Source organism: Leptolyngbya subtilissima AS-A7, assembly GCF_039962255.1.
Lineage (GTDB): Bacteria > Cyanobacteriota > Cyanobacteriia > Phormidesmidales > Phormidesmidaceae > Nodosilinea.
The window spans coordinates 111,065-341,750 of the sequence record NZ_JAMPKY010000003.1 but is presented as its reverse complement, the minus strand read 5'-3'; the positions used below and the strand labels follow the sequence as shown (position 1 = coordinate 341,750).

The 230,686-nt window shown below is 56.3% G+C and carries 205 protein-coding genes, 1 tRNA gene and 1 pseudogene (1 of these 207 only partly in view); 86 read left to right on the top strand and 121 right to left on the bottom strand.

Going from position 1 to position 230,686, the window contains the following annotated elements:
- Positions 1–299, top strand: partial view of a glycogen debranching protein GlgX gene (gene glgX, locus NC979_RS08870; RefSeq protein ID WP_190514768.1) — the final stretch only. Its footprint begins 1,831 nt before the window's first position; only the last 299 of its 2,130 coding nucleotides appear in the window; the start codon falls outside the window, past its left edge; the stop codon is at positions 297–299.
- Positions 300–483: 184 nt separating this feature from the next.
- Here glgX and NC979_RS08865 read toward each other — a convergent pair whose 3' ends face one another.
- From NC979_RS08865 to msrB, 5 genes are all read right to left on the bottom strand, one after another.
- Positions 484–1,521: a DNA topoisomerase IB gene (locus NC979_RS08865; RefSeq protein WP_347403880.1), complete on the bottom strand. Its 1,038-nt coding sequence runs from the start codon at positions 1,519–1,521 to the stop codon at positions 484–486.
- Positions 1,522–1,827: 306 nt separating this feature from the next.
- Entirely contained in the window at positions 1,828–5,370 is a 3,543-nt protein-coding gene (mfd, locus tag NC979_RS08860; RefSeq protein WP_190514766.1) for a transcription-repair coupling factor, read from the bottom strand.
- A gap of 360 nt (positions 5,371–5,730) precedes the next feature.
- Entirely contained in the window at positions 5,731–6,399 is a 669-nt protein-coding gene (locus NC979_RS08855; RefSeq protein ID WP_190514765.1) for a phosphoribosyltransferase, read from the bottom strand.
- Between the two features lie 442 nt (positions 6,400–6,841).
- Positions 6,842–7,282 carry a hypothetical protein gene (locus tag NC979_RS08850; protein WP_190514764.1) on the bottom strand — a complete coding sequence of 147 codons (441 nt, stop codon included), beginning with the start codon at positions 7,280–7,282 and terminating at the stop codon, positions 6,842–6,844.
- A 133-nt stretch (positions 7,283–7,415) separates the two neighbouring features.
- Positions 7,416–7,931 carry a peptide-methionine (R)-S-oxide reductase MsrB gene (msrB, locus tag NC979_RS08845; RefSeq protein WP_190514763.1) on the bottom strand — a complete coding sequence of 172 codons (516 nt, stop codon included), beginning with the start codon at positions 7,929–7,931 and terminating at the stop codon, positions 7,416–7,418.
- Positions 7,932–8,131: 200 nt separating this feature from the next.
- Here msrB and NC979_RS08840 point away from each other — a divergent pair, with 200 nt between their 5' ends.
- On the top strand, positions 8,132–9,364 hold the full coding sequence (locus NC979_RS08840; RefSeq protein ID WP_190514762.1) for a DUF4336 domain-containing protein: 1,233 nt from the start codon (positions 8,132–8,134) through the stop codon (positions 9,362–9,364).
- Positions 9,365–9,455: 91 nt separating this feature from the next.
- Here NC979_RS08840 and NC979_RS08835 read toward each other — a convergent pair whose 3' ends face one another.
- On the bottom strand, positions 9,456–9,644 hold the full coding sequence (locus tag NC979_RS08835; protein WP_190514761.1) for a CPXCG motif-containing cysteine-rich protein: 189 nt from the start codon (positions 9,642–9,644) through the stop codon (positions 9,456–9,458).
- Positions 9,645–9,811: 167 nt separating this feature from the next.
- On the opposite strand from NC979_RS08835, the gene NC979_RS08830 reads away from it, so the two are divergent.
- Complete coding sequence (locus NC979_RS08830; RefSeq protein ID WP_190514760.1) at positions 9,812–10,363, top strand: hypothetical protein; 552 nt, start codon at positions 9,812–9,814, stop codon at positions 10,361–10,363.
- A 97-nt stretch (positions 10,364–10,460) separates the two neighbouring features.
- Here NC979_RS08830 and NC979_RS08825 read toward each other — a convergent pair whose 3' ends face one another.
- Together NC979_RS08825 and NC979_RS08820 are read right to left on the bottom strand one after the other, a co-directional pair.
- Positions 10,461–10,865 (bottom strand): DUF2721 domain-containing protein, encoded by a 405-nt coding sequence (locus NC979_RS08825; RefSeq protein WP_190514759.1) that lies wholly within the window; start codon positions 10,863–10,865, stop codon positions 10,461–10,463.
- A gap of 121 nt (positions 10,866–10,986) precedes the next feature.
- A complete protein-coding gene (locus NC979_RS08820) occupies positions 10,987–11,997 on the bottom strand; it encodes a phosphoribulokinase (protein WP_073608680.1) in 1,011 nt (336 codons plus the stop codon).
- A gap of 729 nt (positions 11,998–12,726) precedes the next feature.
- On the opposite strand from NC979_RS08820, the gene cpcD/petH reads away from it, so the two are divergent.
- From cpcD/petH to NC979_RS08785, 7 genes are all read left to right on the top strand, one after another.
- The gene (cpcD/petH, locus tag NC979_RS08815; protein ID WP_190514758.1) at positions 12,727–13,989 is read left to right on the top strand and encodes a bifunctional rod-capping linker CpcD/ferredoxin--NADP reductase PetH; all 1,263 of its coding nucleotides are present in this window, start codon (positions 12,727–12,729) and stop codon (positions 13,987–13,989) included.
- Between the two features lie 174 nt (positions 13,990–14,163).
- Positions 14,164–15,474 carry a homoserine dehydrogenase gene (locus NC979_RS08810; protein ID WP_278002548.1) on the top strand — a complete coding sequence of 437 codons (1,311 nt, stop codon included), beginning with the start codon at positions 14,164–14,166 and terminating at the stop codon, positions 15,472–15,474.
- A gap of 346 nt (positions 15,475–15,820) precedes the next feature.
- On the top strand, positions 15,821–17,599 hold the full coding sequence (locus NC979_RS08805) for an ABC transporter ATP-binding protein (protein WP_190514756.1): 1,779 nt from the start codon (positions 15,821–15,823) through the stop codon (positions 17,597–17,599).
- Positions 17,600–17,681: 82 nt separating this feature from the next.
- Positions 17,682–18,401 carry an ABC transporter ATP-binding protein gene (locus NC979_RS08800; protein ID WP_242021480.1) on the top strand — a complete coding sequence of 240 codons (720 nt, stop codon included), beginning with the start codon at positions 17,682–17,684 and terminating at the stop codon, positions 18,399–18,401.
- Between the two features lie 204 nt (positions 18,402–18,605).
- On the top strand, positions 18,606–18,839 hold the full coding sequence (locus NC979_RS08795; RefSeq protein WP_190514755.1) for an AbrB/MazE/SpoVT family DNA-binding domain-containing protein: 234 nt from the start codon (positions 18,606–18,608) through the stop codon (positions 18,837–18,839).
- Positions 18,839–19,264, top strand: coding sequence for a putative toxin-antitoxin system toxin component, PIN family (locus tag NC979_RS08790; protein ID WP_190514754.1), 426 nt, complete (start codon positions 18,839–18,841; stop codon positions 19,262–19,264). Before NC979_RS08795 ends, NC979_RS08790 begins: the two co-directional genes overlap by 1 nt.
- A 29-nt stretch (positions 19,265–19,293) precedes the next feature.
- The gene (locus tag NC979_RS08785; RefSeq protein ID WP_190514753.1) at positions 19,294–20,640 is read left to right on the top strand and encodes an MATE family efflux transporter; all 1,347 of its coding nucleotides are present in this window, start codon (positions 19,294–19,296) and stop codon (positions 20,638–20,640) included.
- Between the two features lie 72 nt (positions 20,641–20,712).
- Here the strand turns inward: NC979_RS08785 and NC979_RS08780 are convergent, their stop codons facing one another.
- Together NC979_RS08780 and NC979_RS08775 are read right to left on the bottom strand one after the other, a co-directional pair.
- On the bottom strand, positions 20,713–22,602 hold the full coding sequence (locus NC979_RS08780; protein ID WP_190514752.1) for an AAA family ATPase: 1,890 nt from the start codon (positions 22,600–22,602) through the stop codon (positions 20,713–20,715).
- A 141-nt stretch (positions 22,603–22,743) separates the two neighbouring features.
- Positions 22,744–23,304 carry a CPBP family glutamic-type intramembrane protease gene (locus tag NC979_RS08775; protein ID WP_190514751.1) on the bottom strand — a complete coding sequence of 187 codons (561 nt, stop codon included), beginning with the start codon at positions 23,302–23,304 and terminating at the stop codon, positions 22,744–22,746.
- 390 nt (positions 23,305–23,694) lie between these two features.
- Between NC979_RS08775 and NC979_RS08770 the strand changes: the two genes are divergently transcribed.
- The 6 genes from NC979_RS08770 (at position 23,695) to NC979_RS08745 (ending at position 32,681) form a co-directional block, all read left to right on the top strand.
- Positions 23,695–25,533, top strand: coding sequence for a GGDEF domain-containing protein (locus tag NC979_RS08770; protein ID WP_190514750.1), 1,839 nt, complete (start codon positions 23,695–23,697; stop codon positions 25,531–25,533).
- 207 nt (positions 25,534–25,740) lie between these two features.
- Positions 25,741–26,982 carry an exodeoxyribonuclease VII large subunit gene (gene xseA, locus NC979_RS08765; RefSeq protein ID WP_190514749.1) on the top strand — a complete coding sequence of 414 codons (1,242 nt, stop codon included), beginning with the start codon at positions 25,741–25,743 and terminating at the stop codon, positions 26,980–26,982.
- A 49-nt stretch (positions 26,983–27,031) separates the two neighbouring features.
- Positions 27,032–27,244, top strand: coding sequence for an exodeoxyribonuclease VII small subunit (xseB, locus tag NC979_RS08760; RefSeq protein WP_190514748.1), 213 nt, complete (start codon positions 27,032–27,034; stop codon positions 27,242–27,244).
- Between the two features lie 137 nt (positions 27,245–27,381).
- Positions 27,382–30,126: an MGH1-like glycoside hydrolase domain-containing protein gene (locus tag NC979_RS08755; protein WP_190514747.1), complete on the top strand. Its 2,745-nt coding sequence runs from the start codon at positions 27,382–27,384 to the stop codon at positions 30,124–30,126.
- Between the two features lie 380 nt (positions 30,127–30,506).
- Positions 30,507–31,982, top strand: coding sequence for a hypothetical protein (locus tag NC979_RS08750; RefSeq protein ID WP_190514746.1), 1,476 nt, complete (start codon positions 30,507–30,509; stop codon positions 31,980–31,982).
- A 99-nt stretch (positions 31,983–32,081) separates the two neighbouring features.
- Positions 32,082–32,681: a hypothetical protein gene (locus tag NC979_RS08745; protein ID WP_190514745.1), complete on the top strand. Its 600-nt coding sequence runs from the start codon at positions 32,082–32,084 to the stop codon at positions 32,679–32,681.
- Positions 32,682–32,954: 273 nt separating this feature from the next.
- Here NC979_RS08745 and NC979_RS08740 read toward each other — a convergent pair whose 3' ends face one another.
- Positions 32,955–33,356, bottom strand: a complete 402-nt coding sequence (locus NC979_RS08740; protein ID WP_190514744.1) for a response regulator — start codon at positions 33,354–33,356, stop codon at positions 32,955–32,957.
- A 348-nt stretch (positions 33,357–33,704) separates the two neighbouring features.
- On the opposite strand from NC979_RS08740, the gene gyrA reads away from it, so the two are divergent.
- The 3 genes from gyrA (at position 33,705) to NC979_RS08725 (ending at position 38,342) form a co-directional block, all read left to right on the top strand.
- Complete coding sequence (gyrA, locus tag NC979_RS08735) at positions 33,705–36,233, top strand: DNA gyrase subunit A (RefSeq protein ID WP_190514743.1); 2,529 nt, start codon at positions 33,705–33,707, stop codon at positions 36,231–36,233.
- Between the two features lie 225 nt (positions 36,234–36,458).
- On the top strand, positions 36,459–37,760 hold the full coding sequence (locus NC979_RS08730; protein ID WP_190514742.1) for an ATP-binding cassette domain-containing protein: 1,302 nt from the start codon (positions 36,459–36,461) through the stop codon (positions 37,758–37,760).
- A 72-nt stretch (positions 37,761–37,832) separates the two neighbouring features.
- Positions 37,833–38,342: a hypothetical protein gene (locus NC979_RS08725; protein WP_190514741.1), complete on the top strand. Its 510-nt coding sequence runs from the start codon at positions 37,833–37,835 to the stop codon at positions 38,340–38,342.
- 36 nt (positions 38,343–38,378) lie between these two features.
- Here the strand turns inward: NC979_RS08725 and NC979_RS08720 are convergent, their stop codons facing one another.
- Positions 38,379–40,781, bottom strand: coding sequence for a glycoside hydrolase family 31 protein (locus tag NC979_RS08720; RefSeq protein WP_242023832.1), 2,403 nt, complete (start codon positions 40,779–40,781; stop codon positions 38,379–38,381).
- Between the two features lie 281 nt (positions 40,782–41,062).
- Here NC979_RS08720 and NC979_RS08715 point away from each other — a divergent pair, with 281 nt between their 5' ends.
- On the top strand, positions 41,063–42,499 hold the full coding sequence (locus NC979_RS08715) for a hypothetical protein (protein ID WP_190514739.1): 1,437 nt from the start codon (positions 41,063–41,065) through the stop codon (positions 42,497–42,499).
- Positions 42,500–42,547: 48 nt separating this feature from the next.
- Entirely contained in the window at positions 42,548–44,896 is a 2,349-nt protein-coding gene (locus NC979_RS08710) for an NACHT domain-containing protein (protein ID WP_190514738.1), read from the top strand.
- 199 nt (positions 44,897–45,095) lie between these two features.
- On the opposite strand, the gene cax is transcribed toward NC979_RS08710, so the two are convergent.
- The 4 genes from cax to crtL all read right to left on the bottom strand — a co-directional run bounded on the left by cax (position 45,096) and on the right by crtL (position 50,042).
- Positions 45,096–46,172 (bottom strand): calcium/proton exchanger, encoded by a 1,077-nt coding sequence (gene cax, locus NC979_RS08705; RefSeq protein WP_190514737.1) that lies wholly within the window; start codon positions 46,170–46,172, stop codon positions 45,096–45,098.
- A 210-nt stretch (positions 46,173–46,382) separates the two neighbouring features.
- Positions 46,383–47,144, bottom strand: a complete 762-nt coding sequence (locus NC979_RS08700) for a circadian clock KaiB family protein (protein WP_190514736.1) — start codon at positions 47,142–47,144, stop codon at positions 46,383–46,385.
- Complete coding sequence (locus NC979_RS08695; RefSeq protein WP_242023790.1) at positions 47,137–48,600, bottom strand: type IV pilus twitching motility protein PilT; 1,464 nt, start codon at positions 48,598–48,600, stop codon at positions 47,137–47,139. Before NC979_RS08695 ends, NC979_RS08700 begins: the two co-directional genes overlap by 8 nt.
- A 212-nt stretch (positions 48,601–48,812) precedes the next feature.
- Positions 48,813–50,042 carry a lycopene beta cyclase gene (gene crtL, locus NC979_RS08690; RefSeq protein WP_190514734.1) on the bottom strand — a complete coding sequence of 410 codons (1,230 nt, stop codon included), beginning with the start codon at positions 50,040–50,042 and terminating at the stop codon, positions 48,813–48,815.
- A 197-nt stretch (positions 50,043–50,239) separates the two neighbouring features.
- Between crtL and NC979_RS08685 the strand changes: the two genes are divergently transcribed.
- Positions 50,240–51,001: a PrsW family intramembrane metalloprotease gene (locus NC979_RS08685; protein WP_190514733.1), complete on the top strand. Its 762-nt coding sequence runs from the start codon at positions 50,240–50,242 to the stop codon at positions 50,999–51,001.
- A 106-nt stretch (positions 51,002–51,107) separates the two neighbouring features.
- Here NC979_RS08685 and NC979_RS08680 read toward each other — a convergent pair whose 3' ends face one another.
- From NC979_RS08680 to groL, 3 genes are all read right to left on the bottom strand, one after another.
- Positions 51,108–51,647 carry an adenine phosphoribosyltransferase gene (locus NC979_RS08680; protein WP_431191043.1) on the bottom strand — a complete coding sequence of 180 codons (540 nt, stop codon included), beginning with the start codon at positions 51,645–51,647 and terminating at the stop codon, positions 51,108–51,110.
- A gap of 105 nt (positions 51,648–51,752) precedes the next feature.
- Positions 51,753–52,997, bottom strand: coding sequence for a magnesium/cobalt transporter CorA (gene corA, locus NC979_RS08675; RefSeq protein WP_190514732.1), 1,245 nt, complete (start codon positions 52,995–52,997; stop codon positions 51,753–51,755).
- A 97-nt stretch (positions 52,998–53,094) separates the two neighbouring features.
- Positions 53,095–54,786 carry a chaperonin GroEL gene (groL, locus tag NC979_RS08670; RefSeq protein WP_190514731.1) on the bottom strand — a complete coding sequence of 564 codons (1,692 nt, stop codon included), beginning with the start codon at positions 54,784–54,786 and terminating at the stop codon, positions 53,095–53,097.
- Between the two features lie 123 nt (positions 54,787–54,909).
- Between groL and NC979_RS08665 the strand changes: the two genes are divergently transcribed.
- The gene (locus NC979_RS08665) at positions 54,910–55,032 is read left to right on the top strand and encodes a hypothetical protein (protein ID WP_255524776.1); all 123 of its coding nucleotides are present in this window, start codon (positions 54,910–54,912) and stop codon (positions 55,030–55,032) included.
- 108 nt (positions 55,033–55,140) lie between these two features.
- Here NC979_RS08665 and NC979_RS08660 read toward each other — a convergent pair whose 3' ends face one another.
- Together NC979_RS08660 and carB are read right to left on the bottom strand one after the other, a co-directional pair.
- Positions 55,141–55,782, bottom strand: a complete 642-nt coding sequence (locus NC979_RS08660; protein WP_190514730.1) for an AbiV family abortive infection protein — start codon at positions 55,780–55,782, stop codon at positions 55,141–55,143.
- Between the two features lie 280 nt (positions 55,783–56,062).
- Positions 56,063–59,332 (bottom strand): carbamoyl-phosphate synthase large subunit, encoded by a 3,270-nt coding sequence (gene carB / locus NC979_RS08655; protein WP_190514729.1) that lies wholly within the window; start codon positions 59,330–59,332, stop codon positions 56,063–56,065.
- 326 nt (positions 59,333–59,658) lie between these two features.
- Between carB and NC979_RS08650 the strand changes: the two genes are divergently transcribed.
- On the top strand, positions 59,659–61,131 hold the full coding sequence (locus tag NC979_RS08650; RefSeq protein WP_190514728.1) for a peroxidase family protein: 1,473 nt from the start codon (positions 59,659–59,661) through the stop codon (positions 61,129–61,131).
- Between the two features lie 51 nt (positions 61,132–61,182).
- Here NC979_RS08650 and NC979_RS08645 read toward each other — a convergent pair whose 3' ends face one another.
- Positions 61,183–61,515 carry an ArsR/SmtB family transcription factor gene (locus NC979_RS08645; protein WP_190514727.1) on the bottom strand — a complete coding sequence of 111 codons (333 nt, stop codon included), beginning with the start codon at positions 61,513–61,515 and terminating at the stop codon, positions 61,183–61,185.
- Positions 61,516–61,671: 156 nt separating this feature from the next.
- Between NC979_RS08645 and tgt the strand changes: the two genes are divergently transcribed.
- The 5 genes from tgt to NC979_RS08620 all read left to right on the top strand — a co-directional run bounded on the left by tgt (position 61,672) and on the right by NC979_RS08620 (position 66,637).
- The gene (gene tgt / locus NC979_RS08640) at positions 61,672–62,814 is read left to right on the top strand and encodes a tRNA guanosine(34) transglycosylase Tgt (RefSeq protein ID WP_190514726.1); all 1,143 of its coding nucleotides are present in this window, start codon (positions 61,672–61,674) and stop codon (positions 62,812–62,814) included.
- Positions 62,815–62,929: 115 nt separating this feature from the next.
- Positions 62,930–63,067: a photosystem II reaction center protein K gene (locus NC979_RS08635; RefSeq protein WP_017299971.1), complete on the top strand. Its 138-nt coding sequence runs from the start codon at positions 62,930–62,932 to the stop codon at positions 63,065–63,067.
- Positions 63,068–63,391: 324 nt separating this feature from the next.
- On the top strand, positions 63,392–64,390 hold the full coding sequence (locus NC979_RS08630; RefSeq protein WP_348253528.1) for a hypothetical protein: 999 nt from the start codon (positions 63,392–63,394) through the stop codon (positions 64,388–64,390).
- Between the two features lie 59 nt (positions 64,391–64,449).
- Entirely contained in the window at positions 64,450–66,015 is a 1,566-nt protein-coding gene (locus tag NC979_RS08625; RefSeq protein ID WP_190514724.1) for a GUN4 domain-containing protein, read from the top strand.
- Positions 66,005–66,637, top strand: coding sequence for a GUN4 domain-containing protein (locus NC979_RS08620; RefSeq protein WP_190514723.1), 633 nt, complete (start codon positions 66,005–66,007; stop codon positions 66,635–66,637). The genes NC979_RS08625 and NC979_RS08620 overlap by 11 nt, the downstream gene beginning before the upstream one ends.
- Positions 66,638–66,712: 75 nt before the next feature.
- Here the strand turns inward: NC979_RS08620 and NC979_RS08615 are convergent, their stop codons facing one another.
- The 3 genes from NC979_RS08615 to NC979_RS08605 all read right to left on the bottom strand — a co-directional run bounded on the left by NC979_RS08615 (position 66,713) and on the right by NC979_RS08605 (position 68,961).
- Positions 66,713–67,762 (bottom strand): cation diffusion facilitator family transporter, encoded by a 1,050-nt coding sequence (locus tag NC979_RS08615; RefSeq protein ID WP_190514722.1) that lies wholly within the window; start codon positions 67,760–67,762, stop codon positions 66,713–66,715.
- Between the two features lie 179 nt (positions 67,763–67,941).
- A complete protein-coding gene (dps, locus tag NC979_RS08610) occupies positions 67,942–68,472 on the bottom strand; it encodes a DNA starvation/stationary phase protection protein Dps (RefSeq protein WP_190514721.1) in 531 nt (176 codons plus the stop codon).
- Positions 68,473–68,790: 318 nt separating this feature from the next.
- Positions 68,791–68,961, bottom strand: coding sequence for a PCP reductase family protein (locus NC979_RS08605; RefSeq protein WP_073608637.1), 171 nt, complete (start codon positions 68,959–68,961; stop codon positions 68,791–68,793).
- Positions 68,962–69,267: 306 nt separating this feature from the next.
- Between NC979_RS08605 and sigC the strand changes: the two genes are divergently transcribed.
- Entirely contained in the window at positions 69,268–70,530 is a 1,263-nt protein-coding gene (sigC, locus tag NC979_RS08600; RefSeq protein WP_190514720.1) for an RNA polymerase sigma factor SigC, read from the top strand.
- A gap of 573 nt (positions 70,531–71,103) precedes the next feature.
- Here the strand turns inward: sigC and NC979_RS08595 are convergent.
- The 3 genes from NC979_RS08595 to NC979_RS08585 form a co-directional block, all read right to left on the bottom strand.
- Positions 71,104–71,706, bottom strand: coding sequence for a hypothetical protein (locus NC979_RS08595; protein WP_190514719.1), 603 nt, complete (start codon positions 71,704–71,706; stop codon positions 71,104–71,106).
- Positions 71,707–72,267: 561 nt separating this feature from the next.
- Positions 72,268–72,681, bottom strand: coding sequence for a VOC family protein (locus tag NC979_RS08590; RefSeq protein ID WP_190514718.1), 414 nt, complete (start codon positions 72,679–72,681; stop codon positions 72,268–72,270).
- A 62-nt stretch (positions 72,682–72,743) separates the two neighbouring features.
- The gene (locus NC979_RS08585; protein WP_190514717.1) at positions 72,744–79,739 is read right to left on the bottom strand and encodes a hypothetical protein; all 6,996 of its coding nucleotides are present in this window, start codon (positions 79,737–79,739) and stop codon (positions 72,744–72,746) included.
- 335 nt (positions 79,740–80,074) lie between these two features.
- On the opposite strand from NC979_RS08585, the gene NC979_RS08580 reads away from it, so the two are divergent.
- The 3 genes from NC979_RS08580 to cobT all read left to right on the top strand — a co-directional run bounded on the left by NC979_RS08580 (position 80,075) and on the right by cobT (position 82,829).
- Complete coding sequence (locus tag NC979_RS08580; protein WP_190514716.1) at positions 80,075–80,779, top strand: Crp/Fnr family transcriptional regulator; 705 nt, start codon at positions 80,075–80,077, stop codon at positions 80,777–80,779.
- A gap of 6 nt (positions 80,780–80,785) precedes the next feature.
- On the top strand, positions 80,786–81,571 hold the full coding sequence (locus NC979_RS08575) for a DUF2232 domain-containing protein (RefSeq protein WP_190514715.1): 786 nt from the start codon (positions 80,786–80,788) through the stop codon (positions 81,569–81,571).
- 124 nt (positions 81,572–81,695) lie between these two features.
- Complete coding sequence (gene cobT / locus NC979_RS08570) at positions 81,696–82,829, top strand: nicotinate mononucleotide-dependent phosphoribosyltransferase CobT (RefSeq protein WP_431191042.1); 1,134 nt, start codon at positions 81,696–81,698, stop codon at positions 82,827–82,829.
- Positions 82,830–82,870: 41 nt separating this feature from the next.
- Here the strand turns inward: cobT and NC979_RS08565 are convergent, their stop codons facing one another.
- Complete coding sequence (locus NC979_RS08565; protein WP_190514714.1) at positions 82,871–83,164, bottom strand: hypothetical protein; 294 nt, start codon at positions 83,162–83,164, stop codon at positions 82,871–82,873.
- Between the two features lie 485 nt (positions 83,165–83,649).
- On the opposite strand from NC979_RS08565, the gene NC979_RS08560 reads away from it, so the two are divergent.
- Complete coding sequence (locus tag NC979_RS08560) at positions 83,650–84,306, top strand: DUF4145 domain-containing protein (protein ID WP_190514713.1); 657 nt, start codon at positions 83,650–83,652, stop codon at positions 84,304–84,306.
- Positions 84,307–84,491: 185 nt separating this feature from the next.
- Positions 84,492–84,725 (top strand): DUF433 domain-containing protein, encoded by a 234-nt coding sequence (locus NC979_RS08555; RefSeq protein WP_190514712.1) that lies wholly within the window; start codon positions 84,492–84,494, stop codon positions 84,723–84,725.
- 231 nt (positions 84,726–84,956) lie between these two features.
- On the opposite strand, the gene NC979_RS08550 is transcribed toward NC979_RS08555, so the two are convergent.
- From NC979_RS08550 to tsaB, 4 genes are all read right to left on the bottom strand, one after another.
- The gene (locus NC979_RS08550) at positions 84,957–85,649 is read right to left on the bottom strand and encodes an SDR family oxidoreductase (protein ID WP_190514711.1); all 693 of its coding nucleotides are present in this window, start codon (positions 85,647–85,649) and stop codon (positions 84,957–84,959) included.
- Positions 85,650–85,767: 118 nt separating this feature from the next.
- Positions 85,768–87,171 carry a sensor histidine kinase gene (locus tag NC979_RS08545; protein WP_190514710.1) on the bottom strand — a complete coding sequence of 468 codons (1,404 nt, stop codon included), beginning with the start codon at positions 87,169–87,171 and terminating at the stop codon, positions 85,768–85,770.
- A complete protein-coding gene (locus NC979_RS08540) occupies positions 87,168–88,829 on the bottom strand; it encodes an FAD-dependent oxidoreductase (RefSeq protein ID WP_190514709.1) in 1,662 nt (553 codons plus the stop codon). The genes NC979_RS08545 and NC979_RS08540 overlap by 4 nt, the downstream gene beginning before the upstream one ends.
- Before the next feature lie 140 nt (positions 88,830–88,969).
- A complete protein-coding gene (gene tsaB, locus NC979_RS08535) occupies positions 88,970–89,593 on the bottom strand; it encodes a tRNA (adenosine(37)-N6)-threonylcarbamoyltransferase complex dimerization subunit type 1 TsaB (RefSeq protein WP_190514708.1) in 624 nt (207 codons plus the stop codon).
- Positions 89,594–90,035: 442 nt separating this feature from the next.
- Between tsaB and NC979_RS08530 the strand changes: the two genes are divergently transcribed.
- Entirely contained in the window at positions 90,036–90,227 is a 192-nt protein-coding gene (locus tag NC979_RS08530) for a hypothetical protein (protein WP_190514707.1), read from the top strand.
- Between the two features lie 78 nt (positions 90,228–90,305).
- Here NC979_RS08530 and NC979_RS08525 read toward each other — a convergent pair whose 3' ends face one another.
- Positions 90,306–91,847, bottom strand: coding sequence for an ABC transporter permease subunit (locus NC979_RS08525; protein WP_190514706.1), 1,542 nt, complete (start codon positions 91,845–91,847; stop codon positions 90,306–90,308).
- A gap of 170 nt (positions 91,848–92,017) precedes the next feature.
- On the opposite strand from NC979_RS08525, the gene NC979_RS08520 reads away from it, so the two are divergent.
- From NC979_RS08520 to NC979_RS08510, 3 genes are all read left to right on the top strand, one after another.
- Positions 92,018–92,791: an amino acid ABC transporter ATP-binding protein gene (locus NC979_RS08520; protein WP_190514705.1), complete on the top strand. Its 774-nt coding sequence runs from the start codon at positions 92,018–92,020 to the stop codon at positions 92,789–92,791.
- A gap of 202 nt (positions 92,792–92,993) precedes the next feature.
- The gene (gene rpsD, locus NC979_RS08515) at positions 92,994–93,602 is read left to right on the top strand and encodes a 30S ribosomal protein S4 (RefSeq protein WP_073610655.1); all 609 of its coding nucleotides are present in this window, start codon (positions 92,994–92,996) and stop codon (positions 93,600–93,602) included.
- Between the two features lie 210 nt (positions 93,603–93,812).
- Positions 93,813–94,085, top strand: coding sequence for an HNH endonuclease (locus NC979_RS08510; RefSeq protein WP_190514704.1), 273 nt, complete (start codon positions 93,813–93,815; stop codon positions 94,083–94,085).
- A 9-nt stretch (positions 94,086–94,094) separates the two neighbouring features.
- Here the strand turns inward: NC979_RS08510 and NC979_RS08505 are convergent, their stop codons facing one another.
- From NC979_RS08505 to NC979_RS08485, 5 genes are all read right to left on the bottom strand, one after another.
- A complete protein-coding gene (locus NC979_RS08505; protein WP_190514703.1) occupies positions 94,095–94,625 on the bottom strand; it encodes a universal stress protein in 531 nt (176 codons plus the stop codon).
- 322 nt (positions 94,626–94,947) lie between these two features.
- Positions 94,948–96,477 carry a cytochrome P450 gene (locus NC979_RS08500; protein ID WP_190514702.1) on the bottom strand — a complete coding sequence of 510 codons (1,530 nt, stop codon included), beginning with the start codon at positions 96,475–96,477 and terminating at the stop codon, positions 94,948–94,950.
- Between the two features lie 76 nt (positions 96,478–96,553).
- The gene (locus tag NC979_RS08495) at positions 96,554–97,999 is read right to left on the bottom strand and encodes a PepSY-associated TM helix domain-containing protein (protein WP_190514701.1); all 1,446 of its coding nucleotides are present in this window, start codon (positions 97,997–97,999) and stop codon (positions 96,554–96,556) included.
- A gap of 298 nt (positions 98,000–98,297) precedes the next feature.
- Complete coding sequence (locus NC979_RS08490; RefSeq protein ID WP_190514700.1) at positions 98,298–98,708, bottom strand: DUF3037 domain-containing protein; 411 nt, start codon at positions 98,706–98,708, stop codon at positions 98,298–98,300.
- Positions 98,686–99,462 (bottom strand): HipA family kinase, encoded by a 777-nt coding sequence (locus NC979_RS08485; RefSeq protein ID WP_190514699.1) that lies wholly within the window; start codon positions 99,460–99,462, stop codon positions 98,686–98,688. The genes NC979_RS08490 and NC979_RS08485 overlap by 23 nt, the downstream gene beginning before the upstream one ends.
- 256 nt (positions 99,463–99,718) lie before the next feature.
- Between NC979_RS08485 and uvrB the strand changes: the two genes are divergently transcribed.
- Complete coding sequence (uvrB, locus tag NC979_RS08480; protein ID WP_190514698.1) at positions 99,719–101,722, top strand: excinuclease ABC subunit UvrB; 2,004 nt, start codon at positions 99,719–99,721, stop codon at positions 101,720–101,722.
- A gap of 238 nt (positions 101,723–101,960) precedes the next feature.
- Here the strand turns inward: uvrB and NC979_RS08475 are convergent, their stop codons facing one another.
- Complete coding sequence (locus NC979_RS08475) at positions 101,961–102,134, bottom strand: hypothetical protein (RefSeq protein ID WP_190514697.1); 174 nt, start codon at positions 102,132–102,134, stop codon at positions 101,961–101,963.
- 275 nt (positions 102,135–102,409) lie between these two features.
- Between NC979_RS08475 and NC979_RS08470 the strand changes: the two genes are divergently transcribed.
- Together NC979_RS08470 and NC979_RS08465 are read left to right on the top strand one after the other, a co-directional pair.
- Positions 102,410–102,739, top strand: coding sequence for a hypothetical protein (locus NC979_RS08470; RefSeq protein WP_190514696.1), 330 nt, complete (start codon positions 102,410–102,412; stop codon positions 102,737–102,739).
- Between the two features lie 238 nt (positions 102,740–102,977).
- Positions 102,978–103,283 carry a hypothetical protein gene (locus NC979_RS08465; RefSeq protein WP_190514695.1) on the top strand — a complete coding sequence of 102 codons (306 nt, stop codon included), beginning with the start codon at positions 102,978–102,980 and terminating at the stop codon, positions 103,281–103,283.
- 242 nt (positions 103,284–103,525) lie between these two features.
- Here the strand turns inward: NC979_RS08465 and NC979_RS08460 are convergent, their stop codons facing one another.
- The 3 genes from NC979_RS08460 to recO form a co-directional block, all read right to left on the bottom strand.
- Positions 103,526–104,683: a glycosyltransferase family 4 protein gene (locus tag NC979_RS08460; protein ID WP_190514694.1), complete on the bottom strand. Its 1,158-nt coding sequence runs from the start codon at positions 104,681–104,683 to the stop codon at positions 103,526–103,528.
- A 160-nt stretch (positions 104,684–104,843) separates the two neighbouring features.
- Positions 104,844–106,340, bottom strand: a complete 1,497-nt coding sequence (locus NC979_RS08455) for an MFS transporter (protein WP_431191041.1) — start codon at positions 106,338–106,340, stop codon at positions 104,844–104,846.
- Positions 106,341–106,363: 23 nt separating this feature from the next.
- Complete coding sequence (gene recO, locus NC979_RS08450; protein WP_190514692.1) at positions 106,364–107,203, bottom strand: DNA repair protein RecO; 840 nt, start codon at positions 107,201–107,203, stop codon at positions 106,364–106,366.
- 235 nt (positions 107,204–107,438) lie between these two features.
- Here recO and NC979_RS08445 point away from each other — a divergent pair.
- The 3 genes and pseudogenes from NC979_RS08445 to NC979_RS08435 form a co-directional block, all read left to right on the top strand.
- Positions 107,439–107,633, top strand: a pseudogene (locus NC979_RS08445) (NAD(P)H dehydrogenase subunit NdhS); the annotation flags it as partial.
- A gap of 8 nt (positions 107,634–107,641) precedes the next feature.
- Entirely contained in the window at positions 107,642–108,298 is a 657-nt protein-coding gene (locus NC979_RS08440) for an HAS-barrel domain-containing protein (RefSeq protein WP_190514690.1), read from the top strand.
- A gap of 88 nt (positions 108,299–108,386) precedes the next feature.
- Complete coding sequence (locus tag NC979_RS08435) at positions 108,387–109,559, top strand: NAD(P)/FAD-dependent oxidoreductase (protein ID WP_190514689.1); 1,173 nt, start codon at positions 108,387–108,389, stop codon at positions 109,557–109,559.
- Between the two features lie 5 nt (positions 109,560–109,564).
- Here the strand turns inward: NC979_RS08435 and murB are convergent, their stop codons facing one another.
- Entirely contained in the window at positions 109,565–110,476 is a 912-nt protein-coding gene (gene murB / locus NC979_RS08430; RefSeq protein ID WP_190514688.1) for a UDP-N-acetylmuramate dehydrogenase, read from the bottom strand.
- A 59-nt stretch (positions 110,477–110,535) separates the two neighbouring features.
- Positions 110,536–112,065, bottom strand: coding sequence for a UDP-N-acetylmuramate--L-alanine ligase (gene murC, locus NC979_RS08425; RefSeq protein WP_190514687.1), 1,530 nt, complete (start codon positions 112,063–112,065; stop codon positions 110,536–110,538).
- A 533-nt stretch (positions 112,066–112,598) separates the two neighbouring features.
- On the opposite strand from murC, the gene NC979_RS08420 reads away from it, so the two are divergent.
- Positions 112,599–113,612, top strand: a complete 1,014-nt coding sequence (locus tag NC979_RS08420) for a type I glyceraldehyde-3-phosphate dehydrogenase (protein ID WP_190514686.1) — start codon at positions 112,599–112,601, stop codon at positions 113,610–113,612.
- Between the two features lie 123 nt (positions 113,613–113,735).
- Here NC979_RS08420 and NC979_RS08415 read toward each other — a convergent pair whose 3' ends face one another.
- A complete protein-coding gene (locus NC979_RS08415; RefSeq protein ID WP_190514685.1) occupies positions 113,736–114,692 on the bottom strand; it encodes a tetratricopeptide repeat protein in 957 nt (318 codons plus the stop codon).
- Between the two features lie 364 nt (positions 114,693–115,056).
- Here NC979_RS08415 and NC979_RS08410 point away from each other — a divergent pair, with 364 nt between their 5' ends.
- Positions 115,057–116,676 (top strand): B12-binding domain-containing radical SAM protein, encoded by a 1,620-nt coding sequence (locus tag NC979_RS08410; protein WP_347403879.1) that lies wholly within the window; start codon positions 115,057–115,059, stop codon positions 116,674–116,676.
- 97 nt (positions 116,677–116,773) lie between these two features.
- Here the strand turns inward: NC979_RS08410 and NC979_RS08405 are convergent, their stop codons facing one another.
- Together NC979_RS08405 and NC979_RS08400 are read right to left on the bottom strand one after the other, a co-directional pair.
- Complete coding sequence (locus tag NC979_RS08405; RefSeq protein ID WP_190514683.1) at positions 116,774–117,280, bottom strand: pentapeptide repeat-containing protein; 507 nt, start codon at positions 117,278–117,280, stop codon at positions 116,774–116,776.
- 148 nt (positions 117,281–117,428) lie between these two features.
- Positions 117,429–117,848 (bottom strand): acyl-CoA thioesterase, encoded by a 420-nt coding sequence (locus tag NC979_RS08400; protein WP_190514682.1) that lies wholly within the window; start codon positions 117,846–117,848, stop codon positions 117,429–117,431.
- A gap of 231 nt (positions 117,849–118,079) precedes the next feature.
- Here NC979_RS08400 and NC979_RS08395 point away from each other — a divergent pair, with 231 nt between their 5' ends.
- The 3 genes from NC979_RS08395 to lnt all read left to right on the top strand — a co-directional run bounded on the left by NC979_RS08395 (position 118,080) and on the right by lnt (position 121,943).
- The gene (locus NC979_RS08395) at positions 118,080–118,937 is read left to right on the top strand and encodes a universal stress protein (RefSeq protein WP_190514681.1); all 858 of its coding nucleotides are present in this window, start codon (positions 118,080–118,082) and stop codon (positions 118,935–118,937) included.
- A 268-nt stretch (positions 118,938–119,205) separates the two neighbouring features.
- Positions 119,206–119,922, top strand: coding sequence for a biliverdin-producing heme oxygenase (locus NC979_RS08390; protein ID WP_190514680.1), 717 nt, complete (start codon positions 119,206–119,208; stop codon positions 119,920–119,922).
- A 407-nt stretch (positions 119,923–120,329) separates the two neighbouring features.
- Positions 120,330–121,943 carry an apolipoprotein N-acyltransferase gene (gene lnt, locus NC979_RS08385; protein ID WP_190514679.1) on the top strand — a complete coding sequence of 538 codons (1,614 nt, stop codon included), beginning with the start codon at positions 120,330–120,332 and terminating at the stop codon, positions 121,941–121,943.
- A gap of 62 nt (positions 121,944–122,005) precedes the next feature.
- Here lnt and yddG read toward each other — a convergent pair whose 3' ends face one another.
- Positions 122,006–122,899 carry an aromatic amino acid exporter YddG gene (gene yddG, locus NC979_RS08380; protein WP_190514678.1) on the bottom strand — a complete coding sequence of 298 codons (894 nt, stop codon included), beginning with the start codon at positions 122,897–122,899 and terminating at the stop codon, positions 122,006–122,008.
- Between the two features lie 113 nt (positions 122,900–123,012).
- Between yddG and NC979_RS08375 the strand changes: the two genes are divergently transcribed.
- The 3 genes from NC979_RS08375 to NC979_RS08365 all read left to right on the top strand — a co-directional run bounded on the left by NC979_RS08375 (position 123,013) and on the right by NC979_RS08365 (position 125,422).
- Complete coding sequence (locus tag NC979_RS08375) at positions 123,013–123,648, top strand: ABC transporter ATP-binding protein (protein ID WP_242023789.1); 636 nt, start codon at positions 123,013–123,015, stop codon at positions 123,646–123,648.
- 72 nt (positions 123,649–123,720) lie between these two features.
- Positions 123,721–124,524 (top strand): ABC transporter permease, encoded by an 804-nt coding sequence (locus NC979_RS08370; RefSeq protein ID WP_190514676.1) that lies wholly within the window; start codon positions 123,721–123,723, stop codon positions 124,522–124,524.
- A 121-nt stretch (positions 124,525–124,645) separates the two neighbouring features.
- Positions 124,646–125,422 (top strand): SDR family oxidoreductase, encoded by a 777-nt coding sequence (locus tag NC979_RS08365; RefSeq protein WP_190514675.1) that lies wholly within the window; start codon positions 124,646–124,648, stop codon positions 125,420–125,422.
- Positions 125,423–125,428: 6 nt separating this feature from the next.
- Here the strand turns inward: NC979_RS08365 and NC979_RS08360 are convergent, their stop codons facing one another.
- Both NC979_RS08360 and NC979_RS08355 read right to left on the bottom strand, forming a co-directional pair.
- Positions 125,429–125,809: a DUF2834 domain-containing protein gene (locus NC979_RS08360; protein WP_190514674.1), complete on the bottom strand. Its 381-nt coding sequence runs from the start codon at positions 125,807–125,809 to the stop codon at positions 125,429–125,431.
- Between the two features lie 234 nt (positions 125,810–126,043).
- Positions 126,044–126,274: a hypothetical protein gene (locus NC979_RS08355; protein ID WP_190514673.1), complete on the bottom strand. Its 231-nt coding sequence runs from the start codon at positions 126,272–126,274 to the stop codon at positions 126,044–126,046.
- A gap of 172 nt (positions 126,275–126,446) precedes the next feature.
- On the opposite strand from NC979_RS08355, the gene recA reads away from it, so the two are divergent.
- Positions 126,447–127,529 (top strand): recombinase RecA, encoded by a 1,083-nt coding sequence (gene recA / locus NC979_RS08350; RefSeq protein ID WP_190514672.1) that lies wholly within the window; start codon positions 126,447–126,449, stop codon positions 127,527–127,529.
- A 130-nt stretch (positions 127,530–127,659) separates the two neighbouring features.
- On the top strand, positions 127,660–127,815 hold the full coding sequence (locus tag NC979_RS08345) for a hypothetical protein (RefSeq protein ID WP_190514671.1): 156 nt from the start codon (positions 127,660–127,662) through the stop codon (positions 127,813–127,815).
- Here NC979_RS08345 and NC979_RS08340 read toward each other — a convergent pair.
- Positions 127,798–128,436 carry a hypothetical protein gene (locus tag NC979_RS08340; RefSeq protein ID WP_190514670.1) on the bottom strand — a complete coding sequence of 213 codons (639 nt, stop codon included), beginning with the start codon at positions 128,434–128,436 and terminating at the stop codon, positions 127,798–127,800. The genes NC979_RS08345 and NC979_RS08340 overlap by 18 nt on opposite strands.
- A complete protein-coding gene (locus tag NC979_RS08335) occupies positions 128,433–129,101 on the bottom strand; it encodes a hypothetical protein (RefSeq protein ID WP_190514669.1) in 669 nt (222 codons plus the stop codon). Before NC979_RS08335 ends, NC979_RS08340 begins: the two co-directional genes overlap by 4 nt.
- 259 nt (positions 129,102–129,360) lie before the next feature.
- Between NC979_RS08335 and NC979_RS08330 the strand changes: the two genes are divergently transcribed.
- Positions 129,361–129,480, top strand: coding sequence for a superoxide dismutase family protein (locus NC979_RS08330; RefSeq protein ID WP_190514913.1), 120 nt, complete (start codon positions 129,361–129,363; stop codon positions 129,478–129,480).
- Between the two features lie 18 nt (positions 129,481–129,498).
- Here the strand turns inward: NC979_RS08330 and NC979_RS08325 are convergent, their stop codons facing one another.
- Entirely contained in the window at positions 129,499–130,290 is a 792-nt protein-coding gene (locus tag NC979_RS08325; protein ID WP_431191040.1) for a hypothetical protein, read from the bottom strand.
- 151 nt (positions 130,291–130,441) lie between these two features.
- Here NC979_RS08325 and NC979_RS08320 point away from each other — a divergent pair, with 151 nt between their 5' ends.
- On the top strand, positions 130,442–131,425 hold the full coding sequence (locus NC979_RS08320) for an ABC transporter ATP-binding protein (RefSeq protein ID WP_431191039.1): 984 nt from the start codon (positions 130,442–130,444) through the stop codon (positions 131,423–131,425).
- The gene (locus NC979_RS08315) at positions 131,422–132,195 is read left to right on the top strand and encodes an ABC transporter permease (RefSeq protein WP_190514668.1); all 774 of its coding nucleotides are present in this window, start codon (positions 131,422–131,424) and stop codon (positions 132,193–132,195) included. Before NC979_RS08320 ends, NC979_RS08315 begins: the two co-directional genes overlap by 4 nt.
- 77 nt (positions 132,196–132,272) lie before the next feature.
- On the opposite strand, the gene NC979_RS08310 is transcribed toward NC979_RS08315, so the two are convergent.
- Both NC979_RS08310 and NC979_RS08305 read right to left on the bottom strand, forming a co-directional pair.
- Positions 132,273–132,677 carry a hypothetical protein gene (locus NC979_RS08310; protein ID WP_190514667.1) on the bottom strand — a complete coding sequence of 135 codons (405 nt, stop codon included), beginning with the start codon at positions 132,675–132,677 and terminating at the stop codon, positions 132,273–132,275.
- Positions 132,678–132,884: 207 nt separating this feature from the next.
- Complete coding sequence (locus NC979_RS08305) at positions 132,885–133,190, bottom strand: hypothetical protein (protein WP_190514666.1); 306 nt, start codon at positions 133,188–133,190, stop codon at positions 132,885–132,887.
- A gap of 111 nt (positions 133,191–133,301) precedes the next feature.
- Here NC979_RS08305 and NC979_RS08300 point away from each other — a divergent pair, with 111 nt between their 5' ends.
- Positions 133,302–133,529, top strand: coding sequence for a helix-turn-helix domain-containing protein (locus tag NC979_RS08300; protein ID WP_190514665.1), 228 nt, complete (start codon positions 133,302–133,304; stop codon positions 133,527–133,529).
- 74 nt (positions 133,530–133,603) lie between these two features.
- On the opposite strand, the gene NC979_RS08295 is transcribed toward NC979_RS08300, so the two are convergent.
- The 6 genes from NC979_RS08295 to trmB all read right to left on the bottom strand — a co-directional run bounded on the left by NC979_RS08295 (position 133,604) and on the right by trmB (position 137,030).
- Positions 133,604–134,011: an ASCH domain-containing protein gene (locus NC979_RS08295; RefSeq protein WP_190514664.1), complete on the bottom strand. Its 408-nt coding sequence runs from the start codon at positions 134,009–134,011 to the stop codon at positions 133,604–133,606.
- The gene (locus tag NC979_RS08290) at positions 133,983–135,212 is read right to left on the bottom strand and encodes a PIN domain-containing protein (protein ID WP_199308622.1); all 1,230 of its coding nucleotides are present in this window, start codon (positions 135,210–135,212) and stop codon (positions 133,983–133,985) included. The genes NC979_RS08295 and NC979_RS08290 overlap by 29 nt, the downstream gene beginning before the upstream one ends.
- A 31-nt stretch (positions 135,213–135,243) precedes the next feature.
- Complete coding sequence (locus tag NC979_RS08285; protein WP_199308621.1) at positions 135,244–135,504, bottom strand: PIN domain-containing protein; 261 nt, start codon at positions 135,502–135,504, stop codon at positions 135,244–135,246.
- A 4-nt stretch (positions 135,505–135,508) separates the two neighbouring features.
- Positions 135,509–136,060, bottom strand: a complete 552-nt coding sequence (locus tag NC979_RS08280) for an ATP-binding protein (RefSeq protein WP_190514663.1) — start codon at positions 136,058–136,060, stop codon at positions 135,509–135,511.
- Between the two features lie 221 nt (positions 136,061–136,281).
- Positions 136,282–136,355: transfer RNA gene (locus NC979_RS08275), tRNA-Arg, on the bottom strand.
- A 39-nt stretch (positions 136,356–136,394) separates the two neighbouring features.
- The gene (gene trmB / locus NC979_RS08270) at positions 136,395–137,030 is read right to left on the bottom strand and encodes a tRNA (guanosine(46)-N7)-methyltransferase TrmB (protein WP_190514662.1); all 636 of its coding nucleotides are present in this window, start codon (positions 137,028–137,030) and stop codon (positions 136,395–136,397) included.
- Positions 137,031–137,221: 191 nt separating this feature from the next.
- Here trmB and NC979_RS08265 point away from each other — a divergent pair, with 191 nt between their 5' ends.
- Positions 137,222–138,334, top strand: a complete 1,113-nt coding sequence (locus NC979_RS08265) for a metallophosphoesterase family protein (RefSeq protein ID WP_190514661.1) — start codon at positions 137,222–137,224, stop codon at positions 138,332–138,334.
- Positions 138,335–138,389: 55 nt separating this feature from the next.
- Here NC979_RS08265 and NC979_RS08260 read toward each other — a convergent pair whose 3' ends face one another.
- Positions 138,390–141,626 (bottom strand): endonuclease/exonuclease/phosphatase family protein, encoded by a 3,237-nt coding sequence (locus NC979_RS08260; protein ID WP_190514660.1) that lies wholly within the window; start codon positions 141,624–141,626, stop codon positions 138,390–138,392.
- A 533-nt stretch (positions 141,627–142,159) separates the two neighbouring features.
- Complete coding sequence (locus NC979_RS08255) at positions 142,160–142,699, bottom strand: hypothetical protein (protein ID WP_242023788.1); 540 nt, start codon at positions 142,697–142,699, stop codon at positions 142,160–142,162.
- 290 nt (positions 142,700–142,989) lie between these two features.
- Between NC979_RS08255 and ttcA the strand changes: the two genes are divergently transcribed.
- Positions 142,990–143,916 (top strand): tRNA 2-thiocytidine(32) synthetase TtcA, encoded by a 927-nt coding sequence (gene ttcA / locus NC979_RS08250; protein WP_190514659.1) that lies wholly within the window; start codon positions 142,990–142,992, stop codon positions 143,914–143,916.
- An 11-nt stretch (positions 143,917–143,927) separates the two neighbouring features.
- Here the strand turns inward: ttcA and NC979_RS08245 are convergent, their stop codons facing one another.
- The 3 genes from NC979_RS08245 to NC979_RS08235 all read right to left on the bottom strand — a co-directional run bounded on the left by NC979_RS08245 (position 143,928) and on the right by NC979_RS08235 (position 148,996).
- The gene (locus tag NC979_RS08245) at positions 143,928–144,389 is read right to left on the bottom strand and encodes a DUF29 domain-containing protein (protein ID WP_190514658.1); all 462 of its coding nucleotides are present in this window, start codon (positions 144,387–144,389) and stop codon (positions 143,928–143,930) included.
- An 85-nt stretch (positions 144,390–144,474) separates the two neighbouring features.
- On the bottom strand, positions 144,475–148,179 hold the full coding sequence (gene metH, locus NC979_RS08240) for a methionine synthase (RefSeq protein ID WP_190514657.1): 3,705 nt from the start codon (positions 148,177–148,179) through the stop codon (positions 144,475–144,477).
- 262 nt (positions 148,180–148,441) lie between these two features.
- Entirely contained in the window at positions 148,442–148,996 is a 555-nt protein-coding gene (locus NC979_RS08235) for a Rieske 2Fe-2S domain-containing protein (RefSeq protein ID WP_190514656.1), read from the bottom strand.
- A 250-nt stretch (positions 148,997–149,246) separates the two neighbouring features.
- Here NC979_RS08235 and uraH point away from each other — a divergent pair, with 250 nt between their 5' ends.
- Positions 149,247–149,606 carry a hydroxyisourate hydrolase gene (uraH, locus tag NC979_RS08230; RefSeq protein WP_190514655.1) on the top strand — a complete coding sequence of 120 codons (360 nt, stop codon included), beginning with the start codon at positions 149,247–149,249 and terminating at the stop codon, positions 149,604–149,606.
- On the opposite strand, the gene NC979_RS08225 is transcribed toward uraH, so the two are convergent.
- From NC979_RS08225 to NC979_RS08205, 5 genes are all read right to left on the bottom strand, one after another.
- The gene (locus NC979_RS08225) at positions 149,603–150,637 is read right to left on the bottom strand and encodes a diguanylate cyclase domain-containing protein (protein ID WP_190514654.1); all 1,035 of its coding nucleotides are present in this window, start codon (positions 150,635–150,637) and stop codon (positions 149,603–149,605) included. The genes uraH and NC979_RS08225 overlap by 4 nt on opposite strands.
- Positions 150,627–152,084, bottom strand: a complete 1,458-nt coding sequence (locus NC979_RS08220; RefSeq protein ID WP_190514653.1) for an ATPase domain-containing protein — start codon at positions 152,082–152,084, stop codon at positions 150,627–150,629. Before NC979_RS08220 ends, NC979_RS08225 begins: the two co-directional genes overlap by 11 nt.
- A 126-nt stretch (positions 152,085–152,210) precedes the next feature.
- Complete coding sequence (locus tag NC979_RS08215) at positions 152,211–153,578, bottom strand: RuBisCO small subunit-like domain-containing protein (protein WP_190514652.1); 1,368 nt, start codon at positions 153,576–153,578, stop codon at positions 152,211–152,213.
- 249 nt (positions 153,579–153,827) lie between these two features.
- A complete protein-coding gene (locus NC979_RS08210) occupies positions 153,828–155,063 on the bottom strand; it encodes an S-layer homology domain-containing protein (protein WP_190514651.1) in 1,236 nt (411 codons plus the stop codon).
- Between the two features lie 722 nt (positions 155,064–155,785).
- Positions 155,786–156,541 carry a dienelactone hydrolase family protein gene (locus NC979_RS08205; protein WP_190514650.1) on the bottom strand — a complete coding sequence of 252 codons (756 nt, stop codon included), beginning with the start codon at positions 156,539–156,541 and terminating at the stop codon, positions 155,786–155,788.
- A gap of 261 nt (positions 156,542–156,802) precedes the next feature.
- Here NC979_RS08205 and NC979_RS08200 point away from each other — a divergent pair, with 261 nt between their 5' ends.
- The 3 genes from NC979_RS08200 (at position 156,803) to NC979_RS08190 (ending at position 159,277) form a co-directional block, all read left to right on the top strand.
- Positions 156,803–157,786, top strand: a complete 984-nt coding sequence (locus NC979_RS08200) for a GntR family transcriptional regulator (protein ID WP_431191038.1) — start codon at positions 156,803–156,805, stop codon at positions 157,784–157,786.
- A gap of 129 nt (positions 157,787–157,915) precedes the next feature.
- Complete coding sequence (locus NC979_RS08195; protein WP_190514649.1) at positions 157,916–158,086, top strand: hypothetical protein; 171 nt, start codon at positions 157,916–157,918, stop codon at positions 158,084–158,086.
- A gap of 366 nt (positions 158,087–158,452) precedes the next feature.
- Entirely contained in the window at positions 158,453–159,277 is an 825-nt protein-coding gene (locus NC979_RS08190; RefSeq protein WP_190514648.1) for a hypothetical protein, read from the top strand.
- Between the two features lie 247 nt (positions 159,278–159,524).
- On the opposite strand, the gene NC979_RS08185 is transcribed toward NC979_RS08190, so the two are convergent.
- The 3 genes from NC979_RS08185 to rplI form a co-directional block, all read right to left on the bottom strand.
- Positions 159,525–160,754 (bottom strand): FAD-dependent oxidoreductase, encoded by a 1,230-nt coding sequence (locus NC979_RS08185; RefSeq protein ID WP_190514647.1) that lies wholly within the window; start codon positions 160,752–160,754, stop codon positions 159,525–159,527.
- A gap of 414 nt (positions 160,755–161,168) precedes the next feature.
- A complete protein-coding gene (gene dnaG / locus NC979_RS08180) occupies positions 161,169–163,112 on the bottom strand; it encodes a DNA primase (RefSeq protein ID WP_190514646.1) in 1,944 nt (647 codons plus the stop codon).
- Between the two features lie 258 nt (positions 163,113–163,370).
- Positions 163,371–163,829 (bottom strand): 50S ribosomal protein L9, encoded by a 459-nt coding sequence (gene rplI / locus NC979_RS08175; RefSeq protein WP_190514645.1) that lies wholly within the window; start codon positions 163,827–163,829, stop codon positions 163,371–163,373.
- Between the two features lie 91 nt (positions 163,830–163,920).
- Between rplI and NC979_RS08170 the strand changes: the two genes are divergently transcribed.
- Complete coding sequence (locus NC979_RS08170; RefSeq protein WP_190514644.1) at positions 163,921–164,163, top strand: lipopolysaccharide assembly protein LapA domain-containing protein; 243 nt, start codon at positions 163,921–163,923, stop codon at positions 164,161–164,163.
- Between the two features lie 42 nt (positions 164,164–164,205).
- Here NC979_RS08170 and ctpC read toward each other — a convergent pair whose 3' ends face one another.
- Positions 164,206–165,504, bottom strand: coding sequence for a carboxyl-terminal processing protease CtpC (ctpC, locus tag NC979_RS08165; RefSeq protein WP_190514643.1), 1,299 nt, complete (start codon positions 165,502–165,504; stop codon positions 164,206–164,208).
- A gap of 321 nt (positions 165,505–165,825) precedes the next feature.
- On the opposite strand from ctpC, the gene nblR reads away from it, so the two are divergent.
- Both nblR and NC979_RS08155 read left to right on the top strand, forming a co-directional pair.
- The gene (nblR, locus tag NC979_RS08160; protein WP_190514642.1) at positions 165,826–166,521 is read left to right on the top strand and encodes a response regulator transcription factor NblR; all 696 of its coding nucleotides are present in this window, start codon (positions 165,826–165,828) and stop codon (positions 166,519–166,521) included.
- Positions 166,522–166,647: 126 nt separating this feature from the next.
- Complete coding sequence (locus NC979_RS08155; RefSeq protein WP_242023787.1) at positions 166,648–167,235, top strand: DUF192 domain-containing protein; 588 nt, start codon at positions 166,648–166,650, stop codon at positions 167,233–167,235.
- Positions 167,236–167,326: 91 nt separating this feature from the next.
- Here the strand turns inward: NC979_RS08155 and NC979_RS08150 are convergent, their stop codons facing one another.
- From NC979_RS08150 to NC979_RS08130, 5 genes are all read right to left on the bottom strand, one after another.
- Positions 167,327–168,631, bottom strand: coding sequence for an ATP-dependent DNA helicase (locus tag NC979_RS08150; protein WP_190514641.1), 1,305 nt, complete (start codon positions 168,629–168,631; stop codon positions 167,327–167,329).
- Positions 168,632–168,698: 67 nt separating this feature from the next.
- A complete protein-coding gene (locus tag NC979_RS08145; protein WP_190514640.1) occupies positions 168,699–169,094 on the bottom strand; it encodes a type II toxin-antitoxin system death-on-curing family toxin in 396 nt (131 codons plus the stop codon).
- Complete coding sequence (locus NC979_RS08140; RefSeq protein ID WP_190514639.1) at positions 169,081–169,278, bottom strand: DUF2281 domain-containing protein; 198 nt, start codon at positions 169,276–169,278, stop codon at positions 169,081–169,083. Before NC979_RS08140 ends, NC979_RS08145 begins: the two co-directional genes overlap by 14 nt.
- 298 nt (positions 169,279–169,576) lie before the next feature.
- Entirely contained in the window at positions 169,577–170,785 is a 1,209-nt protein-coding gene (locus NC979_RS08135) for a 4-hydroxy-3-methylbut-2-enyl diphosphate reductase (RefSeq protein WP_190514638.1), read from the bottom strand.
- A 277-nt stretch (positions 170,786–171,062) separates the two neighbouring features.
- Positions 171,063–171,245: a DUF2283 domain-containing protein gene (locus tag NC979_RS08130; RefSeq protein WP_190514637.1), complete on the bottom strand. Its 183-nt coding sequence runs from the start codon at positions 171,243–171,245 to the stop codon at positions 171,063–171,065.
- Between the two features lie 274 nt (positions 171,246–171,519).
- Between NC979_RS08130 and NC979_RS08125 the strand changes: the two genes are divergently transcribed.
- Positions 171,520–172,167 (top strand): DUF3592 domain-containing protein, encoded by a 648-nt coding sequence (locus NC979_RS08125; RefSeq protein WP_206755232.1) that lies wholly within the window; start codon positions 171,520–171,522, stop codon positions 172,165–172,167.
- A gap of 57 nt (positions 172,168–172,224) precedes the next feature.
- On the opposite strand, the gene NC979_RS08120 is transcribed toward NC979_RS08125, so the two are convergent.
- The 3 genes from NC979_RS08120 to NC979_RS08110 all read right to left on the bottom strand — a co-directional run bounded on the left by NC979_RS08120 (position 172,225) and on the right by NC979_RS08110 (position 175,762).
- Positions 172,225–173,469: an ATP-grasp domain-containing protein gene (locus tag NC979_RS08120; protein ID WP_431191051.1), complete on the bottom strand. Its 1,245-nt coding sequence runs from the start codon at positions 173,467–173,469 to the stop codon at positions 172,225–172,227.
- A 197-nt stretch (positions 173,470–173,666) separates the two neighbouring features.
- Entirely contained in the window at positions 173,667–174,512 is an 846-nt protein-coding gene (locus tag NC979_RS08115) for an O-methyltransferase (protein ID WP_199308619.1), read from the bottom strand.
- A complete protein-coding gene (locus NC979_RS08110) occupies positions 174,509–175,762 on the bottom strand; it encodes a sedoheptulose 7-phosphate cyclase (RefSeq protein ID WP_190514635.1) in 1,254 nt (417 codons plus the stop codon). Before NC979_RS08110 ends, NC979_RS08115 begins: the two co-directional genes overlap by 4 nt.
- A gap of 959 nt (positions 175,763–176,721) precedes the next feature.
- On the opposite strand from NC979_RS08110, the gene NC979_RS08105 reads away from it, so the two are divergent.
- Entirely contained in the window at positions 176,722–177,156 is a 435-nt protein-coding gene (locus tag NC979_RS08105) for a hypothetical protein (protein ID WP_190514634.1), read from the top strand.
- Between the two features lie 75 nt (positions 177,157–177,231).
- On the opposite strand, the gene NC979_RS08100 is transcribed toward NC979_RS08105, so the two are convergent.
- The 14 genes from NC979_RS08100 to NC979_RS08035 all read right to left on the bottom strand — a co-directional run bounded on the left by NC979_RS08100 (position 177,232) and on the right by NC979_RS08035 (position 193,936).
- Positions 177,232–177,684 carry a hypothetical protein gene (locus NC979_RS08100; RefSeq protein ID WP_190514633.1) on the bottom strand — a complete coding sequence of 151 codons (453 nt, stop codon included), beginning with the start codon at positions 177,682–177,684 and terminating at the stop codon, positions 177,232–177,234.
- 139 nt (positions 177,685–177,823) lie between these two features.
- Positions 177,824–178,276: a hypothetical protein gene (locus NC979_RS08095; protein ID WP_190514632.1), complete on the bottom strand. Its 453-nt coding sequence runs from the start codon at positions 178,274–178,276 to the stop codon at positions 177,824–177,826.
- A 58-nt stretch (positions 178,277–178,334) separates the two neighbouring features.
- Entirely contained in the window at positions 178,335–178,985 is a 651-nt protein-coding gene (locus tag NC979_RS08090; RefSeq protein WP_347403878.1) for a DUF924 family protein, read from the bottom strand.
- The gene (locus NC979_RS08085) at positions 178,982–179,506 is read right to left on the bottom strand and encodes a GNAT family N-acetyltransferase (RefSeq protein WP_190514631.1); all 525 of its coding nucleotides are present in this window, start codon (positions 179,504–179,506) and stop codon (positions 178,982–178,984) included. The genes NC979_RS08090 and NC979_RS08085 overlap by 4 nt, the downstream gene beginning before the upstream one ends.
- A 4-nt stretch (positions 179,507–179,510) precedes the next feature.
- Positions 179,511–180,212 carry a glutathione S-transferase N-terminal domain-containing protein gene (locus NC979_RS08080; protein ID WP_199308618.1) on the bottom strand — a complete coding sequence of 234 codons (702 nt, stop codon included), beginning with the start codon at positions 180,210–180,212 and terminating at the stop codon, positions 179,511–179,513.
- Between the two features lie 119 nt (positions 180,213–180,331).
- Positions 180,332–180,805 (bottom strand): hypothetical protein, encoded by a 474-nt coding sequence (locus NC979_RS08075; RefSeq protein WP_190514630.1) that lies wholly within the window; start codon positions 180,803–180,805, stop codon positions 180,332–180,334.
- A 59-nt stretch (positions 180,806–180,864) separates the two neighbouring features.
- Positions 180,865–181,986, bottom strand: coding sequence for an SMP-30/gluconolactonase/LRE family protein (locus tag NC979_RS08070; protein ID WP_190514629.1), 1,122 nt, complete (start codon positions 181,984–181,986; stop codon positions 180,865–180,867).
- 144 nt (positions 181,987–182,130) lie between these two features.
- Positions 182,131–183,798 carry a DUF3574 domain-containing protein gene (locus tag NC979_RS08065; protein WP_190514628.1) on the bottom strand — a complete coding sequence of 556 codons (1,668 nt, stop codon included), beginning with the start codon at positions 183,796–183,798 and terminating at the stop codon, positions 182,131–182,133.
- Positions 183,799–183,885: 87 nt separating this feature from the next.
- The gene (locus NC979_RS08060; protein ID WP_190514627.1) at positions 183,886–184,515 is read right to left on the bottom strand and encodes an NAD(P)-dependent oxidoreductase; all 630 of its coding nucleotides are present in this window, start codon (positions 184,513–184,515) and stop codon (positions 183,886–183,888) included.
- Positions 184,516–184,529: 14 nt separating this feature from the next.
- On the bottom strand, positions 184,530–186,593 hold the full coding sequence (locus tag NC979_RS08055) for a calcium-binding protein (protein WP_190514626.1): 2,064 nt from the start codon (positions 186,591–186,593) through the stop codon (positions 184,530–184,532).
- 238 nt (positions 186,594–186,831) lie between these two features.
- A complete protein-coding gene (locus tag NC979_RS08050) occupies positions 186,832–187,473 on the bottom strand; it encodes a VOC family protein (RefSeq protein ID WP_190514625.1) in 642 nt (213 codons plus the stop codon).
- Positions 187,474–187,646: 173 nt separating this feature from the next.
- The gene (locus NC979_RS08045) at positions 187,647–188,189 is read right to left on the bottom strand and encodes a hypothetical protein (protein WP_190514624.1); all 543 of its coding nucleotides are present in this window, start codon (positions 188,187–188,189) and stop codon (positions 187,647–187,649) included.
- 295 nt (positions 188,190–188,484) lie between these two features.
- The gene (locus NC979_RS08040) at positions 188,485–192,696 is read right to left on the bottom strand and encodes a WD40 domain-containing protein (protein WP_190514623.1); all 4,212 of its coding nucleotides are present in this window, start codon (positions 192,694–192,696) and stop codon (positions 188,485–188,487) included.
- 223 nt (positions 192,697–192,919) lie between these two features.
- Positions 192,920–193,936 carry a zinc-binding alcohol dehydrogenase family protein gene (locus NC979_RS08035; RefSeq protein WP_190514622.1) on the bottom strand — a complete coding sequence of 339 codons (1,017 nt, stop codon included), beginning with the start codon at positions 193,934–193,936 and terminating at the stop codon, positions 192,920–192,922.
- 550 nt (positions 193,937–194,486) lie between these two features.
- Between NC979_RS08035 and NC979_RS08030 the strand changes: the two genes are divergently transcribed.
- The gene (locus NC979_RS08030; protein ID WP_190514621.1) at positions 194,487–195,764 is read left to right on the top strand and encodes an S-layer homology domain-containing protein; all 1,278 of its coding nucleotides are present in this window, start codon (positions 194,487–194,489) and stop codon (positions 195,762–195,764) included.
- 293 nt (positions 195,765–196,057) lie between these two features.
- Here the strand turns inward: NC979_RS08030 and NC979_RS08025 are convergent, their stop codons facing one another.
- The 3 genes from NC979_RS08025 to NC979_RS08015 all read right to left on the bottom strand — a co-directional run bounded on the left by NC979_RS08025 (position 196,058) and on the right by NC979_RS08015 (position 197,481).
- Positions 196,058–196,393, bottom strand: coding sequence for a cupin domain-containing protein (locus tag NC979_RS08025; protein ID WP_190514620.1), 336 nt, complete (start codon positions 196,391–196,393; stop codon positions 196,058–196,060).
- Between the two features lie 17 nt (positions 196,394–196,410).
- On the bottom strand, positions 196,411–196,626 hold the full coding sequence (locus NC979_RS08020; protein ID WP_190514619.1) for a hypothetical protein: 216 nt from the start codon (positions 196,624–196,626) through the stop codon (positions 196,411–196,413).
- 135 nt (positions 196,627–196,761) lie between these two features.
- Positions 196,762–197,481, bottom strand: coding sequence for a hypothetical protein (locus NC979_RS08015; RefSeq protein WP_190514618.1), 720 nt, complete (start codon positions 197,479–197,481; stop codon positions 196,762–196,764).
- Between the two features lie 314 nt (positions 197,482–197,795).
- Between NC979_RS08015 and NC979_RS08010 the strand changes: the two genes are divergently transcribed.
- From NC979_RS08010 to NC979_RS08000, 3 genes are read left to right on the top strand one after another with little or no spacing between them, the layout of a single operon-like run.
- A complete protein-coding gene (locus NC979_RS08010) occupies positions 197,796–198,713 on the top strand; it encodes a glycine betaine ABC transporter substrate-binding protein (protein ID WP_190514617.1) in 918 nt (305 codons plus the stop codon).
- Between the two features lie 31 nt (positions 198,714–198,744).
- Entirely contained in the window at positions 198,745–199,704 is a 960-nt protein-coding gene (locus NC979_RS08005; protein ID WP_190514616.1) for an ABC transporter ATP-binding protein, read from the top strand.
- On the top strand, positions 199,701–200,330 hold the full coding sequence (locus NC979_RS08000) for an ABC transporter permease (protein ID WP_190514615.1): 630 nt from the start codon (positions 199,701–199,703) through the stop codon (positions 200,328–200,330). Before NC979_RS08005 ends, NC979_RS08000 begins: the two co-directional genes overlap by 4 nt.
- 147 nt (positions 200,331–200,477) lie before the next feature.
- Here the strand turns inward: NC979_RS08000 and NC979_RS07995 are convergent, their stop codons facing one another.
- Positions 200,478–200,984: a hypothetical protein gene (locus NC979_RS07995; RefSeq protein WP_190514614.1), complete on the bottom strand. Its 507-nt coding sequence runs from the start codon at positions 200,982–200,984 to the stop codon at positions 200,478–200,480.
- Positions 200,985–201,144: 160 nt separating this feature from the next.
- Here NC979_RS07995 and NC979_RS07990 point away from each other — a divergent pair, with 160 nt between their 5' ends.
- Entirely contained in the window at positions 201,145–201,564 is a 420-nt protein-coding gene (locus NC979_RS07990; RefSeq protein ID WP_190514613.1) for a DUF7919 family protein, read from the top strand.
- Between the two features lie 245 nt (positions 201,565–201,809).
- On the top strand, positions 201,810–203,012 hold the full coding sequence (locus tag NC979_RS07985; protein WP_190514612.1) for a lanthionine synthetase C family protein: 1,203 nt from the start codon (positions 201,810–201,812) through the stop codon (positions 203,010–203,012).
- Between the two features lie 239 nt (positions 203,013–203,251).
- On the opposite strand, the gene NC979_RS07980 is transcribed toward NC979_RS07985, so the two are convergent.
- From NC979_RS07980 to purC, 13 genes are all read right to left on the bottom strand, one after another.
- A complete protein-coding gene (locus tag NC979_RS07980) occupies positions 203,252–203,896 on the bottom strand; it encodes an ABC transporter permease (protein WP_190514611.1) in 645 nt (214 codons plus the stop codon).
- Between the two features lie 69 nt (positions 203,897–203,965).
- Positions 203,966–205,030, bottom strand: a complete 1,065-nt coding sequence (locus NC979_RS07975; protein WP_190514610.1) for an ABC transporter ATP-binding protein — start codon at positions 205,028–205,030, stop codon at positions 203,966–203,968.
- 165 nt (positions 205,031–205,195) lie between these two features.
- Positions 205,196–206,080 carry a carbohydrate ABC transporter permease gene (locus NC979_RS07970; protein WP_190514609.1) on the bottom strand — a complete coding sequence of 295 codons (885 nt, stop codon included), beginning with the start codon at positions 206,078–206,080 and terminating at the stop codon, positions 205,196–205,198.
- Between the two features lie 73 nt (positions 206,081–206,153).
- Positions 206,154–207,053 (bottom strand): carbohydrate ABC transporter permease, encoded by a 900-nt coding sequence (locus NC979_RS07965; RefSeq protein ID WP_190514608.1) that lies wholly within the window; start codon positions 207,051–207,053, stop codon positions 206,154–206,156.
- 53 nt (positions 207,054–207,106) lie between these two features.
- A complete protein-coding gene (locus NC979_RS07960; RefSeq protein WP_242023783.1) occupies positions 207,107–208,351 on the bottom strand; it encodes an ABC transporter substrate-binding protein in 1,245 nt (414 codons plus the stop codon).
- A 221-nt stretch (positions 208,352–208,572) separates the two neighbouring features.
- Entirely contained in the window at positions 208,573–209,226 is a 654-nt protein-coding gene (locus NC979_RS07955) for an ExbD/TolR family protein (protein ID WP_190514607.1), read from the bottom strand.
- The gene (locus tag NC979_RS07950) at positions 209,223–209,960 is read right to left on the bottom strand and encodes a MotA/TolQ/ExbB proton channel family protein (protein ID WP_190514606.1); all 738 of its coding nucleotides are present in this window, start codon (positions 209,958–209,960) and stop codon (positions 209,223–209,225) included. Before NC979_RS07950 ends, NC979_RS07955 begins: the two co-directional genes overlap by 4 nt.
- Before the next feature lie 135 nt (positions 209,961–210,095).
- On the bottom strand, positions 210,096–211,280 hold the full coding sequence (gene lpxB / locus NC979_RS07945; RefSeq protein ID WP_190514605.1) for a lipid-A-disaccharide synthase: 1,185 nt from the start codon (positions 211,278–211,280) through the stop codon (positions 210,096–210,098).
- Between the two features lie 19 nt (positions 211,281–211,299).
- Complete coding sequence (gene lpxA, locus NC979_RS07940) at positions 211,300–212,124, bottom strand: acyl-ACP--UDP-N-acetylglucosamine O-acyltransferase (RefSeq protein WP_190514603.1); 825 nt, start codon at positions 212,122–212,124, stop codon at positions 211,300–211,302.
- A gap of 48 nt (positions 212,125–212,172) precedes the next feature.
- Positions 212,173–212,715: a 3-hydroxyacyl-ACP dehydratase FabZ gene (fabZ, locus tag NC979_RS07935; RefSeq protein WP_431191037.1), complete on the bottom strand. Its 543-nt coding sequence runs from the start codon at positions 212,713–212,715 to the stop codon at positions 212,173–212,175.
- Positions 212,716–212,774: 59 nt separating this feature from the next.
- Positions 212,775–213,686 carry a UDP-3-O-acyl-N-acetylglucosamine deacetylase gene (lpxC, locus tag NC979_RS07930; protein ID WP_190514602.1) on the bottom strand — a complete coding sequence of 304 codons (912 nt, stop codon included), beginning with the start codon at positions 213,684–213,686 and terminating at the stop codon, positions 212,775–212,777.
- Positions 213,686–216,061 (bottom strand): BamA/TamA family outer membrane protein, encoded by a 2,376-nt coding sequence (locus NC979_RS07925; RefSeq protein ID WP_190514601.1) that lies wholly within the window; start codon positions 216,059–216,061, stop codon positions 213,686–213,688. Before NC979_RS07925 ends, lpxC begins: the two co-directional genes overlap by 1 nt.
- Before the next feature lie 127 nt (positions 216,062–216,188).
- Positions 216,189–216,935 carry a phosphoribosylaminoimidazolesuccinocarboxamide synthase gene (gene purC, locus NC979_RS07920; protein ID WP_190514600.1) on the bottom strand — a complete coding sequence of 249 codons (747 nt, stop codon included), beginning with the start codon at positions 216,933–216,935 and terminating at the stop codon, positions 216,189–216,191.
- A gap of 189 nt (positions 216,936–217,124) precedes the next feature.
- On the opposite strand from purC, the gene NC979_RS07915 reads away from it, so the two are divergent.
- From NC979_RS07915 to NC979_RS07900, 4 genes are all read left to right on the top strand, one after another.
- Positions 217,125–218,360 (top strand): LL-diaminopimelate aminotransferase, encoded by a 1,236-nt coding sequence (locus NC979_RS07915; protein WP_190514599.1) that lies wholly within the window; start codon positions 217,125–217,127, stop codon positions 218,358–218,360.
- Positions 218,361–218,457: 97 nt separating this feature from the next.
- On the top strand, positions 218,458–219,105 hold the full coding sequence (gene hisG, locus NC979_RS07910) for an ATP phosphoribosyltransferase (RefSeq protein WP_190514598.1): 648 nt from the start codon (positions 218,458–218,460) through the stop codon (positions 219,103–219,105).
- Positions 219,106–219,382: 277 nt separating this feature from the next.
- Complete coding sequence (locus NC979_RS07905) at positions 219,383–219,967, top strand: DUF981 family protein (protein WP_190514597.1); 585 nt, start codon at positions 219,383–219,385, stop codon at positions 219,965–219,967.
- Positions 219,968–220,146: 179 nt separating this feature from the next.
- A complete protein-coding gene (locus NC979_RS07900) occupies positions 220,147–220,809 on the top strand; it encodes a class I SAM-dependent methyltransferase (protein WP_190514596.1) in 663 nt (220 codons plus the stop codon).
- Between the two features lie 28 nt (positions 220,810–220,837).
- On the opposite strand, the gene NC979_RS07895 is transcribed toward NC979_RS07900, so the two are convergent.
- From NC979_RS07895 to NC979_RS07885, 3 genes are read right to left on the bottom strand one after another with little or no spacing between them, the layout of a single operon-like run.
- A complete protein-coding gene (locus tag NC979_RS07895; protein WP_190514595.1) occupies positions 220,838–221,404 on the bottom strand; it encodes an SRPBCC family protein in 567 nt (188 codons plus the stop codon).
- A gap of 3 nt (positions 221,405–221,407) precedes the next feature.
- Complete coding sequence (locus NC979_RS07890; RefSeq protein WP_348253527.1) at positions 221,408–221,536, bottom strand: hypothetical protein; 129 nt, start codon at positions 221,534–221,536, stop codon at positions 221,408–221,410.
- Positions 221,511–222,860 (bottom strand): sensor histidine kinase, encoded by a 1,350-nt coding sequence (locus NC979_RS07885; RefSeq protein ID WP_190514594.1) that lies wholly within the window; start codon positions 222,858–222,860, stop codon positions 221,511–221,513. The genes NC979_RS07890 and NC979_RS07885 overlap by 26 nt, the downstream gene beginning before the upstream one ends.
- Positions 222,861–223,207: 347 nt before the next feature.
- Here NC979_RS07885 and NC979_RS07880 point away from each other — a divergent pair, with 347 nt between their 5' ends.
- Positions 223,208–224,896, top strand: a complete 1,689-nt coding sequence (locus NC979_RS07880) for an ATP-binding protein (RefSeq protein WP_190514593.1) — start codon at positions 223,208–223,210, stop codon at positions 224,894–224,896.
- A gap of 51 nt (positions 224,897–224,947) precedes the next feature.
- Here NC979_RS07880 and smpB read toward each other — a convergent pair whose 3' ends face one another.
- The 3 genes from smpB to NC979_RS07865 are packed head-to-tail and all read right to left on the bottom strand — an operon-like array spanning position 224,948 to position 227,162.
- Positions 224,948–225,418 (bottom strand): SsrA-binding protein SmpB, encoded by a 471-nt coding sequence (gene smpB, locus NC979_RS07875; protein ID WP_073606786.1) that lies wholly within the window; start codon positions 225,416–225,418, stop codon positions 224,948–224,950.
- An 11-nt stretch (positions 225,419–225,429) separates the two neighbouring features.
- Positions 225,430–225,696, bottom strand: coding sequence for a YciI family protein (locus tag NC979_RS07870; RefSeq protein ID WP_190514592.1), 267 nt, complete (start codon positions 225,694–225,696; stop codon positions 225,430–225,432).
- Positions 225,697–225,722: 26 nt separating this feature from the next.
- Entirely contained in the window at positions 225,723–227,162 is a 1,440-nt protein-coding gene (locus tag NC979_RS07865) for a glycosyltransferase family 2 protein (RefSeq protein WP_190514591.1), read from the bottom strand.
- A gap of 271 nt (positions 227,163–227,433) precedes the next feature.
- On the opposite strand from NC979_RS07865, the gene ebsA reads away from it, so the two are divergent.
- The 5 genes from ebsA to NC979_RS07840 all read left to right on the top strand — a co-directional run bounded on the left by ebsA (position 227,434) and on the right by NC979_RS07840 (position 230,666).
- Entirely contained in the window at positions 227,434–227,814 is a 381-nt protein-coding gene (gene ebsA, locus NC979_RS07860) for a type IV pilus biogenesis protein EbsA (protein ID WP_199303819.1), read from the top strand.
- A gap of 186 nt (positions 227,815–228,000) precedes the next feature.
- Positions 228,001–229,083, top strand: coding sequence for a DRTGG domain-containing protein (locus tag NC979_RS07855; RefSeq protein WP_190514590.1), 1,083 nt, complete (start codon positions 228,001–228,003; stop codon positions 229,081–229,083).
- A gap of 97 nt (positions 229,084–229,180) precedes the next feature.
- The gene (locus NC979_RS07850) at positions 229,181–229,684 is read left to right on the top strand and encodes a DNA-processing protein DprA (RefSeq protein WP_190514589.1); all 504 of its coding nucleotides are present in this window, start codon (positions 229,181–229,183) and stop codon (positions 229,682–229,684) included.
- A gap of 42 nt (positions 229,685–229,726) precedes the next feature.
- The gene (locus NC979_RS07845) at positions 229,727–230,143 is read left to right on the top strand and encodes an MAPEG family protein (RefSeq protein WP_242021491.1); all 417 of its coding nucleotides are present in this window, start codon (positions 229,727–229,729) and stop codon (positions 230,141–230,143) included.
- A gap of 31 nt (positions 230,144–230,174) precedes the next feature.
- The gene (locus tag NC979_RS07840) at positions 230,175–230,666 is read left to right on the top strand and encodes a YajQ family cyclic di-GMP-binding protein (RefSeq protein WP_190514588.1); all 492 of its coding nucleotides are present in this window, start codon (positions 230,175–230,177) and stop codon (positions 230,664–230,666) included.
- The last annotated feature ends 20 nt before the right edge of the window (positions 230,667–230,686 follow it).

Sequence of the window (230,686 nt, the reverse complement as noted above, 5' to 3'; positions counted from 1 at the left end):
GCCAAGAACAGTGGGAGATTGGCTACATCAAATCAGTCGCAGTTTTCCTCAACGGCGACAAGATCCCCAGCCCTGGTAAGCAGGGAGAACGGGTTAGCGACAATGACTTTTTAATGTTTTTCAACGCCCATTACGAGACCATTGATTTCAAGCTGGCCGAGCTGTTTCAACCCCATGAATGGTCAGTAGTAATCGACACGACGGAACCTCGATTTGTTAGTGAGGAACGTGTCTTTACAGGTGATGATACTATTCCGGTGGTGGCGCGATCGCTGATGGTTTTGCAGCGGTTAATTTAGCATCACTCATAAGACGGGAAGTATTCATAAAACGCGCTAGAAAGACCCTCTTTTTCTCTCCTTAATTAAGGAGAGAAAAAGCTAACTGTAGCTGGTCAGTTACACCCGGTTTGTAGGGGCATTGCAGTGCAATGCCCCTACGAGATCTCTATCTTGAACCAGGGTTTCCCAAGGCGGTTTCGTATTAGTTTTGTTGTTGAGGGTGACTTAGCACCGCAACTAAAGCTTTTTCCTCAGCGGTTAAATCTAGATCGCTAGAGGTTCGTTCTCCCGTTTGCCAGACTTCTAACAGCCAGCCCTCTTCGTAGGCCTGGGTTACGGTGGGGTGCACGTAAAACTTGCGGCAGGTGGCAACCCGGTTGCCCAAGTGCTGCGCCGCTCCTTTAATGGCTTCGCGGATGTTGGCCTGAGCCTGGGTTTTTGAGGTAGGCTCTCCTAGTTCATTGAGAATTCGAGCCGTGTAGACAGTACCAGCCCAGGTGCGAAAGTCTTTGGAGGTGAAGTCTTCGCCGGTAATGGTTTGCAGATAACGATTGACATCATCGGAATCGATCGCTTGGGGTTGCCCCTCGTCATCCAAATACTGAAATAGCTGTTGACCAGGGAGATCTTGGCAAAGTTTGATCGCTCGAGCCAGACGGCGATCGCTCAGTTCAATTTCGTGCTCTACACCGCTTTTGCCCACGAAGTGAAAGCGAATTTTGCTCGTTCCTACTTCTACATGCTGTTCCTCTAGGGTGGTCAGCCCAAAGGACTGGTTTTGCTCTCGGTACTCATCGTTGCCGATGCGAATCACGGTGGCATCGAGCAACCGCACGACGACCGCCAGCAGCTTATCTCGAGGTAGACCTCGCAGGCGAAGATCGCGATCGGTGACCTCGCGAATGAGAGGGCGAGCATAGGCAAAGGGAATCAGTCGGTCGAACTTGGTCTGGTTGCGAACGGTGCGCCAATTGGGATGATAGCGGTACTGCTTACGACCTTTGGCATCGCGCCCGGTGGCTAACAGATGACCTTTAGGAGACGGACAAATCCACACCGTTTCCCAAGCGGGGGGGATAACTAGGGCCTCAATTCGTTTCAGCTGGTCGGGGTCTGAGATGCGATCGCCTTTCTCGTCAAAGTAGACGAACCCCTTGCCGCTGCGCCGCCGTCCCCAACCGGGGCGATCGTCGCAGATGTAGCGCAGCCCAGCAGCCCGAGCTGACTGAACTGGTTCCACAATTGTGACTGAAGAGGCACTAGTTATAAGTTGAGGCGAAGCTTTAGGCATTTGCGTTTTGGGCCGAGCACACCAGCCATTGCCCAACAGCGATGCATATACTGGTCTGGTAATCTCTTTAGCTTAGGCAGGCTCAAGGCCTGCTGGCTCTAGCCTAGGTAGAGTTGTACGGGAGGATAAATGCCGCTCACAGCCAAGAGCGGAATGTCAGAATGCTCGCCGAAATAAACAAAGTCAGCGATTTTGAGGCTATGCGATCGCCCCTAATTTCTGCTGGATGGCTTTGACCTGATCTCCAACTCCGTGCTAGCTAGCCAACGGCTCTAGCACTGACCCCTGTAAATACCCCAGCCATTCGGTCAGGCTCTCCAGCTGCTTTTCGGGTTTGAGCACGCCTAGCCCGCGCACCACGACTTTGCCACCGCTGTAGACAAAGCGTGTTTTCAGGTGGCTGGGTAGATTCTCGCTGATCTTCTTCCAGGCTGGTTCTTCCATCGGGGTTTCCATCACCACGTGCTGCTTGCCCTCGGGTTTGATGCGTGAGAAACCGGCGTGCTTGGCTACCAGCTTGAGTTGCAGCATGCGCACGAGCTGCTCGGTCGCATAGGGAATGGGGCCGTAGCGATCGCTTAAATCTGCCGCAATCTGCATCAGCTCTACCTTGCTGTTGGCCGCAGCTAGAGAGCGGTAGGCCCCCATCTTTTGCTCCAGATCGGGGATGTAGTCGTTAGGCACAAAGGCGGTGACGTTGAGATCGACCTGAGTGTCTTCGACTTTGGGAATGTCTTGACCACGAATTTCGGCGATCTCTTCTTCCAGCATGTCCATATAGAGGTCAAAGCCGATCGCATCCATCTGGCCCGACTGCTCGGCCCCCAGCAGGTTGCCGACGCCGCGAATTTCCATGTCGCGCATAGCTAGCTGATAGCCAGAGCCAAGCTGGGTAAATTCTTGAATGGCGCGGAGGCGCTGGCGAGCTTTGTCGGTGAGGGATTTTTTGGGGTAAAACAGCCAGGCGTGGGCCTGGATGCCGGCTCTACCAACTCTTCCCCTGAGCTGGTAGAGCTGGGAGAGGCCGAAGCGGTGAGCGTCTTCGATCAAAATGGTGTTGACTCGGGGGATATCCAACCCTGACTCAATGATCGTGGTGCAGAGCAGCACTTCAGCGTCACCGTTGCTAAAGGTGAGCATGGTTGACTCAAGCTCGCCTTCATCCATTTGGCCGTGGGCGATCGCAATTCTGGCCGCCGGCACCATCTCGCGAATTTTGGCAGAAACCTCCTCAATGCCCTCAACCCGAGGCACTACGTAGAACACTTGGCCGCCGCGATCGAGCTCTTGGCGAATCGCAGTGCGAATCGCTTCCGGGTCGTGGGGTGAGAGGTGGGTTTTGATCGGACGGCGCGAGGGCGGCGGAGTGGTAATCAGGCTCATTTCGCGCACGCCAGACAAGGCCATGTAAAGGGTGCGGGGAATGGGGGTAGCGCTGAGGGTGAGCACATCCACCTGGGTTTTGAGGGATTTGATCCGCTCTTTTTGGTTAACGCCGAAGCGCTGTTCTTCATCCACCACCAGCAGACCGAGGCTTTTGAAGGCGACGCCTTTGCCGAGCAACTGGTGGGTACCCACTACCACGTCCAGTTCGCCGGTCTTTAACCGTTGCAGAATGTCTTTTTTCTCCTGCTGACTGCGGAAGCGGTTCAGCAGCCCCACTTGGATTGGGTAAGGGGCAAAACGCTCTTTCAGAGTGTGGTAATGCTGCTGGGTGAGGATGGTGGTGGGAGCCAGCAGGGCCACCTGCTGCCCAGCGGTGACGGCTTTGAAGATGGCGCGCAGGGCGACCTCAGTTTTGCCAAAGCCCACATCGCCACAGACCAGGCGATCCATAGGGCGATCGCTCTCCATGTCGCGCTTAACATCCTGCACGGCCTTGAGCTGGTCGGGGGTAGCCTGGTAGGGAAAAGAATCCTCCAATTCCTGCTGCCAGGGCATGTCGGCTGGGTAAGAAAAGCCCTCCATCTTGGCCCGCTGGGCGTAGAGCCTGAGCAGGTCCACCGCCACTTTTTGGATCGCTTTTTTGGCTCGGCCCTTGGTTTTCTCCCAGGCGGTGCTGGTCATTTTGTTGAGGACCGGAGCCTGGCCGCTGGCAGCTCGGTAACGAGAAAGCGAGCCCACTTGATCAGCAGCTACCCGCAGCAGCCCATCGGCATACTGAATCACTAGGTAGTCGCGGGTTTCATTGTTGAGCACCAGGCTTTCGAGCTTGATGAATTTGCCGATACCGTGGCTGCGGTGAACGACAAAATCCCCCGGTTTCATCTTGTTGGGATCGACCTGTTTAGAGGCGGCGCGGCGGCGCTTGCGTACGTAGCCGCCGGTAGCCAGAGTGTGCTGACCAAAAAATTCGCGATCGGTCACCACCACAATGCGGAAGGTAGGCAGCACAAAGCCTTCTAATTCCGCTAATCCCGAATACTTGACCGCCACAGGGACATGCTGGGTATGCAGCTTGTCGATCGCATTGAAATCCTTTGGGTTAGGGATAAACTGCGCCGGGCAGTCATGCTCTTGCAGCAGGGATACCGAGCGGGAGGGCTGGGCGGAAGCCAACCAGACAGAATACTTACGATCGCACTCCTTGCGAATCGTCTCCGCCAGCTTGCCAAACTGGTGCGGGATCGCTTGCACCGGCCGACTCGATAGGTTTAAGCCGCTGTTGGCCTCGGCGATTTCAGATAGATCAACGCGCGGGAAAATTTCGGCATCGCTGAGGGTGTCGAGGAAGGGGCGGTGGATTTTGGGGAGGGAGTAGGGGGTGGATGGGTGGATGGGTGGATGGGTGGATGAGTCCTCCTCCGCATCTCCCCCATCCCCTTGACTCCTTACCTCCTGCCAGTGGTCTTCGACGTGCTCTAGCCAGCGATCGCTGTGAGCCTGACACTGATCAACCTCGTCCACCGCCATCAGTGTGTTTTCGGGCAGATAGTCTAACAGTGAGGCTGGTTGGGAAAAGGCTAGCCCCAGCCAGCGGCGGGTACCTTCGGGGAGAATGCCGCTTTCTAGTCCTTCTTGAGCGGCTTCGGAAAGCAGTCCCTCCAGCTTGCCCTGCGCCCTCAACTGCTCAATGATCACCGGGCCATACTGAGTGGGGGTGAGCACCAGGTGGTCAATGGCGTCTAGGGATCTTTGGGTGGCTGGGTCAAATTCTCGCAGGCGCTCCAGCTCGTCGCCAAATAGTTCTAGCCGCACCGGCAGCTCCGACGCCACCGGATACACATCGATAATGTCGCCCCGCTGCGCCCACTGGCCCTCGGTTTCCACCACCGTAACGCGTTCATAGCCGAGGGTGGCCAACCGCTGGCCCAGCGCCTTAAAGTTGATTTCCTGCTTCAGCTCTAGCCGTAGGCAGTAGGGTTCCAAAGCAGAAACCGGCGGCAGGTGGGGTTGCAAAGCCCGTTCAGTCGCAACCACCGCCAGCTTGCGCAAGGGTGATGCTTCGCCGGCCGCCCGCAAGGCCAGCAGCTCTGCCAAGACCTGTAGCTGTCCCCAAGTCATTTCTGACTCTTGGTCAAAGGGGTCGTAGGGGGATGCTTCGGAGGTGGGGTAAAAGTGCACCGTGTCCCAGCCCATGGCTTCGATCTGAGTGGCCCAGCGTCCGGCTTCTTCTAGGGTGGCGGTGATCACCAATAGGGGGCGCTGCTGCGCTAGGGCCAAGGCCGAGGACACCAGCCCCTTTGGCAATCGAGCCACGCCGTTGAGCACCAGCTGGCCCTGCTGGTCGAGCTTAGCCAGCAGTTCCTTGGCTAAAGGAGAGCGTTGTAGGGCACGGGTAATGGAAGAAAAGGCCATAGGACGCGCGACAGGGCAAAATTAGAAGCACAAAACCCCCTCAACTTTGCAGCCGAGGGCACGGACAATCGGCCTTAGAGAGCCAGCCTCACGTTACTTATTTTAATAATGGCCAAGCCATTATGACAGCTTTGTGGAACTCTACTGAGCTAAAAGAAACGTTTCTAACTCAAGCGCCTAAGCAAGCGCTGGCTATAGGAGTTTCCACCAGCGGTTGAGCCCGCCCAAGCCGATCGCAATGGCTAACACATTCTATAAATTTGGGGCAACGGACGAACGCTGAGCACGCGCTAGCTGTAGGCATCGCCGCTTTAAGACTGATAAGCCGTTTGCCAGGGCAGCTTAATGAGAGCGGTGGGGTTATTGAGGGTGGCTGACGGTCTCTAGGGAACGGTGTTTGGCCTGGTTCAGAAGCGCTCGCACCTCGTCGTCGGAGGTTTGAGCGAATTCCTCATACCAAAGCCCCACCGCATAAAACGGTTGGGGAGTCTCGGCACAGATAATGCGATCGACGACAGTTCCAACTGAGTCGCAAACCTCGCGGTCAGCTACTGGGACGGCCACAATCAATTTTTTGGGGCGCTGCTGCTTGACGGCCTCAATGGCGACCTGAATGGTTGCCCCAGTGGCTAGGCCATCGTCAACCAAAATAACGATGCGATCGCGCAGATCTAGAGAAACAAGATCGTCGCGATAAACCTGCTCTCGCCGCCGCAATTCTTCCTGTTCATGCTGCACTACGACATCAATTTCCTCAGGCGTAATAGCCAAACGCCGAATTAAATCCTGATTGAAATATAAAAAATTGCCCGAGGCGATCGACCCCATAGCGGTCTCCCTAAACCCCGGTATACCCAGCTTTCGAACAATCAGCACGTCTAGGGGAGCACTAAGGGCATTGGCGACTTCGGCCGCAACCGGTACGCCACCTCGGGGTAGCGCGACGACAGTTACATCAGGCCGATTGGCATAGGGCTGTAGTAGATTGGCTAGCCGTTGCCCAGCATCAACTCTATTCTTAAAAAGCATGGCTTTAAGCTCGATAAGGTGTTACCCAATAGCTGAGATATACAACGCGTAAGGCTGAAGAATTTACCTGATTTAATGCCGCGTTCACATGATCCATCTTTCGGCAATGTTTGACTTGGCAAAAGACCAGGTTTTAGAACTAATACTAAAAGTTTGATTACATAAGTAGATGGTATGACGCCAAACTATCATCGGCTTCTTTCATTAGATGTATCTCTTAAAAAGAAACTGTGAAATATTTCACCGCAAAAAGAGCAATTATTGACGGCAACTAAGCAAGCAGTAGAAACGCCTAAATTTTTATAAGGATGCATTAAACTGACGCACTGGTGCATCAACTTGAACGTACCGGTGTGTCAGGCTTACAGCACAACACACCGTGCACAGCGTTGATTTAAGGCGATCTGCGGACTTATCCGTTCAGGTGACTAGATCTCAAAGGTCAGTCGGTATAGATTCGCTCGACCGAGAAGGTGTCAATCGTGTCTTCAAAGCGGTTAAAGGTAACGCGCATTTCGTCGTAGGCTCGGGCCGTAGAGACGCCGCCCGGCGTGGGGCACTGCACCTGCAATAGTGTTTGGAACGACTCGTAGGTTGCGTGGGTGTACAACGTCTTTTCGCAAAGGGGGCTGATGAAACCTTCAATGGCAAGCTGGTTGAGTGCGGCTACCCCCATGGGGCTTTGCAGTACAAAGCGCCAAATCAGCGCTTTATCTGCTTCGCTGGCGGGTCGCCACACCTGTGGCAAAGCCGATGCTTCAGCAGTTTGGGCCAGGCTTGGTTCTGCCTGGGTAACTATTGAAATTGCAGCCCCGCCGGCAACCAGTAGACCGAGGCCAGCAGCTAGCCCAAACCACCGTGATGAGCCTATTTGTGTTTTCATAGCACGCTCTTGTAACTGTTGCTCTATCTTAGAAAAGCCGATAGAAGCAACCACCCGCGTTACAGGATTTGCAACAGTAATCCCCCGGTGCGACCAAGGCCACAACGGGGACAGAGACAGGCCTAGAACAGGTCTAGGCCGACTTGGGCACGAACTCCAGGGAGACCCCGTTCATGCAGTAGCGCTGGCTAGTGGGGGCAGGCCCATCGGGGAAGACGTGGCCTAGGTGACCACCGCAGTTGGCACAGTGCACTTCGACTCGGGTCATGAAGAAGGAGCGATCGGTAGTGGTAGCAATGGCGCCCTCAATGGGTGCATAGAAGCTGGGCCAACCGGTGCCGCTGTTGAACTTGGTGTCAGAGGTAAAGAGGGGAGTGCCGCAACCCGAGCAGTTGTAGGTACCGGGCTCATAGACCTTGTCGAGGGGACTAGAACCGGCCCGCTCGGTGCCGTGCTTGCGCAGTACGCGAAACTGCTCAGGGGTGAGCTGGTCACGCCATTCTTGCTCGGTTTTGTTGACGGTAAACTGTTCGTCGGTAGTAGCCATAGTATCAAGTTGATTAGAAAAAACTTCAGCGGTGAAATTGCTCAAAAGCCAGCTGCCGCCAATAATGGCGGTGCCCGCTTCCAGTAGCTTGCGTCGCTTCATGGCAGGGTAACAGTAGGGGGTGTAAGGGCTGGCGATCGCCAAGCATGCCGTGGTCAGAACCTTGTTTTATTTAACTTAACGTATCTCTCCTGGGCAACGCTGATAGCGCCCTGAGAATTGGCGGCAATTCCCCTGAATCCCCAATTTTTAGTAGGCTATGACTACGATTGATTCCCTTTAGGGATTGCCGCCGAGCCCCTATGTCAGCTGTTACTTCTGTCTCATCTACTCGCCGCGCCCGCGCCTGGCCCTTTTGGCCCCTAGTGCCCCTCTACCCCTACGGTCAGCGACCAACCCAGCGGGTGGAGGTGGTCAAAGACCAGGTGTGGACCTTTGAGCAGTTCCAGGGCATTTTTTACGTGGTCGTGCCGATTCGCATGACGGTGGTGCGGCTGGAGCCCGCCGGGCTGCTGGTGTATTCCCCAGTCGCCCCCACGCCGGAATGCGTAGCTCTAGTGCGTGAGCTAGAAAAGCGCTACGGCCCAGTGAAATACATTGTCATGTCTACCGTGACGGGCATTGAGCACAAGGTGTTTGTCGGTCCCTTTGCCCGTCAGTTTCCCCAGGCGCAGGTGTATGTAACGCCGAACCAGTGGAGTTTTCCGCTCAATTTGCCCCTGCCGTGGCTAGGGCTACCGCGCGATCGCACCCACATCCTCCCCGCCGACAGCGCCCAGGCTCCCTTTGCTGACCAGGTTGACTACGCCCTGCTGCCCCCAATCGATCTAGGGCTAGGGCCGTTTGGCGAGACCGCCTGCTTTCATCGGGCCAGCCGCACGCTGATGCTGACTGATGCGATCGTGGCCATCCCAGCGGAGCCGCCGGCGATCGTGCAAATCGACCCGTTTCCGCTGCTATTTCACGCCCGAGACAAGGCAACCGATGCGATCGTCGATACTCCTGAGAATCGCCGCAAAGGTTGGCAACGAATTGCCCTGTTTGCCTTTTACTTTTGCCCCAGCACCCTAGATGTGGCCCCAACAGGGGAAATGTTGCAAGAAGCAAAGCAGGCCCCGGTGCGATCGCGCCAGCACTACTTCGGCCTCTATCCCTTTCGCTGGCGGTCTGACTGGCGCAAATCCTTTGAGGCGCTGCACAATGATGGGCAGCTTCAGGTAGCTCCAATTCTCAAAACCTTAATTTTTAACCGAGGGCCAGAGGCCGTTTTAGACTGGGCAAAAGCCGTCGCCACCTGGCAGTTTGAGCGCATCATTCCGGCTCATCTAGAGGCCCCCATCGCCGCTACTCCAGAGCAGTTTTTAGGGGCGTTTGACTTTTTGCACCTTGACCCAGCCTCTGAAGCCAGTGCCGCTTTGCCCGCAGCCGACTTTGAACTGCTACAGCAAATCGAAGCGGTGTTGCTCAGCAAGGGCATTTCTCGACCGCGCCAGTCGATGCTGACCACCCAGGGCAGCAAAAACGAGGCCCTCTAGGCCCTTGCCAGGGTCATGGTTTTCAGCTTAAAAAGCGGTGGCAACGGACTGTCTAACTAACTCAAAGGCACCCTAAAGGGGGCGATCGCGCTTACTCAACATAGTCAGTGGCAATTTCGATTGCTAACGAGACATCATCCACCGTGACGTAGAACTGATTAGGGCGGCAGCATACCTGGCAGTCTTCAATGTAAGACTGGGTGAGCCCAGCCGAGAGATCGATAAAGGTGGTACTGGTCTCGCCGCAAAAGGCGCAGGTATATTCGGCGGTAGATTCCATAGGTGAAAGCGGCTCAAAACCGATAGGAACATCTCAACGGGCGGCTCGTCCTCCTAGACTAGAGGTATTGGGGCGATCGCAAGCCTCAGCTACCCTACCACTCTCCCCTAAGCCCGATTCGCTACGAGGGCATCCCTACATTTTCAAGCATCTTTCTGGAGGTTGTGATGAAAGTCAGTCACTTAGCCGCTTTGTCGTTAGCGGTCATGCCGGTAATGGCCCTGGGGCAAGCTCCCATTGCCCAGGCTCAGCTGTTTGTGTCGTCGCCCATTCAGGCCGTCACCCCCAACAGCGAAACCCTCTATCTCAACACCGGCGCCACAGTCGAGAAGACCCTTCGAGTGGGAGCCGCTACCAACCTCAACGGGCGCAGCATTCCCGCTGGTTCCCTTGTGCGCGGCCGGTTTGAGCCCGCCGAGGGCGGCGTACGCTACGTGGCCACCGCTGTCGAAGTGGGCAACCAGGTCTACACCGTCAACGCCGTTTCTGAACTGCTGCGCGACATTAAAGACCCCAGAGAAACCAGCACTGGTGCCATTCTTACCGATGCTGGCATCGGGGCAGCGGGCGGTGCTGCCGTGGGCGGCATTCTCAGCGGGCGCGTTTCGGTGGGCAGCATTATCGGCGGAGCTGCCGCCGGAGCCATTATCGGCAATACGACTGCCCAGCGGGTGGTGGTGGTTGAGCCCAACCAAACCCTCACCTTGACCTCTCAGTAACTTCTCCCGATGGGACAATAGCTGAAGGGCTCTGCTCAACGACCAAAGTAAGTTCTCGCTGGTTGAGCACAGTCGAAGCTGCTTTGCCCTAATCGGCTTAGCCGTTGGGATAGCGAGATTTTGCATCGATATCGGCCAGTTCAGCCTCGATCGCTCGAGTGCTAATGGCAATTTCGTAGAGCGACGTCAGCAGCGAGGCGACTAGCAAAAGCAGGCTGAGACCAAACAGCACTTCCGCCAGCTGCTGCTGGTCTACAAATAGCCCTAGCATCGATAGCGTGCAGACAATAAAGCTCGATACCCCTAGAGCCTGCATCAGGCGAATTAAGGCAATCCGCTGGCGCAGGTTAGCGATCTGGCGCTGCACCAGACTTTGAAAGTAGTCGCGCTCAGAGCTGTGGAGCTGACGAATCAGCTGGGCCAGCACCAAAAAGCGGTTGGTGTAAGCCAGCAGCAGCAGCGAAATCGCGGGAAAGAGCAGCGCTGGGGTAGTTAGTTCCATAGCAAAAAGGAGAGGACATCTTCATCGATATCCTCTCCCGATTAAGCCAGATAAACTCAATTAGACCGGTTTAAGGTTCAAGGGTAAGCCTTATACCTTATACCTGTTACCCTAAAACCGCTTACGCTTGGGCCGTAGCGGCCACTTCGCGATCGGCGGCGATTAGGCGCTCGTAGGTAGCGCGCATCTTCAGACCCACCAGCACCTGGAACAGGCCACTGCCGTTGGTCGAACCGGGGTACTCGCGGTGCTTGAGCAGCAGCTCAGTCATCTCGCCGTAGTACTTGGTGGAGGTGTTGCTGAGGTGGCTCTCGATGTAGATTAGCTCTTCGAGGCGATCGAACTGGCCGTCTACCTCTAGCACCGACACCTCGTGCCCGTAGTAAGAATCGGGGCCGTAGTGCATGCGAATGCCGGGGTAGGAGCAGGTGAGCTTGCGCCCGCAGGGGATCCAGTCGATGGTAGAGCCTTCGTCGAAGAGGTAAACGGGGTCGAAGCCTTCGATGCCTTCCCGCTGCATGAGGCGTACCCGCAGCACTTTCTTCTCTTCATCGTTGGGGATGAGCTGGGTGGGCAGAATCTGAATCACCACATCGGCATACTGCTTTTGAATGTCGATGTAGGCTTCAAAGTCGGGGCGACGAGCGTTGATAGAAGCCAGCACGTCTTCGTAGGTGTGACCACGCTCGGCCATGTCGCGCTGAATCTTCCAAGCGATTTTGACTTCGTCGCTGATGTCGAGGTAAACGCTGAAGTCGATCAGGTCGCGCACACGCTCGTCGTAGAGGGGGTGCAGACCTTCAATGACGATGATACGGTTGGGGTCAACCCGCTCGGGGGGATCGAGCTCACCGGTTTCGTGGTTGTAGATCGGCTTGTCAATGCTCTTGCCTTCTTTCAGGGCTTTGATCTGTTCGTACATCAGATCAAAGTTGTTGGCTTTAGGATCGAGGGCGGTCACCCCGGCTTCTTTGCGCTGCTTGCGATCGAGGCTGTGGTAGTCATCCAGGCAGATGACAGTCATGAGTTCAGCGCCAAACAGATCGCTCAAGCGCCGCAGAAAGGTCGATTTGCCGCATCCAGAGTCACCGGCGACACCAATTAGAACTACCTTACCTGGCTTGCTGATCATAAGTTCCCCCTAAAACAACCATATATATAGAACCCAGCGCTGCAGCGCAGCAGAAGAAAGCCATTCCTAGACGTGAATCTGGTTTAGCCGTTGCCCAACATCCCAAAACCAATCGGCCCAGGGAGTGAATGCCTTGCGAACGTCGCGCCAGTGAAGCCGAGGTCTTCTGAATAGAGGGAGTACGAAATTTTCCCTAGCATTCAGACCACCACCGCTTGCCTGGCTGAGAATAAGCTACAGCCCAAGCGCTGACTCTTTCTATACTCCTCTGAAGCGGCTAAACCGCCCTAGGCACAAGACCATTCTGGAGGATAAGTATTTCTACCGCAATTAGTCTCATCCTATCAGAAGCCAGTATCCTTCACAACAGTTTTCGGTGGTGGGCGGATAGGCGACGGCCCAAGTTTTTTTTGCCGAGCGGAGATTTTTAGATTAACTTAACGCTCGCTGCTGCAAAGAACACAATCTTTCTATCAGGATATGACTAGAGTGCAACCATTACTGGGGCAAAAACTGAGCGTGGGGATTAGTTGCAGTGCGCTCTATCTCCTAGTTCACGGCATTACACCGTCTTACAGTGATACCCTAAGCTAAAAGCATGTCTAGTGCTGCCGCCTTTAGATTGGTCCTAGGGCTATCTGAATAGGTTCATTAGAGCATGCGCGACGGGTCATGACGGTGTGCCTCCGTCGCACTTAGTTGGGTCTAGAGAGTCACTGAAATTTAGATATGTACAATCCAAGTGTGAGCGGCGGCAACGCCAGTACTGAGGCCGGAAGCCGCTTGTTTCTATATGAGGTGCAGGGTCTGCGCCAGAGCGCAGAGAACGATCAGATGGCTAACCCCATTCGCAAGAGTGGCAGCGTCTTCATTACGGTGCCCTACACCCGTATGAATCAGGAGATGCAGCGGATCACCCGCATGGGCGGCAAGATTGTGAGCATTCGCCCCATTGAAGAGGTGGGAACTGCTAGCAATGCTGTGCCTACGCCGATCACTGCGCCTGTGGTTGCGTCCGCCGAAGCTGTTGCCCCAGCTGAGACCGCGCCCACCCAAACCAACCATAAGTCCATGACTCAAGCCGAGCCCAAGGCCGCTGCTGCCAGCGTGCCTGTTAACCTCTACAAGCCCAACAGCCCCTACGTCGGCAAGGTGTTGTCGAATGAGCCCCTGGTTCGAGAAGGCGGGACGGGTATTGTGCAACACATTACCTTCGATCTGTCTGAGGGCAACCTGCACTACGTGGAAGGCCAGAGTATTGGCATCATTCCCGATGGCACCGACGACAAGGGCAAGCCCCACAAGCTACGCCTGTACTCCATTGCCTCGACCCGCCACGGCGACAACATGGATGACAAAACCGTGTCGCTCTGCGTGCGCCAGCTAGAGTACAAGCACCCCGAGAGTGGTGAGACCGTCTATGGCACCTGCTCGACGTTTCTGTGTGGCATCGAGCCTGGGGCCGGCGTGAAAATCACCGGGCCGGTGGGCAAGGAAATGCTGTTGCCTGACGACCCTGAGGCCACCATCATCATGCTGGCGACGGGGACGGGAATCGCCCCCTTCCGTGCCTATCTGTGGCGCATGTTTAAGGAAGCCGAGCGCAAGAAGAACCCCGACTATCAGTTCAAGGGCCTAGCCTGGCTGATCTTTGGGGTGGCCTATACTGGCAACGTCCTCTACAAAGAGGAGCTGGAGCAGATGCAGGAGCAGTATCCTGACAACTTGAAGCTCACCTACGCCATCAGCCGCGAGCAGCAAAATGCTGAGGGCGGTCGCATGTACATTCAGCACCGAGTGGGTGAGCACGCTGCCGAGCTGTGGGAGCTGATGCAAAAGCCCAATACCCACACCTACATGTGCGGTTTGAAGGGCATGGAAGACGGCATTGACTCAGCAATGGCGGCGGAAGCTAGTAAGCACAACGTTGACTGGGTTGAGTTCCGCAAGCAGATGAAGAAAGAGCACCGCTGGCACGTTGAGACCTACTAAGGTTTTTGGTCTCCGTCAATAGTGGATGAGGGCGATCGCTGGTTCGCCCTTTCAAAAAAAGGAAGGGCTAAACCCTTCCTTTTTTTGTGGCCGTTGGCATCGGCGCCCAGGGGGGACAACAATCCCTTTACAATTGGGCTAGCAATCGCAGTTAAGGAAGTCAGACCATTGGTGATGCGTGTCGGTTTGCTGGGGTTGGGAACGGTGGGGTCGGGGACGGCTAAAATTTTGCTGGATCCGGCCCATCGTCATCCTCTTGTAGGGCAGATAGAGCTGGCCCGCGTGGGGGTGCGCAGTTTGGATAAGCCCCGGTCGGTGGCGATTGAGGGCGATCGCCTCACCACTGATCTAGAGAGCATCGTGGCTGACCCCACTATCGATGTGGTGGTGGAGGTGATGGGGGGGCTGGAGCCGGCGCGATCGCTGATTCTCAAGGCCATTGCCCACGGTAAGCATGTGGTGACGGCCAACAAGGCGGTGATTGCCCGCTACGGTGACGAGATTTTTACCGCCGCTAATGAGGCGGGAATCTATGTGATGTTGGAGGCGGCGGTGGCGGGGGGCATTCCCGTCATCCAGCCGCTAAAGCAGGCACTGGGGGTCAACCGCATTCGCGCGGTGACGGGGATTATCAACGGCACCACCAACTACATTCTCACTCGCATGCAGCGGGAGGGGGGCGACTTTGAATCGATTTTGGCCGATGCTCAGCGCCTGGGCTACGCCGAGGCCGACCCTAGCGCCGATGTGGATGGGCTGGATGCCGCCGACAAGATTGCGATTCTGGCGTCGCTGGCCTTTGGGGGGCGCATTAAGCTGTCAGAGGTCTATAGCGAGGGCATTCGTCATGTGACCACCGCCGATATTGCCTATGCTGACCGGTTGGGGTTTGTGATCAAGCTGCTGGCGATCGCCCGCCGTGACGGGGAGTTTGATGAAACCTCAGATCAATCCCTGGATCAGCTCCAGTTGCGGGTACATCCTACTCTGGTGCCCGTGAGCCATCCCTTGGCGTCGGTGAACGATGTTTACAACGCCATTTTGATTGAGGGCGACCCGATTGGTCAGGTCATGTTTTTTGGGCCAGGGGCGGGGGAAGGACCGACGGCCAGTGCGGTGGTGTCTGACCTGCTGAACCTGGCGGCTAACCTGCGGGCGGGGACAACGCCTAAAGCCACTAACCCGCTGCTGGCCTGTAGTCATCAGCACTACTGCAAGGTTAGCCCCATGGCCGACATTGTCAGTCGTTTTTATGTGCGGCTGCTGGCGGAGGATGAGCCGGGGGTGATTGGCAAATTGGGGCTGTGTTTTGGCCGTCACCAGGTGAGTCTGGAGTCGATTGTGCAGATTGGTCAGCATGAGACGCGGGCAGAGATCGTGATCGTTAGCCATGAGGTGACGGAGTCGAATTTCCAAACTGCGTTGGATGAGCTGCGGGAGTATAGGGAGATTCACAGTGTGGCTAGTGTGCTGCGGGTGTTGTAGGGTGCATTCACGGCCTTCCCCAGCCCGACTTTGATCTGAGATCTGATGGGCCGCAATGCACCGCTTAGGGTACCGGATATGTTGCTTAGGCTTGGCGGCGCACAACTGGGGACAAAGCCAGATCTACTGCTGGGGCCATTTCGCTGGCCCCAGACCCCCAGCTTCGCGCGTCCGGCCTACGAGAAGGACGTCCGCCGTCCTTCACCTCACGGAAAAGATGGATCGATCATCGGTTTAAACGTCTATTTTGCCAATTGACTAGTTGGTGGCTCTGGTGAAGAGCATTGGATCGTAGGGTGGGCAATGCCCGCCGAATTTCTCTCTTTGTTCTTTGTTTTTCTGTTTTATGGCCAGTATCCAATCGGCACGGCATCCCATACAAAGGCTGTTGCGTTATGGGCAGAACTATCGGCCGCAGATTTGGGGTGCGATCGCCAACTCTGTTCTCAACACCATCTTCGACCTGGCCCCGCCCTACCTAATCGGTATCGCCATCGATGTGGTGACCAATAACGAAAGCTCGCTCATTGCCCGGGTGGGGATCACCAGTATTCCGGGGCAGCTAGGGGTGTTGTCGGCGCTGACGTTCTTGATCTGGACCCTGGAGTCGCTGAGTGAGTATATTTATGCGTGGCTGTGGCGCAACCTGGCCCAAAATTTGCAGCACGACCTGCGGATCGACACCTATAGCCATCTGCAAAGTCAGGATCTTAACTATTTTGAAGACCGCAGCACGGGCGGTTTGCTGTCGATTTTAAATGACGACATCAACCAGCTGGAGCGGTTTCTCAATACCGGGGCGCACAACCTGCTGCGTTTTTTTACCACAGTGCTGTGGGTAGGGGCGACGTTCTTAATTCTGGCACCGGGGGTGTCGTGGATGGCGATGCTGCCGATTCCCTTTGTGCTGTGGGGGTCGATCGCCTTTCAAAAGCGGCTGGCTCCCCGCTACGCCGAGGTGCGCGACAAGGCGGGGCTAATCAGCGGGCGGTTGGCCAACAACCTGTCGGGGATTGCCACGATTAAAAGCTTTACGGCGGAGGGGTATGAGCGCGATCGCGTCACCCTAGACAGCGATGCCTACCGCTACAGCAACCGCCGGGCGATCGCCCTCAGCGCCGCCTTTATTCCGCTGATTCGGATTTTCATTTTGGTAGGCTTTACCCTGATGCTGTTTTTGGGCGGTCTGGCGGTGGCCGACGGCACCCTATCGGCGGGCACCTACGGCTTTATGGTGTTCATCATTCAGCGGCTGCTGTGGCCCTTTACCCAGCTCAGCGAAATTATGGATGAGTACCAGCGGGCGATGGCTTCGGTGCGCCGGGTGCTGGGCTTGCTGGATGAACCGATTGAGCTAATCCCCGGCCGCAACCCGCTGCCGGTGGAGCAGGTGCGCGGCGAGGTGCGCTACGAGAATGTCAGCTTTGCCTACGCCAACCGCCAGCCGGTGCTCAAGAATCTTTCCCTTCATATCCCTGCCGGTCAGAGCATTGGGGTAGTAGGGGCCACTGGCTCAGGCAAGAGCACTTTGGTGAAGCTGCTGCTGCGCTTTTATCAGCCCCAGCAGGGCCGCATTTTGGTTGACGGGCAGGAGATTCAAGACCTGCTGCCCCAGGATCTGCGCCGCTGCATTGGCTTGGTCAGCCAGGACGTGTTTTTGTTCTCGGGTACCGTGGCAGAGAACATCGCCTACGGCACCTTCGATGCCACCCTAGAGCAAATTCTCCACGCCGCCAAGCTGGCAGAGGCCCACGAGTTTATTGTGCAGATGCCCCAGGGCTATGACACCATCGTGGGCGAGCGAGGGCAGAAGTTATCGGGGGGTCAGCGGCAGCGGCTGGCGATCGCCCGCGCCATTCTCAAAGACCCGCCGATTTTGGTGCTCGATGAGGCGACTTCGGCGGTAGATAACGAGACCGAGGCGGCAATCCAGCGATCGCTGGCGATGATTACTCAAGGGCGCACGACTCTGGCGATCGCTCACCGGCTCTCCACCATTCGCCACTGCCACTGCATCTACGTCATGGCCCACGGCGAAATCGTCGAACGGGGCCGCCACGAAGAACTGCTAGAAATGAACGGCATCTACGCCAGCCTGTGGCGGGTTCAGTCTGGCCTGCGCTAGCCTGGGCGGGAGACTTAAGTTAAGGGGATTGACTCAATCAATCCCATGCTCCTCACCGCCCCATCGCCTCCTCTTCCCGCCTATGCCCACTCCACTGATCGAGTTTCGCCAGCTGCAAAAGGTTTATGGCTCGGGCAATACCGAGGTGCGGGCGCTGTGGAACGTAGATTTATCGATTTACCCCGGTGAGTACTGCGCCATTATGGGGCCGTCTGGCTCCGGCAAATCTACCGCCATGAATATGGTCGGCTGCCTCGATCGCCCTACCGCCGGAGAATATTTCTTCGACAGCCAGAACGTGGCCACTTTAGAAGACGACGCCCTGGCCCTCATTCGCAATCAAAAAATCGGCTTTGTCTTCCAGCAGTTTCACCTGCTGCCCCAGCTCACCGCGCGGGAGAATGTGGAGCTGCCGATGATCTACGCCGGGGTGCGCAGCGAGGTCCGCCGCCAGCGGGCAACAGAAGCATTGGTGCGGGTGGGGCTGGGCGATCGCATCAACAACAAGCCCACTCAGCTGTCGGGGGGGCAGCAGCAACGGGTGGCAATCGCGCGGGCGATCGTCAACGACCCGCTACTCTTACTGGCCGACGAACCTACAGGCGCATTGGATACTCACACCACTGATGACGTGCTGGGCCTTTTTGCCGACCTCCACGCCGCAGGCATTACCGTTGTCATGGTTACCCACGAACCCGATGTGGCCCGGGCTAGCCAGCGGATCGTCTGGTTCAAAGACGGCAAGATTCTCAACGACCACCTCAGCCCCGAGGATCTGGCTCAGTCGCTCGCGGTGCGATGAGTATCGAAGCTTAGATAACGTTATCTACTTGCTGAAATACTTACTGTGGAGTGACTACGGGGTGATAGGAACTCTGTCATCAAATAGATTTGGTGGCGTGAATCATGCCATGTAGCAAAGCTTACGCTCTTGCGATTACTCTTTAAAGTACTGTGCCTTACGTTAAAGTAAGGTAAAAAGCACAAACCCCTGGGTACCTATAACGTGCTGACTAAACTTACCGATCAGAATAAAATTACCCTGCCGCCGAGCGTAACTGAGGCACTTGGCCCAGTTGAGTACTTTGAAATAACCCTCGAAAATGGGCAGATCATTCTTACTCCCGTCAAAGTTCAACGGTCTGATGCTGTTAGAGAAAAGCTAGCTGAACTGAACATTACAGAGCAGGATATTGCTGATGCTATAGCTTGGTCTCGCGGCAGTTCTACGCCTCAGTGATGACTCTCGAACTCAGGGTCGTACTGGATACAAATGTGCTAATTTCAGCCCTAGTATTTAAGCAAGGGATCTTAGCTACCCTGCGCCAGACTTGGCAGGGCAAAGACTTTACGCCGCTAGTTTCTCGGGCCACAGTTACAGAGTTGATCCGAGTGCTAGCCTATCCAAAATTTAGGCTCACCAAGGCGGAGCAGGAAGAACTACTGGCGGACTACCTGCCCTATTGCAGCGTCATATCAATGCCACCGGAACCACCAGCAGTTCCAGACTGTCGAGATCCGTTTGATATGCCGTTTTTGCAGTTGGCATTAGTAGGTCAGGCAGATTATTTGGTTACGGGCGATCGCGATCTGCTCAACCTAGCCTCCCCGTTTGAAATACCCATCGTCAATGCTGAGCAGTTCTTGGCGATCCTCTCTCCGTAACATTTACCAAGCCTTCCCTTAGCCTCAACATGGGCCGAAACACAACACCATCTTCGAGCCTTGCTGGCGCGGCCAACTCCTCAGCCTTTCTGCCCAGCTTTCTGAAGCTGGCAGCAGCTAACATCATCTCGAACCTGATGGTGCCCCTAGCAGGCCTGGTGGATACGGCCTTTCTTGGCCATTTAGACGATATTAGTCACTTGGGTGGGGTGGCCCTGGCCACGGTAATTTTCAACGTGGTGTACTGGAGTTTCGGCTTTTTGCGCATGGGCACCACAGGCACCACGGCCCAGGCCCGAGGTCGGGACGACAGAGACGAACTGTGGCTGATTCTGCTGCGCAATGGGCTGATTGCCTTGAGTTTTGGGGTGGCAATTTTGCTGCTTCAGGTGCCGATTCGCGACCTTGGCTTTGCTCTGCTCAGCGCTGAACCCGATGTCAGAGCAGCGGGCATGGCTTTCTACAACGCCCGCATTTGGGATGCCCCAGCAGTGCTGATGAATCTGGTGCTAATGGGCTGGTTTTTGGGCCGTGAAAAAAGCCGCCGGGTGATTGCGCTATCGCTGGTGGGCAACGGCAGCAACGTGGTATTCAACACTATTTTTATCAATGGGCTGGGCTGGGCGAGCACCGGGGCGGGGTTGGGCACCGCCCTCAGCCAATACGTGACCTTGGCAGTAGGGCTGAGCCTGCTGGCTAGAGAAGGCGGCTTCCAAAAGCTCTGGGCAGTAGTGCCCCAGGGGTGGAATCTGCAGGCAATTAAAGGGCTGTTTCTGCTGAACCGCGACATTTTGGTGCGCACCTTTGCTCTGGTGCTGAGCTTTGCGCTGTTTACTAATTTCAGCTCAGCCCTGGGAAGAGAAACCCTGGCGGCGAATACGCTGCTGCTGCAAGTGGTGACGCTCTCGGCCTACTTTATCGACGGCATCGCCTTTGCTACGGAAAGCTTTGCGGGACGATATTACGGCAGCGGCGATCGCACCCACCTGCGCCGTCTGTTAACCCTGGGAGGGCTCACCAGCATCGCGTTAGGGTTATCCTTCGCGTTGTCTTTTGTGCTGTTTCCAGCGCCGCTGTTTGGTCTGCTGACGGGCCACCAATCGGTGATTGCGATCGTAGAAACCTACGTGGGATGGTTAATTCCTATTTTGGGATTGGGCGCGATCGCCTACATGCTTGACGGCTACTTTCTCGGTCTTACCGCTGGCCCAGTGCTGCGCAACGCTACAGTGCTAGCTGCCGGGGTTGGCTTTTTACCCCTAGCCCTGCTGGCCCAATCTTTGGGTAGTGCTCATCTGCTGTGGCTGGCCCTGGTAGGGTTGATGGCCGCCCGCGCCCTCACCCTACTCTGGGCTGTACCAAAGTCGTTGGCCTGACCGCCGTCTGCATCCCTACTGCTTTCTTAACAACGTTTAGCTATAACAGAAACCCTTTTACGCTTTACAGATTTATCCCCGATTCGCCACCGAGCTGCGCTGGCTAAGAATCGCCTGGTGGGCCTGCTCCCAGTGGTGGGCCGCAATGCGAATTTGGCTGGGGTCAGCCATGCCCTGGGCGCGGTATTCACGCACGGCTTCGAGGGCCGCTTGGTTGCTGAGTAGGGCCAGGTCGGCACCGTTCCAGCCGTCGGTGCGGGTAGACCAGTCGTTAAGATCGACGGCGTCGAGAGGGCGATCGCTGTTGTGCACCTGCAAAATCGCCAGCCGGCCCGCCGCATCGGGCAGGCTGATCTCGAGCTGGAGATCGATGCGGCCAGCGCGCAGAATCGCGGGGTCGAGGGCACTGGGGCGGTTAGTCGCCCCAATTAGCAGCACATTGGTGCAGCCCTGGAGACCATCTAACTCAGTCAGCAGTTGACCGACGACGCGATCGCTCACGCCCGAGTCGCCTTGGTACTGGCCCCGAGCGGGCACCAGGGTGTCGATCTCATCAATGAATACGACACAGGGCGCGGCCTGACGGGCCTTGGCAAACAGCTCTCGCACCGCTTGTTCAGCCGCACCGACCCAGCGGCTCAGCAGCTCGGGACCGTTGACAGCGATAAAGTTGGCCCGAGCCTGGGCAGCCACAGCTTTGGCCAGCAGGGTTTTGCCCGTGCCGGGAGGCCCCCACAGCAGCAGTCCTCGGGGCGCTTTGGCCCCCGTTTGGGCGTAGAGTTCGGGGTAGAGCAAAGCCCCTTCCACCGATTCTTGCAGGGTTTGTTTAATAGACTCTAAGCCGCCGATGTCTTCCCAGGCGATCGCAGGCGACTCCACCTCCACCGATCGCAGCACCGAGGGCTTGATTTCTTTAATTGCCTGAAGAAAGTCGGCGTGCACCAGGGTCATGGTGTCGGGTACAGGGCCAGCCAGATCAGGCACCTGACGACGCAGGGCAAAGTAGGCGGCTTTTTGGCAGAGGGCCTTGAGGTCGGCCCCCACCATGCCGACCGCCAGATCGGCGATCGCATCCAAATCCACGCCCTGTAGCGGCATGTCGCGGGTTTGAATCTGAAGGATTTCGAGGCGACCCGCGCGATCGGGCACGCGAAACTGCACCTCGCGATCGAAGCGACCGGGGCGGCGCAGGGCAGGGTCAATGTGATCGGGTCGGTTGGTGGCGGCCAGCACGATCACGCCCTTGGTTTGGGCAAAGCCATCCATCAGACCCAGCAGGGTGGCGACCAAGCGCTTTTCGACCTCGCCTTCGACCTTGCTGCGATCGGGGGCCAAGCTGTCGATTTCGTCGATAAACACCAGGCAGGGGGCAGCTTTCTTGGCCTTCTCAAAAATGGTCCGCAGGCGCTGCTCGGCCTCGCCGTAGTATTTGCCCATCACCTCGGGGCCGACGATCGCAATGTAGTTGACGCCCAGGTCTTCGGCTAGGGAGCGGGCGGTGAGGGTTTTGCCCGTGCCGGGAGGGCCAACCAACAGCACACCACGCGTGGGCTCTAGACCCAGCTTGGCCAGCACGTCGGGGCGCTTGAGGGGAATTTCCACCAGTTCGCGCAGCTCTTGCAGGGTGGCAGAGAGGCCACCGACATCGCCCATGGTGGGGTGATGGGGAGATGAGGGGGGTGGGGAGGATGGGGAAGGTGAGGAGGATGGGGAGTTGTCGCCAGCGGGGGGTGGGGTGATGATGACTTCTTCGACGGCGGGATCGGGGATAGGGGCGCTATCTCCAGGGGTGCGGTTCATGCGGCTGACGCCGATGTTAGGGATGTTGCCCTGGCGGGGAATGCTGCCCATGCCCCGAGCGTTGATCTGCACGTTGGTTTTAAGCTCGCCGCTTTCGGCTTTTTCTTCTAGAGTTTTAGCCAGTTCGAGCAGTTGTTCAAAGCCTTTGAAGAAGTCATTCATGGGCATTACTCATCACGGTTTGGGGCTGACAGCGAGGGAATGGGCACCACTTAGCGTTCCCCAGGCCTAGGGTTCACTCCCGGTCGGCCAAACCCCTTTGCCCTGCCCCAGTCGTTATAAAAATTGAGAAACAACGCCGCTCTAGAGGCTCAAGGCGCTGTAACCGCCCAAAAACACCAGCCACACCATCACCACCAGCCAGTGCATGGCCGCCACCACCCACCAGGAACCCGACTTCCAGTAAACAATGGTGCAGATCAAGCCCAGCAGAGCGGCCGACAACAAAAACACTGGGTTGCTAAAGGTGGTAAAAGCCACGGGGTAGAGCGCCATAGCATTGAGGGGATGCATGACGACAAACAGACCCAGCATGGGCAGACCCAGCCGCCAGCGCCGGCGATCGCTCATGATCTCCGTCGGGTGGGGCAGCAGCAGCACCCGCCAAAACCCCTCTTCGAGCAGGGCAGGCACCAGCAGCACGCGCGCCGCTAGCCGCAGTCCGTCGCCCCAGGTAATGTCGGCCAGGGTGGGGGCCAAAAAATGGCTGTGCAACCCTAAGGGAATAGTTACTAGCCCCAGCGCCACAGTTAGCCCAGCCGCTAGCACCCAGTCCTGGGCCGGGGGCCAGGTAGTCGCGGCCTGCCGCAACCGGTGCAGGGTGAGTCGGAGGGCAATATAAGCGCTAAGGCGAAGGTGTTGCAACGTACCAATGCAGTAGTGGCAGCAAACAATTGCAGGCCCCCGGGCCAGTCAGCGGCCTGAACAGGGAAAAGGCCTTGGCGCTCTACGGTAACGGTCCCCTAAAGCACCTGTTTCCATAGTAAACAGATTGATTGAGGGGTGGTGTGATGGCGGCTGCCATCTGCTGCTATCCCTCAATCAGCAGCACCCGGTTTAGACTGCGTGGAGAAAAGTTAGGAAAACTAGCTACTTAATCAGAGATTTGAGCGTAACAAGATTCAAGCATCTTCGAAGATTGGGGCATGCTAACAAAGACGCTCCTTTAATTTGACGCTGGTTCGACGGGTGTTGCCGGCTCACTCTGGCAAGGTCAGAAATTCTTAAGATGAAGTTACTAGCCACGTCATGCCTTTGCCTGCAGAGTCCGAGCCCCCCGCTGAGTTGGAAGCATCCCCGTCAGATCTTGGCGGGGATATTGCTAGCGCGAACGGAGCCGGGGCTAATCTGCCGTTAGATGCAGCCCTGCCCTGGAGCATCTTTGAGGCCGCCCTTGATGCCATGCTCATTGTCAATGACGCCGGGTATTATGTGGCGGCTAACCCAGCGGCCTGCGCACTGCTAGAGCTGCCCCAGGCAGACTTAATCGGGCGACGAGTGGCCGATTTTTTGTCCTTGGATACGGATTTTGAGACGGTCTGGCAGGATTTTTTGGCGGCGGGGCAGATGCGGGGGGAACAGCAGCTGCAGCTCGACAACGGCACTGTCAAAACGGTGGAGTTTGCAGCGACGGCTCACGTTCAGCCCAATCGTCATCTGTCGATTTTGCGGAATATTAGCGATCGCAAGCGGTTTGAAGCCGAGCGCGATGCCCTGTCTCGGCAGCTAGAGCAGTGGGTAATTAGCAGCTCTGAAAAAATAGAGATTACCCAGGCCGAGCTGCGATCGCAGCAGCAGCGCATCGATAGCATTCTCAACTCGCTAGAGTGCGTGGTGTGGTCAGTTGACCCTTTAACGCTGGAGACCATCTACGTCAATGCTGCCGCTACTGCCCTTTACGGCCACCCCCCAGAGGCTTTTTTAGCGGATGCCGACCTCTGGTTTAACTGCATTCACCCCGACGATTACCCGCTGCTTTTGGCCGACATTGAGGCCTTGGGCTACCAAGGCAAAATCGACCGGGAGTATCGGATCTTTCGCGCCGATGGCACCCTGTGTTGGGTGCGTGGGCAGGCCCGCCTAGTGCGCGATGATGTGGGCAACCCCCTCCGCATTGACGGCACTACGCTAGATATCAGCGATCGCAAACGGGCAGAATTTGCGCTCAAAGACCACCAGGCCACTCAGCAGGCCCTTCTCGAAGCCATCCCCGACCTGATGATGCGCATCGACGAAAACGGCAATATTCTCGACCTGATTTCGGGCGGCGAGATTATCCTCTACGGCCCCATTGTCCCCGAGCGCGGACAGTCGCTTTACGTCAGCTTTCCTAAGGAGCTGGCCGACCAGCGCATGCACTACATACGGATTGCCCTATCTACGGGCACCCGGCAGCGCTACGAACACACTATTGAGATCAACGGCGAACTGCGCCACGAAGAGTCGCGGGTGGTGCCCATTAGCCAAAACGAGGTGCTGGTGATTGTGCGCGATATTACCGAGCGCAAGCGAGCCGAAGTCACCCAGGCTGACCTTAATCAAAAACTCAAGCTGGTCAATGCCGAGCTCAACCGACTGGCTACCGTCGATGGTCTCACCGAAATTGCCAACCGCCGCAGTTTTGACCAGGCCCTCGATCTAGAGTGGCAGCGGGCCCGCCGCCAGCAAAAACATTTGTCGCTAATTCTCTGCGACATTGACTACTTCAAGCCCTACAACGACAACTATGGTCACCTGGCAGGCGACGACTGCCTGCGCCGGGTGGCCCAGATGCTGAGCAACGTGGTCAAGCGGCCGGGGGATCTGGTCGCCCGCTACGGCGGCGAAGAATTTGTGCTGCTGCTGCCCGATACCACCCTCGATGGCAGCATTGAGATCGTTGAAAAAGTTCAGGCGGCGATCGCCCAGTGCCCGCTGCCCCATGATTATTCAGAGGTGAGCTCAAACTTAACCCTGAGCTTTGGCCTCGTGTGCCACTGCCCTGCCGTCAAAGAGCACTCTCCCAGGGAGCTAATCCATCGCGCCGACCTGGCCCTCTACGAGGCCAAAGCCCAGGGCCGCAACCGGTATGTGGTCGGCGACAGCTTTACCTAGTGATCCGTCAAGCTAGCGGTAACGGGTAAGTGGGGAGTCGGGGTATAGGGTCTAGGGTTTAAGTCCGGTCGTGAACCCTAGACCCTAGGTACTCGAGCTTGTCACAATTGGCTTATTTAAGTACTAGCCGCCAACACCAGCGCACCTAGCCGGTTGATGTTCACAACCATCTGGCCCACACTGGAGTTTGGCTGAAAACGAGACTTCATGACTAACCCTGAGTTTAATCTGGCTACGGCCCCAGCAGCCTTGAGCGTCGGCGGTTTGGTCGACTACATTAAGGCCGTTTTAGAAGACGACCCCACCCTGCGCCAGGTCTGGGTCGTGGGGGAAGTGTCGAGCGCTAATAACCACGCCAAGGGGCTGTTTTTTACCCTCACTGACCCCGACACTGGAGCTGCCATCAATGCTGTAGCCTGGCGCAGCCAGCAGGCGCGGCTCACGACCTTACCTGCCGTCGGTGAACAAGTGATCGCCCTAGGCACGGTAAAGGTCTACCCCCAGCGCAGCAGCTATCAGCTAACGGTGTGGCAGGTGCTGCCCAGCGGCGACGGCCTCAAGGCTCTGCGCTACCGCCAGCTGCGCCAGCGGCTCGCTGCTGAGGGTTTGTTTGACCCCGAGTTTAAGCGCCCACTGCCTGCCCTGCCCCAGACCATAGCCGTGGTGTCGTCTCCCCAAGCGGCGGCTTGGGGAGACATTCAGCGATCGCTGCGCCACCACCACCCCGGCCTACACATTCTCTTTTCGCCCGCCACGGTGCAGGGTGACACCGCCCCTGCCTCTATCGTTGCCGCCATGGAGCGAGTCGCCGCCGATGGTCGCGCCGAGGTGCTGATTTTGGCTCGCGGCGGCGGGGCCAGCGAAGATCTGGAGTGTTTCGACGACGAGCGGGTGGTGCGGGCGATCGCCAACTGCCCGATCCCGGTCGTGACAGGCATCGGCCATCAGCGCGACGAATCGCTGGCGGATCTGGCGGCGGATCTGTGTGCCCATACGCCGACTGCTGCTGCGATCGCCGCCGTCCCAGCCCTAGCCGATCTGATCGACGCTCACCGCCAGCGCGTAGCCCTGCTCAAAACCCTGACTACTGAGCATTTGCTCGATGCCCAAACCGATGTGCACCGCCTGGGCAAGCGATTACTGCACACCCGCCTCGACCAACGGGTGCAGCAGCAGATCGTTCACCTCAAGCAGCTCAAGCGCCGCCTAGTGCAGGGAGTACAGGTGGAAATGCGGCAGGCGAGCGATCGCACCGCCGCCCTGCGGAGCCACCTCATGACCCTTGACCCCGACACCGTCGTTAGGCGAGGCTATGCCCTAGTGCGCGACGAAGCTAACCAGCTCGTCACCCAGGCCCAATCCACCATCCCCGGCCAAACCCTCCAAATCCAGCTCGCCCAGGGCCACCTCACCGTCCAAGTCACCCAAGTCCATCCCTCCAACCCCTAACATTCTATCTTCCTCATCTCCCTCGCCCTCTAACCCACCCTTCACCCCTATGCCCAAGAAAGCCGCCGACGCCTGGAGCTACGAAACCACCGTCGCCAATGTAGAAGCAATCATCGCCGACCTCGAATCGGGCAGCCTGCCCTTAGCGGCGGTGCTGAGTCAGTTTGAGCAGGCCGTACAGGCCCTCCAGCAGTGCGAAACCTACCTGAACGAAAAACAGCAGCAGGTGGATCTGCTAATTGAGACCCTAGCCGACCACTGAACCCAACCCGACCTCTGGGCTCGGCCAGGCAAGCTTTAGACTCACTCCCTAGAAAATGACTAAGTTTCTAGGGCAGCCTCCGGTTATTTCTAAAATTAAGGCTCATCCTAGAGAAGACCAGACTCTCCTCTAGCCCCATGAACCCAGAGCACCAGCGCCTCAAAGCGACCCACACATCGCAAACGCCGTGGCAAAAATGGGGGCCATACCTGAGCGATCGCCAGTGGGGCACCGTGCGCGAAGACTACAGTGCTACGGGTGCAGCGTGGAATTATTTCTCTCACCAGCAGTCGCACTCGCGGGCCTACCGCTGGGGCGAGGACGGCTTGGGTGGCATTTGTGATGACCAGCAGCTGCTCTGCTTTGCTCTGGCCCTGTGGAATGGGAACGATCCTGTGCTCAAAGAGCGCTTGTTTGGATTGACTGGCGACCAGGGCAACCACGGCGAAGACGTGAAGGAATACTACTTTTACCTCGATAGCACTCCCACCCACAGCTATCTAAAGTTTCTCTACAAATATCCCCAGGCCGAGTACCCCTACGCTGACTTAGTAACCGAAAACCAGCGGCGCGGGTACGACCAGCCCGAGTACGAGCTGCTAGATACAGGTGTTTTCAACGAGAATCGCTATTTTGATGTATTCGTGGAATACGCCAAGGCCGACCCCGAAGACATTCTAATTGCCATTGAAATCGTCAATCGCGGTCCTGAGCCAGCTAAAATCCACCTGCTACCAACGCTGTGGTTTCGTAATACCTGGGCCTGGGGTGAAGACGTAAAGAAGCCCAAGTTCTGTAGGGGCAAACGGCCTGCCCCTACAGGGGATGTTGTGATTGAAGCATCCCACCCCACGTTGGGGAACTACTGGCTCCACTGCGAGGGGGAACCGACTAATGGTGGAAACCTACCCCTCTATTTCACCGAGAACGAGACTAATTATGCGGCAGTATTTGGGGGCGACAATGCCTCCCCCTACGTCAAAGACAGCATTCACAACACGGTAATTCACGGGCAAAAAGATGCGGTCAATTCCGCTCAGGTGGGCACCAAAGTCTCGCCCCACTATCGCCTTTCCCTGAATCCAGGGGAGCGGCGGACAGTTCGACTGCGGCTGACCCATCAGTCCACTGTGGAACATCCCTTCGGTACCGACTTTGAGACGATGCTCCAAACTCGGCGACAGGAGGCAGACGATTTCTACCGCGCCCTCACTCCCTTTGAGCTGAGCGACGAGCAGCGGCAGATTCAGCGGCAGGCGATCGCAGGCCTCCTCTGGAGCAAGCAGGTCTACCGCTACTCGGTGGAACAATGGCTTAAGGGCGACACCACCATGCCAGAGCCGCCGCAGGGCCGCAGCCGCAACCGCCAGTGGCAGCACATCGACACCGCCGAAATCATCTCCATGCCTGACAAGTGGGAGTACCCCTGGTTTGCCGCCTGGGATTTGGCCTTCCACTGCATTCCCCTAGCCATGGTTGACCCCGAGTTTGCCAAACAGCAGCTCGACCTGCTAACGCGGGAGTGGTATATGCACCCCAACGGCCAGCTGCCCGCTTACGAGTGGGCCTTTGGCGATGTCAACCCACCCGTCCACGCCTGGGCCACCTGGCGGGTCTACAAGATTGCCCAAAAAATGACTGGGCCAGGTGTTGACCATCGCCCCTTTCTAGAGCGCGTCTTTCAGAAATTGCTGCTCAACTTTACCTGGTGGGTCAACCGCAAAGACGCCGAGGGCAAAAACGTGTTTGAAGGCGGCTTTTTGGGCCTCGACAACATCGGCGTGTTTGACCGCAGCGCCCCGCTGCCCACGGGCGGCACCCTAGAGCAGTCGGACGGCACCAGCTGGATGGCGATGTACTGCCTCAATATGCTGGAGATGGCGCTAGAACTGGCTTTGGAGAACCCGGTCTACGAAGACATGGCCACCAAATTCTTCGAGCACTTTATCTACATCGCCGACGCCATGAACCACATCGGCGACGACCAAACCCGCCTGTGGAACGAGGAGGATGGTTTTTTCTACGACGTACTGCACCTGCCCGACGGCGATGGCCCCTCAGGGCCAGCTTGCGACCATCGCATTCAGATGAAAATTCGCTCGCTGGTCGGGCTAATTCCCCTCTGCGCAGTCATGACTCTGGAGCCCGAAACCTTGGAGAAACTGCCCGACTTCGCCGAAAGGCTGGAGTGGTTCATTCAAAATCGCCCCAACCTCAAGCGCAATGTCGCCTGTATGGAAACGAAGGGGCAGGAGGCGCGGCGCATGCTGGCTCTATGCTATGCCACCCTGGGCCAGGTCGAACCGCGCGATCGTCTCCGCCGCCTGCTCGAAAAACTGTTAGATGAGTCCGAATTCCTCAGCCCCTACGGCATTCGCGCCCTGTCGAAATACCACGCCGAGCACCCCTATCGGTTCCACGCCGACGGGCAAGAATATCGGGTGGATTACGAACCCGCCGAGTCGAGCAGCGGGCTATTTGGCGGCAACTCCAACTGGCGGGGACCGATCTGGTTTCCGGTCAACTATTTGCTCATTGAGTCGCTGCAAAAGTTTCACCACTACCTGGGCGACGACTACAAAGTTGAATGCCCCACCGGTTCTGGGCAGTGGATGAACCTATGGGAGGTCGCCAGTGAGCTATCCCAGCGGCTAATCGCCATTTTTGAGCCTAGGTCAGGAGGCGATCGCCCCGTCAACGGCAGTAGCAGCCCTTTTCAGCATGATCCTCACTGGCGCGACTACGTGCTGTTTTACGAATACTTCCACGGCGACAATGGGGTCGGGCTAGGGGCCAGCCACCAAACCGGCTGGACAGGGTTAGTCGCCAAACTAATTCAGCAGCAGGCCGAATATACCCGCGATTGCCAAAGGGATACCTGATTCGAATCGGTTCCCGTACTGGAATGCCGCAGGCTTGATGCGGCGTGAATTGCCCTGGCTCAGAAGCCGCAGTTTGTCTCAATTGCCAGCCATAGGCACGGGAGACGTAGGTTGAGTAAGACGGCCGGCAACCAAAATTAGGCAGGTTTTGTTGGGTGCTGCTAGCGTGTCCCTTAATCTCAAAACGACCAGTTTTCACTGTTTTTATCAGTCAGCGCACCAGAGCCACTGATCGAGATCACCAATTGCTGTCTGTAATTCTACGGAGCCTCTTTGAAGCACTCTTTAACACAGCAGCCTGCGCAACAAATGCCGTAAAAAAGCATTTGTTTCTAACAAAAAACTGCCGCTGGACTAGCCCCATATCTAGGAGACGACCAATGCTTTACGGAGCCATTGCCGCAGAAATTACGGAAGCGCTAGCAGGAGTCATGCTTGACACTGCCAAAAAAGAAGTCACAGGTGCTTTAGCTAAGGAAGCCCAAAAAAGAATGCGCTTGCAAGATAAAACCTATGAGGAGTGGAAAGATTTAATCTTTACGATCGCATTTACCGGCAACTTTCCTAAAGACGATCGAGTCACTGTTTTGGCAAACCAGGTGAACGCCGCTCATCAACGTATTGACGCTCTAGAAAAGCAACTCAAGAGCTTAAGCATTTCCCTCGAAAAGAAGACCGACTATCTGCGCTCTGAGATATTTGCAAAAGCTGAGCAGAGTCTATACAGCTCGATCGCCCACGAAGATAACGTATTTAAACAAACACTGTCTAAGATTAAAAAGTCGTTCATAGCTTCAGGTAACAATCCAGAGCATGAGCAAGCAGAGGATATGGCTAACCATTTTGCGGAGCTTATTCTCGAGGAGGAAGCAAATTACCAAGAGAGCATTACTAGAATTTATACTACGCTAATGCCTTCCAAAGACTTTGACAATGCCAACTTATTTGACGCTTGGAAAAGCGCGGCTATTTTTCACTCAGAATCTTCGACTCTTGGGCAAACCGACAAACGTCTTGAAATCTATAAAGAAATGGAGCGTGGGTTTGCGTCTATTTTAATGTTGCAGCTGCGATACATGCAGGTGCTGCTAGATTCCTATCGCGTGCATCAGACCAGTCCGCTGCCAGTCAAAACTAACGAGAGTCCTCAGCAGTTTCTCAACGATTTTTACGAAAACACTTTTGAGCCGGAGATCAGCGGCTTTGTCAAGACCGTTGAGCAGTGGTTGATCAATATTTTTCCCTACCCCCAAAGTCCTGCCACCCGAGTAGATATTCCAGAGGATATTCGCCAAATTTTAGTGCAACTCAATTATTTTGCTGAGAAAACTCTCAAGCCTATCAAAGAGTACGTAACCTACCACCATCAATCGGGCGAAGTGATGACCATCGCCCAGTCCGAGGCCCTACAGGGTCGAATTTTCATTCCGGGCGATCGCTGGCGCAACTATCAAGACGGGTCAAAGCTAATGGTCAGACTGGTCGATAGCTCATCAGGCGGTCAGCAGTTCGATGCGATTGGGCTTCTAGAATTTCAGAGCATCAAGTTTCTATCTCGTGAGCAAAACGGTGCCCTACGCGGCCCGGGGCTTTTGGTCGGCGGCCGATGGAAACAATACCCCGAACTGCTAATGGCCAAGTTCGTACCCCACCGCACCCCGACCGATTTAGTCCCTGCTGGGCCAATCACCTTAGATATTCGCGATTTTGACACCAATCGAGTGCTCCAGCGGGTAACTGCCCTGTTCACCGCCGCTGAAGGCACCTCTCAACCGGTCATTTGCCGCAGCTTTACGACCTTCATGAGCACTGGAGTAGAGGTAGTGGATTGGTCACGCTCCCCTGTAATGGTCTAGGACGCGCCATCGCCATCATCGATCAGCGGCGGCCCCAAAGTTTGTGTTCCAACCTGCATTAATTTTGTCTATTTCACCCCAATTCTCAGGAGATTCATCATGGCTCTTACGACTCTAAATATTGTGCCCATGACCGACAACCGGAACGGACGCATTTTCTTAGGCACAAATGAGGGAGATCCTCTGCAATCGTCTTACAACATCGACAGCAGCGAGCAGTTTAAGCCCCTAGAGCGGCGCCTCAGCCTGCAATCAGGCAGCGATGAAAACCACATTTCGGTCAGCCTCGAAACTTTTTCGTCCTACGGAATTGAAGGTCATTCGCCAACAGTGCTGCAATTTCGTAGCGAAGGCAATGTCGAGGTTCCCTATGGGTCGTCCATTCAAGCCCAGGCGATCGTTGAAGAGTGGATCTCCATGGGATTTCAGGTGGTCAACCTGCCGGTGGGTAAAACCCTTGCCGTTCGAGTAAGCGGCATCATCGACTCACCCGGCAGCGGGGTAGAGGTTAGATTTAATGGCGGCAATAAGTCTTATTCCTTTGAGAGCGGTCTTTTTAGCAAAGACCTTAACCTTTCCGAGGGGGAATACGTGCTCACGGGCGCGTACAACCTGAATATGATCTTTCCAGACGCTGACCCGCTGTCGAGCTGTCCCATTACTCTGCAAGCCCAAGTAGAAATCTTGGGAGTTCGGTAGACTCAGAACTACCGACTAGAGGCAGGGCCTAATCTTGCTTCCTAGTTCTCACCCTTAACCACCCGACGAATGCTGAACCGCTCTGCCCGATCCCTCTTCTTGAGGGGTTGGGCAGAGCCATAGGAGCGCCTTTCAAGTTCTTCCTAGGCTGTTTGCAGACTTTGTAGGTCAAGCCAGAGGCTTTGAGCCGAGAAATGACGGTTTTCTAGGAACAGATGACTAGACCGCCGTCGAACGGGTTGCGAAAACGCGGCAGATAAAGTACAAGTGTACTTATTCAGCATCCCCCATGGTCGCCTTAATTTGATCCACAAATTCTTGATGGTCGATTACCGGCTTCGAGATATAGCCATCGGCACCACTCTGGCTCAAAAAATTCTCGCGATCGCCCTCCATGGCGTGGGCCGTCACCAAAATCACCGGTAGGTTAGCCGTAGCGGGGTCGGCCTTTAGCAGCTGGGTAATCTTGATGCCATCCATGGGCTTGCCCTGATACATGCTGTGGGCCAGCGACACATCCATCAAAACCACGTCAACCTCACCACTGCGGGCAATGGTCATCACCTCTTCGACATCTTCTGTGTGCTTAACCGCCAGGCCCCCACGCTTGGTCAATATCTTAGAAAATACTCGGGCATTTACCAGGTCGTCTTCAACGAGTAAGACGGTCTTCATTACGTGTGTCCATCCCTGTCATCAGCGGAATATAGTCTTTGAACGGAAATAATTGGGTTGATGCGCCAGCTCTATCTAGGCAGCGACAGCCCTGGCGCTCCTGGGTAAGCTTTTCTAGGCAAGTGCCCCATGGCGGGTAGACTAAATTGCCTAAACGCTTGCCATACCCACAAGCTTGCCTATAAGTTACAGCATTGTTAACACCGATTTATCAAGGCCGATTAAATTTAGACCGTGCGTTAGGCCTCGAAATGCCGATTTGGGCCTAGGCTATGGCTAAACTCAGCTACGGCTCGGTCTATCCCGCCTACCCCGTTCCCCTTTAGTCTCAATCCAGGACCCCCGCCCATGGCCGACCAACTCGACATTCTTGCCTCTGGGCAAATTGTGCCTACCTCGCTCCACACCGAGGTGCAGCGGTCGTACCTGGAATACGCCATGAGCGTAATTGTGGGCCGGGCGCTGCCCGACGTACGTGATGGCCTCAAGCCCGTGCACCGCCGCATTCTCTACGCCATGCATGAGCTGGGGCTGACCCCCGATCGCCCCTACCGCAAATGCGCCCGCGTCGTCGGCGACGTGCTGGGCAAATATCACCCCCACGGTGACCAGGCGGTGTACGAGGCTCTGGTGCGCATGGTGCAGACTTTCTCCAGCCGCTACCCATTGCTGGATGGCCACGGCAACTTTGGCTCGGTCGACAACGACCCACCGGCGGCTATGCGCTATACCGAGACGCGCCTGTCACCAATTAGCAACGAGGGCATGCTGACCGATATCAGCGAGGCCCTGGTCGACTTTAGCGACAACTTTGACAGCTCCCAACAGGAGCCGGTGGTGCTGCCCACCCAGCTACCCAACCTGCTGCTGAACGGGTCTTCGGGCATTGCCGTGGGCATGGCCACCAACATTCCGCCCCACAACATGGGCGAAGTAATCGACGGCCTGGTGGCGATGATCGATCGCCCCACTCTCTCCGACGACGAGCTGTTTCGCCTCATCCCTGGCCCCGACTTTCCCACCGGAGGCGAGATCATCGGCACCGAGGGCATTCTCGACGCCTACCGCACCGGGCGGGGCAGCATCCCCATTCGCGGCATTTGCCAGTTTGAAGAAGTGCACCCCGGCCGGGGGCGGCAGCGGCGCAACGCGATCATCGTTACCGAGCTGCCCTACCAGGTAAACAAGGCCGGGTGGATTGAGAAAATTGCCCAGTTGGTGAACGCGGGGCGGCTGGAGGGAATTGCCGATATTCGCGATGAGAGCGATCGCGACGGCATGCGCGTTGTCATCGAGCTCAAGCGCGATACCCCCGCCCAGCGGGTGCTGCAAGACCTCTACCGCACCACGCCGCTGCAAACCAATTTTGGCGTAATTATGCTGGCCCTCGACAACGGCCAGCCCCGCCAGATGCCCCTGCGCGACGTGATGCAGGCGTTTCTCGACTTTCGCGAAACCACCCTCACCCGCCACTACCAGCACCAGCTCGAAAAAACCGAAGCCAAGCTGCACATCACCGAGGGGCTGCTCACCGCGCTCAACAACCTCGATACCATCATTGACATTTTGCGCAACGCCGCCGACGGCACCACCGCCAAGCAAATCTTTCAGCAGCGGTTTGACCTCAGCGAGCGCCAGTCGGACGCGATTTTGGCCATGCCCCTACGCAAGCTCACCGGCATGGAGCGCCAGGGCCTAGAGAACGACTTTGCCGAACTCAGCCAGCGCCGCGACGATCTCACCCGGCTGCTGAGCGATCGCAAAGAGCTGCTCAAGGCGATGAAAAAAGAGCTGAAGGCGCTCAAAAAGAAGTTTAATGACCCCCGCCGCACCCGCATTCAAACCGACGCTGAACGGGCGGAAGAATCGCAGCAGGTCGAAGACATCATTGCCGAAACCGTTGAAGAAGCGACGGTCGTGGAGTTTACTCAAAAGGGCTATGTGCGCCGGTTTTCCCAAAAATCCTACCAGCGGCGGCAGGCCCGGCTAGAGGTTGATACCAGCGCCAAACTTCACGAAGTAGACGACGACCCGGTAGTGCAGGTTGAAGTGGCCCTCACGACCCACGAACTGCTAACCCTCACCCGCGATGGTCGGGCCTTTACCGTTGCTGTCGAGGCTGTCCCTGCCAACCCGCGTCAGGGCAAGGGAGCGCCCCTGGTGCAGCTGCTGCCGGGTTCGGTGCCATCTGCCGCCGATGCGATCGTGGCTCGGTTTGTGCTTCGCGACGACCGGCTCGATCACGACATAATTCTCGTCACCCGCAAGGGCAAAATCAAGCGCGCTCCGCTGAAAGAATTCACCAACCTCACCGGGCGCGGTCTGACCGCCATCAAAGTAAAAGACGGCGACGAGCTGGCCTACGTCACCCTGGCCGAGCCAGGCGACGACTTAGTCTTAGGAACGACCGGTGGCAGACTGCTGCGCTTCCCGATCGATGATGACAACCTACAAGTCATGGGCCGCGCGGCTCAGGGGCCCCAGGGTATTCGCATGGGCAAGCAGGAAACTCTGACCGGCTGTGTGGCCGTGCAGTCTAGCAAAGATTGCCTGCTGCTGGTGTCGGCGGCGGGTTATGCCAAGCGTCTGCCGGTAGAAGGTTTGCGGGTCGCCAAGCGCGGCGACATTGGCACTCAGTCGTTCCAATTTAGCCTCAAGACCGACAGCCTGATGGCGCTGCTGCCCGCAGTACCCAAGGAAGCCGTTACGGTGTTTACCAGCGCCGATCGCACCGCCGTCATCCCCATCGAATCGGTGCCCCGCCAGGGCAGGACTGGGGAGAGCGATCGCATCATCAAACCCAACAAAGGCGAAACCATCACCCAGGTAATTCGCATCACCCCACCTGATCAGAGCACCCTAGCCGAAGCAGAGTAAGATAAATTTTGGATTTTAGGTTGGCGATTTTGGCGTTACCGACTTGCCACGGGGTGCGTTGGCGCTAGCAAGTCACCACTCGCTACGTTTCTCCCCAGATCCGCCACCTGCCGCTGTCAACGCCTAGTTCCTGTAACCTCTTGACCTCAAAGGGGGTACAGGGCAGCTCTACTCAGCATCACTTCAATAACTGTCTTCCTGCCCCTTTACCCGCTCAGTTCCCTCGTGGCCCAAGTCGCAATCGAAAACGTCTACAAAACCTTTCCTAAGTCTCGCCAATCCCATGGGGCAGAGGCTACTGAGCCAGATGCAGAACCAGATGCAGCGGCGGTGCTCAAGCGCATCAACCTCACCGTTGAGGATGGCGAATTCATGGTGCTGGTCGGCCCTTCGGGCTGCGGCAAAAGCACTCTGCTGCGGCTGATCTCGGGTCTGGAGGCGATTACGGGGGGCAGCATTTGGGTGGGCGATCGCAAAGTCAACGACCTGCCCCCCAAGCTGCGCGACACCGCCATGGTGTTCCAGAGCTATGCCCTCTACCCCCACCTGACGGTCTACGACAACCTCGCCTTTGGCCTGCGCCGCATGGGGGCCGACCTGAGCAAATCCCTACCGGAACTGGAAGAAAAACCTGTACCCCTCAGCGATTCCCCCGCCAACCAAGAGCTAGAGCGCCTACTCACCGAAAGCCGCTGGTGGGAGAAGCCCCTAGTCTCAATTACGCGCCGGCTGCCTCCCAGCCTGCGCTATGTTTCTGAGGTCGAACGACTGATCGACGAACGGGTGCGGGCCGTGGCCAAGATGCTGCAAATTGACCTGCTGCTCAACCGTCAGCCTCGGCAGCTCTCGGGCGGGCAAAAGCAGCGGGTGGCCCTGGGTCGGGCCATGGCTCGAAATCCCCAGGTGTTTTTGATGGATGAGCCCCTGTCAAACCTGGATGCCAAACTGCGGATGGAAACCCGCGCCCAAATTGTGAATTTGCAGCGGCAGCTCGGCATCACCACCATCTACGTCACCCACGACCAGGTGGAGGCCATGACCATGGGCCACCGCATCGCTGTGATGAATCTGGGTCAAATTCAGCAGGTGGCCACTCCATTAGAGCTGTATAACCGTCCTGCCAATCGCTTTGTGGCTGGCTTTATTGGATCGCCGCCAATGAACGTCATTCCGGTGCAGGTGCAGGCTCCATTTTTGCTGGTGCATCCTGAATTTCGCCTGTCGCTGCCCAGCAGTTGGGACGATCGCCTGCTGCCCTACGACAACCGCGAAGCATTGCTGGGCATTCGCCCTGAGCACCTCAGTTTAGCCCTGCCCGCACCTAAGAATATTCGCGGTCATGTCACCCATCTGGAAGCCCTAGGCAGCGAAACCTACCTGACGGTGCGGACCAAGGATCTAACGCTGCTGGCCAAAATTCCCCCTGACGAGATGGTGCGAATTGGCGATGAAGTGTGGCTGGCGATCGCCTCCGAAAAAGTCCACCTGTTTGATCCAGAGAGTGACGCCTCTCTTTGGAGCTGCTAACCTTTTGTAGCCGCAGAGATCTGCAACCGTAGAGATCTACGTCAACAAGCCGCGCCAATAAGGGAAAGTACCTTGCGTAAAACCCGTTCTGGTAAAACCCAGCTGCTCTCAGGGCTGACTCTGATCGGCACTATGGTCGTGGCTTTTGTCATAGTGCAAGCTCCCTGGGCGCACCCGCTTCGAACCTTGGTGCTATTGGCCCTCCCCGGCGCGCAGGGTGCCCTAACCGCCAAAAATACACTCAACCGGAGCCGTCTGAACCATTTCAATGGGGTGCTGGCGATCGCAGAGCTGATCGGGGCAGGGCTGCTAGGGGTAGCCGCCGCGATCGCGCTGCTGGGCGCTAGGTCGCTGCCGGTGCTCTATAGCAGCTGGGTTATCGCCGCGATCGCCACCTTAATTCTGGTGATCGCAGCCGCTCTTGAGCTGCTGCGAGCGATGAGCCGCAGGCAAAATCAGCGCCCGGTTTTGCTTAAGCTGCTGCTGCAAAGCCTAGCGCTGATATTCTACGGCCTGCTGCTGCTGTGGATGGGGCTGCTGTTTCTGCTGTCGCTGACGGGCGAGTCATACATGGGGAATTAAGGGGGGAGCGATCGCCCCAAAAGCCTGCTGATTGCCCTAGCTACCTCCACCTAACCACTCATCCTGCCGCACCTTCAGATTGATCTGCTCAAAGACTGCACCGGATAGCATTTGCCCTGCCACCGCTACCTCTCGACCATCCACCCAGGCCTGCTCCAGGGTTGGCCCATGCAGTTGCAGGTTTACCCGTCCATAGGGAAATTCGTAGTCTCCCTGCGATCGCCAGGTGAGGGTTAGGGTTTGCCCCTGCTGGCTGAGGTGCCATCGGTCTAATCGCGAGTCACCGTAGCCTTCCCCAGCATCGTTATAGAGCTGGCCCTGGCTTTCTCCCTCCCCATCAGGACCCAAGGCCGGTGGGTAGAGGTGCAGGGTCAGGTCTTCACCTTCAGCCAGGGGCAAAATGCTACCCCCCCTTACCAGCAGAGGAATTTGCTCCAGCGGAGCTGGTAGCTCGACGGCTTGCCCGCCCTGCCATATCGTGTCATCCCAAAAGCTGTACCAATCGCCGGGGGGAAGGGCAACTTGGCGGCAGCGCTCTCCCTGGGTCATCACCGGGCACACCAGCAGCGCGTCCCCCAGACAAAAGGCATCCTCCCGGTTCCACAGACTTTCATCAGTTGGGTTCAGCCAGAAGAGCGGGCGCACAGGGGGATGTCCCTGCTCGGCGGTCTCCCACACTAGAGTGTAGAAGTAGGGCATCAGCTGCTGGCGGAGCTGCAAAAAGCGGCGTGCAATGCTGAGGCAAGGTTCGCTGTAAGTCCAAGGGGCGCGGTGCCCCACGCTGACAGCACTATGAGTGCGGTAAAAGACCATGAAAGTGGCCATCTGAAACCAGCGCAGGTACAGCTCAGGCCCTGGATTGCCCAAAAACCCGCCAATGTCAGGGCCGCAAAAGGCCACCCCCGACAGTCCCAGACCCAAAACGGTGGCTACGGTTTGACGCAGCGCCTCCCAGGTCGAGACGATATCGCCGGTCCAGGTCCAGGCGTAGCGTTGCAGCCCGGCCCAGCCCGATCGCGTCACCACAAAGGGACGAATATGGGGCCGGTGGCTCCGCAGGCTTTCAAAGGCGGCACGGGTTTCGAGCATGCCGTAGACATTGTGGGCTTCGCGGTGGTCGCCGCCGCGCCCCTCTAGCTTGTGCTGGGTTGCCAAAGGCAGAGTGGGGTCGCCCCAAGCCACAAAGGCCGCCGGTTCATTCATATCGTTCCAAAAACCGGCTACCCCCGCCTGGAGCAGGTAAGCAAACTGGCGGCTCCACCAGTCGCGCACAATCGGATCGGTAAAGTCAGGAAAGACCGATCGCCCCGGCCAGACGGGGGCAACCACCAAATCGCCGTCGGCGTAGGTGCAGAAAGCGTCGAGAATTTGCCCCTCTAAGAACAGGTTGCTGTGGCGGTTGTGCTGAATGCCGGGATTGTTGATCGCGATCAGCCGCACGCCATTTGCCGCTAGCTCCGCCGTAAACTGCCGAAACTTGGGGAACCGCTGGGGGTCAATGGTGAAGGCGCGGTGGTTGACCTGGCAGTCAATATCCACGTGCAGGGCGCTGAGGGGCAGGTCGTGTTGCTGAAAGTTTTGCACCTCCTGGCGCAGGGTGGCCTCGGTGCGGTAGCCCCAGTGCGATTGGTGATATCCCAGGGCCCAGCGGGGCGGCAAGGGTGCTCTCCCGGTGAGCTGGGTGTAGCGCTGCATGAGCTGGGACGGCGCACCGATCGCCAGGTAATAGCGCAGGGCACCGGCCTCGAAGGTGGTGGTGGCTTGCTGGCCCAGCCGTAGCTCGCCCCGAAAGGTGTTTTCGTAAAACACCAGATAGCTGCCCTGCCGGTGCAGACCCAGGTACACCGGAATGCAGATATACATCGGGTCGGTGCCGGGTTCGTAGATGTTGCCGGGGTCGTAGTTCCAGAACTGGTAGGTTTTGGTCTGGGCTGGGCCGCTCTGCTCTAAAACTACGGGCCGCCGCAGGTTAAAGGTCGCTGCCCGTTCCCCCAGACCGTAGAGGCACTCTTCGTTCCGCAGGGGGGTAGTCTGCTGCCACCCTTCTCCTAAACGCCGGGGAGGGAGTTCTTGGCGAATCTGGCCGGTCTGATCGGCGATCGCCAAACTGCCGTCCCAACCTACGCTGATTGTGAGTTCAGGACTAGAGAGCACCCATCCCTGAGACTGCTCTTCTAGTTGGGTGGTGACAGCGGGCCAGGGGTGGTCGGCCAAGCCGTAGGGCAGGGGCAGCCGACCGGGCTGCCAGGTGACGCGAACAAAATCTGGTGTTAAAAAGGCGAGTTCGAGGGAGGCGTGCTCAAACTCAATCTCAGCGCCCCGCTTGGTAGGGGTGGCATGAAGTCCTTTGCCTACGACCGTGGGGGCAGTTGCTGGCGGGGTTTGGTAGAGGCGATCGCGGCGATCGCGCTGCCACGAGTACCAAATCGCGTAGGGCATGTACCTCAAAAACCACAGGGCTTGCAGCACAAATTTCAGCCTTAGCCAAAGTGGTTTTAGCACAGCCATTCTTTTGCTTGCCCCCAAGTGATTCCTCTTTGTCAGGCTAGGGGCAAGCTGAGGCCACGACTTCCCCTAAAGGCCCAAAGAATTTGTCTACCCACAGAGAGAATTAGCCCTTAGCCCATTCCCTCCTTCCCCCTCTGCCCGCAGCTAGATGGGAATAACCCTTCCGCTAGGATTTAATAGGGCCAAACACTTCGCCCATTTTGAGAGCAGCTGTGCCTTTTTCTCCTTATCTGGCTATCAATCAGCAACTAGCTGCCCGAGGAATTAAGCCCCAGTACGTGACCGGCATGGATTCTGCCACCCAGGGGCTACAGTCGGCCGCCAACTATCTCAACGGAAAGGATTTGCCAGCTGGGGGTCCGGTGCCTCAGCTGGCGGTAGGGCTGGCTCAGGCCATCGGCAGTTTGCCCAATGCAATTAACGATGCCATCATCACCGGGTTAGGCTGGCTCGATGCCTCTAGCCCAGGGGCTCTAGAGCAAGTGCGGTCCGAAACCCTGGCTCAATGGGCGGTTAATCAATACCCCCAGCGGCAGTATCCGGCCATGATGGTGGGCTCCTCTAACGGAGCGGTCTCTCATCTGTGCGCGGCCCTGGGCATTCCCTGGCTGCCCCAAACCCTGCTGGTCTGCGCCCGCCACTCGGGCGACAAAGATGACCCTAAGCAGGTCATAACCTGGGCCAAAGACCGAGTGCAGCGTTTGCTAGCGGCGAATCCCGACCTGGCGGCCTACCAAATGCACGACCCCAACCAAGACCGGTTGAAGGTGGGACAGGTGGCCTACTTTCGGCTCAAGCGCAGGCGGCTGGGGTCCGCCTATCGGCAGTTTTTGCAGCAGAATCTGATGCCGGGGGGCACCCTCTTTTTGGTGGAATGTCAGTACAAGTGGCCGGCCACCCAGGTCAGCGATCGCCATTTCTTTCAGGTGGGCGGCAAGGGCGGCATTCATCGCGCAGAATATGTCGAGGGCAGCCCTCGGGTAGCAGAATTTCTTAAGCAGCAGGGGTCTGAGCACAGCCACTGGCACAGCCCCCCCTCTGACGGCGACTGGCCCGAGGCGGAATGGGGCTTTGAGCCGGCTCTGCGCGAAGATGCGATCGCCTTTGCCGAGGAGAACGGCTTCAAGGTGCAGCGAATTATGTTTGACGATCCCCAATCCCTCAGTCCGTTGGTGGCCGACCTGCACCGCTGGTGGTATGACCAGTTGGGTGTGCCCAGCGACCGCCTGCTGGCCGAGTCGTTTGTCTACCTGCACCCCTGGCTATGCATGCGCCTCGGTCTGGTGCCCTACTGGACAGTGTTTAACGACCAAACTTCCCTGGGGCTGCTCAAGGACTATTTGCAAACCACCGAACCCTACGACGACATCTATCTCACCCTGTTTTCCAACGGCATCAACTCTTTAGGGATTGCCCCGATTGAGCAGTGGCGATCAGAAATTTTGTCTCAGGCCCGCCGTCGGGGCGAATTTTTGGGCGTCAAAGAGCAGCGCTTTCCGCGAGACAATGCCTCGATCATTCAGCACTACCTAGATCTGAAGCAGATGCCAGGGCAATTCCCCATACCTAAACCACTAACCCTGCACCAGCTGGGGGAATTTTTGGAGCAACGGGGCGATCGCTACGCCGTAGACTGGCTGAGCTGTTGAAGCCAGAGTTGCGAATACTATGGGGTAACGCAATTCTAAATTTCCCCCATGGCTGGACCACCGCCAGACTATACTCCTACCACTGTTGAGAAAGTCTTTGAACTGCTTGATACTAAACTGGTTTCCCTAGGGGTACCGGGGGCACTAAGCTTTGTGGGCATTACCAACGCGCGCGCTGGGCAGTGGGGTGAAGCAGTTATCTGTTTTGCAGGAGCGGCAGTTGTTTTAGTCATCATCAAGCTCGGCAAAAAGCTAGCCCCCAAGCTCGATCAAGTTCTCGACTGGGGCATCAACAGGGTTGAATGTTCTGTGCTGTCTTTGCGCTCAGACTTTGCTGGCCCTTACCTGCAACAGCAGACTCGTCTCTGCGAAGAGTTCACCGTCGAAGGGTTCAACCCAGATCGCACCGCCATTCCCCTACTCGAAGAGGTGTTTGTGCCTCTCGATCTGAGCGGGGCGATCAGCAGCGGTGCCCTGAGCGATCGCACCTCAACCGGGGGCGCATTGGTAAACGCTAAAAACCGCCGCGACGATTGGCAAAACGATCCCAGCCTCCGCTCTGAAAACCTCGATATCTGGAAGCTGCTGGCTCGCACCAATAAAGACCGCAAGTTTCGGCAGATGAGCATTTTGGCCAAGGGCGGCATGGGCAAAACTACCCTGCTGCGCCACATTACCCTGATCTACGGCCAGGGCAAACACCGCCGCCACCGTGCCCCCAAGCTGGTACCCGTGCTGCTGCGCCTGCGCGACTGGGTTAGCGAACTTACCCAGCCCCAGCCTCCCAACCTGCCCCAGCTCATTAACGAGCACCACATCCCCAGCCTGTCAAAGAATCATCCCCTCACCCCACCCGCTGGCTGGGCTAAGGATATTTTGACAAAAGGCAAAGCCCTGGTCATGTTCGATGGGTTTGACGAAATCCCCGCCGAAAAGCGCCCCCAGGTCAGCCAGTGGCTAAGCAGGCAAATGGCTGAGTATCCCCAGTCGGTGTTTATTCTTACGTCTCGTCCCGCTGGGTACAAAGACTACCAGGCTAAAAAGCCTGCGATCCCCATCTACGTCAATAAGTTCAACCTAGCCCAGCAAGAGGCGTTTGTTCGACGGTGGTACCTGTGCCAAGAGCGGTGCTGTCGCAGCGAAAAGCAGCACCGCCAAGCTAAGGAAGTCGCCCAAGAGCGCTCCGACGATCTAATTGCCCAGCTACAGGCCCGTAGCGAAGAGCTAGGCTACATGGCCGAAAATCCGCTGCTGCTAAACATGCTGGTGACCTTTCACCGCTTCGACATCGCCGCCGAGCTACCCCGCCAGCGTCTTGGCCTTTACCAAGGCATTTGCAAGCTTCAGCTCGACGATCGCCCCCGCGCTCGATTCGTTCAAATGCCCCTGCCCTACGACAAAAGCATGGCCCTGCTTCAGGAACTCGCCATTGGCATGGTGACTTCCAAAACCCAACGGCTCACTATTAACCGGGGAGCATTGCTACACTTTTTATCCCAGCACCCACTGCTGCAAGCCGAAGAAGTTGACCCCGCCGACTGGCTTAAATCCATTGTGGATGTCAGCGAACTACTGGTCGAGCGCGAACCGGGTGAGTATGAGTTTCCCCATGCCAGCTTTCAAGGCTTTTTTGCCGCGACCTGGTTGGCCAAACCTCAAGACCGGGAAACCCTGCAAAAAAATGCCCAGCTGGTGCTGCAAAACTGGAACGAAGCTCTCTGGCGTGAAACCGTGCTGCTCTACACCGCTCAGCTCACCCCAGGGCTGCTAAACCAGGTAATTCGCAAAGCTTGTGAACCCGGTGGCGAAGCGGCAGAACTCGCCACCCTGGCTCTGCAAGAATACCCCCGCCCCAACAAAATTCAAGATGACCTCAAGGTGCTGCTGGAAAATTTGAAGAATGTTACCCAAGACTCGAAATATCAAAAGCTGGAGGAATTGCTGAAAACTGGGCAGTGGCGCGACGCCGACAAAGAAACCCATCGGCTGATGATTACCACTGTGGGCAAGGAAGAAGGACAGTGGTTTGATCGCAAAGATCTAGGAGAGTTTCCCTGCAATGATCTGCGCAGCCTTGATCAGCTTTGGGGCAAATACAGTAATGGCAAATTTGGCTTTAGCGCTCAAAAGAAAATTTGGCAGGAATGGGGTAGCCCAATTGCTTTGGGGGATGATTGGAATAAATTCTGTCGTGAAGTAGGGTGGCAAGATTTAACAGCAAATCATTATATGTCTGAGGACGAACTTAAGTATGACCAAGAAAAATCCCCTGCCGGTGAGTTGCCAGCGCTGGGAGGTGCTTTGCGTGTTCTTTCGGTGGATTTGAAGGGGTTAGATATCTTTTTGTTCTCTTTTCTCGCGCAGAGACTCGTGAGCTGTAGCGTGAACCAGTCCTAGCCGTTTTCCCAACATTTGTAAAACGCCACTTTTCACACGATTCACCTACCTTGCAAAGATCCATTAACTGGCACGAAGGGGTGCTCCAGAGGTATGGTGCATTCGCGGCATACCTCTCTTTGGCAAATGTGCGATTCACCTTCTTGACCGCAATGCACCGCCCACCCTAGGAGTAATCGAGATTGACCGCTAATTCTCCCTACACCGGGTGAAAGAAAAACGAAGCTCCAAGAATGGCGAAGGTGGAGAGCAGCAGCACCCCCTCCAGCCAGTTCGATTTGCCATCCTGGCTGATTAGGTTAACGACAGCGACAGCGATTACTACCGCGATCGCCTCAAAAGGGCCAAAGTTCAAATCCATAGGCTGGCCAATAAAGTAGCCGATAATCACCAAAACGGGGGCCACTAGCAGCGCCACCAGCAGGCTCGACCCCATGGCGATCGACACCGACAAATCCATGTTGTTCTTTACTGCCATGCGCACGGCCGTAACGTACTCCGCTGCGCCACCCACCAGGGGCAGCAAAATCACCCCGGTAAACAGGTCGGTCAGCCCCAGCATGGTGGCCGTTTCTTCCACCGCGCCCACAAAAATTTCTGACTCAACCGCCACCCCAATGGTGGCCGCCAGCAGCACCCCTAGCCAAAGCGCCACGTTGGGCTTTTCGCCTTCGCCGTGCTCGCCCTCAGCATCGCTTACCCCCACGTCGTAGAGGTAGCTGTGGGTCTTTAGAGAAAACAGCAGCGTTAGCCCATAGACCACAATCATCACCACCGCCACGGTCAGCGACAGACGGCTAATGGCGCTCGGCTCCACAATATTCGAGGTGTTGATCACCATGGCCGGCAGCACGATCGCCGTCACTGCCAGGGCCATGGTGCTGCCATTAATACCCGCCACGTTTTGGTTAAACTCCTGCTCTTTGTAGCGCAGCCCACCAAAGAACATCGACAGACCCAACACCAGCAGCAGGTTGGCCAAAATCGACCCGGTAATGCTGGCTTTGACAATGTCGATCAGCCCCGCCTTGAGGGCGACCAGGGCAATAATCAGCTCGGTAGCGTTACCAAAGACGGCATTGATCAACCCACCAATAGTTGGCCCGGTCACCACCGCTAGCTCTTCGGTAGCGGTGCTCAGCCAAATCGCCAGGGGCACAATGGCCAGCGCCGACAGCACAAATATAGTTAGGGCACCCCACTCCAGCCGCTCTGCTGCGATCGAGATGGGAATAAAGAGCAGCAGGCCCAGGGAGACAATGTTTTTTATCGACATAAATAACCAGTTAAAGGAATAGGTGGGCCAGGAAGAAACAATACTTCACCCATGCAGCATTTTTCTGCCCATTCTCGGTTGAGAGGCTGTTCTGCGCAATCACCTTAGCAAATTCCACCGCTGCAAAGCACCGTGATGCGTCTGCAGAAATGGCCTAAGCGCGTACGCTTCTCGGGCACCGCAGTCACAGAACCGATTTGTGCCGCTCGGCTACCCCGCCAGCAGTTGCATCATCTGCTCTTGGCTAAGTACACTGCCCACTACCCGTCGCACGGGTTCTGGAGAAACCTGAATCAGGGTTGGGGTCGCCGTAATATTAGCGGCCTCGGCTTCGTCAGGGTGAGTGGTGACGTCAATTACCTGGAGGGTGTAGGCACCAGGCAGGGTTGACTCTAGCGTGGTGTACAAAAACCGCAGCATTTTTTCGGTGACAGCCGTGTCGGTAGCCCTGACAAACAGCTTGAAGCAGTGCGCTTGAGGCAGCGGGTCAACCGCTAGCGGTATTTCCAGCAGCGGTGTAGTGGGCGTAGGAACAGCGATCGCCTGCTCGACGCGCATCACTAAATCGTGGCATTCCCACAATTCGGGAAAGGTGGACTGGTACGACTCGATCAGCGCTACCGAACATTCTTCAGCGCTGGTGTAGTTGGGCTGCCACTGCAATTCCCCCAGGCCAAACAACGCGTTGAGCAGGGGTTGAAACCGTAGGACTCGGGGGTAAGCCTCGGCCACGGTCACAGGTGCTTGAGTAGCGGAGTTAACCCAGCGATCTACGGTAGCGGTAAAGCAGGGCAGCAAAAAGTAGGGCGGCTCCGCCAGTTCCAGGTGGGTTTGTAAAGCCGCACAGAGGTCGATGTGCCAGTGGGCCCGCTTTTGCTCATCAATGCAGTAGACGCAGTCGCCCCCCGGGGTAAAGAGGGCAATACCTTTAAAGCTAGAGGCGACTGCACCAACCGCAGTGCCATTAGACACGGCCGCGCAGCATTTGGGCCATTTCGTTTTGCTTGGGCGACATTTCCAGCGCAGTCTCTTCGGTGATCCGCCCCGACTCGTAGAGGGCGTAGAGCGACTGGTTCATGGTGCACATACCGTCGAAGGTACATTTGGGAATCAGCGCTTCGACTTCGTCGAGCTGTCCCCGCAGAATGTAGTCTTTGATCGCATCGGTGTTGATCAAAATGTCGTGGAAGGCGGCCCGCTTGCCATCGGTGGTGCGGCAGAGACCCTGGGCAATCACCGCCACCAGTGACTCCGCTAGGGAGACCCGCACCGGCGCCTGCTGCTCAGGCTCGTAGAGGTTGAGAATCCGCTCTACGGTTTTGACGGCGCTGTTGGTGTGCAAGGTACCCATCACGAGGTGACCGGTCTGAGCCGCTTTGAGGGCGGTGTTGACGGTTTCTTTGTCCCGCATTTCACCCACCAGAATGATGTCGGGGTCTTCCCGCAGGGAGGCTTTGAGGGCGTTGTCGAATTTTTGGGTATGCATACCGACTTCCCGCTGCTTAATCAGCGATCGCCGGCTGGTGTGCACAAATTCCACCGGGTCTTCGATGGTGATGATGTTTTTGGGCATCTCGGTGTTGACATAGTCAATCATCGCCGCCATGGTGGTCGACTTACCCGAACCCGTAGGCCCAGTCACCAGCACCAGCCCTTTGTGGTAGTGGCACACATCGCGAAAGATGGGTGAGAACCCTAGCTGGTCGAGGGTGAGAATTTTCACCGGAATCAGACGCAGCACCATAGCAGGGCCGCGCAGGGAGTCAAAGATGTTGATCCGAATGCGGGTAAAGTCGTACTGAGCAGCTCCGTCAAAATCAAGAGTTTGGCGAAACTCTTGAATCTCTTCAGGCTTGAGGATTTCTTCGAGCCAGGCGTAGAAAGTGGCTTCGTCGGTGACGGGATACTCGGTAGTTGCGATATCGCCGCGATCGCGGAATCGCGGCACTTCCCCCACGCCCATGTGAATGTCTGAGAAGCCCTTATCGAAAGCCTCGCGCACAATTTTCTCTAGGGTTAGCCCGCTGCCTACCTTGAAGGTTTCTGCTGCCTTGGGCATAGGTGGCGGCGAAGGCGGACGGTGGCGGGCTTGCCCTGGGGCAGGCGCAGCTTGAGCCGCTGGGGCTGAGGGCTGATGCGCTACTGGAGCTTGACCGACCGGAGGCTGATGCGCAGCTTGAGCGGCTGGGGCTGGGGGCTGATGCGCTGCCGGAGCCTGACGCGCTGCTGGAGCCTGACCAACCGGAGCCTGGTGGGCCGCTGGAGCGTGACCCGCTGCCGCTGCCTGAGCTGCCGCTTGACCTGCGGCACGCGCAGCAGCCTGGGCTCGAGCTTGGGCTGAGGCCTGGGCCTGGGCCGCCGTCTGGGGAGGTCTAGGCGGTGGTGGTGGTGCAGGTTGGGCCCCGGGGGCGTTGGGTAACTCAGCCATGAAAGGGTTCTCCATGATGGACTCGACAGCGACAGGTACAACAGCTGGGCTGGGGCAGGGCAGCCCGTATGCCCGTGGAATACAGTCAGGTTGCCCACATTGGGTGCAGAACTTAGCTAGTCCGTTACCTCTGGCAATGCCACGACAGTCTAACAACAGTCGCAGGATTTAATGGGCTGGCTATAACCCCTGAGTATACAACCTGTGCCCAATTAGCTCATCAGCGTGCGTCCTAGCAGGTGGCCGTGGCTAAATACCGATCGCATCAGCCCCCAGCGCACCGGGTTAGGCGCACGGCCAAATAGACCTAGCATGGCCTGCACCACCTCAGGCAGCGAGAGATCGTCGGTCAAAAACCCGGCCCAGTCGTCGGTGGGCAGGTTAAAGAAAGCATTAAAAAACTGATGCAGCTGCGGCGCGTCAAAGGCCATCAAATTTTCGAGGCCGAAGAGATAGAGGTAGTGCTTGCGCACGCGCTCAGCGGGCCAGAGGGCTTGCCAAGCCTGGTAGGCCGCTTGGTCAGGGGTAGTTTGGGATGAGCTGAGGGCAGATGCGATCGCCGCCGCCAGCCCCGGCCCTCGCCGCAGCAACGCTCCCACCATATAGCCCGACGCCGGATGCACCATGCTAGCGGCCCCGCCAAAGCCCACCACTCGCTGAGTAAAATCGGGCAGCGGCTGGTTCATCGGAAACAGGCACCGCTCCACATGGTGTGTTTCTTTAATCTCAATGCCCCGGTGGCCTAAACGCTGGTGAAGGCGCCGCTCAAGCGTCTCCATCGAGATCGCAGGGTGGTGAGCCAGCGAGGTTTCTTCTACAAAGTACACTCCATCGCCTAAATCCATGGCGTAGAGAAACGTAGGCGGTTCGTGGCGCTGGGCTGGAGTAAGGTAGTCATCGCGGAAGTCCATCAGCACCATCTGCTGGGGGTTGGTAGGCGGCTTAGAGAACCGCCCCACAACGCCATAGGCCGCCTGAAATGCCAGTTCCGGAGCCTCCGGACGCCGCACCAGCGCCGTCTGATGCCCTGTAGCATCAACTACCAGCCGAGCAGTAAGTATTTCACCCGCTGCGGTAGTCACTTGGGTATGGGTAGGCCTGTGCTCGATGTGAATGGCTTTATCCCGATGCCAGGTGACCCGGTGCTGCTCAGCCTGGCCCAGCCAGTGGGATTGCAGGCGATTGTTGCTCAGCAACCCATACTCGCGGTGCAGGGGCACAGGGCCGCTGTTGACGTACATCACGCAGTCCTTCCAGCGATGCTCTAGAAACGGCACCAAACCCACATCTTCGAGTTCATCAACCCAGATGCCATACGTGTTGGGCCAGGGGTGCGCCGGATCGCCTAGGGCCAATCCCTGCACCGCCAGCCCTGACTCTGCCAGGGCTGCCACTAGCGACAGCCCCGCCGGCCCCGCGCCAATGACCAACACATCCTGCATGAACTGCTTGCAACCTCGTTTGCTGTGAATCCCTATCTTACAAAGATTGCGGTCGTTATTGGGCAGATCGAGGCTAAGGGTGAGAGGGTGCGGGCGGCAAACAGATTAAACGCTTCGGATGCTCGCCGTCTCTAATCTCCCCCGCCCGCAGCCGGGCGATGTATCATTCAGAGGCGATTTAACCCGAATATGTGGCCATGGCAAATCTTGCGAGCGATCCCAACGTACTGGCTACGGTGGTGGGCATAGTGGCCCTAGCCTTGGCCCCTTTGGCGTTTTTGCTGTGGTTTTTCTACACTCGCGACAAGCTCAACCCAGAGCCGCGAGGGCTGGTACTCAAAATTTTTGGCTTAGGAATTCTGGCGTTTATTCCAGTATTTTTGGTGCGGCAGTTTGTTCCCCTACCGGCCTGGCTAATGGCGGTGGTAGTGGTACCAATTGTGGCGGAGCTGATTAAGTTTTGGGTGGTGAAAGCGGGCGTCTACAACCATCCTGAATTTGACGAACCTGTGGACGGGATTACTTTTGCCGCCGCTGCCGGCCTAGGATTCGCCACCCTAGAGGTAATTGGCTCCATGCTCTACGCCTACTTCGCTGTAGCGCGGCTAGGCGTACCGGGAAATGCCTTGACCACCGCCTGGCCCGCCGTACTCAGCATGTTTGCCCTGCGGGGACTGCTGAGCGCTCCTGGTCATGCCCTGTGGTCGTCGCTATGGGGCTATGCCCTGGGGATGGCAAAATTTGCGCCTAGTGGGCAGGGTAGTGGGCTGGTTCGCAACGGCCTGGTGGCGGCCATACTGTCCCACGCTGCCTTTAATGCCCTAGCGATGGAGACGAGCTGGTGGCTCAACCGGGTGGGCCTAGTGCTAGTGATTGCAGTGCTGTGGTTTGTGGTGATGCGCTGCCTGCGCTACGCCCTAGCCCTGACACCCAAAACTCAAGACGGCTCTGGGGCATGACAGGGTGAACAAACGCCAAGGGCAAGTGGCGTCTGCCCTTGCCCCTGCGTGAGGGCCGATCTACTGCTGCATTGAGACAGTCCTCTACCCTTCCCTTTATCTCGAATCAGTACTGCAATAGGACGGTGACCGGCACGTCGGGGAGCTTGGTGCGGCCTTCTAGACCCACTAGCTCAATTACAAAGCCATACCCGGCAAGGGTGCAGCCGGTTTGCTCAACTAGCTTGGCGGCGGCCGCCGCCGTGCCCCCTGTAGCAATCAAATCGTCGATAATCAGCACCCGGCTACCCGATGGAAAAGCATCTTGGTGCAGTTCGAGGGTGTCGCTGCCGTATTCCAGCGCGTAGCTGGCGGTGTGCACCGCAGCGGGGAGCTTGCCGGGCTTACGCACTGGAGCAAACCCCACTCCCAGCTTGTAGGCCAGGGGCATGCCAAATATGAACCCTCGCGACTCTATGCCCGCGATGTAGTCGGGGCGATAATCCTCCACCTGCTCGGCGAACAAGTCGATGCTGTATTGCAGCGCGGTGGGGTCACCTAACAGCGGCGTGATGTCGCGGAAGAGAATGCCGGGCTTAGGGAAGTCGGGAACGTCGCGGATGTGGGCTCTGAGATCCATCGGGGTGCAGGTAAAAGCCGTTGCCATGGTATCACCGTGGGGCATTGGGCGGTGAGGAAGATAGGGAAGATGAGGAAGGCAAGGAAGGTGAGAGCTATGACAAAGGTTTCATTCCCTGATCTCGCTATTCTTCTATCGCCTTGTTGTGGAGAAGTTGTCAAACCAGCCGCGTTTCCAGAAGAAGTAGATTTGCAGCACGGCAATTACGGCCATCACTGAGAGACAGATGATGTAACCCCAGTACCACCCTAGTTCGGGCATGTTCAGGGGTGACTTCTCGGTGTCGAAGTTCATGCCGTAAACGCCGGCAATAAAGGTGAGGGGAATAAAAATGGAGGAGATCACCGTCAGCAGCTTCATCACTTCGTTCATACGGTTGTTGATGGAGGAGAGGTAGACATCCATTAGGCTGGAGGCGATTTCGCGGTAGTTTTCGATGATGTCGACGACCTGCACAATGTGGTCGTAGACGTCTTGCAGGTAGACGCGCACTTCCTGGCTGATGAGGTCGTCACTATCGCGAATCAGGCCGTTGATGACGCTCCGCTGGGGCCAGATGTAGCGACGCAGCTTCATTAGCGCCCGGCGCATGCGGTGAATTTTTTTGATGGTGGCATTGGTGGGATTGGCAACCACTTCTTCTTCGAGATCTTCGAGGGTTTCGCCAATCACCTCTAGCACCGGGAAGAAGCTATCGACGATGGTATCCATCAGGGCATAGGCCAGGTAGTCGGCCCCCTGCGTGCGAATGGTGCCGGTGCCGCGCCGAATGCGATCGCGCACCGGGTTAAACGAGTCCCAATTTGGCTCTTCCTGAAACGTGACCAGAAAGCCATTGCCCATGACAAAGCTCACCTGCTCACTGCCCACCCCAGAACCGGTTCTTTTGGGCTGCACCATCTGCATGATGATCAGAATTTTGTCGTCGTAAAAGTCGATCTTGGGACGGTGGGGCACATTGACAATGTCTTCGAGTATCAGGGGGTGGAGGCCAAAGGTCTGACTGATTTGCCGCAGGATGTCTTCGCTGCCCAACCCGCGAGCATCGAGCCAGGTGACGGTTTCGGGCTTGCCAAGAGCCTCGCACTCAACTGGGTGGTCGATGGTGGCGGTACGCAGGGTGTCTGGGCCATAGTCCATCAAATGCAGCTCTGTGGGCAGGGCGTCGTCAGGAATATTCAACGTGCCAGGGAGCGTACCGGGGGTCGAATAGTTGAAGTCAATCAGTTTCTTTCTGCCCTCGCGGGGCGAGGCGTTGAGGGTGTTAAAAGCCGCCGCTTTTAACGCCTCTGCGTCAACTCGCTCGACCCTTGCCTGATTGGCTTGGCCCGGCGAGGAGGATGGGTAGCCCCCTGGGTTTGGTGTGCGGCGCGACATGGCTCTGACTCTCAACGATTCCACATAAAGCATAGGGGCACAGCCGTAACTGTGCCCCTATGGGTTAAGCATTTATTCAGAGATGACTGGGGGCAGACTACATCATGCCCATGCCGCCCATGCCACCCATACCACCCATGCCGCCCATGCCACCCATGCCGCCCATGCCGCCCATACCGCCCATGCCGGGGTCACCAGCGGGAGCGGGAGGCTCAGGGATATCGACGACTAGGGCCTCGGTAGTGAGCAGCAGACCTGCGATCGAGGCCGCATCTTGCAGACCAGAGCGCACGACCTTAGCCGGGTCGATAATGCCCGCCTGAATCAGGTCTTCGTAGGCACCCGTGAGGGCGTTGTAGCCCGTGGGGAAGCTCATGGCCTTCACCTTTTCGACAATCACAGAGCCGGGTTGGCCAGCGTTGTCGGCGATTTGCCGCAGGGGTGCTTCCACAGCCCGCATGACAATATTTACACCGATGGCTTCCTCAGCGCTGAGAGAAGCTTTGAGCGACTCCAGCTTGGGGGCCAAGTGCAGCAGGGTAGCACCGCCACCGGGGACGATGCCTTCCTCTACAGCAGCCTTGGTGGCGCTGAGGGCATCTTCGATGCGCAGCTTGCGATCTTTGAGCTCGGTTTCGGTGGCGGCCCCGACTTTGATTACGGCGACACCGCCAGCTAGCTTAGCCAGGCGTTCGGAGAGCTTCTCTTTGTCGTAGTCAGAGTCGGTGACGGCCAGCTCTTTACGAATTTGAGCGATGCGCTTGTCGATGTCGGCTTTGTTGCCCGCATCCGACACCAGGGTGGTGGTGTCTTTGGTGATGGTGGCTTTAACAGCCAAGCCCAGCATGGACAGGTCGGCGGTATCAAGGCTGAGGCCGACTTCTTCAGAAATTACCTGGCCGCCAGTGAGTACTGCGATATCTTGAAGCATGGCCTTACGGCGATCGCCAAAGCTTGGCGCTTTCACCGCCGCCACATTCAGCACGCCGCGGGCTTTGTTGACCACCAGGGTCGCCAGAGCCTCGCCTTCGATGTCTTCAGCAATGATCAGCAGGGGAGCACCCTCGCGGGCTACCTTCTCAAGCACCGATACCAGATCTTGAATAGAGCTGATTTTTTTGTCGACGATTAGTACGCGAGCGTTGTCAAGCTCGGTCACCATGCGCTCTTGGTCGGTGACGAAGTAGGGGGAAATGTAGCCGCGATCGAACTGCATCCCCTCGACAACATCTAGCTCGGTGTAGAGAGACTTCGATTCTTCCACGGTGATGACGCCATCTTTGGTCACCTTATCCATGGCTTCGGCAATCATTTTGCCGATCTCTTCGTCGCTGCCAGCGGAGACGGTGGCGACCTGGGCGATGGTGGCATTGCCTTCTACGGGCTTGGCCACGGCGGCGATTTCGCTCACCAGCAGGGCAACGGCTTTGTCGATGCCGCGGCGCAGGCTAACGGGGTTGGTGCCCGCTGCCACGTTCTTCAGACCTTCTTTAACCATGGCCTGGGCCAGCACGGTAGCGGTGGTGGTGCCATCGCCCGCCAGGTCCTTGGTCTTGGAGGCCACCTCTTGCATGAGGCGAGCACCCATATTTTCAAAGGCGTCTTCTAGCTCGATCTCTTTGGCAATGGTGATGCCGTCGTTGACAATCTGTGGTGCCCCGTACTTTTTCTCAAGTACGACGTTGCGCCCCCTGGGGCCGAGGGTGATTTTAACGGCGTCGGCTAAGGCGTTGACGCCTTTTTCGAGGGCCTGCCGCGAAGCCTCATCAAAGGAAATTCTTTTTGCCATGTCGTCCTGTCTTTCAGCTCTCCAGAGACAAACTTAGCACTCACTATGCCAGAGTGCTAACCTCGCTAGAGTACCGCTGTGGGAGACGGTCGGTAAGTCGCAATAACCGATCCTCTACGGCAGATGGGGCTGTCTTGTCTAGACTATGCCGCGCTGATGGAGACCACTAACCAGATAGCCGCACTGGGGTACTGCGATCGCATCGCCTGGTCAAACCCTGTACCCACAGACCGCAGCGGCGAATAGCTTAGGGTAACGACCCGCAGGCAAGGGGGTGACGGCTGGATAAATAGTTAAATAACAGAAGCCTCAGGGGTTTTAAAGCGCACCCTTTAAACTGGCTTTATACAGGCATTAGCTGCTCTTAAGTACTGTTTCAACTTCCGAGTACAGTACATCGGTCGTATCACAAGTCTCCGAAGCCTCAGCAGTCACTCCCCAAAATTCGTCGCTGAATATCTCGATGGCTATCAGAAGGTGTTCGGCAGCTAGCCTAAGGCTTATACTCCGCGCTGGGATGTGCAATCCATTTTTGGTGCGTGAAAAATACAGAGACTCTTCCCTAAGCCGTGAATAGTCTCCTAATTCATAACCTTCAAATATCTCTTTAGCTCTTTCATCACCGATGCTATTGGCGATGCGATCACCTATTAAGTAAATAGGATCAACCGAAATTTTATGCTTTTTCCCATGATGAAAGAGAGGGTCTTTATTTCGCTTTACCCTTTCCCTTTCACTTCCCCAGGCACGCATATGGCCAGCTTTTATTTTTGCAATATCTTCAAAGACAGTAATAGACAAGAAAACAGAAGGAGCATAACTACCATTCACAAACAAAGCATATGATGCTCGAATCAAATCACAAACATGAGTGACAGCAGCGTTGTACTCTTCACGACCATATAAGCCTATGTATTCGTCAGAAATTACTAAAGAGGCTTCAGATGCTATGTGATATCCCTTTTTCTTCACAGTATCTCCCGTGCTGCTAATCACATACTAAGTGCCAATTCGACACATAAGGCCTTTGATTTCCAGCATTATCTAGTAGGCCTGTGGGATAACACCTAAATCCTAGGAAATTGAACATTATGCTTGTCGAAAAGTTCGTAACTTTTGTGCTTTATTCAATGAACTTGAGAGTGAGATATGGGGACTCGGTATATTATTCACCACCTTCGCTGGATAATTCCTTGAAGGCAGGGATTATCTAGCATCTCCTATGCTATCTCCGTGTTATGTACTCCCGCAGAGCAGAGCTTTTTGCAAAATCAGCCTACATACCCACATACTCCTGAAGGGACTTCACCTGGAGGGGGTGTTGTTGCAGGGATTGGATGGCCGAGGCTGTTGCTTTAGCTCCCGCGATTGTAGTGATGATCGGTACCTTGTAAGCCAAGGCTGTGCGGCGAATTGAGCGATCGTCCTCCTGGGCAGTACTGCCGGCTGGGGTGTTAATAATCAGCTGAATTTCGTTGTTTTTGATTGCGTCTTCAACATTGGGGCGGCCTTCGTGGACTTTGAGAATGAGGTTTACGGTGAGCCCCTCATCCATAAGGGCGGCGCGGGTGCCGGAGGTAGCGATCAGGTTGAGGCCCATGTCGGCCAGTTCCTTGGCAACAGGGATGACGGCGGCTTTGTCGCGATCGTTCATGGAGATAAAAACGGTGCCAGCGAGGGGCAGCTTTTGGTTGGCCCCTAGTTCGGCCTTGGCAAAGGCTTTACCAAAGTCGGCGTCAATGCCCATGACTTCTCCTGTGGAGCGCATTTCAGGGCCGAGCAGGGCGTCGGTGCCCGCAAACTTATCGAAGGGCAGCACCGCTTCTTTAACGGAGATGTGTTGGGGAATTACCTCTTCGGTAAAGCCTAAATCGGTCAGGGTTTTGCCCGACATCACCCGCACCGCAATCTTAGCCAGGGGATGGCCGATCGCCTTCGACACAAAAGGCACTGTGCGCGAGGCGCGGGGGTTGGCCTCGATGATGTAGACCTGGTCGCCTTTGACTGCAAACTGAATGTTCATCAGGCCGATCACCTTGAGGCGCTTGGCCAGCTTCACTGTCCAGTCGCGGATGGTGGCGAGGGCAGCGTCGGGCAGGGTCATGGTGGGGAGAGAGCAGGCCGAGTCGCCGGAGTGAATGCCCGCCTGCTCGATGTGCTCCATAATGCCGCCGATGACGACCTGACCGGTGTGGTCGGCGATCGCATCCACATCCACCTCGATCGCATTCTCCAAAAACTTGTCGATCAAGATGGGGTGGTCGGGCTCCACATGCACCGCGTAGGTCATGTAGCGCTCCAGATCGGTGTCGGAGTAGACGATTTCCATGGCGCGGCCACCGAGCACGTAGCTGGGGCGCACCACTACGGGGTAGTCGATCTGCTGGGCCGCCTTGAGCGCATCCTGGTAGCTGCGGGCCATACCGTTGGGGGGCTGTTTGATGTCGAGTTCGCGCAGAATGGCCTCGAAGCGTTCGCGGTCTTCGGCGGTGTCGATGGAGTCGGGGGAGGTGCCCCAGATCTGGGTGGGGGGGTGGATGGGTGGATTAGCCGAGGGGTCGGCGGCGGGCAGGGAGGCGAGGTATTGCTGAAGGGGAACGGCGAGCTTGAGGGGGGTTTGGCCGCCAAACTGGATGATGATGCCGATGGGGTTTTCAGCTTCGATGATGTTGAGCACGTCTTCTTTGGTCAGGGGCTCAAAGTAGAGGCGATCGCTGGTGTCGTAGTCAGTCGACACCGTCTCCGGGTTGGAGTTGACCATGATCGTCTCGTAGCCGTCGTCGCGCAGGGCAAAGGATGCGTGGCAGCAGCAGTAGTCAAACTCGATGCCCTGGCCGATGCGGTTGGGGCCGCCGCCGAGAATCATCACCTTGGGGCGATCGCTGGGCAGCACCTCGGTCTCGTCTTCGTAGGTTGAGTAGTAGTAGGGGGTAAAGGCCTCAAACTCGGCGGCGCAGGTGTCAACGGTTTTGTAGACGGGGATGACGCCCAGCCCCTTGCGGTAGTCACGCACGGCGTCTTCGTGGGTGCCGGTGGCGTAGGCGATCTGGCGATCGCTAAAGCCTTGGCGCTTGACCGCCCGCATCTGCCCATAGCTCAGCTCTGTCAGGGGAGTGCGCTTGAGAAACTTTTCGGTCTGCAACAGGCCGGCTAGCTGGTTGAGAAACCAGGGGTCAATGGCGGTCAGGTCGAAGATATCGTTGACAGTCAGGCCGAGCTGCATGGCGTGGCGCAGATCAAAGATGCGATCGGGGTTAGGGGTGCGCAGCTTGGGGCGAATTTCGTTGAGGCTGGGCAGTTTTTCGGCGCGATCGCAGCCCCAGCCCGCCCGGCCAGTCTCCAGCGATCGCAGCGCTTTCTGGAACGACTCCTGGAAGGTGCGGCCGATCGCCATCGCCTCGCCCACCGACTTCATCTGGGTGGTCAGGGTCGAGGTGGTGCCGGGGAATTTTTCGAAGGCAAACCGGGGAATTTTGGTCACCACGTAGTCGATAGTGGGCTCAAAGCTGGCCGGGGTTTTCTTGGTAATGTCGTTGGAAATTTCGTTGAGGGTGTAGCCCACTGCCAGCTTGGCGGCGAATTTTGCGATCGGGAAGCCCGTTGCCTTTGAGGCCAACGCCGAGCTGCGCGACACTCGAGGGTTCATCTCGATAACGATAAAGTCGCCGTTGTCGGGGTTGACCGCAAACTGAATGTTCGAGCCGCCAGTCTCTACCCCGATCTCGCGGATGATCTTGACCGAGGCATCGCGCAGGCGCTGGTATTCTTTATCGGTCAGGGTTTGGGCCGGGGCCACGGTGATCGAGTCGCCGGTATGCACCCCCATGGGGTCGAGGTTTTCGATCGAGCAGATAATCACCACGTTATCTGCTAGGTCGCGCATTACCTCTAGCTCGTACTCCTTCCAGCCCAGCAGCGACTGCTCGACGAGAATCTGCGACACCGGGCTGGCGTCGAGGCCCGATCGCGAAATGGTTTCAAACTCTTCCTGGTTGTAGGCAATGCCGCCGCCAGTACCGCCCATGGTGTAGGCCGGGCGAATGATTAGGGGAAAGGTGCCGATCTGCTTGGCAATTTCCTTCGCTTCATCCATGGTTTCGGCCAGGCCTGACGGGCACACGGGTACATCAATGCGCGCCATCGCCTCTTTAAATAGCTTGCGATCTTCCGCCATTTCGATGGCTTCAAGCTTGGCCCCGATCAGCTCGACGCCATAGCGCTCTAGCACGCCGGTTTTAGCCAGGGTCACCGCCAGATTCAGCGCCGTCTGGCCCCCCATGGTGGGCAGCAGCACGTCGGGGCGCTCCCGCTCGATCACCCGCTCCACGATTTCGGGGGTCAGCGGCTCTATATAGGTGCGATCCGCTGTCTCCGGGTCGGTCATAATCGTCGCCGGGTTGGAGTTGATTAGCACCACCTCGAAGCCCTCTTCCCGCAGGGCTTTGCAGGCCTGGGTGCCAGAGTAGTCGAACTCGCAGGCCTGACCAATGACAATCGGGCCAGAGCCGATCAGCAGAATCTTTTTGATGTCATCACGGCGGGGCATAGGCTGCACGGGTGCGAAGGAAAAATCCAAATCATTCTAAGGGTTAATTGCCAGATTCGTTTGCTTAGGTTGCGGCATTCCGGCGGGATTCTTCGGGGCTGCGAGCCAATGTCAGCGTTTAGTGAATTTAAGCAAAACTCCCGAACCCAGGATGAGGGGTACAGGGTTTCAGGTGGAGGGTTTAAGGGGCGACACCAAGCCTTGTCCCTGCCCCCCTTACCTTGCACCCCTAACCCCCGAAAAAGTACCCGCGCGGGTACTGCGATCGCCTCAACCCCGTTGCCATGATGGGGCCATCCACCGAGTTGAACTACACGAGGTATGCCATGACACGGCACGGTCAAATGTATCTCAGAGACACGGCGCCCCCGCGCTTTCGGGTTCCGGCTCGGGGCCGCTTCGGCAGAATGTTTCGCTGCACGCGCCCCTTTGCTCAAGACACCCCCGCCGTTCGCCAAGCCCTGATGGAGCTGGGCAAAGCCGAAGGCATTATGGACCCCGGCCCGACCAACAACCCCGATAACCCCACGATTCCGGCTGGGTTTACTTTTTTGGGCCAGTTCATTGACCACGACCTCACCTTTGACCCCACCTCTAGTCTAGAGCGCCAATCGGATCCTGAGGCGATCGAAAACTTCCGCACGCCATCCTTTGAGCTGGATAGCGTCTATGGCGCTGGCCCCACTGCCAGCCCCTTTCTCTACGACAACAGCCCAGCCAATCGCGGCAAGCTGCTGATCGACGCCGATCGCCCCCACGACCTGCCCCGCAACAGCCAGGGCACCGCGCTGCTGGGCGACCCCCGCAACGACGAAAACCTGATTGTGTCGCAGCTGCACCTGGCCTTCGTCAAGTTCCACAACGCGATGATCGACAAGCTCAAGGCCGACGGCGTCAACCCCGGCCAGCTGTTTGACGAAGCCCAAAAGCTGGTGCGCTGGCACTATCAGTGGATTGTGCTGCACGAGTTTCTGCCGCTGCTGGTGGGCCAGAATGTGGTCGACACCGTGCTGCAGCGGGGCCGTCGCTTCTATAGCACTCGCTGGCGGCGCGAGCCCTACATTCCGGTAGAATTTTCGGTAGCGGCCTACCGCTTTGGCCACAGCCAGGTGCGCGGCGGCTACCGCATCAACCAAAACTTTGCGGCGGCGATCTTTGCGGCCCCCGGTTCGGGCGGTAACGACCTGTCGAGCGGCAAACCGTTACCTCCTGAGCGGGTCATGGACTGGCAGAACTTCTTCAAAGTGAATGAAACTGCCACGCCTCAGCTGAGCCAGCGCATTGATGCCACCATCTCGCGCCCCCTGTTTCAGCTGCCGTTTATTCCACCCAATATGGCGTCGAACCCGGCCTCGCTGGCCCAACGCAACCTGCTGCGCCACCTGACCTTTGGGCTACCCTCAGGCCAAACCGTCGCCGGCCAAATGGGAATCGCACCCTTGTCTGCCGCTGACCTGGCGGATGTGGCCGCGATCGATGCCGGTCTGGCTCACAACACGCCCCTATGGTTTTACGTGCTGCGGGAGGCCGACAAGCGCGCCGATGGCCAATCGCTCGGTCCTGTAGGCGGTCGCATTGTGGCCGAGGTGTTTATTGGCCTGCTGCAATCTGACGAGCTGTCGTACCTCTGCCAAGAGCCCAACTGGACGCCCAGATTAGGAACCGGCGGTGACTTCAAAATGGCCGACCTGCTGAAGTTTGCTGGAGTAGCTGAGCCCCCTGTCTTGCCTACCCCACTCGCTGAAGCCCCTGCTCAACCCGTTGAGGTCGCTCAACCCGCCGAGGTGTCCGCTGGCTAAGGCTCAACGCCAATTGCTACCTGGTTTGTAGGGGCGCAGCATGCTGTGCCCCTACAGGCGATCGGGCGGGCAGGGGCAGGCTGGTCGCTGGGGGCTGAGCTGGCGCAGGGTGCTGAGGTAGTCTTCGAGTTCGCCAAACTCGGCAGGGTTGAGGCTGTAGTAGATCCAGCGGCCATCTTGACGGGCGGAGATCAGCCCGGCCTCGCGCAGGGTTTTGAGGTGAAAGGAGAGTTTTGACTGGGCAATTTCCATGCGATCGCACAGATCGCACACGCACATTTCCTGCGATCGCAGCAACTCAATTACCTCCAGCCGCAGCGGGTCAGACAGAGCCTTGAAGCGCGTCAGTAGAGTATCAGACCGTTTCTCTGAAGCCGTGGTCATTTGCTGCCCCACCCCAGACAATATTCAAACAATATCTAGACTCAGAGTAGCAAAGCGACAAGACATCAGCTGAGGGCACAGAGCAACTGCGATCGCCGCCAAATGCTACGATATATGCCGCTTTGCCATTCTCCCTGCTCCTCGGAACGCTGCATTTTGACCCAGGCTTTTTCCTTTAGCTGCGACGCTCGCTGTAGCCACACCCAGGCGCGGGCGGGCACCTTCATCACTCCCCACGGCCCCGTCCGCACGCCCCGGTTTATGCCTGTGGGCACCCTGGCCAACGTCAAAACCGTCACCCCGGCCCAGTTGGCCACTACCGGGGCACAGATGGTGCTCTCTAACACCTACCACCTACACCTACAGCCGGGCGAAGACATTGTGGCCGAGGCGGGCGGCCTGCACCGCTTCATGGGCTGGGATGGCCCGATGCTTACCGATTCGGGCGGCTTTCAGGTATTTAGCCTCAGCCAGATGCGCACGATCACTGAAGACGGGGTGACGTTTAAATCGCCCAAAGATGGTCGCATCATCAATATCCGCCCCGAAACCTCAATTCAAATCCAGAACGATCTGGGGGCCGATGTGATCATGGCCTTTGACGAGTGCCCTCCCTACCCGTGCAGTCGCGAGACAATCAAAGCCTCCACCGATCGCACCTGGCGCTGGCTCCAGCGCTGCGTCGAGGCCCATAGACGGCCCGATCAAGCGCTGTTTGGCATTGTGCAGGGGGGCGTCTATCCCGACCTGCGTACCGAGGCCGCGCAGCAGCTAGCGACCTTGGATCTGCCGGGCTATGCGATCGGCGGGGTCAGCGTGGGCGAGCCGCCAGAGCTGATTGAAACTATCGTCAAGGCCACCGCCCCCTGCCTGCCGGAGCACAAGCCCCGCTACCTGATGGGAGTGGGCACCTATCGGGAAATGGCCCAGGCGATCGCCGCCGGAGTAGATCTATTCGACTGCGTCATCCCCACTCGGCTAGCTCGCCATGGAGCAGCGCTGGTAGCAGGCGATCGCTGGAACCTCAAAAACCAGCGCTTTCGCCGCGACTACACCCCCGTTGACGACACCTGCCCCTGCTACACCTGTCAAAACTTCAGCCGCGCCTACCTCTGTCACCTGATCCACGCCAAGGAGATGCTGGCTTTCACCCTGATCTCGATCCACAACATCACCGAGCTAGTGCGGTTTACTCAGCGGATCCGAGAGGCGATTTTGGGCGATCGCTTCACCACAGAATTTGCCCATTGGTTAGCCCCAAACCCGATCGCAACCACCGAAGACGCCCCCCTGCCATGATAAAATGCGAAGAAAATTTACCAATTCTCAGATTTCAGCCAGGGCGCTCAGGGTAAGGCTCGGCTCAGGTCTGAGGCTGGTCTGTCCCGGCTGTGTAACGAGAGGATAATCATTAATGGAAGTCGCAATGCTGCTGGCCAAACTGCCCGAGGCCTACTCCCTGTTCGACCCCCTGGTAGACGTGCTGCCCATCATCCCCGTATTCTTCCTGCTGCTGGCCTTTGTGTGGCAGGCTTCCGTCGGTTTCAAATAAACCTTTTACATTCTTAGTAGAGCTAAGCCCCAGCGTTAGTAACGCTGGGGCTTTTTAATGGGCAGTGCCAACCTGCCGTAGATTTAGCTAGCCGCCTGGTCCGTAGGTCGCACTTAAGGGATTAGCTGAGGCACCAAAACCTAGGTAGGCTGAGGTCGTGGACTTGGCAAAGCCGTTACCGATTGGCGTTGATATACTGAGCCAACGCTATTTGCTCTATCACACCCACCGGCAATGGTCAAAGAGCTTGACTCAGGCAACAGTTTTAGGCTTTCGATAAAATCCTTGGAGGATGACTCAGATCCAAGGGTTGTCCACGCTAGTGTGCAGGCACTTTGTAGCAGCATTACCCAGTTGAGCCAGCTTGAGCAGACCAAGTTTGCTTTTCTTCCCAATCCGCAATACAGCGTTTTAGCCGAAGCAGTAGCCCATCCTAGAGCGGTCGAACCCAGCTTATATGCTGGGCTGCAGTGTCGGGCACCGCTGAATAAACTCAGAGTAGTTTTGCGGCACGTAGGCAATTGGCTTGAGCGCACTGCCCAGAAAACCCTGTTTGTCCTAGAGATTCCGCCCAGCCACACCATCACCCTACAGACTAATCAGGCCAAGGTATTGGCTCAACTGCTAACCCTGGGCGAAGCCCTGCTGCCACCCCACGAGTTCTACCGTACCCAGGCCGAGGGCTATGTGAGTGCTTTTGGTGAGTTAACGCCGGCGGCCAAAGCCAATTTAAGTCTGGTGCAGCAGCGGGTAGAACTATCGGTTGAAGAAGCTAACGAGCTCAATGCCACAGCTATGGGGCCTTTCAAAACCCTGGCCGAGAAATATCAGCACTTTCGCAAAGAGCTGCTGGTGTGCAAGCAGGCTAGCGATCTAGATGAGAATTTTTGGAACGTGATGCGGGCCAAAGCTATCAGCATGGGTTTGCCCGAGGCCGATGCTCAGTTTCTCAAAGACGAGCGCCTAAGCATTCTGCACCATGAGGCCGAGCAGACGCGGCGACAGGCTGAAGCTGAGGCCGCAGCCGAGGCTCAACGTCAGCACGAGCAGCAGCAGCGGTGGCTGGGTTACCGCCACCAGTTTGAAGAAATGGTCATTGACTCGCTGTCTCAAGGCGTTGACCGCAAGCACATTAGGCCAGCTGACGATCAACTAGAGGCGGCAGTATTTCACCAGAATGTTATGGCTGGCCTCGCTAGTTCCGATTTCAACCGGGGCCGCCTAACCCAGGCGCGTGAATACTATAACCTCGACTCCCAAGAGGCCAAAGCCCTGGAGAAAACCGTTTTAGATGAGCTGTATTTGTTATCTGACCTACTATAGGTTGCAGGAGATGGGCCGTTGGATAAGGCCTAGTTTTGGTGCGTCTGTGAGGTGTTAGCTTGGCGCAAAACATTGCATGTTTAATCAAGTTTGTCGATCCTCAGCTCAAGCATGATGAGCTAGACACTGAGGTTCACTACTTAACTGAAGACCTGCGCGATCTAGATGGCATGGGCCAAATTCGCTTTAATCCCATCCTAGAAACTAGAGATGCGGCAGAGATCAGAGTAGGGATTAGGTTTATTGCCCATTCGGATCTGCTGGTTCCTATTCTGAGGCGGCTGCGCGATCGCCTCTACTACAAGCCCCTTGAAACCTGGTTCCTCTTCCAAATTTCAGACCTCAATTTGCAAATTCGCACCGATCAGGCCGAAGACCTCGTAGATCTGATGGCCACCGCCCAGAGCGGGCTGCCATTCTCCCCAGTGCGCGACTACCTAGCCGAGGCCGAAACCTACAGCCGCACCCAGGGTGAACTCTCGCCCACCGAACTCGACAATCTCGACCTGCTGCGTCAGCGCCTCGGCCTGTCAGCAGAACAGGCTGAACTGCTCAATGCCAGAGCGGTTGGCCCTTACAAAACCCAGGCCGAAAAGCGCCGCTATTTTGACGAGACCACAGCCGCAGAGTTCAGTCGCCTGCGGCAAATGGATGCAGACCAGCCCTTTGCCGCCAAAGACCCCTGGCCAGTGCTGCAAGAACTGGCCGAAAACTTGGCCCTGCCAATTCCTGAGGCAGAGGCCATGTACCAAAAACATTGGCAGAGCTACAGCGACGAAGCCAAACTCAAAACCGAGCAGCAGACCGCCAAAACCGTCGTCGAGGACAGCCTTGCGCCCGAAACCAAGGCCGCAGATACTCACCAAAATCAGGCTCAGCAGGCTCGAGAGCACCTGGAGCAATACCTGACCCTCTGTCGCGAGACCATGGCCGGCAGCCTGTACCCCTCCGAGTTTGACCAGGGACGCCTCGACCAGGCCCGCCGACTGTGGGATATCTCCATTGATGAAGCACTCACCATTGAGATTGCCGTGCGCAATGAGCTGTATGGCGGCATTGAGTCTGCCGCTGGGGTTGACTACAGCCGCCTGCGCGACCTGCTGATGCAACAGGCCTGGCAAGAGGCCGACATGGAGACTGAAGCTGTTATTCTCAAGACCCTCGATCGCGACATGCAACCCGTCACCGCCGACACCGTACAGCGGCTGCCAGCCGTCGATCTAGCCACCATTGACGCCCTTTGGAGCCGCTACAGCAACAAACGCTTTGGGTTTAGGGCCCAGCAGCAGGTACACCGGAGCCAGCAACAAATTCAGCAGGACGATCGCCAGCAGTGGCTGGCCTTTCAACAAGCCCTCGGCTGGTGCGAGCCGCCATCGCTGTTTTACCGAGGCTATAGGCCCTACCATGACCTCGATTTCAGCCTCGAAGCGCCCGTGGGTCATCTGCCAACCTGGCGCTGGTGCTGCCCGAGTCTGAGCGATCGCTACCGCCTGAGCCTCGACGTTATGGCCGCTGTGATCCACCACCTGAGCCTATGCATGCCCTTAGACCCAGCGCCCGCTCCAGCTGTTGACCCAGCCGCCCCAACAGTGCTCACCGGAGGGCTAACCCGTGCTGTCTAACACCTTCAACAGCCCCGCCTTTAACAGCCAGCTAGACGAAAATCTCGACGAACTCAGCCTGCTGCTCGACGAAGAAGACTGGGAAGCGGCGGATCGGCTGACGGCGGACCTGCTGCTCGAGGCGGTGGTGCAGAACTACAACGATGCCACCGGACTGTCGTCAGAGCCAGAGCCTCGCCATCAGCCTCACCTCTCGACCGAAGCTCTAGCGGGTTTGCCCTGCCAACTGCTGCATGCCCTTGACGATCGCTGGCAAAGAGCCAGCGGCGGGCATTTTGGCTTTTCGGCTCAGCTTCAAATCTATGCCGCCACTCTAGAAACCATCGACTTTGATCCGGCCCTGCGCAACTGGTCTACCCCCCATCCCTTTTTTGAAGAAGTGGGATGGTTGATGCTAACGCCACTGCGGCCCATAGGGTTTTTGCGGTTTTACAGCTGGCTCGACTTTGACCTTGAAGCCCCCAGGGGTCATCTACCCGCTCTTTGGTACTGGCGGGTGCCGCGCATCACCTCGTTACAAATGGGCGGCTTCTTGACTGGCCAAGGAGGAGGCTTTGGCGATCTGGCCCGACTCGACGCGATGATGCTGCGGCTGTCGCGCTGCCACCAGCTCGGCGGGTAGCCGCCCTTAAACCGTAAACCTTAAACCCTAAACCCTCCTAAACCCTTCTCAACCTGTTGCCCTTGGCTGAGTAGACTATTCTAAGACTGCTGCCGCTGGCACTTGGGGCTGCACCTGAATCGTGACCTCGGCCAGGTAGGGCATTTGCTGGTGAAGGTGAATCCTGAGGTGGGATGCGATCGCATCCCCCTCCGCCACCGACAGCCCCGGCTCTACCGCCAACCTCATCTCTCCATACAACCGATGGCCCAGCCATCGCGCTTTGACCTGTGTCACCGTAGCGGCGGCACCCTCAACCCCATGCTCTATTTCATGGCGCAGGCGATCGACCATCTCTGGCTCCACCCCGTCGAGCAGTCGGGTAAACACCGTCTGGGTTGATTGCCACACCACCCGCAGCAGCACCAGGGTAATCACCAATCCCATCACCGGGTCGGCCCAGGGGTAGCCCAGCCCCACGCCCAGGGCGCTCACCAGCACCGCCAGGCTCACCAGGCCATCGGCCCGCGCATGTAGCCCGTCGGCCACCAGGGCGGCGCTGTTAATTGCCCGCCCTACCCGCAGCCGAAACAGGGCCACAACTTCATTGCCAATGAAACCAATTACGGCCGCCGCCGCCAGTGCCCCCAGGTGCTCTAAGGGCTGGGGATGTCGCAGGCGCTCAATCGACTCATAGCCGGTAATTAGGGCACTCAAGAAAATCACCGCCACGATCGCCACTCCGGCCAGATCCTCCGCTCGGCCATAGCCGTAGGCAAAACGGGGCGAAGGTTTAGCGCGAGCCAGCAAAAACGCCACCCCCAGGGGCACCGAGGTCATGGCATCGCCCACGTTGTGAATTAAGTCGGCCATTAGGGCGACGCTGCCTGAGAGGGCAAAGACAACCGCCTGGGCGATCGCCGTGATCACCAGCCCCACAAACGACCACTTCACCGCCCATAGCCCCTGCTCTGACGCGACAATTTCAGGGTCCACAGCGCCGTGAGTGTGGCTGTGCCCGTGAGAATGCCCATGCCCATGATGATGATCGTGGCCGTGATGGTGACCGGGTTCGACCGGGGTTACCAGGGCGATAGCGCCCTCAATCGCGTCAGAGTTAGGAACTGGAGAAGCCGGGTTAGGCATAGTGAGCAAAAGCGCTACTGAAGCGTTATGGTACCTACTTAAAACCAAGTCTTGCTACCGCAAGGCCGCAGACTCAAGCCTAATCCGTCAGCCAAAATTCTGCTTTAAACGACAAAGTCGGGGAGACATAAGTTGCCTCCCCGACCGCTAGCTAGCCCTGCATCAGAGGACTGCGGCAATTAGCCGCGATCGGACTTCTTCACCAAGTGCGCCTCTAGGAACCACAAACGCATGTCAATGGTGCGAGAGATCTCGGTGTAGAGGTCAGCAGTGTCGGCATCGCCCAGTTCATCGGTGGTGTCGATGGCGGCGCGCACGTGCTTACCGTAGGCGGCAAAGCGCTCAGCCAGAGCCTCGATGTGCTCAGCGCCCTCCACGGCATCAATTGGGTATTCGGGCAAGATTGACTGGCTAGCAGCGATGCGAGCCGTGCCCATGGCAGTACCACCTAGGGCGGTAACCCGCTCGGCCACCATATCGACATACCCCTCTAGCTCACCGGCCAGTTCGTCAAACAGCTCGTGCAGCTGATAAAAGTCCATGCCCTTGACGTTCCAATGGGCCTGCTTAGTTTGGGTCTTGAGATCGAGGGTGGCAGCTAGGGTCTGGTTGAGCACGTCACAAACCTGCGATCGCACCTCAGCCGACATATCAATCCGGGTGGGATAAAACCCACGCTTGGTCTTCGTTTTTTCAACGGTTGCAACCATATGGCCTCTCTTTGTTTCTATCAATCGAATGAATAACTAACAAACCTGTGCTTTTGCCGGCAGGCCTAGTCTTGAAATCCTACCACTATGGCCTTGGCTCTTCTAAATCATACTCGTTATGACTTCGACTTGCAACATTTCAGCCAGAGTTTGTTGTCTGAGAAAGCTTTAGCCCACTCACAGACCACTGTGTCCCATTAGAAGGCACAGTGAGCCACAGCGACTGTCAATCCCACAACATTAACGCTGTAGCGGCAAAGCAGTCTGTATTAAAAGGCAAAATCGACAGCCAACATTAAGGATTGAAGTACTACCAGGCTACTGGCCGAACTCAAGGCGCACCTGTTCAACCAAGTCTGCCGTCACCGCTTCAGCCTCGGTCTCGCGGGCCACATCTTCAATTCGCTTGCGGGCCTGAGCGCGCACGAAAAACGGAATATTTTTGAGCTTAGCCTGAGCATCAGCCGTCCAGGGAAGACCATTAACCATTACCGGAGTCTGCTTCGAATAGCAATGAATGCCCTAATCCTATATGTCGCCTCGGGGTCAATGTAAGGTTTTTGCCAAGGTGTAACGTTCCGTCAGGAATTACCCGCACAAACGGCGTAGATTACGGTGTCGGTTAGAAATTTCCTCCCTCAGCCCACCCCCCGTAGACTTGGGCCGCCCCAAAAGCACCGCCCAGCCCCCGGAACTCCAGCCACTGTTCTAAAGTCCTAGCGGTTTGGGAATACTGAAACTAGGTTGGCAAATGGCCTATCGGCACAAGTTTAGTACACGTTACTAGAGCACGTCATGGTAGCAACACCCCACTACAGCAAAAACGAAGCCTCCGCCCGGCCCGATCGAGAGTTCAGTCTCTCCAGTTTGGGAGACGAGGATGAGGGGGCATCCCTATCTCTCAAAGGTTTCTCTGCGTCCGACACTGACGAGAGCGACTTCGAAGTCGATGCCGCCGAGGTGCTCAAAGGGCGTCGCACCACTGACCTAGTGCGTCTCTACCTGCAAGAAATTGGCCGAGTGCGCTTGTTAGAGCGCCACGAAGAGGTCTCTGAAGCTCAGTGCGTCCAGGGCTACATGCAGCTTTTAGTCGATCTAAACCAGGCTGCGGAAACAACCGGTGGCATTTTGGCCACCTACAGCAAGCTGTTGCAAACCCGCGATCGCCTCTCTTCTCAACTGGGCTATCGCCCCTCCCTCGAGCGCTGGGCCGCCGAGGCCGAAGTGCCCATTGCTGAACTCAAGCCCACCCTGGCTGAAGGTAAGCGCGCCTGGGCCGCCCTCACTACCCTCACCGTGCCCGAGCTAGAGAAGGCGATCTCCGAAGGCATCCGTGCCAAAGAGCATATGATCAAGGCCAACCTGCGCCTGGTGGTGTCGGTGGCCAAAAAGTACCAAAACCGGGGCCTAGAGCTGCTCGATCTAATTCAAGAAGGCACCCTAGGCCTAGAGCGCGCGGTCGAAAAGTTTGACCCCACCAAGGGCTACCGCTTTAGCACCTACGCCTACTGGTGGATTCGTCAGGGCATTACGCGGGCAATCGCCACCCAGAGCCGCACTATTCGCTTGCCTGTCCACATCACCGAAAAGCTCAACAAAATCAAAAAGGCCCAGCGCAAACTCTCCCAGGAGAAAGGCCGCACCCCCTCGATTGAAGACATCGCCCGCGAGCTCGACATGACCGCCGCTCAGGTGCGCGAAGTACTGCTGCGCGTACCCCGCGCCGTGTCGCTAGAAACCAAGGTGGGCAAAGACCGCGACACCGAGCTGGGCGACCTGCTCGAAACCGACTGCATGTCACCCGAAGACATGCTGATTCGCGAGTCGCTGCGCCGCGACCTGCAACAGCTGATGGCCGACCTCACCACCCGTGAGCAAGACGTGATCAACATGCGCTTTGGTCTGGGCGACGGCACCCCCTACTCTCTAGCTGAGATTGGCCGCGCCCTAGAGCTATCGCGCGAGCGAGTGCGCCAGATTGAGTCGAAGGCGCTGCAAAAGCTGCGCCAGCCCAAGCGCCGCAACCGCGTCCGCGACTACCTCGAAGCGCTGAACTAGAGATCCTGCATAGCTACCTCAAGCCCCCTTGTTTTTAAGAAAAGCAGGGGGCTTTTTCTTGGGTATTGCCGTGGCCTGCCATGGGAGGCATAAGCGAGATCTGTTGGGTGTAGGCGTTGAAGCGAATTTTGATGGCGGCATCGTCGCGACGGCTGGCTAGCAGGGTCTCGTAGTCGTCCCAGGCTTGGTAGTGCAGAGTAACGGTGCTGCTGGGGGGCAGCTGAAGCGCTCTGGGCTGACGGTGAGAGCCATGATGCTTTGGTTAGTTGGACGGAGGAATGGTGCGATCGTAGTGCAAGATCAAAGCGCTTGGGGCTTTTAGCGAATAAGCGATCGCGGCCCACCAACTAATAATGTTGAGGTAACCGCGCCTAGAATTGCCCCAATCATGTTGTTCTTACTACTGTTGCAGTCGCCTAGGCTTGAGGGAATTAATTGATTCCAAAATTCCTTAAAATCTGTCAAAGGTCATTCTCTGGTCAGCCTGAAAATTTTTTAACGACCCCATTCACCCGCCTTTCGAACTCCGTCAACCAACTTGATTCGGTCGGTGTGCAACGAGATTGTTGGACATCATGGCACACGAGCTTCAAAATCTTTATCCATAGAAGTCAATAAGAAATCTGAAATAAGCTGAGATACTTGGTCAAATTTTTTAGCGGACAAGTTTGGTGAATTTGCAGTTAAAACACCATGAGCAAAAATATGACGTGTACATCGTGCCAGAAAACTGACATTCACATCTTGACCACTCATAAAGTCACGCATCATCTTTTTAAGCTCTGAGCCACTCAAATGCTCACAAAGGAAGCCAGAAAATAAATTCTCAGGATCTAACTTACGAATAGACTTGATAACATCTTTCTGTAATTGACTGTCTTGAAGCACTTTGACTTTAGATTCATACTTTGGATTCAAGCCAAGAATGCAACAGTATGTCTCAAATGCTGAGTACACCAAAAAAATTCTAGTGATTGCAGAATACAGATCAGGGGTATCCGAGCCAGAATAATGATCTCCCAGATCTAATGCCTTAAAACTCTTTGCCAGACGAAAACGAGCAGACCATCTAGATAACTGAGCAAAATCACTAAGCTCTTTGGGCATCACATTATCTTCATTACGAGAAACAGAGACAAAGCGTGACCATGCTTTCGGATAGTTACTATTAGACAAAATGATATCACCGCATAAATAATGATGTCTAACTATGTATTAAGTGTCAAATCTGCTAGATAAGCCTCTGACTTTAGGTCTCATCCCTCACCTTTGATGTCTAGCTTCCTGACAAAGGGGTATTATCCGTCAATTATGCTGGATAAGCCCTCTGGATGGGTACTTATCTGTCGACATTTGACCTCGCAATTTACACAAACTTGTACTGGTGAATAGATTACTATTCCATGGTTGACGGGGAGCGTCTGTACCAGTATTCTCTTACATTGAGCCGTTCAACCCGACCGGCGACCATGCAGAACTCGAAAACTTTGGCGCTGTATGTAGGCGCTTCCAACACCTACGAACATCTAACCCCGCAAATCTAGTACGCAGATTGCAGGGCTAAGGTCGATCGTACCCTAGCTACCCCAGTTTGCACCTCAGCTGCGGTTAGTTAGGGTTTTTGCGTTCTGCTCTCCTCGAACTTAAGAGGAAGCAGAACCAATGTTTGAATATCTCGGACCCGATGCAACCGATAACTGAGGAACCGGATACCTGCCGCTGCCACTCCGTGGGAGATCAGTTGTCTGCTGGTGTTATAACAACTGACGGTGTAGAGCGGCTGTTGTTGCCATGGAAGACGGCTTCAATATTGTTGCCATCGGGATCGAGGACAAACGCACCGTAGTAGCCTGGGTGGTACTTGCGCTCGCCGGGTGCACCGTTATCACGACCTCCTGCTCCGATGGCGGCTTGATAAAACGCATCAACAGTCATGCGATCAGGTGCTTGAAAGGCCAGATGAACGTGGGACACGTGCCCGTCAGCCTTATCAACCCACAATTCGTCAGCTAAGAAGTGATCTTCGTCTTCAACAAAGACATCCAGTTTGTCCAAGGCCGTAAATACGGCTCGGTAGAAGCGCTTGCTAGCGTCCAAGTCAGAGATGCGTAGATGAACGTGATCAATTAGTCTTCCAACATGGAATTGCATAGGCTATTTCCTGACCTAACGGTGAGTGCAGCAGCAGCAATTAAATCTAAGGAGAGCGCAGCCTACACATTCAGTACCGTGAGCTGGCTCAGCAGGGGGTCAACCAGGGTTTGGTGCTTGTTGGCTAGCAGCTGCTCCATATAACTGATCAACCGCTGGCCCTGCTCTAGGCTGGGCACATAGACCTGGCCGCTGGGTCGGGTAAATAGCGGCGTATTGGCCAGGGTCGCCAAGTCGGTGCTGGCGGGAACCAGCACCGAGGGGCTACCGGTGGTGCTGGGCAGCAAACCGGGAGGCAGACGACCTTCCAGCAGCGCCATGAGGTGAGCCTGACAGGCATCAACGTTCAGGCCCCGCTCTTTGAACAGGTGCAGAATGCCGCTGAGGGGCATAGGCTGCTCGGGCAGGGTACGCAGCACCTCCATCAGCAAGAACATGTCGCTGTACTGGTGGCGAGTGAGGTCGAGCACCTGGGGATAGCGCACCAGGTTAACCAACCCGTAGGTGACCCGGCTACAGCTGGGGGGGCGATCGCTATGGTACGTATCCTGCACGATGGTGGCATTGGGGAACTTCTGCCGCAGCCAGCGGGCGATCTTGGGCAATGAGGCGCTACCGCCGGTGCAGATTACCTGATTAATACCTTGGGTATTGAGCCCGACCTCGCTCAGCAACCGGTTGACGTGGCCGTTGATGCGCTGAATGTAGGGCAGAATAATCCGGTCTTCCAGGTCTTTGCTGCGCACTACCCAGCGCTGGTCGGCCAGCTCTAGCTCAAACTGGGGCTGGTGCTGAAGAATAATCTTTAGGTGTCGCGCCGCTTCTAGCGCGCTCTGGCCTAGCAGGGAGGTTTCTAGCCGCTGGTAGAGGCGCTGGCGACGGGCTGTGTCGGGCTCAGCGGGACGGGGCATTTCGCAGCCGTCAAGAGCTAGATCGCTCCAGTGGGCGCCATCTAGCTCAGGCATGGCGGCCTGCCAGCCCCAGCCGGTAGATTGCGGCGATCGCCCATAGCCCTCAGCGGGGCGACTCTGGCGACGTTCGGCGGGGTGCAGCAGGTGGCAAATAATGTCGAGGTCAATGGCGTCGCCTGCATAGCTCATTGAGTGCAGGGCAAAGTCACTGTAGGAGAGTTCACCTAAGGCTCTAGGCAAATCGACAATGCCCACCTCGGTCACGCTGGCCCCGGCGGAGAGCACCACGGTGCCCCCGGTCCAGGGGCAGGCGTAAAGGGCCTGCTGCTGTATAGGCTGGCCGTTGCCCTCGGGCAGCGGGGTCGAGGGATCGGGCAGGCCTGAGAGCACAGCGGCGATCGCATCTTCTACAAAATAGATATCGTCGGGGTTGGCGGTGAGCCTTGCCCCTAGCACTGCCTCTCGCAGGTTAAAGGTGTAGGTATCAGGCCAGTTGGCTGGGTAGCTGACAACGACTCCGTTGAGGGCTTGCAGAGCAGCAGCGATCGCCGCCGCATCAAGGCCAACGGCACCAACGGTGAAGGCAGCCTCTGAGGTTAGCCCTACGGGCAAGGTGGCCAACAACCGGGTCAGGCCGTCTTGGAACACAGGCAGGGGAATGCGATCGCGATCGGACCACTGCACCTGAGGTTCGGGACCGTCTGCCCCTGTAAGCGGAATGCCCAGCTTGAGATAGGGCTTTAGCGCTTTGAGCAACACTGCACCCTGGTCGGCAGTATCGCCATCGCTCCAGTTCACAGTGAGGGCCGACGAACCTACTGACTGCACTTGGTAGCCCTCATCGTGGGCCTCCACCGAGGCCAGCGATGGCAGCCGAAAGAACTTGTCGGCGGTCACCCCAGAAATGGCGTTATCGACCCAGTAGAGAGGATAAACCTGGCCACCTCGACGCTCCAAAAGTACCGCCGATAGGCCGGTGGTACCCACATCCAATCCCAAAAACCACAGTGGGGTGGGTGCAGCAGGCGCTGGCTCAGGGTCCACTGGCGGCCCTGGGACAACGGCGTGGGATTGATCGATGTCCAGATCGGCGAGGAGATCGGGTTCGACGGCTGCAGGTTCAACAGTTGCAGGCGCAACGGTTGCGGGTTCGGCAATCTCGGGTACTAGAGCTGCTGGAGGCTCGACGACGGGCGCAACCAAGTCGCTGGGAACCGCGGCCAGGGTAGATTCAGCGCCAAGGTCCGTTTCTGCCAGCAGTTGGTCCAGCTCGGGGAAGTCTGGCGGAGCTCCTGGTTCCTGGATCTCGGGTTCCTGGATCTCGACTTCTGAGGCTGCTACGTCTGGAACGTCTGGCTCTGAGATCGGGGCGATCGCATCCAGCTCAGCAGCATCCGGCTCAGGGGCAGCGGTCTCAAGATCAAAAAAGCTGTCGAAATCAAGATTATCAACGGCCGCTGATTCAACGGAGACCTCTTCTACGTCCTCAATGGGCTCATCAAAGAGGTTGTTTGCGGGTTCATCTAAGTTGGGTTCTGCATCCAGGGGCCAGTCCGCGTCCAGCGCTGGGGTAATGGGCGGCTCTATAGAATTGTCCAAACTGCTTAGGCTAGCCTCCGCCCCAGCGGCCTCATCTTGGGCAGGAGTAGATTCTCCCAGCCAGTCTTCTACAGAAAAATCTAGATCAGCACGGGGGTCAGCGGCGGTTTCTGGCTCGAGGCTCAGGTCTAGATTCAGATCCAAACTCGTGGGAGCGTCTACTGAGGGGCGATCGCTCTCTAAGTCATCACCTGGTAGTGGGGAATCGAGGGGGGAGCGAGGCTCTGGTTCGGCGATCGCCTCGCCGCCATCCAGCGGCCCTAGATCGAAGGCACCAAGGTCTAGATTGCCAAAGTCTTGGGGGTCGGAATCGAGGGTGTCAAGCCCAAGGTTGAGGTCGAGGTCTAACTCAAGGCTTGGCTCTGAGGAAACCGGGGTCAGGGGTTCTCCCAGCAACGCATCGAGATTGATGAAGTCAATCATTGCCTCCATCGAATCGGCCGTCTCTGCTGCCGCCGCTTGAGTAGGGTCAGCAGGCTCCGGCTGAGGAACCGTTAGCGGTGCCTCCGGGGTTTCTTCAAAGTTGGCTCCAGCGGCATTCAAAATATTGTCAAGGCTGATTTCTCGTTGCCAGTCGGTAGCTGTCTCTACCGGAGCGTCGGCAAGCACAGTATCGTCGCCACCTCCATCGCCCAGGGCCGTCAAATCACTCAAACTGGGCTCATCCCCAACGGGCTCGTCTAGGCTCAAATTTAAGTCATCTAGAGTGAACGAGAGATCTGACGCCGCAGACTCCGAAGGCGTTGCGGATAGCCCCCAGGTTTCAAGGGTGAGCGCGGGCTCTGTTGGCTCAGCACCTAGCGAATCGCTTAGACCAGGTTCATCCCCAGCGGGCTCGTCTAGGCTTAGGTTCAAGTCATCTAGAGTAATCGAGAGATCTGATGCAGCAGGCTCCAAAGGCGTGACAGGTAGTCCCCAGGCTTCCAGGATGGGCGCTGACTCCGTTGGCTCAACAGCACCTAGCGAATCGCCTAAGCCAGACTCATCGGCGGCGGGCTCGTCTAGACTCAGGTTTAAGTCAGCCAAAGTAATCGAGAGATCTGGCGCAGTGGGCTCCAAAGGTGCAGCCGATAGTTCCCAGTCTGGGATGAGCGCTGACTCCGTTGTCCCAGCCTCTAGCGGAGCGAAGGCGTCAGGCAACTCACCTTCTAGATCGAGTTCCTCCAAGGTGAGATTTTCTGAGGGCGACTGGGCAGCGGAACCCAGTGAGAACAAATCGGCCATGGTGTCGCCCGGCGCGTCGGGTAGGAGGGCCGAGTCGAGGGGGCCGCTGGTGCCAGTGCCCAAGTCAAAATCAGTCAGCGTAAACTCAGCTGGGGGCGACGTAGGAGCCACAAGGTCAGAGGTTTCTCCGAACCCAGTGGAGGCTAGATCGTCTAGGGTAGTTTCTTTCAGTTTTGGGTCGGGAGCCAGCGGCGTCAGCGGATCGATCGTCAGCTCTCCTAGCAAATTCTCTAGGGTCAGGGATGGACCAGTGGCCCCTGTGAAGGTAGAAGGTGCGGGGGAGGGTTGAGCTGGCTCTGGGGGAGAGAACCCGGTGAGATCGTCAAGGGTCAGGCCCGATTCGCCTAGAGCAGGTTGCTCGGGTTCTAGACTTAAATTGAGTTCCGCCAGGATAGAGGCCAGAGAATCGTTAGCTGCCGCAGCCGTAGGAGCCTGGTCTAGGGCACCAAACAGATCGCTGGCGCTGGACTCAGGTGGCTGAGTCGGGGTTGCTTCGCCAAAAAGGTCGATCGCAGGTTCTGCGGGTGCTTCTGGCGCAGGTGATTCTGGCGCGGGTGCCCCTGGCCCAGCCGTATCCCCAAACAAGTCAAGACCAGCTTCGCCTAGCTCAGGGTCATCTAGGGTAAGCGCTGAGATATCAAACAGATTCAAGCCGCCATCCCTAGGGGCAGCCGTCTCCGGCTCTGGCTCGCCAAATAGATCAAGGCCTGAGGACTCTGCCATAGGGGCGGGCGCATCGAGGGGCTCATCCCTGGCATCGGCTACGGGGCTGTCAAACAGATCAATGCCAGTGGCCTCCACAGCAGGTTCATCCAAACCAGGCAACGGCTGATCACGCTGACCAAACAGATCAACTGCATTCTCCCCAGCCGCGTCATCCGAGGCCGGCGACGCGAATAGATCAATGCTCAAGTCATTTGTGCCTGGGTCACTCACGGATTCATCAGCACTGGAGGGCGACGGATCAGAGTCAAGGCTGACGTTCTCAAAGGCGGGCTCGAAGATGGGCGACTGCTGATCAACTGTCTCAGACTGGGCTAGGCTGAGGTCTGCCAACGCTGCGTCGCTGAACAGATCGATGCTGGGCACCTCCTCAGAGAAGGTTGGCTCTGGTTCTAGCGTCTCAAGTTCTAAGCGATCGAGGCTAGACCAATCTGAGGTGGGCTCCGCTGCGGGCGGCTCTGCCGCCGGAGGTTGTTCTAGGGAGTCAATCTCTAGATCGCTCAACGTCACCTGATCTAAGGCGGCGTTAGAAGGGGCGGAGGTCTCTGTGCCGAATAGGTCGAGGTCTTGGGCTGGCTCTGCAGCGATGGGCTCATCGCCCAACAAATCGAAGCCGGGTTCCCCTGGCATGGCTGCTTCGGTGAGGCGATCGAAGGCAGGGGGCGAGGCATTGTCAGGGGCAGGCTCTTGATCGGCGAAAAGATCAACGCTAGCAATGGAGGAAGGGGGCACCTCGGCAGGCGGGTTGAATAGCTCTGGAGAATCGGTCAGGTCAAGCTCTAAGTTAACTGGCGACAGGCTCTCAGAGGCCACCTCGGTTTCTAGATTCTCCAGGTCTTCCTGGAGCTGGTCAACCATGGTGTCATCCATTGCCAGGTCGTAGGCGCCAGTGGTGGGCAGGGCGTCTTGGGCCAGCAGGTCTTCTTCGGGGGAAGCAGCCATGAACCCACCCAGCAGGTCTTCGCCATCGCTAGTGGCGGTCTCTGAATTCCCCACCTCTCCGGGGCTGGCGGGCAGTAAATCGTCGAAGGATTTAATAGTGTCAGGAAGGTCGAACCCAGCATCGGCGGGTGCTATGGAGCCAAGGCTGAGATCTAGGCGATCGCCCGAGTTCTCCCCCAGTAGGCTGCTCAGGTCAACGCTAGTGAGGTCAGTAGCCGCATCGGCCTCGGCCATCTCGGCTGCCTGGGTGAGCAGGGTTAGGTCGTCAGGACGGGGCAGATCATCAGCTGGCTCTGGTGAGGCGATCGCATAGGGCTCATCTACGGGGGTCACTGCCTCGCTCAAACGGTCGATCGCCAAAAAATCATCTACAGCATCCCCTGAGTCAGCGGCAGGCGAGGCCCCAGCAGGTTCAGCAGAAAATCCGCCGCCAAACAAGCTCTGGTAGAGATCATCTAAAGCCGATTCAGCCTCGACCCCAGCCGCCGCCACCTCAGTAGCAGGGTCAGCACCGTCAGGCAGCAACACCGCCGACGATGGATCGGGAGCAGCGGCATCGAGGCTGTTGAGCAACTGCAAATCAAGGGGCGAAGATTCGCTGGCCTCGGCGGAGTCTAGATCGGCCTCTAGGTTGTCATCGAGCTGGAGTTCGCTAATTTCATCTTCAATTTGCAGCAGAGTGAACTCGTCATTACCTAAATCATCTAAATCGTCAAAGCCAAGGTCTAAAGCCTCTAGCTCCAACTCAGCCGACTGGTCGCCCCTCTCGGCAAAGGCATCCCCACCCAAGGTTTCGGGGGTGGAGGTCTCAGGCCGAGGCTGGGGCAGTTCGCGGCGCTGACCCGACTCTAAATACGTTAGGGTCTCGGCGTTGATTTGCTGACCCAGATGGGTCACCAGAGCACTAAACATCAGCTCGCCCTGCTGACCCAGGGTGTGCATCTGGTTAAGCCCCTGGTTGAGCGAATCTTGGTAGCTATAAATGCTCTGTTGTAGCGTGTCAAACACCGATCGCAGCGATTGATCGAGCCCCAGCATGAGCTGATCAGACTGGGCCTGTAGCTGCTTGAGAAACTCAAGCCGCTGCATTGGAGTGAGGCCAGGGGCGTCGCCATCGGCAAACCCTTGGGGAGACTGCATTAGCCCATAAGCGTTGGCCGTGGCCGACTCCAGCCGCTGCACCGACTGGTTCACCTGGGCACTAAGGCGGGCCTCAAGCTGCTGGGTCATCTGCTGTAGAGCCGCCTCCCAGCTGGGGGGCAGCTGGTGAAGATTGGCTCCCTGGTCGATCTGCACGCGCTGCTGCTGAAGCTGCTGCACCTCTTGCAGCAACAGCTCCCGCTGCTGCCTGAGGGTCGCCACCTCATTGCGCAGGGGGTCTAGAATCTGCATGGTCTGCCCGCGCAGGTACTGCATTTCCTGCAGCAGCGCCTTGAGCACCTGGCTGGCGGCAGCGGTAGTCGGGTCATTGGGCAAGCCGCTGGTGGGCGCAGCTTGGGCCTCGGGGGCAGCTTTCACCTCGGCCAGGTAGGCCCGCGCTCGGGCCAGCAGCTGGCGCTGATTGGCATCATTCGACATCACCCAGGGCAGCCGTGGCGCGGCTTCCCCCAAGATTGAGTCAATTTCGGCTACCAGAGCTTCCAGTTCGTCCTGCTGCACGGCTACCCCTTGTGTTTACCTTTACCCCAGCGATTGCCAAAGTGTATGTCAGGCGACTGTAAAAATCACACGAAACCATACCTTAGCGCCGCTGATTTCAATGGATGCGCCTCTACCCTGCGAAGTCACTAGAAGGGCCGTTAGAGATACCTCTGATGGAGCCAGCCCTATGGGTGATCGCCCCGGTCGAGTAGTGGAGGAATGATATAGTGCTAAGACTTTGGATTCCGCCGCTAGGCTACCAGGGAGAAATTCTACCCCTAGCCTGGGATAGGATGGGTTGAAGCGATTTAATATCACTAACTTAAACAAAAAAATTAATGTTGGGGTAATAAATGGATGCCCGCTACAATCCTCGAGATACGGACGCCGATCTCAAATTAATTCGTTCGGCGCTGCTATTTCAGGACCTGCCGGAGGAGGCTGTAGCCGAAGCCACCAGCCACGTGGTCTCTCGTCGCCACCCGGCCAACCAGGTGATTTTGCTTGAAAACGACTGGGGCAGCTCGGTCTACTTCATTCTGGAAGGCTGGGTCAAAATCCGCACCTACAACCTCGACGGCAAGGAAGTCACCCTCAACATTTTGGGCAAGGGCGAGCTGTTTGGCGAAATGGCCCCCCTCGAAGAGGTGCCCCGCTCCACTGACGTGATTACCCTGGTGCCCACAGTCATTGGCAGCATGCCCGCCAGCGACTTTGTCAAGCTGCTCAATACCCAGCCTTTGGCCGGCATTCGCCTGTCGCAGCTGATGGCGCGGCGGCTCAGACAGGTCAACCGTCGCCTGCGGCTGCGCGAGTCTGACAGCACCTCGCGGGTAGCCGACATCATTCTCTTTTTGGCTGACGGGCAGGGGCATCGCAGCACCAGCGGCATCGAAATTCCCAACCTGCCCCATCGGGAGTTGAGCAGCCTCAGCGGCCTGGCTCGGGAGACGGTGACTCGCGTACTGAGTAAGCTAGAAAAGAAAGGGCTAATTGTGCGGGACAAAGACCTCATGAGCATTCCCGACATCAACGCCCTAGAACGTCTGCTGGTTTAGCCATTCATGAGTCACCCCCCTGACCCCGCCCCTGGGGCTAAGTTTGTGCCCCCGGTTGACGACGCTGCGAGCGATTTCGATGGGCTAGACACCTACCTGGAGTACCGCACCTCAGAGGACGAGGCCGATGGGCCTGACCTGTCGCACCGCCTCAAATCTGGCCCCTTAGCCATGGTCGAAACGGCCTTTTTGGCCAGCACCGCCGCGCTGATCTGGCTGGTGAATACTTACTTTCCGCCGGGGCCGATTCTCCGAATTTTGTTTCCTCTGCCGATGGCTCTGGTCTACCTGCGCTGGGGACCGCGGGCCGCATGGATGTCGGCTCTCGTGTCGGGGCTGCTGCTGTCGGTGCTGATGGGGCCACCCCGCAGTCTGCTGTTTCTGATTCCCTATGCGCTGTTGGGGGTGCAGCTGGGCTTTTTTTGGGTGCGGCGAACCAACTGGTATGTGTCCATCGCAATGGGGTCGCTGCTGGGCACCATTGGGTTTTTCTTTCGGCTGTGGCTGTCGTCGGTGCTGGTGGGCGAAGACCTGTGGGTGTATTTGACCACCCAGGTCACTCAAATGCTGAACTGGGGTCTAGAGCGCCTAGTGGGCTTAGGCGTGCTGGATGTGGGCGTGCTGGGCCAGGCCAATGTGGAAGCGGTGCAGATTTTAGCTCTGGTGTCGGTGCTGGCGAGCAATGTGGTGTATCTGTTTACGGTGCATCTGGCGGCCTGGCTACTGCTGGGGCGGCTGGGAGCGAAGATTCCGGAGCCGCCGGGGTGGGTGCAGGATTTGTTGAAGGAATAACAGGGAACAAGGTCAGAGGGTGCAAGGTAAACGGTATAGGGTTCAAGGCGGAATCAGCCCTAAACCCTATACCCTGCACCTTAAACCCTTTTCCAAAATCGCTGTTTGTGGAGTCGTAAGTTCTGTGGATGAGCCGTTGATTAAGGTTTATACGCAGGGTCGGCGGGGGGAGGATTGGCTGGGGCGGGTGCGGGGGTTGCGGCCGGGGCTAGTGCTGACGTTGGGGTTTACGGAGACGGGACTGGTGGAGGGAATTTCGGCGGCGGGGGCAACTCCGAGCGATCGTCGCTACACGGCCCTAGCCGATGCTGAATTTATGGTCAACGGCTTGACGACGGCCCCGAAATTTCCGCTGCCGCCGCTTCAGGCTGGGGCTTCTCCGGCGCTGATCTCTAGGGCTGTTATTGCAGAGCAGGGAATTCCCCTGGTCGTTCTGAACGCTGGGTTGCCCCAGCCACCGACCGTCCCTCATTTGAATCTGGGAGGGAAGCCAGCGCAGTGTCTGAGCACGGGGGCAGCTTTGCCGTTGGATGTGGTGCGTCACCTGTGGCGGCAGGGGTTAGAGCAAGGGGACTTGCTGGGGGGCGAGAGCGATTATCTGCTGCTGGCGGAGTGTGTGGTGGGGGGAACGACTACGGCATTGGGTCTTCTCACCGGGCTGGGGCTGGATGCGACGGCGCGAGTTAACAGCAGCCACCCGACCTGTAACCACGATCAGAAGCAAGCTCTGGTTGCTAGGGGATTGTCGCTAGCAGGCTTGCCCGAGCGACCGCATCCCCTGGAGGTGATAGCGGCGGTGGGCGATCCGATGCAGCCTGTGGTGGCGGGGATAGCGATCGCGGCTAGTCGCACTCGGCCTGTGCTGCTGGCGGGGGGCACGCAAATGCTGGCGGTCTATGCGCTGATTGTGGCGATCGCAGCGGCGGAAGGCTGCGACTGGAACCCTGAAAACGTGGTGGTGGGCACCACGCGCTGGGTGGCGGAGGACGCCACGGGGGATACGGTGGGGCTGGCGGAGCTGACGGGGGCCTGTTTAATGGCGACTCAGCTGAGCTTTGCAGAGTCGCGGTTTGAGGCGCTGCGGGCCTACGAGCGTGGGTTTGTGAAGGAGGGAGTAGGGGCCGGGGGATGTGCGATCGCCGCCTCGCTCTACCAAAACTGGGGTCAGCCGGAGCTTTTGGCGGCGGTAGAAGCGTTGCTAGAGCAAAAGTCTCAGCGAGATAGATCCCAGGGTTCTGGCTCAAGTGCTTCACCTTAAGCAAGTACCTCTGCTAGAACCCTGGGATCTGAGGCTGTAGGCTACTCCAGCAGAATGGTTTTGGTCATGATCACCATCCACTGGGCGGGGGTGGGGGTGGCTCCTTCGGTGCTGGGCGGCACGGGGATGGGGTCACTCCAGTCATTGGGGTCGGCGTAGCCGAGGGCGTGGAGAATTTTGATGGTGCGGTCTAGGGCGGCAAGGCTGCCGTAGAGCATGTGGCGCACTTTCTCGGGGGTTAGGGGCCGGGTGCCTTTGCTATCCCCACTGGGCGGCAGCGGTAGGGAACCGGCCTCTGGATTGTCGTTGGCGTCTGGTTCGAGATATTCAAACATCGGTTCTGTTTTCCTTTTCTGTGGTTGAGGAAGACAGAACGCGAAAACCCTAGCCACCCGCAGTTGAAGTGCAAACTGGAGTGACTAGGGTACGATCTCCCTAGCCTCGCAATCTGCCTGCTAGATTTGCGGGGTTAGCTGTCTGTTGGTGTTCCAGCACCTTCAGGCAGCGCCAAGATTTTCGAGTTCTGCATGGCCACCGTTCTGATCAAACGGCTTAATGTAAAAGAGTAATGGTACAGACGCTCAGCGTCAACCGTGGAGTGAATGCACTGCCTACTGACAGTTTTTATAAAGCTATACAGAAAGTTTTAGATGATCGCTAGCAGTAAAGATATGCTGAGTGACTTTCCGTATAACTACCCTCCCCAGGTGGATTATACGGAAATCGTCAGTATAACTATTCCCCACAAGGCATTTATACGGAAACTGTCGGCATAATAAATTGTTAGGCAACGTTATTCAAATCTTTTGAGGTACTGGTATTGAATAAATTATTTAAGCAACGATTTGAAGAATTAAAGGAGCAATTATCTCAAATTGAAGCTTCTAAATTTCGTCAGAATTACGGTGGCGGTGAGTATGTGAATGATGAATTGCTTTTGAGCTGGAAGGTAAAGGTAAGAAATTTATTGTCGAAAGTTTGTGGAGAAGAATCTCAGCATTTTAAGCAATTTGAAATAGCAGAAAATTACGGGCTCCCTGGAACAACAAATTTTGATGTACTAAAGAGGTTGAAAGCCGTATTCATTGCAGCAAAGGAGGATTTTGAGGGAGGCTATCTACTATCAATAAAGACATTGGTGCAAGCTGAAGTTTTTGACTCTGAGCTTGAACAGGCAAATGAGCTTTTTTCTAGTGGCTATTCCACTGCTGCCGCTGTAATTGCAGGAGTTGTTTTAGAGACAGCATTGCGAGAACTATGTGATAGAAATGAGATTCCACATGGAAAGCTAGATAAAATGAATGCAGATTTAGTAAAAGCTGGCGTATATAACAAACTTAATCAAAAGCAAATAACAACTGTTGCAAGCATACGCAATAGTGCCGCACATGGAAAACCAGATGAATTTACGGATCGAGATGTTTCTAACATGATTAGGGATGTAAATCAATTTCTTGCCAATCATCTTGTAGATTAGTTAGCCTAACAACCCCAACGCAGCGGACGGATAAGAGCTGCTTAAGTTCGAGGTAATCTGCCGCCGCTGGTCGGGAACGTTAGTCTTGTATCTCCTGATGCAGAGTTTAGCAACTTAAACCAAGACTGGTTGAACCATCGGCATGCTATTAAACTTAAGGCACGCACCTATTAGGAGCTACCTTAGTGCTTAGCGAAGTTGACCGCATTACACTCGATCCAGCGGTATGTTTTGGACAGCCAACCATCCGAGGTATGCGTATCACGGTAAGCTTTCTCTTAAAGCTGCTGGCCAGCCAACTATCTGTACAAGAAATTCTAAAGACATACCCAGAATTAGAAGAAGAAGATATTCGTCAGGCTCTCAACTATGCCGCCTGGGCGGTATCTGATCGCACGATTAGTTTCACGTCAGCATAAGCAGCCTACGTTTTGTTAGGGCTAGACTTGAGATAGGCCTCCTGCCAACCCCCTACAACAACTTCGGTGTTGGGGCAAGATTAATGGACTAACTAACCTTTGTGTGAGTCGTTTCTGCCTTTCCAGAGGCAAGCACACTGCAAAGCAGGTATGCCCGGTGCAAACTCCACAGAAATGGTGCCGTGGTAGCAGTTTTCTACAATGCGAAGCACCGTAGCTAAGCTCTATCTATTACCCTTCAACAGGTGGTGTTGGCAAAACCACAAGCTCACCAATATCAACATTGGGCGGTTGCGAGAGCGCAAAGAGCACCGTTCGAGCTACATCATCAGGACGCAGTGCATCGGGCTTTGGGTCATCAAAGAACGGTGTGTCTACCATCCCCGGTTCAATTAGAGTGACACGCACCCCCGTGCCTCGCATCTCCTCTCGCAAGTTGTAGCCGATCGCTGAGACAGCCCATTTCGAGGCTGCATACATAGAACCTTTCAGCACTGTGCGCCCTGCGATCGAGCCAGTAATGATGACGTGGCCTTTAGCTTTCTTTAGTTCTTCTAGGCTGGCCCGCAGCGTGTAGGCGACGCCCAAAATATTGGTGTTGACAATGCGCTGCCAAGACTCAACCGGAGCCCCCGAAAACCCACCCGGCTCACCGCCACAACCAGCATTAGCAAACACCGCATCTAGGCTGCCAAACGCCTCTACTGCGTTGGCTACCAACTCTTCTTGAGCCGCATAGTCAGTGACATCACAGGCAAAAGTCCGAACTCTATCGGCATCCAGTTCTTGCGCCAACTGTTCCAGCTTCTCAGTAGAGCGGGCGGCCAAGACAAGGTTAAAATTTTGCGCTGCCGCCTGTCGGGCAGTGGCGGCACCGATACCTGTAGATGCGCCAGTAATCAGTAGAGTTCTAGAACTCGCCATGTTAAGTCTCCCACTCTGCCACGAATCTCCATGGATATCTTGCCACAGATGCCGATTGGGCAAGAGCGGCTAGGGTTTGGGGAGCTAGACCGAATCACGGTCGATGCGCCGTTTCCGCCTATTCCAGGGGCAAACACACGGCAAAGCAGGTGTGGCCTGGTGCAGTCTCCACAGAGATGGTGCCGTGGTGGCGGTTTTCTACAATGCGAAGCACCGTTTCGAGGCCTAACCCCGAGCCTTTGCCGACGCCCTTAGTGGTAAAAAACGGCTCATAAATGCGCGACTTAATCTCCGGCGGAATGCCCGGCCCAGTGTCAATAATTTCTACCCGAGCGTCGCCCTGGAAGTGGCAGGTGCGCAGGGTGAGGGTGCCCTTCTCGCCCATGGCGTCGATCGCATTGTCGATCAAATTGGTCCACACCTGGTTGAGCTCGCTGCCGTGGGCCATCAGCTTGGGCAACGTCGCATCGTAATCGCGCTCCACCTTAATGCCCTGCTTCAGCTTGAAGGCAAACAGCCGCAGGGTGTCTTCTAGCCCCTGGTGCAGGTCAACCATCTGCTGCGCGCCCTGATCCATATAGCTATAAGACTTCATTGACTTGACCAGGGTGGCGATGCGCTCGGCCCCGTGCTGGCCACTCTGAATCATCGACATCATCTCAAAGGAGAGGGCCAGCCAGCGAATGCCCATATCGTGTAGCTGCGTGGGGTTGTCGCGCCAGGGGGCCATCAGCCTTTCTAATGTGGGGATATCGATCCCCGCCTGAGCTAGAGGTTCGGCCAGCTTCCAGGCTTCGGTAGCGCCGTAGTCTTCGAGCCAGTCGAGCAGTTCCTCTTCGCGATCGCTCACCGTCACCGCATTGGCCCCGCACTTGAGAATAGTCTCATAGCCCGCATCGCGTACCCGCTGCCACTCCGCCGATTCCGCTTCGGTGGCGTTGGTCTGGCCGTAGAGCATATTCATTTTCTCTAGCTCACGAATGGCGGGCACCATTTCGCTGAGCGATCGCACCAGGGCCGCCGCTGGGTTATTCAACTCGTGGGCCAGCCCCGCCGACAGCGTCCCTAAGGCCGCCATCTTCTCGCGCCCGCGCAAAAACGACTCTAGCCCTCGCACCCGCTGCTGCATCAGGCGAAACACCACACGCTCAAAGTCGCGGCACTCGTGCAGCAGGGTGAGAAAGTCGGCGCCGGCAATGCTATGAACCTGACAAGCTGACATCGCCTGTAGCGTCACCGGGGCGGGCTCATCCGTCAGCACCGGAATTTCGCCGATATAGCCAGGGCCTTCGTGCTGGCCAATGGGCATGGCGATGCCTTCGCTCTGGCGGGTAATGCCGAGGCGACCCGAGGCAATGACGTAGATCGTGGTGGTCAAGTCGCCCTCTTTGACCAGGTAGTCACCCTTAGATAGCTGGAGGGAGGTGGCGCGATCGCACACCCATTCCAGCCGCTCCTGGGGCAGGTGGTTAAAGGGCTCAATAGCTTTCAAGTGTTCCAGACAAAGCGTTGACGCGCTCATCGCACCGCCCCCAAATACTGGTGAACAAACTGCACGCAGATTGACCCTTCCCCCACGCCAGATGCCACTCGCTTGATCGATCCGCAGCGCACGTCGCCTACTGCAAACACGCCAGGGAGACTGGTCTCTAGCAGAAAGGGGGGCCGCTCCTGCGACCACACCTGATGGGGCGGCACGCCAGAGCTGCCCAAGTCTGGGCCAGTGAGCAAGTAGCCCCGAGCATCCCGCTGCACCAAATCTTCTAACCAATCGGTGTGGGGAGTGGCCCCAATGAAGATGAACAGAGACTGGGCCGGCACGGTTTCAGTGGCCCCGGTGATGGCATTTTGCAGCACTAACGCCTCTAGCTGCGTCCCGCCCTTGGCTTCGATCACGCTGGTGTGGGTCTGCACCGTAATGTTATCTGTCGCGGCAATTTGGTCGATTAGGTATTGCGACATGCTCCTGGTTAGCGAGTCACCCCGCACCAGCATCGTCACCGACTTGGCGTACTTGGCGAAGTTCATCGCCGCTTGCCCAGCAGAGTTGGCCCCGCCAATGATGTACACATCTTCCCCTTCGCAGGCCAAGGCTTCGGTTTGGGCCGCGCCGTAGTAGACCCCCGCCCCGGTAAACTGCTCCAGCCCCGTCGTGTCGAGCCGCCGCCACGAGACCCCCAAGGCCAAAATCACCGCGTGGGCGCTGATTTCACTGCCGTCGCTGAGGGTCAGCAGTCGGTAGTCGTTGTCGGTGCGCAAGGACTGCACCGACTGGGGCGTGAGAATTTCGACCCCAAAGCGGCGGGCCTGGCTGACGGCGCGGCGAGCCAGATCGCTGCCGCTCAGCCCCACTGGAAAGCCGAGGTAATTTTCAATGCGGGAACTGGTGCCCGCCTGGCCCCCGGGAGCCTCGCGCTCAATTAGCACCGTGTGCAGCCCTTCGGACGCGCCATAGACCGCCGCCGCCAGCCCAGCGGGGCCGCCACCGACAATCACCAAGTCGTAGAAGGGCTTGGCTGCTGTAGTTTGCAGGCCAATGCGAGTTGCCAGCTCGGCGGTGCTGGGCTGGCGGAGGGGTTCCCCATCGGGGAACAGCACCAGGGGCAGCTTGGCCTGGGTCACACAGCCGGCCAGGGTGCGGGCCTCTTCGCTGCGCTCCACATCCAGCCAGCGGTAGGGGATCTGGTTGCGGGCCAGAAAGTCTTTGATCTCGTGGCTCTGGGGGTTCCAGCGATCGCCCACCACCCGAATGCCCTCGAAGGGGGGCCGAAAGTTGGCCTGCCAATCGGCCAGCAAGTCATCAATTACCGGGTACAGGTTTTCCTCCGGCGGGTCCCAGGGCTTCATCAGGTAGTAGTCAAGGCCGACCTCATTGATAGCGCGAATGGCGGCATCGGTATCGCTGTAGGCGGTGAGCAAGGCCCGCTTGACGTCGGGCACCAGCTTGATGGCCTGCTCTAAAAACTCCACCCCGCTCATCTCGGGCATGCGCTGATCGACCAGCAGCAACGCTACTGGGTCGCCGCGCTGGACGACTTGTTGCAGGGCCTCGAAGGCCACTGCCCCAGAGCTGGCCCGCATGACGCGGTAGTGCTCGCCGTAGTGTCGCCGCAGGTCGCGGGCGATCGCTTGCAGCACATCCAGGTCGTCATCGACGGTGAAAATAATCGGTTTGGCCACGGCAAACACCTGAAGGGGGGCAACTCGGTTCAGCCCTTGACGGTGAAGAGATGACAGCCAAAGGCGTTGCTGCCCAGTGTAGCCGACCGACCTTTCAAAAATCTGCGTGGGGCTATACCTCAGCCACTGCTCACAGGCGTCTACAGATCCACCGGGTGCTGGCCGTAGTAAGGCATTACCGACGACCAGTTGGGGCGATCGCCCCTCAGCCAGCGCCCATGGGCCAAGGCCAAAACTTGCACCACCGTCGCTGCCAAGTCATCCCCAGCGATCGCGCGATGCAGAGATTGGGGATAGCTGGCCAGCACCTGCTCCCAAGCTGCTGCTTTGAGCACCTGGTCAGGGTGGGATGGCTCTAAGCCGTTAGCGGTCGATTTATAGATGGCAGTAAATAACTGCTCTCGCCGGGCCTGCATCTCCACGGCAACATCTGCCATAGACCCAGCCGGGGAATTATCCAGGGCCTGTTGGGCCACTGCGGCCAAACTTGACACGCCAAACAGCGGTATTTCTAGCTGCTGAGCCAGGGTGCGCGCTGTCACCACTCCAATCCGAGTGCCGGTAAAGCCCCCCGGCCCCTGAGCCACCGCCAAGAACGAGAGATCCGTCCAGGTGTAGGGCGCGATGAAGTTTATCAAAATACTGTGCAACTGGGTGGAGAGGTCACGCCCTAGAGGCCAGGTCTGGTGGCGAATTTCGCCGTCAAAATTACTCAGGGCCAGCCCCAAGTCGGGGCCGCAGGTATGAATCGCTAGACCTAGCATGAACGTAGATTGGGTATCCAAAAGACTAGGAGTTTAAGAATACAGGAGCCAGGAGCAGGGTAAACCCACCGCTGCATCTTCAACTGTCCTGACCACCGACTTCCCTAGCATTTCTGGTGCTGACAGACCGATAGCCAGGATGCGATCGCCCCCTCCCTGACCTGCACCATCTGCGGCTCATCAGCACACCCTGCTCCCTAACCCCCTAGGCCATCCTGGTGCCGGTGCTCAACCCAAATCAGCCACTCGTATTCACAACACTTGGAGCATTACAGGGGTAACCAACGTCACTACCTAAAGTCAGGGTTCTCTCCAGTACCGAGTCAACTTTCGGTAACTTTTATAAAGCCTTTTTCTTTACACAGAAAAATCACCAGATGCTTTCAATAATGAAGGTATCCGGCTGTCGGTCTTGATGTCTGGTATTGCTACGGTCGCCCCCATGAAAAATCGCTGCCTCCCCAACTGCCTTATTCTCCGCAACTTGTGTGTAATCTTGGCCCTGGTTGCCGGAGGCGTACTGATAGCAGCAGACATCCACGCTTCAGCCAACCAGCAAGAGCAGCAGACGACAGCCCTAAAGCAGCTGTTTGTCTACCAAATCTTGTTGAGTGCAGAGCAAAAACAGGAGTAAGCATCAAACGAAGGTAGGGGCGCAGCCTGCTGCGCCCCTACGAAATTCATGCTGCTGAATTGGCCCTAGAGTGCCTCCCTAAACCCCGATCGCAGAGGGCACTGGGTCTTTCTTTGCTTTCCGGGGCCGGTTGATTGGGTCCATGTAGGCCTCTAGGCGCTTAAAGACAAAGGATGCCAGGGAGGTCATCACCAGATAGACGATCGCCACTGCCAGATACACCTCAAAGGCGCGGTAGGTGGTTGCCACCGTTAGCTGCCCCTGACGGAACAGTTCTTCAAAGCCGATTACTGCCGCCAAGCTGGTGTCTTTGATCAGGGTAATGAACTCGTTACCCAGGGGGGGCAAAATGCGCCGAAAAGCCTGAGGAAAGACGACGTAGCGCATAGTCTCGACCGGATTCATCGCGAGGGATTCGCCCGCCTCCCACTGGCCGCGATCGATGGACTGAATGCCGCCGCGCAGAATCTCCGCCAGGTAGGCGGCTACGTTGAGGCTGAGGGCCAGTACGGCGGCAAAGATGCGGTTAAAGCTGAGGTCAAAGCCCAGGCTTTGGAACAGGGCGGGCAGGCCGAAGTAGATCATAAACAGCTGCACCAGCATGGGCGTGCCGCGAAAGAAGTCGACGTAGATGCGGCACAGCCAGCGCAGAGGTTTAATGGGCGAAATCATCGCAAAGGCCACCAGTGACCCGCCAATCAGCCCTAGAAAGAACGAGGATGCGGTCAGCAGAATGGTGATCCACGCGCCGCGTATCAGGTTTTGGAACAGCCGCCCCCAGGCCAGACCCGAGGCCGTGCCGGCGTCGGCCAAGGATGGAGCGACTACCGGCAGCTCCGGCGGCTCGCCAGAAAACCAGCGCTGGTAGATCTCGGCGTAGGTGCCGTCTTGCAGCAAGGTGGCGAGGGCATCATTCATCGCCGTCAGTTCTTCAGAGTTTTTGGGGATGGCAATCCCGTAATACTCTTCGGTGACTAGCTCGCCGACAATTTTGAGGCCCTCGAGATTGGCCTCGCGAATGGCATAGAGGGTGACAGGCAGGTCGTTGACCACGGCATCTACCCGACCGTTGAGCAGCTCTTGCAGAGCCAGGGGCGAGTTGTCAAAGGTGCTGACGGTAGCCCCTTCTACCTGGCCAGCTTGGTCGGCTCCGGTGGTGCCGATCGCCACCGCAATGCGCTTGCCTTCTAAATCTTCTAGGGTTGTGATGTCGTTGTTGTCCTGGCGAACGGCGATCGCCAAACCCGCCTTGAAGTAGGGCCGGGTGAAATCAATGGTTTGAGCCCGTTCGGCGGTAACGGTCATGCCGCTGATCGCCGCATCGATGGTTCTCGACTGTAGCGCCGGAATCAAGCCATCAAAGGGCAAGGTAATAAACCTCACCTCTCGCCCAGCGGCTTCCCCCATCGCTGTCATCAGCTCAATGTCAAAGCCAACCAAGTTGCCACTGTCGTCCTTCATCTCAAAGGGCGGAAAGGCAGGTTCAGTGCCCACCTCCCACACCGTTGGAGCATCTTGAGCCAGACCGGTCAGCTGAGCTGCCCCGATCCCAAGCAGCAGTCCTAGCACCAAAGCTAAACAGCGCTTCAACCAGCGTGAGCTAAACAGACGAAAAACCATGTCGGCGACACTCTACGACAAAAGCTTCCGGAAGCTTCCGGGCGATCGCAATCCGGGTTGTGTTGCACCATAGTCAATTCCCTTCACGATAAAATGTATTTCAGGATACAGATGTCTCTGGTTGCCAGTGATTCTCTGATAGAGATTAAGCCCTGTCATTGCGCCCGCCCATGACGACCACCATGACCGCGATCGCCACCCCCGTAATTGCCTGCGAAAACTTGTACAAAAGCTACGGCTCGCTGGAGGTCTTAAAAGGGGTAAGCACCACCTTTACTAAGGGCGATGTGGTGTCGATTATTGGCCCCTCGGGCTGCGGCAAGAGTACGTTTCTACGCTGCCTCAATCGGCTAGAGGCCATCAACCAGGGCCACCTAGAGGTGATGGGCCAAGACATGTCAGCCCCAAAACTGCCCTGGAAGGCGCTCTACCACCTGCGCAGCCAGGTAAGCATGGTGTTTCAGCACTTCAATCTGTTTCCTCACCTGACGGTGATTGAGAATTTGATGCTCTCGCCCCGCAAGGTGCTCAAGCACTCTGATGCCGACTGTCGCGACCTGGCCAGCCAGTACCTGGCGAAGGTGGGCCTAGGCGATCGCGCCGATGCCTATCCCGAGCAGCTCTCGGGTGGGCAAAAGCAGCGGGTGGCGATCGCCCGTAGCCTCTGCATGCAGCCCGAAGCCATTCTGTTTGACGAGCCCACTAGCGCCCTCGACCCCGAACTGGTGGGCGAGGTGCTGGGCGTCATGCGCCAGCTCGCCGAAGAGGGCATGACCATGATTGTGGTCACCCACGAAATGCAGTTTGCCCGCGAAGTCTCCAGCCGAGTGCTGTTCTTCAACAACGGCATCATTGAAGAAGAGGGCATCCCCGCCGAGGTGTTTAGCAACCCCCGCAGCGATCGCCTGAGATCCTTCCTCAGCCGCCTGAGTCAGCATCAGTAAGGTTTAGGGTATAGGGTGCCGGGTCCAAGGGGGTGCCCTATACCTTAAACCCTATACCCTGTACCCCAAGTCTTTCTCCCCTCCGTCACCCATCCCAGCAAAATTCCATCTCCAAAGATTGATCTAAGCGTTGATCAACGCTAAGATTAGAATCTTTGGAAATTGCTTCCAACGTTAGACATTGTTCGGAGAGTAAACGTTTATGGCGCGATATAGAGGCGCTCGCCTGCGGGTTGTACGCCGCTTGGGTGAGCTACCGGGTCTGTCCCGCAAATCCCCCCGTAAGGCTTATCCGCCGGGGCAGCACGGTCAAGACCGCAAGAAAAAATCTGAGTACGCAGTCCGGCTTGAAGAAAAGCAGAAGCTGCGGTTTAACTACGGTTTGACCGAAAAGCAGCTGCTTCGCTACGTGAAGAAAGCTCGTCGGGCTGGTGGTTCGACTGGTTTGGTGATTCTACAGCTGCTTGAAATGCGGCTTGACAACACCGTGTTTCGCCTTGGCTTTGGGCCGACCATTCCTTCGGCGCGGCAGGTGGTCAACCACGGCCACATCTGCGTGAATGGCCGCGTGGTGTCGATTCCTAGCTATCAGTGCCGTGCCGGTGATGTGATCACCGTGCGCGATCGCGAAGCTTCCAAAAAATTGGTCGAAGCCAACCTGGAGTTCCCCGGTTTGGCCAACGTGCCCGCCCACCTCGAGCTTGACAAAGCCAAGCTCACCGCTAAGGTCAATGGCATCATTGAGCGCGAGTGGGTGGCCCTCAATGTCAACGAACTGCTTGTGGTTGAGTACTACTCCCGTAAGGCCTAAGGCTGCTGGTCATTACTGGAGTTTGTTTGCTGGCCGAACGGTCATCGCTTACCGCCCATAACGCATTACTCTTACTCAATTAATTTGTAGTTTGGCTCCTGGCCCGTCAGCTAGGAGCCATTTTTTTGTGCCCCCAGTTTTGCGACCCCAATTTTGCGTCTCTTGGGCAAATTCGTAAGAATAAAACTACTCCCTATTGCGGCTGAGCCTATGCCCTGCCAGTTGTGCCAGCGTCCCGTAGATGATCTCACCGAACACCACTTGATGCCGCGCCAATACACCAAGCGTCGCCACCTGCCCACTAGCGAGACGGTGCTGCTGTGCCGCCCCTGCCACAAACAGATTCACACCCTGTTTGACAATCACACCCTAGCCAAAGACCTGAATACGTTAGAGCAGCTACAGGCAGAACCCAGGATCCAGAAGTTTGTCGCCTGGGTTCGAAAACAGCAGCCCCATAAGCGGGTGAGAAGCTATCGATAGCGAGCGATGCTAGGTTCTAGCCCTGGCCGTAGTAGTCTCGGCAGGGGTGGTTGGTTTGCCATTGTTGTGGTGCACCACCAGCACTGAGCAGTCGGCATGGTGCATGACGTAGTTGCTCACGCTACCCAGCAGCAGTTCGCTCAGGCCCCGGCGGCCGTGGCTGCCTACCATGATCAAATCAGCGCCCCAGGAGTTAGCCACACTACAAATGGTGGCGGCGGGTTCCCCAGATATCTGAGTAAATTCGGCGCTGACGCCCGCCGACTGGGCGCGATCGAGTTCTTGCCGTAGTTGGGCAATGCCCTGGGCCTCAAATTCTTCCCAACGTTTTTGGTAGAGTCGCCAGGTCGAGTCTTCCAGCACGGGGTAATAGGCCTGGTACGAGCGAATGGGAATGCCGGGGCTACCCTCTTCGTAGGCCGAAAGCACGTGCACGAGCATGAGGTTGGCCCGAGTGGCTTCGGCCAGGTCGAGGGCTTTTTGAAACACCTCGTGGCGGCGGGCAGAATTGTCGAGAGCAACCAAAATTTTCTTAAACATAGCGGCGAGTCTCCTGTTTTACAGGCCCGCGTTTTAGGCTCTCTGTTTCACGTTTTTGGGATGCAGCGATAGAGACAGTGATGGAGCCAGGCCAGGGGCGATGCGGCTACGCCTCTATTATAAAAAGCCCTATAACCCGGCAGGGTTAGCCGTAACAATGCCTTACGGTGAACGGCAAAATTGGGTTGGGGGCTTCACTGTTCTTAAGGAGCGATTCTCCTTTGGAGAGGCTGCGCCAACGCTCTTCTGAGCCGGTCTTTGACCATCACGCCAAAGCTTCTTTAACAGCTACTAACCCTTTAGCGGATCGAGGACTCCTTGCCTAATGGCTACGGTGTTGCAGATAGACCGGCATTCTATCTACGGGGTAAATCAGCAAATTCTGTTTCAGGTTTTCCACCGACGATCGCCCATTGACTAGCTCCCAGTCAAAGTGCCGCAGCAGCTGGGCCAGCATTAGGGTCGATTCCAACATGGCCAGGTGCTCACCCAGGCAGCGGTGGGGACCAGAGCCAAAGTCAATCATCGGTGGGGCTGGGGTCTGGCGGTTTTCGGTGAGCCAGCGATCGGGCCAAAACTTGTCGGGCTGGGGATAGGTCTCGGGGTCGCGCCCGGCCCCCAGCATTGACCAAAATACGCGCGCTCCGGCGGGTACTGTGATGTCGTCAACCACGATGTCTCGGGTGGCTTGCAGCGAGGTTGTGCCCGACGCAACGGAATAAAGCCGCAGGGTTTCTTTAACGACTCCTTGCAGGTAGCTCAACTCTTTGAGGCTGGCCAGCGTGAGGGTGCCCTGCTGGTCAAAGACGCGATCGACGGTGGCCTGAGCTTGCTGAAACACCGAGGGGTTGAGGGCCAGCTCGCCCACCGCAAGGGACAGGGTGTGGGCGGTGGTGTCTGTGCCGGCGATCAGCATTTCGACAATCTCGGGCAGCAGGGTGGCGCGGGTGTAGCGGGGCTCTTTGGCGGCAATTTTGACCAGCATCGACTGTTGGAAGAGTGGGCTGGCTTTCTCTAATGCAACGGAGTCGCCATCGCGTAGCTCTAGTGCCAGGTCGAGGCGCGATCGCAAGCAGTCTTCCAGATAGCGGCGGGCGGCCCAGTAGTCTTTGCTGGCCTGGGTTGGCAAATATTTTCTCCAGGCCTTCTCACCGACGGCCATCCGCAAGAACCGATAGGTCAAGACCGCCATGGCGTCGTAGGTCGGCTCAATCTCCAGGGGCGGCCCTTCGGGGCTGGGCTGGCTGGGGTCGATAGGAATGCCCAGCACCAGAGCCGCAATCACCCGCATGGTCAGCTCCACAAACAGCGGATCCATCGGCACCGGCTCCCCCGGCGGGGTGGCTTGCAGCTGGGTCAGAGTCTGCTGGCAGGCTTGATCGACTAGGGTCATATAGTGACTCACGCCACTGGAGCTAAATTCTGGGTTCCAGGCCTTGCGTCGCCACTGCCATTCGGCCCCATCCTTCCCGATCATGATCGGCCCCATCAGATCGTTCCAGGCGCGCTGCGACTGGCCGGTGCGCACAAGGCTGCCGTCGCGGGTGCCCTGCACAATGGTGCTGTCGATCAGTTTGGGCTGGCTGAGCACCAGTACTGGATAGCCGACCCAGTAGACATACTTGGGGCCAAGTTCCTTAGACCAGTCAAACAAAATTTGAAAGAGCTGCCGATTTTTGACCGCCCCTAGCAGTTGGGGAATGTTGCCCAGCAGCCAGTGCTGGGGCGGAGAGGGGAGCGATCGTAGCGACTTAAAGCGCTGTTGCTTAGCCCATCGCTGCCATGTCAACAGAGCGATCGCTCCCAAGCCCAGTGGCAGCCAAACAAGCGGAGCACCCAACAACTGAGTCATAGGAAGTACCCGCAAAGGACAAAGATGCGCCGATTATACAGGCCTAGGTTTAGCTGTCTAAACACGATGATCACACTTAATTGAAGACGCGTCTGAGTGCAGGAATACGGCTCAGCAAAACGTAGTCCAGCAGCAGCACAACGACCAGTGAAAGACCAATTAGGGGAAATATCAGCCCCAGAACTGCAACAATTGCCAATGGAATGCGCCAGTTTTGTACATAGGCAGGCATGGCCGGAGCGCCGATTAGCCCAGCCTCCTGGGGCCGACGCTGCCACCACATCACAACTCCGGTGATGGCCAGCAGCATCACAATCAACGCTGCCACCAGCATGAGCAACTGATTGGCGAACCCAAAATATCTCCCCATGTGAATGGCCGTTCCCATCTCCACGGCTCTAGGAACAAGACCATAATCTTGCCAGCGCACATCGGCCAGCACGGCACCGCTGTACTGATCAACATGCATGGTGACTTCTTGGGTTGGATCAGGCGGAAAAGCCGAGATCGTGAATACTCCGGTCTCTCCTGCCGGCAACGTCACATTAAAGCCAGGGGGCGCACCTTTGGCCTGGGCTAGGGCGATCACAGCGTCAAGGCTAATGGGAATGCCAGAGGCCAGGCCCATCTGAGCCGGTGTTGACTCGCTATGGTGACCCGAATGATCGGTTTGGCCCGAGGGAGCAGATTGGGGTATGGGTAGCTGTTCTACGGCCCAGGGCACTACCTGACCTCGCTGGTTTAACGAGCCCGTCAACACAACTGATTGGGGGATGTCATCCCACATTTGGGTAGGAAACTGGCTCGACACTTGGGCAAAGGTGTCTCCCCAAAAACCCGTCCAGGGTAAGCCGGTAAGGATTAGAAACCCAATTAAAAGAACGCCATAAAACCCCGGCACGGCATGTAAATCTCGCCAAAATATCCGTTTGTTTTGGCTCCAGAGGCGCGGGATTAATGTGCCCAAGACAGCAAACTTTTGGCGCGGCCACCACAAATACAGCCCTGTGATTAACAGTACTAAACCCCAACAGGCGGCTAGCTCAACTAAATAGTCACCTAGCTTGCCAATTAGTAACTCGCCATGAATCTTTCGGGCGATCGCCTGTAGGTTGTTGTCCTCATCGCGATCGCCCAAGATCTCGCCGCTGTGAGGGTCGACGAATACCATCAGATTGCGCTCATTCGCCGTTGTTACCAACACTTCAGTACTGCGATTTGCGGCAGCAGGAGGCGTAACCTGATTAATTACAGCTGCAGGATACGCGCTTTCGACGGACTGTACCTGCTCAACGTAGGGCAGGGTCACCAGGTCAGGCTGCACAAACATGAGGTTGTTGTACATGGCCGCATCTAGCTGGGGCTTAAACAGATAAACAATGCCCGTCGCGGCCAGGATCACCATGAAGGGAATCACAAACAACCCAGCATAGAAGTGCCAGCGCCACACCGTGCGATAAAACCGATTGCCAGGCGATAGAGCTGCTGGAGATTGCCTTACAACCAGGTTGGAGGGATTCATGCCGGTATTTGCCCAAAGTCAAGACTCCGATTAACATGCCTGATGCGCAAAGATGTTGTCAAAAGACACGGTGTCAACTCCTTGCACGCCATCCGACATGAAAAACCCCGCTTCAAAACAGGTAGCCCGTGGGGGCGTTGCACTGCAATGCCCCTACCAATCAGCGGTTAGCCAAACAGGATTAGCCAAACAGAATTCGGTATTACACGTTGTTATTCTTTCAGCAGCACCTCATCACCAAACTGCTTTAGCCCCAGCCGGGGGGATGCTAAACCCAAGCATTCAAAAGATCAGCCGTTTAGCTTTTCTCTAGGGGAAACTGGAGTGGACGCACCATAGTGGCCAGAAGGTGTTCGATTACAGCCGATAGATCTCTACACAGACCGGTATGCACCCGTGAGGTTTGAATGATCGTGCTGCGGGGGGCAACCAGCCAGCCAAACCGTTCTCGCTGGGGCAGTTGACCAATGACGCCCGCCTGGATTTCGCCAGCGCAAATGATCGGGATAGTGTTTAAATAACCTTCGACTGTTTCTAAGTCTAGGGTAGGGTCAAGGGCCAACAGCCGTTGCGGAATGAGTTCAATTTTGGCTTCGAGGAATTTGCGCGTCGAGCATGAAACAATCACACCTACGTTGACAAACTCTTCTCGCTCAACCTTAGGTACCACCCGAATAATGGCGTAATCATAGGTGACCTGATCGTGCACGAATGGCCTCCTCTAAGAAAGCGTGGGGTGGCTCTAGCCGCTTCAGCAGATACTCAATATAAGCCTCGCGATGGTGTTGGCTATCGGTAAACGGAGAACCCTCCAGCAGCCAGGGCTCTGGAATTAGGTTGACGATGCCAGTAATGAGCTCCGGCGTTAGCTGGGCTGTCATGGTGGCATCGACCTCTGTTAGCTGACTAGCAAACCGCAGCAAAACGTGATCTTTGATGCCGGGGAAGGGGGTGCGGCTGCGCTCTAAGTAGTTGTTCCAGCTGTGATGAAAATAGAGGGCAACACCGTGATCAATCAGCCAGAGGCGGCGGTGCCACATCAGCATGTTGGTATTGCGGGCGGTGCGATCGATATTGGTGACGTAGGCATCGAGCCAGACAATGGCCGAGGCCAGGGCGGCATCGGGCTGTTGGGCAACGGGGTCAAAGGTGATGGAGCTGGGCAGGTAGTCGAGGGCCAGGTTGAGACCTACACTGGCTCGAATCAAATCTTGAATTTCGGGGTCGGGTTCGGTACGGGCCAGTTCAGCATCAACTTCGATCAGGACAATTTCGGGCACCAGCAGGCCGACGGCCCGCGCAATTTCTCCAGCCACGAGTTCAGCAATCAGAGATTTGACCCCCTGACCGGCACCCCGAAACTTCAGCACATACATGCCATCATCGTCAGCTTCCACAATGGCGGGGAGAGAGCCTCCCTCCCGCAGGGGAGTGACGTATCGGGTGGCAACAACGGTTCGCAAATGGATTCTCGGTTACAGAGCCTCAGCCCATTTTAGTGGAACCGACCGTCGCGATCGCCCCAGGCAAGGGCTAGCGCAAAAAGGTATTGAGCGATTTGCTCAGGCTGAAGGGGTAACGAATGCAGGCGCTAAGGGCGATCGCCCGCTGGCTCTAGTCCCTACCCAGCTCGCCCGGTCGGGTAATTGCCGTAACCACCATCTGGGGAAAAATCAGTCATTATAAATAGGCGTAGTAGTGTCTTTGTACCGTTGACCCATGGGCGACTTCAACATTCAGGCTCCCTTTGAACCTGCGGGAGATCAGCCAAAGGCGATCGCGGGCCTAACCAAGTTTCTGCAAGACAACACCAAGTACCAAACCCTGCTAGGGGCCACGGGCACGGGCAAAACCCACACCATCGCCCGCGTCATCGACAACATTGGCAAGCCCGCCCTGGTGCTAGCCCACAACAAAACCCTCGCCGCGCAGCTCTGCAACGAGCTGCGCGAATTTTTCCCCGACAACGCCGTCGAGTACTTCATTAGCTATTACGACTACTACCAGCCCGAGGCCTACATTCCTACCACCGACACCTATATCGCTAAGACCGCCTCGATCAACGACGAGATCGACATGCTGCGGCACTCGGCCACCCGCTCTCTGTTTGAGCGCAAGGACGTGATTGTAGTCGCTTCAATCAGCTGCATCTACGGTCTAGGGATTCCGTCGGAATACTTAAGAGCCTCGATTCCGCTGCACGTGGGCATGGAGGTTAACCAGCGCCAGGTGCTGCGCGATCTGGCCTCAATTCAGTACGAGCGCAACGATTTAGACTTGGGCCGAGGCAAGTTTCGGGTCAAGGGCGACGTGCTGGAGATCGGCCCCGCCTACGAAGACCGCATCATCCGCATCGAGTTCTTTGGCGACGAGATCGACGCCGTGCGCTACGTTGACCCCATCACCGGGGCCACCCTGCAAAGCATGGAAGGCATCAGCATCTACCCGGCCAAGCACTTTGTCACCCCCGACGATCGCATCGAAGAGGCCTGCCAGGCGATTAAAGATGAGCTGCTAGAGCGGCTAGCGGAGCTGGAGAAAGAGGGGAAGTTACTGGAGGCCCAGCGCCTAGAGCAGCGCACCCGCTACGACCTGGAGATGATCCGCGAGGTGGGCTACTGCAACGGGGTGGAAAACTACGCCCGCCACCTGGCCGGTCGTCAGGCGGGAGCGCCGCCAGAGTGTCTGCTCGACTACTTCCCCAAGGACTGGCTGTTGGTGATTGACGAGTCCCACGTCACCATTCCCCAAATTCACGGCATGTACAACGGCGATCGCAGCCGCAAGATGGTGCTAATCGACCACGGCTTTCGCCTGCCCAGCGCCGCCGACAACCGCCCCCTCAAAGCCGAAGAATTTTGGGAGAAGGTGAATCAGTGCGTCTTTGTCTCCGCTACCCCTGGCAACTGGGAGATGGAGATCTCAGGCGGCAAGGTGGTCGAGCAGATTATTCGTCCCACTGGCGTGCTCGACCCGGAGATCTTTGTGCGCCCTACAGAAGGCCAGGTGGATGACCTGCTGGGCGAAATTAAGGAGCGGGCCGCGCGCCAGGAACGGGTGCTGATCACCACTCTGACCAAGCGCATGGCCGAGGACCTCACCGACTACTTCGATGAGCACGGCATTCGCGTGCGCTACCTGCACTCCGAGATCCACTCCATTGAGCGGATTGAGATCATTCAAGACCTACGGGAAGGGCTCTACGACGTGCTGGTAGGGGTCAACCTGCTGCGGGAGGGGCTCGATTTGCCCGAAGTTTCCCTGGTGGCGATTTTGGACGCCGATAAGGAAGGGTTTTTGCGGGCGGAGCGATCGCTGATTCAAACTATCGGCCGCGCAGCCCGTCACGTGCAGGGGCAGGCGATTCTTTACGCCGACAACTTGACCGACAGCATGGCCAAAGCCATTAGCGAAACCGAGCGCCGTCGCGCCATTCAAACCGCCTACAACGAGGAGAACGGCATTACGCCCACCTCGATTATTCGCCGCAACAGCAACTCGATTCTGTCGTTTCTCGAAGTGTCGCGCCGCCTCAATGCCCACGAGCTAGAGGAGGTTTACGAGCACAAAGAAGAGCTACCCCTGGAAGAAATTCCCGAACTGATTGGCCAGTTTGAGAAGCAGATGAAAGAGGCGGCGAAGAACCTCGATTTTGAAGAGGCGGCTAAGTTTCGCGATCGCATCAAATCCCTGCGCGATCAGCTCTTGGGTAAGCGATCGTAGAGCATCATCCCTGGCGATCGCTTAGCTCAATGCCCTGTAATCAGGAACAGAGTTGCTGGCGAAAAGATTCAAAGCCCCTCTCCCAAGATTGGGAGAGGGGTTTGGGGTGAGGGCATCAAGGCTGAGAGAAGCCTTTTCGATCTACTGAGGCTTACTCAATCAGCAGGGCTTTGGTCAGAATGACCATCCAGGTTGGGATTTGCTGAGCGGTTTCATCTTCGCTGGGCGATCGCGACCGTCATTGGGCTCGGCGCGCAGCCGTAGGCGTGGAGGATTTTGTGGTGCGATCTATGGTGGCCAAGCTGCCGTAGAGCAGACGGCGCACGCGCTCAGGGCGGTGCTGAGGTTCCGCAGAGTGAAACGGCGGCAAACTAGACGCACCGCTAGCGTCGGGTTCAAGGTACTTAAACATCGGTTCTGTGTTCCTTACATGGTCAGTCTGCTGAGTCATTGGTGAAGTGAGATCACAGAGTCCCCAAAAGTACCCTCAAGGGTAATACCACCGCTGAGTAGCATGTTCCATATTGGATATAGAAACGAACCAACGAAAAGCTTCAAACTCGTTGGATGCCTAGAGAGTTACTTGCTGAGAACTCACAGCATTCGGTTGTTTCTGTGATGTCGAGTGGGTTGGCAAAGGCTACTCAACATTACAACAACTCCCTTGCCAGAATTAGGAGAAATACAATGGCATCTCTATTCATAAAATCACTTACCTGCAACGAAACCGAAGATACCTTCGGCTCGGATGAATGCCTTCTGGAAGTGTTTACTAACGCCGGGCGCAAAACTTACCGAGAGACTATGAACAACGGAGAAGTCTTCGAAATTAACGACGAACTCCCGTTCACCGTCCGAGCTAAGGTCAAATTATGGGATTTGGACTTGGGACGCTGGCCCGACTACAACGATCATCTCGGTACTGTTGTAATTCGTGATACTCCAGTACAAAACTCCACCGCCAGTTTCACACTTGATGGTGCCGACTACGTCCTTACCTATGACGTGAAACCCTAATTTTAGGGTGTAGTTAACCAGGGCGCATGTCACCTTGAAAGGTGCTTGACTGGAGTGTTAGTGCAACGAGGTGGCTGAAAGTTTACATATCAAACGTTTCAGCCTATGAGTAAATGCTCTCTTTCAAAAGTGGCATGCTCCCCTTAATCATTGCCATGCAGCAGATAAGCAAAAAGTTTTAGTACTGAGTTTTAGGTTACTTGTCGCTTCCGATCGCAACTATAAGGAGAATAAGATTATGATTCGCACCAAGCGCATTGAAGCAGGAGATTGGAGAACCGTTGAAAACTTTTGGAATGCCAATGGAAAGGCCTTTTTCAAACTTCCTGTCGGTGCTTCAATCAAAGTCCGTTATGGCGTGGGTTTTTTAGGATTCGATAGCCAAAAACAGACTCTTGACGGCTTAGGCTATAAACAATTGTCAGTTGGGACTGGCTCGATCGCACGCGCCAGGATGCAAGTCAAAGTGTCTCAAACCACAGATATTACCTATGACGTCTATGGCGGCGGCGTTGCTGTTTCAACCCCAGAAATTCCTTTTTAGGTAGAGCTCCAGCGGTAATGATGGGTTTGTTCAGGCGATCGCTTAGCACCCCAATCATGCCAACGCTACACCATCCGAACAGTAGATTTGTGCGGACAGCCAAGGATGGTCATAGATGCACCTACCCAAAAGGACATCTTGCCGTGGGTGGGCGGAGGGCAGGTGGAGCGACAGATTGACAGCAGGTGGCGTAGAAGGGTGGCCGCCTAACCACCCTTCTACAACCCGCTTCTCGATCCCCCTTAGGCCCGCTGCCCACACATCAGGCGTTGTTCTGCTGTCACCTGACCGTACATAGTTTCTAGGGCAGAAATGTTGTCCTTCAGGGTGTAGCGCTGGAGCACCCGTTCGCGGGCCTTGTGCCCCAAAAGCTGAGTGATTTCGGGGTGGTCGCGCAGAATCGGCAAGATGGTTTGTAGCTGAGTTGACACCCGCTGGGTATCGAGCACAATGCCCGCCCCCTCCGCCAGCACTTCGCCATCAGCTCCGGCATCGGTGGCAATGCAGGCGGCACCACAGGCCATTGCCTCTAGCAGCGACAGCGACAGCCCCTCTACCAAAGACGGCAAAATAAACCCGTCCGCCGCCCGCAGGATGTCGATACGGCGCTGCTCGTTGGCCAGGTAGCCCAACCAGATAATGTCGTCTTCGTCGCCGTAGTAGCGCTTCAGCGACGCCTCTAGGGGGCCGCTGCCGACGATTGCTAGCTTGCAGTCAGGCCCCATATCGGCCTGCCGCCAGCCCCGCAGCAGGGCCTCAACATTCTTCTCTAGCGAAACGCGCCCCTGGTAGACAAATAGCTGGCGGGCGTAGAGATCGGCCTTGACGGCCGACGGTCCCGGCGAGTAGCGGCGGGTATCGACCCCATTGGGAATCACAACCAGCGTGGCGTCGGGCACCCCGAGCTTAGTCAACAGATCGCGCTGGAGTTCTGAGAACACGATGACGCGATCGTAGTTGGCCAGACAGGGGGCGTAGAGCTGATAGGTGAGGTGCTGGGTGCCCGAGGTCAGGCTGCGCACCCGGCGATCGAAGGCGGGGTGAAAGGTGGCTACCAGGGGAATATTTAGCTCAGCACAGATCTCGGGCAGCCGAAAATCCAGCGGCGACAGGGTGAGCGAGGCATGCACCAGGTCGGGCCGAATTCGCTCTAGTGCCTCTGCCAGCAGCTTGCCTGACTTCAGCGAGGGAATAGTGAGAATCTGCGACTTGAACAGAAAGGGCAGCGGCACTTCCTGCGATCGCTCCGCATAACTGCCCAGGTTGTGACCATCCTGAGACTGGGCAAAATGGAGAAAAGTCACTCGATGGCCGCGTTCAAGCAACGCGTTGGTGACCTCTCGGCCATAGGTGACGTTGCCGCAAAAGGGCGATTTCTTGCCAAGCCACGCGATGTGCATGCTGTCCAGCGTTATCCGTTAACAACCTAAACCAGCGGCAGCAGAATGCCGCCGCGATTCGCGCAACGTTTGGGAACCGACTCGGAACGAGTATCCGTTCCGGAACCGCCCAGCCCATAGCATCAGCCCGCAGATCTGTACTTTGGTAAAAAAATGAAATCTAGCCTGGGGCCTGGGTCTTTCTCATTGCCGTATCGGCAATATACCAGGTTACTACTCCCCCTAAGCCTACCAGGGTTCCCATACCGACAAAAACGTTGGCCAAACCTAGGTGTGCTTCTACCACACTGGCCAGGGCCAGGGGCAGGCTCAGGGCAATATTGACCATGTTGTTCTGTAAGCCAAACACCTTGCCGCGCATGGCTTCCGGCGTTTTTTCTTGAATCAGGGTCTGCATCGGTATGCCGACGAAGGCACCACAAAGCCCCAGGGTGGCAATAATCGCCATAGAGGCCCACAGTTGCTGAGTTGTCCAGGCCAAGGCAATCAGGCACACCCCCATCCCTAAGGCACCCCACAAGCTCAGGTAGCGCCTCGGAAACCGCGGTCCAAAATTCCCTACTAGCACAGCCCCTAGGCCCAGGCCTAGGCCACCTGCCGCCAGCAAAAAGCCAAACTGCGAGGCCTTAAGAGCAGGAATGGTCTCCGCCAGCCGCACCGCCAGCACCGCCAGGGCAGCGAACACCGACGACAGCAGCACCAGCTGAATGATGGCCACCCGTACCTGCACCTGCTCCCCTAGGTAGCGCCAGCCGTCTTTGATATCAGCCCAAAATTGAGATATATCTTCGTGGGCAGCGGATAAATTCTCTTTTCCGGGATCCATAGTCATTAGGCATAGCCCGGCCACCATGTAGCTCAAGCCGACCAAAATGGCTGGGCCGTTGTTGGCTATACCTAAAGCCAGCATCAGGCGATCAGCTAGGGCCAGCAGCGGTTCTCCCACGGCAAACCCTACGATCACCGAGGCCATCATGGTGGTGGTATAAAGCGAGTTGGCCGAGAGTAAATCCCCCTCGGCCACAATCAGGGGAATGATCGACTGCTCTGCCGGAGCAAAAAACTGGGTCAGGGTAGAGATCAAAAACGTTACGACCAGCAGCAGCAAAAAGGCCACAGGCAGCCCCAGCACCGGTCCCCAGCTCGCTGTCAGCCAAATTCCTAGGGGCAGCGCGATTACTAGGCCACCGCGCAGCAGGTTAGACCACACCAGCACCGGGCGCTTGCGCCAACGGTCTACAAACACCCCCGCCAGCGCCCCAAACAGCACCGCCGGGATGGTAAAAGCAATCATCACTGCCGACACCCAGCCGCTGATGGTCTGCCCGGGGGACTCAAATCGAGCGGCGATGATGGCAATCATCAACACCAAATAGACTTTATCGGCCAGCTGAGAAAAGAGCTGTCCAGTCCACAAAATTAGAAAGTTGCGGTTCTGAAAAATGGCCCGAAACCCATTCTCACGCTCTGGCTCAGCGGTCTCAGATACAGGAGCAGCAGGCAAAGTGGCGGTTTGGGTTGTGGAGTCTGCCCCATCGCCCAAGTCGGTGCCATGGCCAGACCCTCGGTCCTCTCTCTTGGGCAAATGGTTTGCCTCGGTGGCTTCTGTATTAGCTTCAAACTCACGGAGCATGGGGTAACCAACGAACCTGGGCACTGGGCGGCGCAATATCCAGCAGTTTAAAGGGTAGCTAAACAGACATCAACTAAAGCCGCCGACCGAATGGGACGTTCAAAGTAGTTCTCAGTATATTCTCGCAGAAGCCGCTCGACTCGTGCCCACAGCTGCTGGGTTTTTCCGAGTTGGGGATCTTGGCTCTCTAACCCCATGGGCAGGGTAGACAAAATCTCCGGCTTGGTAAGCTGCTGGAGCAGAGCTACATCGGTAGCGGTGAGCAGCAAGGGTCGCTTGGGGGGTTGACCGTAGCGGCCTTGCCCTTCACCGAGCTGAGTGGCTCCGTCGGCCTTCACTAGCCCCCCAGCTTCGGAACTGAATTCTACTCGCCAGGCGGGGTCGAGCAGATTGGGCACAATCTCGACCCGGCTGAGGGTACAGCGATGCACCTCTGGGGCTACCCCGTCTAGGGCCAGCAGGTGATATAGCCCGTGGCACAGGGCCGCCAGCACTGCCCCGGATGACGCTGTCTCAAGTCGTTCTAGATGTTCTACAAAGACATGAAACAGATCGCTTTGAGGCGAGTCACTGAGGGCCATCAGCAGCACAACCTCCGCTAAATACTGGCTGGCTGTCAGCCGTGCTAATTGCCGACTCAGTCCAGGAAAGGTGCGCACGGTTTCAGCTTGAATGAGCTTGTCGAGACGCTTGCCCTTTACTACCAGACATTCGTTGATAACAAATAGATCGCTGCGGCCGCCCAGCCGCGACTGGTGCTTGCGCGACCCCGGTGCCACCGCCCGCACCAGCCCAATCTCAGGGGTAAGAATGGTGAGCAGGCGATCGGTTTCCCCTAGGGGCATGGCCTTGAGGTTGATGCCAGTGGCTTTGTAGGTTTGGCTCATAGGGCAGTACAGGGCTAGAGCCTTAGCATAACGCTCTGGCCAAGAAAGGCTCGGCCCGACGCAGGGTGGGTAGCGTAAAGGGCGATCGCTCGAAGAGCAAAGCTAAAACTCAGCAAAATCTTGCCCTGACCACTGGCTGATCCCTTGACATCAGCCGCCTCTAACCACGAAATCCGTTGACAGTAATGGGCCAGTTCAGCACATTGCCTTAAACTGTAGGGGCAGATCAAAAGCATTAGTCATCATGATTTTTCCTGGGGCTCCGGTTACGGTGATCAACGTCAACGATACCTACTACGGTTTTCAGGGTCTGGTGCAGCGCATTAGCGACGGCAAGGTAGCGGTGCTGTTTGAGGGCGGCAACTGGGATAAGCTGGTCACCTTTGAAATGTCTGAGCTGGAGCCGGTGAGCTCTGGCAAGCGGCGCTAGGTACCGCCATGCGCTTACCCCTGCCCCAGACCACGGCTCCATCGCGGCAGCCCAATCACATCGCCGAGGTGATTGAAACCGCCACCACCGAATTTTTGGCCCAGTGCCTAGAGCCTGAGGCGCTGGCGTTTTCGGCCATGCCCCCCTTTGGCAGCTGGGTCACCGCCCTGGATGAGGAATCGGGCAACACCGTCTACGGAGTGGTGTATCACGCCACCACCAGCCCAATCGATTCGGTACACCGGGCGCGGGCGCTGGGGCTGTCGCTCGAAGACCTGCGCCAGCAGCAGCCGCAGATTTTTGCCATGCTCAAGACTGAGTTTAAGGCGGCGATCGTAGGTTTTCGCGCCCCTGATCTGGCCGGGCGACCCCAAGGGCCAATCTTTCAGCACCTGCCGCCCCGGCCGCCCCAGGTTCACCAGGGGGTATACGCCTGCTCTCCTGAAGCAGTGATTGAGTTTACCGAACAGCTCGATTTTTTAAGAACCCTGCTGGCCATGGGTAGCGCCCCGGTAGACAGCCTAGTGGCTGCAGTATTGCGCCAGGGCTATCAACTCCGCAAGCTCGATCGCTCCTGGTTGGTGCAATCTGGCCGCACCCTCAGCATTTTTTTGAAGGATGACTACGATCGCCTGCGTATTATCCTGGGTCAGATCTACGCCTAGGATCAGGTATAAGGTCTATGGTTTCAGGCGAACCACCTACTCTTCCCTTAAACCCTAGACCCTTTCCCCCAAACCTTCATCATTAACTATGCAAACCTTTGACTGGATTGTGGTCGGCAACGGTCTGGTGGGGGCAGCGGTCAGCTACGAACTGGCTCGTCAGGGGCTGTCTGTCCTGCTGATCGATCGCGCTCTAGAGCCTGGCAACGCCACCCGCTACAGCTACGGCGGCATTCCCTACTGGTCGGGCAGCACAACCCTCACCCAGCAGCTCTGCCAGGAGGGCATTGCCAAGCAGCGCCAGCTCAGCGAAGAACTAGATGCCGACACCCAGTTCCGCGAGCTGGATCTGGTGCTGACCCTATCGGCAGACGGCGACCCTGAGGCCGCCGCCACAGCCTATGCCCATTGCGCGACGCCGCCTCGGTTTGTGTCGGCCACCGAGGCCCAGGAGCTGGAACCGCTACTGAATCGGGATGCGATCGCTGGAGCCTTTACCGTGCGCCACGGTCATGTTTCCCCAGTGGCCCTAGTCAGCGCCTACAACCAGGCCTTTCAGCGCCTAGGCGGCACCCGGATGATTGCAGCTGTGGTAGACGTGGTGCGGATCAAAGATCGCGTCACGGGCGTGTTAACCGCCGAGCAGGCCTGCCCCGCCAAGAATGTCTTGGTCGCGGCAGGGGCCTTTAGCCGTTCGCTGCTGCACCAGGCCCAAGTAAAAATTCCGCTCTACTACACCCACGCTGAGCTGATTGAGACGCCGCCGCTCGATCTCCGGCTGCGGGCGCTAATTATGCCCGCCCAGACCCAGCGCTTTACTCTAGAAGCCAAAGCGAGTCAGCCGGACACCGACGCAAAATGGGATGAGCCGGGTCATGAGGTAACTCCTGCCATTCTCGACAGCGGGGCGATTCAGTTTTTAGACGGCCATGTCTGCCTGGGCCAGATTAGCCGCACGCTGACGGATCTGGAAGCAGATTTGGATGAAGTGGAGAGCGATCGCACCATGCGATCCGCTATGGCGGCTCAAATTCCTACCCTGGCCGATGTGCCGGGCACCTGGCGGCGCTGCCGAGTCAGCTTTAGCCGCGACGGGCTACCGCTAGTAGGAGCCGTACCTGGGGTTGCGGGACTACACGTGATGGCTGGGTTTAGCGCTCCTTTTGTGTATCTGCCGCCGGTTGCCCAACGGTTTGCTCAGGCGGTGGTGGGTGAGGCGGATCCTGCGATCGCGGCGATGGCCCTCGATCGCTTTTCCTAGGAAGTCTAAATACTCGGGAACTCACCCATAAATTTCACTTCGGTTTGCAGACGCACGGCCCAGCGGGCTTCTACCTCATCCTGCACATGGTGAATCAGATGTTGAATATCCGTGGCGGTGGCACCGCCTAAATTCAGAATAAAGTTGGCGTGGCGCTCAGCCACCTGGGCGTTGCCGATACGGTAGCCCTTCAATCCGGTTTTCTCAATCAGCGTCCCCGCTGTGTGGGGATAGGGGTTGCGAAACACGCTGCCACAGTTGGGCATGTCGTAGGGCTGGGTGGCCCGCCGCTGGTTAAGGCCCGCTAGGGTGTCGGCCATCACCACTTCAGGGTCATGCCCCGGCTCCAGTTGAAAGGTGGCATTCAGCACCATCCGCCGCCCCCCCTGAAGGATTGAGGTGCGGTACTGAAACGCCAAATCAGCGGGCGTCATGGTCAGAATGCCGGTCTCTGGGTCGAGCACGGTGGCTGAGGTCAGCACGGCTGCCGCGCAGCCACCGTGGGCACCGGCATTCATCACTACCGCGCCGCCTACGGTGCCGGGAATGCCAACGGCCCATTCGAGGCCGCGGCAGCCGCGCTTGGCAGCCTTCCAAGCCAGCGTGGGTAAGGGCTCACCCGCAGCTGCGGTAACGCAACCAGCGGTGCCAAATTCAGTACCGCGCCAACGACGGGTACAGACCACCATGCCGGAAATGCCGCGATCGCTGATCAGCAAATTTGAGCCTGCCCCCAGGGGAGTAATCTTGAGGCTAGCGGCGATCGCCCAGTCTAAAACCTGCTCCAGCTCACTCTGGTTGCGCGGCAGTGCCAGCCACTCTGCCGGGCCACCCACTCGAAAGGTGGTCAGCGGCTGTAGCGATACTTGCGGTTTCAAGCAGGCAAAATTAGGAGCGACTCCAAGGGTTTGGTTCATGGTCCCAGCTCTCAACAGTCGTTCCCCAGGCTAGCCAACTCCGTCGCGATCGCCGGTGCCTAACAGGCCTCCTGCAGCGAAGGCACCTCGGCCTCGGCATAGTAAGCCATCACCTGAGGAATAATCTGGTTGAGGTTGCCCGCCCCCATAAACATCACCAGATCGCCAGGCCGCAGGCTGTGGGCCAGGGCCGCCTGAATATCGTCTAGGGTATGGCCGTATAAAACTCTTGGATGAGCGTGGCCCACGGCATCGGCCAATTGGCGACCCGAAACCCCAAAGGTATTTTTCTCGCCCGCACTATAGATATCAGCCATGATTACCTGGTCGGCATCGACAAAGGCATCGGTAAAGTCGTTTAGCAGCGCTGCCGTACGGCTAAATCGGTGGGGCTGAAACACCGCCACCACGCGGCGGTTATCCTGACGGCTGTCGACTGGCAGAGTCTGATCGGCCTTAATGCGAGCCGCCGCTAGGGTGGCGCGAATCTCGCTGGGGTGGTGGGCATAGTCGTCAAAAAACTGAATGCCGTTGTAGCTGCCCCGGTGCTCAAATCGGCGGCGAGCGCCGCAAAACTTCTCTAGCCCCTCGGCAATTTTGTCAAAAGCAATGCCCAGGTGACGCCCAACGGCCACAGCAGCTAAGGCGTTGCTGAGGTTATGGCAGCCCAGCACTCGTAGACGGAGGCGACCCATGGGCTGACCCAGTTCCCAAACCAGAGCTGAGGTGCCTTCCGCCCCAAACTGCAAGTCGGTGACGTGGTAGGTCGCGCCGTTATCAGGGCTGAGGCTATAGGTGACATCGGGCTTGAGGCTGGTGCGTACCACCTCACAGTCGGCGCTAGCGACCAACAGACCGCACTGGCGCTGAAAGGTTTGAAAGATTTGCACCACGTCTTCCAAGTCGCGGTAGTGATCGGTGTGGTCTAGCTCAATGTTGGTAACAACGCCAATGCTGGCCGATAGCTTTGACAGGGTGCCATCCGACTCATCGGCCTCGGCAACCAGGTAGGGACCCTGGCCCAGGCGGGCATTGCCGCCCCAGCTCGATACCTCGCCGCCCACCACAATGGTGGGATCGAGGTTGGCATTCAGCAGCAGATGACCGATCATGCTGCTGGTGGTGGTTTTGCCGTGGGTGCCGGCAACGGCAATGCTGCTGTACTCGCGAATCAGGGCGGCCAGCAGGTCAGAGCGGTGCAGAATGGGACAGCCCAGCTCTAGAGCCGCCTGGTATTCAGGGTTGCGGGTGTCGATCGCGGTGGAACAAACCACTTGGGGAGTAGCGTCTGGGGCGATAACCGGCGTAGCTACCTTAGCCCCCACTGCGCCAGAGCCGGTTCGACTCGCTGCGGTGGCGAGGACTGGCTGGTTAGTGGTGAGAAAGTAGCTCAGGTTAGCGGCTTCTTGTTGCCAAAAAATATGGGCACCGGCCTCTTGTAGGCGACGGGTGATGTGGGTTAAGCGCAGGTCGGATCCCGATACAGGCAGGTTGCGTTTGGTCAAAATGTAGGCCAGTGCCGACATGCCAATGCCCCCTATCCCAATGAAATGAAAGGGTCTGCCGGTAAAATCTACGGAAATCGGCATCGTTACACTCCTTACAACACCACACCACACCAAGTGTCAGGCGTAATCATAGCAAGAATTGCCGAATTGGCCTAAACATCGGTATTAGCCTAGCTGGACGGCGGTTCCAGCGTTTTTTAGCTCTAATCCCTAGGGGGGATGTGCCGCGAACAATGCTTCAACTGGCCCCTGGGATGACCCCGATCAAAGGTTTACTGACCATTGGTGGGAAAGAGCGGGCTAGGCAAAAGCGGGCTAATGCCCACTAATCTTCTCCTATTAATAAAGAGCCCATCAGGATGGCATATCAATTTTCTATGCGAAATGAGTGATTAAAGTAGAAATACTTATGCTATTGCCTAGGACTGATCCCCGCGGGTAGCCAGGGACGCCGCGATCGCCCCATCCATTCCATAGAGATTTCAAGGTCTATATTGAATTTAAAATAGATTCAGTTCAATAGCTAACCCCTATAAAGTGGATCATGCTTTGCGATATTATGGTGTCGTCTAAGAATAGATACCTAGTCCGACTACAACAGAGGGTTAAACGCAGTGGTTAGAGTAGCAATTAATGGTTTTGGCCGCATTGGCCGTAATTTTCTGCGCTGCTGGTTGACGCGCGAGAACAGCCAGCTTGAGGTGGTCGCTATTAACGATACGTCTGATCCTAAGACTAACTCCCACCTGCTGAAGTATGACTCGATGCTGGGTCGGCTAGATGCTGATGTCAGCGCTGGCGAAGACACCCTGATCGTCAACGGCAAGACTATTAAGTGCTACTCCGATCGCAACCCCAACAACCTGCCCTGGGCCGCCTGGGATATCGATCTAGTCATTGAGTCCACCGGGGTGTTCGTCAGCGAAGAGGGTGCCTCTCGCCACATCGAAGCGGGTGCCAAAAAAGTGCTGATCACCGCACCGGGCAAGGGCGGCGGCATTGGCACCTACGTCATGGGCGTCAACGACAAAGAGTACACCCATGATCGCCACAATGTGGTCAGCAACGCCAGCTGTACCACCAACTGCCTGGCCCCCGTGGTCAAGGTGCTGCACGAGAACTTCGGCATCATCAAAGGCACCATGACCACTACCCACAGCTACACCGGCGACCAGCGTCTGCTCGACGCCAGCCACCGTGACCTGCGTCGGGCCCGTGCTGCGGCACTCAACATTGTGCCCACCACCACCGGGGCGGCTCAGGCTGTGGCCCTAGTGATTCCTGAAATGGCCGGCAAGCTAAACGGGATCGCCCTGCGCGTGCCCACCCCCAACGTGTCGGTAGTCGACCTAGTGGTTCAGGTGGAGAAGCCTGCGATCGCTGACCAGGTCAACCAGGCGCTGAAGTCTGCTGCCGAAGGCCCCATGAAGGGCATTTTGGCCTACAGCGACCTGCCTCTGGTTTCCATCGACTATCGCAAGACCGATGAGTCTTCGATCGTTGACTCTAGCCTGACCATGGTGATGGGCGGCGACATGGTGAAAGTGGTGGCCTGGTACGACAACGAGTGGGGCTATAGCCAGCGCGTAGTTGACTTGGCTGAGATGGTGGCTGCCAACTGGAAATAGGCGAACCGCGGCCTGTTACTCCAGGTCGTCGCCAAATAATTTCAGTCAGTAGTTAGTAAAAGGGGGACGCAGGTTTGCGTCCCCCTTTTGTTTTCCTAGGGAGGATGTTTTAAGCGTGATGGACTACACCGAGGTCAGTTCGGGCCGCAGCACCGCCACCCGCGCTTCGCTGAGGGCAACATAGCTGCGCTTGAGGTCGTCGAGTAGAACGGCGGCTCCCTTGGTGTCGCCTAGGGAACAAGCAATCGACAGGTGGTGCTGAAGGTGCACGATCGCCCGGTTGTGGTCGCCCATGGCAATGCTGGCCAGGGTGAGCTGGGTGAGAATGCGGCGGTTGGTGCGGTTGTCGGTAGATCCCTCGCCGCTTTCGCTGATGGCCAAAAAGCGCTCGTAGCAGTCGATGGCTTGGGGATATTCCCGCAGGGTGAGATAGGTGTTGCCCAGATTCTGGAGAATCTGAAGCTTGGTGCTGCGATCGCCCAGGCTAGTAGCCATCATCAGGCTGGCTTCATAGAGGGTCGCAGCCTGACGGGTGAGGCCCTTGGCGCGATAGATCATAGCCAGGTTGTTGAGCGATCGCATTTCGCCGGGGCGATCGCCAGTTTTCTTCGCTAGGGTAAGGCTTTGGCCCATATACTCCAGCGCTCGCTGCAAATTGCCCATGTGACGGTAGCAGTTGCCCAGATGACCCAGGGTCTGCTGCATGATGGCATCGTCGCCCAGATCGCGAGCAATGCGCAGGCACTGCCGACCATAGTCTGCCGCCCACAGATAGTCGGCCACTCGGTAATACAAGCTGGCCAGGGTTAGCAAAACCTTGGCTTGGCGCTCTTTATCGCCCAGGTTGCGGTAACTCTGAAGCGCCTGCTGCAACAGCGATAGGGCTGGAGTGTATTGCCCCTGCCGCAGATGGGCAAGCCCCTGCTTTAGCCACTGCGAAGCTTCCGCCGCCTGGCACTTGTGGTAGCCCTCAGCAATGCGCTCGGCCTGGGCTAGCAAAGATGGATCTCGGGGCACGCTCACCGTGGTCTCGTCAACGAGAATATAGGTGGGGCGAATGGGAGGCATAGAGGAAGTCATAGGCCGAAGCCGCAGTGCTGCGGTAGCGTTTAACGAAGTGTTTTCACGGTGGGAGAGTCGGGTAGATCGCGTTGTCTTAATCGTAGGTTTATACATCCTGAGTTGACACCGTGCTTTTACGACATCTTGCCTAGGGAAAACCTCACCGCCTGCGCAAATCAACTGAATCCAGACTGGGTTTATGGGAGCAGACATGTCGTTTTCTAACCTCCCTTAGCCAATGGGTGGCTGTGTGCCTCCAAGCTTTGATAAAGCGTGGTTGTGCGGCCTGTGATTTTACGGACTGCTGCCGATGCCTCCCAGGTGGGTGAAGACGCCTGCCACTGATTACACTGGAGAAGCCTTAATTTGTGTAACGTTGCCCGTGCCCTCCCTTCCCCTTCAGGATGAAACTCTGCTGTTTGAGCCTGCCGCTCCCCAAGAGGACGCGCTGGCGGTGGTGTTTGCCTTTCCCAACGAGTACAGCGTGGGCATTACCAGTCTGGGTTATCAGGTGGTGTGGGCCACTCTAGCCCGTCGTAGCGATGTTCAGGTGAGTCGGCTGTTTACCGATGGTCATGAGCCGCTGCCTGCGGTGGTGGATGTGCTGGGTTTTTCACTGTCGTGGGAATTGGACTATGCCAACCTGCTGACGCTGCTAGAGCAGCTGGATATTCCGCTGTTTGCGGGCGATCGCACCGCCGACCACCCTTTGGTCTTTGGCGGTGGCCCGGTGCTCACCGCCAACCCCGAACCCTTTGCCGACTTCTTTGATGTGATCTTGCTGGGGGATGGCGAGACTCTATTAGATGACTTTTTTGATGCCCTGGTGGAGCTAAAATCTGCCTCCCGCTCTGAGACTCTGCGGCGCTTAGCCGGGGTACCGGGGGTCTACGTGCCGTCGCTCTATACCGTCAGCTATGACGGCCCCACCGGTGGTGTGCAAGCTATTCACCCCGTCGATATTGATATTCCCGCTGCGGTGCAAAAGCAGACTTACCGAGGCAATGTGCTATCGGCTTCGACCGTCGTCACCCCCCACGCCGCCTGGGAAAATATTTTTATGGTGGAGGTGGTGCGCAGCTGCCCGGAGATGTGCCGCTTTTGCTTGGCCAGCTACCTGACACTGCCCTTTCGCCCCGCCAGCCTGGAAGCATCCCTAATCCCCGCCATTGAGCGGGGGCTTGCCGTCACCAGCCGGCTGGGATTGCTAGGGGCTTCGGTGACTCAGCATCCAGAATTTGACACGCTGCTGGACTATTTAAGTCGACCTCAGTTTGACGATGTGCGAGTGAGTCTCTCCTCGGTGCGCACCAACACCGTTACCTCTAAATTGGCTGAAACCCTGACCCGCCACGACAGTCGCTCGATCACCATTGCGATCGAGAGTGGGTCCGAGCGGGTGCGCCAGATCGTCAACAAAAAGCTTGAAACCGATGACATCGAGCACGCCGCCGTCAACGCCAAAGCTGGTGGCCTCAGCGCCATGAAGCTCTACGGCATGGCGGGTATCCCTGGCGAAACGATGGCTGACCTGGAGCAGACCGTCGCCCTGATGCTGCGGCTCAAGAAAGCTGCCCCTGGTCTGCGGCTCACCTTTGGGTGCAGCACCTTTGTGCCTAAGGCCCACACTCCGCTTCAGTGGTGCGGAGTCAACCGCGAAGCCGAAAAGCGGCTCAAGTATTTGCAAAAGCACCTGCGCTCTAAGGGAATCGACTTTCGGCCTGAGAGCTACAACTGGTCTGTCATTCAGGCGTTGATTTCGCGGGGCGATCGCCGCCTCGGCCCCGTTCTCGAACGCGTGCGCCACTATGGCGATAGCTTAGGCAGCTACCGCCGCGCCTTCAAAGACTTTCAGGGCCAAATTCCGCCGATGGAATACTACGTTCACGAAGACTGGGATCTCGATCAACCCCTGCCGTGGGATCACCTGCTAGGGCCTTTGCCCAAGGCCACTCTACAAAAGCACTTTGACTCGGCTGGAGTGGGCGCGATCGCAGTCTAAGGCGACTTCTGAAAAACTGTCTCCCTAATGGTGGCCACTGCCCACCCTACGGTGACTACTCCGCTCTACCCATCCACCCGCCCACTCATCTACTTCTCTACCGGCAGCCCAAACTATCCCTGGTCGCCACCCCAGTGGTCTCATTCACGCCGTCGGCGTGCTTGCACATCTGCGCGGTCTGAAAGCGATCGACAATCGCGCCCGAGAAGTCGGCCCCGGTGATATTGGCATCGCCAAAGCTGCTGCTGGTGAGCAGCGCGTCGATAAAAAGGGCGTTGGAGAGGTCGGCCCCGTCAAAGATGACGCGATCGGCAAAGGTTCCCGTCAGGTTGGCCCCGGCCAGATTAGCCCGCAAAAACGACGCCTTGGTGAGAATGGTTTTGCTCAGGTCGGCTTTCTCAAAGTTAGCCTCCCGCATTTCTGCCGCTGCGAAGGAGGTGCCCGAAAGACTCTTGCCCGAGAAGTCGCGAAAACTGAGGTCAGTGAGGGTGTAATCGACCGTGTTCTCTTGGGCTTGGGCGGTAGGGGCAACGCCGAGCCACCCAGTGAGCATGATGAGCAGAGCGCAAACGACAGCAAAGGCTTGGGGGAGGGGAAGGAACATATCCAAGGCAACCGTAGGGGGGCAAAGGACGCTAGATCGTACCCATCGGATCTGCGATCTAGGGCTTAATGGGCACGCTGCGCTTTGCTCATCCTACAAAAGTTTTGAGGCAAAGTTTTGGGGCTGTGCCGCAGGGGAGTTGAGGCTGTCAAAGAATAGAATCCAAAGCCGTCTGTAGATGATCGGGCAGGCGGCGCAAAATTCGGCGGGTTTTGAAATCTACTGGGGCTAGCGTGACGGTGCCCTCAATGCAGGTCTCTTGAGTGGCGGCGTTTTGAATGTCGTAGTGCCAGAGGATGCGGACGCCCTTGGCAGGTTCAAGGCGGGCTTTGACTAGGGCAGTGTCGCCTAAGGTGAGCGATCGCCGATACTTTAACCCTAAATCGACCACCGGCAGATCCACCCCAGCCTTAACCCAGTCGGCAAAGGTGAGCCCGCAGTCGCTGAGGTAGTTCACCCGGGCTTCTTCCATCCAAGCGATGTAGGTGCCGTGCCAGACAATGCCCGCGTAGTCGGTGTGGTGGGGCTGCACCATGACCCGGTGCTCATACCAGTGGGACTGTTCCATTAGGGCCGCCAGCAGCGAGCAAACTCTACTACAAATTATGAATCGCGCCAAAATAGGCTCAAACCCGATGCCTATGATGATTGAGAACACCTTAGCTCAGTTTTATACCCCGTTGAGCCGGTGGTTGAGACGGGTGGGAGAAGGCCTCACCTCAAGATTTCTAAAGGGGCTTTGGCTCTGAATGACGTTCCCATCGTTCTCAACCCTTAAGCGCAACCATACGAGGACACCATGATCGAAAAAATTCTTTTGGCCAACTCCGGCACCGGCAACACCGAAGCCATGATGAAAGCCCTAATGGAGATTCCTTTAGTGCAGCGAGCTTCAGTAACGGTGCTCCACGTAGTGCCATCGCAGGTGTCTGCCGAAGCCATGGCCTCGAAGTGGGAGGCCGGTGGTCGCACCTTGGCCACCGCCATTACCAACCTCAACCTTGACCCCAGCCGAGTCAACGCCGTGCTGCGGGAGGGCGACCCCAAAGACGTGGTCATCCAGGTGGCTGATGAGGTCAATGCCGATCTGATCATCATGGGCTCGCGCGGGTTGCAAGGGCTCAAGGCGATTCTCGAAAATTCTGTCAGCCAGTATGTGTTTCAGCTATCGTCGCGGCCCATGCTGCTGGTCAAAGACGACCTCTACAGCATTCGCCCCATGAAGCGGGTCATGGTCGCCATGGATAAATCTGACTCGGCGCGCGAAGGGCTTAACATCGCTATTTCCCTGTTGCGCGATGTTAAGGGCGGTGAGCTCACCTTGGTGCACACGGTGTCTAGCCTCAAGACCAAGCCCTTTGACGTGGTCAGCACCGACCCCAACCAAGACCCCATTCTGACAGCGGCGGCGGCTGAAGCGAAAAAGTACGGTATTGCCTACAAGCTGTCGGCCCCCGAGGGCAAGCCCGGTCGCCGTATCTGCCAGCTAGCTGAAGAGCGCAATGTGGATCTGATCATTCTGGGTTCTCCCGATCGCCGTCCCACCATTGCTAAGGGCCTGCCCGACTTAGACAAAGTGCTGGGCGAATCGCTGACCGACTTTGTGCGGGTGTACGCTCCTTGCCCGGTGCTGTTAACTCGAATGGCAGCCAAATAACGTTTACCGTTGTGCCTCTGCCCTAGCAGCAGGGGTACTTGGGTATATCCCCGGATTACTCCTGAGAAGGACATAACTTTGGGTAACTGCCTGTAAAAATTCGTAATGCAAACAGTTGTCAAATGGGTCTAAGTTAAACAAATGTGCCCTTTGTCATGGCATGTTACGGCTTTGATTGTGAGAAGCCGATCTGTCTGACCAAGCATTGTCTAACCAAAATTCCGTTTAAACCTCACCTTTTAATTCACCCTAGAGCGAGACAGTCAGCATGAGCAGTAACCTATCCACCGAGCTGCGCGAAGGCACCAAGAAAGCCCACACCATGGCCGAAAACATGGGCTTTGTGCGTTGCTTTTTGCGGGGTGTGGTTGAGAAGAACTCTTACCGCAAGCTGGTGGCCAACTTCTACTACGCCTATGCGGCGATGGAAGAAGAGCTAGAGCGTCACAAAGACCATCCGGTTGTCTCTAAGATTTACTTCCCTGAGCTACACCGCAAGGCATCTTTAGAGTCTGACCTGGCCTACTACTACGGCCCTAACTGGGCAAATGAAATTTCGCTGACCCCCGGTGGCCAGCGCTACGTCGATCGCATTCGCGAAGTGGGCAATACCGCGCCTGAGCTGTTGGTCAGCCACTCTTACACTCGCTACATTGGCGATTTGTCGGGTGGGCAAATTCTCAAGGGAATTGCTCAGCGGGCGATGAACCTCTCTGAAGGTGAGGGCACTGCATTCTACGAGTTCCCCGAAATCTCGGATGAGAAGGCGTTTAAGGCTAAGTATCGCGAGTCGATGGATGCGGCCCCGGTGGATGATGCCATGGTTGCCCGCATTGTTGAAGAGGCTAACGATGCCTTTGGCGTCAACATGCAGATGTTCCAGGAACTGGAAGGCAATTTGATTAAGGCGATCGGTCAGATGCTGTTTAATACGCTGACCAGCCGTCGTCGTCGGGGCAGCACTGAGCTAGCAACCGCCGAGTAGAATCTCCGGTTTATTCCAGACTGTTGGTTTCTGTTTTCAATTACCGTATTGAGGAAGTGACTCGCCGTCGCTTCCTCAATTTTTTGGGGCGTATGCTGTAGGGTGCATAACGCTCAGGCGAGGCTGCGCCAACGCGCAGCAATGCACCGCGTTGGCGGAGAGCAATTGGTCTTAAGCCAGATCTACCGCTGGGGGCGTTTCGATTGCCCCCAGACCCCGTCGACCAGGGCCGTGCCGCCGCCCTGGACCCAACGGAAAGGCTCGATTTGCCATCGGTTTAAATCTCTGTATTGCCAATCAGCTGGTAAGCGGCTGGTAAGTCTTGTAGGGTGGGCAGTGCCCACCTTCTAAAAAGGTATTTTTAAGAGAATCCTATGGTCGGGTTGGAGGAATAGCTGAGGTTGACAATGAAGGTGGCAGGGACGTTTTTACGAAATCTTGGCTCCGGTTGGAGTTGGCGGCAGGCTGGTCTGGTTACTCTCAGCGGGGTATTGATGGCTTTGGCGCTGCCGCCGTGGAGTCTTTGGCCACTGGCTTGGGTGGGGTTGGTGCCGCTGTGGTGGGTAGTGTTGAGAACGCCGCAGATGGGATTGGCGGCTACCTATGGGCTGCTGTGGGGGTTGGTGTACTACGGCATTTCGCTGGCGTGGATTACCCACCTGCACCCGCTGATGTGGATGGGGGTGCCTTGGGGAAGTAGCGTTGCGATCGCCCTCTCCTCCTGGCTCTTTATCGTTTTCTGGGGTTCTGTTTGCATAGCGGTGTGGGGCGGAGTGACTGCCTGGGCTGCCCATCGCTGGCCCAAGCGCTCACTTTGGCTAGTGCTCGCCGGTACTGCCCTGTGGTGCTTCCTCGAAGCGCTACGCAACCACAGCCCCCTCGACTGGTCGCCCCTCAGCCTCACCCAAAGCCCCAACAACCTGTGGATCTTGCACATAGCTAAAATCTCAGGGCCAGGAGCTATCACTGCCATTCTGGTTGCCACCAACGGCCTTTTGGCATTCTCTGTTTCGAGGGCTAACGCACCTGGGCTATCTTCCCATCCCCCTACGCATCCACCCATCCACCTATCCACTCGACGCCCCCTTGCCCTGACCGCGATCGCGCTGGTACTGCTAGGTCATACCCTCGGGGCCATTCTCTACGCCCGCACCGAAACTGTTCCCTCCAGCCAGTCCATCTCCTTGGGACTCATTCAGGGCAATGTGCCTACCCGCGAAAAGCTGACGCCCCAGGGGGTTAACCAGGCGCTAGAGGGCTACACTAGCGGCTATCGTCTCCTGGCGGCCCAAGGGGTGGATGCAGTGGTGACGCCGGAAGGGGCGCTGCCGCAGCTGTGGAATCCGAATGCGCCCCAAATCGCGGCCATCATTCGCACGGTGGAGCAAGCTGGGGTGCCCTTGTGGTTGGGCACCTTTGCGCCGGTACCGGGGAAGGGGCGATCGCAGTACACCCAGAGCCTGCTTGAGCTGCGCCCCGACGGCCAGACCTACGGGCGTTACAACAAAGTACAGCTGGTGCCTCTGGGAGAATACGTGCCCTTTGAGGCCGTGCTAGGTCGCCTGATCAGTCGGCTGTCGCCGCTCGATAGCTACTTGGTGCCAGGGGCATCTGAGCAGCGGTTTGAGACCAGCGTTGGGCAAGGCATTGTTGGTGTGTGTTATGAGTCGGCCTACAGCCGTCTGTTTCGCCCCCAGGTTAGAAACGGCGGCGAGTTCATCGTCACCGCTTCTAACAACGACCCCTACCCGGTGTGGATGATGAGGCAGCACCACGGGTTTGACGTGCTGCGGGCGGTGGAGAGCGATCGCTGGGCGCTGCGCGTCACCAACACCGGACTCTCTGGCCTGGTCGACAACCACGGTCGCACCCTCTGGCTGGGGGAACCCCACACCTATCTCACCCACCGCGCTACCCTCGATCGCCGCCACACTCTCACTCCCTACATTCGCTGGGGCGACTGGCTAACGCCGCTGCTGTTGGGCGTGACCCTAGTGCTGGGATGGCGCGATCGCCGCTGATATTAGTTTTGAGTTTTGAGTTTTAAGTGTTGAATTACCCTCCCCAACTCAAAATTCAAAATTTAACCCTTCCCTGCCTGGGGCCCAAAGAAATCGAGCGTCGCCAGCAGAGCCCCACCGACGATCAGCGCACAGGCCAGCCCCACCACCGCTGTGGACTCTGCCCGGCCAAAGGCGATCAGCAGCAGTGTCGAGAGCAAGGGAGCCGCGTAGGAGAGCGCTCCCAGCACGCGAATATTGCCATGCTTCACGCCATAATCCCAGGTGAAGAAGGCCAGCCCCACCGGCCCTAGCCCCAGGGCAAGAATGGCGACCCATTCCCAACCCATTGGGGCTACCGTTGTTTCAAACAGAGCATGACAGATCCAGGCCAGCACTGCCGTGGCTCCGCAAAAGCCCCCCACGGCATTGGTCGGAATTGCCCCAAAATATCGAGAGAGAATGGAGTAGCCCGACCAAGTGAGGGCGCAGACCAGAGCCGCCAGATACCCGGTGGTGTATTGGGCATCAAAGCTGAAGCCTTGGCCCTTAGTGACGAGCAAACTCGCGCCAAGAAAGCCTGCGATCGCCCCTGCCCCGTGAAACCACCGCAGCCGCTCGCCGGGCAGCAGCGCCGAAAAAAACACAATCAGCAGCGGCCACAGGTAGGCAATCAGGCTCGCCTCCACCGCTGGGGCGTGGCGCAGCGCCATGAAATAGAAGAAGTGATAGCCAAACAGCCCGCCAATGCCCAAGGCCCAAACTTGCCAGGGTAGCCGCAGGTGGCGCAGCACATTGCCCCCCGACCGAGCCCAGGCGGCAAGGCCAATAAAGAATGCGATCGTAAACGCCATCGCCGTCAGCTGAAACGGTGGCACCGTGCCGCTCAGATCAGTCAGCAGGGCCAGGGTGGCCCACATCAGCACCGCTGAAAATCCGATCGCGGTTGGCTGTCGTTGGTTCTGCACTAACTCCACAGCGATCTCCTCTGCGCGTCCTTTACCTTTAGCTGTGTATTGTAGAGAGGCCATCGTTCAAAACGTTCTCTATGCAGAATGTATAGACCACAATGGAGCCGAGCCCACCCCTGTTGTCTGCCAAAAATTTGGGTCGCCAGCTGTCGGATCGGTGGCTATGGCGAGGGGTGAGTTTTGAGCTAGTGGCTGGCGACTGCGTCGGTTTGGTGGCCCCTTCTGGCGTGGGCAAAACCCTGCTGATGCGCAACCTGGCGCTGCTCGACCCGTTGCAGCAGGGAGAAGTTAGGTTTGAGGGCAAAACTCCTGTCGAGTGGGGGGTACCCACCTACCGCAGCCGCGTGATGATTGTGCCGCAGCGAGCGATCGCCCTCGATGGCACCGTGCAAGACAATCTCAAGCAGGTGTTTGATCTCGGCATTTATAACCAGCGCCGCTTTGAGCCCACCATCATTCAAACTTGGCTAGAGAAACTGGGCCGCGGTCCAGAGTTTCTGCAGTTGCAAGGCTCTCGGCTCTCTGGCGGCGAGGCCCAAATTTTGGCGCTGCTGCGCGCGTTGCAGCTCAATCCCCAGGTGCTGCTGCTGGACGAGTCTACGGCTTCTCTGGATGCAGCCACCACCACCAAAGTAGAAGCCCTGCTGCACGACTGGCTCCAGTCTCCCCACCGCGCCTGCATTCTCACCAGTCACGACACCGAGCAAATTCGCCGGATCACCTACCGCCAGCTCAATCTGGGAGATTTTGTCTAAGCAGGTCTAGGATGTCAGGCCTAGCCCCGTACCCTACACCTGACACCCTAGCGCCCTTTGAATAAATGACCCATGGAAACGAATTACATTGCCATTAGCTACGGGCAGCTAGCACTGTCGGCCCTATTGATTGTGGTGAATGTGGTGCTGTCGACGGCGCTGCGGCTGGGGTTGGGCCAGTCGCTGCTGACAGCGGCCCTACGCATGGTGGTGCAGCTGTTGCTGATTGGCTTTGTGTTGGAGTGGCTGTTTACCCAAGACAATGCCCTGGTCATTTTGGCGATCGCGCTGGTGATGACGGCGATCGCAGGTATCGCCGCTGTTAACCGCACCCAGCGCCGCTTTGTGGGCGTCTACTGGCACAGCCTGCTGTCGGTGCTGGCCTCTTCCTCGCTGGTGACGGGCTTCGCGATGGTCGGCATTATTCGAGTGCAGCCCTGGTACGACCCGCAGTACCTGATCCCGTTACTGGGCATGGTGCTGGGCAACACTCTCAACGGCATTTCCCTAGGACTAGACCGCTTTATGGAAGGGCTGGTGACCCAGCGCGACCAGGTCGAAACCCTACTGGCCCTAGGGGCCACCCGTTGGGAAGCCGCCCATCCCCAGGTGCGCAACGCCATTCGCGTCGGCATGATACCCACCATCAACTCGATGATGGTGATGGGCTTAGTCAGTCTGCCGGGCATGATGACAGGCCAAATTTTGGCTGGGGCCAACCCCATCGACGCCGTGCGCTACCAGATCGTGATTATATTTATGATCGCCGCCGGAGCCGCCCTGGGGATCTTTGGCGTAGTGCTGTTGGCCTATCGCCGCCTGCTCAGCCCCGATCACCAGCTCCGGCTCGACTATATAGAAAAAGCTAAGCAGTAGCCACTAGAGGCGAGCGCCCTAATGGGCGCTCAATTGCCAAAACTGCCCTATCAACGGCAAGACCACCCACAATCTCCGATTTAGAACACCGTTAAACCTTACCTATCTGTAGAAGCGTTCTATGACCACACCTCTCCACGTTTTAGTCACTGGCGCCACCGGGCGCACCGGGGCGATCGCTGTCCAAAAACTTCAGCAGCGGCCAGAGCAGTTTGTGGCCAAAGGCTTTGCCCGCTCTGAGGCGAAGGTGCAAGACCTGTTTGGCACAATGGAAGGGTTTTATGTGGGGGATGTGAGCGATCGCGATCGACTCCAAGCCGCGCTGGCCGGCTGCGATGCCCTGCTGATTCTCACTAGTGCCATACCTCAAATGAAAGCTCCACCAGAGCCGGGACAGCGGCCAGAGTTCACCTACCCCGAGGGGGGAACGCCCGAACAGGTTGACTACCACGGCCAGATCAACCAGATTGAAGCCGCGAAAGCTGCCGGAGTAAAGCACATCGTTCTAGTCGGTTCCATGGGTGGCACCAATGAGCAACACCCTCTCAACCGCATGGCCAACGGCAACATTCTGATTTGGAAGCGCAAGGCAGAAGCCTATTTGATCGACTCTGGCCTCGACTACACCATCATTCGGGCGGGGGGGCTGCAAGATCAGCCGGGCGGCCAGCGAGAGCTGATTGTCGGCAAAGATGACCAGCTGCTGGCCAATCCTCCTGACGGCATTTCCACCTCCATTCCCCGCGCTGATGTGGCAGAGGTGGTGGTGCAAGCGTTGCTAGCGCCCACCGCCCGCAATAAAGCCTTTGACGTGATCTCTAAACCAGAGGGCACGCCCGGAGCTGTAGTTACCACAGATTTTGACGCTCTCTTTGCCCAAGCCACCCCAGGCCTGTAGCAAGACTCAAGCTGTGAGGTTAGACGCAGTTTCGGCCAGCTTGCGCTCACGCACAAACATAAATAGAGCAAAGCCAAAGGCAAAGGAGATCGCAAACATCAGGACAATATAAATGCCCCAAAGCCTGAGTTTCAGCCGCCGCCCCTCCGACACAATAAACGTGATCACCAGCAGCAGCGCAATGGTGAGATCGACGGCAACAAAGCTAGAGGCCGGGTTAGCCCAGACCTGCTCGATAAAGGCAGACAGGTCAAAATTTAGCAGGTTGGTGGCGGTGAACTCACCCTTGGTGGCAATGGTGAACTGAACTAGGTAGTAGTTTGTCCAGATGAAGCCGATTAGGGTCAGCGCGGCATAGATAGCTTGACGAATGAGAGTTCCGGGCATGGGTAAGACTCTGTAAGCTTGGCCTGTTCATTGTCCCAAGCGATGGCTTTAACAGGGCTGTTGGGCAAATTCTATCAACTGCCGGAGTCAGGCCGTGGGGTCTCAGACCGAATCCTGTTTGGTTATACCCAGTTTGTAGGGGCATTGCAGTGCAATGCCCCTACGAGATACCTGTTTTGAATCGGGGTTTCTTAAAGCAGATTTCGTATCAGACCTAGGCTATGTGTGCGATCGCTACTCTGAAAGGCGGCAGCGGCTAAAATCGATCTGTGGCCCGGTGGAATATTGCACTAGAGTTCGCCCAGCAGACAGAGCCGCACTGCTGGTGGCATAGGTTTCGCCATCGGTGAGGCTCGATAGCTCAGGCGTTATCACCCAGCAGCAGAAGCCCGTCGAATGCTGATAAGTTACAGCCACAAGCCAGTCAGCTAGGGCAATTAGAGTGTTGAGTTGTTCAGGTGCCATAACTAACCTCCTCCATCGGTTTGGGAGGCTTAACTACAGGAAGACCGAGTTCAGCAATATTGGACGGACTAGATAACTACCTATTGCGATCTAGGTCAATTGTACTATACTAGTTATCTGAAGACAACTGTTCTGGGGTTCAGGCGTCTTGTCCTAAAGCATTGAGGCGACTATGGCGGCAAAGAAAGGCGGAAGCAAAGAGCAAACCGAAAAGGAAAAAGCCCTCACGCTGGTGCTGGGCCAGATTGAGCGCAACTTTGGCAAAGGCTCCATCATGCGCCTAGGCGATGCTGCCCGCATGAAGGTTGAAACGATTCCTACTGGCGCACTAACCCTCGACCTAGCCCTAGGCGGCGGCCTGCCCAAGGGACGAGTCATCGAAATTTATGGCCCTGAAAGCTCGGGCAAAACCACCGTGGCCCTGCACGTACTGGCTGAAGTGCAGAAAATGGGTGGAGTCGCGGCCTTTGTGGATGCTGAGCATGCCCTCGACCCGATCTATGCCGCCGCTCTGGGTGTCAACGTCGAAGAACTGTTGGTATCCCAGCCCGATACGGGTGAAATGGGGCTTGAGGTGGTCGATCAGCTGGTGCGATCGTCCGCCATTGACGTCGTCGTGGTTGACTCCGTAGCCGCCCTAGTGCCCCGAGCTGAGATTGAAGGCGAAATGGGCGATGCTCACGTGGGCCTTCAGGCACGACTGATGAGCCAAGCTCTGCGGAAGATCACCGGCAGCATTGGCAAGTCGCAATGCACAGTCATTTTCTTGAACCAGCTGCGGCAGAAGATCGGCATCTCCTACGGCAACCCCGAAGTTACCACCGGGGGCAACGCGCTCAAGTTCTACGCCTCGGTGCGCCTCGATATTCGCCGCATTCAAACCCTGAAGAAAGGCACCGAAGAATACGGCATTCGCGCCAAGGTCAAGGTGGCTAAAAACAAGGTAGCCCCACCCTTCCGCATTGGCGAATTTGACATTCTCTTTGGCCAGGGCATCTCGACCATGGGCTGCCTAGTTGACCTAGCTGAGCAGCACGGCGTGATTGTTCGCAAAGGAGCCTGGTACAGCTACGAAGGCGACAACATCGGCCAAGGGCGTGAGAACACGATTCAGCGCCTGCAAGAGGATGCTGAGTTTGCCGCCAAGGTTGAAGCCCAGGTGAGAGAGAAACTCGAAATCGGCGGCGCGATCGCAGATATAGCCGACGTGGAGATCGAGGTCGAAGACGAAACCTACTTGGACGAGGACGAGTAAACCCGGCACTATATCCAGGCAACACTCTGGGCTGTCCTAGCTCAGACTTTACCGGCTTAGTCTAAAAAGCCCAGACTCTCAGTATTGAGGGCTGGGCTTCTTTCTTTGCGGAATCCATGCAGACGCCGGTTTGGACCCTGAGAAAGCGCTTTGGGCTCCTATTCACGCCTGGCGATCGCTAGGGCAACTGCAAGCTGTTGAAGCCATTCAACCCCTCGCCCAGGTTTTGCAGCAGCACGACAAACCCAAGCTAAAACACTTCAACCGTTCAGACCTGCTCCTTTAAGGGGGAATAAGGCCCCACTAGCCAAAGCCCTGTTATCAAGCCGTAAGCGGCCCAGCCTGAACCATGTACCAAACCCAGTAACGTCGGCGGCAGGCTCTGGCAAAGCGCTGCACACAGCGCTGCACTAACGCCGCCGCTCACCGCGCCACCGAGCAGGCTAACTGCAAGCCAGCCCCATATTTGGCGATTCCCCTGAGCTAAGACACTTCGCCCGGCACGGTGGCTCAAGATCAGCATTTGGGCGATCGCCATGCCCCAAATCATCAGCGGCACGACTACTACCACTACCCACAACCCCTCCTCCCACAGACCAAAGGTGCGCCAGAGGGCATCGGCTACCGGGGTATAAATGCCCTGCATCAGCGATTGCAGCAAGGTGCTAACGATCCAGCCCAGGGCACTGGCTAGGGGCCACCAGCGAAAGCCGCCCATGGGCCTCAATACAAACCACTGCAACGACCCCACAATGGCTCCAGTCAGAATCAAGGTGGCCATAAATTGCAGGCCATTGTTTTCTAGAAAGCCGGCAAAAAAGCCGCCCACCAGGTTGGCCAACACCCAGGCCATCAGAAATATAGCCGCCCGCGGCCTAGAGTCGATCGCTCGATTAGAGACGTTCATAGCCGTAGCCCTTGAATAATGGTGTCTAGATGAGGCTCAAACGCTTCTACCGCCGCTTCATCCGAGAAAGACCCGCTAGGGTCGCCGCTAATTACCCCAGTGACAAACACATGGATCAGGTTGCCATCGGTGGTCACATAGCCGATCCCCCGGTCAAACAATGCCCCATTGGGGTGGGTAATGGTGTAGCCGTAGCGCAGTCCTGGCAGCGAGCCAATGGCAATGTCTTGCGGCGGTTCGCTGGTAAAGGTGAGAGCCGGGTTACCAGTTTTGCGATCGCGCTCAAGGGCCAGGTAGTGATCGGCCACCCAGGCCTGTAGAAACTGCCGTCGAGACTCTTCTGTGACTGGGGAACCGCCTTGGAGATTGGCGTCGTCGAGGGAAAGGCTAAACCGTTCTACGGAGCCAATCAAATCGCCATTGGCTTCCACACACAGCAGCACCTCATTTACACAGGGCTCAACCTGCCAGTTTTCAGGAGCCGAAACCGGCCCTAAAATGTCGGCCCAGCCGGTTGTAGGGGCGATCGGTTCGGTGACGACTGCCCCGGTTTCTGGCGGTGGGTCGGGCTGGGGTGCCATCGGCGGCACCTCAGTGCAGGCGATTAAGACATTTGAGACTAAAACTATTCCAGCTAGGGCTGGACGTCGAAGCGAGAGACTCATGGTGTTTGGGGTTGAGAGCGGTTCTAGCTCGCCGCCGCTGCTTGGTACGGCGGGGCAAGGCACAGGAGTCGGGAGAAGAGGTGGTGATTGCCTTCTGACCTGAGACGACGCGTTTGAAACGGGCGAGAGCAATACCATCACGGTACTTTCGGGACACAGCGCCATTTCGCACGATGTGACAGAGTTTTGCTGTGCCTGTTCCTATGATCTCCGGTGTTTGAATACTGCTAAGAATGGTTACCAGAACTGAAACGCGCCGATCGCAGACAGCGCCGGCAGTGCCGTTGTCATTCACTCAGAGCCCGATGACTACCTCACCGATCCGGCAGGCGATCGCAGCGATCGCTTGGCCTGTGGGGTAACTGTGCCAAACCAATAGAGCTATCCTCAGCCCATCTCACGAATTGCGAAAGCGAAAGGCTAGTAGCGAAGGACGCAGGCAAAGGTAAGCGAGAGGGCCAAATAGGGGCACCCAGGCTATCAGCCAAAACAGCTGAGAGTTTGGCGTCAGCCCCCGTCGCGCCATGTCATCCTGCAATAACGTTGGATAGGGAAACAGCACACAGAATAAAACAAAGGCAATGCTCATGCCGTGGACAAAGCGATTGGTTAGAAACGCTTGAACAAAGCCAGCCCAGTCGCCCCACAAAACGGCAAAAAGCACCAGGGCGATCGCGCTGATGGTCAAAATTACACCCGTTGCGCGCGAATCGAAAATCGCCAGCCCTAGGTCTTGGCCGCCGCTAAACTCCTGATTTGGCTGACGCAGGGCCAGGTAGGGAATTAGAGCAATCACGCCAGTGGCGACCGACCCCAGCATAAACAGCCAGGCTGGAAGCGACTGCATTCTGCCGTCTGGAAAAATTAGACTGCTATAGATCAGCAGCCAAATGCCGACTAGGCTAAACATCGACAGAAGCACGGGGTTGATCAAGGGAATCTGCCCAGCTAGGAGCGATTGGAGCGGTTGAAACGCATCGGCTGGCAAAGGGGGTGCAAAAAACAGCACATAAACGATAAAGCCGAACCAGATCAGCCAGAGCGTCAACGTTCGAATCATGATGTTTAGCCTCGTTTCTTCTGTTTGATTGTTGAGGCCAATGGAGGGCAAAAACACCCACCAAAGATAGATTGATGAGCGAAACCAAACGACGGGCAGGTATTGATGTTGAAGGGCTTCTGCACCCATACACAATGCCCTAGTGCAGAGTTCCCTCAGTGCAGGATGGCTAGGACGTTGATCTCAGCTGAGTCAATTGCACCCAGACCACGCCGACCAATCGGCAAAAAACTTTAAGATAAGTAAAGACTCTACCTGTCGCTGGGAGCTTAATCCTTTCGTGCAACTTGCTCATCGTCCAACCGATGGTTGGGCTGAACATTCCTCACCAGACTCCATCGTGCTAGACACCCGCGATCTCTCCAAGGTGTATGGACGGGGCAAACAGCGGTTTGAAGCGGTGAGGCAGGTTTCATTAGCCCTGCACCAGGGAGAGGTGCTAGCCTTTTTGGGCCCCAACGGTGCCGGCAAAACTACCACCATCAAGATGATTGCTGGCCTAATTCGTCCCACCCAGGGGCAGGTTACCGTGGTCGGAGAAGACCCCCACCGCCAGCCCCGAGCACTGCGCCACATTGGTGCCGTGCTGGAGGGCAACCGCAATTTGTACTGGCGCTTAACGCCAGAAGAAAATCTGGAGTATTTTGGCGTCCTGCGGCAGGTGCCCCGCAAGGTGGCTCACCGCCGAGGACTGGAACTGCTGGCCCGGTTTGGGTTAGAGGAAAAGCGCAATACCCCGGTGCAAAAGCTCTCTCGCGGGATGCAGCAAAAGGTGGCGATCGCCGTCGCCCTGATCCACAATCCCAAGCTGCTGCTGCTGGATGAACCCACTCTGGGGCTGGACGTGGAAGCTAGCGAAATGGTCAAAGCCCTGGTGCGCCAGATTGCTCAAGAGGGCCGCGCCGTGCTGTTGACCACTCACCAGCTCGACGTGGCCGAAGAACTCTCTGACCGAGTGGCGATCATTCGTCGAGGGTGCATCATTGCCGAGCAGTCTACCGAAGCCTTACTGCGAGAATTTTCTAGCTCCACCTATCACCTGGAGGTGGAAGGCGATCTCTCCACCCAACAGATCCACACCGTGACGCAGCTGGGGGCAACGGTGCAGGGAAGGCAGATTGTCTACGCTGGCACTCCAGAAAATCTCTATGGGCTGCTGGGGGCGCTGAGCCCTCTGCCGCTGGTGTCGGTGCAGCGCGATCGCGCTGACCTCACCCAGGTATTTCTCAAACTGGTCAAAGACCAACCGGATGATTCTCCATGATCGATCTGCTGCACGCCGAACTCAAGCGCACCTGGATTCAGTTCATCCGCTACCCCACGGAGGTGATCTCTGGGATCGTCATCATCTTGGCCGTCTTCTACGGTCTGTTTACCAGTGCCCAGTACATTGCCGGGCCGGGGTTTGCCTTTGGCGATCGCCTTGATTCGGTAGTCCTCGGCTATGCCATGTGGACCCTGATTATTTCTGTCAACAACGACATTGCCATCAATCTGCAGATCGAAGCCGAAACCGGCACTCTGGAGCAGGTCTTTCTCTCCCCCTATGGGGCACCGCGAGTGTTTTTGGCCAGAGCCTTTGCCAGCCTGGCCCTGCGGTTGGTCATTCTGATCGTGGTGTTGCTGCTCTTGATGGGGCTTTCTGGCAGTCGCTTGGCATTCCCTCCCATCTTGCTGCTGCCGCTGACTTCGCTGCTGCTGGCCGGTTATGGCCTGTCTTTTTTGATGGGGGCGGCGGCGCTGGTGTTTAAGCGGGTGCAGCAAGTTTTGGGGATTTTTCAGTTTCTGCTGCTGTTTTTGCTGGCGGCCCCGCTGGAAGAATCGACCGGACTGATGCAGTATCTGCGGTTTCTGTTGCCCATGCTGCCCAGCACCGGCCTGCTGCGCGACCTCATGGCCCGAAGCCTGGGTCTAGACTGGTTTACCTACGGTCTGGCCCTGCTCAACGGGATCGTCTATTTTGCCCTGGGGCTGCTTGTTTTCCGCTGGGCCGAAGCCACTGCCAAGCAGCGGGGTTCTCTGAGCGGGTATTAGACAAATCCGAATCGCATAACCCTGGTTCATTCCCCATACCCCGTAGGGGCATTGCATGCAATGCCCCTACAAAGCGGTTAAGGAGCGACTGGGCGAATGGGACCGTTGTAGACGACTTGAAAGGTCCGGTCAGGGTTGATCAGCACCTCTGTTTCAAAGGAGAAGGTGGGGTTGCCGTTGATATCTCTATCTTCGGGGCGAAAGCCCTTGAAGGTAAACCGGAGGGAACCATCCTCGTTGACCACCACGGGGGCATTTGCCGTGGGGCCATGCATGGCGGGCTCAGCCATGTAGTTCCCCAACCCTCCATTGGCGGTCTCGGCGGCAGCGCGGGCTATGTTTCTGCCTCGCGTTAGGAAGAGTTGGTCTACTTCGCTCTGGGGCTGGGGACTGGCGGGGGCAGCGGGGGATTGGGCAGGGGTGTTGGTTGGGGAGAGGCTCACTACACTCAGGGTGAGGGCTAAAACTAACCAATATCGCATCGCAAAATCTACTCAAGGACAGGACGACAGCTCATACGGTTTCCCTAAATTACGACTACATCCCTGGAGCAGGGGCTGAGGTAGGCGACCTCTAGAGAACCCGGTAGAACAGCAGACAAAACTGCCGCAGCACCCCAACCAACTATAGCGATTCTGGGCGGAGAGCAGGACAGGTGGCGCGAACAAGCCCTAGCCCACGGAAATGAGTTATTCCCTTGGCATGTATTTCACCAAAGCTTTCATCACCTCGTGGGGTTGAAATTGCAGGGGGCGATCGCTGTTGGGAGCGCTGAGAAAGTCTGTCCACTCAAAGATTTCGGCAAAGCCGAGCTGGTGGAGGGCGACGACGATGGAACTCACAGAGCGCTTGCTGCCGATGACGAGAATTTTGACGGGTTCGCGATCGGGGTGGGGGTAGCTGTGGAGTTTGAGGGTGAGTTCGAGGTGGACTGGCTCGGAGGATTCAGGGTTGAGGATGCGGGCACTGTAGCGAGCGGTAGTGTTGGATGACATAGAAGACTCCATCAGTAGCGTCAAATTGGATGCCAAAATTATAGCGTCAGTTCTGACTGCGTCAACCCTTTAGATGCTAGAGGGAACAGCATCCTCTGGAAAGATGGAGGCATGGGAAAAGCAGGAGCCGCTCTCAAGCAAGTGCTTGAGACTTACAACATCAGCCAGTACAGCCTTGCCGCCGTGCTGGATGTTGAACGCAATAATGTCTACCGATGGGCGAATGAGAAGCGCGATCCATCAGCCGAAACAGTAGTTGAGCTTGTTAGGGCACTAAAATCTATGAACCCTGAAGCGGCTGAGGTTTTCGTCAAGCTTTATCTAGGCGATGAAATCTGACTACCAGACAATACCTGTATGGTAGGCACTACTAAACCTACTTACTAGGTCTAAAAGTCTAGGAATTTTTAAGTTTAGAGTAATGCTAATTGCTTGCCTTGTGTATCTGGCAAATAGATAAAAGATTGTGGAGCAAAGTGCAAGTTATAAGATATTAAATCTTTAGGTTTGAAATATCTAACAGTGTTCTTAATCTTGATGGCATGACCGATGCACTTTCCATCAAAATAATAGTCGTAAAAATCCTTGCTTATACCTGAATGTTGACAAGTCTTTAGCCAGAGTTCGTCAACTTTTAGAGATAAGATACAATCAATTTCAAATTCCCCGATTATCTTCTTGACTGGACTAGAGGCATAAACAACAATTTTTTTTACAGAGCTACTTTTGAAGAGCGTTTTGCGAAATTCGTACTTTTTTTCGCCAGAAAAAATCCTTTCTGCAAACTCAGGCTTAATCGACAATAAAACTATGTTCTGCATTAGCTTCCTCCAAAAGTCTGTCGAATGCTATATCGTTTAATCTCTTAAAGCCTCGCGGAGCCTCATCAATAATTCCTCGCTCCAATAGCACCTTTAAAATCGGACGCTTTGGGAAAGAATAGGCATAAAGAAAATTGACAATAAATGGGCGATTCCCAGAGTCATAGTTCCAATACTTGGCCAAGCCTGCGTCTGTGAAAACACTTCTTTTCCTACATAGCGAAATGAAGCTGGACAAATTTGGTATGTTTGTTATGACACTTTCAACTATTCCAAGAGTTGTAGCGACAGAAGTATAATGTGCCGAACCATTAAACTTGGTTCTATAAAACACAATTATATCTCCAGAGCTTAGATTTCTTTCATAAGAGCGAGATATGTAAACTTTTTGTATGGCATTTCTGTTTGGCTTATTCTCTACAAAGTTGATATGTGATTCAGTTTTTAAGATTGAGTCAGGAAAGAGTTCTGTATGGTATTCAGGGTAAATCGGAACGATAAATTTGTTTGTCGACTTTGAAATATAGGGATACGAATGCCGAGGAGTGGCTGAATTAAAAGCCTTAGACATACTTCTAGTTAGAACAACCTCTTCTCCGCTTCCCAGGCAACCTTTGATTCCATGTTGGGAAAACCCCCAATCCTCAAGCAGAAACATTAATCTTTGCTGATCAGATGTTCTATTGAAGACCGTCACATATATTTCATCAACGCAAAATAGAAGAGCATTATCGAAGGCAATCTTTAGAAATCTTTCCCCTAGCTTGAAGCCATTTAGAATTACCTTAAAAGTCCCAATCTTCAATCGTTTTTTAGGTTTAAAGGCTGGCTGAATATCATAATAGTTCTCATTAAAATCTTCTATTTTTATGTACAGGAATGCCAATAAAGCTCCTTCGTCAGATCGGCATATATATGCTGTTTCATCAGCCTTTCGATTAAACCATCTATCAAAACCTGGATAATCTTCCTTCAACGAATCAAAGAAAGAATCTTCTAAATTCATGTTGCCGAAATATTCTCTTTTGACAGAGAGGACCTGGTAATCCGCAAGCTGCGGGTTCTCAGCATTAACCTTCTCTAAAAAAGAGTCGATATTGAAGACTTTATGCGATACATCTAGTTCATCTGATTTTTTGTGGATCTTTCTGTCTTCAGTTATCAGGATGTCAATTCGATCACAAAAAACCTCTTTTAACAAAGAAGTGTCGATCCAATCATTTCTGCTTGTATCATGTTTTTTTTCGAATTTCCAGAATTTTATCAACTTCTGGTGCAAGTGTTTTGAGGAGGTTGTAATTTTTTATCTTCGCTTTTATGGTGTTAACAACTTCAGGATCTTTATGGCTCTCAAGCTCTTCAAGCGAGAGTGGATGGATGCATTTCTGATATTTAAGTTTATCAAGCCAATTGAATAAAACTCCTATTTCACTCTTTAAAACCTTTCTGGATTCTCTATGAATCAAAATATTTGTATCTAATAAAACTCTCATTTTGTTACCTTCCTTCAAGCAAATTCTTCAAAAATACATATCCCTCCTGTTTTCCCTCTTCGAGCTTGCAAAGGATATGGGGTATATTCAAGCTTTCTGCTACGATTCTGGCGTATTCAATCTCTTGTGATTGAAATCTCTCTACAAAGCTTTCACTGTATCTGACCTTGTCTCTTTGGTTTAGTCTCTTGCAGATTTCTGCTGGATCATCGTGAATAATTACTATAGCTTCAGGATTCATATCGGAGAAAATCTCGAATGGTATCTGAACTATTTTTTCGTTTGAATCCAACAAGCAAAAATGTCCATCGATTATATACCAGCTCCTCTTGTCCGTCAGCCTATTTATCGCTCTTATTAGTATGTCCTGGTTTTCAGAAATGTTCTTTACCTTCTTATTCGAGGATTCTTGCTCTATTTTTTCCTTTCGGATCAGTTCACTTGCTGAGATGTGGTTCACTGGAAAGCTTGATGTTACTTCTTGGCAAAATGTGGTTTTACCTACTCCATGAACTCCACCAATAAATACCAATTTTCTTTTTTCTTTCTCATTCATGGTTGAATCAATGAAATATTCAGTTATTTTATATTAAGTTTATTTTCCAAGCTGCCCTCAGCTTTGGTCGTGTGAGAATCTTTATCGCCGCATTCAAGCAAAGATTTGGTATTAGATGCCAGAACTTATCCCTTGTCAAATGAGAGTCAAGGTTTTCTTTATGTTCTCTCTAAATCCCTTGTAATGCTAGTCCTACAAGGGTTTAGCAATTGCAATAAAAACAGGGTTGGCGGGATTCGAACCCACGACCTGCCGCTTAGGAGGCGGCCGCTCTATCCTGCTGAGCTACAACCCCAGGTCTTTGGCCATTCTACACTCTGGCCTGAGAGTGGGGCTAAGCCCGCGTAAAGATCGCGCGGTGAACAGGCAAACCCTGCTCTAGGGTGACCCGCTCGCGATCGGTCTGAGCAGGGAAGGGGCTCTCGGGCAACCAGTCTTGGCCCTGGCGGAGAAAGTGGGGGTTTTCGGCGATGCGATCGCACATATCCACCGCCACCTCCTCCACATCCGACTGCACCACCAGTCGCCCACCAGACGGCAAAAATTCCGCTATGGTGCTGACCAACTCGGGTTGCAGCACCCGCCGCTTTTGGTGGCGCTTCTTAAACCACGGGTCAGGGAACTGGATCGACACCTGCTGCAAAGGGTTCTGGTCGCCCCAGCTCTCCAGCAGACCCCGCAGCGAAATGTTGACGTTGCAGTACATGAAATGCAGATTGGTCAGCTCTGCCTCTTGCTGGCGCTTTTGGGCCGATTCGACCACAGGTTTGCGAATTTCAAGGCCCAAAAAATTCCACTCGGGCTGAAGCTGAGCCATTTGCAGCAAAAACACGCCCTTGCCGCAGCCAATGTCGATATGCAGCGGTTGCTGAGCATTAGCAAACACGGTCTCCCAGGCAGGGACTTCGACCGGAGCCTGATATTTTCCGCTCAGGGGGTTAACGTGCTGACGCACCCGAACAACAGCCACGGCATTGACCTCTAGCAAACCACAGCCTTCTATCATGCCACTTTGGTTTCGCAAATAAACCAGGTTAAGCAGCGGGGATGCCCAATCGGGAAGCGGTTAATTCTCGGGATGCCAAGTTAGCTTATCTACCGAATCTAGCGGCTAGGGGCTAGGCTGGTAGGGAATTCTAATCAGTAAGTTTGTTTAGCTCCATGGGACAGCGTTTTCGCTTCGCGATCGTCAGCGACCCTCACATCGCCCGACCCGAGACAATTTACAATGGCCCCCACCGCTTTCACTTGGTCGAAGTCAGCATTCCGGGCATTGAGCAAATTTTTGACCACTTAGAAACGCTGGATCTCGATTTCTTGCTGCTGCCCGGCGACCTCACCCAGCACGGCGAATGGGTAAACCACCAATGGCTGATCGATCGCCTCAAGCAGCTGCCCTTTCCGGCCTATGTGGTGCCGGGCAACCACGATGTAATTGCCCGCGATGCCAGCGATCGCGCCATTGGTCTTCACGATTTTCCTCGCCTGTATCAAGACTTTGGCTACAGCGACGGCAAAACCCTGCACTACCAGAAAGAAATTCTTCCCGGTGTGCGGCTGGTGACACTCAACTCCAATGCCTTTGAGCACAACGGCGAGCAGATTCGGGTGGGCTATGTAGATCAGGCGCAGCTCGACTGGCTAGAGGCCACCCTGGCGGAATACGCTGACGACCTAATCCTGGTCATGCTGCACCACAACGTGCTGGAGCACCTGCCGGGGCAGTCCAACAGTCCGCTAGGCCAGCGCTACATGGTCAGCAATGCCGAGGAGATCATCCAGCGGCTAGAGGCGGCGAGGGTGCGGCTGATGTTTACCGGCCACCTGCATGTGCAAGATATAGCTCGCCGGGGCGACCTGTGCGAGGTGTTGACCGGCTCACTGGTCAGCTACCCCCATCCCTACCGGATTGTGGAAATTGAACACGGCGATGGCGAACTGCGCATGGACGTGCGATCGCGCCGCCTCACCGCCGTCGAACCCTGGGATGACCTGCAAGCCATGTCGCACCAGTGGATGTGCGATCGCGCTGGGTGGTTTATGACCAAATTCCTCGTTAGCCCGCCAGTTGGGCTAGAGCAGGCCCAAGCTGAGGCGATCGCCCCCAAGCTGCGGCATTTTTGGGCAGCGGTGGCCGACGGCGATACCCAGCTCGACTTTTCGCACCTGCCGCCCGACGTGCAGGAGCGGTTGGCTCACTTTAACTCAGTCGATAGCGACGGCAACCCCCAGGCGATCGACAACACCGCCACCCTGGTATGGCCTGCTAAATAAAAGAAATCCCTGGCTTTTTTAAGAAGCCAGGGATTGGAAAATAAGCAAGCTAACCCTAGAACACAAAGTTCTCGGTGTTGTTTAGCGCCGCTGCATCTACCCCTTGAAAGGTAATGAAGTCGGTGAACTGGGTGCGGCCACCGCCCACGCGGTTTAGCTCGAGGGAAAGCTGGGTGCGATCGCTGTTGCCCAGGCTGCGAATCTGCACCAAACCATCGGCGAGGGGGTCGCTGCCTGTGTAGCCAATGCTCGCCAGCAGGTTGGTGAATACCAGCTTGTCAGCGCCGACCTCAAAGTCGGTGAGGGTAGCCCCGGTTTGGTTGGTGCTGGTGTAGACAATCTGGTCACGCCCGCCGCCAGTGGTGACGATGTCGGGGCCGCCGCTGGCCAGAATGGTATCGTTTTTGTCGGTACCCACCAGCACATCGCTCTGAGCCGTTCCAGTGATCACATTGGGAGCCTCGATCGTAAACCGGGCCAACACCGGGTCGTGGTCGCTGGCCTGAAGAGATTCGGCTAACTCGGTGTTGACATGCACTGCGTCATACTCCGCCGTGGCTACCAGGCTGTCGCTGACCAAAATGTGGTCGATCGCCTGGGAGCTACCCTGGAAGATATAGGAGTAGCGCTCGTTCTCGGGCAGGGTGTTGGTCAGGTTGGTGAGTCCGGCACTCTCCAGCCCTGCCACGGGGGAGACAAACTCAAACTCGTTGAGGTCGCCCAGCACCACCACGCTGGCAGTGGGGTCGCTGCCCAGCAGGCCGTTGACGTAATCCTGCACCACTTGCGATTGTGCCTGCCGTTGGTCTACCGAGCCGTTGACCGTAGGGTCTTCCTGGCGGGCTTCAAAGGGTTGTGCGGTGCCAAAAATAGGAGCACTGCCGCCCTTTGATGAAAAGTGATTGTTTACTAAGGTGACCGCTTCGCCGTTGAAGTTAAAGGTGGCGATTAGGGGTAGGCGAGCGCCAGCAAAGGCCTCGCCGCTGCCCTGGCTGCCAATGGTAGCCACCGAACCTTCAACCAGGTCAACCCGGCTGGGGTCGTAGAGGTAAGCAGTGCGAATATTAGCTCCGGGCTCACCGCCGCTGGCGTTGTTGGTGATAAAGGTGTTGTCGATAAAGGCATAGGTAGGCCCCCCGGCAGCAGCGATCGCATCCACTAGCGTTTGCAACGTCACATTCGCCGCCGTTACCCCATCGTTGGTGCTGCCAGAATTATCCTGAACCTCTTGCAGAGCAATGATATCGGGGGCGTTGAGGTTGCTGACGATCTGCTGGGCGATCGCCGCAAACTGCCCATTGGCAACGTCGGTGTCGCCGTCGCCATCGTTGGGGTCGAGGTTGAGCACGTTGTAGCTAGCTACCGTGAGCTGGTCGCTACCCTTGGTTAAGGTGCTGACCTCCCGCTGAAGCCCTGCCGACTGCACATTGCCCGTAAAGTCTTCGGTAGCGACGATCTGGAAGTTGCCGAAGTCGTAGTTGACTACGCCAGTGACATCTCCCAGGTTATCGCCCACGTTGACCTCGGGCAGAGCAAAGTTGAACACTCCGCTGTCGAGCTGAATCTGCACCCGCTCGGGGTTAAAGTCGTCGGGGCTGAGGTTGAGGGTGCCGCGAGTACTTAGGCCCGTAGCCCCAACGCCGTTGTCCACCACCCCAAAGATCTCGCCAAAGCCGTTGGTGCCGTTGACCACCCGCAGATCCTGGGCCGTCACCCGCATGCCCTCCAGCGACTCGAAGAAATCGATGCCGTCAGTAACCGGGTCAAAGCTGCCGAAGGCGTCGTCGTCGATATTTTCGGTGGGGGGCACGCGACCGCCCTGGCCGAGGAGCACCGCCGCCGGTAGAACATTGCCGGTGCTCAGGGTGGTGATGGTTAGGCTGCCACCGATCTGAGTGGTTGACAGATTGCGGGTTGAGGCACCACCAGGGGTAAACTCCGACACCGTGCCAGCAACCTGTAGCCCGTCGCCCACTGCCACAGTGGGGGCGCCGCCGGTAAACACAAAAATGGCATCGGCAGTAGCAATGTTGTCGTCGCCCACGGCGTCTTGTAGATAGAAGCCGTTGCTATCGATCGCAGTGACAATACCTGTGGTTGCCACCTGCTGCCCAGCCAAGGCAGAGCTGTGCCCAGCCCCCTGAATGTCGTAGATAGCAGTGAGATTTACAGGCGGGGGCGGAGCTTCGACCACGGCGTTGGCAGCACCGGGGGTATTCAGCGCTTCACCCTCCACAGGCGTACCTGCAAAGCCAGGAATGCCCGCCAGATCAAAGTCGTTACGCACCCAGTCAGCGGCGGTATCGGTGTCCGTACCGTTGGGAATGCGCGAGGCCCCGCCTACCCGCTGCGAATTGCCGTCGTAGCTGGGGGCGAGCACTACCGGGGAGTAAGTGCGATCGCCCGCCCCACCATCGGTCACCGCCACGCCATCCACCACGCTGGCCCAAGGGGTAACATCCACCACGCCATCACCGTTGGTGTCGATGACCTGATTGACGCTGCCGGTAAAGCCTTCTACCAGCAGCAGGGTTTGGGTGCCGTTCTGATAAATGTTGTTCAAAAAGCCCGTCGTCCAATAGCCATTGGCGTCGGTGCTGCCTAGGGTCTGGGCAGTGGTAATGCGGCCCAGGGTGCTGCTGCTGTCGCCCTCGATTTGCAGCAAAGTGTAGCGCGAATAGTCGGTGCCGGCCGTGCCGAAAATTTCCGCAAACTCGTTAGTATCGGTGCCTGTGTGGTCAAACACAAACTCATTGATCAGCGGTTCTACTGGGCCGCTTACCCCACTAAAGATTTGGCCAGCATTGGCTGCGCCGCTGGTGTTAGTGGCGGTGCGTGCCCAGGCGAAGTCTTCGTAGGTGGTGCCCGTGCCGGTAAGCTGTAGCGAGGCACCAACCGCTTCTGTATCGGGCTGAGAAACGCCAATATCGGTGCTGACGAGGCCTGCCGCCGGGCCATCAACGGCGGTAAAAGAGCCCTCGTAGCTGAGGAACTGCACCACCTGGTTCAGGTTATTGACCAGGGCAAAGCCATCGGGGGCACCGTTTTGTAGACCGTTGCTGGGGTAATTGATTACCACGGTGCCAAAGCCATTGCCCTGATCGGGAATTAGGCCACTGAGCGTCTCGTTGGCAGCGGGGGTGGTGTAGACCAAACCATTGGTGCCGTTGTAGCGCACGATGCGCCAACCGGTTAAATCGGTACCAGCTGGGCCAGCGATCTCAATAAATTCACCAATATCGGTGCTCGTGTTGTCGTAATGAAACTCGTTGATAAAAACCGAAGTTGCCATTGGAACGTCACCAAATGAGTAAGGGTTCACGATGGCCGCGTCAAACCGAGCCCCACAGAACGTGGAGCCGGGCCGCGCAGCAGCGCTATTACAAAGAGCTATTTGCAGGCGGATGGTTTAGAGCTGGTTTAGATGCAGTCTGGTGGGTCAAGGGAATGGCAGAAAGAAGTTGAGCCCAGCTTTTTTTGTTGATTCTGTGGTTTACTCTGCATCTCACAGCTGATTAGCTATAGCGATCGTTGTCGCCCTGAAATGTCAGTGTTTTCACACAAGACAGTACCAGAGCACTGCCGCCGGGTCGGTAAAGGGAGGTTTAACAGTGATTTAAATCCGTCCAGCTTTCTATGACCTTTATAGAACCGCCCCGAGCGGGGGCTATTAATAAAATTTTCGTAAAGGAAAATCTTGTACAGGTGTCTATGGAGATGTGATACGAGGGGCTGATCAGCGCGATCGCCGTAAGATTCCATGCCCCCTTAGGGTAAACACTGCCAGCTCTACTAACTTTTACTGGTCACTTCACCAGACAATGATCACTCAAGGTCTTTGCCGGTTAGACGCAGATAGCCGAAGTACATGACCCCTACCAGCCCCAGCAGCAACAGCACCAACACCTGAAACGGCACATAAGAGAAAACCAGGAAGCGGATTTTGCTGAGAAACCAGGCCAGGCCCAGGTAGCCAACACCCAGGAGGGCTAGCCCCTGAATGGCCCGGTATGCCGGAACTTGCTCTAGGGGCAAGCGCTGCCTTGTTACCCAGAGGGAGACGCCAATGTAGTAACAGGGAGCCAGCATCAACAAAACATCGGCTTCTTTAACGACTCTGGCCCAACCGCCGTTTTGGGTGGCAAACATCAGGTAGCCAACAGCCAAAACCAAGCTGAGGCTGGCCATACCGAGATTAAAGTTGAGAATAAACGGTTCCTCCTGTCGCCCCGGAATGAGGATGCAGAGCCCCAATGCCAACCATGGCGCAAAGAACAGCACCAGCAGCATAGCGTGTCTGTAGGCGACAAATAAGGTGAAGAGGTCTTGCAGCGTCATCTCGGTCTTTTGGGGAGAGCTATCCATAAGGCTACCCCTTGGAGAGGATGGAGCGGCGCAAACAAGGGTCAAACCGTTATCGTCGTGACAAGCACCAAAGGGTGCCGTCATCGCGCAGCGTGAAGCGCCTTTCCAGGTTTGGGCACTTTCTGAACAACCCTAACGCCATTAAGGCTATGTCAACGCCATTAAGGCTATGTCAAATTACCGCCGCCCCTATCTCTCTGATGAAGCTGATTTTGCTGCTCAAGGGCAATACGGAAGCTTAAGATAGGGTCTGGCACATGCCTCAGACAGCCAGCCAGAAGGACACAGCTATGGCCGCTCCCAAGCAGCCCACCTCCAACAGTTTCAAAAAGCTCCAGGGATTTTTGCGATCGCGCGTTGGCCAAGCGATCGCCGACTACGGCATGATTGGTGAGGGCGATCGCGTCATGGTCTGCGTCTCGGGCGGCAAAGACTCCCACACCCTGCTCGACATCCTCCGCCACCTTCAGCGCAGCGCCCCTATCCACTTCGATATTCTGGCGGTGAATCTCGATCAAAAGCAGCCGGGGTTCCCAGCCCAGGTGCTGCCGGAGTATTTTGAGGCGATCGGCGTACCCTACCGCATCGTCGAGCAAGACACCTACAGCACCGTCAAGCGCGTGATTCCGGAAGGCAAAACCATGTGCAGTCTGTGCTCACGCCTGCGCCGAGGCATTCTCTACCGAGTCGCCGCCGAGGAAGGAGCCACCAAGATTGCCCTCGGCCACCACCGCGACGACATGATCGAAACCCTATTTCTCAACATGTTCCACGGCGGCAGGCTCAAGGCCATGCCCCCCAAACTGCTCACCGACGATCGCCGCCACATCGTCATTCGGCCCCTGGCTTACTGCCCCGAGACCGACATCGCCCGCTACGCCCGCTACCGCGAGTTCCCAATCATTCCCTGCACGCTGTGCGGGTCGCAGGCCAACTTGCAGCGTGCTCAAATTAAGGAAATGCTGCAGACCTGGGAAAAGCAGTGGCCCGGGCGCACCGAAACCCTGTTTCGCAGCCTGCAAAATATCGCCCCCTCACAGCTAGCCGACCCCGCTCTGTTCGACTTTAGGGGATTAGAGTCAGTGCAGATTGTTCCAACCGACGACGAAGACGAGAATGCAATCGGCACCGATTTAGAGGCCGAGTTTGACCCAGCAATGGCGCTCTTTGCCGATGGGCTGCCGCTACCCATGAGTGCTGGGGCGGGAGAGCGCTAATTAACCCTAGCCTACCTAGGCAGAAACGCGCGATCGAGCACCTGCTCCTGGGTAAACGGGCTCTCGATGGGGAAATTTTCCAGGCCAACCCCAGTTTCAGTGGCGGTTAGGTCACGAGCCTCCTGGTAACAGTCGGCAAATATCTGCTCAAAATAATCCATCAAGCTAGGGCTAGTGCCTAGGGCTTCCTGTAACCGGCGACGATGCTCCTTGAGGGTAAACCGCCAGCTGTTAGAACGCTGTCCAGGCTGGTAAGCGTACTTGAGCAAATGCATCAGCACCACAATCAGGTTGCTGGTTAAGGCCTGTTTTTCGCTACGCCCCATGTCGTTTAGTTCTTCGAGTAAGTTGGCAATATCTACCTCCGCAAGTCTACCCGCTTTGAGCAGCTGGCCCGTAGTGTCGAGCCACAGAGCATAGTCTTGCTCATAGAGATTGGCTAGCGCAGCTAGGGCAGCAGTTTGAGGCGACATAGCGACAGTTGTAATAAACCTGCATTGTCATTGTAAGAGAGCGCAGAGGACGATGCGGAGAAAGCGAAATAGTTAATGGCCATCTCTAAGCACTAAAATACTTTGCCGCCGGGTGATAGGCCACGATCGCCGTCGTCGACTGCTCAGGATGTAGCTGCTCGCTTTCATCGATGGTCAGGCCAATCTGCTCAGCCTTGAGCAACCCCAGCTGCACCGGCTGGTCATCCATATTCGGGCAGGCCGGGTAGCCAAAGCTATAGCGCGACCCCTGGTAGCGCTGCTGAAGCACCTCCCGCAAGGTGCCAGGCTCCAGCTCCCCAAAGCCCAGTTCTTGACGAATGCGAGCGTGGCACCACTCCGCTAGAGCCTCGGCCGTCTGCACCGACAGCCCGTAGTAGTAGAGGTAGTCGGTGTATCGGTCATCCTTAAAGAGGCTCTGAGCGAACTCCGTAGCCACTTCACCCACCGTCACCGCCTGCATTGGGAAGACATCGAATTGGCCGGGCTTTGCCAGTTCCTTGGGCAAAAAGAAGTCGGCAATGCACAGCCGCCGCAGCGACTTTTGGCGGGGGAAGGTGAAGGTGGCGATGGGATCTGGGTGGATGGGAGAATCTATCTGCCCATCTGCGACAACAGACGGATCGTAGATGTGCAGACTATTTCCTTCGGCCAGACAGGGGAAGTAGCCATAGACCAGTTGGGGATGGAGCAAGCCCTCTGCCAAAATCCGCTGCTTCCAGGTATTCAGAATGGGATGTACTGTCTCCTGCAAGAACGCATCGTACTCCTCACGGGATTGCTCTTGGGGTTTGCGGAATTGCCATTGACCCACAAACAGCGCCTGGAGATCGAGGTAGCTAAAGACGTCCTCCAAAGAAATCTCCGCCGGGGTGAGCACGCGAGTGCCCCAGAAGGGGGGCGTGGGGCGGGGGATGGTAGGGTCTACGGCTTCGGAGCGGGTGGTGTCTTGGGGTGTTGGGGTAATCGGGTGATCGAGTGATGGGGCAATGGGGTAATCGGGTGATGAGGTCACTCCATCAGTCTCCAACTCCGTCACTCCATCACTCCCTACCGCCCCAACTTCATCCAAAAATCCGCTCAGGTCATCCCAGTTCCCCGCCGCCTTCGCGGGCATGAGTTTGTCCATAAAGTGCAGGTCAGAGAAGGCGTCTTTGCCGTAGACGACCTTGCCCTTGTAGGTGTTCTGGCAATCTTCGTGGACAAATTTGGGTGTCAGCGCCGCGCCGCCGAGGATGACGGGGACGGTAATGCCCTCCTGGTTGAAGGTCTCCAGGTTGTCTTTCATAAAGGCGGTGGATTTGACCAGCAGACCGCTCATGGCGATGCAGTCGGCGTGGTGCTCGCGATAGGCCTGGATGATGGCGTCCACGGGCTGTTTGATGCCCAGGTTGACCACCTTGTAGCCATTGTTCGACAGAATGATATCGACCAGGTTTTTGCCGATGTCGTGGACATCGCCCTTGACCGTGGCGATGATAAAGGTGCCTTTGCCGGAGCCGTCGCTGTCGGCTTTTTCCATGTAGGGTTCCAGATACGCCACGGCGGCTTTCATAGTCTGGGCCGATTGCAGCACAAAGGGCAGTTGCATTTGGCCGGAGCCAAACAGTTCACCCACCACCTTCATGCCGTCGAGCAAGAAGGTGTTGATGATTTCAAGCGGTGGATAGGTTTCGAGGGCCTTGGCCAGGGCATCGTCAAGGCCAATGCGCTCGCCATCGATGATGTGCTGCTTGAGCTGCTCGTCGATGGGCAAGTCTTTGGCGATCGCCTCCTTTTTCTTCAGGCTCTTGCCCTCAAACAGGGTGGTGAGCTTGGTCAGCGGATCGTAGGAGACAATGTCGCCGTCAAATTCGCGGCGATCGTAGATCAGGTCGCGGCAGACTTTTTGGTGGTCGGGGTCAATTTTGGCCAAAGGCAAAATCTTGGCGGCGCTGACGATCGCCCCATCCAGCCCCACCTGCATAGCCTCGTGCAAAAATACTGAGTTGAGGGTGACGCGGGCCACCGGACTAAGGCCAAAGGAGACGTTCGACACCCCCAGCATGATGTGGCTGCCGGGCAGGTTTTCGCGAATTAGCCGAATCGATTCAAGAGTTTCCCGGCCGTTCACCCGGTCTTCTTCAATGCCGGTCGAAATCGGCAACGCCAGGGTATCGAAGAAAATCTCGTGGGCGGGCAGGCCGTATTCCAAGGCGTCACGATAGGCGCGCTGGGCAATTTGGAACTTCTTCTCAGCACTGCGGGCCATGCCGTCTTCGTCAATAGTGCCGACGACAATGCCTGCACCGTATTTCTTCGCCAGCTCCAGCACCTTAAAAAAGCGCTCGTCGCCATCTTCGTAGTTGGTGGAGTTGAGAATGCACTTGCCCCCAGCCACCTTCAGTCCCGCCTCCATCTTTTGCCACTCGGTGGAGTCGAGCATCAACGGCAGGGTGACGTTGGTGACCAGGCGCGACACCAGCTCGTGCATGTCGCGTTCGCCGTCGCGGCCCACGTAGTCTACGTTCACATCGAGAACGTGGGCGCCCTCTTTCACCTGTTCTCTCGCCAACGCCACTAGCCCATCCCAATCCTCCGCGTTCAGCATCTCGCGGCACTTTTTAGAACCGCTGGCGTTGAGCCGTTCCCCCACGATCAAAAACGAGTTGTCTTGCTCGTAGGGCTGGGGGCTATAGATCGAGGCGGCGGCAGGGATGTAGTTGAGGGCGGGGCGAGGGGATGGGTAGGAGGGTGGATGGGTGGATGGGTGGATGGGTGGGTGTTCTGTATCAGGTGACTCGCCTACACGCCCACTCGCCCACTCGCCTACCCTAACGGGTCTCGGCTTCGGCCGCAGATCCTTAGCCAATTCCGCTAGTTGGGCAATATGCTCTGGTCGGGTGCCGCAGCAGCCGCCGATTACCTGCACGCCGAGATCCTCGATGAAGTGCATTAGCGACATGCGCAGTTCCATCGGGGTGAGGCGGTAGACGGCATTGCCGCCCACGTTCTCGGGCAAACCGGCATTGGGGATACAGGAGATCACAAAGGGCGACTGCTCGGCCAGGTGGCGCACGTGGTCTTTCATCAGGTCGGGGCCGGTGGCGCAGTTGAGGCCCAGAATGTCGATGGGGTAGGGTTCGAGAATGGTTAGGGCAGCGGCCATTTCGGTGCCGACCAGCATGGTGCCCTGCTGCTCCATGGTGACGGAGACCATGAGCGGGAGGCGCTTGCCGGTAGTGGTGAAGGCTTCTTCAATGCCGTTGAGGGCGGCTTTGATTTGCAGCACGTCCTGGCAGGTTTCGACCAGCATCAGGTCTACGCCGCCGTCGATTAGCCCCTTTGCCTGATCGACGTAGGAGTCTTTGAGGGTGTCAAAGTCGATGTGGCCCAGGGTGGGTAGTTTTGTGCCTGGCCCCATAGAACCGGCGACGAAGCGGGGTTTATCAGGGGTGGAGTATTCGTCGGCCACTTTGCGAGCCAAGGTGGCGGCGGTTTTGTTGAGTTCGTAGGCGCGATCGGCCAGGTCGTACTCCGCCAGCACGATCGCAGTGCCGCCGAAGGTGTCAGTTTCAATTACGTCGGCCCCAGCTTCAAGAAACCCACGGTGGACGGTTTCTACAGCTTTGGGGTTGGTAAACACCAGGTATTCATTGCAGCCTTCGTACTCGGGGCCACCAAAGTCATCCGCTGTCAGGTTTTGCACCTGGAGGTTGGTACCCATCGCGCCATCGAAGACCATGACGGGGCGATCGGAGCTGTGGAGGCGATCGAGAAAGGCGCTAGACATGGGGCTTAGAACGGGGTTGCGACAGAGATCACCTATTATCAACCATTGCCCCCTAAGAGCGCATCCAAAAATTAGCTTCCCAAGACTACAGGTCCATGGGCCAAGCCCGTTTTTGGATAGGTTCTAATATGAAATCTGCCTTGAGAAACCCGGGTTCAAAACAGAGATCTCGTAGGGGCATTGCACTGCAATGCCCCTACAAACTGGGTGTAACCAGATAGGATCCGGTATAACTCGGTAGGTGTCCTTGCTTACGGATTCCCTAGCGCGGATCGACTGAGGGTGCTCGCTCGACCAGGCGAATTTGGTTTTGTCGTTCGACCACTGTGACTAGGGGCAGCGGTTTACGAGCTGGCCCCCGCAGCACCCGTCCCTCAGCATCAAACTTAGAGCCGTGGCAGGGGCAGGCAAAGCGGTTTTGGTCGGCCTGCCAGATGACGGCGCAGCCTCGGTGGGGGCAGATGGGGCGCAGGCCGTAGGGAGCGATCGCCGGCCCCTCCTGAATCACCAAATAGGTGACATTGGGCAATCCCTGCACCGGTTGGGGAATTCCCGGCGTAGTGGTGGGCAAAAAGGAATCGACGGCGATCGCATTCCCCGCTGCATCAAGCGCCTGCACCCCCGGCAAATAGTCGAGGCATTGAGAATTCTGCGGAAACATCGAGCAAAGTTCTTCTAAATCTTGGCCGGCCGCTGGTTGGGGCCGGGCGAAAACCAGGGCGATCGCCCCCAAGCCGCCGCCAGCTAAATACCGCAGCAGATGCCTCCGGCTGTGGAGCAAGGGCTGACTAGACTGGGGATTTGAGGAATGAGCCATAGTCTGCAAATTGCCTGTTGTATTGTCTTGGGGACACCATGCGACGCCCTGGGGCTAAGGTCAGGCTAACGAACAATTCTGATCTCAGCCAAGGACGGGGCAAGATTGTGGGCGGCCAGAAAAAACAGCCTCAAAAAACAGGTTGGTGTTTTCTGAGCGCAGCATTCCGAATTATTTGGGTTGCACCCCCATCCAAGGGTTTCTTACTATATGCTTTGTCTGTAGTTATCTGGCATGATTCGTTACCACAATGGGCAGACTCTCCACCCACGTTCTTGACACAGCCCTGGGTAAGCCCGCCGCCTCTCTGCGGCTCACAGTCTGGGCCATTAACAATGAAGCCGACATCAAAACGGCACTAAAAACCGTGGAAACTAACAGCGATGGCCGCACCGATGAGCCGCTGCTAGAGGGTGACGAACTGCACAAAGGCACCTACGAGATCACCTTTGACGTGGCGGCCTATTTTGCCAAAACGAGTGCGGCGCTTTCGGAACCCCCGTTTTTAGACCAGATCCCGGTGCGGTTTACGATCGCTGACCCCACCAGCAACTTCCACGTGCCGCTGCTGGTGTCGCCCTGGTCCTACAGCACCTATCGGGGCAGCTAGGTCGGCCGTAGCGGAGACGTCGCGGTGGGGGTAGCGGCCACAACGATGCGATCGCGGCCTTCGGCTTTGGCCTGGTAGAGGGCTGCATCGGCGGCCCGCAACACATCTTCAGGCTGCCACTGCTGATCGGGCACTGTTGCCGCCACGCCAAAACTCAGACTGACGTAGGGGCCAACCGGCGATTTGGGGTGGGCAATGGCGCGGGCTCGCAGGGTGCTGCGCAGGCGGCTCAAAAGGTGCTGCGCTCCCTCTAAATCGGTCTTCGGCAAAATTAGGGCAAACTCTTCGCCGCCGTAGCGGGCAGCCAAATCAGCTGGCCGGCGAATTACGGTGTCGAGCACAGCTGCGATCGCCCGCAGACACTGATCTCCCGAGATATGGCCGTAGGTGTCGTTGTAGGGCTTAAAGTAATCGACATCGCAAAGCACCACCGCCAGCGGGGTTTGCTCGCGGCGGCCGAGCTTCCACTCGTAGGCTAGCTTGTCGTCAAAGGCGCGCCGATTGGGAATGCCGGTCAGGCTATCCTGAACGGCCAGCTGCTGAAGAATCTGATTGTCGGCCGCCAGCTGCTGCTCCAGCAACCGCTCTTGGGTCAACAGGGTACTGAGCTTCAGCGCCTGCTGCCGGGCGCGCAGCAGCGACTCCACCCGCAGCAGCAGCTCAGTCTGGTCAACCGGCATCGTAATCACATCGTCCACCTGCTGGCGCTGAGACGGTGTCATCAAGGGCAGGTGCTGGCGCTTGAGCAGCAGCAAAAAGGGCAAAAACACCGGGCTGGCCTCCTCCCGCTGCTGGGCAATGTGCTCGCCATAGCGCCCCAAAAACGCGCTATCAAAAATGCACAGGTCATAGGCTTGGCCCCACCTGAGCGCCGTCGCCGGCACCTCTTGCAGGCTATAAAACCGACTCAAGAACGCTGACAGCAGCTGGCGATTTTGCGGATGGTCTACCCCCAGCAGCACGCGATGCTGCCATTGATGATCGGGATCTGGGAGTGGCTCAGCGCAGGGTGGTGGAACATCAGGGCTCATTTTCGTTGGACTTAATGAATTCAGGAACTCCGCTCAAGATGCCCCGCAGCTGGGTCAGCGGACGACCTACCTTGATGCCGTAGCGAGAAATTTCAAACTCCCGTAAAGTCTTCTCAAAATCGCTGAGGCGCTTCTTCAAAACACCGATCGCCCGCCGCATTTGGCCGCGCATTTCTAAATAGCGCAGAAAAATAATGTTGTCGGCCAGGTAGGACACCCCCAGCTCCGTCGCTTTAAAGTCACCGGTAATTGACTCAATTTCGTTGGTGAGGATAGTGGTCACCCCGCGCCCTTTGAGATACTGGCAAAGGCTGTGAATATTGCGAATCAGGTCATCTTCTTTGAACGACAGCTTATAGCCCAGCACGCTGTCGATCATGATCAGCTGGGTGCCCGCCTTTTCAACTTCGAGGCGCACCTGGTGGGCAAACTCATCGGGAGAATACAGCAGCGGGTCAACCTTAAAGATCGCCAAGGTGCCCCGATTGGCCATCGCCCGCACCGGAATATTGATGCCTTCACAGCGGTTGAGCAGAGTATCAACCGCCTCCTCAAACAGGTAGACGACCGAGCGATCGCCCCGTCCCGCCGCCTCTTTAATAAATTGCAGCCCCAGGGTGGTTTTGCCCACGCCGCTGGGGCCAGAGATAATCGTTACCGTGCCGGTTTCAATGCCGCCGCTGAGCAGCTCATCAATTTCAGGAATGCCGGCCGGGCAGAGGCGCGGTGCAGCCGTGGCCACCGGATCTTCATTGGGCACCAGCTGGGGAAAGACCACCAGGCCGCGATCGCAGATCCGCATCGAGTGCAGCCCCTTGCGAAACGTGCCGCCCCGCAGTTTAGACACCTGCACATGGCGGCCCTCCTCCTGCATTTGCAAAGTGAGAATGCCGTCACTAATGAACTGCAAATCCTCATCGGGGGCCTCCTGACTGCCCTCAGAGGTAAACAGCACCGTGGCCCCCTGGTGAAGCAAAAAGCGCAAAAATCCCACCACCTGTTGGCGAAATTGATAAGCATCGGTCGCCAGGTAGCGCAGCTGAGTCATCGAGTCGATAAATACCCGCTGGGGCTTGAGCGCACTGACCTGCTCGACAATCCGCTCCGTCAGCGGGCCCTGCTCGACCTGGGCGGCCGCAAAAATGTCGTAACCCTGGTTCTGCACAAAAGAGTCAGCGTTGGGGCTCAAATCTAAAACATGCACCGCATCTACTGGAAAGCCCGAGGCTGCGCCGTTGCGCCGCAGTTGTTCCATCGATTCCCCAAGGCTGATGAAGAGGCGTGGGGTACCATCGTCTAGGTTGGTGGTGAGAAAATGCCACCCCAGGGTAGTTTTGCCACAGCCCGGCCCGCCTCTGGCCAGATAGGCCTGCCCCGCCGGAAATCCCCCCTCTAAAACTTCATCTAGCCCTTCAATTCCTGAGGAAAGTCGTTCATATTTTGACATCTTCGCCAAATTGCTCTCAAAATTAACGCCAACGCGCAGCAATTCTCCGCTAGCACTATCAGAGAGTCGCCTGGCCTCTCATCCTGCCACCAAACTGGCTCCTGGCGTTGCCGTTGAGAAAAACCGTTAACGTTTGGGCCGCTGAATAATCTGCTCCATGACCCGCTGTTTGGTTTTGGGGTCGATGCCAATCAGCCGCACGTAGTCTTGGGCATAGTCGCCCAGGCAGCGTTCCACTTCGGCGCTAGCCGTAGCCGCATTCTGAGCAGAGATGGTAGGGCCACTCTGCCAGGCGTTGGTTTGAAACCGCCGCTGATCGACATGCTCTAGGGCCAGGCGATAGCCCCGGGAGAGGATGTTGTTGACCTGATCGCGCACTTCGGGGGGGAGGGTAGATGGGTGGGAGGGTGGATGGGTGGGAGGGTGGGAGGGTGGGGGAGTGGAGGAATGGGTGGACTGGGCCGAATCGGGCATGGGGCACTGAGGGGCGTCGCCGTTGCCGTTGCTAGATACCTTGGCGGCATTGCCCTCGGTAGTGCCCTCAGCGGCGGGGTTGTCGTTGGGGTCGTAGGCGCGATAAAAGCTGCCATTGGGGGCCGAGGACGCACCACCCGACTGCAAAACGCGGTTGTATTCGTTGGCGAGGCGCATGTCGTCGACCCGGCGCTGCTCACGCACCAGGCGATCGCCCACTTCGATCAGGTGCGAGATGCTAAAGTCGGGCCGGCGAAAGGTGGGGGGTGTGGTGGTGTTGACCACGCTGCGGGAGACATTTTCGAGCCCCACAGAATAGATAAAGTCGCGGATCTGCTCGTTGTAGATCTGAGCGCGCACGGCCCCAAAGAAGTCGATCGCCTGGGTCGGAAAGGTGTCCACCAGCAGGGTAATGTCTTGGGAGGAAAGGCCGTCGGGTTCAAAAATGCCGCCGACAATGCCGATGCGATCGTCGCGATCGGGCTGCCAGTAAAACTTGTCCATGCGGCCGTCGCGAATCAGCGGCGCGTAGAGGGTCGAGAGGTCGTTGCCGGTCATAATGATCGGCACCCGCTGAATCTCGTTTTCGTCGTAGCTGCCCGGCAGCTGAACATTGGTGGGGTTGTCGGCAATGTTCATTAGGGTGTTGTTCACCAGCTGGGTGTTGACGGTGTACTGGGTGAGGGCGTCGAAGCGGCCGGCCCCAGCATCAATGTCGTTGATCATCAGTACCGCCATTTTGCCCCGCACCCGCACCAGCTCGGCGGCCTCGCGGTAGCGCAGACGAATCAGCCGGGCCGGGTCGCCTGCGTCGGGGCTCTCTAGCTCGCCGCCAGAGATGTGCACCACCTCAATGCCCATGCGCTCATACACCAGCTCGCACTGAAAGGTTTTGCCCTCCCCCTTGCGGCCGTGCACCCCCAGCAGCAGAGGAATTTTGACCTGCGGCAGCTTGAGGTAGTTTTTGGTGATGTGCACCGCCAGCTTTTCGAGAAAGCGGGGGGAGAGATAGTAGGACATGGGGTTAAACGCGGTGAGGTAGCAGGGATAGATATCTGGCAGAGGTGTAAAGCGATCGCCCTACACTTTGCAGAAAACTCAGCAGTATCCGTGTTTACATTATCCCGTAGCTTGGTGCAGTGAATGGTTCAAAAGGCTGAAGGCTGCAATAAGCGATCGCTATAGATTAGCTTGCCAAGACAAACCCCTCAGTTCCCGTTTGGGAACTGAGGGGTTTGTTAACTGCACTAAGTGACTAGACAGCGCCTATTAACGAGCCGACAGCACCAGAGGTTGGTTGAGGGTCAGGGTGAGATCTTGGCTGGGGTTGATGGCAATTACCTCGACCCGGTCGCGGCCAAAGAGCCGGGCCAGGGTGGCTCCAGTGGCGGTTCCGGCCAAGACCTCTAGGGTGCCAACACTTTGGTCGCCAGTGGTGCGAGAGATCGCCGCCGCCGCACCTGAACCCAGCACCGCTCCAGCCAGGGTCTCGCCAAGGGTAGCTCCTCGGCGAACAGTTTCCGTCGTGGTCACGGTCTGCGAGGTGGCGTTAATTGCCAGCCGTTGACCGCCGGGCAGCACCAGTTCCTGGGCCACAAACTGTGAGCCGTTGCCGCTAGGACGCAGTTCTCCCACTACCTGACTGCCCGCTGGCACTAAGACGCGACCGGTGCTGTCGGTGATCGCCTGGGCAACCGTCAGGGTTAGATCAGCGGTCTCATCGGGGAGCACGACAATTTTGTTGCTCTCTGCATAGTTCGTAGTCAGAACTGTGCCTGCCGGTAGGCTGGATTGAGCCGCCACCTGCTGCCCCACAATGTAGGGGGAGTTGACCGTGGCCACCTGATTTTGGCTAGCCAGGGCCTGGTAAATAAAGGCCGCCACATCGGCCCGAGTTGCCGTTTGGTTGGGCCGTAAGACCTGCACATTGGGGTAGTTCACCACCAACCGCCGCTCTGTAGCAGCGGCTAGGCTAGCCACCGCATACTCAGGAATCGAGGAGGCATCCTGATAGACGCTAACGCTATTCTGGCTGCTGGCGGTGTAGTTCAATCCATTGGCTAGGGAAACCAGCACCTGGGCCCGAGGGATATTCTGATCGGGCTGGAAGATATTGCCGGGGTAGCCCGACAAAAAGCCCATCATATCGGCCTCACGAATCGCTGCAGCGGCCCAATAGTCAGCTGGCACGTCCACAAAAGTGGTCGCGGTCCGCACGGAGGACTGGCTAAACGCCTGACGCACCATAGCGGCATACTGAGCGCGGGTCACCGGTTCATCGGGACGGAAGGTACCGTCTGGGAAACCAGCGATCACGCCTCTGCCCGCCAAACTAGTAATGAACTGACGCGCCCAGTGGTTGGCGGACACATCGCTAAATTGAGTTTGAGTTTGGGTTTGGGCAACTACCGGAGCAGCGGTGATCACTGGAGTAAAGGCGCCTACGGTCAACCCTAGGGCCAACATCAGAGCGGTTCCAGACTTTAGACGAAAAGAATTAGACATTTTTGAATAAACTCCAAAGTCAAACAACGGACGGACACAGCTTTATCAAATTCGCCGTGGCAAATTCATCTCAGCAGATTCGACTCAAGATGCTTTTGCGCACCCCTCTTCGTGGTAAACAGAGCATTTGCCTGTCTTCCTCACTCTGTCTATCTGGCTTTAAGAACTGCTTTTTGCCTTTTAATAAGTAGAGAAGTCAGCCAAAGTAAGTTTCTACATAGCAATAGGATGACTGCATAGCCTTGGCGACTCTTGTTTTAAAGGCGAACAGATAACTGTGTCTCGCTTTCCTTAATCTAAAGCTGCTTTTGCCAATGTGACGAATAGTCTTTCCGCTATTTCAACTGTCACATTAGAAAGCTTTTTGAATTACTGAACAATTGCCTGGCTTCAGGCAAGCGATCGGTAATTGACTTATAGCTCTGCCAAAAAGTTCCAGCCATTTAATTGACAATAATCTAGGCCTAAAATTTCGTTCGGGGAGGCCTCAGCAGGGGCTATTTGCAGAAGGCTCTTTCGTAACCCTCGTCACGGATGTATCCCAGTTTTTTTAGCCCTCGTCACCTACTGCTCCCTTCTGGCCTTTGGAGGGCGTTGGGGCTCAACATCCTCATTCAAGCCAGATCTCAGCCTTTTGCTACCAAAACAGGACGTTGTAGACGCCCTCTGAGCGAGAACGCAGCCGAGAATCAGTTAGAAGCCAGGCAACTGCCCTTACCTAGCTAGACTTGTAGCGCTGTGGGCAGAGTGGTCTTGAATAGCTGGAGCACCTGCTCCCAGGCATCGCTGGCGGCTTCGGGGTGGTAGCTATGGCGCTGATCGCAGAAAAAGCCGTGCTCAGCACCGGGGTAGCGAAAGATTTGGTGGGGCACGCCATGGTCCTTTAAGGCCGCTTCGATTTGGTCTACCTCGTCAGCCGCAATCAAGGGGTCTTTTTCACCGAAGAAGCCATAGAGGGTGCCCTTGATCTCGGGGGTGCGGCTGAGGGTAGGGTCACCGCCCCCGGGGGTCATGGTGGCAATACCTGCTCCATAGAAGGAAGCCGTGGCCTTGACTTGGAGCAGGGTGGCGGCCAGGTAGGCAACGTGGCCGCCAAAACAAAAGCCGAGGCAGCCGACGCCCTCAGGGATTACGTTGGCTTTGCTGTAGAGGTAGGCGATCGCCCCCTGCACATCCATGATCAGTTCTTTGGCCGTTGTGCCTTGCTTGTAGCTGCGGCCCAGCTCCAGTTCTTCCTGGGTGTAGCCCACCTCAAAGCTGGGGGCCTGGCGGTGATAGATGTGGGGGGCGATCGCTACGTAGCCCGCCCTCGCCAGCCGTTCGGCCACCTCACGAATGTGGCTGTTGACTCCATACACCTCTTGAATCACGACGACGGCACCAAACCGGCCCGGGCCGGAGGGCTCGGCCAAGTAAGCCAAAATCTCGGTGTCGCCGCTGGGGATAGCGATTGTCTCGGTACGCACTAGGGACGGCATGGCGAGTTGTCGTTGTCTATACTGATTACTCTTACTTTAACGCTGGCCTGAGCGCTGGTGGGGAGGCCTACAATTGTCAAAAAACATTGCGGCAGGCGGGGGCGGCTAACAAAACCCAGCCACTTTTTAAGAATCGTCCTAAATTGTCAGTACGGGCGGTGTATTTAGTTCTCAGTGGCCCTCATGTTGGTCTGACCTACTGGTTTGATCACAAAATGGGCACGATGGTTTGTCTGGCAAAAGCCTGGAGGTGGTTTGGTGGTGCAGTTTCACATTCAGCCCGATAGCGAGATTCCGGCGTCGACCCAGCTCTACGACCAGATTTGGTTTGCGATCGCATCCCGGCAGTATCCACCTGGCTATCGGCTGCCCAGCACCCGGCAGCTAGCCATGCAGACGGGCCTGCACCGCAACACCATCAGCAAGGTCTATCGTCAGCTCGAAGACGCCGGCGTGGTCGAGGCCATGCCCGGCTCTGGCATCTACGTGCGCGAGCAAAACAGCACCGACAGCGCTCGTCCCCAGACCGTGCTATGGGCCGAGTTTCCCCAGGCGCGCGATGTGGTCGAGACTGGGCTAGACGAGCTGCTGCGCCAGGGCTGCTCGCTCAACCAGGCGCGAGAATTGTTCTTGGCGGAGATCGACTGGCGGCTGCGCTGTAGCGCTCGGGTACTGGTCACCGCCCCGGGGCAAGACATTGGGGCCGGGCAGCTGATGGTGCGTGAGCTAGAGAGCGCCCTGCACATTCCAGTGCAGCTGGTGCCCCTCGAAGAACTCGACACGATTTTGGCCCAGACCCGCTCAGGTACGGTGGTCACCAGTCGCTACTTCATTAGCGAAGCGGAGGCGATCGCGGCTCCCAAGTCGGTGCGGGTCATCCCCGTCGATATCTACGACTATAAAAAAGAGCTGGGCCTGCTGAAGGATTTGCCCAAGGGCACCTGCCTGGGCATGGTCAGCGTCAGCACCGGCATTTTGCGGGCAGCGGAGGTGATTAGCTACAGCCTCCGGGGCGACGAAATTTTGCTGATGTCGGCCCAAACCGATGACCCCTACAAGCTCAATGCCGTGATCCACAGTGCCCAGACCATTGTGGTGTTTGACGAGGCAAGTTTGCCCACGGTCAAAGAGGCGATCGCCGAAGCCCGCGAAGACTTGATTCGCCCTCCCAAGCTAATCGTCTGTGACAACTACATCGGCGAAAAGTCGATCAACTTGCTCAAGCGCGAGCTGGGGCTCGATTAAGCGATCGCTGCATAGTCCGGGCCATCCTCAATCTGAAATTTGAAAGTGCTGGTGTGGTGCACCCGCCTGCAGTGGCGACTTCGCTGAGCCTTTTTTAGCCTGGCGGTAATACTTACTGCCAGGCTATCCGTGCTTGAGCATATTGCTGTGGGTGCTGAGGGCGATGCCGCCATTGCCTCGTTTATTCGCTTAAAACAGCACTACATTCCGCAAGAGCACTTTGAAGCCATCTGGCACAGTAGCCAGAAGACCCCAACCACCAATAAGACCTGGAAACTATACAAAAGTAGTACCGCATAGCCCTAGTGGCTTTGCAGCAGCTTCGGTGGCCCGCCAAAACCACTCGCTAAATTTCCCTTTCTAAATAAACGCAAAAACAGTTACAGAAATTAATAATTCAAACACTCGTTTAGGCTATTTCTTTTTCTATCTATGGGCAGACATAGTTACTAGCATTTAGACAGATGACCTATACTCTCACAAACACATATAACAGGTGTTGAGTAGAAAAGTGATTAGCGAAACTAGCGACAAAAAAAGTAACGGTTGGATATTCAGTGCACTACAAAAAACCTTGTTTTTGAACAGCAAGGCTGGAATCACTAGTAAAGCATTTTGAAAGTCAGCTTTTCAGCAACAGTTGTGTTGAGTTTGGAGTATAAGATTATGGCTCGGTCAACTAAGCAGAAATTTTTTCAAAGCACCCTTGCCCTCAGTCTGATTGCCGGACTGGTGGGTGCCTGTGCCGAAACCGCACCTGAGCGGGAAACTTCCGATGGTTCGACGAATGTGCAAACTGAGGAAGTTGCTGAAAATACCGAAGGCTACATCGGCCAAATCGTCACTATTCGGAGCGCACCGGTCGAGAAAGTAGGCGACAACTCTTTCACCGTCAACGATGAACAATTCTTTGGCAGCGAGCCCATTCTAGTCATCAATGCTTCGGGCGAACCCCTGCTACTGCCAGAGGGCGATGTTGAGGTACAGGTAACCGGTGAAGTTCGTAACTTCTTAATTTCAGAGGTCAATCAAGAGTTTGATCTAACCCTTGACCAAAACCTCTACGAAGAGTACGAGGATCAGCCGGTTATCATTGCTCAGTCGATCGCGCTGGCACCAGAGCCTGGTGAAATTTCTGAAAATCCTGAGCAGTACTATGGCGAGACCTTAGCCGTAACTGGCGACGTGGAAGATATTCAGAGTGAAGACACATTCACCCTTCAGGAAGACCAGCTGTTAGGGGCAGACAGCCTGCTGGTTGTCTATGCCCAACCCAAGGCAGGTTCGGCGTCTGAGGCGGTACCACCTACCATTACTGACAATGAACAGGTTGCGGTTACCGGTGTGCTGCGCCCCTTCGTCGTCAGTGAACTGGAGCGCGACTATGATTTGACCTGGGATGCTGAAGTGTTACAGCAGCTAGAGGCAGACTACAGCGAAAAGCCGGTTCTGATTGCGACCCAAATCTACCCTTCGGCTATTCCTGAATAGCATCGCTATTGTGACGCTCCTAACAGCAGCGTCCATCGGGTTAGGACAGGTCAACGTAGGGGCGTTGCACTGCAACGCCCCTACACAGAGAATTCTGGTTATCAAAGTGTCAATTAAATTAACTGCTGTATTGGCAGCTCTGCCCGCTGCTGTTTACCTATTCCTTGGTAAACAGCAGCGGGCTTTTGCAAGCCGTTGGTGCGATCTCAGCGGCTCCCATCTCAGTTTTGGGGGGAGGGGGGCCTACCTAAGATTGCAGCCGTACTGTTGTCATCCCTTCGCGCAGCGGCCGCTGTTGCTGGGTCCAAACTTGTTTAACCAAGGGACCAAGGATAGGGGAGAAGGTGCTAAGCCCCTGGCGCAGAATTCCAGAGCGACGCAGTAGTTCTCCCCGACCGGCTTCGTGGGCCTGGAGCTTTTGGGCCTGGATTATCTCAGGCTCGCGTTCGGCTTGGATGCAGGCTAAAGCGCGATCGAGAGCGGTGAGGTCTGGGGCTGCTGCGTCGGTGGTTTTGAGCACCGGGATCAGGTGGTTGGCGGCTGCGATCGCATCCCGCAAAGCCAGGTTGATACCTTGGGCGCGCACCGGCGACATGGGGTGGGCGGCGTCACCCAGCAGCAGCAGACCGGGACGGTGCCAGCGGGGGCAGCGACCAACCAGAACCGAGAGCCGCATGGGAGATGAGATACTCTCTCCCGCCGATTGGAAGTGTTCCACGAACTCTGGTGGTACCAGGGCAGCGAAGGTAGTGGCCCAGTCTTTCTGCTCGGTGGGTTCGTCGGGGGCGATCGCCCAGGCGAGGTGCATTTTGCCCTCTTCCGCTCCGTGGAAGAGGCTGAAAACTCGTCCCTTTTTAACCACAGTGCAAAAGCGATTGTCGGCGGCATAGCCTGGTGGCGTGGGCAACTTAAACCAGAGCACATCGATACTTTTGGGCTGAGTTTCTAGCGTTAGCCCGGCTTTTTGGCGAATTGCGGAGGCACGACCGTCGGCTCCAATCACCAGATCAGCGGCTATGGTGCGGCCATCGGCAAGTTGAATGCCAGTGACACGATTTTCGCTTTGGGAGGCTTCGTCAACGTTCTGCCAGAGCAGATCCTTCACGGCGGTTCCGGCTATCCATTCAAAATTGGGTTCGCGCTGGGCAGCTTGCACTAAGGCTTCTAACAGCGGCGGTTGGGAAACTAGGGTGCAGGGACGGGATGCCCCCAAGGGCTCGTCGGCACGGAATAGGCGGCGATCGTTGAGCCAAAATTCCCAGGCGCTGAGGGGGCGATGAGGCACTGTCTTCAGCAGTGGGTCTAGCCCCATTTGGGTGAGGGCATCGAGGCCGCTGGGCATCAGCCCCTCACCGCGAAACTGACGCTGAAAGTCGCGGGCGGCTTCAATTAGGGTAACGGGGATGCCGCGTTGGGCCAGCATGAAGGCTAGGGTGGCTCCGGTAGGGCCAGCGCCAACGATCGCAACTCTAGGCATGGTTTAGTGAGGATTTTTGGTGAGCTTTTGTTCAGAATAGCGCTCGGTTGCGGGGCTTCGTGCCCATCTTCCTGTACTTGAGCAGCTACCCCATAAAGAAAATCGTAGGGTGCACTCGCAAAGCAGTGCACCATTCTAGGAGTGTAGTTATGAGTTGCTTGTTGGCGATCGCGCAGACCGTGGCGGCGCACAATTGAAATCAAAGCCAAATCTGCCGCTGGGGCCATTTCGCTGGCCCCAGACCCCCGTCGACAAAGACGTTCCGTCGTCCTTGACCTCACGGAAAGGATTGATCAATCATCGGTTTAAACCTCTGTCCTGCCAATGAGCCTAGAGAGGACACAAACCCCGTTGTTCTCCATCACTCGGCTCAAGACGCTGTAGGGTGGGCAGTGCCCACCGTTGGACTGAAGGCTATCGATCGAGAGAATCGTATTGCTCGCCAACCCAGGGCATGGTCGCTAGATCTTCGAAGCTGACCTGGCGATCTTTCTCTAGAGCTTCGATACGGCGTTTTTCGGCGTAGATTTGGCGCTGGTACTCGGCGAACTGCTCGGGGGCGGTGGTGCAGTCAGTCTTTTCCCACAGGGCAAGGAAGTGGCGGTAGCGCTTTTCGCAAAGGTTCTTTTCCATGCAGGCGGCGGCGGCGCGAACGATTAGGGAGGCGCGGATCACGTCGCGTTTGGTCTTTTCGCTGAGGTGCAGTAGGGCTTGCAGGGGCGTGGTAGCCAGGCCAGTATCAGCGAGTTGGTTACGTAATAGGTTGACCAAATCAACTCTGGGATCGTCAGATTCGCTGAGCAGTCGCTGCATCTGCCGCCACAGGGCCCGGTGGTGAGAGTAGCTAAATTGCAGGTCGCGGTCTTCGAGCACCTGACGAATTTCGTCGCGGTGAGCAGCATCGTGGAGAAAAATACGCAACAGGGCGGCCTCGGCCTGTTCTAGGGAACTGGCGCTGGGGGTGGTGGCAGGGGCAGATCGGGTAGGCGCTTCTGATGAGGTCGTCCGGCGCTGGCGGCGTACCTGGGTAACGAGGTTTTCAGCCAGCAAAGGCACTAAGCGGCTGTCGCCGTTGCTAAAGATTTCGGCGCAGTAGCGCACGTAGTGGGTGCGGGTATCGGCGTTGGCGATATCACTGAGCAGCTTGACCACCGCCTGGCTGGTCTGCTGAAACTGGTCGGCCTGGCGCAGATCTTTGCCGCCAATCAGGTTATTGATCTGCCAGTCAATCCAGAGGGGGGCGGCCTCAATCAAATCTCGGTAAGCGGCAGCGCTGTGGTGCCGCAGAAACTCGTCGGGGTCTTTGCCGTCGGGAATGTTGAGCACCCGCAGCTGCACGTCACCCCGGTATGCCATATCTTCGACCTCGCCGATCGCCCGCTGGGCCGCCTTGACTCCAGCGGCATCGGCGTCGAAGTTGAGCAAAATTTGTTTGGATTCGGTGTAGCGCAGCAGCTGGCGCACCTGGGCGGCGTTTAAGGCCGTGCCCAGGGCGGCGACAGAGTTCTCGAGCCCTGCGGCGTGGAGAGCAATGACGTCGAAATAGCCTTCGACAACGATGGCGCAGTCATCTTTGGCGATCGCCGCCCGTGCTAAATCCAGCCCATACAGAGTCTTGCCCTTGTCAAACAGCTCGGTGTCGGGCGAGTTGAGATATTTGGGCTTTTCGTCGCCCAGGGCGCGGCCGCCAAAGCCAATCACTCGGCTCTGCCCATCGCGAATGGGAATCATCAGGCGATCGCGGAAGCGATCGTAGTAGCCATCCCCTTTTTGGCGAGGCACAATCAGCCCCGCCTTTTCCACTAGCTCGACGGGGTAGTGCTTTTGCTCAACCAGGTAGCCATAGAGGGTCTGCCACCCCCCCGGGGCAAACCCCAGCTGAAACTGCTGAATGGTAGCGTCGCTCAGGCCCCGCTCGTAGAGGTAGGCTAGGGCCGTGGCCCCGTCGATCTGCTGGAGGGCGTGCTCATAAAATTTAGCCGTCAGGGCCAAAATCTCGTAGAGCTGCTCCCGCAGGGTGAGCTGCCGCTGAAGCTCCTGTCGTTTTGCTGGTTCTAGGGTGGTGACCGGCACTTGATAGCGCTGAGCTAGATCGAGCACCACGTCGGCAAAGGAGCGCTTGTTCAGCTCCATCAAGAACTTAAAGGCGTTGCCCCCGGCTCCGCAGGAAAAGCAGTAGTAAAACTGCTTGCCGGGGCTGACGCTAAAGCTGGGCGACTTGTCTTCGTGGAAAGGGCAGAGGCCGACAAAATCTTTACCCTGCTTTTTCAGCACCACATGCTGGGAGACCACATCGACAATATCGGCGCGATCGCGCACCGCTTCGATAGTGTCGGGGTGGAGGCGAGGGGTATCCATAGTGTTGAAGCTGCGCGGTGGCCGGGAGGAAGACCACTACATGTTGGGGCGTGGCTTGATTGTAGCCCATGGTGCTCAGAAATCAGCCATCGACCCTTTGCTTGGTAGTGCTCCTAATTTATGGCAAGAAACTAGGCCAGCCGGTAGCTACCCTACTGACAAAAAATCGCCGTTCGAGACGGCTCAGCGTCCCCAACGGCGATTTTAATGTCAATACTGTATGTCCCGTGGCTTGCCCCAGCAGGAGATCAGCCCAGTTTATTCGGCAACTACCCGCAGGTTGACAACAGCAGTCACTTCGGGGTGTAGCTTCACTTCAGCCTGGTATTCGCCCAACTTGTTGATGTCGGGGAGCGAAATATCGCGGCGATCGACTTCTTTGTCCGCCAGCGACTTGATCACGTCGGCCACATCAGCAGAGGTGACGGTACCAAAAATGGCTTCGTTTTCACCCACAGGCTTTTGAATGGTGAACATGCCGATGGTGGTCAATGCCGTCTTGGTGGCTTCGGCCTCCTGCTTAATCTCTAGCAACCGCTGCTTTTGCGCCTCGCGCCGACGCTCTACTTGCTTTAGCACGCCGGGGGTAGTGCGCACCGCTTTCCCGTTAGGGATAAGATAATTACGTGCATAGCCAGGGGCCACATCTACCAAGTCGCCGTTATAGCCCAGCTTGCGAACATCTTCTGTGAGAACTACCTGTACCCGTTTTGCCATGATTTTTCTCGTATAGCCCAGTTGACTATACTACCCAAAGGCGTTGTCTCTTGGCAACCCTTCCCCGTCGCCCCACAACCTACCCTGGCCCATGATTAGACTTGTGTTTGCCCTGGTACCCGCGGTCTGGGTGATTGCGATCGCCATTATCGCCGTGCAAAACGCCACCCCTGTCTCCATTCAATTGCTGACCCTGCAATCGATCGCGATTCCCTTTGGGGTGCTGCTGGCCTTTTGTGTCGCCGCTGGTATGGTGGCCGCTGCCCTGGTGCTGCTGGTGCTGGGAGGAAATCCCCTGCGAGCACCTCGCCGTCAAAAAAGGTCTGAGCCGTAGCCCAGACCTTTGCTCAGGTCGAGTTGTTAACCCGGTGTTTGGCTAGTTGCCCGGTGCCGTCGTGACGCTGTCGCCAGCGCGGGCTTCCTTAATTTCGGTGCTTAACGCTTCCAATGCCGCCGCATATTGAGGGTCGGCTTCGGTGCCGATAGCCTCGCGATTCGTTGAAAGTTCTTCCTGCTGCTCTTCGGTCAGCTCGATCGAAATGTCGGGCTCAATGCCAGACTTGTTAATGTCGGTGCCGTCGGGGGTGAGGTACTTGGCCACCGTGATAGCCACCCCAGAGCCATCGCCCAGGCTGCGCACCGACTGCACCAGACCCTTGCCGAAGGTGCGAGTGCCCACCAAAACCGCCCGCTCGTTATCTCTTAGAGCCCCCGACAAAATTTCGCTGGCGCTGGCCGAGCCACCGTCAACCAGCACCACGAGGGGCTTATCGGTCAAGGCGCGGCTGTTGGCGGTTTCTTCATCCACCACCCCCTGGCGGTTCACCGTCGACACAATAATGCCGTTGTCGATCCACATGCGGGCGATGTCAATGCTGGAGTACAGCAACCCACCAGGGTTCGAGCGCAGGTCGAGCACGTAGCCCGTTACTCCCTGACCTTCGAGATCGTCGATGGCAGCACCCATTTCTTCGGCGGCATTAGCGCTGAACTGGTTGAGGCGAATATAGCCTACCTGTCCCTCAGGGCCAGCCTGCACGTTGTAGCGCACCGGATGGATTTCGATGCGCGCACGCACCATGGAGAATTCCAATTGTTCTTCGCCCCGGCGCAGGGTGAGGGTAACCTCAGAGCCAACGGTGCCACGAATTTTGCTCACTGCATCGTTGAGCTCCATGCCCTCGGTGGATTCGCCATCAATGGCCAAAATCACATCTTGGGGGCGAATGCCCGCGTCGAAGGCCGGGGTGTCTTCGATGGGAGCTACGACGACTATTTCTTTGCTCTCTTCATCCTGAGAGATTTGAATACCAACCCCGGTGAGTTCGCCGGAGGTGTCAATCTGCATGCTGCGAAACTCTTCAGGATCCATGAAGCGGGTGTAGGGATCTTCCAGCTTTTCTAGCATCTCGCGGATGGCGCCATAGGCTTCTTCCTGGTCGGCATAGTTCCGCCCCAGGTAGTCTGTCCGCACCGCATCCCAATCGACCTGGTTAAAGGTAGCATCGACGAAATTGCGGTCAATCAGCTGCCAAACTTGATCAATCAGTTCCTTTGGGCTTTCTTCAAAGAAAGCTTTGCTTTGGGACAGGTGAATCCCAGCGCCGGTTACAGTTACCGCCGCCACAGCAACGGCCGTGGCACCTAGGATCAGTCCGCGCTTTGCAAATGTCATGTGTGATATAGGTTCTAGCAGCAAATTACGCCCAATCTAACACACACAATTAAGAAGCAAGGGGAAGATTTGGTGAGGGTTTTTGCCCCCGTTACTAACGGTAACAATGGGCACTTAGAGGGGGCAACTGAGGAAAAAAGGGGTTTAATACTGTTTTCTAGCAGCGATCGCTCTAGCGGCAGCAGCGGTCGTTTCTCTAACTACCGTGCCGCCCAGAGTGCCGCGCTATAATCGATCGCGATCCTTTGCAGGCGTTGTCTGTGAAACGCTGACTCGATGAATCGCTGACCCAAGCCCCAGGCGTTGAGACGTTTAAATCCTATGGGCACATCTATCGCCGATCAGGGCACCCACATTTTGCTGGTGGGCACCAACGAGGGCCAAATTCGCCAGATGGAGTTTGACCTCCAAGAGTCCGGCTATCATCCCGTAGTGGCCAGCAGTGCTAAGGCAGGCCTTGCCCTAGCGACTGAGAGCCACCCGGCGCTAGTTGTAGTCGATCGCTTACTGGGGGGCGAGTCGGGGCTGGCGCTGTGCCAAACCCTGCGCAGCCAGGGCATCAAATCGCCGATTGTGCTGCTGATGGCCAAAGACAGCCTCGAAGACCGGGTAGCCTGCCTCGAGTGCGGCGCCGACGACTACTTTCTCAAACCCTACCGCGCCGACGCCTTCTTAAAAATTGTGCAGCTCTACCTGCAGTCAGCCCCAGGAGAGGTCGAGCACCTGCGCTTTGGCGACCTGACGCTGGACTTAGACAATCGCCAAGCGCTGCGGGGCGATCGCGTCATTGAGCTGACGATGAAAGAATTTGAGCTGCTCAAATATATGATGGAGCACCCCCGCGAGGTGCTGCCCCGCGAGCAGATTTTGGAGAATGTCTGGGGCTACGACTTTGTGGGTGAGTCGAATGTGATTGAGGTTTATGTACGCTACCTGCGCCTTAAAATTGACGGCGAAGACGACAAGCGCCTGATTCAGACCGTGCGGGGTGTGGGGTACGTGCTGCGGGAGAGTTAGTCGGTTGGTGAGTGGATGAGTGGACGGGTAGATGGGTGGATGGGTGGGGGCCAATAGTTACCGGGTGAACGACTAGAATGTTAGCGCCCTGGTTGGGTGCCCACAGTTGCATTTCCTGGTTTTTCCATGTCCTATCGTTTTGCTGGTTTGGCTTCCCAACGGCTTTATCTATGGCTGCGGCAGGGTATGGCCTTGAGTTTGATGCTCAGCGCGCTGGTGTTGGGGGCCGGGTGCGGGCCAACCCCTTCTACAGCTGAGCCACCGTCTACGACCGACAACACCCCATCAACGCCGACTGCCACCGAAACCCCTATGGCTGACCCTCGCGGCCAACAGCTTGCCGTCACAGCGGTTACGACCCTGGGCGGTGAAGAGATTTTTCTAGAAGTGGCGACCACCCCACAGCAGCAGGCCCTAGGGCTGATGTATCGCGATGCGCTGCCCGGCGATCGCGGCATGCTGTTTCCCATGGGTCGGCCTCGCCCAGTGAGCTTTTGGATGAAGAATGTGCCAGTGGCGCTGGACATGGTGTTTGTCTACCAAGGGCAGATCGTAGGTCTGGCGGAGGCACCTCCCTGCACCGCTGATCCTTGCCCCACCTATGGCCCGGGCAATCAGCTAGTGGATCACGTGATTGAGCTACGGTCCGGGCGCGCCGCTGAGCTGGGCCTGGCAGCAGGGGATGAGGTTGTGATCAGAGAAGTGGGGGAGTAGGGTGCTGTTAGGCCGCAGGCCGGATTGGGTGACCACACATCACCTGCGCTTGGCCATAACGCACCGCTGAAGCATTTCTACGGCAGGAAGATTATTGATACAAAAACAGCCGTTTGGCAGCGCGAGTGAAAGCGACATAGCAGAGCTGATTGCGCTCGATCGCGTTGCGGTTAGCAGCCATCGACGGCACATCCACAAACACATCTTGAAAGGTTGACCCCTGGCTTTTGTGAATGGTGAGGCTATAGGCGTAGTCAACGGCGTGGAAGCGCTGCTGCAAATCCCAAAATTCCATCCAGCGCTTTTCTTTGGCAAGAAAGTCGAGCCTGGTTTTGAACTCGGCTTGGCCCGACTCGTGCAATACCTGCAGGGTCTTGTAGTCGCCGGTTTCGGTCTCGACTTCGAGCATCCACAGTGGCCACTCGCCCTCGCGACCTCGGGCAATGTTGAGCACCTCGCACTCGGCGGAGGTGGGCAGCACGACCGCCTCTTTTTCTAAACAGGGATTAACGGCGATGAGGCGATCGCCGGGCACAAATCGCTTAGCGTTGGGGCCGTAGATGGCGGCGCGAATGGTGTGGTTGAGCTGGGCCACCCGGCGGTTGGTGTAGGCCAGGGCGCGCACCTGGTCAGGATTTTTCTGATAGGCGGGGCTGGTAAAGGCGCGAATCAGCAGATCGTGCCAGGCTTGGCGGGGCAGCACAAAGCAGCCTTCGGTATTGTCGGCGTTGGTGTCGTTGGCAAAGTGGGGCAGGGCATCGCGCTCCAGGTTGCGGCGAATGTCTTCAGCGATCACGCCGATCGCGCCGCCATAGCGCACCACCTCGGTAAGCTGTGATTTGTGAATGATCTGCCGAAAGCAGGCCGACTCAGGCTCGTTGACCGGCGGCAACTGGGCCGAATCGCCTACGAATAAAATCTGGGTGCCCCGGTACAGGTTCGACACGGCATTCACCAGCAGATCCCACAACTCCTGGTTGATCATCGAGCATTCGTCGATGATCACCAGGCGGTAGCGATCGATCTGGCTGGCCTGCTGGCGATCGATCGCAAACACCTGCTTGCCGTTCTCTTCGTCGATCACCGGGCGCAGGCCCAACAGCTTGCAGCAGGTCATGGCGTCAATATCGAGCCGCCACTGGGCCGCCATCGCCGCCAGCACCTTGGTGGCTTTGTTGCTGAAGGCGCTGAGCACAATGGGGCGATCGTCGCCGCGATCGCGCAGCCCGTTCACAAATACCTGAAGCAGCGTCGTTTTGCCCGTACCTGCGTAGCCGGTTAGCAGATACAGCTTTTCGGTGCCCTGCACAAAGGCGTCCAGAGCATCCAGAGCGGCCTCTTGCTCGGCGGTGAGCGCCAGGTCAGCTTTAGCAGATTTGGATGGGGATACAGCCATGGGCAGGGAACAGATGTTCTATCCCAGGTTAGCCTGATTCACGGTCTCAGACAGGGGAGACTTCATCCTAGGGCAAGCTTTGGATAGCGGCCGCAAGGAGAATGACCAACGTAGGTTTGTCGATCTGGCCCTGGGCGACCTGCATCACCAAATCGTAAACGTCGTCATTCGTCAACAGCAGCCGTTTACCATTCAGCCGCAAAAAGGTATCCATCACCGCAAACGCTGTGCGCTTGTTGCCATCTACAAAAGGATGATTTTTGGACAAATGATATAGATACGCTGCCGCCTGCTCCGTCAGGGTCGGATGTAGTAGCTCGCCGTCAAAGGTGGCCTGAGGCTGAGCTAAAGCTGAATCTAGCAGACCTGCATCTCGCACGCCAGCAGTACCCCCAAACCGCTCAATTTGCCTTGCATGGAGCCGCAGAACGGCTTCTGCATCTAAAAACTTAGGAGTCGGCAAGGCGACGATATACCTCTTCACGTTCTTTCTCAGACTCTAGATAGGCTTGCCACACCTGGTCTTGATCCACGTTTGAGTCGGTTCTCAACCCCTGCACATAGACCAAAATTTCGGCCAGCGTTTCCGCGGGCAGATGATCGATCGCTTCTAGAATTTGGTCTTTGAGGGTAGTGGCGGTGGTCATGGCTCTGGCCTCAACCTATAGCGGCACACTGTTATTTTAGTCTGGCGGCGATGGTCAAAGCGACCTAGGAGGGCAATTGCACATTATCAACCATAGCGAGGTAAGCCGCTGTCGGTCTCACGATGCCAGCCTAGTTTCAGTAGATCATAAATACGCTTTCTTCCATAATCCAGCCCTCACCCTAAGTCCCTCTCCCAAGCTGGGAGAGGGACTTTAAAGTTTGTTTCCGGCTCCCCTCTCCTCCCTGGGAGAGGGGCTGGGGGAGAGGGACGAGGACTTTGTGAGCTACTAAGTTTTCCTAAACCACGGCCATATCGGCCTTGATAGCAAAAATATGCGCGATAGTCTCTTCCACCGAGCGATCGGGGGTCGAAGCGCCAGAGGTGACGCCCACGGTAATGGGGCCATCGAGCAGCCAGTTTTCCGTCACCGTTAGGTCACCATGGAGCGGCTTGTGCTCGATGCGGTTGCCGGGGCCAATGCGGCTGGCGCTGTCGATGTGGTACGAGGGAATGCTGCGATCGATCGCAATTTCTTGCAAGTGAGTAGTGTTTGACGAGTTGTAGCCGCCGATCACCACCATCAAATCGAGCTTTTCATCCACTAGCTCAAACATGGCATCTTGGCGCTCTTGGGTGGCGTCGCAGATGGTGTTGAAGCTGAGAAAGTGGTCGTTGAGGGCCTGGGGACCAAATTTCTTCAAGATAGTGTGCTCGAATAGTTTGCCGATTTGCTCGGTTTCGCCCTTGAGCATGGTGGTCTGGTTGGCAACACCGATGCGATCGAGGTCGGTGTCGGGGTCAAACCCAGGGGAGCAGGCATTGCCAAACTTGGCCATAAATTCGGCTTTGTCGCCGCCGTTGAGAATGTAGTCGGCCACGTAGTTTGCCTGATCTAGATTCAGCACCACTAGGTACTTGCCCGCAAAGGAGCTGGTGGCCACGGTTTCTTCGTGGTTGTACTTGCCGTGGATGATGGAGGTGTGGTCGCGTTTCTTATGTTTTTCGACGGTGTTCCACACCTTAGAAACCCAGGGGCAGGTAGTGTCAACGATGGTGCAGCCCTTGTCGTTGAGCAGCTGCATTTCCTGCACGCTGGCTCCAAAGGCGGGGAGAATTACCACGTCGCCTTGGCCGACAATAGAGAAATCTTTCTCGCCGTCTACTACTTCAATGAACTCCACCGCCATGTCTTTGAGGCGCTGGTTGACGCTGGGGTTGTGGATGATTTCGTTGGTGATCCAAATGCGCTCGGTGGGGAAGTGCTGACGGGTTTCGTAGGCCATGGCCACCGCTCGCTCGACTCCCCAGCAAAAGCCAAAGGACTGGGCCAGCTTGATGGTGACGTTGCCGCGAGTGAGGGTGTAGCTGCGATCGCGGATTTCCTGGATTAGCCCGCTGTTGTACTCGGTCTGCATCTGCCCGGCGACGTCTTCCCCGTGGCCAAACCCTTGGCGAAAGTACTTATCGGAGTGGTTGAGAGAGCGCTTAAAGGCCTTGGTATCCATTGAGTCTTCACCGGGTGCAGCACATTCTCTAGGATAGCGGGTTGTGTGGAGATCCAAAAACAGGGTGTATTGCCGGATGCACCCGGATGCATACCAGGTGCATTGCCGGATAAACCCTTCAAGTTAGCAGCATCCTATTTGGGATAGCGGGTTATGGGTGGAGGATTGGGATGCGATCGCCTCAATGAATTTTAATCTTTACCCGTAACGCCGAGCTAGTTCGCTGCCGATGTCGGGAGTAATTCCCTTGGCAGGCTCACGTCTATAGCAGGGGTGCTTACGGTCTGACTGTAATGCCTACCGGGCGGCCCTCATTGTCTAGGTCAATAATTAGGTTCTCGTTCAGCCCTTCTGATTCGGCACTGGGGCGATCGGCTAGATCAATATATAGAGTGTCGGCATTGGGGAAGTAGGTCAGCTTCAGTGAGGTCTTCTCCCTTGAGTTGACGACGGTAAACACGAGTATTGCGATCGCCCCAGCAATCTCTACAACATTTGCAAGGCGATCGCCGCTGTAGTAGGAGCGATTGCGGTGACTGTTACCTTTTGGCAGAAAAGAGAGCGCTCTCGTTAGTGATAAATGACACCCTTTGGGAACGCTAAATTCACTTACTACTTAGTACAGCAGCCTCCCTAAAACCAGCACAGGTTGCCAGCCAAAGCACTAAATCACCCGCAGTTGAGCCGAAACGATGAAAGCAATAGGATACCCTTTCCTTTTAACCGGAATTGGCATGTTGGCAGCCACATTCTTCACATACACAAATACCAACACCTTCCTCAAAGATGCCATCAAAACAGAAGGGACGGTGATAGAGCTGATACGGTCTCAATCAGACGATTCAGTAACGTACCAGCCGGTTGTGGTTTTTGTTAGTCAAGAAGGCGAAGAAATTGAGTTCACCTCGTTGTCAGGCTCTAACCCGCCAAGTTACTCAAAGGGGCAAGCAGTAGAGATTTTTTATCTGCCAGACAATCCACAGAAAGCTGAAATTAATGGATTCTTTTCATTGTGGGGTTTGCCAACTATTTTAGGTGCACTAGGCAGCATATTTTCTACAGTTGGCACTGGCCTCCTCGTTGTGCCCATGGTGAAAGAACGTGAGGAAAAATATTTGAGGCAGCAGGGAACTCCCATTGAGACCAAATTTAAGAACATAGACGTTGATACTACGGTATCGGTCAATGGAAATCACCCTTTCCGGATCATGACGCAATGGCAGAATCCGTCTACTACAGAGATACACGTATTCAAGAGCAGCTGCTTATGGTATGACCCATCCGAATTTATGACAGGTGACCCAATTACCGTGTTTATCGAGAGAGAAAATCCTAAAAAATACTTCGTTGATCTTTCATTTCTTCCCAAGTTAGCTGAGTAGTAAGCCATGCACGGCTTCGAGAAGATTTTACCAAACTGAGTCAGAACCAGCAGATCCTTACTCAATCAATTCTCCAATATTAAAATCAATGCGAATCCAACTCCTCAGCTTCCTCAAACTATTGAGCAGCAGCAGGGGAATTTGCCAGTGGTGCACCATCAAGAACGGGAGCGGGTCATTCACCATGAAAATGGCTTCCTTACCCTGCCAGATATTGCTGAACCAGCGTTGCAGTTGTTGGAGCGATCGCACCTCGTTTAACCGCCAGAGTTCGTGGTAAAGCCAGTACGTAGGTTTGCTGCTCGTGAGCGGTTGCAGGGGTTCTAGGGAAGCTGTGGGATTGAGGTAAGCGTCGGCAACACCGGGATGGTTATAAAACATGGTGAGTGCCGAGTGGGTGCGGGGGTTACACTCGATCGCATAAACCGTTCCGTCTTCGGCTTGAATCAAGTCAAAAGAAGCCTGCCCGTAGCCTGGAACAGCCGACAAAAACCTTTCGACCCAAGCGACGATTTCGGGTTTATCAACCTGCTGATAATTCACCTGGAAGGCGGAGGATTTGCAACAGCAGTAGAGCGTTGATCGACCGTCGCGAACGGTGCTGTGGGTGCAATATTCCTGCCCTGGAATGAACTCTTGCAGAATCCAGGGCTTGGCTTCGCTGATGGGTAAACCATTCACGAATGTAGCCGTAGCTTCTGAGGTTTCACAAGGCAGTTTGGTCAGATCGAGCCGATGTTTAGAATCGTAGGGAATACTTTTGAGAATATACTTTCGCTTCTCTTTAGAAAAGTCGAAGTTTAAGACCTGTTCTGGGGATGTAATTTGATAGGACTTTGGCACGGTCAAAGCGAGCGATCGCGCCTGTTCTGCAAAGGCAAATTTATCATCCAGCATCCGAATCGTTTCAGCGTCAAAATGACAGACCTCACAATAGTCTGCTAATGGATGCTCTGTCATTCCGTCGTAGTAAAGCACAGAGAAAATTGCAACGGGAATAAACAAGTCAATCTTCTCTCTCCGGGCGATCGCCTGCAGGGCATTGATATAACCCTGCAAATCTTTTGCCGGATCGGGCACGGTATAAAACGCCGCAACCGCGTTGGAATATTGATTGCCGCTATGCCAAAACTTTTCTGTATCAATCAAAATTGCCCGATGCCCAGCCGCATGAAATGAACGGGCCAGCTGAAGTGCCTTAGTCATTCTGCCGCCTGCAATTAAGATGCTTTTTGGCTGCTCGGCTGCAATGATCGAAGGTGAGGAACGACGTAACCGACTCCAGAGAAGCGACCCCAGCACGATCGCCAAATTGAAGGGCAGGGCGATTGCCAATAAAGCCAATACGCCAAAATTTTGTAGAATTGCCCAAATGACGGTCTGAAGATTGCGGACTGCTGTAACGGTTTTGGTCGGGGATGTTGTGTCTGCCTGCCTAGGCAGTAGCGTTTCAGTTGACATGGATCGGTATGTTTCAGTCATGATCTTTAGCCCATCCCTCAAACTCGACGAATGAGCGTGAGCCCGTCCCGCACCGGGAGGAGCACCTGTTCGGTCCGGGGATCATTAGCAACGACCTGGTTAAAGTGGGCGATCGCCTGAGCAGTATCCGATCGCTCTGATTCTGCTAGGTAAACTTCTCCCAAAAACAGGGTGTTGTCCGCACAGATATAGCCATTGGGGGCCAGTAAATTGCTGCCAATCAGCTTTTCGTAGTAATCCACGTAACCCGCCTTATTCGCATCAATAAAGGCAAAATCAAAGCTTGCCTGGTCGGCAATCAGTTGATCCAGGGTGTCGGAGGCAGGCCCTAATTTGACATCGATCTTGTGTCCGTGGGGCGATTGCTCAAACAAATTTTGGGCAAATCGGGCGGCGTAGGGGTCAATTTCGCAAGCAATCATATGACCATCATCGGGTAAGCCCTCTGCCATTGCTAGGGCCGAGTATCCGGTAAACATTCCAATATCTAGAATTCGCTTTGCCCCGGTCATGCGCACAAACATCTTCAAGGCTTGCCCTTCTAGATGCCCGGTTAGCATTTCCTGCTCTAGCTGTTGTTCCGTTTCCCCGCCCTCAAATTTTGCCTGCCAGGGTTCGTGCTGCGTTTTTTGAGCAATCTGCGTCAAAGCAGGTGATTCGGGTGTAGTCGATCGCTCTAGATAGCCATCCAACCCGGCGATTAGCAGCAGTGCTTTTTGGAGATGGGTGCTTAAATCGCCAGGATTATCTGTCACCCGAGGCAACAGGGCGATCGCCTTCTCCAAATGGTGAGCCGCAATAGTTACAGGAGTAATGGGGCGGGGTGGAGGTGTGGGCATGGAATTGGTGCCGCCGAAGGTCATACTTTACCTCCCACCAGGGAAGGAACGGGTTTAGCGAAGCTCTCTTCTGGCTTCACGTAGGCATCGAGCCCATCCCCTGCTCTGGGATAATCGGCACATAAATTCTTGTGCTCTTGCAACGTTGCTTCTAGTTCCTCACGGGTTAAATCATTGACGAAGTGGCATTTCCCAATGGGATGGGGAACCGCTGCCCGCAGTAAACCATCACGGGTGAGAGTAATGGATTGATTGGCTTTCCAAAGCAGTTCAATATCTAAACTAGGATGATCCAGAGCTAATCCCAAACGGCTCATTAATCCTAAAATGCGATCGCGCTCTGCCGAGGTAATGTAACCCCGACGGGCGGCAAGGGTGGCGGAAAATGCCATGTCAATGTTGACGGCATGACCGTGGAGTAGCGGTGGATCTGGCGTGAGTTCTAAGGTTGGGCTCCAGGTGTGACCATAGGCAATCACGCGATCGAGCATCAACTCATGCAAATTAGGAGTTTCTAGCTCCAGCATGGTTTTGATCGATTCGTAGTTTACCTGATGTCCAATCTTTTGCAGAGCACTATCATCATTGCGGTAGCCAAAGTGGGTGTATAACAGATCTTCACCGTAGCGATCGAGCAGGTCAAACACTTGTCGATTGGAGACGACAGCAATCTTGACTAGTTCTGCCATGCCATTGCGAATTTGATCGACGGGCAGCGTCCGCAGAAATGAAAAATTGAGGAAGGTTGCTTTCGGAGCATGGTAAGCCCCTAAACGGTTTTTCAACTTACCGTGATTGACCGCCACTTTGATGGCGATTCCGGCATCAATCAGACCAATCAACGTAGTCGGAATCCGAATATAGTTTGTGCTCCGGCGATAGGCAGCACAGGCAAACCCTGCTACATCTGTCACCAAACCACCACCAATTACCAAAACAGGTTCTTTGCGTAAAAGATTAAAGCGGCAAAAGGCATCAATGATGGTCTGCCAAGTTGCGATCGTCTTATCAGGCTCTTTAATAGAGACCGGAAAGACCGTTAATTCAACTCCGTAGTACTGAAAGTATTGCTGCAATTGAGAACCGTACAACTGGTTAACGGTATCATCTACAATTGCAAGACACCGCTTGAGTGACGTGTAATAACTTGCCAATTCAGGTTGATGAATGTCGAATAACCGTTCAACAAACTGAAAACTGAGTTCGATCTTTTCATAGCCTTCAACTTGAAAGCCGGCTGAAGTGGCAGAAAACTGCGCCTGAATATTGCTCATGACTCTAAATGATAATTTCGTTGAGTTAAGGGAACCAGTGGACGCAGATATGTCGGTGGAGATGCTAAAAGCAGCCATTTCCACAAAACCGTTCCACTACGAATGATTTGCCATAGACCAAAAATGGTCTAGAACAAGGGGCTTTGACAGCCCAACAAGTTGCGCTCAATTTTTACCTCAACAAACTGCCTGAAAATTCTTCAGTAGTTGGCAGATGTTGAGGGGCCATTGAGGTGAAAAGCTTCAACAAAGCTATAGCTGGAAGAGCCAATCCGACGCCACAAAATAAGAGTAAATAAAAACTCGAATTCGGATAGACTTGGCAAACTCCCAAAAAGTTACGATTCCAAAAACACCCTTCTTTTGAATCATCCTGGAGTAATGCCAAAACTGTGGGTAGCTTAATTTACTCCTGCGAACGATGAACTCTATCAATGGGTAGAGAACAGTTGCAGCAGCAAGGCTCAGCCAAGGAGTTGTTCGAGCAGTTTGGTGCCTGTCTGCAAGGGGCAAGCGATCGCGCTCAAGTATGGACCAACCGTAGATACAGCGCTGATTCCGCTGCCTAAGCGGAGCAATACCCAGCGCGAAAACAAAACCATCAAGCAGGGTGAGGTGCCGTCTAGGTGGCAAGGTTTTAGGACAGCAAGCTGTGCTGACTCGCTACATTAGGCTCCGATGCACGAAGCCACCTATAAGCTTCTAAAAAATGGCACCTTCCACGGCAAGATGCCCGCCTGCAAAGAGTTTGGAGCAATGCCACAGCCTCAAATCTTGCCGCGAAGAACAGCAAGATGCCCTAGACATAGTGAATTACCCTAGGGTTGCGGTTGTGACATACCTTCCCTAACCCTCTAACTCGCTATAGCTAGCAATTCCTACGAGATGTGTAGACAGGGCTCCAGCGTACCCTGGTAGCGATTACAACAAAAGATCCGTTTCCTGTGAGGATCGTTGCTGTGAAGAAGCGTTTGCCGTCTGGTTTTTTAATTGGGGGATGTTTGATGGGCCTAGCGGCTTGGCTGTGGAGCGTGCCCGCTGCTGTAGCTGACCCCTGCACCGTCAACTGTCGCTCAGGGCAGATTCAGTTTACGCCAGGCGATCGCATCACCGTGCAAGTCGTCAATGTGGGCAGTCGCCCCCTCAGCCTAGAGCAGCCGCCCCTGCTCGGTCCCCGCTTGCTCTACACCGGCAACAGCTTCGAAACCCGTCTTAACTGGGCTGGGCAGCCCAAACCCTCGTTCTTTTTCTGGTCGCAAGAGCGGCTGCCCGTGCGGGTTCGTCTCAATCGCCCCAGCCCCAACATCCTGCGGGTAGAACTGTACGACGCGCCCAGTGAGCCGAGCGATCGCAGCATCACCATCGAACCCGATGGCCGCGTTTCGGTGAAATAACGGTACGGGTGTCGAGTTGCTGAGAATCTTAGGAGCTTCTTGACACCCACCGTGCGCTCAATTGCAGGATCGCACTCAGGCTGGCGCAAAGGCCAGGGCCAGCATAGCCAGCGTGAAGACCGCCGAACCGGTGATGCCAAAAGTTCGCGGCCAATTGTAGGCGATCAACTCCTGAATCACCTCAGGCTGTTTACCGCCCCGCTCCAGCCGAAAATGGCGCGGAATTTCTAGCGCTACCGTGACCCACAGCCCCAGCAGACCGCAGGCGGCATTGGCTAGGGCCAACCCCAGGGGCACTGACTCGGGGCGCAGAAAGATGATCGCTAGGGGCACAAGAAAGCAGGAAAACCCCGGAATAATGACCGGCAGCGGTATTTGACTGGAATAGAACTTGTGGTAATCGACATATTCTGCTGGGCCAACCTTAGCAAAAAGAGGATAGACCACAAGCTGCACGAACCAGATGGTGCCGAGGTTGTAGCAGATCAGCACCGTGTAGAACAGTAAAAAACCGTGAGAAAAATCCATCGTATTTAGCCTTCGTAGTGAGATTGTTATTGCAAGTCAAACTGTAAAACAAACTATTCAGTGCCCCTTCAAGAGCGGACTTTTTCAAGCACCAGCAACTATATTTCTAACTGTGTGACAAGCTAGTTTTACTATTTAATTAAGCTGGCGAGAACGCCGTCATCACCATGGCTAAAGTAAAACCAGCAGAACCAGAAATACTAAGTGTTCGTGGCCAGTTATAGCGAACTAACTCTTGAATAACCTCAGGCTGCTTACCGTCCTGCTCAAGCTGAGCATGGCGCGGGATTTCTAGCGCTACCGTTACCCATAGCGCTAATAGACCACAGGCCGCATTAGCCAAAGCAAGCATTAACGGCACGGACGCGGGTCGAAGAAAAATGAGTGCGATCGGCAAGAGCAAACAGGCAAAACCTGGAAGAATGACGGGCAGCGGTATTCGACTAGAATAAAATCTGTGGTATGCGACGTAGTCTGCTGAGCCAACCTTTGCAAACAGAGGATAGACTACAATCTGCCCAAACCAGATGATGCCAAGGTTATAGCAGACGAGCATACTGTAAAACAATAGAAAACTGTGGGGGAAATCCATCTTATTTAGTATCCGTAATAACAAGCTTGATTAGTGCAAGTAAGATTACTCTCCACTGTTATGCATCGTTAAGCAGTGCAGACAGGTGAGGCGGCATTGAACGGGTGTGGACCAACTGGCCTGTAGCTAGGTAATCGAGTTCTTCAGGAGTTGAGATGCGTCCTAGCACAGCATTGCGGTGGGGCTGTCGCCCAAACCGGGCAATCACCTCTCGATGGGCACGCGCTTGGGAGGCAGAAAATGCCAGCAATTCGCGATTTTTAGGTAGGGCCTCTTGCACCAGTTCGTCGGCCAGTTGAACCGCTAAATCCAGTTTTTTCAACGATTCAGAATGACCTAGCGGCAGCAAGAAAAACGTCTTTTCCCAAGGTGTTTTGAGGGCGGAGTAATGGCCGACATTAATGCCCTCCAATGCCAGTAGACAGGCCTTCGCATCCTGGGCAAAGGCTCGAGCCGTGCCTTGATAGATCGCTCGAGAAAACTGGTCTAGAAGAATGATGAGCGCTAAGCGCGATCGCGGCTCCTCAGCCCAGTGGTCAAGATCGCCTCGGATAGCCTGCTCGAGCAACGGCAAAAAACGCTCGTTCTCACTGGCGCTCATACCACCTCGAAACCACCACTGCCACTGGCGAACGATGGCGGCCTGCCCCTGGTTCAGCTGGTCAGGAAACCAGAACTGAAGCACCATTTCAAATGGTTGAATAGTCACGGTGTATATTCCTCTCTGCTAATTTGACAACGGTATATTTTGCCTACTTCAGAGCTATCTACCTCAGCGACATACCTCATCCCTACTTTTTGCAGCACACGATTTGAGGCGTTTTTTTCGGCTAGGGTATGGGCTACAACCGTTTGCACTTCCCTTTGCGCAAAAGCATAATCAATCATTCTCTGAGCAGCCTCAGTCGCAAATCCACGATTCCAATAGTCGGCGGCAATTTCGTATCCAATCTCCACCGTCCCTGAGCGATCAGGGGGACCGTTAAATCCGCCATTGCCGACCAGCACGCCGCCAGCTGGCCAGATAAAGAAATATCCGCGCCAGTGAGTTAGCCCTGAGTTAGCATCGGCAGGCTCATTGGTAGTAGGAGAAAAGGCTTCCGGGAAATGAGGCCAATGTTTAGGTAGGGTGGTCTGTAGGAGAGTTGCTAGCTCGTCCCTACTGCGCCAAAACAGTTCTATGTGAATTGGTTTCACGGCGCGTAGCTGAAGGTTTTTAGTTTTAATCATTGATTTATTTGCTCAGAACCTTAGAATGCCGTGCCAGTCTAGACAAATGTGAATCGCGCTGATCTAACATAAGCAGCAGTTTTTGAGCATAGTCTTTGTCAAAAGCACGCTGAACAGAGGGGCGCGACTTTACATCTTGTCTCCAGTTATTTACTTTAGGGGCCTTTGCCAACCCAAAATCAGCAATCTCGTCAAGGGCATCGAAGTAGTAAAACATGGGTGCATAGGCTGCATCCACCAATGAAAAATTCTTGCCACCGAAGTAAGGTGTGCTCAGATTTCTCTCAATCCAGGCCAGCTTACCCATTAACTCTTGGTGCTTTTGACCAAAGGTTTCTTTTGTCGGTGCATTCAAGAAGTCATACATAACCACGAGCGTAGCGGAGGCAAATTCGATCCAAGCGCGGTGCTTTGCCTTTTCAAGAGGATCCTGTGGATGCAGCGAGCCTGGCGTAGTTTCGTCCAGATATTCGCAAATAACAGACGATTCAAATAGCACTTCCGAACCCACTTTTAGCAGAGGAACTTTTCCCAAAGGAGAAATCTCAAGGAACCAATCCGGTTTGTTCATTAAGTCGATGTGGATTAGCTGATGGGGAATCTCCTTTTCGAGCAGTAGAATGACTGCACGCTGTACAAAAGGACAGAAGTAGTGATAACTAGTTCTAGCGATAAATTGTGCATGATAGTTACGGTGGGAATCCACCGTGATAAACGATTCAGCAAAAAACTGTAATGATTAGAGCCTCTCAGTTCTGAAAACTCTCACCGACTAAGAAGGGCTGAATCAGTCGGCTCTCATTGCCGTACGTTGCGCCAAGTTAATTATGAATTTAATGGCTGGCCCATCATTTTTTGAATCGACTCGGGCTGCATTGCTTCTTCATACTGGGGCACAAACTCTGGCGGCATAAACTCAAACAAGGTGCGATTTTCGGCCCAAAACTCAACTACGCTGAAGGGCACAACGTCACCCCGAATGCGAGCCATCACCCGCCATCCCTCGCGCTGCCCAATCTGCTCAATTTGATCAGGACTAGTGGGCACGGAAATAGCCGCATGGGAGGGCATAAACTGAGCGGGTGCAGTTTGACGAACTTTAGCTGACTCAGTATCAGCTCCTGGCATCCAAGCATCGCCTTGCTTAAACACCACAATGTGGGTGCCGTAGTCGTCAAAAGGCATGACCAAAAAGCTACCGGGGACCAAAAATTTGTAGACCTTTCCCTGCCAGATCTCAGCTAAGACGCTGGCAACGCGTAGGGGCTCTTGAGCATCGATAGAAATATGGTGAATCATGGTGATTTGCTCTCCTAGTTGGGGGGGTTTAGGGGTTAGGTAATGGCTTAAAACTGTCTTTAGGGCAGGGGTGGCACATCAGTCTCTACCCCGCGATCGCCGACAAAGACCTTGAGCACAGCGAACGCTGCCGGGTTACCGCTAAACAGCGCGTGGTTGGTCACCAGCACCGAGCCCCGATCGTCAAAGGCAAAATCTGCTGGGGCATCGTAGGCAATGGGGCAGTTGGTCGGACCTTTGAGCCGCGCTTCCTCCCGACCACTGGGGGCAAGAATCGAGATTTCGCTGGGCGACTGGAGCGCGACATAGAGCTTGCCAGACTGACCAAAGGCAATGCCGTCGGGCATTTCGCCTTGCAAATATTGATGAAAGAGCTTGAGGTCATTCTCCGCAGGGGCATTGACGAAGGGCAGTCGGTAGATGGCGCCACCCGGTGCCGAGGCGGAGGTGGTGACCGCAACATATAGCTCGGTGCCATCTGGGGTTACCTTGATGCCGTTGGGGCCAACCGGAAACGGGGCCGTCGCCGAGCCTGCTAGGCGATCGCTCTGAAACCACGGCTCGGCCAGCCCACCACCGGGCGGAACGCGGAAAATCGTGTTCTGAAACGAGTCACTCCAGTAGAGGTAGCCGTCGGGGCCAAAGGTAATCTCATTGGGTAGGGAACAGGGCAGGGTGGGCGGCAGTGACGGATTGCAGGCTATTTCAGGGAGAACGGGGGAGTAGATCTCCTGGCGGTAGCCTTGATCCTGGGGACTCAGACGCACAATACCAAGCTGGCTGCTGACCACATAGACGCGATGTTGACCATCTACGGCTACCCCAGCCACCCCGTGAATCTCTGACAGCCGCTCTCCCTCGAGAAAAATAGTTGTGAGGAGTTCGCCCGTGAGCCGGTGGAAGACCCGCACCTCTGAAGGGCGGCCGCCGTTGTCGCCCAAGGCGGCGGGTCCGGCCACATAGATGCGGTTGCGATCGGCGACAATTCCCTCGGGGAAGGGGGGCGAGAGATCTGGCCCGGCGAATACTCTGCCGTCGCCGATATTGACCTTTTGCCGTTCATCAATTTCGGTGTCAGTTTCAAACGGGAGGCGATCGCGCTGGCTAGTTTGAGAAGCAATACCCACAGCTTGCTCAGGTTTGATGGACTGTTGAAAGTTTTCGGAACGAAGATTGGACACAGTAATCTCCTGCTTTTTTAGAGGTGTGGTAGTTTTGAAGTTAGTTGTGAAAATCTCAATTCTTGACGTTAATCAAAGCTCTACTGACCTCAACTTGGAGGGGCTTTGATCACATCAGTTGGAAAGTTTGGGCTTGAGCGTGGCCTAGACCACGACAATATCAGCGTTACTTAGAGCGGGCGCACCGCTAAGCTTGGCCAATAGCACTTGGGCTTGGCAGCCATTACCATCGGGGTCAAAGAACAATTCGCCTGACAGATTGTTGTAGATAAAGCGATCTTTGCCATCGACAGCCGCTGTGCCTAAGCGAAATTGCTCTGGCGAAATGGCGACGCCCGCTACCAATCCGCCACCAAAACCTGCTGCTCGAATTAGGATGCGATCGCCTTCGCTAGCAAAATCAGTGATCCTGTCACCGGCTTGATGCAAGCTGTCAAAGCGGAATGCGTCACAACCCGCGCCACCGGTTAAAGTATCGATTCCTTTGCCGCCAAGGAGGGTGTCGTTGCCGTCTTCACCGAGCAAAATGTCATCACCAGAATCACCCTTGAGCCGATCGTGGCCGGCCCCACCGCGTATCAGATCATCTCCGCTTAGACCTCGAATGCGATCGCTGCCGCCCTGGCCATCAATGATGTCGTTGGAGTCTTTGAAACCCCCAAATCTATCGTTCAAATCGCCTAGGAAGATCGTGTCAGTGTCAAAGGCGACCTGAATGTCTTCGTCAACAACCTGTAAAACCGATTCTTGGTCAAATTCTTGCTTGTAGGCCTGGATAATCTGGTCGATCGCCGCTTCGTTTTCTACGGTGTCTTCAAAGATGAGCGAAACGATTTTACTAGGCTCTTTAACCAGGGCATTTGTGCTGCTGAGGAACTGTCCATCAGCATCGTAAACCGTGAGCCCATCGGGAAATCGTGGGGTAATCTCCTGATCTAAAAACTGCTGAAACTCTGCCTCTGAGACTTCACCACCCTCGGCAATGTTGCGGCCAAAGTATAGATCAGTTTGGATTAATTCTGGAATCGGGTCATTGTCGATTAGATCTTCCGATTGTCCGAAGCCTACTTTGACAGCTTCGTTGACGACTTCTAAAACCGATTCTTGCTGGAACTGTTGCTTGTAGGCAGCAATAATTTGATCGATACTTTGCTCATTTGCCGCCGTGTCTTCAAAAATGAGCGAGACCACCTGACTGGGTTCTTGAACCAAGTTTCCAGCGCTGTCCAAGAACTGCCCATCGGCATCATAGGCCGTTAACCCATTGGGAAATCGCGGTGTAATTTCGGTGTCGATGAAAGCTTGAAACTCAGTCTCTGAGACCTGGCCGCCCCCAGCAATGTTGCGGCCAAAGTACAGATCCTCTTGAATCAGCTCTGGAATCGGGTCATTTTCAATCAGGTCGTCAGCTTCGTCAAAGCCAACCTTAAGATAATCGGCATTGACAATTTCTAAAACTGATTCTTGCTGAAACTGCTGCTTATAGGTTTCGATGATCTGGTCAACTTCTGCCTGGTTTTCCAAAGTGTTCTCAAAGATGAGAGTGACCACCTGGCTGGGTTCTTGAATTTGACTGCCAGTGCTGTCTAGGAACTGCCCATCGGCGCCGTAGACCGTCAGGCCGTTGGGGAATCGCGGTGTGATTTCGGTATCGATAAACGCCTGAAAATCGGCCTCTGAAACTTCACCATCACCGGCAATATTGCGTCCGAAAAACAAATCCTGCTGAACAAGCCCAGGGCTAATGTTATTGGCTTCCATGCCCAACAAGACTTGTTGGGTGTGGGTTTCTGCGTAAATTGTAGGGGCCATAGGAATCTTCTTTTGCCTGCGTCCAGTATTAAGTCCATCTCAATCACAGCGATGTCAGCGGGGCTCCGAGGCAGGAGCCCCGCCCTGTTAGTAGGCGATCGCCGGAACCTGATACAGATAGTCATCGCTAGTTGCCTGTTGCAGCATGAAATCTGCGACATCTGCCCGTGCGATACGCATACCCTTAGCGGGAAGCCCATCAACAACTGTGCGGTAGCGCCCTCCCCACGCACCATTGGTCAGTGCCATGGGGCGTACGACAATCCATTCCGGGGCGTGCTCCCGAATTTTCTCCAGCGCCCGACGATGATCGGCCAGGGTATGGGGAATAAAGCATTTGATTAAAAACAGGAGTACGGCTCCTGGCAAATCCTGCGCCTTTTCGCTGAGTACACCGAAATTTGAGAGAAAAATGAGTCGGCGTACCTGATGCGCTTGCATTGCTTGCACAATGTTTTGGGCACCTGCTGAATACAAGGTCGTGGGTGCTTCGGCATCAGTCCCCAATGTGCAAAACACTACATCCTGCCCTGCAATTGCCTGACTGACCGCAGCTGCGTCGAACACATCGCAAGACACAACGCGCAGTTGTTCGTGAATGATATTTACTGCTGCAGGATTCCGCACTGCCGCTGTAACGTGATGATTCTGCGCCAGGGCTTGCTCAATGAGGCAACGGCCCACGCCTCCACTCGCTCCGAAAATGACAATGTTCATCTCTCAATCTCCGCTTAAACTACGACAATGTCGGCGTTGCTAATCGTCGGCGCACCGCCCAGCGTGGTCAGCAGCACCTGGGCATGGCTACCGTTGCCATCGCGGTCAAAGAACAGCTCGCCGGAGGTGTTGTTGTAGATGAATCGATCGCTGCCATCAGCGGCGGCAGCACCCAGCACAAACTGACTAGCTGAAATCGCGGCACCGGCATTTAACCCGCCGCCAAAGCCCGCCCGAATCAGGATTTGGTCGTCAGCGGCGACAAAGTCAGTAATCGTGTCACCCGCCTGATCTAGGTGGTCAAAGCGGAAGGAGTCGCTGCCCTCATTCCCCGTTAGGATGTCTGCACCCTTGCCGCCGAGCAGATTATCGTTCCCCAACCCGCCGAGCACGGTGTCGCTGTTGACGCTGCCGACCATGTTGTCGTGGCCAGCGCCCCCTTCGATAGTGAGCTGAATGCGGTTTAGATCCAGGTGGTCGGCTTTGATTTGGTCGTTGCCGTCGCCACCGAACACCAGCAGGCGATCGCTGGCATCGGCCCGGAAAATTGACACGTCGGCGGTGAGCCCAGAGACCACTACATCGTGACCTGAGGTGGCGATGCGAATAGCATCGTGACGGGCTGAACCGGCGATGTTGATGGTGTCGATTTCGCCATCGCCTCCAGTGGTACCCGAAATGCCCAAATTCAGGTTGATTTGCTTAATGTCGGTGCCGGTCAGGTCATTGATATTGATGGTGTCGGCGCCCCCAAAGGCCCGGAAGTCTACCTGCTCCAAGTTGTTGGTATCCATTACCACGGCACCAACATTGCGCAGGAAGGTAAACCGCTCGCCATTGGCTAGCATGCCAATGATTTCATTGGCATTGGCGCCGTTGAAGAGCATCGTGTCATAGCCGGCGCCACCGTCGATGGTGTCGTTTCCCTCGCCGGGGTTCCAGAGAAAGGCATCGTTGCCCGACCCTAAGAACGCCCTGTCGTTGCCGCGCTTGCCATCGACAAAGTCGTTGCCGTCGCCGCCCAGCAGCGTGTCATCGGCGGCACCGCCCAGCAGCAAGTCATTGCCTTTGCCGCCATCCAGCAAAATCTGCATGGCCCTCGCTGGAGAACTGCTGGGGTCAGCCAGGAGATTGGTGGCGTCAATCGTGTCGTTGCCGTCTAAGCCATTTACCACTAGCAGGTCTTGCCCCAGGTCAGCCCCCAAAACTTTGACCTCGGCCCCCAGCCCCGACACCGTGGCGCTGTTGCCAATGCCGCTGATGTTGAGCACATCGTTGCGGTGAGAAGCATTGACGGTAGTGAGATCGGGTGCGCCATCGCCGGTGGTTGAGCCCGAGGCCGCTAGATTGACTTCGACGGCCTGCAACCCGGCCCCGGTCAGGTCGTCAACGGTGACCTGATCAACCCCCGACAACGGGTTGATGACGAGGCGATCGCGCTCGCCTTCACCGCCCACAATGTCCACCTGAGCAGCTAGGCCTTTGACAGTGGTTTTGCCCGCACCCCCGCTGACTTTGATCGCATCGCCATTGCCCGAGCCATTGAGAATGATGGTGTCGATCGCTCCATCGCCAGCCGTTGAGCCAGCGGCGGCCAGATTGAGGTTGATCTGCTTGACGTCGGTGCCCGTCAGGTCGTTGATGGTGATGTTGTCGACTCCGCCTAGGGCGTTAAAGTCGACCTGCTCCAGATCGTTCGTATCCATCACCACGTTGGCTATGTCGCGGAAAAAGCGTAGCCGCTCGCCCACCGCAGACATGTCAACCTGTTCAGCGACATTGGCACCGTTAAAGAGCATGGTGTCGAGCCCATTGCCGCCTTCGATGGTGTCATTGTCCTCACCAGGGTTCCAGCCAAAGAGGTCGTTGCCATCACCGAGAAAAGCCAGGTCATCGCCATCGCCACCGAAAACTGAGTCATTGCCTGCGCCAGCCAGCAGTGTGTCGTTGCCACCCAAGCTAGCGATCAGGTCGTCCCCGTCTAAGCCAAAAATTGTGTCGATATCTTCGGTGCCGAGCAAATTGCCCAGGCCAGAGGTGCCAAAGTCGCTGTCGTTGCTGCCAGTAATAAGCGCCATGATCAAATTTCCTTTTGATGTAAATAAGTCGGGTGTGCAGGGCGTGGGATGTTGCTTTGCGATCGCCGTTCCCTGCTCAAAGACAACGGCGAAACTATCCCAAGGGGAAACACAGCCCCTAAGGTTTGGCGGTCTTCCGATGGAAGACGCTAAGTGCTAGGTGGGTTTCGCAGTCGCCAGCTAAGGGCAACTTTGCTAAACCTAAAAATTCAGAGGCTAGGTCGAGCGAGCTAATTTCTCACGCCCCCGCGTTGGCAGCGGCCATGGACATTGCGAAGGCTCTCCCTGCTGCCCGATATTTTTCAACATCCTTCGGGGTTGCCGGTTGGCAATCGGTGGTGTCGCCATATAACGTGCTGAACTCTCGATGCCAACCGGCAAATTCGAGCACGATACCGTCCGGGTCTTGAAAATAGATCGAACTCACAAAAGTTTGATCGTTAACATGATCTGAGGCCTGCATCGGCGAGTTATCGTGGTGAATTACCGGACTAACCTGAACGCCCTTCTCGATCAGTTTTTGTCGGTATGCCTCGATGTTCTCCGCCGGCACGTTAAAGGCGAAATGATTCATTGATCCATGGGATGAGACTAGGGAAGCTGGATCACCAAAATCAACCGCCATATCCAGACTGCCGCGAGGATTTGAAAGGCCGGGTTGGCGATCGGCTGCTTCGGAGAACCAGAAGAAGGCGAGGCACTCGCCTTCACCCATGTCGAAGAAGAAGTGCTGCCCAAGACCGGCTGGCAGGTCAAAGGCTTTGACAAGCTTCATACCGAGCACGTTGGTGTAAAAATCAACTGTGCGTTCCATGTCTTTGCAAACTAGAGCGACATGGTTCAAACCCATAATTTTGAATTCAGAATTTGTGTTCTGCATCGAATAATTCTCCTGCATAGTTGGGGCTGTACTGTGCTGTTCGGGATGTCATTTGATAGCAAGTTCTTTGCAATATCTGTTCTGAACCTGGGCGTTCAGGTTTGAGTGGAGCAGTGTCCCCAGAAAGGCGCGGAGACACTGCTTAAGACATGAGTCATCTACAAAACCACAACCTAGTAAGCGAGCGCGAACCCTAGATGTTCCCGCCTCAGCTCATCAGAACTGACGGCACTTTTTTCCAGGTTTTCCTGACGCAGCTGCTCGAAATCAACCGCGCTAGATTTTTCCAGGTTCTCGAGACGCAGGCGCTCGAAGTCAACAGCACTTTTTTCGAGGTTTTCCTGGCGCAGCTGCTTGAAATCAATCACGTTGGATTTCTCTAGGTTCTCGCGACGGACGCTGTCAAAGTCAATGGCACTTTTCTCGAGGTTTTCCTGGCGTAACCGATCGAAGTTAACCGCGTTAGATTTCTCCAGATTCTCGCGACGAGTGCGATCGAAGTTAGCAGCATCTTTGTCGAGGTTTTCCTGGCGTAGCTGATCGAAGTCAACCGCGTTGGATTTCTCCAGGTTCTCGCGACGAGTGCGATCGAAATCAACGGCATCTTTATCGAGGTTTTCCTGGCGTAGCTGATCAAAGTCAACCGCATAGGCTACGGGAGCAATCGCGATCGCCGCAACGGAGGCAGCTAATATAGACAGTGCAAAGCGTTTCATGAATTTGGCTCCTTGGGGGCTAAATAAATCAGTTCAGGTGTAGCTATCGAACTGAGTCATCTATCAGGTTGGTTCCACCCTAAGGGGCGAGGCGTTACTAAACCGTTCCAGGGCGTTCCAGCAGCGTTCTGTCGGGCTGGCTAGGGGTAAACGGCAGTAAATACAAGGCGTTACCGCCGTCACCAGTTCAGTCAAAACATTGCAAAATATAAACGTCCAAACATTTGAACGTTTTCACAGATGCCTAATGTCTTAGTGAAGTGAATGGAGCAACGGCTGTAGCTGTGAAGTTGATCTATTGCAGCAGGGTTTGATAAATCCGCTGAGTGTCAGCGCTGGGGTCGAGGCCCAACTCATCCTGCAAGACCTGCATGCACTGGTGATAGATCTGAATGGCTGTGGCGCGATCGCCGTTTTGGCGGTGGAGCTGCATCAGCGCTTGGTAGGTCGATTCGCGCAGAGGGTCGGTTTGCAGCAGCAGCTGGCCGTAGCGAATGGCTTGGTGATACTGCTGCTGGTGCTGAAGTACAGCAATGAGACGATCTAGCGCCTCTAGGTAGCGCTGGTGGAGGCGTTCTCGAGCCTGCGCTAGCCACTCATAATCTAGCTGGGGCAGCAAGGCACCGCTGTAGTGGGCGATCGCCGCTTCTAGGTCGTGCTGCTGACTGGCCCTGTCTTCGGCCGGGGCGGCCTCGGCGCGGTCTAGGGCAGCTTCAAAAGCGGCCACGTCGAGGCTAAAGCTAGACCCTGGTTTCCACTGCACCAGCTGGGCCTCAATGTGCAAAAACGAGTCTGGCTCAGGCAGCGCCTGCCGCAAGTTGTACAGATCTTTGCGCAGGGCCGTGCGGGCCTGGGCTTCACCGAGGTCTGGGTAGAGACAGTAGGCCATCTGCTGGCGTCGATGGGGACTCTGGGGGTGGAGCACCAGGTAGGCCAGTAAGGCCTGCGATCGCTCGCTAGTGACGGCCACGACCTCGCCGCTATAGCGAAGGCTGAAGCCGTCAAAAAGCTGTATTTGTAGACCGGTTACCGGAACTAGAATTGGGGCGCTCCCGCCCACCGCTGATGGCCTCGGAGTCAAGGACGCGCCGATGATTGAAGACTCAGCGATCGGCCCTCTCCAGCCCAGTGTGGGGTCGTAGCCGGTGAGGTGGCTGGGAAAGCTAGCGGCGGTTTCCCATGGTGAGTCGGCAGCGGGTTGGGCTGAGGCAGCGGGCGGCGCGGGCGGTAGCTCAGGGGGCGAGGCATGATCAACGGCCCCTAGTTCCTTCAGCACCGCCAGCTGGCCAGCGGTGAGCCCCTGGACTCCGGTAATCACCATGCCTTCGTAGGGGCGCTCGGGCTGGAGCGATCGCACCTCCTCGCCAGTAGCACAGCGCCAGAGTTTGATCATGCCGTCGTTGCTGCTGCTGGCCAGGGTTTGCCCATCGGCGCTAAAAGCCACGGCCTGCACCTGGTTGGTGTGGCCGCCCAGGATGCGCAGTACCGATCCGGTCTCAATGCTCCAGAGCCGAATGGTAGAGTCGCCACTGGCGCTAGCCAGAATTGGCTCAACTGGGCTAAACACGACCGATTGCACCTGACTGCGGTGGCCCCTAAAGACCTGCAACAGTTCGCCACTGGCGCTATCCCACAGGCGAATAGTCTGGTCGGCACCGCCGCTGGCCAACCATCGGCCGTTGGGGTGCCAGGCGACGGTAAGCAGCCACTTGTCGTGGCCCTGCAACAGCCGCATTTGCTCGCCGGTTTCGGTATGCCAGAGCCGCAGGGTTTCGTCATCGCCGACGCTGGCTAGCAGGGGCTGCACCGGATTCCAGGCCACCGATCGCACCTTGTTTGTATGGCCGCTTAACACCCGCAGGCACTGACCAGTGGCTACCTGCCACAGCCGAATGGTGCAGTCGGCACTGCCGCTGGCCAGCCACTGACTGGTGGGGTCCCAGGCGAGGGAACGCACCGAGTCGGTATGGCCCCGCAAGATTTGGCTGGTTCTTTCCCGCGGGGATTGAGCGAGCGCCCCCTGCCACAGGCGAATCGTTTTGTCGGTGCTGCTACTGGCCAGGGTGCAGCCATCGGGGCTGAACTGAGTGGCACGCACCCAGAGGCTGTGTCCCGACAGGGTGGCCAGGGTTTCCCCGGTCTGCCAGTTCCAGAGGCGCACCAGGCCGTCTAGGCTGCCGCTTACCAACCAGGGCTGGTGGGGATGAAAAGCGACCGCAAAGATCTGGTTGGTAAACCCCCGCAGGGTTTTGAGGCAGTGGCCGGTCTGCACATCCCAAAATTTTAGGGTCTGGTCATCTCCCCCGCTGGCCAACTGTGGCTGGTTAAAGGCCAAGGCCCACACCCAGTCGTGGTGGTCGCGCAGGGTTCGCAGCGCGTTGCCCGATGGGATCTCCCACAGTTTGATGGTTTGATCAGCGCTGCTGCTAGCCAACAGCTGGCCGTCGGCGCTAAAGTCCACAGCGAGAACGGGTTGACTGTGGCCATACAGGGTCAGAATGCCGGTTTGGGTAGCCACATCCCACAGCCGAATTGTTTTATCGGAGCTGCCGCTGGCCAGGGTTTTGCTATCCCCATGCCAGGCCAGCGTCCAGATGCGATCGCGATGACCATCCAGAGTGCCCAAGCAGCTGCCCGTGGCGGCATCCCAAAGTTTCACTGTGCAGTCAGAGCTACCGCTAGCCAGGTAGGTGCCGTCGGGGCTAAAGGCCACGGCGCGCACGGGGGCGCTGTGGCCCACAAGGGTCGCCACGGCGTTGCCGGTGTGGGTATCCCACAGTTTGAGGGTGCCGTCGTGGCTGCCGCTGGCCAGCTGCCCCTGGGGATGAAAGGCGATCGCCTGCACATAGTTAGTGTGGCCCGAGAGGGTCAGCATCGCCTGGCCCGTGGCGATGTCCCACAGATGAATCATGGCATCGTCGCCGCCGCTAGCCAAGGTGCGTCCATCGGGGCTAAAGGCCACCGCCTTGGCCCAGTCGGTGTGCCCCTGTACGGTGAGAAGCAGCTGATAGTCGGCCAGTCGCCACACCCGTAGCCCACCGTTGCTGTCTCCAGCTGCCAGCAGGGTGCGGTCTGGGCTATAGGCTATGGATAAAATGCTGCTAAAGGTCTGACTAAAGACCGTGTGGATAAAATGGGCTTGGGTAAAATTGACCCGGTGCAGCTTGGCCTTGGGTAGACAAGCGTGGCGCAGGCTAAGGTGAGAAAAATCGTAGCCAGCTAAGTCAAGGCCAAGCTGAGCACAGAGATTGATCAAGTTGCCGCCCCCATAGCCTGGCATCTGAGTTTCGCGGCCGCGCACACTCTCCAGCAGCAGCAGCATTTGCTGCTCTAGAGCCGATTCAGAGCTAAAGGTTTGGCTCAATTGGCGGGCGATCGGCTGCAATATCAGCCGCCTCTGACTGTCGCGCAGGTAGTCATTGACGGTGGTTTTGAGCAGGGCATGGCGCAGAAACAGAACTGGCTCGACGCTAGCCAACTCGTGGGAAATCTGCTCAATCAGCTGGTCGCTCACGTACTCCATCACCACGGGCTGCTGACTATAGCGTCCCGACTGAGTCTCAATCAGGCTTCTCCAGCGCAATGACTCTAGAACTTCTAGCACCTGTGGGCGAGAGGCCGGGGGTTGAATATCGGCAACCAACTCTGAAATCGAAGTCCAATCGCGGTTGATGGCCAGCCAGTACATAACCGTTCGCTCTAGCTCAGACAGCCGCCGAAACTGCTGATCGAGCAGGCGCTGCAACCCGTTGAAAATAACGGTGTCTTCGGCTAGAAACTCGGCAATATCTCCGTCGAACAGGCTCTGTATCGAGGTAGCGACAATTTTTAAGGCCAGGGGGCTGTTGCCATAGCGGTGGGTCAGCTGACGCTTTTCGGCGTCTGAGCCGGTTAGCCCTTTGGCCTCACACAGAGCAAGGGCCGCTTCTAGGGAGCCTGTCAGCAGATGCGATCGCACCGGCAACTCGTTACCGGCCAACATGCCCACCACGGCGGGTTGCTCTCGACTGGTTAGCACCACACAGCTTTGGTGGCGGGTTTCTGCCACAAGCTGTAGCAGATCGCCATAGTCTTCATAGCCATCGCGAAAATAGCCCGCTCGTTCCCCCTCGTGCAACAGGGTTTCCATGTTGTCGAGCAGCAGCAGACACCGGGTCTGACGCAGCCAGTAGAGCAGCTGTTTTAGCGTGCCTCGGGTATCGTGCTGGTCAGAGACAAACCCCACCAGATCTTCGAGCAGTTCATCGAGCCTGGGGGCGTGGCGTAGCGATCGCCAAATGATTCTCTCAAAGGGAGCCTGGGGTAGGTCTACTAGGGTTTCGACCAGCTTGGCGGTCAGCGTGGTTTTGCCGATGCCGCCCATGCCCAACACCGCGACCAGGCGACAGCCATCGTCAACTACCCATCGCGACAAGGTGGCAATCTCCACCTCGCGACCGAAGAAAACCGAGACATCTGGAGCTTCGCCCCAGTCGATGGCAGGTCTCGAACTTAGAGGACTTTTCACTACGCGGCCCTGGAATTGGGTAGCGATCGCTGTATCCGTAGCCCAGTTCTGCGATCGCCCGATCAAGACTCATGGAGATCGTTAGACCTGCGCCTACTGCAATTATATAAGTGGAGCGAGAACCCGAGACTGCCCTGCCCCACCGCCCCTAGCGCTGGCCAGCTTGCGATAGTTTTTGGTTAGCGTGGAGGCTCGGGGCCACTGCCCAGCTAGCGGGCTCACCCTATCCCCAGCCCGTCAACACCAGCTTGCCAATCGTCCGCCCCGACTCAATCTGGGCGTGGGCCTGGCGCAGGTTGGCAGCGTTGATCGGCGAGAGCGTTTGCCCCAAGGAGGTGCGAATTGTCTTAGCATCGATCAGCGCCGCGACCTCGTCGAGCAGGTGGCCCTGGTCGGCCATGTCGGCGGTTTGGTACATCGAGCGGGTAAACATAAATTCCCAAGCAAAGGTAGCGCTTTTGCTCTTTAGCAGGTTGAGGTCTAGCGGGTCGGTGTTTTCGACAATGCCAACGATTTTGCCCTGAGGGCGAATCAACTCGGCCATCACGCCCCAGTAGGCATCGGTGTTGCTGAAGTTGGCAATGAAATCGACCTCGCGGTGGCCGAGCTGGGCCATTTCTTCGATCAGGGCATCGCTGTAGTCGACGCTGTAGTCAGCCCCTAGCTCTCTCACCCAAGCCTGCGACTGGGGTCGCGACGCGGTGGCAATCACCACCAGTCCAGCCAGTTTGGCCAGTTGAATGGCGATCGACCCCACGCCCCCGGCCCCGCCAATGATCAGAATCGTCTGGCCTTGGTGGCCGCCATTGCGATCAATGCCCAGGCGAGTAAACAGGGCTTCCCAGGCGGTGATAGTGGTCAGGGGCAGAGCGGCGGCCTCAGAAAAGGAGAGGGTTTGGGGCATAGCCCCAACAATGCGCTCATCCACCAGGTGAAACTCGGCGTTGGAGCCGGGGCGGGTGATGTCTCCGGCATAATAGACCGCATCGCCGGGCTTGAAGCGCGTCACCGCATCGCCGACGCTTTCCACCACCCCGGCGGCATCGTAGCCCAGCACCTTAGGATTATCTTCGACTTTGTCTTTGGGAGCGCGCACCTTGGCGTCTACCGGGTTGACAGACACGGCCTCTACGCGAACCAGCAGATCATGGCCGGTGGGGCTGGGCTTAGGCAGTCTGGCGTCAAAGAGCGATTCTGGGTCGCCAATGGGCAAATAGTGGGTGAGGGCAACAGCTTTCATAGGGAATTGAGCGCTCGCTGCGCGCAGATGCAGAGCAAAGGGTCCGTCCTTAGGATAAGCCGGTTTTTAGGGGGCTAAGGTTTGAAGTCCGCCAGTCATCGACTGGAATAGTGATTCGCAAAGCCTCTCCGTTGGCACAGGCGCTTTAGAGCAAAACTAACTAGACTGAGCTTGAAAGGGCGGAAAAGGGCGATCGCCCTATCTCCTAAGGCTGATTTACCGAATCTTTTGGGAAATAAGCCCAAAAAGGGGGAACAATAGCCCGGTGCTGATGGTCTCGTAACCAAAAGCGCAGCGTTTCTCCCATAGGTTCCCGTGCATTTACCACTTGGCTCGGCTAAACATCAAACCCCATTCCCAGGGTTTTGCGAATAATTTGCCCCAAGCTGTTGGTTCTACCGGAGATGCTTCGGTAGAGCAACCCGTTTCTATAGCGCTGCCTCTGACTCGCTCTAGCTAGTTTTGGGGCCATTTTGCTATGGATAACGCCCATTTCTATTGTCCTTCTATTGACTCTGTTAACACCCCGCTTTTCTAGGAATCACTGAGTATGAGCACCGTACTGAATCTATCTGCCAAGACCACTGCCTTCGTGGCCCTGGGTTCTGTAGCGTTTATGGGGTTGGCGCTGCCTGCCACCGCCCAAACCGCCGAGTTTACTGATGTTGGTTCGGGCTACTGGGCGCGGCCCTTTATTGAGACCCTTGCCGCTGAGCAAATCATTGCCGGGTTCCCCGACGGCACCTTTCGCCCCGACCAGCCGGTGACCCGAGCCCAGTTTGCCGCCATTGTGCGCAATGCCTTCGACCAGCCCCTCGATCGCACCGCGCCTCGCTTCAGCGATGTCTCTAGCAACTACTGGGCTAGCGCTGCGATCGCAGACGCCTACGGCCAGGGCTTTCTCTCGGGCTATCCCAACGGCGCTTTCCAGCCTGAGCAGCAAATTCCTCGGGTGCAGGCCCTAGTTGCTCTGGCCAACGGTCTCGACTACAGCCCTCGGGGTTCTGTCAACGAAGTGTTGGGCGTCTACCGCGATCGCGGTCAAATTCCTAGCTATGGCGAAGGGCCGGTAGCGGCTGCCACCGAAAACCGACTGGTGGTCAACTACCCCAACGTAGACACCCTGCAGCCCCAGCGCACCGCTACCCGGGCTGATGTGGCGGCCTTTATCTACCAGGCACTGGTGGCTCAGGGCCGCGTGCCCGCGCTGCAAGCTGGGCAAAACGCCAACAGCTATATCGTGGGAGTCGGCACTGGCACTGGCACCGGTACAGGTACTGGTACCGGCACTGGAACTTCCACCAGCTCGCCCCGCCTAGTACCCAGCGGCACTGAGCTAGCAGTGCGCTACCCCAACAACAGCGCCGATGTGGATATTGTGGTAGCCCCTGGCCAAACCGTTGCCACTAGCCTGCAAACTACCGAGCCAATTCGCAATAGCCAGGGTCAAGTGCTGGTTCCTGCGGGCAGCACCATCGTGGGCCGTATCGTGCCGGTAGAAATTCGTGGTTCCTCAATCACAGCTGCTAAGTTTGTCGCCGACAACCTCACGATCAACGGCCGCACCTACAGCGTCAACGCCGAGTCCAGCGCGATCGCTGCCACCAACAGCGTCAGCGGCGGCAGCCTGCAAGGGGCACTAATTACCGGTGCAGCCGAATCGATCCTAGGTAGGATTACCGGCAACAGCGGCTTGGGTAGCGTGGTTGGGGCCGTCATCAACGGCGACAACCAGGTGACCTCTAACAGCGCGGTAGTGGTCATTAGCCCCAGCGATCTCGACCTCACCCTGCGCTCTGACCTGACGGTAGACGCGATCGTCAACTAATAGGCTTGAAAGCCTATTAGTTGTTGGTTCAGTAGATTACAAAGTCCCCGCAGCCCACCCTGCGGGAAGCAAGCTACACCCCCCTCCCCTCTCCTCTCTGGGAGAGGGGAAGGGAGCCGGAAGCAAAATTCAAAGTCCCTCTCCCAGCTTGGGAGAGGGATTTAGGGCGAGGGCTAGATTACTGCAAGAAAGGCGTGTTTGTGATCTACTGAGGCCAACGCGTCACCCAATCGATGAGAAACCTTGACTTCCAGTCTTGACACTTTACTAGAGCGACTTCGCAGCTGGACTGCTTACCCAAAACTGTGAATTGCCAGCCAAATGCAGGGCGGCTCGCTGCTAGTGAAATCGACCCGGTGACGCCTGCGAGCGGGTATGAGCACATAGTCTCCTAGCCCCAGTACTAAAGAAGCGCCATCCTCGTAGGTGAGGGTGGCGCTTCCCTGTAGCAGGACAACCCACTCATCCTGGCTTTGGTCGTACCACTCGTCGGGGGGTGTGGTCTGCCCGATCGAGAGAATGCGCTCAATCCGCAGCTGGGGCGTTTCAAACAGGGCGGTAAACAATTCCGCCGTCGGTAACGGATCGGGCAGCTGAAACAGATTGCCGGACTGTGGCACGGGGGGCATAGCGGACCCGAGACAGCTTAGTTAATCGTGCAGCTGTCTTGGTCGCAGGTGACTTTAGACGCCACCGCACTCTCGGGTACCACGGTGAACCCGCCCACGCTAACGCCCTCTACTCCGTACTGCTCTCGCAGCACTTGATTAAAGCTGGCAATAATTTCTGGCAGCTGCTGCTCCAGCACAGAGCGCACCTGATCGGCCTCGGGGGGCGGGGTACCAACGGTTTCTACAGGCATAGGTTCAAATGGGTAAGGTATGGACTCATTGTAGGGTGACCCGAAATCTCCAACCTCGTTTGCTTCACGGCTCTACATATAGAAGCGATTTGGCTAAGTTTGTCCTTGCTAAGGCGCTACAAATCTATCTGAGTCTTACTCGTTAGGCACAAAGCTACAGGAGCCGTTGCCGTTTGTAAGTTGCGATGATCGACTGCAAAGCTCTTTGTCGGGCGATCGAACATAGACCCACTGCCCCTGCAAGTTCAGCGCTACCTGGTTGGTCACAGCGTTAAACGCCAGAGCAGCATCACCCGCAGAAACGATATCGGTATAGCCGCGATAGACCTGATGGCACGGCCCCAGCGATCGGCAGCTGAGCAGCATCAGGTCGCCGTAGTTGTCATCGAGGGGAAAGGCCACATACACCGTGCGATAGGTAACACTCCAGGGCGCGATGTCCTGTTTAGCCTGGGGAGCATAGCCTGCTAACAAGGCCGGCAGCAAAGCCACCAGCAAAAGGACGCCTGTGACCAACAGCCAGACCACTTTTGCTGCGCCCCGCCGAGCACTCTGTCGCCAGCTTAGGTTAAAGCTTAGGAGCAGCAGCAGACAGAGGGCCAAGCCACCTACTATCAGCAAAACAATCACGGCAAGCAGGGTCAGCAGCGCGATCGCAAAGAGTTTGCTGTAAACCCAAGCCAACCCATGAATGCCGGGTACAGCCCCCCCAACAAAGGGTAAATACCCCAGCCAGCCCAAAGCGGCAAGCATGGCCCAACCCAGCAGTAGAGTTCTCCATCTAGGGCGACGGGTGAAGCGCTGACCCAGGGCGTGAGCCGCAGGTTTGCTCGCAGGCATGTTGTGGCTAGACATAGGGGCAGATGGCTATAACGCTACCCCAGAGTGGCCTAACTCAGACTCCGCTGTCATCGGCGACAGCAAAATACTGTCGAAACGGGACAGGTACAAACGAGCCGATGCGATTCCCGAATACCGCAGGCTTCACGCTGCACTTCCCAACCTTCGTACCCCATGACCCTGAGCGCTGCTCTGGGCAGAGTAGGCCCTAGCTCTCCCTGCTGAGGGAGAATTGTTTAGCAAAAACCCGTGCCTAAAAGACCTGTGATATTCTCAGGGGAATGGTGGCGCAATGCCAGAATTATCCAGTTTTCAGCCCTTTTAACCCTATGACGTTAACTCGACGGTGGTTTAGCCAGGCCTGCCTGGGGGTAGCGACAGCGCTGGTGGCAGTGGCCTGCGGCGGTGGCGGTGATGGCGGAGGTGGCGGTGATGTTGTCAGCGTCGGCTCAAAAGATTTTACCGAGCAGCTGATCATCGGCGAGATGTACGCCCTGGTGCTTGAAGAAAACGGCCTAACCGTTGAGCGCAAGCTCAACTTGGGGGGCACTCCGGTGGCCCAGGCCGCGATCGAGAGCGGCGAAATCGACCTCTACCCCGAGTACACCGGCACCGCGCTACTCACCGTCCTCAAGCAGCCGGTCAGCAGCGACCAGCAAGAGGTTTTCGACACCGTCAAGCAGGCTTACCAAGAGCAATTTAACCTGGTGTGGCTCGACCCCTCACCAATGAACAACACCCAGGCCCTGGCCATGACCGAGGAACGAGCCGAGGCCTTGGGCATTCGCACGATCTCCGACTTCGCCGCCCAAGCCAGCGACCTCACCCTGATTGGGCCACCAGAGTTTGAGGCGCGCGAAGACGGTCTTCCCGGTCTGCAAGAGGCCTACGGCGATTTTTCGGTCAAAGAATATAAGGCTGTAGATGCGGGTCTGCGCTACAAGGGGCTGGTGGATGGCGAGGCCGACGTGGCCGTGGCCTTTGGCACCGATGGCGAAATCAGCGCCTTTAACCTGGTGGTGCTCGAAGACGACAAGGGGCTGTTTCCGCCCTATCAAGTGGCACCCATTGTCAGCCAGGCAGCGTTGGATGCTAACCCTGCGATCGCTGAGGCCCTCAATCAGGTTTCGCCCCTACTCAACGACGAGGTCATGCGCCAGCTCAACTACGAGGTCAGCGGCAACCAGCGTGAACCGGCAGAAGTAGCGCGCGAATTTTTGGTCGATGCGGGTCTAGTTTCAGAGTAGCTCCCTAACGAGAAGCCCCCCAAGAAAAGCCATGAGCAACCTCCAGTTTGACGATGTTTCGCTGCGGTTTGCTGGGGGTGCCCGCCCGGCCGTGAACCGGGTGACCTGCCAGGTCAGTTCGGGCGAGATTGTGGTGATCTTGGGGCCTTCGGGCTGTGGCAAAACCACGCTGCTCAAGATGGTAAACCGCCTTTACGAACCTACTGGCGGCAACATCTTTCTCGACGAGACAAATATTCGCCAGCTGAAGGCGACCAAGCTGCGGCAGCAGATCGGCTACGTAATTCAGCAGTCGGGGCTGTTTCCCCACATGACGGTGGCCGACAATGTGGCGGTGGTACCCAAGCTGCTGGGCTGGCCCAAACCCAAAATTCAGGCCCGCATCGATGAGCTGCTGGACTTGGTAAAGCTATCGCCGGGAGAATTTCGCGATCGCTACCCCGCTCAACTTTCTGGTGGACAGCAGCAGCGGGTAGGCATTGCTCGAGCGCTGGCGGGCAACCCCGCCATCATGCTGATGGATGAGCCCTTCGGAGCGATCGATGCGATCACGCGCACAGCCTTGCAAGACGAGATTTTGCGCCTCCAAGGCCAGCTTAAAAAGACAATTCTGTTTGTCTCCCACGATGTGGAAGAGGCCCTACGCCTGGCCGATCGCATCTTGATCATGCGCCTGGGCGAAGTGGTGCAGTTCGACACTCCCTTTAACCTGCTGACTAAACCCGCTGATGAGTTTGTGCACACTCTGCTAGGGGCCGACGACATGGTGCGCCAGCTGGGTCTGCTGCGGGTGGGTTCGGCGATGATGGCGCTGCCGCCCAACTACAGCAACGGCCACAACCCCACCCTCTCCCACCTAGATAGCCTGCGGGATGCGCTGTCGCTGATTCTTAAAACTGGGGCACCGGCGCTGACAGTGCTAGAAGGGGGCAACCCGGTGGGTCTGCTCACCCTCGACCACATTCGCGAGTCGGCGGTGAACGGGCGATGAGCTATCTGCTGAGCAACCCTGGCGACGTGCTGACTCTGCTGCTGCAACACCTGCGGATGACAGGGATTGCGCTGGGCATTGCGATCGCCCTATCGGTTCCCCTCGCCCTGCTGGTCTCGCGCCTGCGCTGGCTGGCGGTGCCCGTGCTCGGCGGGCTGGGGGTGCTCTACACCATCCCCAGCCTGGCGCTAATTATCTTTTTGGTGCCGCTGTTTGGCCTCAATGCCACCTCGGTGATCGTGGCCATGGTGCTCTACACCCAGGTGATTTTGGTGCGCAACCTGACGGTGGGGCTGGCGGGCATCAACCCGGCGGTGCTAGAAGCGGCGCGGGGCATGGGCATGAGCGTGGCCCAGCGCTGGTGGCGGGTGCAGGTGCCGTTGGTGCTGCCGGTGTTTTTGGCCGGGGTGAGAATTGCGGCGATCGTGGCCATTGCGATCGCCACTATTGGGGCCAAGTTCAACGCTGGCGGTCTAGGCAAGCTGCTGTTTGATGGCATCCAAACTAGTCGCTATGACAAGATTGTGGCGGGTGCGATCGCGGTAGCAGTTCTAGCTCTGGTGATCAACGGGCTGCTGCTGGCCCTAGAGCACTACGCCCAACCCCAGCGACGACTCAAGCAGTGAGTAAGACAGTAGTTACGGCTAGCGAAGCCACTGTTCGTATAACTTACTTTGAAAGGACAATTATACGGCAACTGTCGGCATAAAAGTTGTCAGCTAATACATTAAGAAATTTTCTCTGATAGCTTTGATCGGATTAAGGATACCTCTTTAGAGATTTAGAAACTGTCTAATTTCTTGTGCAGTTACTTGATGCTTTTTCTCTGCATCATGTCCACCATCACCAGAACGAGTTAAGGGCAAAGAATATCCCTCGCGCATCTTGATCAGCAAGCGGAAGTAATGAGTTGTAACCCGTTTTTCTCCTCTACATCCTTCCTCTAAAGAAACATCAGAGTTTTGTTCCACATAAACATCGACGACATCTTTGAGTGGAATATCAAAACTCTCTGTTTTTGCACCTAAAAGTTTCTGATGATGAACGCTGATTAGGTCTTTTTGCTTATCAAAGTAGACAATCGTTACTCCTCCACATTGTTGTAGAAACAACAACCCGCCAAGGATCATCAGTACAGCGGAAAATAAAGGAGCCAGGTTTTCAAGACGGATTGAAAACAGGAGGAAAATACCTAAACCGATGATAAAGCCAGCTGTGATTCTGATACCCAGGGAACTTATATATAGCGTTAAGCAGTAAGGTGACCGCCGAATAAGCATTAGTCTATAGAGAAATAGTATTCTCAGTATGCCCGCGTGCTTTAATTGTCTTGCATAGTGCCAGCCAACCAATCGCTGAACCGGAACGCAGTATAAGTCTGATTGAGTGGTAGAGTTCGCTGTCGTCCGGTTAGCTCAGCCGTTATGCGACTACCACGCCATGTATTTTCCTGACCTGACACCATACGAATACTACGTCGAGGAAGGCGAGCCACCTGCTCTTAACATCGGGTGGCTCGACGCGGAGCACGAGTTCACCAAAGAGACTCCACCACTGGGTTTCTTAGACCGTCTTCGGCTTTTATCTCGCACTCGCGTGAAGCAGATGCGGGGGTTCGAAGTTTGCCCATTTTGTCCCGAGCTTCACTCACTGCTGACATCAGGAAACTGGACCGAGCAGGACCAGGCGTTGTATCACTCATGTTTTGAAGACGGGCGTTTTAGTTCTGCCGAGATTCGTGTCATGGGACTGAATGGTCGCATTTACGCCTCACCCGTCATGATCCTGCATCACGTCGAGGCTCATGACTACCTTCCACCCAAAGAGTTTGTTGATGCAGTTATGCAGACGGCTCCGTGACCAACAATGACATCGCCTGACCATGCGCTGCAGCGAACCCAGCTACAGCGGTGCGGTTGCGATCGTTGCGTTCCGTGCGCCGGGTCGCTAAGCTTGGGTCGTTAGACTTCAAAGCTGTTTACTTAAAAGTAGCTGGAAGGCATTGGAATGAACTCATTGATTCTCCCAATCTGAAATCTAGTTTCAACAAGTGGTCGATAACAACGCGCAGATAACATTCGGTCTTAACTCATAAGACAAGAAAAATGACACTGTTTGATCCAGCTAGACACTATCCACTCTTGCAGCTCGATTGGGAGCCGAATGCGGTTCAAGAAGCAATTTGTGCGATCGCCCGTGAAACCATTACTCAACTGCAAACTATGCCGTTGTTGAATGGGCACCCGATGGACGATCAAGCATTTGGCAGCGACCTATATTTTGGTAAAGCTGGCGTTCTATGGGCGATCCAGTATCTGCAAACAGTTGGAGCAATTGACTCAACCATTGATGTCACGACTCATCTCAATGAGTCATTAGAACAAAATCAGCAGCGTTATCCCAAAGTCAGTCCCTATCCCGAGCAGTCGTCTTATTTGTTTGGAGAACTGCCACTACTGCTGCTGCAGTATAAATTATCTCCCTCAGAAGACAAAGCCATCCAAATTTTGCAATCGATTCATAAGAATGACCCCCAGCCCGTTCGAGAGCTGATGTGGGGCATAGCCGGGTCGATGCTAGCGGCTTACTTTATGTATCAGTGGACGCAAGAATCAAGATGGCAAGAGGTTTTCAAACTGCAAGCAAGTTTACTGCTACAGGAGTGGCAACCTGTTGGTGAAATTGGATACCTGTGGACAATCGACTTGTACGGTGGCCAACAACAGTGGTTGGGACCTGTACATGGCTTTGCCAGTAATTTAACACCATTGCTTGTCGGACAGTCCCTATTAACCAATGAGGAATTTCAAGACATCTCAACCCAAGCGATGATAACTGTGATTCAAACCGCAGTGACGGACGATGGCGCAGCAAACTGGCCAGCTATTTACGACAAAGCCCATACTCGTCAAGCTCCAAACTTAGTGCAATACTGTCATGGAGCGCCCGGAATGGTGACGGCTTTGGCAACGCTACCAAGAGGGGTCAATGAGCAATTTGATCGCATTTTAGAGCAAGGTGGAGAGCTGACTTGGCAAGCAGGTCCATTAAAGAAGGGATCAAATCTGTGTCATGGTACAGGGGGTAATGGCTACGCATTTCTCAAGTTGTTTACCCGAACTGGCAATCAGATGTGGCTCGATCGCGCTAGAGTCTTCGCGATGCATGCAATCGAACAGTACCAACTGTCGCAACAACTCTATCGACAGCTGCGCTATCCCCTCTGGACAGGAGACCTCGGTCTAGCAATATATCTGTGGGACTGCTTGCAAGCACAATCTCAGTTTCCTACGATCGATATTTTCTAGTGCTGTTTTAGCAACCCTATAATCGAAGGCAGCGTATTCCACAATTATCAAACACAGCTTGATCAGATCTAGAAAAGTAGCTTTCCCTTTCAGTTATTGGGCAGTTTAATATGCAGAAACTTCATCAACACTGACAGCTAAACTTATTGTGCATTCGCTGCATGTCTGGTTGTGTGACTAGAAACGTTATCTAGGCAGAACTCACCTAGGACTGCTAAATCCATCAAGCTAAATTAACCTTAAACCGATCGCACTCCTGGAGGCTGCGCAGCTCGCTGCACTGCACTCAACCCTACCTCCACCAGCAGCGCCAGCAGCGCCACCGGCACCGCCCCCACCAGCAAAATCGCCGGATCGTAAGCGGCGAACCCCAGTACAATAAACGCTCCTAACCCACCCGCTCCCACAAAGGCGGCCAGAGTAGCGCTGGCGATCACCTCCACTGCGGCGGTTTTGATGCCAGCAATCACCACTGGCAGCGCCAGGGGAATTTCGACCGTTTTGAGAATGTCGCCGGGGGGCATGCCCATGCCCGTTGCCGCCTCGCGAATGGCGGGGCTGATATTGCGAAAGGCCACGTCGGTGCTGATCAGAATGGGCGGCATCACCAGCAGCGTCAGGGCCAGCACCGCCGACCAAAAGCTCAGCCCCAGCACGGGCACCGCCAAAAACAGCACCGCCAGGCTAGGAATCACCCGCAGGGCATTGAAGCTATTGAGCATGACGGTAGAGATGAGGCGCGATCGCGCACTCCACAACCCCAGCGGCAACCCCACCAGTAGCCCAATCGCCAAGGGCACCGCCACCAGCAGCAGGTGCTGTTGCAGAGCGGTAAGGATGCGATCGCTATTATCTAGCGCATATTGGTAGGCGTTTTGCAGCATAGGACAGACCTAGGGCATTACTGCCCCTACATTACCCCGAGTTTGTGACCAGGAAAGTTCCACGGAACATTACCCAAGGCGCTGCTCGGTATTGCCATCGAACCAGTGGATTGACTCGGGCGGCAACGCCAGCTTCAGATTTTCCTTGCTCCAGGCGGCATCGGCGGGTAGCAGCGCCCGCAGAGTCAGGGTGGGGTCGCCCTGCACCCGCAGGCTGACTAGGTCGTGCATGCCCAGGTTTTCCACCAGAAACACCTGTCCGCTGACGGTGTGAACATCGCCCTCGCGGGGCAGCCGCAGATGCTCGGGGCGAATGCCTAACACCACAGAGGTCGCCTGGACTCCAACCGGCAGCGGTATGGCAAAATCACCCAAGGCAACAGTGTTGCCGGTGCGGCTAAGAGTAACGAGGTTCATCTGAGGGCTGCCGATGAAGCTAGCCACAAACCGATTGGCTGGGGTTTTGTAGATATCGTGGGGGTGGCCTAGCTGTTGCAGATAGCCGTTGTTGAGCACCGCCACCTTGGTTGAAAGGGTCATGGCCTCGGTCTGATCGTGGGTGACGTAGACAATAGGTGATTTTTGGTCAGCAAAAATCTGCTTGAGGTCGGCCCGCACCTGCTCGCGCAGTAGGGCATCTAGGTTACTCAGGGGTTCGTCGAGCAGAAACACGTCGGGGTTGCGCACTAGGGCGCGGGCCAGGGCCACCCGCTGGCGCTGCCCACCCGAGAGTTTCGCAGGCTTGCGATCGAGCAGCGGGTCGAGGCCCAGCACCTCAGAGACTTCCTGCACCCGCTTTTGAATGTCGCCCGCCGGCAGATGGCGCAATTTGAGCCCCGAAGCCACATTGTCGCGCACCGTCATGTGGGGATAGAGAGCATAGCTCTGGAAGACCATGGCAATATTGCGATCGCCCGGCGGCAGTGGGCTAACATCGCGATCGCCAATCATCACCCGCCCCTCCGTAGGCTGATCCAGCCCCGCAATCAGCCTAAGAATAGTGGACTTACCACAGCCCGATGGCCCCACCAGGGTCAAAAACTCGTTATCTTCCACCACCAAATTGAGCTGCTTCACCGGCACAATGTCGCGGCTATAGGCTTTGGCGAGATTTTGGAGTTCGAGTTTAGCCATGATCGTAGAGGTAGGTGGGTGGGAGTGTGGGTGGGTGGGAGCGTGGATGAGTGGGAGTGTGGATGGGTGGGAGCGTGGATGGGTGAGGGAGTGAAGTTGTTGAACTCATTTACCCATCCACCCGCCTACCCGCCTACCCATCTACCCGCCTACCCATCCACCCATCTACCCCTTAACAGAGCCAGAGGTGAGGCCTTGCACAATGCGGCGCTGGAAGAACAGCACCAGCAGCACTAGGGGTAGGGTGCCGACTACGGTGGCGGCGGCTAGAGGACCGTAGGGCACTTCAAACAGAGTGGTGCCACCGAGCTGGGCGGCGGCGACGGGGATGGTTTTCATGCCCTCGCGAGTCATGAAGGTCAGGGCAAACAGGTACTCATTCCAGGCGAAGATAAAGGCCAGAATGCCAGTGGTGATTAGGGCAGGCAGGGTCATGGGCAGCACGATGCGCCAGAGCATTTGCACCGTGTTGTAGCCATCTACGCGGGCCGAGTCCTCCAGGTCTTTGGGCAACTGCTGAAAAAAGCTGCGCATGACCAAAATCGTCAGGGGCAGGTTGATGGCGGTGTAGGGAATGATCAGCGCCAGGTAGTTGTTGGCGAGGCCAAAGGCGCGCACAAGTTCGAGCAGGCCCAGGAACAGCAAAATGTAGGGAAACAGGGTCACCACCAGCACGATCGCCAAAATCACCTGCTCCCCTGGAATCCGCAGGCGGGCTAAGGCGTAGGCCGCCGGAGATCCGAGCGCCAGGCACAGCACCGTGGAGACGATCGCCACTAGAGCGCTGTTGAACATGTAGACGTGGAACTGATTGAGTCGAAACAGATCCGCATAGTGGGTCAAAGTGAGCTGGCCGAACCCCGGCAGGTAGACCACTGGGGTCTGGGTGATGGCCGCATTGGTCTTGAACGAGGTCAGCACCTGCCACAGCACCGGCGCCAGGCTAAAGATGACGGTGAACGCGATCGCCAGCCACAGCAGCACCCGCATCCAGGGAATGCTGCGCTCGGGGGTCTGGGGAGGGGCGGTAGTTTGGGGGACGGTGGTCATGGAGGGTGGATGGGTAGGGGGTGGATGGGTAGGGCAGGCTAACGTGTTTGCTCCTGGAGGAACTCGACCACGGTTACTCGGTCTTAGCTCGGAGTCGGGAGATGTATAGCCAGCTCAGGCCTACCACCGCCACCAGCACCAAAAATGTCACCGTCACGAGGGCGGCCCCATAGCCAAAGTCCAAATACCGCATGACAGCGGCGTAGATGTAGATCGATACCGTCTCTGTGGCTCCGCCGGGGCCACCACCGGTCATCACCTGAATTAGGTCAAAAATGCCAAAGGACTGGGCAAAGCGAAACAGCATGGCAATTACAATCTGCGGCGCAATTAGCGGCAGCGTAATTTGCCGAAAGCTTTGCCAGGGGCTAGCCCCATCTAGAGCGTGGGCTTCGTACAGATCCTGAGAAACCGACTGCAGCCCCGCCAGCAGCAAAATCGCCACAAAGGAGGTCGTCTTCCAGACATCGGCAGCAATTACCGCCACCATGGCCCAAAAGGGTTCTCCCAGCCAGTTCACCGGGTTGTCGATCAGATGCAATCGCATCAGCATGTCGTTCCAGACGCCAAACTCGGTATTAAAAATCCAGCGCCAGGCCAGGGCAATTAAGGCGGTGGGCAACGCCCAGGGCAGAATAGCGATCGTCCGCGCCAGGCCCCGCCCGCGAAAAGCCTGATCGAGGGCCAGGGCAATGATCAATCCCAACCCCAGCTCAAAGACCAGCGTAAACAGGGTAAACACAGCCGTATTCCGCATACTCTGCCAGAAGCGACCGTCCCCCACCATCAGCCCGTAGTTGTCTAAGCCGCTAAACACTGGCTCTAGGTTGGTGCTGAGGTTCTCAGTAAAAAAGCTCAGCCAAAAAGTCCTCAAAATCGGAAAGGCATAGACCAACAGCAACACCAGCAGCGCTGGCAACATTAGCAGCCACCCTGTCCGCCGTTCCCGCTGCCGAATATAGTCCTTAGCCATTAGCCCTCGTCCCCATACTCATTCACCCATCCACCCCCTACCCATCCACCCTTCTACCCCTCTACCCCCAACACCCGCCGACTCTCACCCGCTGCCGCCCGCATGGCATCTTCAGCCGTCATTTGGTCACTGATGGCCGCGCTCAGATAGCGTTGCAGAATGTCTGAAACCTGGGCGTATTGACCGACAGGAGGGCGAGGTACCGCCGTTTCTGCCACTTCTAACAGCTGCGCGTAGTGAGGAAACGTCGCCAGCACGTCTGGATCGGTGAACAGGGCGCGGCGGCTAGGCACATAGGCAAACTCGGTGATGAAATCTTTCATCGGTTCAGGGCTAGTAAAAAATTTCACCACCCGCCAGGCTTCCTCGGGGTGAGGAGTGGTCGACGAAATCCCAAAGCCCCAGCCTCCTAAGCAGGCAGCGGGCTGCTGGCCTGCGGCATGCACCATGGGCTTGAGGGCAATCTTACCGGCTACAGGCGTGCCCTCGCGGTTGGCCTCGGCCCAGGCGTAGGGCCAGTTGCGCAAAAAGGCCACATTGCCGTTCTGAAACTGGCGGAGCGAATCTTCCTCAATGTAGTTGGTCACACCGGGGGGAGAAATGCGTTGGTCAATCAGGCCCTTCATAAACTCCACGGCCTGCACCCCAGCGGGCTGATCTAAGCCCACTTCTAGGGTGGTGGGGTCAATCCAAAAACCGCCGTAGCCAGCGATAATTTCGACAAAATTAGTGACTAAACCCTCGTACTGCAAGCCCTGCCACGTAAATCCCCAGTCCACGTCGGTCTGGGCTTGGATGGTCTCGGCGGCAGCAATCAGGTCGTCAAAGGTCTCGGGCGGTTCGAGCCCGACCTGGTCGAGCAGGTCGGTGCGGTAGTAAAGCATGCCCATGTCGGAGCGAAATGGCATGCGGTAGAGGCCACCTTGGTAGAGGCCAGCGGCCACGTCGGCCGGCAAAAAGTCGGACAGATCGGCTTCACTGACGCGGTCCGACAGGTCTATTAGCCACCCGGCAGCGGCAAACTTGGGAATCCAAACGACGTCTGAGAAGAGGATGTCGTAGGGCGAGTCGCCCAGCAAAAAGGAGGTGGTGTAAAGGTTTTCGACGGCGTCGGCAGCGTTGGGGCCGCGCACCATCTCGATGCGAATATCGGAGTTTTCGGCCATAAACTGCTCAGCCAAGCCCTGCATTTGGTCGGCTTCCACCGCTCGCAGCAAAAAGGAGATAGTGACCGGCTGCTGTGACCAGACATGGGCACCGACCAGCACCGTAGCGGCGATCGCAACCAACGCGAACAAAAATCGGCTAAGACGCACCCGACCGCGTCTCAGAAAGGGAAACCGGTATTCACGCAAAATTTAAGCCCGGAAATCGAACGTTCCCGGGCTACCCAACTAATATTCCACTGATTCAAAGTCGAAGCTGAAGTTTCGACAGGACCAACCCAGGTCTCCTCATAAAACCGGAATGCTAGTAGCCCAACCTCTACCTAGGGAAAGATTTTCTCTTTAGGTATGACCTAAGGCCGCGCCGGACTGGGCTGGGGTGCAGGCTGGAGCGGCGAAGCCGGTTCTTGGGACGGCGCAGTCGGCTCATTGGGAAACAGTGGCGAGGTCGGCGATTGGGGCTGGCTGCCGGGTTGACCAAAACCAGGCGGCAGCTGACCCTCGGGAGTCTGCTGAGGAAACCCTTCAGGGAGCTGAGCTGGATCGTCACCAGGGGCAGCGTCCTCTGGCCCAAGGGTGGTATCGGCAGGCAGGGTGGCGAGGGCGACGCGATCGCCCCCTACAGCCCGCAGCTCATCAAGCACCACGACCACATCTTCGTAGCGCGCATCACGAGCGGCATAGAGCACAATCAGCCCACCGGGGTTGACTTGGTTAAACTGACCCAGCACATCTCTGAGCAGCTCGATGGGCACAGGCTGCTGGTCAAGATACACTTGGCCGAAGCCATCGATGCTGACGTAGAGGCGATCGGCCCCCTGACCAACCTGTCCGGGCAAAGGTTGCCCCGTTTGGGCCGTAGGCAAGTCTAAGTCGATGGCCTGCTGCCGAGTCAAACCCACCGCCGCCAAAATGAAGAACGTCAGAATGCAAAAAATCACGTCGATCAGCGGCACAATCTCGATGTGCACATCCCTGGAGGGATTGTCGAGCAGATCTATTTTCATAGTGAGGGGTTCTCCGCAGATGGCGTAGCATCGAGCACAGAGGAATTTGGCTCAACCAGGGCGTCTGCGGGCACCGGCACCGGCACTGGCATGGGCGACACCCCGTGGAGATGGGCCCAGCTCTGCCGGTAAAGCAGCTCTAGCTCGCTACCCGCTTGGCGGAACATCTTGGCTTGGCCAAACACAAACCCCTGAAACAACCGATAAAAGGCTAGGGCGGTAATAGCAATAATCAGGCCGGTAGCGGTACTAATCAGCGCCTCGCTGATACCCAACGAGGTACCTGCGGTGGCATCCCCGCTGCCCAGGTCAGTAATTTGAATAGAACTTAAGGAGTTGATCAGGCCCAACACGGTACCCAACAAGCCCAGCAAAGGGGACAGGGTAGCAACGGCCTCAAGAATTTTTTCGCCCCGGCTCATAGCCAGCAGTTCTTCGTTGGCCGAAGTTTCTAGGGCCAGACGAAACACTTCTGGATCGGGGGATTGCAGTTTGAGGGGAGCCGACAAAAACCGCCCCATAGGCAGTGCCGCAGAGCGATAAGAGATATCGGCCGCCGCCGCCCAGTCGCGACGGGCGGCCTCCAACACACGCCCAGACACCTCGCGTTCGCGGGTCAAAATGCGCGACCAAAACCAGATGCGCTCCAAAATGGTGCCCACAGCCAAGATTGAGAGTAGGAGCAGCGGCCACATGGCAGGACCGCCACGGGCAAATAGCTCAGGTATATTCACTAAAGATCCTCCTGTCACCACCGGACCGGGCTGTCAAACGAGACAGAGCGACCTCTTTCCGGCAAAGCATAACAATTGTAGTGACTTTGGGGACGCTTCAACAGTTTCAGGTCGATTCATATCGAGGGCATCCCGTCACGACATTTTAGGCAGAGCATCCAAGATCAAATCTGCGGTGCGCTGGCAAACGCCGGGTGGCCCCAGCTCTTCGCGCATCTTGGCGTAGCCTGCCCGCATGGTCTGGCGAGCGGTTTCGCTGTGCAGCAGTTCTAGAGCCGCAGCGGCGATCGCCTCGGGGGTCGCCTGCCACTGCAAAAATTCGGGCACGACGGGCTGGTTGACCACCAGGTTGACCGGCGACACGTAGGGCACGTCAAACTTCAGCAAGTAGTGGGCAATGCGGGCGCTGAGAGGGTGAATGCGGTAGGCCACCACTTGAGGCACATCCATTAGGGCAATTTCGAGGTTGGCGGTGCCCGATTTGGTGATGGCGACATCGGCGGCGGCGATCGCTCCCTGGCTGCCCTCGTCAATCACTCGACCATTTAACCCATGGGCGGCTAGCCCCTGCTCAAAATTGGCCTGCAACGCCGGAATCGACACCGGCAGCAAGAACGTGACCTTGGGGCACTGGGCCTGGATGATCTGCGCGGCCTTGAGCAATACCGGCATGAGATATTTCACCTCCTGCTGCCGGGAGGCGGGCAGCAGCGTCACCACCGGGGTATCCAGCGGCAGACCTAACTGCTGACGGGCAGCGGCCTGGTCGGCGGGGCCAGGGTAGCGATCGACCAACGGATGGCCAACCCAGGTAGTGTCAGCCCCAAATCGTTGAAAGTAGTCGGCTTCGGCTTTGAAGATGGCCAGCATGCGATCGCTGCACTGCACCAACTTGCGGGTGTCATTTTCAGAAAAGGCCCACACCCACTGTTGCGGGGCAATGTAGTAGATCACCGGCACCTGGGGATGATGGGTTTTAAGGTAGTTGCCCATCACCAGGTTGGGGTTCATGTAGTCGATCAGCACGGCAATGTCGGGCGGCTGGGCATCGAGCGCCGCCTTGGCCACCCGCTGCAGACGCAGGGTCGGCACCAGGTAGGGCAACGCCTCAAAAATGCCCACCGAGCCAATGCCCGTGGTTTCGCCCACTAGCTTGGCCCCCGCTTTGGCCATGCGGGGGCCACCCAAGGCCGAGATCTCTAGGCTGAGGTGGCGATCGCGCGCCCGTTGCATCAACGCCTCAATCAATAGCGCCCCCTGCAAATCGCCCGACACCTCGCCGGTGCTGATAAAAATCCGTCGCCGAGTGAGGTCAGCCATTCCCTACGCGGCTCCCCAACTACTCATCATCGCTGTGCTTGTTGCGGCGGCGGCCGGGAGTCAATCCGCGGCGATCGGGCTGCTGGGCGGCCCGCAAGAACTCACTAAAGTGCCGCACCAAGTCGTTCGACTCATCCTGATTGAGTTTGCTCACCGCTTCACTGAGCGATATGCCCGAACGATAGACCAACCGATAGGCCTGCTTCAGTTCACGATAGGCCTGGGGGTCAGCGGTGAGACCCGCTCGCTGCAAGCCGATCTGATTGAGCCCCCGCACCTCAGCCGGATTGCCGTTGACCAGGGTAAAGGGCGGCACGTCGCGATCGATGCGGCTGAGCCCGCCAATCATCACCAGCCGCCCAACCCGCACAAACTGGTGAACGCCTACCATGCCGCTAATTCGCGCACCCGACTCCACATACACGTGGCCAGCCAGCGCTACTGAGTTGGCGAGAATGACGTGATCCTCAACCACGCAGTTGTGGGCCACGTGGGAGTAGGCCATCAGCAGGCAATTGCTGCCCACTAGGGTCACTGCCCCGGCGTCGGTAGCTCGGTTAATGGTGACGTATTCCCGAATCAGGTTGTTGTCGCCAACCACCACCCGACTCATCGAGCCGTCGTACTTGAGATCCTGCGACTCCAGACCAATGGCCGCCCCAGGAAAAATTCGGTTTTGGGACCCAATTGTTGTTTGGCCATCAATCACTGCGTGAGCGCCAATTTCGGTGCCAGGGCCAATGCTTACCTGCTCACCAATCACCGCATAGGGGCCGATCTTGACGCTGGGGTGCACCTGAGCACCCTCGTGAACCACTGCTGTGGGATGAATCAGGGTAGTCAATGGCCCGCCTCCAAAACCCAGAGATTGCAACGTAGACACATGGTTTTCCTATTTCCCCTGGGGAGTTGTTGCCGGCTCCACCACAGAGAACATTAGCTCACCTTCGCAGACCAGTTGCCCATCAACCTCAGCCCGACCCCGCATTTTGCCAAACCGCTGCCGCTTTAGAGCCAACAGTTCTACGGTCATTACCAGCTGATCCCCAGGCACCACAGGGCGACGAAACCGCACCTTGTCAATGCCGGCAAACACGCACAACCCCTGAACTCCTGGGATCTGCATCAGCACAATGCCACCCACTTGGGCCATGGCCTCGACAATCAACACCCCTGGCATAATCGGGTGCCCCGGGAAATGCCCCTGAAAGTGAGGCTCGTTGAACGTGACATTTTTAATGCCAATGGCATGCTTGGCTGGAACATAGTCGACAATGCGATCGACTAGGGCAAAGGGATAGCGGTGAGGCAGCAGGGCATGGATCTCTTCAGCGCTATAGCTAGTCTTGGGAACCGCCATCGGTTCCGCCGCTGAAGCAGCTTCAACGCCGTCCAAGGTCGTGGTCAGGGGGCTCGATGCAGTTGCGTCAATCACAATAGGTGAGTCAGTACAGTAAGGTGCAGCAGGCAAATATGCCTAGATTGATTTTGCCACTAGAGGGTGCCATAAACGAGAGCCGGTACTAGCGCCGCCGCTAACTCACCGTGGAGACGGTGGCTCGCCTTGTAGGCCACAATATGGGCCGTGGGCAAACTGCCCAACAGGCTCAGATCGCCAATCAGATCCAGCATTTTGTGGCGAGCCGGTTCGTTCTCAAACCGCAGGGGTGGATTCAGCCAGCCCTCTTCACCGCACACTAGAGCGTTGTCAAGGCTACCCCCCTGGATCAAACCACTGGCGCGCAGCTGCTCGATTTGGTGGGCCAGACCAAAGGTGCGGGCTGGGGCAATGGTGGTGGCAAATCCATCCAGGCCAAAGGGTTCGGCACTGGGTGACCAGCTAAACCACTGATTGCCAATCGCTGCCACCTCAAAGTCAATGCCGTAGGTATACCGTGCTACTGAAGCCGGAAAAGCGGCGACAAAGGCATCACCCTGGTGAATTGTCACCGGCTGTTCTAAATGCGCTACAGTGCGAGGTGCCTCAAGCTCTTGCCGCCCCGCCTGGCGAATGGCCTCTACCCAGCCCAGGGCTGACCCATCCAGCAAGGGCACCTCTGGGCCAGTAATATCAATGCGAACGTTGTCAATGCCCAACCCCACTAGGGCCGCCAACAGGTGCTCGATCGTGCGTACCGCAGCCTCCCCTTGGCAAAGCTCTGTCGATAGCACAGTTGGGTTTACCGCGGCGAGGCTAGCAGCCACCGAGGGTTGGCCCGGCAGATCGGTGCGAACAAAGAAACGCCCTTGGCCGGGTGCCGCTGGCCTCAAGGTAACCGTGGTCGCAAGGCCCGAATGGAGGCCTATGCCCTGCCGGTCTACCACAGTGGCCAAGGTAGTTTGCCTGGCGGCTATGCCCCAGCTTGACTGGGTCGATCGCTCTGAGTCAAGACCTGTTTGCACCATTAAAAGCGCTCTCCAAACCCGAAGTGGATGCGGCCCTCGCCCTGATTGCTAAAGCCGTAGTCAACCCGCAGAGGACCCAGGGGAGTCGAAACCCGTACCCCAGCTCCATAGCCAATGCCGCTGCCGGGCTTACCCCGTGACGGACCAGGGGCACCGGGTACGGCATTGCCGCTGCCCAGGTCACTGCCAACATCTAGGAATAAAGCACCGCCCAAAAACGAAAACAGCGGAAAGCGATATTCGGCGGTGAATTGAGCATAGCTACGTCCACTCCCCACTTCGCCTTCGTCATAACCGCGAATGGAGTTGGTGCCGCCTAGAGTAAACGCCTCATAGGGGGGTAATTCGCCAATAATGGTGCCCGCCTGAAAGTTGAGGGCCAATGCCTGGGGGCCTTCAGCAAAGTTCAGCAGTCTGAGGGGAATGTAGTAGCTATAGCTTCCCCGCAGCCGATTCATCAAGATGCTGCCCCGCCCTAGGGGTACCGACTGCTCGGTGTTGAGCCGCAGAACGCTGCCGCTGGTGGGGTTGAAGGCATCATTGCGGCGATCGAGAGTAGCACTGACAGGGAATGTCCAGAGGTCATCAACCCCACGACTGCTTGCCGTCAGGGGGTTGCCAGCGGCGTCTACAGCATTGACCCTACCATCGGCATCGCGAGCCGACACGTTTTGAATCAAAGTGCCTACCGCCACCGTCCAACCATTATCAAAGGGACGACTAAAGGTAATGCCGGTGCCCAGGCGGCGAATGCGCACCTGATCGCCGTTAGCTAGGTTGATGGGGTTAGGGCCGTCCTCAAAATTGAGGTTGTTGGCTGAGCGAGCAAAGGCGTTAACAGTGTAGGAAGTCCGGAAGGGATCACCCGCAATCCAAGGGTCCGTAAATGACACGTCAAACAGAATGTCTCGGGTGCTGAGCTGAGCCTCAGCGCTGAATTTTTGGTTGTTGCCGCCAAAGTTGTCCTGGCGGAAGCTCACCGTACCGAAGAGATCGCCAGTAAAGTTAAAGCCTAGACCAGCCGCTACAGAACCAGTGTTGCGCTCAGATACGTTGACAATCAGCTTAACTTTGCGCGGGTCGTCTTCGGCAGGTTCTAGCCCGGGTACCACATCCTCAAAAATTCCCAGGCCAAACACCCGCTGAAAATCTTGCTCAATGCGGGCTTGGTTGAACACTTCACCGGGCTCGGTCTCAAACTCGCGGGTAATGATAAAAGGCCGAGTCCGCCCCCGCACCGGATTGCCCTCCTCGTCAACAGACTGACCCAGGTCGTTGATATAACGCACCTCGATGCTTTCAATTACCCCTTCTGCTACCTCTAGGGTGACGACCCCGTCGGGTGAGACTTGGGGAGCGGCGACCACCTGGGCTAGCACGTAACCCTGGTCTTGGTACCACTGGTTGAGCTCTAGAATTCCTTCCTGAAAGTCAATCAGGTTGATGATCTCACCCTTTTGTTCGTCGAAAATATCATCGACGATGGTTTGGGGCAGGACTTCGTTACCCTCCAGCCGCACGTCGGTGAGCACCGGGTTGGGCTGCACCAAGAAGGTGACTCGCACCCCTAAATCAGTGTCTTCGGGCTGGGCATCGACATCGGCGAAGTAACCGGTGGCAAAAATGCTGTTGATGTCTTGCTGAAGCTGGGTACGGGTAGTTGTGCGCCCGGCTTGGGTTTCAATTACGCTGTAGATCAAGTTCTCAAGGGACGGATCGAGTTCGCCTTGATTGGGTTGCACCTGAACTTCGGCGACTAGAACTCGGGGCTCTTCAACCTCTGCGGCTGGTTCTTCAGGAGCTTCTTCAGCAGGCTCGTCGGCTTCCTCATCGGCGGGTGTGGCTTCAGGAGTCTCGGGTTGCTCTTGCGTGGGGGCTGGCTGGGGCTGGCTACGGCGCTGCACGGCTCCATCTAAAATGCGCTGGGCCTCTTCGGGGCTGATTTCACGCTGGGTGCTGGGGGTTTGAGCCAGCTGAGCACTCTCTAGCTGGGCACTCTGTTCAACACTAGACTCTGAGCTAGTGGCGGGCGAGAGGGCAGTGGCAGCATCTGCGTCGGCCTCACCTTCAACAGAACGGTAGCCGTCGATCGCACTCTGGAGGTTTTCGGCGACTGGGCTAGGGCCGAGGTCGGGCTGAACCTGGTCAAAGTCGATAGTGCTGGCGGGATCGGAGATACCTATAACAGGCTCAGCCAGGGCATCAGCACTTTGGCTATAGCCTGGTTCGAGGGTCTCCGAGGGTTCAGCTGCGGAGGAATCTGCCTGCACGACAAATTCTAGGGCGACTGGATCGGCGTGGGCCGGGGCAGCAATCAGCCCTACCAGCCCAGAGGTGGCCAACACGGCCAATAAATAATTAGGAGAAACCCGCATCTAAACACACCTGCTAAACACGTCCACACACCAATCAAGGACCCTCTCCCGGGCTGAGAGCCAGGGAAAACTGCCCTGGGCGGGCCACTGCCCCCACAATCGGACAAATTCTACCGCATTGATGGTGCTAATTCTTGGCCGATTGTGCCGCCACCTTTTCTAGCACACGCTGGTAAGCTGCTTCGACTTGGCCCAGATCTTGCCGAAAGCGATCTTTGTCGAGCACCCGTTGAGCTTCGTCGTCGGTGGTTTGATCCCATAGACGGCAGGTGTCAGGGCTAATTTCGTCGCCCAGCAAAATCTGCTGTTGGGTATCGAGGCCAAACTCCAGCTTGAAGTCAACCAGGGTGATAGCGCAACCCATGAAGAAATCCGTCAGGATTTGATTGATTCTGAGGGCAAGACGGCGCAGAGTGGCGATCTGTTCCTCACTGGCGATTGCCATGGCGCGAATGCGATCGCCCGTCAGCAGCGGATCACCCAGTGCGTCGTCCTTATAATAGAACTCCACCAGCGGCGGATCGAGGCGCTGGCCTAGGGGCAGACCGGTCTGCTTGCAGAGGCTGCCCGCCGCCAAATTTCTAACGACGACTTCGAGGGGAATGATCTGGAGGGCTTTGACCCGCATGGTGCGATCGCCCGTTGTTTCTAGCCAATGGGTCTCAATGCCTGCTGCCTCAAGCTGCTTAAAAAGATAGGTAGAGATAGCGCAGTTGATGTGCCCCTTGCCAACTATCTGGCCCTTCTTTTGGGCATTAAAAGCAGTGGCGTCATCTTTAAAGTAGGTCAGCAGCACCGCCGGGTCGTCGGTGGCATAGATAATTTTGGCCTTGCCTTCGTAGAGTTTTTCGCCAAAAGATTCACCAGGGACCATAGTCGTGGGGCGGTATCAGGGACATCCCATACTAGCGTCCTCGGGGGTGGATGGGTGGATGAGCTAGTTCTACTCCCTACCCATCCACCCCCTACCCATCCACTCCCCTACTCGCCACCCATCCACTCCCCTACTCCCCCGTCGCGCTGTACCCTTAGTTAAGTAACTGTCACCATCGCGCAACGCTCCATGGCCACTATCAACGACAACTATCTCAAGCTTAAAGCGGGCTACCTGTTCCCCGAAATTGCTCGCCGGGTCAGCGCTTTTGCCGAGGCCAACCCCGACGCTCCGATTATTAAGCTGGGCATTGGCGATGTGACCGAGCCCCTGCCCGAAGCCTGCCGCACCGCCATGGTCAAAGCGGTGGAAGACATGGGCGATCGCACCTCCTTCCACGGCTACGGCCCTGAGCAGGGCTACCTCTGGCTGCGCGAAAAAATTGCCCAACACGATTTTCAGAGCCGGGGCTGCGACATTGATGCCAGCGAAATCTTTATCTCCGACGGCTCCAAGTGCGACTGCGGCAACATTCTCGATATTTTTGGCAGCAACAACTCGATCGCCGTCACCGACCCGGTCTACCCCGTCTATGTCGACACTAATGTGATGGCAGGCCACACCGGCCCCGCCAACGAAAACGGCGAGTACGGCGGCCTCACCTACCTGCCGATCAGCGCCGCCAATGCCTTCACCGCCAGCATCCCCCACGAAAAAGTAGATCTGATCTATCTCTGCTTCCCCAACAACCCCACCGGGGCGGTCGCCAGCAAAGAGCATTTGCAAGCCTGGGTCAACTACGCCCGCGCCCACGGCTCAATCATTCTGTTTGATGCCGCCTACGAAGGCTTTATCACCGACCCCACCATTCCCCACTCCATCTATGAAATTGAGGGAGCGCGGGAATGTGCGATCGAATTCCGCTCCTTCTCGAAGAATGCTGGCTTCACCGGTACTCGCTGTGCTTTAACAGTTGTCCCCAAAACCCTCATGGGCAAAGCCGATGACGGCAGCGAAATAGCCCTCCACGGCCTGTGGAACCGCCGCCAATCCACCAAGTTCAACGGCGTCTCCTACATCGTGCAGCGCGGGGCCGAGGCGGTTTACTCTCCCGAGGGTCAGGCTCAAACAAAAGCCCTAATCGACTTTTATATGGAGAACGCTCGCATCATTCGCGAGCAGCTCACGGCCGCAGGCATTGCTGTCTATGGCGGCGTCAACGCCCCCTACGTCTGGGTCAAAACCCCCAACGACCTGACCAGCTGGGACTTTTTCGATAAGCTCTTGCACACTTGCCATGTGGTCGGCACCCCCGGCTCGGGCTTTGGGGCCGCAGGCGAAGGTTACTTCCGCATCTCAGCCTTCAACAGCCGCGACAACGTGAACGAAGCCATGCGCCGCGTCACTGAGAAATTCCGGGTGTAAGACAAATCAATGAGGCTTCTGTCGGGTGGGCAGTGCCCACCAGTTAGCCTTTTTACCCAATCAAACCTCCTTTAGAGCACCGCTGAGGAAAACTTCCATGCTCACCATCGCGCTACCCAAGGGCGGCATGCTCAAAGACAGCATTCGCCTACTCCAAGCTGTTGGCCTCGACTTTAGCCTGTTTCTCGACAGCGCTAATCGCCAGCTGCAAATTACCGACGCCTCGGGCCAGGCGACAGGGCTACTGGTGCGCGCCCAGGATGTGCCCGTCTATGTGGAATACGGTCAAGCGCAGCTCGGCATGGTTGGCTACGACGTACTGCGCGAGAAAAAGCCCGCTGTAGCCCACTTGGCTGACTTAGGTTTTGGCGGCTGTCGTCTGTCGGTGGCCGTCAAAACCACCAGCCCCTATCGCTCGGCCCTCGATCTGCCTGCCCACAGCCGGGTGGCCTCTAAGTACGTCAACTGCGCCCGCGACTACTTTCAAAGCCTAGATTTGCCGGTAGAAATTGTGCCTCTTTACGGCTCGGTAGAGTTGGGGCCGATTACGGGCATGTCGGAGGCGATCGTCGATCTAGTTTCGACGGGCAAAACCTTGAAGGAAAACAACCTGATGGAGCTAGAGGTGCTCTACCACAGCACTGCCCGACTGATTGCCCACCCGCTGAGCTATCGGGTCAACCCCTACGGTCTAAAGGATTTGATCGATCGGGTGCGCACCCAGGCAGAGGCAGTGACTGTGTAGGAAGTCTTGCTGGATAGGTTAGTTTCAAGAACAGTAAAGCCCTCTATCGACAAGACAGAGGGCTTTTGTAATGCAATAAGCAATAGAAGCTTAACCGGCGATCGCACCTCATCCGGCTGAGCGGTTTGTACGTCAGCAGCGATACCGCCACAAAGGCCACTAGCCCCAACAGTGGCCTAGTCAGCCTGTTATCAACCTCAAATATCGTCGGCATCAGCGTAAACATCAAGCGATCGCCCGGTAGGATGTAAAACATCGCACTCTAAAAGCTGCCGTCATGTTTATCGATTACATCACCCTCATGCTGATCAACATGGTGGCCGGGCTAGTGCTGCTGGCCGACTTTGTCTATCACGGGCTAGACGGGGCCAACCTCAAGCGGTGGATACCGGGCTTTGGGTTAGTGGGGGCGATCGCTCTGGTCACCGGCCTGCACATGGTCTTGACCTGGCCCGTACCGGGCAGCTTCAACATTTCCTTTGGCGAAACCACAGTGCTGTTTGGGGGGCTTTATCTGGCCACTGCGATCGCGATCGTTCAGGGCTGGGATTTGCTTTCGCTGGCAGTCTACGCTTTTTTTGCCGGCCTTACCGCAGTCGTCATAGGGGCACGCATCATTAATCTGGGTCAAACCCAACAGCCATTAGTAGCTGGGCTAGGCTTTATTCTGACAGGATTGGGCGGGGTACTGGCAGCCCCTACCCTGGTGTACCTGCGTAGCAACAAAGGCTGGCGCATCCTGGGGACTGTAGTCCTGCTGGTGGCGGCGCTGGTGTGGGCCTTCGTTGGCTTTCTGGGCTACTGGGGTCATCTAGAGGGCTTTAGTGACTGGCAGCCGCCGGTGATGCGGGGCGAGCCTTAGCCGGCTTGCGCAGTCTCCAAGCTAACCAAACCCTTCTCCAGACGGGGAATGGGTGGAAACACTCGCTAAAATTAAACAAAAATCCTTCATCCCAGAGCCGCACTACAGCAGGGTAAACCGGTGTGGCCCTGAGCTTAATCTTTGTTTACACTCAAAGAAAGCCTTTACCCCCGACTACCATGCTGCTTCAGCCCGACCAGCGCACCAAGCTCGACGAGTCTAGCGACACCGCTTTCTACGATGCGCCCCGCTTTGTAACCCATGTAGATGATGGCTTCATTCAGCAGCTCACGGATCTCTACCGTGAACGTTTAACCCCCAACAGCCGCATCTTCGACATGATGAGCAGCTGGGTCTCCCACCTGCCCAAAGACATGGGTTTTGAATGGGTCGAAGGCCATGGCCTAAACGCCGAAGAGCTGGCCAAAAACCCCCGCCTCAACCATTATTTCGTGCAAAACCTCAACGAAAACCCCAAGCTGCCGCTGGATGACCAATCCTTTGACGCAGTGCTCAATACAGTATCGGTACAGTATCTCCAGCAGCCTGAGGTGGTGTTTGGCGAAATTTACCGCATTCTCAAGCCGGGCGGTATTGCTATTGTTAGCTTCTCAAACCGCATGTTTTATCAGAAGGCGATCGCCGCCTGGCGTGACGGAAGCGAAACCCGCCGGGTCAATCTGGTCAAAGGTTATTTTGGCTCTGTACCCGGCTTTAGCAGCCCAGAGGTGGTAACTCACACCCCCAGCGTTCCCGCCATTCTGCAAATGCTCGGCATGCCCGGCGGTGACCCCTTCTATGCCGTCATTGCCGAACGGATGGAACCGCTGGTGTCTAGCTAGCCCTGGACTCGGTGTCAAAGGTTTCAGACTAAGCGCCAAACAGCACGAGGGTGCGATCGCTAATTGCTTGCAGATTGCGGCTCAGGTCATTGCGGATATGCCGCTCGATCAGCGCCACCGGCATCGCTCGGGGAGGCCGAATCACCAGATCATAGCCTAGGCAAACTACCTCACCAGCGGCATCTTTCACTGGTTCTAGCGTCCACTTGCCCTCAAATTGGCGAAAGTCACCCTCCACCATGGTAAAGCGCAGTTCCTTCGGAAAGGCCTCGACCATATCCAGCACCACACGGGCGCAAAACTTGATGTTGAGAAAGCATTGGGAGCCGATCTGCTCTAGGCGAATGCCGCCATTGGGATGGCTCAACCGCTGACTGTGGGAGAGATTGGGGATAAAGCTCGACAGGTTGTTGTAGTCTGTCAGCACCTGCCAGACCTGATCGGCTGTGGCAGGAATCTGGGTTGACGCCAAAATACGGCGCTGCTGTCCCTCCAGCTTCTCGGTGTGGATGGTGACACCTGCTGCCTGCGCAGAAACCTCAGCACCTAGGAGCGCTGGTTCAAAGTTGGGGATTTCAGGGGTTGTCGCAGTCATGGGTCAAAACCAGCCGTTAAGGGTGTAGTTTGGCCAGGCCACCACACCTGTGCCCAGAATACCAGCAAAATTTACTGGCATGGTGTTGCCCCGATGAATTGTTGCCCTACGAATTAGGGATAGATTTGTCATGGCGTTCAAACTCAAGGGTGAAACAGGTTTGCCAGAGTTGGGCGTCGATTGGTTGGCTTGACACCTTTATAGTGCCCCCCAGTTGCTCTACAAGCCCACGGGCTAGGGCAAGGCCGGTACCGGTACCAGCAATGCCATCTTTGGTGGCGTTGTGGCCTCGCCGAAACTTGTCAAAAACGTGAGGCAAGTCGTCTGCCTCAATGGCCGCCCCCAAATTACTAACTTGCAGAGTGACCCGTCCCTCTTGGGCCTGATTATCAGCTAGGGCAAAGGTCACAACCGTTTTCGGGGTTGAATACTTGCGGGCGTTGCTCACCAGCTCTTTTAACACTTTGGTCAGCCGCTCTGGGTCAGTGGCTAGCAATACCGGCTTAGACGGTAGCTGTAGTGCCAGCGTTAGCTGAGCCTGGTGAAATTGTTCCTGTGACTGTTTGGCCAAATCCGTGAGCAGCTGCCCTAAATCTGTAGATTGGCGAACTTCTGCAGGGGCTTTAGACTCCAGAGTTTGCAGCATCAGCAGGTCGTTCACTAGGTTGATTTCGCGGGTGCACTGCTGTTCCAAAATATCCAAATACATAGCCGATCGCTCGGGGGTGAGATCGGGGCGGCGCAGCATGCGAATGGCCAGCATCATGCTGGTGAGGGGGGTGCGTAGCTCGTGGTTAAGGGTGCTGAGAAAGTCTTCTTTGAGGTAGTTGAGGTAGCGTAACTGCTCGGTGTTGCGCTGGGCTTGCCCTTGAAGGTAGTGCTGATGGAAAGCGATCGCGCCTATGCTGGCCAAGTTAGCCTGGGCGGTAGGCTCCACGCTCAGCCCCCCAGCCCCCAGCAGCAGCATCGCGCCCTGCAACCCTGCCCCATCCACAGCAATAGCGGTGCAGTGCGCAATGGTGCGTAGCCAGGCAGGTGTCTCTGCTTCGTTCCGCAGCAGCCCTGCCAACCCCTTCTGCCAAGACAGCCGAGCCTTGCCTGCTGCTTGGTCAATGGTTTGTTGAACGAGTTCTAGGGCTGCTTGGCGCTGTCGATCTAGGATCGAGCCGCTTTTGGCGTCACCGAGCTGGTGGTTAACAGAGGCTCCCCCCTGGCGCCAACAGGTGTAAGTCAACCCGTGGTCAGGATAGTGGCAGAGCAGTAGGCAAGCCCCTGCTCCCAAGTGAGTGCCCAGCACCTCCGCCAAAGACGGCAAGATGTCGGGCTCATTGAGCGTAGCAGCCAGGGCGTGAACCAAGGGCCAGGTTTCGCGCCCTTCACAAAGATAGGTAGAGGTAGACGCTAACCCCTCGGGAGGGCGAGCCTGGAACAAAACTGTCGGATTTTCCGAAGCCATGGGCAATCGTCCAGCGAAGTATTCCTGACCTCCTGAGCCGGGGGTGGGGTTTGGGCTAGCCTGACCTCACCCTCGACTACTCCTAGCCTATCTACTAGCCTGCAAGGCAGTATCCGTGAATACGCCAATTTTTCGATCGCCTTCGCTCAGTAAGATCCGCAATCTCTACCGGGATAGCCGAAGGCTGGTCCTTGATCATCGCAAGGTTCAGCGCTACATCTTCTTCACAGGTCGATGACGTTGCCTCTACCCTAATCGTCAGCAGGACATTAGTATTAATGAAGTCAACGCTGGGGATGGCTAGACTTTTGCTACCCTGGCAAAAATTCCTTTCCTAGCGGGTTCCTATGGCACGGTCAAAGCAACCTTCGGCTTCTCCAGTAATTGGCACCGTTAAGGGGCCGGGGGAAAACGGCAACCAGTATGTGTTCATTACCGCCGACAACCGCCAGGTCAAAATCGGTGAGTTTGTCTACTACACCGTCGATCTAGCGGATATCCCCAGCGCCCAGATTCTAGGAAAGATCTCCGATCGCCGCCTGATCGACCACCTGCCCGATCGCATCTTTGCTGACCCAGATATCAATCCTGAGGCGATCGCGGCACTGGTTGGATTCGCCCATCCCAATCCTGAAATCTACGAGGTCACTGTCGATGTGGTGGGTCATTTTCACCCTGCCCTAGGCTTTATGAACCCTCGCATCGCCCCCGATCCAGGGGCCAAGGTCTGTCTAGCCGACGACGAAAGCCTGCGCCAGATTATTAATAAGAAACAACCCAAAGAGGTGGGCTCTGCCGAAATCGGCTCCTTACTGCTGCGTCCCGGCGGGCGGGTGCCCGTAACGCTGGATGTGAAAGAGCTGGTGAGTACCCACATGGCGATCTTGGCGGGCACTGGCTCGGGCAAAAGCTACACGGCGGGGGTACTGATTGAAGAATTGCTCAGCCCCTACAATAGGGCGGCAGTGCTGATCTTTGACCCCCACGGTGAGTACGGCACCCTAGCCGACATGCGCGGCCATCCTAGCTTTGCTAGCGACGATGGCTACAGCCCTGAAGTTAAGCTGCTTACCCCCGACGACATTCGCATCCGTATGTCGTCGCTCGACTACTACGACATTCTCACCCTGCTGCCCGATATGAGCGATCGCCAGCAGGCCATTCTCAACAAAGCCTTTAGCCTGTTGGGCAAGCACAAATTTGGCGAACACCGCTGGGATGTGCAGGATCTGATCTCGGCTTGCTACGAGTCAGACCGCACCACCGACGACGAGGGCAACGAGAAAACCGGCTCGTCGGCTCCAGCCCTGGAGTGGAAGCTGGGCAAACTGGAGCGATCGGACTACTTCCACCGCATGGAGCACCTGGCCCCGAAGGATCTGTTTGCCCCCGGCCAAGTTACCGTGCTGCAAATGAACGAGATCAGCCAAGAAGAGCAGCAGGTGATCTGCGCCGCCGTGCTGCGCCAAAGCTACCAGGCTCGCATCAACACCGCTAAGGATAAAATTTCTGCTGATGACGAGAACTACCTGCCTTACCCGGTGTTCATTCTGATCGAGGAGGCCCACCGATTTGCTCCGGCCAATGAGCCGGCCCGCTGCAAGCAGGTGCTGCGCACCATTCTCAGTGAGGGCCGCAAATTTGGTATGGGCGTAGGGTTGATTACCCAGCGCCCCGGTAAGCTCGACTCCGACGTGCTCAGCCAGTGCATGAGCCAGTTCCTCATGCGTATCGTCAACCCAGTAGATCAGGACAGCCTCAAGTACGGGGTCGAAGCCGCTGGGCGCGATCTGTTAAAAGAATTGCCGTCCCTGACCAAGGGCCAAGTGATTGTCTCAGGAGCCTGCGTCAATACTCCGGTACTCTGCCAGGTGCGCAAGCGATTGACCAAGCACGGCGGCGAAACTATGAATGCTCCAGAGGCTTGGCTCAGCCACTTTCAAGGCCACCGTCAGCAGGCCCGCCACCTAGAAAAAGCCGCTCCTGCTAGTACTGGCAAAAAGGCCGAAACTTTTAGTGGTGTGAGTATTGAGTAGACATTAGCCAGCAACCTAGGCGTTAAGCAAACGCTTAGGGTGTGAACTGAATCAATCCCGTCCGCTGAGGGCGCGGGCAGTTTCGCGGGATTCTTGCTTGCGCTTGAGGCTTTCGCGCTTGTCGTGGAGCTTTTTACCCTTAGCTAGGGCAATGGTGGCTTTGACCCACCCCCGCTGGAGATAGAGCTTAAGCGGCACCAGGGTAAGTCCCTTTTGCTCGACTTTACCAATTAGCTTGCGAATCTCGTCGCGGTGCAGCAGCAGTTTGCGGGTGCGCTTGGCCTCGTGGTTGTAGGCCTTGTTGGTCATGGTATGGGGCGAAATATGTACATTGTGCAGCCACAGCTCCCCGTCTTTGATCAGAGCATAGCCGTCGCGCAGGTTAACCTTACCCTGGCGAATCGACTTCACCTCTGAACCCATCAGCTCTAGTCCAGCTTCATAGGTTTCGAGGATTTCGTACTCGTGGCGGGCCTGGCGGTTATCGCTGACAATTTTGTATCCATCACTTGAATCGGCCACAGTGTGTCCTCCTATTCCACCACCACCCGCCACTCATGCAGTTCATACTCGACACAGTGATGTTGAATCAGCGGGTCAGCAGCTACAATGGCGCGGGCTTCATCGATAGAATTAGCCCGGAATAACAGCATACCACCCCCATATTCGGCCCAGTAACCGCTCTTAGCGGCATAGCCTTGGGCAATAAGACTTTTGACGTAGGCTACGTGGGCCGGTACATGCTGGTCAAAGATGGCTTTGTTAACGACACCTTTTTCGATTTTAACGAACCAGGGCATAGCAGAAAGTTTGTCTTACAGCTGGCCTAGGGTAGATCGACTTGGAGATCGTCTTCGCTACCCAGGTGGATAGTTTTTACCCAACGCAGTCGCTTGGGCCGTACCGACAGGCGCATCGTCATGGTAGCGATGACCAGTAGCCAGTGCAGCATGTACAGGTTACCCCACAAGGTTTGTAGACCACTCACCCAGATCGGCTGTTGCCGAATACGTCGCAAACCGCAAAACATACCTACCATGGACAGCGTCAGCGCCAAGCTGGATACGGGCAAAAACAGCGGCAGGCGATGGCGCAGCATGGCCATCGCAAAGTCAGGCAGAGCCACCGCAGGCAGACCATACTGAATCATCCAAAAGGCGGCCATATCGAAGGTTTTGGCCGGAGGCAGACGGCGCTGGGTAATTAGCCGCCAGTAGTCAAGGTAGCGCTGGTAGCCCCCTTCAGCCCAGCGGTTGCGCTGGTGCCACAAGGCCAGGGGTCGCTCAACCCCCTCTTCGCCCACGGCAGGATGCAGCAAAAACTGAATCTCCCAACCGCTAAAGTGCAGGCGTAAGGTGAGATCGAGGTCGTCGGTAATGGTTTCTTCGTTCCAGCCACCGCACTGAGCTAGGGCAGCCCGCCGCACAAACTGGCCATTACCCCGCAGTTCGCCGATGCCGCCGAGGCTAATGCGCTGCTGCTGAAAGTAGCTATCAAGGGCCATTTCGGCCTGCTGACCACGGGTCCAAAGATTTTTAGCTCTGTTGACCACAGCTTTCTGTAGCTGCACAGCACCAACCTCAGCTTGGTCAAACAAAGGTACTAGGTGGCGCAGTAGATCTTTGGGCACACGGGCATCGGCATCAAATACGCCAATGATGTCGCCTTTGGTATTGGGCCATACCTGGTTAAGTGCTCCTGACTTACCCCCACTGGACCCAGCGGGGCGGCGCAGTATCCGCAGTTGGGGATAACGGGTGGTGAGTTTTTGCAACCGCTGATGGGTGCCGTCGGTGCTGTTGTCGTCAATGATCCAGACCTCGTAGCGGCAGGCAGGATACTCCAGCTGGCAAAGGGCTGCGACCAAGGGTTCTATGACGGTTTCTTCGTTCTTAGCAGCCACTAGAAGCGAGACGTAGGGCCAAGCGTCCCAAGGGGAGCCTGCGATCGCCGCAGATCGGCCTTCAACCATCGCATCACCGCCGTGAGAGACCTCTTGGGTGATCGAGGGCAGCGGCGGCGGCGGCAGCAAAGGTCTGCCCCACAAAATTCGCAGCGCGTGGGTGGTAAGAATGGCCGTTAACCCCAGCACTGCCCAACTGCCCCAAGAGACCAGGTGCAGCACAACGGTAAGGCCCCACAGCACACTCAAGGTCAGGGCCGCCTTGGAACGCCGACCGGCAAATCCCGGAAAATCTTCGATTTCCAAATCTTTGATCGGAGTGTGGAAGCGCCTAGGGGAAGAGCGTCCGGGAAAATCAACCATGAACTCAGAGTAGGGATCACAACAAAAAACGACGGTGGCCAGACCACAACACGGATCAGCACCTCATGCCGAGTACGGCCTCGGCCTAGGTCTATCATCCTCGATTTTGCGGAAAATTTTAGTGATACACCCAATACCATCCTGGGGAATGCTAGTTCTAGGTCGCGTCATCGTTAGCAACCCGGCGAGGTAAGTATCCAGTATCCTAAGCATCTAACCTCGATGACCGTCCGAATATTCGTTTGTTGAAATTTGACCTAAGGCCAGACCCATGAGTTTGACGTTTGAGGCAATTCAGCCCGCAGGCAAGCAGGATATCAGCGTTTACATGCCCTATTACCAGGGCAATAAGCGTAACGCGCTGCCTTACGCCATTTCTCTATATAAACAGGGCAATCTGGAGGGGGAGCGGCAAATTGAGGGGAGCGATAGTATTGCCTTTGTAGCGACCTGGAATGTGTCTGTACTACCGGCAGACTTGACCCGCTGTCGCATGCAGTTTGAAGGTGATAGCGATCTCAGCTACGAAATTACAATGGCGACCTTTGAGTTTGTGGATTTTTTGTTTGACGTGATTGTGGCGCTGCGCCAAAAGCGCCCAGCAGATTTTTCCCAAGGGTTTTATCGCAAGCTGTTGCGATTGGATGAGTAGGGCAACCGCAAGGCCAGTGAGGTTCTAGGGATAGGTTGAGCGGAGGGGCAGTGAGATGCCTAACGCTGACATCCCTATAAGGTGGCAGAATGGGGGTGGTGCTGTGCCCACTGGCCTGGTTGACTAGGGTGCTCTGTAGTCGTTGGGGTCGGGGAGCAGTGCATTACCCCATGGAGGACTTGTGGCGTGCCCAGTTCAGCAAAGCGTTTGGTGATTGGTTCAACCGAGTCGTATAGTGGCAAATCGGCAATTTTACTGGGTGTTGGGCTCCAGCTTCAGGGGTTGGGCATGGATGTTGGGTTTGGTAAACCCATGGGCAACTCGACCAACGGGGATGGGAAGGATCCAGATTTAGAGTTCATTGTTGACACGCTAGGGCTGTCAGCGGCGCGATTTTACCCTCCGGCCATCTCGTTGACCGAAGCTACTGTGGCCGATCGCCTAGCGCTTAGCGGTCAGCCTCCGGCAAGCTACAGCTTGCTGGACTATACCGAGCAGCGGGGCGAAGACTTACTGCTGCTGGAAGGGCCCGGCAATCTCACTGAGGGGACGCTGCTGAACCTGTCTGTGGCCCACATTGCTGCCGATATTGACGCCGCGGTGCTGCTGGTGACGCGCTACGATTCGCTGCTGCTGGTCGATCGCCTGCTGGCTGCTAAGGCTCAGCTGGGGTCGCGCCTGATTGGAGTGATTATCAACGATGTGCCTACGGATGCGGTAAAGGCCTGCGCTGAGCTGGCCCGTCCATTCTTAGAAAACCAGGGAATTCCGGTGCTGGCGGTGCTGCCGCGATCGCCCATTATGCGCAGCATTACCGTGCGCGAGATTGTCGCTCGGCTTGATGCTGAGGTGCTGTGCTGCTCTAACCGCCTTGACCTAATGGTGGAGACTCTCACCATCGGAGCCATGAACGTGAACTCAGCCCTGCGGTATTTCCGCAAAGCCACCAACATGGCGGTGGTGACCGGGGGCGATCGCACCGACATCCAGTTTGCGGCGTTAGAAACCTCTACCCAGTGTCTGGTGCTAACGGGCCAAATCCCCCCTTCCCGGGAGATCTTAGAGCGCGCCTCAGACTTGGAAGTACCGATTGTCTCCGTTGACTCTGACACCTTGTCTACGGTTGAGCGCATTGATGAGCTGTTTGGCCAGGTGCGCCTGCATGAGCCCATTAAGGTACAGTGCATTCAAGAGTTGGTAGCTACCAACTTTGACCTAGACCGTCTGCTGCACTTACTCGATCTCAAACTGCCGGTTTCGGCCACCTGAGGTCTGCTGACCTGGGGACAGAGTGTAGCCTAACCCGGTTGGTCTGATACAATGAAGCGCGTTATTCTCGCATTCGGTGCAGCCTTTGAGTCAGTCCATGGAAGCGTCGCTCGAATCCGCTAAAGTCGACACGTTTTTGCAGGAACTTGCGGCTATTCAACAGTCAGGTTCCAAGCGGGTGGCTATTTTGGGGTCGCGCCATGTGCCGATTACCCACCAGCAACTCATCGAGCTGATGACCTATGCGCTGGCCCTCGGGGGTAATCGCATCATCACCTCGGGGGCGACTGGCACCAACTCCGCCGCCATTAAGGGAGCAATGCAGGCCGATCCCAACCTGCTCACTGTAATTTTGCCCCAGAGCCTAGAACGCCAGCCTCGCGAGTCGCGCGATCAGCTAGAGCAGGTCATGCACCTAGTCGAAAACCCGGCCAACGATGCCATGTCTTTGGCAGAGGCAAGCTCGCTGTGCAACCAGGAGATTATTTCTCGCTGTCAACAGCTGGTCTGCTTTGCTTTTCACGACAGCCACACCCTGCTGAAAACCTGCCAGGATGCGGAAGACCAGCGCAAGATTGTGACGCTGTTTTACTTCGACTAACGATTGGAGTTACAGCAAAAAAGTTATTGAGGACAATAATTCATGGCATCTTTGCTGTCTATGCCGGGGTTTTTGCTGGTTAGCATTGGGCTGGCAGCTTTGCTAGTCTATCTACCCTTCCTGGTCGTGGGCTACGGGCGATTTGCGGTGGGCTACGACCAGACCGCCCCTCGGACCATGCTGGCCAAACTGCCCCCCTATGCGCAGCGGGCTACTTGGGCCCACGAAAATGCCTTTGAGTCAATGATTCTATTTGCTCCAGCGGCGCTGATGGCCTACGTCACCCAGCAGCAGTCAGGGCTGGCGCTGGGAGCCGCGATCGCCTACCTCGCTGCCCGCACCCTGTACCCGGTGGCCTACATTGCGAATGTGCCGCTCGGGCGATCGCTGATGTTTGGGGTCGCCAACCTGAGCACCTTCACCCTCTATGTCTTGAGCTGTCGGTCGGCCTTGATGTAGTCTGTTGGTGCGCAGATACTCAACGGTACCTATGGCTTCTAGCTTTTCCTTTGATATCGTCAGCGATTTCGACCGCCAAGAACTGGTCAACGCCCTCGACCAAACCCGGCGGGATGTGATCAGTCGTTACGACCTGAAAGACACTAAAACCTCCATTGATCTGGCGGACAGCACCATCACCATCGAAACCGCCAGCGACATGACTCTAGACGCGGTCAAAGATTTGTTGTACCAGAAAGCAGCCAAGCGCAATCTTTCCCTCAAGATCTTTGAGTTTGGTGATGTGGAAGCGGCTAGCGGCACCCGCGTACGCCAGACCATCACCCTCAAAAAGGGCATTGAGCAGGAGATGGGTAAGCAAATTACTAAGCTGATCCGCGACAACCTCAAAAAGGTGACCGCTGCGATTCAAGGGGATGCGGTGCGGGTTACCGGCAAGTCTAAAGATGACCTGCAACAGGCGATGCAGCTAGTGAAGCAGGAAGACTGGCCCGTGGCGGTGCAGTTTACCAACTATCGGTAGAAACCATTGGTAGGGCGATC

Bases quoted from the DNA above. Each gene is read 5' to 3' on its own strand.
- mfd (WP_190514766.1), bottom strand. From the start codon at position 5,370: ATGGCCTTTTCTTCCATTACCCGTGCCCTACAACGCTCTCCTTTAGCC.
- NC979_RS08855 (WP_190514765.1), bottom strand. From the start codon at position 6,399: ATGCTTTTTAAGAATAGAGTTGATGCTGGGCAACGGCTAGCCAATCTA.
- NC979_RS08850 (WP_190514764.1), bottom strand. From the start codon at position 7,282: ATGAAAACACAAATAGGCTCATCACGGTGGTTTGGGCTAGCTGCTGGC.
- msrB (WP_190514763.1), bottom strand. From the start codon at position 7,931: ATGAAGCGACGCAAGCTACTGGAAGCGGGCACCGCCATTATTGGCGGC.
- NC979_RS08840 (WP_190514762.1), top strand. From the start codon at position 8,132: ATGTCAGCTGTTACTTCTGTCTCATCTACTCGCCGCGCCCGCGCCTGG.
- NC979_RS08835 (WP_190514761.1), bottom strand. From the start codon at position 9,644: ATGGAATCTACCGCCGAATATACCTGCGCCTTTTGCGGCGAGACCAGT.
- NC979_RS08830 (WP_190514760.1), top strand. From the start codon at position 9,812: ATGAAAGTCAGTCACTTAGCCGCTTTGTCGTTAGCGGTCATGCCGGTA.
- NC979_RS08825 (WP_190514759.1), bottom strand. From the start codon at position 10,865: ATGGAACTAACTACCCCAGCGCTGCTCTTTCCCGCGATTTCGCTGCTG.
- NC979_RS08820 (WP_073608680.1), bottom strand. From the start codon at position 11,997: ATGATCAGCAAGCCAGGTAAGGTAGTTCTAATTGGTGTCGCCGGTGAC.
- cpcD/petH (WP_190514758.1), top strand. From the start codon at position 12,727: ATGTACAATCCAAGTGTGAGCGGCGGCAACGCCAGTACTGAGGCCGGA.
- NC979_RS08810 (WP_278002548.1), top strand. From the start codon at position 14,164: ATGCGTGTCGGTTTGCTGGGGTTGGGAACGGTGGGGTCGGGGACGGCT.
- NC979_RS08805 (WP_190514756.1), top strand. From the start codon at position 15,821: ATGGCCAGTATCCAATCGGCACGGCATCCCATACAAAGGCTGTTGCGT.
- NC979_RS08800 (WP_242021480.1), top strand. From the start codon at position 17,682: ATGCCCACTCCACTGATCGAGTTTCGCCAGCTGCAAAAGGTTTATGGC.
- NC979_RS08790 (WP_190514754.1), top strand. From the start codon at position 18,839: ATGACTCTCGAACTCAGGGTCGTACTGGATACAAATGTGCTAATTTCA.
- NC979_RS08785 (WP_190514753.1), top strand. From the start codon at position 19,294: ATGGGCCGAAACACAACACCATCTTCGAGCCTTGCTGGCGCGGCCAAC.
- NC979_RS08780 (WP_190514752.1), bottom strand. From the start codon at position 22,602: ATGAATGACTTCTTCAAAGGCTTTGAACAACTGCTCGAACTGGCTAAA.
- xseA (WP_190514749.1), top strand. From the start codon at position 25,741: ATGACTAACCCTGAGTTTAATCTGGCTACGGCCCCAGCAGCCTTGAGC.
- xseB (WP_190514748.1), top strand. From the start codon at position 27,032: ATGCCCAAGAAAGCCGCCGACGCCTGGAGCTACGAAACCACCGTCGCC.
- NC979_RS08755 (WP_190514747.1), top strand. From the start codon at position 27,382: ATGAACCCAGAGCACCAGCGCCTCAAAGCGACCCACACATCGCAAACG.
- NC979_RS08750 (WP_190514746.1), top strand. From the start codon at position 30,507: ATGCTTTACGGAGCCATTGCCGCAGAAATTACGGAAGCGCTAGCAGGA.
- NC979_RS08745 (WP_190514745.1), top strand. From the start codon at position 32,082: ATGGCTCTTACGACTCTAAATATTGTGCCCATGACCGACAACCGGAAC.
- NC979_RS08740 (WP_190514744.1), bottom strand. From the start codon at position 33,356: ATGAAGACCGTCTTACTCGTTGAAGACGACCTGGTAAATGCCCGAGTA.
- gyrA (WP_190514743.1), top strand. From the start codon at position 33,705: ATGGCCGACCAACTCGACATTCTTGCCTCTGGGCAAATTGTGCCTACC.
- NC979_RS08720 (WP_242023832.1), bottom strand. From the start codon at position 40,781: ATGCCCTACGCGATTTGGTACTCGTGGCAGCGCGATCGCCGCGATCGC.
- NC979_RS08710 (WP_190514738.1), top strand. From the start codon at position 42,548: ATGGCTGGACCACCGCCAGACTATACTCCTACCACTGTTGAGAAAGTC.
- cax (WP_190514737.1), bottom strand. From the start codon at position 46,172: ATGTCGATAAAAAACATTGTCTCCCTGGGCCTGCTGCTCTTTATTCCC.
- NC979_RS08695 (WP_242023790.1), bottom strand. From the start codon at position 48,600: ATGGCTGAGTTACCCAACGCCCCCGGGGCCCAACCTGCACCACCACCA.
- crtL (WP_190514734.1), bottom strand. From the start codon at position 50,042: ATGCAGGATGTGTTGGTCATTGGCGCGGGGCCGGCGGGGCTGTCGCTA.
- NC979_RS08685 (WP_190514733.1), top strand. From the start codon at position 50,240: ATGGCAAATCTTGCGAGCGATCCCAACGTACTGGCTACGGTGGTGGGC.
- NC979_RS08680 (WP_431191043.1), bottom strand. From the start codon at position 51,647: ATGGCAACGGCTTTTACCTGCACCCCGATGGATCTCAGAGCCCACATC.
- corA (WP_190514732.1), bottom strand. From the start codon at position 52,997: ATGTCGCGCCGCACACCAAACCCAGGGGGCTACCCATCCTCCTCGCCG.
- groL (WP_190514731.1), bottom strand. From the start codon at position 54,786: ATGGCAAAAAGAATTTCCTTTGATGAGGCTTCGCGGCAGGCCCTCGAA.
- NC979_RS08665 (WP_255524776.1), top strand. From the start codon at position 54,910: ATGGGGCTGTCTTGTCTAGACTATGCCGCGCTGATGGAGACCACTAAC.
- carB (WP_190514729.1), bottom strand. From the start codon at position 59,332: ATGCCCCGCCGTGATGACATCAAAAAGATTCTGCTGATCGGCTCTGGC.
- NC979_RS08650 (WP_190514728.1), top strand. From the start codon at position 59,659: ATGACACGGCACGGTCAAATGTATCTCAGAGACACGGCGCCCCCGCGC.
- NC979_RS08645 (WP_190514727.1), bottom strand. From the start codon at position 61,515: ATGACCACGGCTTCAGAGAAACGGTCTGATACTCTACTGACGCGCTTC.
- NC979_RS08635 (WP_017299971.1), top strand. From the start codon at position 62,930: ATGGAAGTCGCAATGCTGCTGGCCAAACTGCCCGAGGCCTACTCCCTG.
- NC979_RS08615 (WP_190514722.1), bottom strand. From the start codon at position 67,762: ATGCCTAACCCGGCTTCTCCAGTTCCTAACTCTGACGCGATTGAGGGC.
- dps (WP_190514721.1), bottom strand. From the start codon at position 68,472: ATGGTTGCAACCGTTGAAAAAACGAAGACCAAGCGTGGGTTTTATCCC.
- NC979_RS08605 (WP_073608637.1), bottom strand. From the start codon at position 68,961: ATGGTTAATGGTCTTCCCTGGACGGCTGATGCTCAGGCTAAGCTCAAA.
- sigC (WP_190514720.1), top strand. From the start codon at position 69,268: ATGGTAGCAACACCCCACTACAGCAAAAACGAAGCCTCCGCCCGGCCC.
- NC979_RS08590 (WP_190514718.1), bottom strand. From the start codon at position 72,681: ATGCAATTCCATGTTGGAAGACTAATTGATCACGTTCATCTACGCATC.
- NC979_RS08580 (WP_190514716.1), top strand. From the start codon at position 80,075: ATGGATGCCCGCTACAATCCTCGAGATACGGACGCCGATCTCAAATTA.
- NC979_RS08575 (WP_190514715.1), top strand. From the start codon at position 80,786: ATGAGTCACCCCCCTGACCCCGCCCCTGGGGCTAAGTTTGTGCCCCCG.
- NC979_RS08565 (WP_190514714.1), bottom strand. From the start codon at position 83,164: ATGTTTGAATATCTCGAACCAGACGCCAACGACAATCCAGAGGCCGGT.
- NC979_RS08550 (WP_190514711.1), bottom strand. From the start codon at position 85,649: ATGGCGAGTTCTAGAACTCTACTGATTACTGGCGCATCTACAGGTATC.
- NC979_RS08545 (WP_190514710.1), bottom strand. From the start codon at position 87,171: ATGAGCGCGTCAACGCTTTGTCTGGAACACTTGAAAGCTATTGAGCCC.
- tsaB (WP_190514708.1), bottom strand. From the start codon at position 89,593: ATGCTAGGTCTAGCGATTCATACCTGCGGCCCCGACTTGGGGCTGGCC.
- NC979_RS08530 (WP_190514707.1), top strand. From the start codon at position 90,036: ATGAAAAATCGCTGCCTCCCCAACTGCCTTATTCTCCGCAACTTGTGT.
- NC979_RS08525 (WP_190514706.1), bottom strand. From the start codon at position 91,847: ATGGTTTTTCGTCTGTTTAGCTCACGCTGGTTGAAGCGCTGTTTAGCT.
- NC979_RS08520 (WP_190514705.1), top strand. From the start codon at position 92,018: ATGACGACCACCATGACCGCGATCGCCACCCCCGTAATTGCCTGCGAA.
- rpsD (WP_073610655.1), top strand. From the start codon at position 92,994: ATGGCGCGATATAGAGGCGCTCGCCTGCGGGTTGTACGCCGCTTGGGT.
- NC979_RS08510 (WP_190514704.1), top strand. From the start codon at position 93,813: ATGCCCTGCCAGTTGTGCCAGCGTCCCGTAGATGATCTCACCGAACAC.
- NC979_RS08505 (WP_190514703.1), bottom strand. From the start codon at position 94,625: ATGTTTAAGAAAATTTTGGTTGCTCTCGACAATTCTGCCCGCCGCCAC.
- NC979_RS08500 (WP_190514702.1), bottom strand. From the start codon at position 96,477: ATGACTCAGTTGTTGGGTGCTCCGCTTGTTTGGCTGCCACTGGGCTTG.
- NC979_RS08495 (WP_190514701.1), bottom strand. From the start codon at position 97,999: ATGAATCCCTCCAACCTGGTTGTAAGGCAATCTCCAGCAGCTCTATCG.
- uvrB (WP_190514698.1), top strand. From the start codon at position 99,719: ATGGGCGACTTCAACATTCAGGCTCCCTTTGAACCTGCGGGAGATCAG.
- NC979_RS08475 (WP_190514697.1), bottom strand. From the start codon at position 102,134: ATGTTTAAGTACCTTGAACCCGACGCTAGCGGTGCGTCTAGTTTGCCG.
- NC979_RS08470 (WP_190514696.1), top strand. From the start codon at position 102,410: ATGGCATCTCTATTCATAAAATCACTTACCTGCAACGAAACCGAAGAT.
- NC979_RS08465 (WP_190514695.1), top strand. From the start codon at position 102,978: ATGATTCGCACCAAGCGCATTGAAGCAGGAGATTGGAGAACCGTTGAA.
- NC979_RS08460 (WP_190514694.1), bottom strand. From the start codon at position 104,683: ATGCACATCGCGTGGCTTGGCAAGAAATCGCCCTTTTGCGGCAACGTC.
- recO (WP_190514692.1), bottom strand. From the start codon at position 107,203: ATGAGCCAAACCTACAAAGCCACTGGCATCAACCTCAAGGCCATGCCC.
- NC979_RS08440 (WP_190514690.1), top strand. From the start codon at position 107,642: ATGCGCTTACCCCTGCCCCAGACCACGGCTCCATCGCGGCAGCCCAAT.
- NC979_RS08435 (WP_190514689.1), top strand. From the start codon at position 108,387: ATGCAAACCTTTGACTGGATTGTGGTCGGCAACGGTCTGGTGGGGGCA.
- murB (WP_190514688.1), bottom strand. From the start codon at position 110,476: ATGAACCAAACCCTTGGAGTCGCTCCTAATTTTGCCTGCTTGAAACCG.
- murC (WP_190514687.1), bottom strand. From the start codon at position 112,065: ATGCCGATTTCCGTAGATTTTACCGGCAGACCCTTTCATTTCATTGGG.
- NC979_RS08415 (WP_190514685.1), bottom strand. From the start codon at position 114,692: ATGACTTCCTCTATGCCTCCCATTCGCCCCACCTATATTCTCGTTGAC.
- NC979_RS08405 (WP_190514683.1), bottom strand. From the start codon at position 117,280: ATGTTCCTTCCCCTCCCCCAAGCCTTTGCTGTCGTTTGCGCTCTGCTC.
- NC979_RS08400 (WP_190514682.1), bottom strand. From the start codon at position 117,848: ATGGAACAGTCCCACTGGTATGAGCACCGGGTCATGGTGCAGCCCCAC.
- NC979_RS08395 (WP_190514681.1), top strand. From the start codon at position 118,080: ATGATCGAAAAAATTCTTTTGGCCAACTCCGGCACCGGCAACACCGAA.
- NC979_RS08390 (WP_190514680.1), top strand. From the start codon at position 119,206: ATGAGCAGTAACCTATCCACCGAGCTGCGCGAAGGCACCAAGAAAGCC.
- lnt (WP_190514679.1), top strand. From the start codon at position 120,330: ATGAAGGTGGCAGGGACGTTTTTACGAAATCTTGGCTCCGGTTGGAGT.
- NC979_RS08370 (WP_190514676.1), top strand. From the start codon at position 123,721: ATGGAAACGAATTACATTGCCATTAGCTACGGGCAGCTAGCACTGTCG.
- NC979_RS08365 (WP_190514675.1), top strand. From the start codon at position 124,646: ATGACCACACCTCTCCACGTTTTAGTCACTGGCGCCACCGGGCGCACC.
- NC979_RS08360 (WP_190514674.1), bottom strand. From the start codon at position 125,809: ATGCCCGGAACTCTCATTCGTCAAGCTATCTATGCCGCGCTGACCCTA.
- NC979_RS08355 (WP_190514673.1), bottom strand. From the start codon at position 126,274: ATGGCACCTGAACAACTCAACACTCTAATTGCCCTAGCTGACTGGCTT.
- recA (WP_190514672.1), top strand. From the start codon at position 126,447: ATGGCGGCAAAGAAAGGCGGAAGCAAAGAGCAAACCGAAAAGGAAAAA.
- NC979_RS08340 (WP_190514670.1), bottom strand. From the start codon at position 128,436: ATGAACGTCTCTAATCGAGCGATCGACTCTAGGCCGCGGGCGGCTATA.
- NC979_RS08335 (WP_190514669.1), bottom strand. From the start codon at position 129,101: ATGAGTCTCTCGCTTCGACGTCCAGCCCTAGCTGGAATAGTTTTAGTC.
- NC979_RS08325 (WP_431191040.1), bottom strand. From the start codon at position 130,290: ATGGGTGCAGAAGCCCTTCAACATCAATACCTGCCCGTCGTTTGGTTT.
- NC979_RS08315 (WP_190514668.1), top strand. From the start codon at position 131,422: ATGATCGATCTGCTGCACGCCGAACTCAAGCGCACCTGGATTCAGTTC.
- NC979_RS08310 (WP_190514667.1), bottom strand. From the start codon at position 132,677: ATGCGATATTGGTTAGTTTTAGCCCTCACCCTGAGTGTAGTGAGCCTC.
- NC979_RS08305 (WP_190514666.1), bottom strand. From the start codon at position 133,190: ATGTCATCCAACACTACCGCTCGCTACAGTGCCCGCATCCTCAACCCT.
- NC979_RS08300 (WP_190514665.1), top strand. From the start codon at position 133,302: ATGGGAAAAGCAGGAGCCGCTCTCAAGCAAGTGCTTGAGACTTACAAC.
- NC979_RS08295 (WP_190514664.1), bottom strand. From the start codon at position 134,011: ATGCAGAACATAGTTTTATTGTCGATTAAGCCTGAGTTTGCAGAAAGG.
- NC979_RS08285 (WP_199308621.1), bottom strand. From the start codon at position 135,504: ATGAGAGTTTTATTAGATACAAATATTTTGATTCATAGAGAATCCAGA.
- NC979_RS08280 (WP_190514663.1), bottom strand. From the start codon at position 136,060: ATGAATGAGAAAGAAAAAAGAAAATTGGTATTTATTGGTGGAGTTCAT.
- NC979_RS08265 (WP_190514661.1), top strand. From the start codon at position 137,222: ATGGGACAGCGTTTTCGCTTCGCGATCGTCAGCGACCCTCACATCGCC.
- NC979_RS08260 (WP_190514660.1), bottom strand. From the start codon at position 141,626: ATGGCAACTTCGGTTTTTATCAACGAGTTTCATTACGACAACACGAGC.
- NC979_RS08255 (WP_242023788.1), bottom strand. From the start codon at position 142,699: ATGGATAGCTCTCCCCAAAAGACCGAGATGACGCTGCAAGACCTCTTC.
- ttcA (WP_190514659.1), top strand. From the start codon at position 142,990: ATGGCCGCTCCCAAGCAGCCCACCTCCAACAGTTTCAAAAAGCTCCAG.
- NC979_RS08245 (WP_190514658.1), bottom strand. From the start codon at position 144,389: ATGTCGCCTCAAACTGCTGCCCTAGCTGCGCTAGCCAATCTCTATGAG.
- metH (WP_190514657.1), bottom strand. From the start codon at position 148,179: ATGTCTAGCGCCTTTCTCGATCGCCTCCACAGCTCCGATCGCCCCGTC.
- NC979_RS08235 (WP_190514656.1), bottom strand. From the start codon at position 148,996: ATGGCTCATTCCTCAAATCCCCAGTCTAGTCAGCCCTTGCTCCACAGC.
- uraH (WP_190514655.1), top strand. From the start codon at position 149,247: ATGGGCAGACTCTCCACCCACGTTCTTGACACAGCCCTGGGTAAGCCC.
- NC979_RS08225 (WP_190514654.1), bottom strand. From the start codon at position 150,637: ATGAGCCCTGATGTTCCACCACCCTGCGCTGAGCCACTCCCAGATCCC.
- NC979_RS08220 (WP_190514653.1), bottom strand. From the start codon at position 152,084: ATGTCAAAATATGAACGACTTTCCTCAGGAATTGAAGGGCTAGATGAA.
- NC979_RS08215 (WP_190514652.1), bottom strand. From the start codon at position 153,578: ATGTCCTACTATCTCTCCCCCCGCTTTCTCGAAAAGCTGGCGGTGCAC.
- NC979_RS08210 (WP_190514651.1), bottom strand. From the start codon at position 155,063: ATGTCTAATTCTTTTCGTCTAAAGTCTGGAACCGCTCTGATGTTGGCC.
- NC979_RS08205 (WP_190514650.1), bottom strand. From the start codon at position 156,541: ATGCCGTCCCTAGTGCGTACCGAGACAATCGCTATCCCCAGCGGCGAC.
- NC979_RS08190 (WP_190514648.1), top strand. From the start codon at position 158,453: ATGGCTCGGTCAACTAAGCAGAAATTTTTTCAAAGCACCCTTGCCCTC.
- NC979_RS08185 (WP_190514647.1), bottom strand. From the start codon at position 160,754: ATGCCTAGAGTTGCGATCGTTGGCGCTGGCCCTACCGGAGCCACCCTA.
- dnaG (WP_190514646.1), bottom strand. From the start codon at position 163,112: ATGGATACCCCTCGCCTCCACCCCGACACTATCGAAGCGGTGCGCGAT.
- rplI (WP_190514645.1), bottom strand. From the start codon at position 163,829: ATGGCAAAACGGGTACAGGTAGTTCTCACAGAAGATGTTCGCAAGCTG.
- NC979_RS08170 (WP_190514644.1), top strand. From the start codon at position 163,921: ATGATTAGACTTGTGTTTGCCCTGGTACCCGCGGTCTGGGTGATTGCG.
- ctpC (WP_190514643.1), bottom strand. From the start codon at position 165,504: ATGACATTTGCAAAGCGCGGACTGATCCTAGGTGCCACGGCCGTTGCT.
- nblR (WP_190514642.1), top strand. From the start codon at position 165,826: ATGGGCACATCTATCGCCGATCAGGGCACCCACATTTTGCTGGTGGGC.
- NC979_RS08155 (WP_242023787.1), top strand. From the start codon at position 166,648: ATGTCCTATCGTTTTGCTGGTTTGGCTTCCCAACGGCTTTATCTATGG.
- NC979_RS08150 (WP_190514641.1), bottom strand. From the start codon at position 168,631: ATGGCTGTATCCCCATCCAAATCTGCTAAAGCTGACCTGGCGCTCACC.
- NC979_RS08140 (WP_190514639.1), bottom strand. From the start codon at position 169,278: ATGACCACCGCCACTACCCTCAAAGACCAAATTCTAGAAGCGATCGAT.
- NC979_RS08135 (WP_190514638.1), bottom strand. From the start codon at position 170,785: ATGGATACCAAGGCCTTTAAGCGCTCTCTCAACCACTCCGATAAGTAC.
- NC979_RS08125 (WP_206755232.1), top strand. From the start codon at position 171,520: ATGTTGGCAGCCACATTCTTCACATACACAAATACCAACACCTTCCTC.
- NC979_RS08115 (WP_199308619.1), bottom strand. From the start codon at position 174,512: ATGACCTTCGGCGGCACCAATTCCATGCCCACACCTCCACCCCGCCCC.
- NC979_RS08110 (WP_190514635.1), bottom strand. From the start codon at position 175,762: ATGAGCAATATTCAGGCGCAGTTTTCTGCCACTTCAGCCGGCTTTCAA.
- NC979_RS08100 (WP_190514633.1), bottom strand. From the start codon at position 177,684: ATGGATTTTTCTCACGGTTTTTTACTGTTCTACACGGTGCTGATCTGC.
- NC979_RS08095 (WP_190514632.1), bottom strand. From the start codon at position 178,276: ATGGATTTCCCCCACAGTTTTCTATTGTTTTACAGTATGCTCGTCTGC.
- NC979_RS08085 (WP_190514631.1), bottom strand. From the start codon at position 179,506: ATGATTAAAACTAAAAACCTTCAGCTACGCGCCGTGAAACCAATTCAC.
- NC979_RS08075 (WP_190514630.1), bottom strand. From the start codon at position 180,805: ATGATTCACCATATTTCTATCGATGCTCAAGAGCCCCTACGCGTTGCC.
- NC979_RS08065 (WP_190514628.1), bottom strand. From the start codon at position 183,798: ATGGCCCCTACAATTTACGCAGAAACCCACACCCAACAAGTCTTGTTG.
- NC979_RS08060 (WP_190514627.1), bottom strand. From the start codon at position 184,515: ATGAACATTGTCATTTTCGGAGCGAGTGGAGGCGTGGGCCGTTGCCTC.
- NC979_RS08055 (WP_190514626.1), bottom strand. From the start codon at position 186,593: ATGGCGCTTATTACTGGCAGCAACGACAGCGACTTTGGCACCTCTGGC.
- NC979_RS08050 (WP_190514625.1), bottom strand. From the start codon at position 187,473: ATGCAGAACACAAATTCTGAATTCAAAATTATGGGTTTGAACCATGTC.
- NC979_RS08045 (WP_190514624.1), bottom strand. From the start codon at position 188,189: ATGAAACGCTTTGCACTGTCTATATTAGCTGCCTCCGTTGCGGCGATC.
- NC979_RS08035 (WP_190514622.1), bottom strand. From the start codon at position 193,936: ATGAAAGCTGTTGCCCTCACCCACTATTTGCCCATTGGCGACCCAGAA.
- NC979_RS08030 (WP_190514621.1), top strand. From the start codon at position 194,487: ATGAGCACCGTACTGAATCTATCTGCCAAGACCACTGCCTTCGTGGCC.
- NC979_RS08025 (WP_190514620.1), bottom strand. From the start codon at position 196,393: ATGCCCCCCGTGCCACAGTCCGGCAATCTGTTTCAGCTGCCCGATCCG.
- NC979_RS08020 (WP_190514619.1), bottom strand. From the start codon at position 196,626: ATGCCTGTAGAAACCGTTGGTACCCCGCCCCCCGAGGCCGATCAGGTG.
- NC979_RS08015 (WP_190514618.1), bottom strand. From the start codon at position 197,481: ATGTCTAGCCACAACATGCCTGCGAGCAAACCTGCGGCTCACGCCCTG.
- NC979_RS08010 (WP_190514617.1), top strand. From the start codon at position 197,796: ATGACGTTAACTCGACGGTGGTTTAGCCAGGCCTGCCTGGGGGTAGCG.
- NC979_RS08005 (WP_190514616.1), top strand. From the start codon at position 198,745: ATGAGCAACCTCCAGTTTGACGATGTTTCGCTGCGGTTTGCTGGGGGT.
- NC979_RS08000 (WP_190514615.1), top strand. From the start codon at position 199,701: ATGAGCTATCTGCTGAGCAACCCTGGCGACGTGCTGACTCTGCTGCTG.
- NC979_RS07995 (WP_190514614.1), bottom strand. From the start codon at position 200,984: ATGCTTATTCGGCGGTCACCTTACTGCTTAACGCTATATATAAGTTCC.
- NC979_RS07990 (WP_190514613.1), top strand. From the start codon at position 201,145: ATGTATTTTCCTGACCTGACACCATACGAATACTACGTCGAGGAAGGC.
- NC979_RS07985 (WP_190514612.1), top strand. From the start codon at position 201,810: ATGACACTGTTTGATCCAGCTAGACACTATCCACTCTTGCAGCTCGAT.
- NC979_RS07980 (WP_190514611.1), bottom strand. From the start codon at position 203,896: ATGCTGCAAAACGCCTACCAATATGCGCTAGATAATAGCGATCGCATC.
- NC979_RS07975 (WP_190514610.1), bottom strand. From the start codon at position 205,030: ATGGCTAAACTCGAACTCCAAAATCTCGCCAAAGCCTATAGCCGCGAC.
- NC979_RS07970 (WP_190514609.1), bottom strand. From the start codon at position 206,080: ATGACCACCGTCCCCCAAACTACCGCCCCTCCCCAGACCCCCGAGCGC.
- NC979_RS07965 (WP_190514608.1), bottom strand. From the start codon at position 207,053: ATGGCTAAGGACTATATTCGGCAGCGGGAACGGCGGACAGGGTGGCTG.
- NC979_RS07955 (WP_190514607.1), bottom strand. From the start codon at position 209,226: ATGAAAATAGATCTGCTCGACAATCCCTCCAGGGATGTGCACATCGAG.
- lpxB (WP_190514605.1), bottom strand. From the start codon at position 211,280: ATGGCTGACCTCACTCGGCGACGGATTTTTATCAGCACCGGCGAGGTG.
- lpxC (WP_190514602.1), bottom strand. From the start codon at position 213,686: ATGGTGCAAACAGGTCTTGACTCAGAGCGATCGACCCAGTCAAGCTGG.
- NC979_RS07925 (WP_190514601.1), bottom strand. From the start codon at position 216,061: ATGCGGGTTTCTCCTAATTATTTATTGGCCGTGTTGGCCACCTCTGGG.
- purC (WP_190514600.1), bottom strand. From the start codon at position 216,935: ATGGTCCCTGGTGAATCTTTTGGCGAAAAACTCTACGAAGGCAAGGCC.
- NC979_RS07915 (WP_190514599.1), top strand. From the start codon at position 217,125: ATGGCCACTATCAACGACAACTATCTCAAGCTTAAAGCGGGCTACCTG.
- hisG (WP_190514598.1), top strand. From the start codon at position 218,458: ATGCTCACCATCGCGCTACCCAAGGGCGGCATGCTCAAAGACAGCATT.
- NC979_RS07905 (WP_190514597.1), top strand. From the start codon at position 219,383: ATGTTTATCGATTACATCACCCTCATGCTGATCAACATGGTGGCCGGG.
- NC979_RS07900 (WP_190514596.1), top strand. From the start codon at position 220,147: ATGCTGCTTCAGCCCGACCAGCGCACCAAGCTCGACGAGTCTAGCGAC.
- NC979_RS07895 (WP_190514595.1), bottom strand. From the start codon at position 221,404: ATGACTGCGACAACCCCTGAAATCCCCAACTTTGAACCAGCGCTCCTA.
- NC979_RS07890 (WP_348253527.1), bottom strand. From the start codon at position 221,536: ATGACAAATCTATCCCTAATTCGTAGGGCAACAATTCATCGGGGCAAC.
- NC979_RS07885 (WP_190514594.1), bottom strand. From the start codon at position 222,860: ATGGCTTCGGAAAATCCGACAGTTTTGTTCCAGGCTCGCCCTCCCGAG.
- NC979_RS07880 (WP_190514593.1), top strand. From the start codon at position 223,208: ATGGCACGGTCAAAGCAACCTTCGGCTTCTCCAGTAATTGGCACCGTT.
- NC979_RS07870 (WP_190514592.1), bottom strand. From the start codon at position 225,696: ATGCCCTGGTTCGTTAAAATCGAAAAAGGTGTCGTTAACAAAGCCATC.
- NC979_RS07865 (WP_190514591.1), bottom strand. From the start codon at position 227,162: ATGGTTGATTTTCCCGGACGCTCTTCCCCTAGGCGCTTCCACACTCCG.
- ebsA (WP_199303819.1), top strand. From the start codon at position 227,434: ATGAGTTTGACGTTTGAGGCAATTCAGCCCGCAGGCAAGCAGGATATC.
- NC979_RS07850 (WP_190514589.1), top strand. From the start codon at position 229,181: ATGGAAGCGTCGCTCGAATCCGCTAAAGTCGACACGTTTTTGCAGGAA.
- NC979_RS07845 (WP_242021491.1), top strand. From the start codon at position 229,727: ATGGCATCTTTGCTGTCTATGCCGGGGTTTTTGCTGGTTAGCATTGGG.
- NC979_RS07840 (WP_190514588.1), top strand. From the start codon at position 230,175: ATGGCTTCTAGCTTTTCCTTTGATATCGTCAGCGATTTCGACCGCCAA.